181 protein-coding genes, 1 tRNA gene and 1 riboswitch (1 of these 183 only partly in view) are annotated in these 187055 nt (G+C 65.1%); of the genes, 132 read left to right on the forward strand and 50 right to left on the reverse strand.

Annotated features, from left to right (window positions below):
- The 45 genes from AC1C2M_RS00245 to AC1C2M_RS00465 form a co-directional block, all read left to right on the forward strand.
- Positions 1 to 547, forward strand: partial view of a hypothetical protein gene (locus AC1C2M_RS00245; protein WP_495434878.1) — the 3' portion only. The gene continues 344 nt to the left of window position 1, outside the view; only the last 547 of its 891 coding nucleotides appear in the window; its start codon lies beyond the left edge, outside the window; it ends in the stop codon at positions 545 to 547.
- A 93-nt stretch (positions 548 to 640) separates the two neighbouring features.
- Positions 641 to 1153 (forward strand): hypothetical protein, encoded by a 513-nt coding sequence (locus AC1C2M_RS00250; protein ID WP_483404902.1) that lies wholly within the window; start codon positions 641 to 643, stop codon positions 1151 to 1153.
- On the forward strand, positions 1150 to 2058 hold the full coding sequence (locus AC1C2M_RS00255; RefSeq protein ID WP_495434879.1) for a hypothetical protein: 909 nt from the start codon (positions 1150 to 1152) through the stop codon (positions 2056 to 2058). The genes AC1C2M_RS00250 and AC1C2M_RS00255 overlap by 4 nt, the downstream gene beginning before the upstream one ends.
- A 1-nt stretch (position 2059) precedes the next feature.
- Complete coding sequence (locus tag AC1C2M_RS00260; RefSeq protein WP_495434880.1) at positions 2060 to 3649, forward strand: hypothetical protein; 1590 nt, start codon at positions 2060 to 2062, stop codon at positions 3647 to 3649.
- Positions 3646 to 4188: a hypothetical protein gene (locus AC1C2M_RS00265; protein ID WP_495434881.1), complete on the forward strand. Its 543-nt coding sequence runs from the start codon at positions 3646 to 3648 to the stop codon at positions 4186 to 4188. Before AC1C2M_RS00260 ends, AC1C2M_RS00265 begins: the two co-directional genes overlap by 4 nt.
- Before the next feature lie 97 nt (positions 4189 to 4285).
- Positions 4286 to 5119, forward strand: a complete 834-nt coding sequence (locus AC1C2M_RS00270) for a PP2C family protein-serine/threonine phosphatase (RefSeq protein ID WP_483404898.1) — start codon at positions 4286 to 4288, stop codon at positions 5117 to 5119.
- Between the two features lie 7 nt (positions 5120 to 5126).
- Positions 5127 to 6458, forward strand: coding sequence for an FHA domain-containing protein (locus tag AC1C2M_RS00275; protein ID WP_495434882.1), 1332 nt, complete (start codon positions 5127 to 5129; stop codon positions 6456 to 6458).
- A gap of 1 nt (position 6459) precedes the next feature.
- Positions 6460 to 8109, forward strand: a complete 1650-nt coding sequence (locus AC1C2M_RS00280; RefSeq protein WP_495434266.1) for a protein kinase domain-containing protein — start codon at positions 6460 to 6462, stop codon at positions 8107 to 8109.
- Positions 8097 to 8909, forward strand: a complete 813-nt coding sequence (locus tag AC1C2M_RS00285) for a hypothetical protein (RefSeq protein WP_495434883.1) — start codon at positions 8097 to 8099, stop codon at positions 8907 to 8909. The genes AC1C2M_RS00280 and AC1C2M_RS00285 overlap by 13 nt, the downstream gene beginning before the upstream one ends.
- Before the next feature lie 139 nt (positions 8910 to 9048).
- On the forward strand, positions 9049 to 14283 hold the full coding sequence (locus AC1C2M_RS00290) for an Ig-like domain-containing protein (protein WP_495434884.1): 5235 nt from the start codon (positions 9049 to 9051) through the stop codon (positions 14281 to 14283).
- Positions 14284 to 14306: 23 nt separating this feature from the next.
- Entirely contained in the window at positions 14307 to 15275 is a 969-nt protein-coding gene (locus tag AC1C2M_RS00295; protein WP_483404893.1) for an AAA family ATPase, read from the forward strand.
- Positions 15276 to 15289: 14 nt separating this feature from the next.
- Entirely contained in the window at positions 15290 to 16657 is a 1368-nt protein-coding gene (locus tag AC1C2M_RS00300; protein ID WP_495434885.1) for a DUF58 domain-containing protein, read from the forward strand.
- Positions 16654 to 19257 (forward strand): transglutaminase TgpA family protein, encoded by a 2604-nt coding sequence (locus tag AC1C2M_RS00305; protein ID WP_495434886.1) that lies wholly within the window; start codon positions 16654 to 16656, stop codon positions 19255 to 19257. The genes AC1C2M_RS00300 and AC1C2M_RS00305 overlap by 4 nt, the downstream gene beginning before the upstream one ends.
- Positions 19254 to 19985 (forward strand): FHA domain-containing protein, encoded by a 732-nt coding sequence (locus AC1C2M_RS00310; RefSeq protein ID WP_495434887.1) that lies wholly within the window; start codon positions 19254 to 19256, stop codon positions 19983 to 19985. Before AC1C2M_RS00305 ends, AC1C2M_RS00310 begins: the two co-directional genes overlap by 4 nt.
- 6 nt (positions 19986 to 19991) lie before the next feature.
- Entirely contained in the window at positions 19992 to 20528 is a 537-nt protein-coding gene (locus AC1C2M_RS00315) for a DUF6121 family protein (protein WP_495434888.1), read from the forward strand.
- An 18-nt stretch (positions 20529 to 20546) separates the two neighbouring features.
- Entirely contained in the window at positions 20547 to 21185 is a 639-nt protein-coding gene (locus AC1C2M_RS00320) for a spermidine/putrescine ABC transporter substrate-binding protein (RefSeq protein WP_483404888.1), read from the forward strand.
- A gap of 163 nt (positions 21186 to 21348) precedes the next feature.
- Positions 21349 to 22848: a zinc ribbon domain-containing protein gene (locus AC1C2M_RS00325; RefSeq protein ID WP_495434889.1), complete on the forward strand. Its 1500-nt coding sequence runs from the start codon at positions 21349 to 21351 to the stop codon at positions 22846 to 22848.
- 400 nt (positions 22849 to 23248) lie between these two features.
- Positions 23249 to 23623, forward strand: coding sequence for a 30S ribosomal protein S12 (rpsL, locus tag AC1C2M_RS00330; protein WP_108391783.1), 375 nt, complete (start codon positions 23249 to 23251; stop codon positions 23621 to 23623).
- Positions 23623 to 24093, forward strand: coding sequence for a 30S ribosomal protein S7 (gene rpsG, locus AC1C2M_RS00335; protein WP_108391782.1), 471 nt, complete (start codon positions 23623 to 23625; stop codon positions 24091 to 24093). The genes rpsL and rpsG overlap by 1 nt, the downstream gene beginning before the upstream one ends.
- 84 nt (positions 24094 to 24177) lie before the next feature.
- A complete protein-coding gene (fusA, locus tag AC1C2M_RS00340; RefSeq protein ID WP_483404886.1) occupies positions 24178 to 26292 on the forward strand; it encodes an elongation factor G in 2115 nt (704 codons plus the stop codon).
- Between the two features lie 126 nt (positions 26293 to 26418).
- Positions 26419 to 27612 (forward strand): elongation factor Tu, encoded by a 1194-nt coding sequence (gene tuf / locus AC1C2M_RS00345; protein ID WP_483404885.1) that lies wholly within the window; start codon positions 26419 to 26421, stop codon positions 27610 to 27612.
- A gap of 674 nt (positions 27613 to 28286) precedes the next feature.
- On the forward strand, positions 28287 to 28595 hold the full coding sequence (rpsJ, locus tag AC1C2M_RS00350; protein WP_022895514.1) for a 30S ribosomal protein S10: 309 nt from the start codon (positions 28287 to 28289) through the stop codon (positions 28593 to 28595).
- An 8-nt stretch (positions 28596 to 28603) separates the two neighbouring features.
- Positions 28604 to 29260: a 50S ribosomal protein L3 gene (rplC, locus tag AC1C2M_RS00355; RefSeq protein ID WP_108391779.1), complete on the forward strand. Its 657-nt coding sequence runs from the start codon at positions 28604 to 28606 to the stop codon at positions 29258 to 29260.
- Between the two features lie 4 nt (positions 29261 to 29264).
- Positions 29265 to 29963, forward strand: coding sequence for a 50S ribosomal protein L4 (gene rplD, locus AC1C2M_RS00360; protein ID WP_483404884.1), 699 nt, complete (start codon positions 29265 to 29267; stop codon positions 29961 to 29963).
- 2 nt (positions 29964 to 29965) lie between these two features.
- Entirely contained in the window at positions 29966 to 30265 is a 300-nt protein-coding gene (rplW, locus tag AC1C2M_RS00365) for a 50S ribosomal protein L23 (protein ID WP_108391777.1), read from the forward strand.
- Between the two features lie 18 nt (positions 30266 to 30283).
- Complete coding sequence (rplB, locus tag AC1C2M_RS00370) at positions 30284 to 31123, forward strand: 50S ribosomal protein L2 (RefSeq protein WP_416279217.1); 840 nt, start codon at positions 30284 to 30286, stop codon at positions 31121 to 31123.
- A gap of 12 nt (positions 31124 to 31135) precedes the next feature.
- Complete coding sequence (gene rpsS / locus AC1C2M_RS00375) at positions 31136 to 31417, forward strand: 30S ribosomal protein S19 (RefSeq protein WP_108391775.1); 282 nt, start codon at positions 31136 to 31138, stop codon at positions 31415 to 31417.
- A 25-nt stretch (positions 31418 to 31442) separates the two neighbouring features.
- Positions 31443 to 31808: a 50S ribosomal protein L22 gene (rplV, locus tag AC1C2M_RS00380; protein ID WP_108391774.1), complete on the forward strand. Its 366-nt coding sequence runs from the start codon at positions 31443 to 31445 to the stop codon at positions 31806 to 31808.
- Entirely contained in the window at positions 31808 to 32563 is a 756-nt protein-coding gene (rpsC, locus tag AC1C2M_RS00385) for a 30S ribosomal protein S3 (RefSeq protein ID WP_108391773.1), read from the forward strand. Before rplV ends, rpsC begins: the two co-directional genes overlap by 1 nt.
- A gap of 2 nt (positions 32564 to 32565) precedes the next feature.
- Entirely contained in the window at positions 32566 to 32985 is a 420-nt protein-coding gene (gene rplP / locus AC1C2M_RS00390) for a 50S ribosomal protein L16 (RefSeq protein ID WP_108391772.1), read from the forward strand.
- A complete protein-coding gene (rpmC, locus tag AC1C2M_RS00395) occupies positions 32985 to 33311 on the forward strand; it encodes a 50S ribosomal protein L29 (RefSeq protein WP_483404883.1) in 327 nt (108 codons plus the stop codon). Before rplP ends, rpmC begins: the two co-directional genes overlap by 1 nt.
- Positions 33311 to 33616, forward strand: a complete 306-nt coding sequence (gene rpsQ / locus AC1C2M_RS00400) for a 30S ribosomal protein S17 (RefSeq protein ID WP_108391770.1) — start codon at positions 33311 to 33313, stop codon at positions 33614 to 33616. Before rpmC ends, rpsQ begins: the two co-directional genes overlap by 1 nt.
- Positions 33617 to 33650: 34 nt before the next feature.
- Positions 33651 to 34019 (forward strand): 50S ribosomal protein L14, encoded by a 369-nt coding sequence (rplN, locus tag AC1C2M_RS00405; RefSeq protein ID WP_108391769.1) that lies wholly within the window; start codon positions 33651 to 33653, stop codon positions 34017 to 34019.
- A gap of 2 nt (positions 34020 to 34021) precedes the next feature.
- Positions 34022 to 34381 (forward strand): 50S ribosomal protein L24, encoded by a 360-nt coding sequence (gene rplX / locus AC1C2M_RS00410; protein WP_108391768.1) that lies wholly within the window; start codon positions 34022 to 34024, stop codon positions 34379 to 34381.
- A complete protein-coding gene (gene rplE, locus AC1C2M_RS00415) occupies positions 34381 to 34968 on the forward strand; it encodes a 50S ribosomal protein L5 (RefSeq protein WP_108391767.1) in 588 nt (195 codons plus the stop codon). Before rplX ends, rplE begins: the two co-directional genes overlap by 1 nt.
- A 225-nt stretch (positions 34969 to 35193) precedes the next feature.
- Positions 35194 to 35592 carry a 30S ribosomal protein S8 gene (gene rpsH / locus AC1C2M_RS00420; RefSeq protein ID WP_483404882.1) on the forward strand — a complete coding sequence of 133 codons (399 nt, stop codon included), beginning with the start codon at positions 35194 to 35196 and terminating at the stop codon, positions 35590 to 35592.
- Between the two features lie 6 nt (positions 35593 to 35598).
- Positions 35599 to 36135 carry a 50S ribosomal protein L6 gene (gene rplF, locus AC1C2M_RS00425; protein ID WP_108391765.1) on the forward strand — a complete coding sequence of 179 codons (537 nt, stop codon included), beginning with the start codon at positions 35599 to 35601 and terminating at the stop codon, positions 36133 to 36135.
- Positions 36136 to 36137: 2 nt separating this feature from the next.
- Positions 36138 to 36497 (forward strand): 50S ribosomal protein L18, encoded by a 360-nt coding sequence (gene rplR / locus AC1C2M_RS00430; RefSeq protein WP_495434890.1) that lies wholly within the window; start codon positions 36138 to 36140, stop codon positions 36495 to 36497.
- Positions 36494 to 37210, forward strand: a complete 717-nt coding sequence (gene rpsE, locus AC1C2M_RS00435) for a 30S ribosomal protein S5 (protein ID WP_416046393.1) — start codon at positions 36494 to 36496, stop codon at positions 37208 to 37210. Before rplR ends, rpsE begins: the two co-directional genes overlap by 4 nt.
- Positions 37210 to 37392, forward strand: coding sequence for a 50S ribosomal protein L30 (gene rpmD / locus AC1C2M_RS00440; protein WP_108391763.1), 183 nt, complete (start codon positions 37210 to 37212; stop codon positions 37390 to 37392). Before rpsE ends, rpmD begins: the two co-directional genes overlap by 1 nt.
- Positions 37392 to 38060 (forward strand): 50S ribosomal protein L15, encoded by a 669-nt coding sequence (rplO, locus tag AC1C2M_RS00445; RefSeq protein WP_483404881.1) that lies wholly within the window; start codon positions 37392 to 37394, stop codon positions 38058 to 38060. The genes rpmD and rplO overlap by 1 nt, the downstream gene beginning before the upstream one ends.
- 160 nt (positions 38061 to 38220) lie before the next feature.
- Positions 38221 to 39543 (forward strand): preprotein translocase subunit SecY, encoded by a 1323-nt coding sequence (secY, locus tag AC1C2M_RS00450; protein WP_483404880.1) that lies wholly within the window; start codon positions 38221 to 38223, stop codon positions 39541 to 39543.
- Positions 39540 to 40127, forward strand: coding sequence for an adenylate kinase (locus AC1C2M_RS00455; protein WP_495434891.1), 588 nt, complete (start codon positions 39540 to 39542; stop codon positions 40125 to 40127). Before secY ends, AC1C2M_RS00455 begins: the two co-directional genes overlap by 4 nt.
- 40 nt (positions 40128 to 40167) lie before the next feature.
- Positions 40168 to 40995 (forward strand): type I methionyl aminopeptidase, encoded by an 828-nt coding sequence (map, locus tag AC1C2M_RS00460; protein WP_495434892.1) that lies wholly within the window; start codon positions 40168 to 40170, stop codon positions 40993 to 40995.
- Positions 40996 to 41023: 28 nt separating this feature from the next.
- Positions 41024 to 41902 (forward strand): aminodeoxychorismate lyase, encoded by an 879-nt coding sequence (locus tag AC1C2M_RS00465; protein WP_495434894.1) that lies wholly within the window; start codon positions 41024 to 41026, stop codon positions 41900 to 41902.
- A gap of 2 nt (positions 41903 to 41904) precedes the next feature.
- Here AC1C2M_RS00465 and AC1C2M_RS00470 read toward each other — a convergent pair whose 3' ends face one another.
- Positions 41905 to 43821, reverse strand: a complete 1917-nt coding sequence (locus AC1C2M_RS00470; RefSeq protein ID WP_495434895.1) for a BglG family transcription antiterminator — start codon at positions 43819 to 43821, stop codon at positions 41905 to 41907.
- A 225-nt stretch (positions 43822 to 44046) separates the two neighbouring features.
- On the opposite strand from AC1C2M_RS00470, the gene AC1C2M_RS00475 reads away from it, so the two are divergent.
- The 16 genes from AC1C2M_RS00475 to glmM all read left to right on the forward strand — a co-directional run bounded on the left by AC1C2M_RS00475 (position 44047) and on the right by glmM (position 56612).
- On the forward strand, positions 44047 to 44406 hold the full coding sequence (locus AC1C2M_RS00475; RefSeq protein ID WP_483404875.1) for a PTS sugar transporter subunit IIB: 360 nt from the start codon (positions 44047 to 44049) through the stop codon (positions 44404 to 44406).
- On the forward strand, positions 44399 to 44665 hold the full coding sequence (locus tag AC1C2M_RS00480; protein WP_108391756.1) for an HPr family phosphocarrier protein: 267 nt from the start codon (positions 44399 to 44401) through the stop codon (positions 44663 to 44665). Before AC1C2M_RS00475 ends, AC1C2M_RS00480 begins: the two co-directional genes overlap by 8 nt.
- 27 nt (positions 44666 to 44692) lie before the next feature.
- Complete coding sequence (gene ptsP / locus AC1C2M_RS00485; RefSeq protein WP_483404874.1) at positions 44693 to 46387, forward strand: phosphoenolpyruvate--protein phosphotransferase; 1695 nt, start codon at positions 44693 to 44695, stop codon at positions 46385 to 46387.
- Complete coding sequence (locus tag AC1C2M_RS00490) at positions 46384 to 47907, forward strand: PTS mannitol transporter subunit IIBC (RefSeq protein WP_495434896.1); 1524 nt, start codon at positions 46384 to 46386, stop codon at positions 47905 to 47907. Before ptsP ends, AC1C2M_RS00490 begins: the two co-directional genes overlap by 4 nt.
- Complete coding sequence (locus tag AC1C2M_RS00495) at positions 47904 to 48344, forward strand: PTS mannitol transporter subunit IIA (RefSeq protein WP_483404872.1); 441 nt, start codon at positions 47904 to 47906, stop codon at positions 48342 to 48344. The genes AC1C2M_RS00490 and AC1C2M_RS00495 overlap by 4 nt, the downstream gene beginning before the upstream one ends.
- Positions 48341 to 49486, forward strand: coding sequence for a mannitol-1-phosphate 5-dehydrogenase (locus AC1C2M_RS00500; RefSeq protein WP_483404871.1), 1146 nt, complete (start codon positions 48341 to 48343; stop codon positions 49484 to 49486). The genes AC1C2M_RS00495 and AC1C2M_RS00500 overlap by 4 nt, the downstream gene beginning before the upstream one ends.
- Positions 49487 to 49635: 149 nt before the next feature.
- Positions 49636 to 49857, forward strand: a complete 222-nt coding sequence (gene infA, locus AC1C2M_RS00505; protein ID WP_108391751.1) for a translation initiation factor IF-1 — start codon at positions 49636 to 49638, stop codon at positions 49855 to 49857.
- 93 nt (positions 49858 to 49950) lie between these two features.
- Positions 49951 to 50064 carry a 50S ribosomal protein L36 gene (gene rpmJ / locus AC1C2M_RS00510; RefSeq protein WP_108391750.1) on the forward strand — a complete coding sequence of 38 codons (114 nt, stop codon included), beginning with the start codon at positions 49951 to 49953 and terminating at the stop codon, positions 50062 to 50064.
- A gap of 152 nt (positions 50065 to 50216) precedes the next feature.
- On the forward strand, positions 50217 to 50591 hold the full coding sequence (gene rpsM / locus AC1C2M_RS00515) for a 30S ribosomal protein S13 (protein ID WP_108391749.1): 375 nt from the start codon (positions 50217 to 50219) through the stop codon (positions 50589 to 50591).
- A 44-nt stretch (positions 50592 to 50635) separates the two neighbouring features.
- The gene (gene rpsK / locus AC1C2M_RS00520) at positions 50636 to 51034 is read left to right on the forward strand and encodes a 30S ribosomal protein S11 (protein WP_108391748.1); all 399 of its coding nucleotides are present in this window, start codon (positions 50636 to 50638) and stop codon (positions 51032 to 51034) included.
- A 128-nt stretch (positions 51035 to 51162) separates the two neighbouring features.
- Positions 51163 to 52155 (forward strand): DNA-directed RNA polymerase subunit alpha, encoded by a 993-nt coding sequence (locus tag AC1C2M_RS00525; protein ID WP_108391747.1) that lies wholly within the window; start codon positions 51163 to 51165, stop codon positions 52153 to 52155.
- Positions 52156 to 52202: 47 nt separating this feature from the next.
- Entirely contained in the window at positions 52203 to 52742 is a 540-nt protein-coding gene (gene rplQ, locus AC1C2M_RS00530; protein ID WP_495434274.1) for a 50S ribosomal protein L17, read from the forward strand.
- Positions 52743 to 53198: 456 nt separating this feature from the next.
- Positions 53199 to 54125, forward strand: coding sequence for a tRNA pseudouridine(38-40) synthase TruA (gene truA, locus AC1C2M_RS00535; RefSeq protein ID WP_495434897.1), 927 nt, complete (start codon positions 53199 to 53201; stop codon positions 54123 to 54125).
- Positions 54126 to 54260: 135 nt separating this feature from the next.
- Entirely contained in the window at positions 54261 to 54707 is a 447-nt protein-coding gene (gene rplM / locus AC1C2M_RS00540; RefSeq protein ID WP_108962888.1) for a 50S ribosomal protein L13, read from the forward strand.
- Between the two features lie 30 nt (positions 54708 to 54737).
- Positions 54738 to 55223, forward strand: coding sequence for a 30S ribosomal protein S9 (gene rpsI / locus AC1C2M_RS00545; protein WP_483404868.1), 486 nt, complete (start codon positions 54738 to 54740; stop codon positions 55221 to 55223).
- A gap of 27 nt (positions 55224 to 55250) precedes the next feature.
- Positions 55251 to 56612: a phosphoglucosamine mutase gene (glmM, locus tag AC1C2M_RS00550; protein WP_495434898.1), complete on the forward strand. Its 1362-nt coding sequence runs from the start codon at positions 55251 to 55253 to the stop codon at positions 56610 to 56612.
- A gap of 103 nt (positions 56613 to 56715) precedes the next feature.
- Here glmM and coaA read toward each other — a convergent pair whose 3' ends face one another.
- Entirely contained in the window at positions 56716 to 57672 is a 957-nt protein-coding gene (coaA, locus tag AC1C2M_RS00555; RefSeq protein ID WP_495434899.1) for a type I pantothenate kinase, read from the reverse strand.
- 35 nt (positions 57673 to 57707) lie between these two features.
- Here coaA and glmS point away from each other — a divergent pair, with 35 nt between their 5' ends.
- From glmS to AC1C2M_RS00605, 10 genes are read left to right on the forward strand one after another with little or no spacing between them, the layout of a single operon-like run.
- A complete protein-coding gene (gene glmS, locus AC1C2M_RS00560) occupies positions 57708 to 59558 on the forward strand; it encodes a glutamine--fructose-6-phosphate transaminase (isomerizing) (RefSeq protein WP_495434900.1) in 1851 nt (616 codons plus the stop codon).
- A 54-nt stretch (positions 59559 to 59612) separates the two neighbouring features.
- Entirely contained in the window at positions 59613 to 60026 is a 414-nt protein-coding gene (locus AC1C2M_RS00565; RefSeq protein WP_495434901.1) for a holo-ACP synthase, read from the forward strand.
- Entirely contained in the window at positions 60023 to 61135 is a 1113-nt protein-coding gene (gene alr / locus AC1C2M_RS00570; RefSeq protein ID WP_495434902.1) for an alanine racemase, read from the forward strand. Before AC1C2M_RS00565 ends, alr begins: the two co-directional genes overlap by 4 nt.
- On the forward strand, positions 61132 to 61710 hold the full coding sequence (gene tsaE, locus AC1C2M_RS00575; RefSeq protein WP_495434903.1) for a tRNA (adenosine(37)-N6)-threonylcarbamoyltransferase complex ATPase subunit type 1 TsaE: 579 nt from the start codon (positions 61132 to 61134) through the stop codon (positions 61708 to 61710). The genes alr and tsaE overlap by 4 nt, the downstream gene beginning before the upstream one ends.
- Before the next feature lie 9 nt (positions 61711 to 61719).
- Positions 61720 to 62340: a tRNA (adenosine(37)-N6)-threonylcarbamoyltransferase complex dimerization subunit type 1 TsaB gene (gene tsaB, locus AC1C2M_RS00580; protein ID WP_495434904.1), complete on the forward strand. Its 621-nt coding sequence runs from the start codon at positions 61720 to 61722 to the stop codon at positions 62338 to 62340.
- Positions 62337 to 62831: a ribosomal protein S18-alanine N-acetyltransferase gene (gene rimI, locus AC1C2M_RS00585; protein WP_495434905.1), complete on the forward strand. Its 495-nt coding sequence runs from the start codon at positions 62337 to 62339 to the stop codon at positions 62829 to 62831. Before tsaB ends, rimI begins: the two co-directional genes overlap by 4 nt.
- An 11-nt stretch (positions 62832 to 62842) precedes the next feature.
- Entirely contained in the window at positions 62843 to 63901 is a 1059-nt protein-coding gene (gene tsaD / locus AC1C2M_RS00590) for a tRNA (adenosine(37)-N6)-threonylcarbamoyltransferase complex transferase subunit TsaD (protein ID WP_495434906.1), read from the forward strand.
- A gap of 24 nt (positions 63902 to 63925) precedes the next feature.
- Entirely contained in the window at positions 63926 to 65185 is a 1260-nt protein-coding gene (locus AC1C2M_RS00595) for a DUF4190 domain-containing protein (RefSeq protein WP_495434907.1), read from the forward strand.
- A gap of 4 nt (positions 65186 to 65189) precedes the next feature.
- Positions 65190 to 65522 (forward strand): hypothetical protein, encoded by a 333-nt coding sequence (locus tag AC1C2M_RS00600; RefSeq protein WP_495434908.1) that lies wholly within the window; start codon positions 65190 to 65192, stop codon positions 65520 to 65522.
- A 2-nt stretch (positions 65523 to 65524) separates the two neighbouring features.
- Entirely contained in the window at positions 65525 to 66331 is an 807-nt protein-coding gene (locus tag AC1C2M_RS00605; RefSeq protein ID WP_495434284.1) for a nitroreductase family protein, read from the forward strand.
- A gap of 57 nt (positions 66332 to 66388) precedes the next feature.
- Here the strand turns inward: AC1C2M_RS00605 and AC1C2M_RS00610 are convergent, their stop codons facing one another.
- Both AC1C2M_RS00610 and AC1C2M_RS00615 read right to left on the reverse strand, forming a co-directional pair.
- The gene (locus AC1C2M_RS00610; protein WP_483404856.1) at positions 66389 to 66862 is read right to left on the reverse strand and encodes an SRPBCC family protein; all 474 of its coding nucleotides are present in this window, start codon (positions 66860 to 66862) and stop codon (positions 66389 to 66391) included.
- A 122-nt stretch (positions 66863 to 66984) separates the two neighbouring features.
- Entirely contained in the window at positions 66985 to 68181 is a 1197-nt protein-coding gene (locus AC1C2M_RS00615) for a class I SAM-dependent methyltransferase (RefSeq protein ID WP_495434909.1), read from the reverse strand.
- Between the two features lie 144 nt (positions 68182 to 68325).
- Between AC1C2M_RS00615 and groES the strand changes: the two genes are divergently transcribed.
- From groES to AC1C2M_RS00650, 7 genes are all read left to right on the forward strand, one after another.
- Positions 68326 to 68622: a co-chaperone GroES gene (gene groES / locus AC1C2M_RS00620; RefSeq protein WP_108391728.1), complete on the forward strand. Its 297-nt coding sequence runs from the start codon at positions 68326 to 68328 to the stop codon at positions 68620 to 68622.
- A gap of 99 nt (positions 68623 to 68721) precedes the next feature.
- The gene (gene rarD / locus AC1C2M_RS00625; protein WP_495435676.1) at positions 68722 to 69780 is read left to right on the forward strand and encodes an EamA family transporter RarD; all 1059 of its coding nucleotides are present in this window, start codon (positions 68722 to 68724) and stop codon (positions 69778 to 69780) included.
- A 141-nt stretch (positions 69781 to 69921) separates the two neighbouring features.
- Positions 69922 to 71199, forward strand: a complete 1278-nt coding sequence (locus tag AC1C2M_RS00630; protein ID WP_495434910.1) for an ABC transporter substrate-binding protein — start codon at positions 69922 to 69924, stop codon at positions 71197 to 71199.
- Positions 71200 to 71420: 221 nt separating this feature from the next.
- The gene (locus AC1C2M_RS00635; protein ID WP_495434911.1) at positions 71421 to 72761 is read left to right on the forward strand and encodes an ABC transporter substrate-binding protein; all 1341 of its coding nucleotides are present in this window, start codon (positions 71421 to 71423) and stop codon (positions 72759 to 72761) included.
- Positions 72758 to 73699 carry a carbohydrate ABC transporter permease gene (locus tag AC1C2M_RS00640; RefSeq protein ID WP_483404852.1) on the forward strand — a complete coding sequence of 314 codons (942 nt, stop codon included), beginning with the start codon at positions 72758 to 72760 and terminating at the stop codon, positions 73697 to 73699. The genes AC1C2M_RS00635 and AC1C2M_RS00640 overlap by 4 nt, the downstream gene beginning before the upstream one ends.
- Positions 73696 to 74628: a carbohydrate ABC transporter permease gene (locus tag AC1C2M_RS00645; protein WP_495434912.1), complete on the forward strand. Its 933-nt coding sequence runs from the start codon at positions 73696 to 73698 to the stop codon at positions 74626 to 74628. Before AC1C2M_RS00640 ends, AC1C2M_RS00645 begins: the two co-directional genes overlap by 4 nt.
- A complete protein-coding gene (locus AC1C2M_RS00650; RefSeq protein WP_495434913.1) occupies positions 74625 to 77741 on the forward strand; it encodes a glycoside hydrolase family 2 TIM barrel-domain containing protein in 3117 nt (1038 codons plus the stop codon). The genes AC1C2M_RS00645 and AC1C2M_RS00650 overlap by 4 nt, the downstream gene beginning before the upstream one ends.
- A gap of 78 nt (positions 77742 to 77819) precedes the next feature.
- Here the strand turns inward: AC1C2M_RS00650 and AC1C2M_RS00655 are convergent, their stop codons facing one another.
- The 4 genes from AC1C2M_RS00655 to AC1C2M_RS00670 are packed head-to-tail and all read right to left on the reverse strand — an operon-like array spanning position 77820 to position 81848.
- Positions 77820 to 78563: an ABC transporter ATP-binding protein gene (locus AC1C2M_RS00655; RefSeq protein WP_495434914.1), complete on the reverse strand. Its 744-nt coding sequence runs from the start codon at positions 78561 to 78563 to the stop codon at positions 77820 to 77822.
- Entirely contained in the window at positions 78560 to 79558 is a 999-nt protein-coding gene (locus tag AC1C2M_RS00660; RefSeq protein ID WP_483404849.1) for an ABC transporter ATP-binding protein, read from the reverse strand. Before AC1C2M_RS00660 ends, AC1C2M_RS00655 begins: the two co-directional genes overlap by 4 nt.
- On the reverse strand, positions 79548 to 80528 hold the full coding sequence (locus AC1C2M_RS00665) for a branched-chain amino acid ABC transporter permease (RefSeq protein ID WP_495434915.1): 981 nt from the start codon (positions 80526 to 80528) through the stop codon (positions 79548 to 79550). Before AC1C2M_RS00665 ends, AC1C2M_RS00660 begins: the two co-directional genes overlap by 11 nt.
- Before the next feature lie 9 nt (positions 80529 to 80537).
- Entirely contained in the window at positions 80538 to 81848 is a 1311-nt protein-coding gene (locus AC1C2M_RS00670) for a branched-chain amino acid ABC transporter permease (RefSeq protein ID WP_416046392.1), read from the reverse strand.
- Between the two features lie 268 nt (positions 81849 to 82116).
- Here AC1C2M_RS00670 and guaB point away from each other — a divergent pair, with 268 nt between their 5' ends.
- Together guaB and AC1C2M_RS00680 are read left to right on the forward strand one after the other, a co-directional pair.
- Entirely contained in the window at positions 82117 to 83619 is a 1503-nt protein-coding gene (gene guaB / locus AC1C2M_RS00675; protein ID WP_483404847.1) for an IMP dehydrogenase, read from the forward strand.
- A 361-nt stretch (positions 83620 to 83980) separates the two neighbouring features.
- Positions 83981 to 85099: a GuaB3 family IMP dehydrogenase-related protein gene (locus tag AC1C2M_RS00680; RefSeq protein WP_483404986.1), complete on the forward strand. Its 1119-nt coding sequence runs from the start codon at positions 83981 to 83983 to the stop codon at positions 85097 to 85099.
- A 30-nt stretch (positions 85100 to 85129) separates the two neighbouring features.
- Here AC1C2M_RS00680 and poxB read toward each other — a convergent pair whose 3' ends face one another.
- Positions 85130 to 86860 (reverse strand): ubiquinone-dependent pyruvate dehydrogenase, encoded by a 1731-nt coding sequence (poxB, locus tag AC1C2M_RS00685; RefSeq protein WP_495434916.1) that lies wholly within the window; start codon positions 86858 to 86860, stop codon positions 85130 to 85132.
- A 274-nt stretch (positions 86861 to 87134) separates the two neighbouring features.
- Between poxB and AC1C2M_RS00690 the strand changes: the two genes are divergently transcribed.
- The 6 genes from AC1C2M_RS00690 (at position 87135) to guaA (ending at position 93778) form a co-directional block, all read left to right on the forward strand.
- The gene (locus AC1C2M_RS00690) at positions 87135 to 88862 is read left to right on the forward strand and encodes a glycerol-3-phosphate dehydrogenase/oxidase (protein WP_495434917.1); all 1728 of its coding nucleotides are present in this window, start codon (positions 87135 to 87137) and stop codon (positions 88860 to 88862) included.
- A gap of 121 nt (positions 88863 to 88983) precedes the next feature.
- On the forward strand, positions 88984 to 89514 hold the full coding sequence (locus tag AC1C2M_RS00695; RefSeq protein WP_108391719.1) for a cation:proton antiporter regulatory subunit: 531 nt from the start codon (positions 88984 to 88986) through the stop codon (positions 89512 to 89514).
- A gap of 5 nt (positions 89515 to 89519) precedes the next feature.
- A complete protein-coding gene (locus AC1C2M_RS00700) occupies positions 89520 to 90899 on the forward strand; it encodes a cation:proton antiporter (protein ID WP_495434918.1) in 1380 nt (459 codons plus the stop codon).
- 55 nt (positions 90900 to 90954) lie between these two features.
- Positions 90955 to 91722, forward strand: a complete 768-nt coding sequence (locus tag AC1C2M_RS00705; protein ID WP_495434919.1) for an SURF1 family protein — start codon at positions 90955 to 90957, stop codon at positions 91720 to 91722.
- A gap of 9 nt (positions 91723 to 91731) precedes the next feature.
- Positions 91732 to 92199 carry a DUF3817 domain-containing protein gene (locus AC1C2M_RS00710; protein ID WP_483404841.1) on the forward strand — a complete coding sequence of 156 codons (468 nt, stop codon included), beginning with the start codon at positions 91732 to 91734 and terminating at the stop codon, positions 92197 to 92199.
- The gene (gene guaA / locus AC1C2M_RS00715; RefSeq protein WP_483404985.1) at positions 92195 to 93778 is read left to right on the forward strand and encodes a glutamine-hydrolyzing GMP synthase; all 1584 of its coding nucleotides are present in this window, start codon (positions 92195 to 92197) and stop codon (positions 93776 to 93778) included. The genes AC1C2M_RS00710 and guaA overlap by 5 nt, the downstream gene beginning before the upstream one ends.
- A 471-nt stretch (positions 93779 to 94249) precedes the next feature.
- On the opposite strand, the gene AC1C2M_RS00720 is transcribed toward guaA, so the two are convergent.
- Positions 94250 to 95236: an EamA family transporter gene (locus AC1C2M_RS00720; RefSeq protein WP_495434920.1), complete on the reverse strand. Its 987-nt coding sequence runs from the start codon at positions 95234 to 95236 to the stop codon at positions 94250 to 94252.
- 94 nt (positions 95237 to 95330) lie between these two features.
- Here AC1C2M_RS00720 and AC1C2M_RS00725 point away from each other — a divergent pair, with 94 nt between their 5' ends.
- Positions 95331 to 95888 carry a CGNR zinc finger domain-containing protein gene (locus AC1C2M_RS00725; RefSeq protein WP_495434922.1) on the forward strand — a complete coding sequence of 186 codons (558 nt, stop codon included), beginning with the start codon at positions 95331 to 95333 and terminating at the stop codon, positions 95886 to 95888.
- A gap of 42 nt (positions 95889 to 95930) precedes the next feature.
- On the opposite strand, the gene AC1C2M_RS00730 is transcribed toward AC1C2M_RS00725, so the two are convergent.
- Together AC1C2M_RS00730 and AC1C2M_RS00735 are read right to left on the reverse strand one after the other, a co-directional pair.
- Positions 95931 to 96542 (reverse strand): pentapeptide repeat-containing protein, encoded by a 612-nt coding sequence (locus AC1C2M_RS00730; protein WP_483404838.1) that lies wholly within the window; start codon positions 96540 to 96542, stop codon positions 95931 to 95933.
- Between the two features lie 148 nt (positions 96543 to 96690).
- On the reverse strand, positions 96691 to 97485 hold the full coding sequence (locus tag AC1C2M_RS00735) for a Bax inhibitor-1/YccA family protein (RefSeq protein ID WP_495434924.1): 795 nt from the start codon (positions 97483 to 97485) through the stop codon (positions 96691 to 96693).
- A gap of 156 nt (positions 97486 to 97641) precedes the next feature.
- Here AC1C2M_RS00735 and AC1C2M_RS00740 point away from each other — a divergent pair, with 156 nt between their 5' ends.
- The 3 genes from AC1C2M_RS00740 to panD are packed head-to-tail and all read left to right on the forward strand — an operon-like array spanning position 97642 to position 101552.
- Positions 97642 to 98694 carry a glycerophosphodiester phosphodiesterase family protein gene (locus tag AC1C2M_RS00740; protein WP_495434925.1) on the forward strand — a complete coding sequence of 351 codons (1053 nt, stop codon included), beginning with the start codon at positions 97642 to 97644 and terminating at the stop codon, positions 98692 to 98694.
- Between the two features lie 48 nt (positions 98695 to 98742).
- The gene (locus AC1C2M_RS00745; RefSeq protein WP_495434297.1) at positions 98743 to 101130 is read left to right on the forward strand and encodes an ATP-dependent helicase; all 2388 of its coding nucleotides are present in this window, start codon (positions 98743 to 98745) and stop codon (positions 101128 to 101130) included.
- Positions 101131 to 101135: 5 nt separating this feature from the next.
- The gene (gene panD, locus AC1C2M_RS00750; protein ID WP_483404834.1) at positions 101136 to 101552 is read left to right on the forward strand and encodes an aspartate 1-decarboxylase; all 417 of its coding nucleotides are present in this window, start codon (positions 101136 to 101138) and stop codon (positions 101550 to 101552) included.
- A gap of 230 nt (positions 101553 to 101782) precedes the next feature.
- Here the strand turns inward: panD and AC1C2M_RS00755 are convergent, their stop codons facing one another.
- Together AC1C2M_RS00755 and AC1C2M_RS00760 are read right to left on the reverse strand one after the other, a co-directional pair.
- Positions 101783 to 103354, reverse strand: coding sequence for a hypothetical protein (locus AC1C2M_RS00755; RefSeq protein ID WP_495434926.1), 1572 nt, complete (start codon positions 103352 to 103354; stop codon positions 101783 to 101785).
- Between the two features lie 145 nt (positions 103355 to 103499).
- Entirely contained in the window at positions 103500 to 104276 is a 777-nt protein-coding gene (locus AC1C2M_RS00760; RefSeq protein WP_495434927.1) for an oxygenase MpaB family protein, read from the reverse strand.
- Positions 104277 to 104439: 163 nt separating this feature from the next.
- Between AC1C2M_RS00760 and sucC the strand changes: the two genes are divergently transcribed.
- The 8 genes from sucC (at position 104440) to AC1C2M_RS00800 (ending at position 115458) form a co-directional block, all read left to right on the forward strand.
- A complete protein-coding gene (gene sucC / locus AC1C2M_RS00765) occupies positions 104440 to 105603 on the forward strand; it encodes an ADP-forming succinate--CoA ligase subunit beta (RefSeq protein WP_495434300.1) in 1164 nt (387 codons plus the stop codon).
- A gap of 16 nt (positions 105604 to 105619) precedes the next feature.
- Entirely contained in the window at positions 105620 to 106507 is an 888-nt protein-coding gene (gene sucD, locus AC1C2M_RS00770) for a succinate--CoA ligase subunit alpha (RefSeq protein WP_483404830.1), read from the forward strand.
- A gap of 106 nt (positions 106508 to 106613) precedes the next feature.
- A complete protein-coding gene (locus AC1C2M_RS00775) occupies positions 106614 to 107876 on the forward strand; it encodes a cell division protein PerM (protein ID WP_495434928.1) in 1263 nt (420 codons plus the stop codon).
- Positions 107877 to 107916: 40 nt separating this feature from the next.
- The gene (purN, locus tag AC1C2M_RS00780; protein ID WP_483404828.1) at positions 107917 to 108498 is read left to right on the forward strand and encodes a phosphoribosylglycinamide formyltransferase; all 582 of its coding nucleotides are present in this window, start codon (positions 107917 to 107919) and stop codon (positions 108496 to 108498) included.
- Positions 108499 to 108548: 50 nt separating this feature from the next.
- Positions 108549 to 110141, forward strand: coding sequence for a bifunctional phosphoribosylaminoimidazolecarboxamide formyltransferase/IMP cyclohydrolase (gene purH / locus AC1C2M_RS00785; protein ID WP_495434302.1), 1593 nt, complete (start codon positions 108549 to 108551; stop codon positions 110139 to 110141).
- Positions 110142 to 110198: 57 nt separating this feature from the next.
- Complete coding sequence (gene ddaH / locus AC1C2M_RS00790; RefSeq protein ID WP_483404826.1) at positions 110199 to 111410, forward strand: dimethylargininase; 1212 nt, start codon at positions 110199 to 110201, stop codon at positions 111408 to 111410.
- Positions 111411 to 111754: 344 nt separating this feature from the next.
- Positions 111755 to 113644 carry an ABC transporter ATP-binding protein gene (locus AC1C2M_RS00795; protein ID WP_495434929.1) on the forward strand — a complete coding sequence of 630 codons (1890 nt, stop codon included), beginning with the start codon at positions 111755 to 111757 and terminating at the stop codon, positions 113642 to 113644.
- Positions 113641 to 115458 (forward strand): ABC transporter ATP-binding protein, encoded by a 1818-nt coding sequence (locus tag AC1C2M_RS00800; protein ID WP_495434305.1) that lies wholly within the window; start codon positions 113641 to 113643, stop codon positions 115456 to 115458. Before AC1C2M_RS00795 ends, AC1C2M_RS00800 begins: the two co-directional genes overlap by 4 nt.
- 92 nt (positions 115459 to 115550) lie before the next feature.
- Here AC1C2M_RS00800 and AC1C2M_RS00805 read toward each other — a convergent pair whose 3' ends face one another.
- Together AC1C2M_RS00805 and AC1C2M_RS00810 are read right to left on the reverse strand one after the other, a co-directional pair.
- Positions 115551 to 115862 (reverse strand): MGMT family protein, encoded by a 312-nt coding sequence (locus tag AC1C2M_RS00805; RefSeq protein ID WP_495434930.1) that lies wholly within the window; start codon positions 115860 to 115862, stop codon positions 115551 to 115553.
- A 4-nt stretch (positions 115863 to 115866) separates the two neighbouring features.
- Complete coding sequence (locus AC1C2M_RS00810) at positions 115867 to 116316, reverse strand: GNAT family N-acetyltransferase (protein WP_483404822.1); 450 nt, start codon at positions 116314 to 116316, stop codon at positions 115867 to 115869.
- Positions 116317 to 116488: 172 nt separating this feature from the next.
- On the opposite strand from AC1C2M_RS00810, the gene AC1C2M_RS00815 reads away from it, so the two are divergent.
- A complete protein-coding gene (locus tag AC1C2M_RS00815) occupies positions 116489 to 117673 on the forward strand; it encodes a PucR family transcriptional regulator (protein ID WP_495434307.1) in 1185 nt (394 codons plus the stop codon).
- 97 nt (positions 117674 to 117770) lie between these two features.
- On the forward strand, positions 117771 to 118985 hold the full coding sequence (locus AC1C2M_RS00820) for an NADP-dependent isocitrate dehydrogenase (protein WP_483404820.1): 1215 nt from the start codon (positions 117771 to 117773) through the stop codon (positions 118983 to 118985).
- A 66-nt stretch (positions 118986 to 119051) separates the two neighbouring features.
- On the opposite strand, the gene AC1C2M_RS00825 is transcribed toward AC1C2M_RS00820, so the two are convergent.
- Entirely contained in the window at positions 119052 to 119471 is a 420-nt protein-coding gene (locus tag AC1C2M_RS00825; RefSeq protein ID WP_483404819.1) for a hypothetical protein, read from the reverse strand.
- A 172-nt stretch (positions 119472 to 119643) separates the two neighbouring features.
- Here AC1C2M_RS00825 and nagB point away from each other — a divergent pair, with 172 nt between their 5' ends.
- The gene (gene nagB / locus AC1C2M_RS00830; RefSeq protein WP_483404818.1) at positions 119644 to 120423 is read left to right on the forward strand and encodes a glucosamine-6-phosphate deaminase; all 780 of its coding nucleotides are present in this window, start codon (positions 119644 to 119646) and stop codon (positions 120421 to 120423) included.
- Positions 120408 to 121214, forward strand: coding sequence for a hypothetical protein (locus AC1C2M_RS00835; RefSeq protein WP_495434931.1), 807 nt, complete (start codon positions 120408 to 120410; stop codon positions 121212 to 121214). The genes nagB and AC1C2M_RS00835 overlap by 16 nt, the downstream gene beginning before the upstream one ends.
- A gap of 173 nt (positions 121215 to 121387) precedes the next feature.
- Here AC1C2M_RS00835 and AC1C2M_RS00840 read toward each other — a convergent pair whose 3' ends face one another.
- The 3 genes from AC1C2M_RS00840 to purU are packed head-to-tail and all read right to left on the reverse strand — an operon-like array spanning position 121388 to position 124015.
- Positions 121388 to 122740 carry an FAD-binding oxidoreductase gene (locus AC1C2M_RS00840; protein ID WP_495434932.1) on the reverse strand — a complete coding sequence of 451 codons (1353 nt, stop codon included), beginning with the start codon at positions 122738 to 122740 and terminating at the stop codon, positions 121388 to 121390.
- Complete coding sequence (locus tag AC1C2M_RS00845; protein ID WP_108962855.1) at positions 122737 to 123090, reverse strand: YrdB family protein; 354 nt, start codon at positions 123088 to 123090, stop codon at positions 122737 to 122739. The genes AC1C2M_RS00840 and AC1C2M_RS00845 overlap by 4 nt, the downstream gene beginning before the upstream one ends.
- Positions 123091 to 123142: 52 nt before the next feature.
- Positions 123143 to 124015 (reverse strand): formyltetrahydrofolate deformylase, encoded by an 873-nt coding sequence (purU, locus tag AC1C2M_RS00850; protein WP_483404984.1) that lies wholly within the window; start codon positions 124013 to 124015, stop codon positions 123143 to 123145.
- Positions 124016 to 124205: 190 nt separating this feature from the next.
- Here purU and AC1C2M_RS00855 point away from each other — a divergent pair, with 190 nt between their 5' ends.
- The 7 genes from AC1C2M_RS00855 to mnhG are packed head-to-tail and all read left to right on the forward strand — an operon-like array spanning position 124206 to position 131778.
- Positions 124206 to 125462, forward strand: coding sequence for an MFS transporter (locus tag AC1C2M_RS00855; protein WP_495434312.1), 1257 nt, complete (start codon positions 124206 to 124208; stop codon positions 125460 to 125462).
- A gap of 36 nt (positions 125463 to 125498) precedes the next feature.
- Positions 125499 to 128417 carry a Na+/H+ antiporter subunit A gene (locus AC1C2M_RS00860; protein WP_495434933.1) on the forward strand — a complete coding sequence of 973 codons (2919 nt, stop codon included), beginning with the start codon at positions 125499 to 125501 and terminating at the stop codon, positions 128415 to 128417.
- A complete protein-coding gene (locus AC1C2M_RS00865; RefSeq protein WP_483404813.1) occupies positions 128414 to 128947 on the forward strand; it encodes a sodium:proton antiporter in 534 nt (177 codons plus the stop codon). The genes AC1C2M_RS00860 and AC1C2M_RS00865 overlap by 4 nt, the downstream gene beginning before the upstream one ends.
- Positions 128944 to 130506, forward strand: a complete 1563-nt coding sequence (locus AC1C2M_RS00870; RefSeq protein WP_495434314.1) for a Na+/H+ antiporter subunit D — start codon at positions 128944 to 128946, stop codon at positions 130504 to 130506. The genes AC1C2M_RS00865 and AC1C2M_RS00870 overlap by 4 nt, the downstream gene beginning before the upstream one ends.
- Positions 130503 to 131084, forward strand: coding sequence for a Na+/H+ antiporter subunit E (locus AC1C2M_RS00875; RefSeq protein WP_483404811.1), 582 nt, complete (start codon positions 130503 to 130505; stop codon positions 131082 to 131084). Before AC1C2M_RS00870 ends, AC1C2M_RS00875 begins: the two co-directional genes overlap by 4 nt.
- Positions 131084 to 131347: an MrpF/PhaF family protein gene (locus AC1C2M_RS00880; RefSeq protein WP_483404810.1), complete on the forward strand. Its 264-nt coding sequence runs from the start codon at positions 131084 to 131086 to the stop codon at positions 131345 to 131347. The genes AC1C2M_RS00875 and AC1C2M_RS00880 overlap by 1 nt, the downstream gene beginning before the upstream one ends.
- Complete coding sequence (mnhG, locus tag AC1C2M_RS00885; protein WP_483404809.1) at positions 131344 to 131778, forward strand: monovalent cation/H(+) antiporter subunit G; 435 nt, start codon at positions 131344 to 131346, stop codon at positions 131776 to 131778. Before AC1C2M_RS00880 ends, mnhG begins: the two co-directional genes overlap by 4 nt.
- A gap of 54 nt (positions 131779 to 131832) precedes the next feature.
- Here mnhG and AC1C2M_RS00890 read toward each other — a convergent pair whose 3' ends face one another.
- The 9 genes from AC1C2M_RS00890 to AC1C2M_RS00930 all read right to left on the reverse strand — a co-directional run bounded on the left by AC1C2M_RS00890 (position 131833) and on the right by AC1C2M_RS00930 (position 140649).
- Entirely contained in the window at positions 131833 to 132564 is a 732-nt protein-coding gene (locus tag AC1C2M_RS00890) for a hypothetical protein (RefSeq protein ID WP_495434934.1), read from the reverse strand.
- Between the two features lie 80 nt (positions 132565 to 132644).
- Positions 132645 to 133244 carry a DinB family protein gene (locus AC1C2M_RS00895; RefSeq protein WP_495434315.1) on the reverse strand — a complete coding sequence of 200 codons (600 nt, stop codon included), beginning with the start codon at positions 133242 to 133244 and terminating at the stop codon, positions 132645 to 132647.
- A gap of 126 nt (positions 133245 to 133370) precedes the next feature.
- Entirely contained in the window at positions 133371 to 134537 is a 1167-nt protein-coding gene (nagA, locus tag AC1C2M_RS00900; RefSeq protein ID WP_495434935.1) for an N-acetylglucosamine-6-phosphate deacetylase, read from the reverse strand.
- Positions 134534 to 135322 (reverse strand): DeoR/GlpR family DNA-binding transcription regulator, encoded by a 789-nt coding sequence (locus tag AC1C2M_RS00905; RefSeq protein ID WP_483404805.1) that lies wholly within the window; start codon positions 135320 to 135322, stop codon positions 134534 to 134536. Before AC1C2M_RS00905 ends, nagA begins: the two co-directional genes overlap by 4 nt.
- The gene (locus AC1C2M_RS00910; RefSeq protein WP_495434936.1) at positions 135309 to 136178 is read right to left on the reverse strand and encodes a class II fructose-bisphosphate aldolase; all 870 of its coding nucleotides are present in this window, start codon (positions 136176 to 136178) and stop codon (positions 135309 to 135311) included. The genes AC1C2M_RS00905 and AC1C2M_RS00910 overlap by 14 nt, the downstream gene beginning before the upstream one ends.
- The gene (locus tag AC1C2M_RS00915) at positions 136175 to 137137 is read right to left on the reverse strand and encodes a 1-phosphofructokinase family hexose kinase (protein WP_495434937.1); all 963 of its coding nucleotides are present in this window, start codon (positions 137135 to 137137) and stop codon (positions 136175 to 136177) included. Before AC1C2M_RS00915 ends, AC1C2M_RS00910 begins: the two co-directional genes overlap by 4 nt.
- Positions 137134 to 138111: an ROK family protein gene (locus tag AC1C2M_RS00920; protein ID WP_495434938.1), complete on the reverse strand. Its 978-nt coding sequence runs from the start codon at positions 138109 to 138111 to the stop codon at positions 137134 to 137136. Before AC1C2M_RS00920 ends, AC1C2M_RS00915 begins: the two co-directional genes overlap by 4 nt.
- A complete protein-coding gene (locus AC1C2M_RS00925; protein ID WP_495434939.1) occupies positions 138108 to 139004 on the reverse strand; it encodes an SIS domain-containing protein in 897 nt (298 codons plus the stop codon). The genes AC1C2M_RS00920 and AC1C2M_RS00925 overlap by 4 nt, the downstream gene beginning before the upstream one ends.
- 88 nt (positions 139005 to 139092) lie before the next feature.
- Positions 139093 to 140649, reverse strand: a complete 1557-nt coding sequence (locus AC1C2M_RS00930) for a beta-N-acetylhexosaminidase (protein ID WP_495434940.1) — start codon at positions 140647 to 140649, stop codon at positions 139093 to 139095.
- Positions 140650 to 140762: 113 nt separating this feature from the next.
- A riboswitch (ZMP/ZTP riboswitch) is annotated at positions 140763 to 140896 on the forward strand.
- Positions 140897 to 140936: 40 nt separating this feature from the next.
- Between AC1C2M_RS00930 and glyA the strand changes: the two genes are divergently transcribed.
- Positions 140937 to 142208, forward strand: a complete 1272-nt coding sequence (gene glyA, locus AC1C2M_RS00935; RefSeq protein WP_495434941.1) for a serine hydroxymethyltransferase — start codon at positions 140937 to 140939, stop codon at positions 142206 to 142208.
- A 3-nt stretch (positions 142209 to 142211) separates the two neighbouring features.
- A complete protein-coding gene (locus AC1C2M_RS00940) occupies positions 142212 to 143093 on the forward strand; it encodes a bifunctional methylenetetrahydrofolate dehydrogenase/methenyltetrahydrofolate cyclohydrolase (RefSeq protein ID WP_495434942.1) in 882 nt (293 codons plus the stop codon).
- Between the two features lie 143 nt (positions 143094 to 143236).
- Here AC1C2M_RS00940 and AC1C2M_RS00945 read toward each other — a convergent pair whose 3' ends face one another.
- The 3 genes from AC1C2M_RS00945 to galT form a co-directional block, all read right to left on the reverse strand.
- Positions 143237 to 143692, reverse strand: a complete 456-nt coding sequence (locus AC1C2M_RS00945; protein WP_495434323.1) for a hypothetical protein — start codon at positions 143690 to 143692, stop codon at positions 143237 to 143239.
- A 154-nt stretch (positions 143693 to 143846) separates the two neighbouring features.
- Complete coding sequence (gene galK / locus AC1C2M_RS00950; protein WP_495434943.1) at positions 143847 to 145019, reverse strand: galactokinase; 1173 nt, start codon at positions 145017 to 145019, stop codon at positions 143847 to 143849.
- Positions 145016 to 146137: a galactose-1-phosphate uridylyltransferase gene (gene galT / locus AC1C2M_RS00955; RefSeq protein WP_495434944.1), complete on the reverse strand. Its 1122-nt coding sequence runs from the start codon at positions 146135 to 146137 to the stop codon at positions 145016 to 145018. The genes galK and galT overlap by 4 nt, the downstream gene beginning before the upstream one ends.
- A 102-nt stretch (positions 146138 to 146239) precedes the next feature.
- On the opposite strand from galT, the gene AC1C2M_RS00960 reads away from it, so the two are divergent.
- Positions 146240 to 147049 carry a DeoR/GlpR family DNA-binding transcription regulator gene (locus AC1C2M_RS00960; protein ID WP_495434945.1) on the forward strand — a complete coding sequence of 270 codons (810 nt, stop codon included), beginning with the start codon at positions 146240 to 146242 and terminating at the stop codon, positions 147047 to 147049.
- A 57-nt stretch (positions 147050 to 147106) separates the two neighbouring features.
- Complete coding sequence (locus AC1C2M_RS00965) at positions 147107 to 148036, forward strand: aldose 1-epimerase family protein (protein ID WP_495434946.1); 930 nt, start codon at positions 147107 to 147109, stop codon at positions 148034 to 148036.
- Between the two features lie 25 nt (positions 148037 to 148061).
- Here AC1C2M_RS00965 and map (AC1C2M_RS00970) read toward each other — a convergent pair whose 3' ends face one another.
- From map (AC1C2M_RS00970) to AC1C2M_RS00980, 3 genes are all read right to left on the reverse strand, one after another.
- Positions 148062 to 148841 carry a type I methionyl aminopeptidase gene (gene map / locus AC1C2M_RS00970; RefSeq protein ID WP_495434947.1) on the reverse strand — a complete coding sequence of 260 codons (780 nt, stop codon included), beginning with the start codon at positions 148839 to 148841 and terminating at the stop codon, positions 148062 to 148064.
- A gap of 67 nt (positions 148842 to 148908) precedes the next feature.
- On the reverse strand, positions 148909 to 149400 hold the full coding sequence (locus tag AC1C2M_RS00975; RefSeq protein WP_495434948.1) for an FBP domain-containing protein: 492 nt from the start codon (positions 149398 to 149400) through the stop codon (positions 148909 to 148911).
- Between the two features lie 242 nt (positions 149401 to 149642).
- A complete protein-coding gene (locus tag AC1C2M_RS00980; protein ID WP_495434949.1) occupies positions 149643 to 150809 on the reverse strand; it encodes a methyltransferase in 1167 nt (388 codons plus the stop codon).
- Between the two features lie 240 nt (positions 150810 to 151049).
- Between AC1C2M_RS00980 and imuA' the strand changes: the two genes are divergently transcribed.
- From imuA' to AC1C2M_RS00995, 3 genes are read left to right on the forward strand one after another with little or no spacing between them, the layout of a single operon-like run.
- A complete protein-coding gene (gene imuA', locus AC1C2M_RS00985) occupies positions 151050 to 151787 on the forward strand; it encodes a DnaE2-dependent mutagenesis accessory factor ImuA' (RefSeq protein ID WP_495434330.1) in 738 nt (245 codons plus the stop codon).
- Positions 151784 to 153352 (forward strand): DNA polymerase Y family protein, encoded by a 1569-nt coding sequence (locus AC1C2M_RS00990; RefSeq protein ID WP_495434950.1) that lies wholly within the window; start codon positions 151784 to 151786, stop codon positions 153350 to 153352. The genes imuA' and AC1C2M_RS00990 overlap by 4 nt, the downstream gene beginning before the upstream one ends.
- A 23-nt stretch (positions 153353 to 153375) precedes the next feature.
- Entirely contained in the window at positions 153376 to 156801 is a 3426-nt protein-coding gene (locus AC1C2M_RS00995) for an error-prone DNA polymerase (RefSeq protein WP_495434951.1), read from the forward strand.
- Here the strand turns inward: AC1C2M_RS00995 and AC1C2M_RS01000 are convergent.
- Positions 156715 to 157665 carry an EamA family transporter gene (locus AC1C2M_RS01000; protein ID WP_495434952.1) on the reverse strand — a complete coding sequence of 317 codons (951 nt, stop codon included), beginning with the start codon at positions 157663 to 157665 and terminating at the stop codon, positions 156715 to 156717. The two genes, AC1C2M_RS00995 and AC1C2M_RS01000, sit on opposite strands and share 87 nt — an antisense overlap.
- Before the next feature lie 83 nt (positions 157666 to 157748).
- Between AC1C2M_RS01000 and AC1C2M_RS01005 the strand changes: the two genes are divergently transcribed.
- The gene (locus AC1C2M_RS01005) at positions 157749 to 157907 is read left to right on the forward strand and encodes a hypothetical protein (RefSeq protein ID WP_162924983.1); all 159 of its coding nucleotides are present in this window, start codon (positions 157749 to 157751) and stop codon (positions 157905 to 157907) included.
- Between the two features lie 308 nt (positions 157908 to 158215).
- Here AC1C2M_RS01005 and AC1C2M_RS01010 read toward each other — a convergent pair.
- Positions 158216 to 158288 (reverse strand) — tRNA-Lys (locus AC1C2M_RS01010).
- Between the two features lie 103 nt (positions 158289 to 158391).
- Here AC1C2M_RS01010 and AC1C2M_RS01015 point away from each other — a divergent pair.
- On the forward strand, positions 158392 to 159021 hold the full coding sequence (locus AC1C2M_RS01015; protein ID WP_108962910.1) for a DNA-directed RNA polymerase subunit beta: 630 nt from the start codon (positions 158392 to 158394) through the stop codon (positions 159019 to 159021).
- Positions 159022 to 159081: 60 nt separating this feature from the next.
- Complete coding sequence (locus AC1C2M_RS01020; protein ID WP_495434953.1) at positions 159082 to 160644, forward strand: bifunctional phosphatase PAP2/diacylglycerol kinase family protein; 1563 nt, start codon at positions 159082 to 159084, stop codon at positions 160642 to 160644.
- Between the two features lie 146 nt (positions 160645 to 160790).
- On the opposite strand, the gene AC1C2M_RS01025 is transcribed toward AC1C2M_RS01020, so the two are convergent.
- Positions 160791 to 161447, reverse strand: coding sequence for a fasciclin domain-containing protein (locus tag AC1C2M_RS01025; protein ID WP_483404785.1), 657 nt, complete (start codon positions 161445 to 161447; stop codon positions 160791 to 160793).
- A gap of 221 nt (positions 161448 to 161668) precedes the next feature.
- Here AC1C2M_RS01025 and AC1C2M_RS01030 point away from each other — a divergent pair, with 221 nt between their 5' ends.
- From AC1C2M_RS01030 to AC1C2M_RS01040, 3 genes are all read left to right on the forward strand, one after another.
- Complete coding sequence (locus tag AC1C2M_RS01030) at positions 161669 to 163393, forward strand: cytochrome c biogenesis protein DipZ (protein ID WP_495434334.1); 1725 nt, start codon at positions 161669 to 161671, stop codon at positions 163391 to 163393.
- A 127-nt stretch (positions 163394 to 163520) separates the two neighbouring features.
- A complete protein-coding gene (gene sigK / locus AC1C2M_RS01035) occupies positions 163521 to 164108 on the forward strand; it encodes an ECF RNA polymerase sigma factor SigK (protein WP_483404783.1) in 588 nt (195 codons plus the stop codon).
- A complete protein-coding gene (locus AC1C2M_RS01040) occupies positions 164105 to 165010 on the forward strand; it encodes an anti-sigma factor (RefSeq protein WP_495434954.1) in 906 nt (301 codons plus the stop codon). The genes sigK and AC1C2M_RS01040 overlap by 4 nt, the downstream gene beginning before the upstream one ends.
- 110 nt (positions 165011 to 165120) lie before the next feature.
- Here the strand turns inward: AC1C2M_RS01040 and pstB are convergent, their stop codons facing one another.
- From pstB to AC1C2M_RS01080, 8 genes are all read right to left on the reverse strand, one after another.
- Positions 165121 to 165900: a phosphate ABC transporter ATP-binding protein PstB gene (pstB, locus tag AC1C2M_RS01045; protein ID WP_108391659.1), complete on the reverse strand. Its 780-nt coding sequence runs from the start codon at positions 165898 to 165900 to the stop codon at positions 165121 to 165123.
- A gap of 20 nt (positions 165901 to 165920) precedes the next feature.
- A complete protein-coding gene (gene pstA, locus AC1C2M_RS01050) occupies positions 165921 to 166979 on the reverse strand; it encodes a phosphate ABC transporter permease PstA (protein WP_495434955.1) in 1059 nt (352 codons plus the stop codon).
- The gene (gene pstC, locus AC1C2M_RS01055) at positions 166979 to 167974 is read right to left on the reverse strand and encodes a phosphate ABC transporter permease subunit PstC (protein ID WP_483404780.1); all 996 of its coding nucleotides are present in this window, start codon (positions 167972 to 167974) and stop codon (positions 166979 to 166981) included. The genes pstA and pstC overlap by 1 nt, the downstream gene beginning before the upstream one ends.
- A gap of 73 nt (positions 167975 to 168047) precedes the next feature.
- Positions 168048 to 169136, reverse strand: coding sequence for a phosphate ABC transporter substrate-binding protein PstS (gene pstS, locus AC1C2M_RS01060; RefSeq protein ID WP_483404982.1), 1089 nt, complete (start codon positions 169134 to 169136; stop codon positions 168048 to 168050).
- Positions 169137 to 169266: 130 nt separating this feature from the next.
- On the reverse strand, positions 169267 to 170202 hold the full coding sequence (locus tag AC1C2M_RS01065; RefSeq protein WP_483404779.1) for an NUDIX hydrolase: 936 nt from the start codon (positions 170200 to 170202) through the stop codon (positions 169267 to 169269).
- Positions 170199 to 172373 (reverse strand): RNA degradosome polyphosphate kinase, encoded by a 2175-nt coding sequence (locus AC1C2M_RS01070; protein ID WP_483404778.1) that lies wholly within the window; start codon positions 172371 to 172373, stop codon positions 170199 to 170201. Before AC1C2M_RS01070 ends, AC1C2M_RS01065 begins: the two co-directional genes overlap by 4 nt.
- Positions 172374 to 172447: 74 nt before the next feature.
- Positions 172448 to 173305: a mycothiol synthase gene (gene mshD, locus AC1C2M_RS01075; RefSeq protein WP_483404777.1), complete on the reverse strand. Its 858-nt coding sequence runs from the start codon at positions 173303 to 173305 to the stop codon at positions 172448 to 172450.
- Between the two features lie 7 nt (positions 173306 to 173312).
- Positions 173313 to 174002, reverse strand: coding sequence for a response regulator transcription factor (locus AC1C2M_RS01080; protein WP_483404776.1), 690 nt, complete (start codon positions 174000 to 174002; stop codon positions 173313 to 173315).
- Positions 174003 to 174110: 108 nt separating this feature from the next.
- Between AC1C2M_RS01080 and AC1C2M_RS01085 the strand changes: the two genes are divergently transcribed.
- From AC1C2M_RS01085 to ygfZ, 3 genes are all read left to right on the forward strand, one after another.
- Positions 174111 to 174401: a hypothetical protein gene (locus tag AC1C2M_RS01085; protein ID WP_483404775.1), complete on the forward strand. Its 291-nt coding sequence runs from the start codon at positions 174111 to 174113 to the stop codon at positions 174399 to 174401.
- A gap of 138 nt (positions 174402 to 174539) precedes the next feature.
- The gene (locus AC1C2M_RS01090) at positions 174540 to 175139 is read left to right on the forward strand and encodes a nitrobindin family protein (protein WP_483404774.1); all 600 of its coding nucleotides are present in this window, start codon (positions 174540 to 174542) and stop codon (positions 175137 to 175139) included.
- A complete protein-coding gene (gene ygfZ / locus AC1C2M_RS01095) occupies positions 175136 to 176254 on the forward strand; it encodes a CAF17-like 4Fe-4S cluster assembly/insertion protein YgfZ (protein ID WP_483404773.1) in 1119 nt (372 codons plus the stop codon). The genes AC1C2M_RS01090 and ygfZ overlap by 4 nt, the downstream gene beginning before the upstream one ends.
- 17 nt (positions 176255 to 176271) lie before the next feature.
- Here ygfZ and AC1C2M_RS01100 read toward each other — a convergent pair whose 3' ends face one another.
- Positions 176272 to 177081 carry a class I SAM-dependent methyltransferase gene (locus AC1C2M_RS01100; protein ID WP_483404772.1) on the reverse strand — a complete coding sequence of 270 codons (810 nt, stop codon included), beginning with the start codon at positions 177079 to 177081 and terminating at the stop codon, positions 176272 to 176274.
- Between the two features lie 110 nt (positions 177082 to 177191).
- On the opposite strand from AC1C2M_RS01100, the gene AC1C2M_RS01105 reads away from it, so the two are divergent.
- A complete protein-coding gene (locus tag AC1C2M_RS01105) occupies positions 177192 to 177941 on the forward strand; it encodes a phosphoglyceromutase (protein ID WP_483404771.1) in 750 nt (249 codons plus the stop codon).
- Between the two features lie 84 nt (positions 177942 to 178025).
- Here AC1C2M_RS01105 and phoU read toward each other — a convergent pair whose 3' ends face one another.
- Positions 178026 to 178685: a phosphate signaling complex protein PhoU gene (phoU, locus tag AC1C2M_RS01110; RefSeq protein ID WP_483404770.1), complete on the reverse strand. Its 660-nt coding sequence runs from the start codon at positions 178683 to 178685 to the stop codon at positions 178026 to 178028.
- 198 nt (positions 178686 to 178883) lie between these two features.
- Here phoU and AC1C2M_RS01115 point away from each other — a divergent pair, with 198 nt between their 5' ends.
- Positions 178884 to 180101, forward strand: coding sequence for a sensor histidine kinase (locus AC1C2M_RS01115; RefSeq protein ID WP_483404769.1), 1218 nt, complete (start codon positions 178884 to 178886; stop codon positions 180099 to 180101).
- Positions 180079 to 180762 carry a response regulator gene (locus AC1C2M_RS01120; RefSeq protein WP_483404768.1) on the forward strand — a complete coding sequence of 228 codons (684 nt, stop codon included), beginning with the start codon at positions 180079 to 180081 and terminating at the stop codon, positions 180760 to 180762. Before AC1C2M_RS01115 ends, AC1C2M_RS01120 begins: the two co-directional genes overlap by 23 nt.
- A gap of 9 nt (positions 180763 to 180771) precedes the next feature.
- Here the strand turns inward: AC1C2M_RS01120 and AC1C2M_RS01125 are convergent, their stop codons facing one another.
- Positions 180772 to 181245, reverse strand: a complete 474-nt coding sequence (locus AC1C2M_RS01125; protein WP_483404767.1) for a hypothetical protein — start codon at positions 181243 to 181245, stop codon at positions 180772 to 180774.
- 163 nt (positions 181246 to 181408) lie between these two features.
- On the opposite strand from AC1C2M_RS01125, the gene AC1C2M_RS01130 reads away from it, so the two are divergent.
- From AC1C2M_RS01130 to rlmB, 4 genes are all read left to right on the forward strand, one after another.
- Positions 181409 to 181891: a CarD family transcriptional regulator gene (locus tag AC1C2M_RS01130; protein ID WP_483404766.1), complete on the forward strand. Its 483-nt coding sequence runs from the start codon at positions 181409 to 181411 to the stop codon at positions 181889 to 181891.
- A gap of 70 nt (positions 181892 to 181961) precedes the next feature.
- Positions 181962 to 183170: a 2-C-methyl-D-erythritol 4-phosphate cytidylyltransferase gene (gene ispD / locus AC1C2M_RS01135; RefSeq protein WP_495434342.1), complete on the forward strand. Its 1209-nt coding sequence runs from the start codon at positions 181962 to 181964 to the stop codon at positions 183168 to 183170.
- Between the two features lie 3 nt (positions 183171 to 183173).
- Positions 183174 to 184595, forward strand: a complete 1422-nt coding sequence (cysS, locus tag AC1C2M_RS01140) for a cysteine--tRNA ligase (protein WP_483404764.1) — start codon at positions 183174 to 183176, stop codon at positions 184593 to 184595.
- Positions 184582 to 185607: a 23S rRNA (guanosine(2251)-2'-O)-methyltransferase RlmB gene (gene rlmB / locus AC1C2M_RS01145; protein WP_483404763.1), complete on the forward strand. Its 1026-nt coding sequence runs from the start codon at positions 184582 to 184584 to the stop codon at positions 185605 to 185607. Before cysS ends, rlmB begins: the two co-directional genes overlap by 14 nt.
- Before the next feature lie 39 nt (positions 185608 to 185646).
- Here the strand turns inward: rlmB and AC1C2M_RS01150 are convergent, their stop codons facing one another.
- Positions 185647 to 186948, reverse strand: a complete 1302-nt coding sequence (locus tag AC1C2M_RS01150; RefSeq protein WP_483404762.1) for a DUF4032 domain-containing protein — start codon at positions 186946 to 186948, stop codon at positions 185647 to 185649.
- Positions 186949 to 187055: the final 107 nt, after the last annotated feature.

The following is a 187055-nucleotide window of genomic DNA, read 5'->3' on the forward strand; positions in this document are numbered from 1 at the left end:
CCATGCTTCCGTGTGGAGCAGCGGTACATTTCGTGTCGTTCTCAACCCCATCGGCATCACCCTGCATGCGTTCTTTCTCGTGGTTGCGCTCGTTGCGTGGGTGCTCGTGCTCGCCCTGCCTGTCTTTCTCGATTCCACCGGGAACCTCACTCTCGCTGAAGGGTCCTCGGAAGCGAAGCAGTTCTGGTTTACGGTTTCCGTCTACGGGGCAGTGACGGGTGGAATCGCAGCGATTGTTGCCCTCTCGCTCCTGAAGAGGCTCACGTACAACCGCAGCCTGGAGCGTGGTCGCTCATCGATCGTCGATGGATCGCCGTCGCAGGTCGCCTGGCGCCGGTTCTCCCACATCTGGCGCGGTGAGCTGATGGTCGCCGCTGCGGCCGGCGGTGCACTCGGCCTCGCGCCGCTCGGTATCCACCTCGACAGCGCGGTATACGGGCTCTCGTTCGCCGCCGTCGGCGTTGTATTGCTTATCGCTGCCGTCATACTCGCGCTCAACTCATGGCGATCGGGCTTGCCCGTGGAACGGGTCGAGTCCTACACCTAGGCGATATACCGCCCGGTCCCGCCCATGGGGAGCGCTGCCCATTGCCTGCCTTCACTGGCGCTCCTAGGGTGAGTCACGTGACCAACTCCCCGCGTGACCTCCGGCGCCACCGTGTACGGCAACACTGAGCAGATTCGACACCGCGCCAGTGACCTGCGCGGTGTCGCCACCAGCCTGAGGGACCAGGCGACGGTGATGCTCAGTGCCGCCGACGCCGACTGGGTGTCCACGGCCGCCGCGAAGTACGCCGAAGAGGCTCGACAGAAAGCCGTGAAGCTGGGCACCCTCGCCGATGACGCGGACGCTGCAGCCCAGGCGCTCGAGGACCATGCAGCATCCGTTGACGCGATCAAGAAGTCCATCAGCGAAGCCGCCGATTGGCTCACCGACCGCTGGAACGACGCGAGCAACCTCGTGAGCAACGCCGTGGAGACGCTCAAGGACGGAGCGGGCAAAGTGTTCGAATTCTTCGGCCGCGAGGTGCCGGACGCTCTGGTCGGCAAAGCCAGGGACCTCGTCAGCGGTGTTCCGCGGCTACCGGAACCCGGTTCGGTCGAGTGGCTCGACGCCGCCGCCCTCACCAGACGAAACGGATGGGCAGAATGAGCGCACCTGCAACCGAGGCGCGACGCACCCGCATCCTCCTCTCCGCCGATGAATGGCACCTGCTCACCTCCCGCCTCGATGCGGTTCAGGTACCGGTCGAGTTCCTGTCGGAAAGGGACGAGACTGTGTCGCAGGCTGAACAAGAGAGCCGTGAAGCGGCAGCGCTTCACGCACTACAGCAACGAAAGCTCGTCGCGCCTCAGGCGGACGTGAAGGACACCGACCTCACCGAATTCCTGCACCCCGCCCTCGGAGCAGTGCTCTCCCTCCCGCAGGTTGCGTCAACCGTGATCGACATCGCCGCGTGGGGCCCATCCCGAAGTGTTCTGCAGTCGCTGTCGGTCGCGGGTACCTTCTGCCTCGGCCTCGCGCGAACCCAGCGGGTTCAGGACCAGCACGAGACAACGGATGCCGCGACCCGGGTGCGTGACGAGAATTCCGTCGAGATCACCGCCTGCGGAACAGCCGACCTCATCGACGAGGCTCTTCGGTCGCTCGATCTCGCCGATGATCGATCCTCAACCGGGTCAGCGCCAGTGAGCTCGGTTTCGCTCTCGGACGCGTCCGCCCTTGTGCTCGCGATCCGGACCGGTGACACCGCCGTCATCGACGAAGCTTTTCGCCGGGTCGGACTGGATGAACACAACACGGGATTCGCGGCGATGGCTGCCACCATCACCGGTGGCTTCCTGCTGAGAATGCACGACACCCACACCGGGGATTCGTGGGCGCCCGCCTGGTTCCACTCCGACTCCGGCTGGATCCGGCTCGGTATCGATACCGGCAGCGAGGAAGCGACCGCCCAGGTGCTCACCGAGAACGGGCGGGTGAGCTGTCGACCGGTGTCGCGAACGGCGATCACCGCCGACGTGACCGCGGCACTCCTGACGCGGTTGGGGTACTGAGATGGGCGACATCACGGTCTCCGGCGGTGTCGGCGGTGTCGGCGCCAACCTCGAAGATATGCGGACGCAAGCCGCGAAGCTCCGGCAGCTTGGCGGCCTCCTGGTCGAACAGGGCATCGATTCAGGCCGGGTTCTGCTCGACGGTGACTACCTGGAGTCAGTGATCCTTTCACCGATCACAGCGGCGACGGTCGTCACGAAGGTGGGAGTCGTCACGGGAGGAATCGCTCTTCTCGCGACAGAGACCACCGTCATCGGTGTGTTCCTCGATGGTGCTGTGATCGCCTATGAACTCGTCGACTCCACACTGGCAGCGCTCGCCGAGGGTCTCGCGAACGCCGCGACCTTCACCGCCGGGGTGTTCGCCGTTCCGCTCGTGATCATCACCGCGGCCGGAGCCGTAATCTTCGCCGGGGCGGCAGGCGTTGACGCGTTCCTCGACGAATCAGCCAGTGCCCTCGTCGCGGGGCTTGCGGGTACGGCTGCACTTCTTCGGAAGAACCCCTGGCTTGCGGCTGACCCGTCAGCGCTTCTGCGCGCGCTGGCCCTGCAGAGTGCAGCGAATTTCTCCGGTGACGACGTCGCGGCCGATTTCGCCGACACCATGACCGACGCACTGCAGGACCTCAACGAGCTCGCGGGAGATCAGAGCTGGTTCGTCGATGTGATCGCAAACGGCGCGCCAGGACTACTGATCGGGCTCACGTTCCCTCTCGCGGCCACGATGGGTCCGGCAAGGGCGAATCGCCTGCTGTCGTCGCTCACCGGAGGTCCGTGGCCGCCTCAATCGTACGAGGAAGCCGTTCGCGCCATCCTCGGCGGCGGGCAGAAGTTCGGACAGTTCGACGACGGCACAGTGACCATGTTCGACCCGGGAACCCCGGGCTCGGCCACCGCTCCCACGAGCATCCAGGATCTCATGCACTCGTCCGACGACATCGATACACGGGATGGCGGCGACACCTACGCGCGAATCCGCATTGTGGACGCGGGCGGCGAACCTCCGCACTGGATCGTGCAAATTCCGAGCACCCAGGCCTGGTCGCCAGAAGCCGGGTCTACTCCCAATGATGTGACGAGCGATCTGCACGCGATGGCGGGCAACCCGACGGCGCTCGCCGAAGCCGTGAAGAACGCCATGGCCGAAGCGGGGATCGCCCCGAACGACCCGGTAATGCTCGAAGGATTCAGCCTCGGCGGCATCACGGCGGGAATGATGGCGGCAGACGACTCCCTCGGGTACAACGTGACCCACGTGGTGACCGCGGGGTCTCCGATCGCCCGGTTCCCGATTGATTCCGACATCCAGGTGCTGTCGCTCGAGCATTCCGAAGACCCCGTTGCGCGGCTCGACGGGCGCGGCAACCCCGTTGGCTCAAACTGGACAACCGTACAAACCGATGCGCCACGGCTGAACGGCGAGGACGCTGATCCCGGAATCGCTGCCGCACACAACGCCGCTCGCTACGCTGAGACAGCCGCCGCCGCCGGCGAACAGGGCGATCCCAGCTACGACCACTTCGTCGACTCCGCGTCGCAGTTCCTGAACCCTGACGGCACTGTCACCGATTACGGAGCGCAACGTCCATGACCCCTCGATCTCGTCCGGCCCGCAGCGTCCTCAAGGGCATCACAGCATTGAGCGTTGCTGGCCTGCTCAGCGCATGCTCGTTGGGGGACGGTGGGGCACAGGCATCCGATCCGTCGCGTCCCGGGCGATCCGCCAGTGATGCCACCCAGGCCGTGTCTGAGCTGCCGGGAATCACGTCGGCCGAGATCGCCACATCGACCGACGGTACCCCGAACCAGGTGCTGCTGCTAGCGAGGGTGTCGGCAGAAACCGGTTACCCCGCCAGCCCCTCAGAGCTTTTCGATCACGTGGTCAGGCAGGCCTGGTCTGCGACGGAAAGGAAACCCACAACCACGCTTCGGGTCGAGCTGAGCATCGAGGGGCAGGACCTGGACCTCGAAGCTCTCGCAAAGGACGTCGGGCTTACCGGGTTCATCGACCCGGACAACACGTACGACACGAGCGTGCACATCCAGATCGAGGACGTTGCGTCCGTATACGGTAAGTGGCCTGGGCCTGTTCCGTCGGCGCCGGCCTCCCTCACCGGGTCGGGTGGATGATGCCTCTCGGCTGCCGCAGCGGCGCCGGTCCGCCGGCGACCGACGGGGACAACTCCCCATCGATCAGGCCCTGTCCAGTCCATAGAATTGCATGAATATGTCTGCCCACGTTGAAACCATCACCACTCCGCGCTCGATTGTGACGGTGACCGTCACCGGCCGGAGTGAAACCGGACACGTCCGGGAGCACAACGAAGACAGCCTGATCGCGGAAGCGCCGATCTTCGCCGTCGCCGACGGGATGGGAGGACACACCCGCGGGGACCTTGCGAGCCAGGCGATGGTGCACCAGCTGTCCCACAGCATCCGCCGCGGGGAACCGACATCGCCCGAGGCGGTCTTCACGGCGATCACCGCCGCCAACTCCCTCATCTCATCGTGGGCCGAGAGCTCGGGAATCGCGGGAACCACCGTGGCGGGGCTCGCGCTCGTCTCGCTCTCGAGCCAGGCCGACTGCCACTGGATGGCGTTCAACATCGGCGACTCCCGGGTGTACCTCTGGGATGACCACCAGCTGCGCCAGGTCACCGTCGACCACTCAGCGATCCAGGAACTCATCGACGCGGGAGACATCACGCCGTTCGAGGCACTGACGCACCCGGAGCGTAACGTCGTCACCCGCGCTGTGGGCGTCGAGACGGATGCCGACCCTGATGTCTGGCTGCTCCCGGCATCCGACCACCAGACGTTCCTCATCTGCTCGGACGGACTCACACGTGAGGTGTCCACCGAGCAGATCGAAGCCGTGCTGCGTTCCGGTGTCGACGACCCCGCTGACCGCCTGCTGCAACTTGCCCTCGACGCCGGTGCACACGACAACGTGACAATCCTCATCGTCGACTCGCGGAGCGTCGACACGACGCCACCCCGCCCGGGCTATCATGAAAATCGGTCGCTCGGATTCCTCGAGCAGACCCTGCCGAGGATCTGAGGGTGACATGACAGGGTATCTCTACGCCGACGCGCCCGAGCACGACTGGCTCGCCGTCGCGACGACCGGGCGCGTTCTCGTGGCCCAGGTCGCGCAGGATGCAGAACGGATCGCCGAGGTCGCATCGGCGATCGACCCCGCTGCATCCGTTCAGAACGTCCTGGAAATGCTCACCGCCAAGGGGCTGTCCAACGTCGGACCGTTCGCCCTCGTGTTCTGGGTAGACGGCGCAATGCGCAGCAAGGGTCTCGGCGTTATCGTGCGCGGGGGAGCGACGGTCAGCGTCGTCACCGACGACGGCACGGTGGTTGTCTCCTCACGTGGCGTCACCACATGGACCGAGCAGGTCGTGGAGAACGCCGTCACCTTCACCGTCGAGACCGGTGCCAGCTCGTCCGACGCACCACTGCTCCCGCTGACGCAGGGCGCCGCGTGGGTGTCGTCCATTCGACTCGACAGCGACGCGAGCGAGCTCAGCCGTGAGCAGAAAACGGATGCTGCGACCGCAACGCCGTCACGGACCCCCCAGCACGCAGAGCCGGAACGCCAGCCAGAACGCACACCGGAACCAGGATCACCGTCGCTCGCTGAGAGTACCGAAGAGACGCGCGTTTTCCACACCACCACCGGGGTGAAGCCTGAAGCCGAGACCTCCGTCGCCTCGGCAAGCCAGGACGAACCCGATGGCTACGACTATCTTTTCGGGGCAACCGTCTTCCGCACCGTCGGTTCTGCAGCGGTCGAGCAGCCCGGCGACGAGGACGAGGATGCCGGCGCTCCCGCCGCACCGCCGACTCACCAGCAGCCCGCAGCGACATCGGCTTCCTCGACACCCGCCTCCCCGGCGCCAGCTTCCTCGACGGCTCCCTCAACGACGCTCGGCGACCACGACGGCAACACCATGCTGGCCGCTGACATCCTCGAGGCGCGGAGGCGAACGCAGGCTCAAGGGACACCGCAGGGCACACCAGTCTCACAGGCCTCTCCCCAGCCTTCGCGACCGACACACGCGTACGTCCTCGAACTGCCCGGCGGCGGAAAGCAGCCGCTGACGGCACCCGTGATCCTGGGCCGGGCACCGAGCGTCTCGAACGTGCCGGCATCCGTTCTCCCGCACCTCGTCACCCTCACCGGCGACGACATCTCGCGCAGCCATCTCCGCGTTGCCGTCGAGGGTGGAACCGTCGTGGTGACCGACCTGCACTCGAGCAACGGCACCCACGTCATCGCCCCTGGCAAGCCGCCGCAGTTGCTTCGCGGGGGAGAGCCGACCCCGGTCATCATGGGGACGGTCATCGACCTCGGCAGCGACATCGTGCTGCGCATCTCGGAGGCATAGGGTGGCCCCTCGCCAGGTCGCCACTCCTCCGGAACTGCCCGGCCTCCGATATGTCCGGCCGCTCGGCGCCGGCGGATTCAGCGACGTCTACCTCTACGAGCAGGAACTTCCCAAGCGCCAGGTGGCCGTCAAGGTACTCGCATCCGACGAACTCACCGACGCGCTTCGGGCTGCCTTCATCGCCGAAGCGAACCTCATGGCCCAGCTCTCAGCGCACCCGTACATCGTCACGATCTACCACGCCGCGCTTGCGCCGGACGGACGCCCGTACTTCGTCATGGAGTACTGCTCAGGACCGAGCCTCGCGGAGCAGTACAAGCGGGCACGGTTCAGTGTCGCCGATGCGTTGCGCACCGGAGTTCGACTGTCGAGTGCCGTCGCGACGGCGCACGCCGCCGGCATCCTTCACCGGGACATCAAGCCGGCGAACGTACTGACCAACAACTACGGCTGGCCGGCCCTCACCGACTTCGGCATTTCGAGCGCCGTCGACACCGAACTGCCCGTCAATTCGACGACACGGGCAGCGATGAACGCCGAGCCCGGAGCGACGGCCGCCGGTTCCATCGGCATGTCGATCCCGTGGTCACCGCCAGAGATGTTCGACGACAACCCGCAGCCGGACGTGCGCAGCGACGTGTTCTCGCTCGCCGCGACGCTGTACACCCTGCTCGCCGGCCACACGCCGTTCGAAGTCCCAGGGCGGCCGAACGGCACAGTCGATCTCATCGGCCGGATCGAACGCGGCACCGTCACACCGATGGACCGTGACGACATCCCGCGCTCCCTGACCTCCATCCTCGCGAAGGGGATGTCGGTCCAGGCCGACGACCGTTTCTCGACCGCCGTCGACTTCGCACGGGCGCTGCAGCGCGTCGAGATGGAACTCTCGTACGCGCCGACCGCCATCGATGTTCCCAACCTCACGATTCTCGACCGCCCCGGCGACCGGCCCGAGGACTCCGAAGACAAGACGAGGATCCGCGGCGTCGCCACAGTGCACGCGCAGCCGGTGGCACCTGCCCGCCCGTCGGTATCGCCGCCCGCCCGCCCGCCAGTGTCTTCGCCGGTTCCGACCGGTGCAGATCCCACGGTCATCAGGCGGATGCCGTCGGTCCAGCCCCACGCGCCGGGCGCAGCTGCTCCGGCTGCGGGCGACGCAGCACCCGAGCACACGGTCGTCCGTGAGCGCGTCACGCCAACAGTCGAAGAGGCGCCGGCGCCCGCACCGAAACCACGTCGCCTCCTTCCGATCCTCGCCGGCGCCGGCGCGCTCGTCGTCGTCGCCGGTGGCATTCTCGCGGCCGTGGTGTTCGGCCCCGGCGCTGAGAACCCCAATGCCGCCCCCACCCCGACGGCGACATCCGACATCGTCACGGCGGGGGTTCCCCAGCCGCAACCCGTCTCGGTGTCGCCGGTCGGTGACGGCAGTTCGGTGACCTTCGCCTGGTCGAACCCCGAACCGGAAGACGGTGACACCTTCATCTGGCGCCGGATCGGTGGCGCAGCGGACGAGCAACCCAAAACGGCGAAGGAGCCGACAGTGACCATCGACTCGATCACCCCGGGAAGCCAGGTCTGCATCGAGATCGTCACCAGGCGAAGCTCCGGAAAAGTGTCCGGCGACCCATTGGAGATGTGCACACAGTGAAAGCTCCACGTATCGAGTTCTGCGGCGAGTGGTACGACATCACCCCCGGACAACCGTTCTTCGTCGGGAGGGAGTCCGACCTGATCATCGACGAGAACCCGTTCCTGCACCGCAGGTTCCTGTCGATCAGCGATGAGAACGGACTGTGGTGGCTGGCCAATGTCGGCAACCTGCTCTCCGCGACGGTCACGGACACGACGGGTCAGGTGCAGGCCTGGCTCGCCCCCGGCGCGAGGCTGCCGATCGTCTTCCCCGAGCTGACAGTGATGTTCAGCGCCGGATCGACGACATACGAGTTCACCGTTTACTCCGAGGTCGAGTACTTCGGCACGTCAGCGATGACCGCCATGGCGGCGGGCACAACGACGGTCGGACCGGTGCACCTGACCAGCAGCCAGCGCCTCCTGATCGTCGCGCTGGCCGAAAACGTCTTGCGACAGGACTTCCCCGGCCGCGGTGAGATCCCGGCATCCGTCGACGCCGCCGCCCGACTCGGCTGGACCCAGACGGCATTCAACCGAAAACTCGACAACGTCTGCGACAAGCTCGACCGCATCGGCGTGAGGGGACTCCGCGGTGGTCGGGGCAAGCTCGCCACCGGGCGTCGTGCCCGCCTGGTCGAGTACGCCGTGTCGTCGCGGCTCGTCGACGCGAGTGACCTCGTGCTCCTCGACAGGGAAAAACTCGAACGCGCCGCAGTTCTTGCCGAAGCGAGCGGAACCAGTGCTACCCCAAAACTGGGGGGCGGTGAACCTCTCGAGCCCGACGGGGACAGTCCCCGCGCGCTCACTCGGGCGTAGCTGCCCCGCGTTCATGCGAAAGCATGATCGGAGCGCTCACGCTGCGTGTTAGCGTTGCGTGAGTTTTCTCAGCACGACGATTTCTTCGCGTCGGCGAGGAGCCGCTCGACTGTGTCAAATCTGGGGGGACGAGAGCTTGTTGAAGTGGCTCAAGGGGCGGAAGGTCACGGCCTCCGTCGTCGCACTCTCCGTCCTTGTTGCCGTCCCGGTCACCGTCGCCGTCCTGCACGAGGGATTCCCGGTCACCGACGTCGATCTGAGTGCACGGGATGTCTGGGTGACCAACGGCACCGAGCTCATGGCCGGTCGGCTCAACCGTCAGATTGAAGAGCTCAACGCCTCGGTCGCCACTGTTTCCAACGACATCGACGTGCTCCAGAACGGCGAGAACGTTCTGCTTCACGACCGCTCGGGCTCCACCGTCGAGCGCATTGACTCCGCCTTCACCACCCTCGTCCAGCGCGCGGATATGCCGCCGGGGGCCGAGCTGTCCCTCGGTGACACGAAACTCTCCATCGTCGACCCGAAGTCCGGTGAGCTGTGGGTCACGAACACGGCGGGCGAACTGCGGTTCTCGACCGTCGACACCAAGCCGATCGCCAAGCTCGGCAAGAACGCAAAGTCGGTCGTGTCGAGCGAAGGCACGGTTTTCGCCGTGTCGCCCGAGAAGAAGAAGCTCTACACGTACTCCAAGGGCGGGGGGGAGCCGACGGTCACCGCGCTGCCGAAGCTCGACGACTACCTCCTGACCGCTGCCGGCGAGCAGGCCGTCATCCTCGATCGTGACAAGAACCGAATACTGACGGATGCCGACAGCTCCATTTCGCTTCCCGACAAGGGCGTCAAGCTGCAGCAGGTGAGCGCGACCGGCGGTGAGGTCATCGTCGCGACCGGATCGTCCCTGCTCCGTGTGCGCCTCAACAACGACAAGCCGCAGACCATCAAGGCCGAGATCACCAACCCGGTGAAGAAGGCCAATGAGATCTCCTCGCCGGTCAACCTCAACGGCTGCGCGCACGGCGCGTGGTCTGGCGCGAGCAAGTACGTCGCGGTGTGTGGAGACGCCTCACCCTCCCGTCAGGCGATCGAGCCGCTCGCCGAGGGCGCGACCCTCGAGTTCCGGGTGAACAAGAACGTCGTCGCCCTGAACAATCTGCAGACCGGCGATGTCTGGCTCGTCGACGCCAACATGCGGCTCGTGAAGAACTGGGAAGAGGTCACCCCGCCACAGGAGGACGACGGCGAGGAGGGCGACGAGAAGGCATCCACCCAGTCGTTCGAAGACACTCTCGCCGACCGGACCGAGCAGAACCGCCCACCGATCGCGCGGGATGACGTCCTCGGTGCGCGTCCTGGCAAGAGCACGATCCTCCCCGTACTGGACAACGACACCGACCCCGACGGCGATGTCCTGACCATCGGCGCAAATCTCCAGGGGCTCGCACCGGAGTCAGGGCTCGTCGAGTTCATCGACGGCGGTCGCGCACTTCAGTTCACCCCCAACGCCGAGCAGTCCGCTGGCACGATCTCGTTCCGCTATTCGGTGTCTGACGGCCGCACCGGCGGCGTCGCCGAAGCAACGGTCAGTGTCACCATCATGCCGATGGAGACCAACTCGCCTCCCGTCGAACAGCGCAAGGGGGCGGTAAGCGTCGAGGTCGGGCAGTCCATCTCGTACAACCCGCTCATCGACTGGCGCGACCCGGACGGCGACGACATCTTCCTCCAGTCAGCGGTGTCCAACAACGGTGATCTCGTTCGGTTCTCGCACGAGGGCTTCGTCACCGTCACCCACACCTCAGCGCAGGAGGGCCCGCGAGACATCGTCTACGTCGTCTCTGACGGCTATGAGACGGCATCCGGAACCTTCACCGTCGACGTGAAACCGGCGGGCACCCTCGGGCCGATCGGCACGCCCGACCACGTGCAGACCTTCGTCGGCGAACCGGTCGAGGCGTACCCGCTCGACAACGACCTCTCGACGAACGGCTCCCAGCTCGCTCTCCTCGGTGCTGAGGCACAGAGCGGCGGGTTGACCGTCACCGTCAAGCCCGACTCCAACTCGATGCAACTCGCGGCGGGCAACGCCGGTGTCTACTACGTTCAGTACACGCTCGGTGCCGGCGCTGCGACGAGCATCGGTATGCTCCGCGTCGATGTCCGGGACGCACCCACCGAGGTGCAGAAGCCGATCGCGGTACACGACACGGGCTACCTTCGCCCCAACGAGCCCACGTCCCTCAACGTGCTGACCAACGACGTATCGCCGAGCGGCAATGTTCTCGCCATCCGTTCACTCGATATTCCCGACGAGTCGCGGGTGCTCTCCATCGAGGTGCTCAACTCCTCGGTGATCCGGGTGACCTCGTCGAGCGCCGTCACCGACCAGCTGCAGTTCAGCTACACGTTGTCCGACGGGACTCACGAGGCATCAACGACGGTGTCGGTCGTGCCCGTCCCGCCCCTGACGAAACACCAGGCGCCGATCGCCGCCGATGACACGGTCACGGTCCGCGCCGGTGACATCGCGAGCGTTCCCGTGCTCGACAACGACGTTCACCCCGACAACGCGGTGATGACGCTCGCTCCCGACCTCGTCGAGCCCGCAACGGCCGGCCTCGCCTTTGTCGCCGACGGCAACGTGCGCTACCAGGCCCCGCGCGAGCCCGGTGTGTACTCGGCGGTGTACACGGTGACGGATGCCTTCAAGCAGCACGCGGTCGCGAGGGTCACCTTCAATGTCGTCGCTGAGAACAAGGACGACAATGACTCACCAGCGCCCAAGACACTGACCGCCCGGGTCTTTGCCGACTCGTCCGTCGAGGTCAACGTCCCGCTGGATGGACTCGACCCGAATGGTGACTCGCTCGTCTTCGACGGGCTGGCCAGTTCGCCAGCGCTCGGAAGTGTGACCGACTCCACCAGCACGACGTTCGTCTACACCGCAGCGCCAGGCTCGAGCGGCACCGACGTCTTCTCCTATACGCTCAAGGACACCTACGGGGCGACCGCGATCGGGACGGTGCGCATCGGCGTCATCCAGCGGCCTGTGCAGGACTCTCCGCCCATCGCCGTCGACGACACCATCGAGGTGCAGCCGGGCCGGGTCGCGACCGTTCCGGTGCTCGCCAATGACTCGGACCCCAACGGGTACGAGATCGAAGTGGTCAAGAAGCTCAAAGAGGTCCCCGAGGGCGTGACCGCGACCGTGTCGAAGAAGCAGTTCGTCGAGATCGAGGCACCGGAGGAGGAGACGACGCTCTCCATCCGTTACGAGATCACCAACAACAACGGAGGGTTCGATACGGCGTTCGTTCAGGTGCGGGTGACGAAGGATGCCACGATCGAACCGCCGACGCTCATCGACCACATCGTTGAGGCGGCCGACGTCGTCGGTCAGAAGACCGTCGATATCGATGTGCTGAAGAACGCCAACAACTCCGGCGGTCGCACCGAAGACCTCGAGGTGTCACTCGAGGGACCGAACGCTGCAAACGCGGAGAACCTCGGCGACGGGATGGTTCGCGTCACCCTTGTCGACAACCGGATGGCGATCACCTACCGCCTGACGAACACCGTCGACGCCCTCAGCTCCGCCGCGTTCATCGTTGTGCCTCCGTTCTCCGACGGCCTGCCGCCACGGATGAAGGATCTCCCGACCCAGTACGTCGACAAGAACGCGACCCGCACCTGGAAGCTCAGCGACATCGCTGAGTCGCCCACCGGCAAGAAGATCCGCATCACGGGAGCGAAAGCGGTCTCGAGCGCGAAGAGCAACGGCGCCCCGAACTTCGTTGACGACCAGACCCTGACCTTCACCCCGGCGCTCGACTACCGCGGGCCCGCGAACATCACATTCGAGGCCACGGACGGCTCGTCGACCGGCGTCGCGACGCTGGTTCTCCCCATCGTCGTTGGCGACCCCGAGATGAAGGACGAGCCGCCCACATTCACCCCGCCAGACATGACGATCGAAGCCAACGGCGAACCGGAGACCTTCGATCTCCGCGCGGCGAGCTTCCACCAGAATCCTGAGGTTCTCGCTGCCCTGACGTACTCAGGCCTCGGGGGCGCTGCTGGCGGAATCCAGGCGTCACTGAGCGGTTCCACCGTCACCGTGTCCGCACCGTTCGGCACGCCCACTGGAACGGCCACCACCCTGACGTTCCAGGTGAAATACCGCGAGTTCGTCATCGATGGCTCGATGAACGTCCGGGTCGTGGCCTCGAGTCGACCAATGCCGTCCACGGTCGACGACTCCGAACCGAACGGACGCAGCAGCAAGGCTGTCACCCTCAACGTCCTGGCCAACGACTACAACCCGTTCCCGGACCAGGCGCTCACCATCACGTCGACGCAGCTCAACTCAGGCAACGCGACAGTGACCATCTCTGGCTCCAACCTGATCATCACGCCCGGTCCGGAGAAGAGCCAGCAGATCAGCGTGATCTACACGATCCAGGATGCGACGAAGGATGCCTCGAGACAGGCCCAGGGGCGCGCAGACGTCATAGTCACGAGCGCGCCGGACGCGCCAGCCGCGCCGACGCTCGCGGCGAGCCCCAGGAAAATCACCGTGACGATTGAGCCATCGCCCTCGAACAACGGTGCGGAGATCACGTCGTACACGGTCACGCGCACCGGCGGCGGCGGCTCCGTTGTCCAGAGGGGAAAGGCCGGCGCTCGGCTCAGCTTCGCGGGTGAGAACGGGACGCCATACGAATTCAGCGTGCGCGCGACCAATAAGGTCGGGGAGAGTGCGGCATCACCGACGCGATCGGCGACCTCGTACGGCACACCGACGGCTCCGACCAATGTGACGATCAGCAATCCGAGCGGCGAGCCAGCGACGACCTCCCTGAGGGCGAACTGGGGTGTGCCGGACGATGACGGCGGCAGTATCACGGGCTACAACTGGAGATTCTCAAACGGGGCGGCCGGTTCGACCACGTCGAGGTCCGCGTCAATCACTGGCGTCGGTGCGGGTGACTACTCGGTAGAAGTTCAGGCCTGCGGTCAGTTCGAGTGTGGCCCATGGGCGGAGTCGGGTGCTGTTCTCGTTTCCGATCCGCCACCACCGCCCCCGCCACCACCACCAGCGGAGCCGGAGGACAAGCGCACCCTCTCGCTCAAGAAGGGTCCGTCCGCGGGCGGTGGCAAGTTCTTCTATCACATCACCATGAGGAACTGGGCACCGAATACCACGTACAGCTGGAGCTGTTACGCGGGCGGCAGCTATTTCCGGACTTACGAGTTGACCACGAACGGTAACGGTGGCTTCGACGAGGCGCCGCAGTTGTGTTACTCGGGCTTCGAGGACACCAAGGTCAAGGTCGGGGACAAAGAATCGGGCTACGTGGACTTCCGTCCGTGAGCACAGACAGGAAAGCAGAAACAGTGAGTGTCACTTCAGAACAGGCCGTATGGTTCCAGGGCGCCTTTGACTCCCTCGTCGACAACGTGGGGCAGGCGATTCTCGGCAAGGAGGAGACGATCAAGCTGGTCATCGCCTCGATGCTGAGCGGTGGACACGTGCTGCTCGAGGACTTCCCCGGCACGGGAAAGACTGTGCTCGCGAAGGCGTTGGCGAACACCCTCGAGGGCACGAACTCTCGTATCCAGTTCACCCCTGACCTGCTCCCGTCGGACGTCACCGGCGTCACCATCTACAACCAGGCATCCAACAAGTTCGAGTTCCACAAGGGCCCGATCTTCGCCTCGGTCGTCCTCGCCGACGAGATCAACCGCGCGTCCCCGAAGACCCAGTCGGCACTGCTCGAGGTCATGGAGGAGGGCGTTGTCACCGTCGACGGTGAGAGCTACCCCGTCGGCAAGCCCTTCATGGTGATCGCTACCCAGAACCCGGTGGAGCAGGCAGGAACCTACAAGCTGCCCGAGGCACAGCTCGACCGGTTCCTCGTTAAAACCTCGCTCGGCTACCCGGACCGTGACACCGCGGTGAACCTCCTGCTCGACTCTGCCAACCGATCGCGCTCATCGTCGATAGCCCCGATCATCGGTGCGCCGTCACTGATCGCGATGGCGCAGCTGGCATCCGAAGTGCATGTCGACCGTTCGGTGATGGAATATGTCACAGACATCGTCCACGCGACGCGGTCGCACAAGGACGTGGCACTCGGCTCAAGCATGCGCGGAGGACTCGCGCTCGCCCGCATGATCAAGACCTGGGCGCTCGCGCACGGTCGCATGTACGCAACACCAGACGACGTTCACACGCTCGCGGTGCCTGTGCTCGCGCACCGCCTCATCGTCGATGCCGAGAGCGAGTTCGCCGGCGTGAAGGCCGAGGACATCGTCTCCGGCATCCTCGTCGACCTGCCTGTTCCCGCCTACCGCGCAGCGTAGGCGCACTTCTCCCCATGACGACGAGCCTCGACGCACCTCCGGTCGCACCGGCACACGCACCGGCACCTGACGTGGCCGGTGTCGAGGCGACCCCGGAATTCGTGCTGCCTCCGCAGAAGAAGAAACGGCTCAGCGCCCTCGCACCGGTCGCGGCATCCTTCCGAGCGGGCGCCGGCGCCGTTGGGCGTTCGATCGTGCGACTCGGGCGCGCGAGCTGGCGGCTGATCGCACCGTACCTCGCGGTGATCTCGGGCCTCGGCGCGCTCGTGCTCGTCTCTGGTGTCGCTGCACTCGTCGCGGGAATCCTGCTCGGCTGGCCGGAGCTGACGTTCATCGGACTCACCCTTCTGGTCGCCGTTGTCGTCGCCCTGTTCTTCCTCATTGGGCAATCCAGCTACTCCATTGACATCGAACTGAACCCGCGCCGCGTGACCGTTGGTGACCGTGCCATCGGCCGTGTGCTCGTGACCAACGTTGGCAAACGTCCGTCGACCGCGACGACGCTCGAAGTGCCGGTGGGGGAGGGACTCGCCGAATTCGCCATCGGCGGTCTCCAGCCCGGCGAGGACACCGAGGAACTCTTCGCGGTGCCGACGAACCGCCGCGCCGTGATTCTCGCCGGTCCCGCGATCTCGGTGCGCGGCGACCAACTCGGACTTTTCCGCCGGGCGGTTCGGTGGACCGAGCAGATCGAGCTGTTCGTGCACCCGGTCACGACCCGGCTGCACCCGACGGCCGCCGGACTGGTCCGTGACCTCGAAGGTCAGGTCACCAGGAAGATCACCAACAACGACATCTCGTTCCACGCCCTGCGCGCGTACGTCACCGGTGACGACGTCCGCTACGTGCACTGGCGCACGTCTGCGCGCACCGGGCAACTCATGGTGCGGCAATTCGAAGAATCGCGGCGCAGCCAGCTGACCATCATCACGTCGAGTGACACGCGCTATTACGCGAGCGACGACGAGTTCGAACTCGCGGTGTCGGTGACGGCATCCATTGGCTCACAGGTGATCCGCGACGGCACGCAGATCAGCGTTGTGACGGAAGACCGGATTCTGAAGACGCACTCCGTGACGTCGCTGCTCGACGACACGTGCCGGATCGAGTCGATCGCCGGTTCGACGGCATCCGCGAGGGACTTCGCCAGGGAAGCGACCAAGCGGCTCCCACCACCGAGCGTCGTCGTCATCGTCGCCGGGTCGCTCATGGACGCGACTGACTATCGTGCGATCCAGCGACTGTTCGGCGGCGAGACCAACGTTCTGGCGCTTCGGATTGAAACCGGCGCACGGGCAAGGATCCAGGATGTCGCGGGCCTCGCGATCGTTACCATCGGCGCGCTCTCCGACCTGCCCCGAGTGATGGCGAGGGCAGTATGAGCGAGCCCATCGACGACAGGACGTCCCGGCCGGTGACGCCGCCGCCTGCTCCTGCCGGAGACACGGGTGGCAGGCCCGCCAAGGCGCCCAAGGCGTCCAAGCCAGGCAAAACGCCCAAGCCAGGCAAAACGCCCAAGGCTGGCAAGGCCGCGACAGCTCCCCGCGAACCCAGGGCACCTCGTGCCCCCCGTCCACCGCTTCCCCGGGGAACCGTGACGAATGCGACGTGGCGCGACCTGGCCGTCGTCACCGTGCTGTCACTGATCGGCATCTGGGGATTCGCCCCGGCGTTCGGTGAACCCGGTTATCTCCTCGCCGGCTTCGGCGGTGTGCTGGTCGGAACGGGCGCCGGCTACCTCGCCCACCGATTCCGGCTCAACGCCTTCGTCACGGCACTCGCCGCCATCGTCGCCTACTTCGTCCTCGGCAGTGCCCTCGCGATGCCGGGATACGCGTTGTTCGGCGTGATCCCCACCCTCACAACGCTCCGCGGGCTCGCGCTCGGCGCCGTCTTCGGCTGGGCTGACATCGTCACCCTCGCCGCACCCGTCGGCGCACCCGACTACATCACAGTTCTGCCCTATGTCGCGGGCTGGCTCGTCGGACTGGTGTCCGCCGTGCTCGTGCTGCGGTGGATGCCGCGGCACGACCGCAGTCCCGGCAGGCTCGCCGTCCTCCTGATCGGCCCGATCGTGCTGTACGTCATGGGCACGCTCATCGGCACCCAGACGCCGTTCCTCGCGAACGTTCGCGGCATCGCGTTCGCCGTGATCGCCCTCGTCTGGCTCGGCTGGCGAAAGGGCGCAGCAAACAACGCAAGCCTCTCCGAACGCAAGGGACTGAACAAGAACAAGCTCATTGGCACGGCGATCATCGTCGTCGCAGCGACACTCGTCACCGGCCTCGCCGGATCGGCGCTCGTTCCCGCTCCCGAAGCGCGGTTCGTGCTGCGCGAGAAGGTCGTGCCGCCGTTCGACCCGCAGGATTACCCGAGCCCGCTGGCCGGATTCCGCAAGTACACGAAGGACCTCGGCGAGTCCGAGCTGCTCAAGGTCGCGGGGCTCACTGCCGCGGACAAGGTCCGTCTCGCCGTCATGGACACCTACGACGGCAGGCTCTGGGACGTGGCCGGTCCCGAAGCCCAGACCGGCGGCTCCGGCTCGTTCAGTCTGGTCGGCGAGAGCATGCCCGAGGCGCCCCTGCTCGTCTCGGAGTCCTCGCGAACGGTCACGGTGTCGGTCGAGGCCTACTCCGGAGTCTGGCTGCCGATGGTGGGATACCCCACCCGGCTGACGCTCCCGACCGAGCCTGAAGACAAGACACAGGATCTCCGCTACAACGCCTCCACCGCCACGACGGTGCTGACCTCGGGGGTCGACAAGGGCTACAGCTACAGCTTCGACGCCGACATTCAGGATGCCTACTCAGACGAGGCGCTGGAAAACGTGCCGACCGCGAACGTCACACTGCCGGCGGTCGACCGCGTCCCCGACGTCGTTGCAGCGAAGGCGGCGGAGTACGTCGGAACGGCGACGGGCCCGATCGGCCAGCTGCGCGAGGTTGAGCGCCAGCTCAAGGTCAACGGGTTCCTCAGCCACGGCCTGGCATCCGACGCCGTCCCCTCCCGCGCTGGGCACGGTGCTGACCGCATCGAGGAGCTGTTCACCCGCAACCAGATGATCGGCGACGAGGAACAGTTCGCGGCGGCATTCGCGCTCATGGCGCGGTCGCTCGGCTATCCCGCGCGCGTGGTGATGGGCTTCGCGCCCGAGAACGTCGAGGATGGTGCCGAGGTCACGATCACCGGTGAAGACATCACGGCGTGGGTTGAGGTGCCGTTCGAGGGCGTTGGCTGGATCTCATTCCAGCCGACACCGGACGAGAAGGAAATCCCACAGGACCAGAACCCCAAGCCCAAGACCGAACCGCAGCCGCAGGTGCGGCAACCGCCCCGGGCCGAGAAGCAGGCCGAGGACCTCCTCACCAACGTCGACATCAACGACAGCGACGACGAGAAGAAGGACGATGACGCGTTCGAGCTTCCCGGCTGGCTCGTCGCCATCCTGTGGATCGTCGGCATCCCGCTCGTGCTCTACCTGGTTCCCCTCCTTCTGATCGCCCTGATCAAATCGAAGCGCAGGAAGAGGCGGCGTGAGGCCGCGACAGCCGACGCGCGTGCTGCGGGCGCGTGGGACGAAGCACTCGACAGCTTCACTGAACTTGGCTTCAGCGTTCCGGCCGTGGGGACCCGCGGCATGCTTGCCAGGGACCTGACCGCACAGGTCGCTTCTGCGACCACGACCCAGGGCGACGCTACGGATGTCGCGGCGAGCCAGGGTGAGGATGCTGGCAGCGTTCTGACCCGTCTCGCGGACGGCGCCGACGAGGCCGTCTTCGCGGGAGTTGACGCGACCGACGAGCATGTGGACGAACTGTGGCAGGCGTCTGGCCAGTCGTCGCTCGCCGCCGCTGCCGCTGTAGGCTGGTGGCGCCGTCAACTCAGCAGGTTCCGCGTGAGTTCGAGGAAAACGGGCTCAGTGCGACCGGCGGCAGTTCAGGGCAGGCCGGGCAGACGCGCGAAGGGGGAGAACCAGAAATGACGAACGGTTCGGAACTCCCCGACCGGTGGAACGGCAATCCCATTCCGCCGAGGCCTCCTCTTCCGCCGATCGACGCCCCTCCCGTGTCCGAAGCCGGTATCCCTGTCGCGCCTCAGGCGCCTCCCGCGCCCGGGGTGCCCGCGCCCGGGGTGCCCGTGCCAGTGGTGCCGACAGTGCCAGCGCCCGACGCCAGGAACGTCGCCCCCGGTGCGAGCGCTGGGGCAGAACCTGAGCCGGCCAAGTTCAAGATCGGCATGCCCCCCGGCATGAACTTCGACCCTGACACAGTGCCGTCCTCCGACTTCCCGGCCGTCGTTCCCGTCGCCAAGCCGGAGTTCCCTCCAGCACCGACCCCGCAGGCTGCCGCTTCCGGACCCAACCACGACGAAGAACCTGGAACTTCCCCGAGTCTGGTGCTCCCCGACGGTACAGTCCTTCCGCTCGCCGGTGGCCTCGTCGTTGGCCGTGATCCGCTGCACCAGGCTGGGTACCCGGCAAGCGTCCTCGCCCGGCTCCACGACGTCGAGCGAAGCGTGTCGAAGACGCACGCGGCGCTCGGGCTCTCAGCGGACGGTGCCTGGGTCGTCGACCTGAACTCAACAAACGGGACATTCCTCGTCGCGGCGGACGGCAGCCTCACTCCGTGCATTCCGGAGGTTCCCACTCCACTGGCGCCCGGCGTCGACATCAGGTTCGGCGAGTACCGGGTCCGGGTGAGACTGGGCTGACCGGTGATGTCAGTTCCAGAGCCACCCGAAGACAGCAGACCGACGCCGTATTCGTACGTATTGTCCGTCTTCGCAACGTTCACGTACTTCGCGCTCGTCGTCTGCGCTTTCGGATTCATCAGCCTGCTGACTGACACCGAGGTCGTCGCCAGGCCCGACGCCGGACCCCTGGTCGGGCCTGCGGCGACCGCGGCGGCCGTCGCTGTTGTCCTCGTCGCCCTTCTCGGTGCTGCCCGGCAGTACGAGGCCGCTGTGCGGCGCTCGGCCGAAGCGTCACTCGGTGACCCTGTGCGGGTTCCGCTGGGGCGCGCCGTCTCGACCGGGATCTTTGCCTGGGCGGCATACGTGCTCGTTGGCTCGATACTCTACGCGGCAGCGGCCGATCAGCTGTTCGCCGGGATGCTGTTTGCTGCGGATGCGATCCTGCGGCTTTACGGAGTGGCGGTCGGCGTCCTCGCGGCTGTCGTCTACGTCGCCTTTGCCCTCATCCTGGCTGCCGGTGGTGCTCATCCGGCGCGCCCCCTGTGGCCGTGGGAGAAGTAGGGCGGTAACCTCTGAATCATGGATCGGTCGCTCGACACGAGGGTGAGTCAGGCGGTCGACGCGTGGCTCGAGTGGCTGCCACGATGGCGACCGTCGACCCACCGCGGGCGGACACGACTGTGCCGTCGCTGCTTCGGCTCTCCGGTCATGGCGGCCGTCGGGCTCGACCGTGACGTGCCGCACACCGTCCAGCACGGCCTGTCGACCAGGATCAAGGCCATCGTCGACGAGGTCGTCGATGAGTACACGGAGCGTAATCTCCCGCTCCTCCAGCGGGAACTGAAGGCCGCTGAAGAGAGCAAGGCGCGGTCGTACCGGCCGGACCGCGGACTCGAGCCGGAGTACGACGGCCTTCCCGTCGACCCCGACCCGGTACCGGGGGAGCCATACCTATTCACCCTCGCTGGTCTCGCCGGGCAGGAAGTGCCGGAACCTGAAGCGCTCCCCGCGCCCCTGTCTGAGGAAGAGAAGGCTGCGCTTCGCACAGAAATCCGGCTCGCAGACGAGTGTGCGATCCACGCCGGCAAGCTCGTCTGTCTGGCGATCGAGCCCCATCGCGAGCGGATTCTGGCGGCTGTCGCGCTCTATGTCGAGCCCCAGATCGAGGCTCTCCTCGCCGACCTGACGCTCGAGTTGGACTCGCCGCCCTCCTGGTGACACGGCCGGACGCGCGCCGTTGCGGTTCTCTCAACGCTCCCGTGGCATCCGCCCCGCGAACTCTGTGCGTGACCCCCCTGAAGATGGGGACTTGTGCCCAACGTACCGAGCACGCCCCGTCGATAGGCTTGCGCTGCAGTCGCACGCCATCAATCGGGGAGACATGACAAACGACAACACAGGACAGCAGAATCCGTGGGGCCAGCCCGCTGAGCCGAACCCGTGGGGACAGCCGCAGGCTCCGCAGCCCGGTCAGCAGCCAGCCCAGCCCCAGGGGGAGCAGCCGACCGAGCCGCACGCAGGACAGCAGTCGCCGTACCCGCCGCACGCAGGGCAGCAGCAGCCTTACCCGGCCCAGCAGCCCCCGCAGCAGTTCTCGCAGCAGTTCTCGACCCCGGCCGCTCCCGCACTGCCGGTGCAGCAGCCAGCTCCGCAGCCTGCCTCTCCGCAGCAGCCAGCTCCGCAGCCAGCCTCTCCGCAGTTTGGCCAGCAGGGCCAGCCCACGCCGCGCATCGATGACCGAGGCCCGGCGGCCTACCCTCAGCAGGCACCGATCACTGGTGGCCCGATCGGTCAGCCAGCCGGCGGAGCGGGGTACCCCCCACAGCCCCCGACCGCTGCATACCCCGCCGGCGCCCCGTCAAATCCAGCGGTTCCGAGGAAAAAGAAGAGCCTCGTGCCGTGGATCGCGGGAGGCACGGCTGTCGTCCTCCTCGGGGTCGGCGGCATCGTGGCATTCAATGTCGGGGCATCGGCCCACGCACCCGAACTCGAGGTAAAGGCCTACCTCGACGCGCTCAAGAAGGGGGACGTGGCTGGTGCGTTCGAGGTGTCAGACACCAAGGTCGAGAAGACCGATCTTCTGCTCACCAAGAAGGCGTACGCCGAAGCCGACGACCGCATCACCAGGTACACGCTTGGCGAGGTCGCTGTCGAGGGCGACACCGCCACTGTGACGGCGAGCATCACCCAGGCGGGTGAGAAATACGACCAGGAATTCACGCTGGTCAAGCAGGGCAAGGACGCCGTTTTCTTCGACAACTGGCAGCTCGAGTCCCCGCCGCTCTCGAGCATCGCGGTCGGTATCAACGCACCGGACGACGCGGTCGTCGAGGTCGCAGGGGTCGACGTCTCCGAACTGAAAAAGGACGACGGTGTCTACACCCTTCGCGCACTCCCCGGCACGTACCCGGTCGCTCTGGGCGGAGACAACGCCTGGTACAGCGCTGAGGACCTGCAGGCATCCGTCGTCGGGTTCGGCGTTGAAGCAGACGCCGCCGAGGCGCCGACGCTCGAGATCGCGCTGACCGAAGAGGGGACGACAGCAGCCACGGACGCTGTCAACGCGTGGCTTGACGCATGCGTCGCCTCGAAGGAGCTTGCCCCGGCCGGCTGCCCGTTCTGGGCGACGAATTCGGAGGGATACGAACTCTCGAACTTCACGTGGACGGTGACCAGGCCAGCGTTCTCCATTGGAGAATTCGCCGATGGCACCTGGCCTGTCTCCACCGACACCGACGGCAGTGCCCAGGCCGGCGCTGACGCGAGGGACCCGTTGTCCGGAGCAACCGGGCGGATCGCAACCGAGACCTTCCCCTTCGACGTCGACGGCTACGTCGAGGCGTTCGGCGAGGACGGACCCACATTCGTCTACGTGCCCTAGATCTGCCTGCCTGAGTGCATCCCGCGCAGCCCGCTGCGCCCCCGAACCGGCCACGACCACAGTTGCCGAACTGTGGCCGTGGCCGGTTCGTGCGTGGCGCGCCGCCGGCGCGCTCGAGGCCCCGGTGGGGGAGGCCGTTCGCTTGACCGGGGAGCTACCCCCGGGTAGTATTTAGGGGTGTGCGCTTTGTCGCGCTCTTAACTCGAGCCCGAAACGGTCCGCTTGAGGTCAGGCAACTCTCACACACTGGGTCGGATTGCCATAAGCGCCGGCTCCCACGGCATACCCACCACACCAAAAGCAGCGCTCCTCTGCGCTGCCGGTGGGTCCATTGAACTCGCCTCGCGCGAATGCTAGCAACATTGCCGCTGTCACCGTGCAGCACAAACAAGGAGAAGTAGTGCCAACTATTCAGCAGTTGGTCCGTAAGGGTCGCACGCCGAAGGTCACCAAGACCAAGGCTCCCGCTCTTAAGGCCAACCCCCAGCAGCGTGGCGTTTGCACCCGTGTGTACACCACAACCCCGAAGAAGCCGAACTCGGCGATGCGCAAGGTCGCTCGTGTGAAGCTCTCCAACGGCACCGAGGTCACCGCCTACATCCCAGGTGAAGGCCACAACCTCCAGGAGCACTCGATGGTCCTGGTTCGTGGTGGACGTGTGAAGGACCTTCCTGGTGTCCGTTACAAGATCATCCGTGGCGCACTTGACACGCAGGCCGTGAAGAACCGCAAGCAGGCTCGCAGCCGCTACGGCGCAAAGATGGAGAAGAAGTAATGCCTCGTAAGGGACCAGCACCAAAGCGCCCCGTCGTCGCAGACCCCGTCTACGGCGCACCGATCGTCAGCCAGCTCGTCAACAAGATTCTTGTTGACGGCAAGAAGGGCCTCGCAGAGCGCATTGTTTACACCGCGCTCGAAGGCGTTTCGGCAAAGAACGGCCAGGACGCCGTCGTCACACTGAAGAAGGCGCTCGACAACGTTCGTCCGACCCTCGAGGTCCGGTCACGCCGTGTCGGTGGATCGACCTACCAGGTGCCGATCGAAGTCAAGCCGCACCGCGCAAACACCCTCGCTCTCCGCTGGCTCACCAGCTACGCAAAGGGTCGTCGCGAAAAGACAATGACAGAGCGTCTCATGAACGAGATTCTCGACGCATCAAACGGCCTCGGTGCCGCGGTCAAGCGCCGCGAAGACACGCACAAGATGGCCGAGTCGAACAAGGCATTCGCTCACTACCGCTGGTAGTAGCGGCAGGATGCCCCGGCACCTGTGCTGGGGCATCCGCCCGCCTGTTCACCCTCATCTCACCAAACTTCCTGGAGGAACCCAGTGGCACTTGACGTGCTCACCGACCTGAACAAGGTCCGCAACATTGGCATCATGGCCCACATTGATGCTGGTAAAACCACAACTACTGAGCGCATCCTGTTCTACACGGGCGTCAACCACAAGATCGGTGAGACGCACGACGGTGCATCCACGATGGACTGGATGGAGCAGGAGCAGGAGCGTGGCATCACGATCACCTCTGCAGCTACCACCTGTTTCTGGGGTGACAACCAGATCAACATCATCGACACCCCCGGCCACGTCGACTTCACGGTCGAGGTGGAGCGTTCGCTCCGCGTCCTCGACGGTGCTGTCGCGGTGTTCGACGGCAAGGAGGGCGTTGAGCCCCAGTCCGAGACCGTCTGGCGCCAGGCCGACAAGTACGACGTTCCGCGCATTTGCTTCGTCAACAAGATGGACAAGCTCGGTGCAGACTTCTACTTCACGGTGGACACCATCATCAAGCGCCTCGGCGCAAAGCCCCTCGTGATCCAGCTGCCCATCGGCGCTGAGAGCGACTTCGAGGGCGTCGTCGACCTCGTTGAAATGCGCGCGCTCACGTGGCGTGGCGACAGCAAGGGTGACGTCGAGATGGGCGCCAAGTACGCCATCGAAGAGATCCCCGCTGACCTCGTTGAGAAGGCTGCTGAGTACCGCAAGCTCCTCCTCGAGACCGTTGCCGAGACCGATGACGCGCTGCTCGAGAAGTACTTCGGTGGCGAAGAGCTGACCGTTGCCGAGATCAAGGGCGCGATCCGCAAGCTCACCGTCAACAGCGAGATCTACCCGGTCCTCTGTGGCTCGGCGTTCAAGAACCGCGGCGTCCAGCCGATGCTCGACGCTGTCATCGACTACCTGCCGAACCCGCTCGACGTGCCGGCAACCGAGGCTCGCGACCCGCGCGACGAAGAGAAGATCATCCTTCGCCACCCGGACGCTGCTGAGCCGTTCGCTGCTCTCGCCTTCAAGGTTGCTGTTCACCCGTTCTTCGGTCGCCTCACGTACATTCGCGTGTACTCGGGTCGCCTGGACTCCGGTGCCCAGGTCATCAACTCGACCAAGGGCAAGAAGGAGCGCATCGGCAAGATCTTCCAGATGCACGCCAACAAGGAAAACCCCGTGGACTTCGTGACCGCAGGTCACATCTACGCGGTTATCGGCCTCAAGGACACCACAACCGGTGACACCCTGTGCGACCCGAACAACCAGGTCGTGCTCGAGTCGATGACCTTCCCTGAGCCCGTCATCTCGGTCGCAATCGAGCCGAAGACGAAGCAGGACCAGGAGAAGCTGGGAACAGCTATCCAGAAGCTTGCCGAGGAAGACCCGACGTTCCGCGTTGAGCAGAACCAGGAGACCGGCCAGACCGTTATTCACGGAATGGGCGAGCTTCACCTCGACATCCTTGTTGACCGCATGAAGCGTGAATTCAAGGTTGAGGCAAACGTGGGCAAGCCCCAGGTCGCCTACCGCGAGACGATCCGCCGCGCGGTTCCGAAGCACGACTACACGCACAAGAAGCAGACCGGTGGCTCCGGCCAGTTCGCGAAGATCCAGTTCGGCCTCGAGCCGCTCGAGATCACCGCTGACCAGACCTACGAGTTCGACAACAAGGTCACCGGTGGACGTATCCCTCGCGAATACATCCCTTCCATCGATGCTGGTTTCCAGGATGCGCTTCAGGTCGGTATCCTTGCCGGGTACCCGCTCGTCGGCGTCAAGGCAATCCTGCTTGACGGCGCGGCTCACGATGTTGACTCGTCAGAAATGGCGTTCAAGATCGCGGGTTCCATGGGCTTCAAGGAAGCCGCACGCAAGGCTGACCCGGTTCTTCTTGAGCCGCTCATGGCCGTCGAGGTGCGCACTCCCGAGGAGTACATGGGCGACGTCATCGGTGACATCAACTCACGCCGCGGCCAGATCCAGGCAATGGAAGACGCAGCAGGCGTAAAGGTCATCACCGCCAAAGTCCCGCTCTCTGAAATGTTCGGCTACATCGGTGACCTGAGGAGCAAAACCTCCGGTCGTGCCGTGTACTCGATGGCATTCGAGAGCTACGCGGAGGTCCCGAAGGCTGTCGCCGAGGAGATCATCCAGAAGAGCAAGGGCGAGTAATCGCCCTGCGGCTGGGGAGGCATATCCCCAGCCGCGACCTAGTAACATAAAAAACACAAACCCCCGTAGTAAACCGGTTGCAATCCAGTGCCCGGCGTCGCTACATCAGTCCTGAGGAGGACCATAGTGGCTAAGGCCAAGTTCGAGCGGACCAAGCCGCACGTAAACATCGGTACGATCGGTCACGTCGACCACGGCAAGACCACGCTTACCGCTGCCATCTCCAAGGTGCTTGCTGACAAGTTCCCTTCGGCAACGAACGTTCAGCGCGACTTCGCGTCGATCGACTCCGCTCCCGAAGAGCGCCAGCGCGGTATCACGATCAACATTTCGCACGTCGAGTACGAGACGCCCAACCGTCACTACGCTCACGTTGATGCACCCGGCCACGCCGACTACATCAAGAACATGATCACCGGTGCTGCCCAGATGGACGGCGCAATCCTCGTGGTTGCAGCAACCGACGGCCCGATGGCCCAGACGCGTGAGCACGTTCTGCTCGCGAAGCAGGTCGGCGTTCCGTACCTCATGGTCGCACTGAACAAGTCCGACATGGTTGACGACGAAGAAATCCTTGAGCTCGTCGAGCTCGAGGTCCGCGAGCTTCTCTCGAGCCAGGGCTTCCCCGGCGACGACGCTCCCGTTATCCGCGTTTCGGGCCTCAAGGCTCTCGAGGGTGACGAGAAGTGGGTCAACTCGGTTCTCGAGCTCATGGAAGCTGCTGACTCGCACATTCCTGACCCGGTGCGCGACAAGGACAAGCCGTTCCTGATGCCGATCGAGGACGTCTTCACGATCACCGGTCGTGGAACCGTTGTCACGGGCCGCGCCGAGCGTGGAACCCTTGCCCTGAACTCCGAGGTCGAAATCGTTGGCATCCGCCCGACGCAGAAGACCATCGTCACGGGTATCGAAATGTTCCACAAGCAGCTCGACGAGGCATGGGCCGGCGAGAACTGTGGTCTTCTTCTTCGTGGCACCAAGCGCGAAGACGTTGAGCGTGGACAGGTTGTTGTGAAGCCGGGTTCGGTTACCCCTCACACCAACTTCGAGGGCACCGCCTACATCCTTTCCAAGGAAGAGGGTGGACGTCACAACCCGTTCTACGCGAACTACCGCCCGCAGTTCTACTTCCGCACCACGGACGTCACCGGCGTCATCACGCTGCCAGAGGGCACCGAGATGGTCATGCCTGGCGACACCACCGAAATGACCGTTGAGCTGATCCAGCCCATCGCCATGGAAGAGGGCCTCGGCTACGCAATCCGTGAGGGTGGCCGCACCGTCGGTGCTGGTACCGTCACCAAGATCATCAAGTAGTTTTTCACTACTGACGATTCCCTGAAGGGGGTCGGGCCCCTCGGGTCCGGCCCCCTTTTGTGTTGCCGCGAATGGCCGGTCCGCGTGCACTGCCCGGTGGATCCGAATGGCCGTCTGGTCACCCGTACTGGGGTGAGCCATTGCCGCGTGGGGGATATGACGATTCATCATGTTTGGCTACAGTGGACCCAACCGTGACAGAATCCCCTCGGTCACGTCCACCGGCGGCCCCACCCCCCTCAAGGGGCCGTCGGCTGGGGGAGTGCGGCTGACGGTTGCGCATCGCAGGGAGGCGCGGGCGCTGGAATTCCGCCACGCCCAACGCGACACGCCCGGGTTGCATAACGGGATCGAATCTGTCAGACTCGTCTAGTTCAACATTTCCGTGCTTTGCGCCGGAATCACTGCCAGGTAGTGCATAGATCACCCTCACTTTGAGAGTAGAGCTAGGCCGCGGGCAGCAGAACATCGACTTGGTCGACAACCCCCAACATTGGCATCGGCCAGAACGTCAGTACACCTGTGCGTTCGGCTTGAGCCAGGGGCGGGGGCCGGCAAAGACTTGACAGAAAAATAGTGGTGCGACAGCAAGTGGTGCCCAGCGTTGCAAAACGCTAAGAAGCGCGTCCAATGCGAAGCAATTCGTAAGACGCAAGACAGAGAGTGAGTCAAACATGGCGGGACAGAAGATCCGCATTCGACTTAAGTCATACGACCACGAGGTCATTGACACCTCGGCGCGCAAGATCGTCGACACAGTAACCCGCGCGGGTGCGACGGTTGTCGGCCCAGTGCCGCTTCCGACCGAGAAGAACGTGGTGGCTGTCATCCGTTCTCCTCACAAGTACAAGGACAGCCGGGAGCACTTCGAAATGCGCACCCACAAGCGTCTGATCGACATCATTGACCCGACGCCGAAGGCCGTCGACTCGCTTATGCGACTCGACCTGCCTGCCGACGTCAACATCGAGATCAAGCTCTAAGGGAACGCATGTCTACGCAGAACAAGACCAGCAAGGGTCTGCTCGGCAAGAAGCTTGGCATGACTCAGGTCTGGGACGAGAACAACAAGCTCGTTCCCGTGACCGTTATCGAGATCACCCCAAACGTTGTGACGCAGATTCGCACGCCAGAGGTTGACGGCTACAACGCGGTTCAGATCGCCTACGGCCAGATCGACCCGCGCAAGGTGAACAAGCCGGACGCCGGACACTTCGACAAGGCAGGCGTCACGCCTCGCCGTCACGTCACCGAGGTCCGCACCGCTGACGCATCCGACTACGCGCTCGGCCAGGAACTCACCGTTGAAGGCACCTTCGAGGCCGGCCAGAAGGTCGACGTCGTCGGAACCAGCAAGGGTAAGGGCTTCGCCGGTGTCATGAAGCGCCACAACTTCAAGGGTGTTTCCGCATCTCACGGTGCACACCGCAACCACCGCAAGCCCGGTTCAATCGGTGCTTCGTCGACCCCGAGCCGTGTCTTCAAGGGCATGCGCATGGCGGGTCGCATGGGTGGAGAGCGCGTCACCGTGCTGAACCTCCACGTCCACTCGGTCGACACCGAGAAGGGCCTGCTGCTCGTCAAGGGTGCCGTTCCCGGCGCTCGTGGCCGCATCGTTTTCGTCCGCAACGCAGTGAAGGGAGCGTAGTCCTATGACTGACGCAACTCGGATCGCTACGGTCGACGTTCTCGACACCAAGGGCAAGAAGACCGGAACGGTCGATCTTCCCGCAGAGGTGTTCGACGTCCAGACCAACATCCCGCTCATCCACCAGGTCGTTGTGGCACAGCTTGCTGCAGCCCGCCAGGGAACCCACAAGACCAAGCGTCGTGGTGAAGTTTCCGGTGCAGGCCGTAAGCCGTTCAAGCAGAAGGGAACAGGTCGCGCTCGTCAGGGCTCGATCCGCGCCCCTCAGATGCGTGGTGGTGGAATCGTTCACGGACCAGTGCCCCGCGACTACTCGCAGCGCACCCCCAAGAAGATGATTGCTGCTGCCCTCCGTGGCGCACTGTCCGACCGCGCACGCGGTGAGCGTATCCACGTCGTGGAGAGCTTCATCGTCGCCGAGGAACGTGTCACCAAGGCAACCACCGAGTACCTGGCACAGGTTGCGAACTCGGAGAACGTCCTCATCGTTCTCGAGCGTGACGACGTGCTCAGCTACAAGGCTGTCCGCAACATCCCAACCGTTCACGTCATCAACTACGACCAGCTGAACGCGTACGACGTTCTCGTCTCGGACGACATCATCTTCACCAAGGCCGCGTTCGACGCTTTTGTCGCCGGTCCGGTCAAGGGCAAGTCGGTCAAGGCTGTTGCTTCGTCTGCTGACGTCACTGAGGAGGCCTAGTCATGTCCAACATTCACAAGGACCCGCGCGACATCATCATCTCGCCGGTGGTCTCCGAGAAGAGCTACGGCCTGATCGACGAGGGTAAGTACACCTTCGTTGTCGACCCGCGTTCGAACAAGACCGAGATCAAGCTCGCGATCGAGAAGATCTTCAAGGTCGAGGTCGCAAGTGTCAACACACTGAACCGCACCGGCAAGACTCGTCGTACCAAGTTCGGTATGGGCAAGCGCAAGGACACCAAGCGCGCGATCGTGACGCTCAAGTCCGGTTCCATCGACATCTTCACGGCTGTCGGCTAAGGGGCGTAAGGAAAAACTATGGCTATTCGCAAATACAAGCCCACGACACCTGGTCGTCGCGGATCGAGCGTTGCTGATTTCGCTGAAATCACCCGCTCGACCCCGGAGAAGTCGCTTCTGCGTCCCCTCTCCAAGACCGGTGGTCGCAACAACCAGGGCCGCATCACGACCCGTCACATCGGTGGTGGCCACAAGCGCCAGTACCGCGTTATCGACTTCCGTCGTAACGATAAAGACGGCGTCAACGCCCGCGTCGCTCACATCGAGTACGACCCCAACCGCACGGCGCGCATCGCGCTCCTGCACTACGTTGACGGCACCAAGCGCTACATTCTCGCTCCCAACAAGCTCGCACAGGGCGACGTTGTTGAGTCGGGCGCAAGCGCTGACATCAAGCCGGGCAACAACCTGCCGCTGAAGAACATCCCAACGGGTACCGTCATCCACGCAATCGAATTGCGTCCGGGTGGAGGCGCCAAGATGGCTCGCTCAGCAGGCGCATCGGTTCGACTCGTCGCCAAGGATGGCCCGTACGCGCAGCTCCGCCTGCCGTCCGGTGAAATCCGCAACGTCGACGCGCGCTGCCGCGCAACCATCGGCGAGGTCGGCAATGCCGAGCAGTCGAACATCAACTGGGGTAAGGCCGGCCGTAGCCGCTGGAAGGGCATCCGCCCGACAGTGCGTGGTGTCGCCATGAACCCGGTCGACCACCCGCACGGTGGTGGTGAGGGCAAGACCTCCGGTGGACGTCACCCGGTCAGCCCGTGGGGTCAGAAAGAAGGCCGCACCCGCCACCCGAACAAGGAAAGCGACAAGCTCATCGTTCGTCGCCGTACCGCCACCAAGAAGCGTAAGTAGGAGTTGTAGAAGATGCCACGCAGTCTTAAGAAGGGCCCCTTCGTTGATGACCACCTGCTCCGCAAGGTGGTTCGCGCGAACGAGGCCAACAGTAAAAACGTCATCAAGACCTGGTCGCGCCGTTCGATGATTGTCCCCAACATGCTTGGGCACACCATCGCGGTGCACGACGGTCGCAAGCACATCCCGGTGTTCATCACCGAGTCGATGGTCGGGCACAAGCTCGGCGAGTTTGCACCCACCCGCACCTTCCGTGGACACGTGAAGGATGACAAGAAGGGTCGTCGCCGCTAACGCGGTGACGAAAAGGAGGAGAGAAATGGTGGAGTCAGTCGCACGAGTGCGTCACATCCGCGTCACCCCCATGAAGGCCCGCCGCGTCGTCAACATGATCCGCGGAAAGCAGGCCACTGAGGCCTTGGCCATTCTGAAGTTCGCACCGCAGGGTGCATCAGAGCCCGTCTACAAGCTGGTTGCTTCTGCCATCGCGAACGCTCGCGTCAAGGCAGACAAGGACAACCAGTTCCTCGACGAGCAGGACCTGTACATTGCCAAGGCATTCGTTGATGAGGGCACGACCCTCAAGCGCTTCCAGCCGCGTGCACAGGGCCGGGCATTCCAGATTCTGAAGCGCACCAGCCACATCACTGTTGTGCTCGCCACTCCTGAGGAGGGTACGAAGTAATGGGTCAGAAAGTAAATCCATACGGCTTCCGCCTCGGCATCACCACCGACCACGTGTCGCGCTGGTTTTCCGACAGCACCAAGCCTGGCCAGCGTTACAGCGACTACGTTGCTGAAGACGTCAAGATCCGTCGACTGCTCGGCACCTCGCTTGACCGCGCCGGTGTTTCGCGCATCGAGATCGAGCGCACCCGTGACCGTGTCCGCGTCGACATCCACACCGCCCGTCCGGGCATTGTGATCGGTCGCCGTGGCGCCGAGGCTGAGCGGATTCGCACAGACCTCGAGAAGCTCACTGGCAAGCAGATCCAGCTGAACATCCTCGAGGTCAAGAACCCCGAGGCTGACGCTCAGCTGGTTGCACAGGGCATCGCCGAGCAGCTCTCCGCACGTGTGGCATTCCGCCGCGCAATGCGTAAGGGACTGCAGGGCGCCCAGCGCGTCTCGACTGTCAAGGGTGTTCGCATCCAGGTCTCCGGCCGCCTCGGCGGCGCCGAGATGAGCCGTTCGGAGTTCTACCGCGAAGGCCGTGTGCCACTGCACACGCTCCGCGCGAACATCGACTACGGCTTCTACGAGGCAAAGACCACCTTCGGCCGCATCGGCGTGAAGGTCTGGATCTACAAGGGCGACATCACCAACAAGGAACTCGCTCGCGAGCAGGCAAACGCTAAGTCGAGCCGCCCGGAGCGCAGTGACCGTCCGCGTCGTGCACCTCGTGCGGACGCTCCGGTTGCAGAAGGGGCTACGGCTTAATCATGCTTATTCCACGTCGTGTCAAGCACCGCAAGCAGCACCGTCCACACCGCACTGGCCAGGCCACCGGTGGAACCGTTGTCAGCTTCGGCGAGTACGGCATTCAGGCCCTCACCCCCGCTTATGTGACCAACCGTCAGATCGAGTCCGCTCGAATCGCGATGACGCGTCACATCAAGCGTGGTGGAAAGGTCTGGATCAACATCTACCCCGACCGTCCGCTCACCAAGAAGCCTGCTGAAACCCGCATGGGTTCCGGTAAGGGTTCGCCCGAGTGGTGGGTCGCGAACGTCAAGCCCGGCCGTGTGCTCTTCGAGGTTGCTGGTGTCCCCGAGACACTCGCCCGCGAGGCACTGACCCGTGCAATCCACAAGCTGCCTCTCAAGGCACGCATCATCAAGCGCGAGGAGGGCGACGCATAATGGCGATCGGTTCCAAGGAGCTCACCCCCGTTGAGCTCGACACATTTGAAGACGAACGTCTTGTCGACGAGCTGCGCAAGGCCAAGGAAGAGCTGTTCAACCTGCGCTTCCAGTCGGCCACCGGCCAGCTCGAAACCCACGGCCGCCTGCGCGCCGTGAAGCGCGACATCGCTCGCATCTACACGGTCATCCGTGAGCGCGAGCTCGGAATCCGGGCCACCCCGGTTCCGGTTGAGGTCGAGGCTCCGGTCAAGGCTGCGAAGAAGACCAAGAAGAAGGATGCCGTTGAAGCGGCACCCGAAACCGAGACTGAGGAGGCCAAGTAATGGCTAAGTCTGACGCTAAGGGCGCAGCACCCTCGACCGAGGCTGAGGCCGTTGTTCGTGGCTACCGCAAGACGGCACGTGGATACGTCATCAGCGACCGCATGGACAAGACCATCACGGTTGAGGTCGAAGACCGCGTAAAGCACCCGCTTTACGGCAAGGTCATCCGCCGCACCTCCAAGAGGAAGGTGCACGACGAGCTCAACGGCGCCGGCATCGGTGACCTCGTTCTGATCAGCGAGACCCGTCCGCTCAGCGCCACAAAGCGCTGGCGCCTGGTCGAGATCCTCGAGAAGGCCAAGTAAGCCCCCGGGCTTGCTTGTCAGAAGGAGTTAGAAAATGCTTCAGCAGGAATCCAGAGTCAAGGTTGCCGACAACACCGGCGCCAAGGAGCTTCTCACCATTCGTGTTCTCGGCGGATCCGGTCGGCGTTACGCCAGCCTCGGCGACACCATCGTTGCGACCGTCAAGGACGCAATCCCCGGCGGAAACGTCAAGAAGGGTGACGTCGTCAAGGCGGTCATCGTTCGCACCAAGAAGGAGGTCCGTCGTCAGGACGGCTCCTACATCAAGTTCGATGAGAACGCAGCAGTGATTTTGAAGAACGACGGCGACCCCCGCGGTACCCGTATCTTCGGACCGGTCGGTCGCGAGCTTCGCGACAAGAAGTTCATGAAGATCGTCTCGCTGGCACCGGAGGTTATTTAGTCATGGCGAAGATCAAAAAGGGCGACCTCGTCCAGGTCATCTCTGGCGCAACCCAGGCTCGCGGCGGTTCACGCGGCAAGCAGGGTCGTGTCATCCAGGTCCTGGTCGAGAAGAACCGCGTCATCGTTGAGGGCGTCAACTACGTCACCAAGCACGTCCGCCAGGGTCAGACCCAGCGCGGAACGAAGACCGGTGGCGTCGAGACCCACGAGGCTCCGATCCACATCTCGAATGTGGCTCTCGTTGACCCCGAGACCAAGAAGCCGACGCGAGTCGGACACCGCAACGAGCAAGTAACGAAGAACGGCGTCACCAAGACGGTCCGTGTTCGTTACGCCAAGAAGTCAGGTAAGGACCTCTAATGACTGACACGGCAGTGGCGGCTGGCAAAATCCAGCCCCGCCTCAAGGAAAAGTACAAGGCAGAGATCCAGGAGCAGCTGCTCAAGGAACTCGGCCTGACCAACGTGCACCAGATTCCGACGCTCACCAAGATCGTCGTGAACATGGGTGTCGGTGAGGCAGCCCGCGATGGAAAGATCATCGATGGCGCTGTTGCCGACCTGACCAAGATCACCGGTCAGAAGCCACAGGTCACCAAGGCCCGCAAGTCCATCGCACAGTTCAAGCTGCGCGAAGGTCAGCCCATCGGTGCCCACGTCACGCTTCGTGGGGACCGCATGTGGGAGTTCCTGGACCGCCTGCTGAGCCTCGCTCTCCCGCGTATCCGCGACTTCCGCGGCCTCAGCCCGAAGCAGTTCGATGGCACCGGCAACTACACGTTCGGTCTGACCGAGCAGTCGATGTTCCACGAAATCGACCAGGACAAGATCGACCGCGTACGCGGAATGGACATCACCGTTGTTACAACGGCGAAGTCCGACGAGCAGGGTCGCGCGCTCCTCAAGGCGCTCGGATTCCCCTTCACGTCAACAGACAGCGCAAAGTAACTGTAGAGTGGGTCGGTTGCTTGCAGCCGGCCCGCACTGCGGTTGCTCACAACTGAAGATTTCTCTCGCACGGTTGCGCCGGCACCAATTTGTTCGACAAATCGGTGTTCGGCGCACTCGAGCGTGGAGATCAGGGGGGCGGAGCATCCGTTTCTCCCCTAACCACCACAGGTCGTCATTCGTGTAACGGGTGAACGAAACCTGGTGAACCGAAGGAAATAACACATGACAATGACAGATCCGGTCGCAGACATGCTGACCAGACTGCGCAACGCGAACTCGGCGCACCACGACACCGTGTCCATGCCGCACTCGAAGCTCAAGAGCCACATCGCGGAGATCCTCACCTCTGAGGGCTACATCTCCGGATGGGAAGTTTCTGACGCACGCGTCGGACAGACCCTGACGCTGAACCTCAAGTTCGGCCCGAACCGCGAGCGCTCCATCGTGGGCATCAAGCGTGTCTCGAAGCCAGGCCTCCGCGTGTACGCAAAGTCGACGGAGATCCCCAAGGTTCTCGGCGGCCTCGGCGTCGCCATCCTGTCCACCTCCTCTGGTCTGCTTACAGACCGTCAGGCTGAGAAGAAGGGCGTAGGCGGAGAAATTCTCGCTTACGTGTGGTAGCCAGATATGTCGCGTATTGGAAGACTTCCCATTGAGATCCCCGCAGGGGTCACCGTATCGGTCGACGGCTCAGCCGTCACCGTCCAGGGCCCGAAGGGTGAGCTCGCGCTGAACGTCGCCAGCCCCATCGAGGTCAAGGTTGAGGATGGCCAGGTTCTGGTCACTCGCCCCGACGACGAGCGTGAATCACGTTCGCTCCACGGACTCACCCGCACACTCATCAGCAACCAGATCGTCGGCGTCACCCAGGGCTACACCAAGGGCCTTGAGGTTGTCGGAACCGGTTACCGCGTTGCACAGAAGGGCGGCTCTGTTGAGTTCGCTCTCGGCTTCTCGCACCCGGTCCTGATCGACCCGCCTGCCGGCATCACGCTCACCGTTGAGGGCAACAACAAGCTCACGGTGTCTGGTATCGACAAGCAGGCCGTCGGCGAGGCTGCTGCCAACATTCGTAAGATTCGCAAGCCTGAGCCGTACAAGGGCAAGGGTGTGCGTTACGCCGGCGAGATTGTTCGCCGCAAGGCCGGAAAGGCTGGTAAGTAACCATGGCCGTAAAGTCCAAGTCGGCTGCGCGTGACCGTCGTCACGCGCGCCTCCGTAAGAAGATCGCGGGAACAGCGGCTCGACCGCGTCTCGTTGTGACCCGTTCGGCTCGTCACGTATTCGTGCAGGTCGTCGACGACAGCAGGGGCTTCACCCTCGCGTCGGCATCGACCCTCGAAACTGACCTCCGTACCTTTGACGGTGACAAGACCGCAAAGGCCAAGAAGGTCGGCGAGCTCGTTGCAGAGCGTGCGAAGAGCGCCGGCATCGAAGAAGTCGTTTTTGACCGCGGTGGCAACCGTTACGCGGGTCGCGTCGCGGCTATCGCCGAGGGTGCTCGAGAGGGTGGGTTGAACCTGTGAGTGATGTACAGAAGACCGAGGTTGCAGCTGCTGCTGAGCTGCCAGCCGTCGAAAAGCCGGTCGAAACCGCAGCTGGTACCGAGAGCTCGGGTCGCACCGATGCTCGCGACAGCCGCCGTGGCGGTCGTGGCGAGCGTAACCAGGGCCGCGAGCGTAACAGCCGCGACGCTGACAAGAACCAGTTCCTCGAGCGCGTCGTCACCATCAACCGTGTCTCCAAGGTCGTCAAGGGTGGTCGTCGCTTCAGCTTCACCGCTCTCGTCGTCGTCGGAGACGGCAACGGAATGGTCGGCGTCGGCTACGGCAAGGCTCGCGAAGTGCCTCTCGCCATCTCCAAGGGCGTCGAGGAAGCGAAGAAGAACTTCTTCCGCGTTCCCCGCGTCGGCTCGACCATCCCGCACCCCGTCCAGGGTGAGGCAGCCGCAGGTGTTGTTCTCCTGCGTCCGGCTGCTGCGGGTACCGGTGTTATCGCCGGTGGTCCCGTCCGCGCCGTCCTCGAGTGCGCAGGCATCCACGACGTTCTCAGCAAGTCGCTCGGTTCGTCGAACACCATCAACATCGTTCACGCGACAGTTACCGCGTTGAAGATGCTCGAAGAGCCTCGCGCCGTTGCCGCACGCCGTGGCAAGGAGTACTCCGAGATTGCTCCTGCCAAGCTGCTGCAGGTCGAGGCCCAGGCCGCTGCCAAGGCAGCCGCAAAGGTAGGTGCGTAATGGCTTCATTGCGAATCACGCAGATCAAATCCAAAATTAGTGAGAAGCAGAACCAGCGCGACACACTGCGCAGCCTGGGACTGAAGCGTATCGGTGCTGTTGTTGTCCGTGAGGACAACTCGCAGAACCGTGGCTACGTCAACACTGTTGCTCACCTCGTCAAGGTTGAGGAGATCGACTAATGGCTGACAAGAAAGATGTCACCGAGGAGACCGCCAAGAAGGCTCCCGCGAAGAAGGCCGCTGTAAAGACGGCTGACGCAAAGGCGCCCGCTGCCAAGAAGGCTCCAGCGAAGAAGGCGCCTGCGAAGGCGGCTTCCGCCAAGGCCGAGACCGTAGCTGCTGACGCCCCCGTGGCGAAGGCTCCTGCTCGGAAGGCCCCCGCGAAGAAGGCGGAGGAGTCCGCTCCTCGCCCGCAGGTGCTCAAGGTCCACCACCTTCGTCCCGCTGAGGGATCGAAGAAGGACCGCCAGCGCGTTGGCCGTGGTGAAGGCTCCAAGGGTAAGACTGCTGGCCGTGGAACCAAGGGTACGAAGGCTCGTTACTCGGTTCGTCCCGGCTTTGCCGGTGGCCAGCTGCCACTGCACATGCGTGCTCCGAAGCTGCGCGGGTTCAAGAACCCGTTCCGCGTCGAGTACCAGGTTGTCAACCTTGAGCGTCTCGCTGAGCTCTACCCGAAGGGCGGCGACGTCACAGTTGCCGACCTCGTCGCCAAGGGCGCCGTTCGCAAGAACGAGAAGGTCAAGGTCCTCGGAAACGGCGACATCGACGTGAAGCTGAACATTTCGGTAGACAAGGTCTCCGGATCAGCTGAGCAGAAGATCGTTGCTGCTGGCGGCTCTGTAAAGTAAAACAAAAGACGCCGGTCGAGCGCTCACACTAATGAGCAGGTCACCGATTGTTCGACAGGCCCGGTAATCGAGTAGATTCGATTGCCGGGCCTGTTCGATACGGGGCCATCAACCGGCACTAAGAGCCGAATTCTTCGGCTCGAAAACCAGGAGGCCTTTTTTGTTTAGCGCCGTTGCGCGGATCTTCCGCACTCCAGACCTTCGACGGAAGATCGGGTTCACACTGGGCATCATCGCCCTGTATCGCCTTGGTTCATTCGTTCCAGCACCGTTCGTCGACTTCGGCAACGTCCAGGCCTGCCTGGCGCAGAACCAGGGGACCTCCGGCCTCTACGAACTCGTCAATCTCTTCTCCGGCGGAGCCCTGCTCCAGCTCTCGATCTTCGCGCTCGGGATCATGCCGTACATCACGGCGTCGATCATCGTGCAGTTGCTGCGCGTTGTGATCCCGCACTTCGAGACGCTCCACAAAGAGGGCCAGTCCGGCCAGGGCAAGCTGACCCAGTACACCAGGTACCTCACCATCTTCCTCGGCATCCTGCAGTCGACGACGCTCATCACTGTCGCGAGGTCAGGCGCGCTGTTCGGCACGAACGCGAGCGCCGAGTGCAGCCAGCTGCTGACCAACGACACCTGGTACGCCGTTCTTCTCATGGTCATCACCATGACGGCTGGTACGGGGCTCATCATGTGGTTCGGTGAAATGATCACCGAGCGCGGGATCGGCAACGGAATGTCGCTGTTGATCTTCACCTCCATCGCTGCAACCTTCCCCAGCTCGCTCGGGTCGATCTGGGCTGCGAAGGGCTTCGAGACGTTCCTGCTTGTCCTCGCCGTCGGAATCGTGATCATGATGCTCGTCGTGTTCGTTGAACAGTCGCAGAGACGCATCCCTGTTCAGTACGCGAAGCGGATGGTGGGACGCCGCACCTACGGTGGCAACAACACCTACATCCCGATCAAGGTCAACATGGCCGGTGTCGTGCCGGTGATCTTTGCATCGTCGCTCCTGTACCTGCCCGCACTGATCGCCCAGTTCAACACGCCAGCCGCTGGCGAAGAGCCGGCCGCGTGGGTCACCTGGGTGACGAACTACCTCGTGCAGGGCGACCACCCGCTGTACATGGCCCTGTACTTCCTGCTCATCGTCGGCTTCACCTATTTCTACGTCGCTATTACCTTCAACCCGGAGGAAGTGGCAGACAACATGAAGAAGTATGGCGGCTTCATCCCCGGTATCCGCGCGGGACGTCCCACCGCCGAGTACCTCGACTACGTGCTCACCCGCGTGACGCTGCCAGGGTCGGTGTACCTCGGCCTCGTGGCACTCATCCCGCTGGTCGCCCTCGCGCTGGTTGGCGCAAACGCCAACTTCCCGTTCGGTGGCGCGTCGATCCTCATCATCGTCGGTGTCGGGCTCGAAACCGTCAAACAAATCGATTCACAGCTGCAACAGCGTCACTACGAAGGACTTCTCCGATGACCCGCCTCTTGATCGTCGGTCCTCCCGGCGCAGGAAAAGGAACCCAGGCCGCCATCATCGCCGAGACGTTCGGGATCCCGGCGATCTCGACCGGCGATATCTTCCGGGCGAACATCAAGGACGGGACCGAGCTCGGGATGAAAATCCAGGAGATCGTGTCGAGCGGTTCGTACGTGCCGGACTCGCTCACCAACGAGATCGTCCGTGATCGGCTTCACCAGGACGACGCGAACGAGGGATTCCTGCTCGACGGCTACCCACGTACCGTCGACCAGGTTCACGAGCTCGACTCGATCCTCGCCGAAACCGGTTCAGAGCTCGACGCCGTCGTGCGCCTGGTCGCCGACCCGGACGAGGTCGTCGCCCGCCTGCTCAAGCGGGCGACAGAGCAGGGACGCGCCGATGACACCGAAGACGTCATCCGGCACCGCCAGGATGTCTACCACGACCAGACCGAGCCCGTGATCGCCGCATACGCGGACCGAGGCCTCGTGATCGATGTCGACGGCCTCGGACCAGTCGACGAGGTCGCCAGGCGCGTCCGGGATGCCCTCGCTGCGCGTGGCATCGCGGTTGCCGTCTGACCAGCTCGCCCGAGCACCAACCAGGAATCCCAGACACACCATGCTGCGCAAGTCCATCTACAAAACCCCTGCCCAGCTTCGCCTCATGGTGGAGCCGGGACTCGCGACCGCCGCATCGCTCGCCGCAGCGCGGCAGGCAATCGCTGTCGGTCGAACCACACTCGAGGTCGACGCGGCTGCTGAAGCCGCGATCATCGCCCTTGGCGGTCAGCCGAACTTCAAGCTCGAGCCGGGCTACAACCACACGATCTGTGCCTCGGTCAACGAGGAAGTAGTGCACGGGATCCCGGGCGGGCGTCGCCTCGAGCCGGGAGACATCCTCTCGGTGGACAGCGGTGCCATCCTGCACGGCTGGAATGGTGACGCGGCGATCAGCGTCGTCCTGCCGGACCCGTCGCGTCCTGAGCTCGTCGCAGAGCGTCAGAAGCTCTCCGACGTCACCGAGGGTTCCCTCTGGGCTGGCATCGCGCGGCTTGCCCGCGCGCGTCACCTCAACGAGGTGGGTGAAGCGGTCCAGGAGTACGTCGAGAAGCACGGAAGCTACGGCATCCTCACCGACTATGTCGGGCACGGAATCGGACGCTCGATGCACGAAGCGCCCCCCGTGTTCAACTACCGGGTTCGTCAGAAGGGCCCAGAGGTGAAACCGGGACTGGTGGTCGCCATCGAGCCGATGGTCGTACTCGGAAGCAGTGACACCCACACGCGCGATGACGACTGGACCGTCGCCACCGATGATGGCCTCGCCGCCGCCCACTGGGAGCACAGCGTCGCGGTCCACAAGGACGGAATCTGGGTGCTGACCGCGGAGGACGGGGGAGCAGCCGGCCTCGCTCCATTCGGCGTGACTCCAACTCCCATCGCCTGAGACCGATTCTGCGGCTAGTGTCGATGGCATGACTCGACTCGTGCTGCTGATCGATCCGCTCCCGGAGGACCGGGTTGCCACGGCCGCTGAACTCAGCGCCTCGCTGACGTTTGCGGCCGAAGACGAGCCGATTCTCACCGCATTCGACGCCGCCGCTGCGCGCGGCGACGGGGTGTTCGAGACGCTCGGAGCGCACGACGGTCGCGCGCGCGGTATCGACGCCCACCTCGCCAGGCTGACGGCATCCGCTCAGAAGCTCGACTTGCCCGAGCCGAACCACGACCAGTGGCGCCGGGCCATCGCCGAGCTGCTGGACGCACTCCCCGCCGGGGGACAGGCGTCCATCCGACTCACCATCACCCGCGGGACGGAGTCGGCCGGTCCGACGTGCTGGGCCACAGCGACCGCCATCACCCGTGACTTTCCCGAACGCGAGAACGGGGTCAGGATTGTCACCCTCAGCCGCGGCTACGCCAACGACGTTGGCGAGACCAGCCCGTGGCTGCTGGTGGGGGCCAAGACCCTGTCGTACGCCATCAACATGGCTGCCATTCGCGAAGCACAGCGTCGTGGTGCAGACGATGTCGTGTTCACGTCAACAGACGGCTTCGCGCTGGAAGGACCGACGTCGACGTTGCTCGTCCGGCAGGGAAACACCATAGTCACCCCGACGATCCAATTCGGCATCCTGGCGGGGACCACGCAGGCCGAGCTTTTCGATCACCTCGCGGGTCAAGGCTTCGAGTGCGTGTACCGAACAGTCGACGTAGCCGAATTGGTTCGGTCGGATGCTGTCTGGCTCGTGTCGAGCGTCCGCCTCGCTGTGCCGGTCACTGAGGTGGACGGCACGCCGATCCCCACCGATCGCGAGTTGACCAGACAGCTGAACTCGGCGTTGCTTGCCTGAGGCTAGGAATCCATGGTGCGGACGAGTTCGTCGATGAACGCGGCAAAGTCTGTGGATTTGCGGATGATGCGCTGGACGTCCTCCCGGTCGGAGAAGACCTCGACGAACTGATCGAACACCGTCTGGAAGCTCGCGCGTCCTGCCTCGCTGAACGCGATGAGCGCGACGACGTTCACCCGGCTGTCGCCCCACGGCATGCTGGACTCGTTCACGGCAATAGCTATCGACGTCGTGGTTGCCGTCATCGCCATGGCGTGCGGAACGGCCAGCGAATCGGTGAAGGCGGTCGATGACATCCGTTCTCGCTCGATGGCGCCTTCGATATAGCTGTCGTCGATGATGCCGCGGTCGCGCATGAGCCCGCCGAGGGTGCGGATCATGGACTCTTCGTCACTGGCCTGAACGTTGCGGAGAAAGAGTGCGCCGTCGAAGTACCGCAGCACGTCGTCCTTGATCAGTGCCCTGCGGCGGACCCGCTTGAGCCTCGCGATCGCCTGGCGCACCCGGTCGGCATCGGCATCGGTGAAGAACGGCTGAACGGTGAGGATCGAGTCGGACGGCACAGGGGGCTCGATGGTCGTGAGCACGATGTCTGCGTCGAGTTCGTTCCACGCGACGTCACTCCGGGTGATGACCTTGACCACCTCGAGCGTGTCGCCGAGGAGGATCATGACCCGATCGCGAAGCATGAGGTGCATGTCGTAGTAGTTCGGGCAGACGATGACGCAGCGCATCAACTCGTCCCGCCTGACCTGCTGCTGAAGGTGGGCGCCAACGTGCATGGCGATGTAGGCGATCTCGTCGTCGTTGATTTCGATGGATCCCTGGCGCTGCAGCCGGCTCGCGATGAACACGGCCAGTTCGTAGATCATCGGGTACGAGGTCTTGATGCTCCGGGCGAGCGGGTTGCGGGAGTAGGAGTGCTCCTGCGCACGGCGAAGCAGGTTCTGGACGTGCAGGGTAAGCCTGGTGATGAAATCCTCATCGCTGAGGTCGACGAGATACTCGTTTCCGGCGGAGAGCACGATCGAGCGCACGGTCTCGAGGTCGGACGAATCAAGGTATCCGGGGTGCGCGGCAGTGCCGTCGACCGCGTCTGTCGCCTGGACCCCCCTTGTCGCGAGGAGATACGCGAGGTACTCGACATCGGTAGCGCCGAGCCTGGTGCCGAGGGATGCCTCGATGAGAGCGCCAAGTCTCTCGGTCAGTTCGGTGGATGCCTCGGCGGGCTGAGGCGCCCCCTCCTGGACCCGCTGGTCCTTCGATACCCTGTCGACGGCGATCGCGATGTGCAGGAGAACATTGTCGATGCCGTAGTCGTTGAGGAGATAGCCGAGGTCGGTGAGCATGGCGAGCAGGTCGGTCTTGAACTCGCTGAGATTGTGTGCCGAGAATTCACGCTGGATCGCCTCGAGTTCAATCAGCCCGCGTTCGGTCTCGTCGCGGAACATGCGGCTGAGCAACCGGCGCCTCGCCAGTTCGCTGCCACGGAGCATCACCGTGCTCCCGGACCTGACGAGCGTCAGCTCCGCTTCGGAGAGCAGCAGACGGACGCGCGACAGGTCGGCTTCGATGGTGGACTCCGAGACGAACAGCGCTGACGCGAGTTCAAAGACATCGAGTCCGTCAGGGCTGTCGACGAGACGGCGCACGATGGAGTACAGCCGGGCACGGGGCGTCTCAGTCTGCGACTCGAGCGCACCCTGCCTGAACGCCGCCCAGGCGTCGAGGGAAATCCGGTAGCCCTGCGGCCCGCCCGTGATGAGGTCGAGCCCGGCAGCCCGGTCCTTGAGCGCGGTCACGTAATTCCGCACGCTGCGCGTGGTCACGCCGAGCGCGTCTGCCAGTTCGGCGGCGGTGACCCAGGTGTCGGCGCGCGCGAGATACCAGGCGATGCGGTCTTGTTTCTCGCGTGTCACGTGCAGCTCCTGTCGAACCCGAGTCCGCGATGGCCGGTCCCGACTCCAGTCAACGTTACCCTCGAGTGGGCCTCGTTCGTCGATTTCACGCCCGGAAGCCGCTCGGGGTTTCCTACCCTGCGGAAGAGAACATGGTGGCAATCACCTTCGGAACTCGTAATGCTTGACAAGCTGGCCATTTTTCGGCGCAGATTTCCATAGCAACAGGTCGACGGAGGCGGATCAATGAAGATCCTCGTAGTGTGCGGCGCGGGAGCGTCCAGTACCTTTGTCGCCCAGCGCGTGAGGAAAGCGGCCATGGCGAGAAAGATCGACGTGTCAGCGACAGCGTGCCCCCTCAACGCCCTCGACGCTCAGAGCGCTGGCGCTGATGTCGTCCTCCTCGGACCCCACCTGACCCCGTATGTCGACAGCATCCGCTCGACCGCTCACTCACGAGGTGTGGCCGTCGCGGTCATGCCCGCCTCAGTCTTCTCGTCGCCGGCTGGCGACGAAGCCCTCGACCTTGCTCTTTCAGCTGCCGGAGCACGGTCCACACGCGAGGGAACACACAGGCAAGCGACGGAGGAAACACTTCATGGCTGAACGCACCGTTCGAATCGGTTCATCTCACGGTCTCCACGCCCGTCCCGCGAAACTGTTCACACAGGCGGCGGCGGCGTCTGGGGCAAACGTCACCATCGCCAAGGGGAGCGGCAAACCGGTCAACGCTTCGAGCATCCTCGGTGTGATCTCGCTCGGTGTCGACTTCGGTGACTACGTCACGCTCACCGCAGACGGCACCAACGCCGATGCTGTGCTCGATCAACTCGTGGAGCTACTTGTGACCGACCATGACGAATAAACGATCAACGAGCCGAGGAGAGCAGTCATGACTGTGACAGGAACACACACAACACTGCAGGGCACCGGGATCGGACAGGGTGTGGTCGTCGGTGTCGTCGCCCGGATGTCTGAGCCATTGCCTGAGCCGCAGGACACACCGAGCACGAAGTCCGTTGAGGACGAAGCCGGACGCGCGAGGGCATCGCTCAGCGTTGTCGCGCGCGACCTGGAGGAACGGGGAAAGTCCGCCGGTGGCACCGCCCGCGACGTGCTCGAAGCACAGGCGATGATGGCAGAGGACCCGACACTCTCCGACATCATCGATGAGAGCCTGGCGCGGGGGATCACCGCCGAGCGCGCCGTGTTCGAGGCGTTCGCCAGCTTCCGCGACCAGCTCGCCGCCATGGGCGGTTACCTGGGGGAGCGCGCCGCGGACCTGGACGATGTCTCCCAGCGCGTGATCGCCGACCTCTCCGGCGTGCCCGCTCCTGGCGTACCGAACCCCGACCACCCGTTCGTGCTCGTCGCGCGCGACCTCGCGCCGGCAGACACCGCGCTTCTCGACCTCGACAAGGTCCTCGGCCTCATTACGAGCGATGGCGGACCGACATCACACACGGCAATTCTCGCCCGCGAGAAGTCAATCGTCGCGGTCGTCGGCACGGCGGATGTCTCGGCGCTGGCCGACGGGACGACGGTCATCGTCGACGCTGCGGCAGGCACTGTGACCGCCTCGCCGAGCGAAGACGAGGTTGCCTCGGCCGAACGACGTATCGCCGAGCGCCAGGCTGCAGCGGTCGCCCCGGTGACCCCCGGTGCGCTCAAGGACGGGACCCTGGTCCCTCTGCTCGCCAACCTCGGTTCGTCCGAGGGCGCGCAGGGCGCAGCGGACGCGGGAGCGGAGGGTGTCGGACTGTTCCGCACCGAATTCCTCTTCCTCGACGCCGGCGGTTCCGCGCCGACAGTCGCCCAGCAGCGTGAGCACTACACGCGACTGCTGCAGGCATTCCCCGGCAAGAAGGTCGTCGTCCGCGTGCTTGACGCCGGAGCTGACAAGCCGTTGCCCTTCCTCAACGATGTGCACGAGGAGAACCCGGCACTCGGCCTGCGCGGGCTGCGGGCCCTTCGGGCCAGTGAGGACATCCTTCGCGAGCAGCTCACCGCTCTCGCCGAAGCCGACAAGGCAACCGAAGCCGACCTGTGGGTCATGGCACCCATGGTGTCGACGGTCGAAGAGACGAAGTACTTCGTCGCCATCGCCCGTGAGTACGGCATCAAAACCGCCGGTGTGATGGTGGAAGTGCCGTCGCTCGCGCTCCTCGCACCCCAGGTCCTCGCAGCAAGTGACTTCGCGTCGATCGGCACCAACGACCTGACCCAGTACACGCTCGCCGCCGACCGCATGCTCGGCTCGGTCGCAGCGCTCCAGGACCCGTGGCACCCCGCTGTGCTCCGTCTCGTCGGGGAGGTCGGCGCTGCCGGCGCCTCGACCGGCAAGCCGGTCGGAATCTGCGGTGAGGCCGCGGCTGACCCGCTCCTCGCCGTCGTGCTCGTCGGACTCGGCGCGACCACCCTGTCCATGTCCACCCCGGCGCTCGTCGACGTACGAGCGTCCCTCCTGAAATACACCATCGACGAGGCCCGAAAACTCGCCGAGATCGCCCTGGCCGCCGAAGGCGCGGCCGAAGCCCGTGCAGCGGTTGCCGCCGCTGCACTCACCCTGAAAGAGGAACAATCATGACAACGACGACGTCGTCGACACAGACCAAGAAGGCAGGGGGTGCACGGGTTCGCGTTCAGCGATTCGGCACCTTCCTGTCCGGCATGGTCATGCCGAACATCCCCGCGTTCATCGCGTGGGGGCTGATCACCGCACTCTTCATTGACACCGGTTGGACGCCGAACGCGCAGCTCGCAACCCTCGTTGCTCCCATCCTCTACTTCCTGCTTCCACTTCTGATCGCCAACACCGGCGGCCGGATGATCTACGACCAGCGCGGTGGCGTCGTCGCGACGATCGCGACCATGGGAATCATCACGGCGACCATGGGAGACCCGGTCTTCAGCGGTTCGCCGATGTTCCTCGGCGCCATGATCGCCGGCCCGCTCGCCGCGTGGATCATGAAGAAGGTCGACAGCCTCTGGGAAGGCAAGATCAAGGCCGGCTTCGAGATGCTGGTGAACAACTTCTCTGCCGGTATCCTCGGCGCGATCCTCGCGATCATCGCCTACTTCGGGCTCGCCCCGATCATCCAGGCGATCACAACCGCGCTGGGTACAGCTGTCAACTGGCTGATCGAAGCCGGACTCCTGCCGCTCGCGAGCATCCTCATCGAACCGGCAAAGGTCCTGTTCCTCAACAACGCCATCAACCACGGCGTCCTCACCCCGCTGGCACTTCAGCAGTCTGAGGAAACCGGAAAGAGCATCCTCTTCCTGCTCGAGGCAAACCCTGGTCCAGGACTCGGACTGCTCCTGGCGTTCAGCATCTTCGGCCTCGGCGCTGCGAAGGCGACCGCACCCGGTGCGATCATCATCCAGTTCTTCGGTGGAATCCACGAGATCTACTTCCCGTACGTTCTCTCGAAGCCGATTCTTCTCCTCGCCGTCATGGCGGGTGGAGCCAGTGGTGTCGCGACCAACGCGATCTTCGGATCCGGTCTCGTCAGCGTCGCGTCTCCCGGCAGCATCTTCGCGATTCTCGCCGTGACCGAACGCAACAGCTTCATCGGTGTCATCCTCTCGGTCCTGATCGCGGCAGCTGTGTCGTTCGTCGTGGCAGCCGTTATCCTGCGGGCATCGCGCAAGCGCGACCTCGCGTCCGGCAACGCCGGTGACATGGGAGCGGCCGTTGCTGCAACCCAGGCCAACAAGGGCAAGCAGAGCTCGGTCCTCGGCGGCCTCGTCACCGAGGGAACCACGGACACCGGTTCGGCAACAGGAACCGGAACCACGACGCTCGTGAAGAACATCGTCTTCGCGTGCGACGCCGGTATGGGCTCGAGCGCCATGGGCGCATCCGTTCTCCGCAACAAGATCAAGAAGGCCGGCGTTACCGACGTCACTGTGACCAACCAGTCGATCGCGAACCTCAAGGGTGACGCCGATCTCGTCATCACCCACCAGGACCTCACGGACCGGGCACGGGAGAAGTCGCCGAACTCACAGCACATCTCGGTCGACAACTTCATGAACAGCCCGAAATACGATGAGGTCGTCGAACTCGTCAAGCGCAACAACAGCCAGGGAGCCGCCGAATGACCGAATCCATCCTGACACCGGGAAACATCGTCGCCGAGGGATCGGCTACGACGAAGGAAGAAGCGATCCGCGAGGCCGGCGCGCTCCTGGTCGCCGCCGGCGCGGTGAAGCCGGAGTACGTCGACGCGATGCTGGAGCGCGAGGCATCCGTCTCGACCTACATGGGTAACTTCCTCGCGATTCCCCACGGAACGAACGACGCCAAGGATGCCATCGTGCGTTCGGCGCTTTCGCTCGTCCGGTACACGAACCCGATCGACTGGGATGGGGATGAGGTGCGTTTCGCCGTCGGCATCGCCGGGCTCAACAATGAGCACCTCGAGATCCTCTCGAAGATCGCCATTGTGTTCTCGGACGAGGACGAGGTTTCGAAGCTCATCAACGCCGCAGACGCGAACGAACTGTTCGCGCTGCTCGAGGAGGTCAACGCAGAATGAAAGCTGTTCACTTCGGCGCGGGCAACATCGGACGAGGATTCGTCGGCCTGTTGCTCCACGACGCCGGCTATGAAGTTGTCTTCGCCGACGTGAACGCTGAGCTCATCGACGCGTTGAACGCGGCGCCGAGCTACGAGGTGCACGAGGTCGGTGACGGTGGCTCTGATCGCACCGTCACCGGCTACCGTGCCGTCAACAGTGCCACGAACGAAAACGAGCTCATCGCCGAGATTCAGACGGCCGATGTCGTCACGACGGCGGTCGGACCGAACATCCTGAAGTTCGTCGCTCCGGTGATCGCGCGTGCCCTTGCCCTTCGGGACTCGGGTCTTCCTCCGCTCGCCGTGATGGCCTGCGAGAACGCCATCAACGCGACAGATCTGCTCAGGACCGAGATCCAGTCGAGCGTCGCTCCCGAGCAGTGGGAGGCGCTCTCGCCGCGTGCGGTCTTTGCGAACACCGCTGTCGACCGGATCGTGCCAGGCCAGGACCCGGCAGCGGGCATCGACGTCACGGTCGAGGCCTTCTACGAGTGGGTCATCGAGTCTGGACCGTTCGGCGACGCGCTGCCCGAGATCCCCGGTGCGACGTTCGTCGACGCTCTCGGACCGTACATCGAGCGCAAGCTGTTCACCGTCAACACCGGCCACGCCACGGCGGCGTACTACGGTTTCGCCGCCGGCATCGACAAGATCTCCGACGTGCTGGCGAACAGTGACGTTGCGGATGCCGTCCGCCGCGTCCTCGAGGAAACCAGCGCGCTTCTCGTGGTCAAGCACGGGATCGACGCTGAGGTCCAGCGCGAGTACCGGGAGAAGATCCTCACCCGCTTCGCCAACCCGCACCTGCCGGACACCGTGCAGCGCGTCGGCAGGCAGCCGCTGCGCAAGCTCGGCCGCAACGAGCGATTCATCAGCCCGGCAGCGGAACTGGCCGAGCGTGGCTTGGGCCACACCGCGCTGCTCGACGCCATCGGGAAAGCACTCGAGTTCCGGGTGGAAGACGACGAGCAAAGCACCGAAATGCAGGGCCTGCTCTCGGAGCTCAGCGCCGAAGAATTCGTCGAGCGTGTCTCGGGACTTGCGCCGGAGCATCCGCTCTATGCCGGCCTCGTCACGGTCGTGCGGGAGCACCAGAAGTAGCAGCGTCGCCAGTTGGCGAAAAGGCAATAAATACCATAAGATTGTCTGTTGGTGCTTTGCGCACGTTTCTGGCGTGTCATCCACAAGGACTCAGCAGCATCAAAATCCACCGCACGACCAGTGCAACTATTTTTAGCGACAGTGAGGCTATGGCCAAAAAAGACGGTGTCATTGAGATCGAAGGCTCGATCGTTGAAGCTTTGCCCAACGCGATGTTTCGTGTTGAGCTGACCAACGGTCACCGCGTTCTTGCCACGATTAGCGGCAAGATGCGTCAGCACTACATCCGCATCCTCCCCGAGGACCGCGTGATCGTGGAGCTCAGCCCCTACGATCTGACCCGCGGCCGGATCGTTTACCGCTACAAGTAACACGCACTGTAAGTAACGGCCGCTCAGGCTGGTTCGGCACATCTGTGTTCGGACCTGAGGGAGCGGTACGACGACAGCGAGAGAGAGAAACTCATGAAGGTCAAGCCCAGCGTTAAGAAGATCTGCGAAAAGTGCAAGGTCATCCGTCGCAATGGACGCGTCATGGTCATCTGCGAGAACCCGCGCCACAAGCAGCGCCAGGGCTAAATTCTTCGTCGGACGAAGAACAGCAGTACACCAATCGCAGCGCAAGCTGCACAATATCGGCAGTTCCAGAACTCGTTCGAGGGACACCTCGGGTCGGAGGCCCGGGCACAGGAACTGCTCCACACCTCCACTAACTCCTAGGAGAAGCCACCATGGCACGTCTCGCCGGCGTAGACATTCCCCGCGATAAGCGCGTGGAAATCGCACTGACGTACATTTACGGTGTTGGACGCACGAGGGCTCTGAAGACCCTCGTCGACACCGGCATCAGCGGAGACATCCGTGTGAAGGATCTCAGCGACGACCAGTTGGTCCTGCTGCGTGACTACATCGAAGGCAACTACAAGGTAGAGGGTGACCTCCGCCGTGAAGTTCAGGCCGACATCCGCCGCAAGGTTGAGATTGGCAGCTACGAGGGAATTCGTCACCGTCGTGGCCTGCCCGTTCGTGGACAGCGCACCAAGACCAACGCTCGTACCCGCAAGGGCCCGAAGCGCACAGTTGCCGGCAAGAAGAAGGCTCGCTAGGCCCCGGCCTTCGAGCTCTTTGCCGAAAGATTTAGGAGATATTCATGGCTGCACCCAAAACCGCTGCCCGCAAGCCGCGTAAAAAAGAGAAGAAGAACATTGCTGTGGGCCAGGCCCACATCAAGTCGACCTTCAACAACACGATCGTCTCGATCACCGACCCGACTGGTGCTGTCATCAGCTGGGCGTCCTCTGGTGGAGTCGGCTTCAAGGGTTCACGTAAGTCGACCCCGTTCGCCGCTCAGCTCGCTGCAGAGTCTGCTGCCCGCCAGGCACAGGAACACGGCATGAAGAAGGTTGACGTCTTCGTCAAGGGACCCGGTTCAGGCCGCGAGACCGCGATCCGTTCGCTTCAGGCCGCTGGCCTCGAGGTCGGATCGATCAACGACGTTACCCCGCAGGCGCACAACGGTTGCCGCCCGCCGAAGCGCCGCCGCGTTTAAGCACACTTCGATTCTCGACGATTGAGCGGCGCCAGTTCTGGCGCTGCTCAATCGTCGGCTCGGATACAACTTCATACCTCGTCATTGCAAGTGTCATATAGCGGACACTTAGCCGAAAGGAACACATAGTGCTTATTGCACAGCGCCCAACGCTCACCGAAGAGAACATTTCAGAGTTCCGCAGCCGGTTCGTGATTGAGCCCCTGGAGCCTGGCTTCGGATACACCCTCGGCAATTCACTTCGCCGTACCCTTCTGTCTTCCATCCCCGGCGCTGCAGTAACCAGCATCCGCATCGACGGCGTGCTGCACGAGTTCAGCACCATCCCCGGTGTCAAGGAAGACGCGACCGAGATCATCCTGAACATCAAGGGTCTCGTCGTTTCGAGCGAGCACGACGAGCCGATCACCGCTTACCTTCGTAAGACCGGTGCTGGGCAGGTCACCGCCGCTGACATTTCGGCACCGGCCGGCGTCGAGGTCCACAACCCGGACCTCGTCATCGCGACCCTCAATGACAAGGCGAAGTTCGAACTCGAACTCACCATCGAGCGTGGCCGTGGCTACGTGTCAGCAACGCAGAACCGTAACGAGTTCTCCGAAGCCGGCCAGATCCCGATCGACTCGATCTACTCGCCAGTGCTCAAGGTCACCTACCGCGTCGAGGCAACTCGTGCCGGTGAGCGCACTGACTTCGACCGCCTGGTCGTCGATGTCGAGACGAAGCCGGCCATCACGCCGCGCGACGCCATCGCATCAGCGGGCAAGACCCTCGTCGAACTGTTCGGCCTCGCTCGCGAGCTCAACAACGCGGCAGAGGGCATCGAGATCGGCCCGGCACCGGTTGACGCCGTTCTGCCCGGCGAGCTCTCGATTCCGATCGAAGACCTCGACCTTTCGGTTCGTTCGTACAACTGCCTCAAGCGCGAGGGCATCAACACGGTCTCCGAGCTTGTCGCTCTGAGCGAGACCCAGCTGATGAACATCCGCAACTTCGGACAGAAGTCGGTCGATGAGGTTCGCGACAAGCTCGTGGAAATGGGCCTTTCGCTCAAGGACTCGGTTCCCGGGTTCGATGGCGCTCACTTCTACTCGGGCTACGACGACGAGACAAGCAACTAAGGCTCGTCCCCGGACGCCCTTTCATTTTTTGATACTGGAGATACAACATGCCTACGCCCACTAAAGGCCCCCGCCTCGGAGGCGGACCAGCGCACGAGCGTTTGATGCTCGCCAACCTGGCCGCTGCCCTGTTCACCCACAAGAGCATCAAGACCACCGAGACGAAGGCCAAGCGCCTCCGCCCGGTCGCCGAGCGCCTCATCACGTTCGCAAAGCGGGGCGACCTGCACTCCCGTCGTCGCGTCATGCGCACGATCGGTGACACCTCGGTCGTTCACGAGCTCTTCACCGAGATCGCGCCGCTCGTTGCAGAGCGCGAGGGTGGATACACCCGCATCACGAAGCTCGGCTTCCGTAAGGGCGACAACGCCTCGATGGTTCAGATCGAGCTCGTTCTCGAGCCCGTCACCCCCAAGGTGAAGAAGTCGAAGCCGGCTGCCGCACAGGCTGAGACGCCTGTTGTCGCCGAAGAGACTGCTCCCGAGGTTGAGGCTGAAGAGCCCGCAGCCGAGGCAGCTCCCGAGGCTGAGGTTACTGAAACCGAAGCTGAGGTCGTCGAGGCTGAGAAGGCCGACGACACCAAGTAGCACTCGTTTCACTCGAAGCCCCCGTCATCCGTTTGGATGGCGGGGGCTTTGTCGTTGCCGGCGTCGCGCTGGTGCGTATGGCACCCGGGACACGCAAACTGCGCGAGCCCATCAGTTGCGGTCGAGCGCATCAGGTGCGCGGGATGTTCTCGACCGGAAGTGGTGCTCTCGCTGGGCGGCGAGCTCACTCGGCGCGGGTGCCGTGTGCGGGGCGACCGGATGCCGCGTTGCCGCGTGCCCGCCGACATCCGTCGCCGTCCGCGTGGGGGCGTGCCGACACCGGGGGAGAGGCGCCTGCGGGCGGGTGCGGCGCCGGGCTGTGCAAACTGCGCGAGACCATCAGTTGCGGTCGAGCGCATCAGCTGCGCGGGATGTTCTCGACCGGAAGTGATGCACTCGCCCGGCGGCGAGGTCACCCGGGGCGGAGCTGTGTGCTGTTGCCGATAAACTTCCGAGGTGGACCCCGCCCCGACCAGCACCAGATTCCGGCTCGACATCGCCTATGACGGCACGCACTTCGCGGGCTGGGCGAAGCAGCCGGGGCTCCGCACCGTGCAGGGCGTGCTCGAGGAAGCCATCACCACCATCCTGGGCAAGCACGGTGACAGGATCCTGGTCGCGGTCGCCGGACGCACCGACACCGGCGTGCACGCGACGGGCCAGGTGGCACACCTCGATCTCGACGAGGAACGCGCTGCTCGCGTTCGCCGGGGGAGACCGGCCAAAGACGGCTTGCATCCGACGGGAAGCGCACTGCGACGGAAGGTCAACGGGGTTCTCGGCCAGTACCCTGACGTTGTTATCACCAACGCCCGCCCGGCCGCGCCGGGCTTCGATGCACGCTTCTCCGCGATCTGGCGCCGCTACGAGTACCGGATCGCCGACAGCATCTCGTTCCGCAATCCGCTGGAGCGCGCCCAGACGGTATGGCATCCGTCGCCGCTCGATGTCGACCGGATGAACGCGGCAGCCCAATCGCTCGTCGGCCTTCATGACTTTGCGACGTATTGCCGACCCCGCGAGGGCAGGACCACAATCCGCACGCTTCAGCGTTTCGGCTGGGTCAGGGATGCTGAGGGAGTGCTCGTGGCTGATGTGCGAGCGGATGCCTTCTGCCACAGCATGGTTCGCGCGCTCGTCGGTGTCTGCGTCGCTGTGGGTGAGGGGAAGCTGGAAGTGGCCGACGCTGAGCGGCTGCGGAGCGAGGTGACGAGGTCGAACGAGTTCGCTGTGATGCCCGCCCGCGGCCTCACCCTCGCCGAGGTGGGGTATCCCAGCGACGCCCTGCTGGGGCAGCGTGCCGCGCTGACGCGCCAGCGACGGAGCCTCGACGACGGCCGCGACCCCTTTGCCGAGTTTGACGACGATGATGAGGCCGGGTAAGGTTGCTCCTTGGTGTCCATACTCCCTGCAGTGCGGCACCCGAAGTTGAGCCCTCCACCTGCGGCGTTCTCGTCAGAACTCCCAACGGAGCGGGATTCACGACCAACCAACTTACGACAAGAAAGCAGCACTACTGTGACGCGCACTTATTCCCCCAAGGTCTCTGAGATCCAGCGTGACTGGTTCATCATTGACGCCACCGACATCGTGCTTGGCCGTCTGGCCAGCCAGGTCGCCATCCTCCTCCGTGGAAAGCACAAGGCTACCTTTGTGAACCACATGGACACCGGTGACTTCGTCATCATCATCAACGCCGAGAAGGTCGCTCTTACCGGCCAGAAGCTCCTGCAGAAGAAGGCTTACCGCCACTCGGGTTACCCGGGCGGCATCAAGGCTGTCACCTACGCCGAGCTGCTCGAGAAGAACCCGACCCGCGCGGTGGAGAAGGCTGTTCGCGGCATGCTCCCCAAGAACTCCCTCGGTGCTGCGCAGCTGCGCAAGCTGAAGGTATACACCGGTAACGAGCACCCCCACGCTGCGCAGCAGCCCAAGACGTTCACCCTCGACCAGGTCGCCCAGTAAGCGCCCGGAATAGAAATAAGGATTCCTACAGTGGCGAAGATCGCAGATTCCATCGCAGAGACCCCGGAGAGCTTCTCCACCGAAACGCCGGTCGAGGCAGCTCCCAAGGCAGCCCGTCCCGCACTGAGCGTGCCCGGAGCAGCAGTCGGCCGTCGTAAGCAGGCTATTGCCCGCGTTCGGCTCATCCCGGGAACCGGCACCATCACGGTCAACGGCCGTGAGCTTGCCGAGTACTTCCCGAACAAGCTGCACCAGCAGCTGATCAACGACCCGTTCACCATTCTCGACCTGGCTGGCGGCTACGACGTCATCGCTCGCATCTCCGGCGGTGGCCCTTCAGGCCAGGCCGGCGCGCTGCGCCTCGGCATCGCCCGTGCGCTCAACCAGATCGACGAAGAGAACAACCGCGCAACCCTGAAGAAGGCCGGATTCCTCTCGCGTGACGCTCGCGTCAAGGAGCGCAAGAAGGCCGGTCTCAAGAAGGCTCGTAAGGCTCCCCAGTTCTCGAAGCGCTAACCGCGCCTCGGATCAGGACTGCTTTATATGCCTCGCCTGTTTGGTACTGATGGTGTTCGCGGCCTCGCGAACAAGGACCTGACGGCAGACCTCGCTCTCGGCCTTGCCCAAGCCACCGCTGTGGTGCTTGGGCAGGGCCGAAGTGCTGAGGCCCGTCGTGCTGAAGGTAAAAGGCCCGTCGCCGTGCTCGCACGCGACCCCCGGATCTCCGGAGAATTCCTGTCGGCGGCCGTTGCCGCAGGATTGGCCTCGAGCGGCGTCGACGTCCTCGACGCCGGGGTTATTCCGACCCCAGCCGCCGCGTTCCTGATCGCAGACATCGACGCCGACTTCGGCGTCATGATCTCGGCGAGCCACAACCCGGCGCCAGACAACGGAATCAAAATCTTCGCTCGCGGAGGCACCAAGCTTCCCGACGCCGTCGAGACGCGCATTGAAGAGCACCTCGACGAACCCAACTGGGCTCCCACCGGCGCCGACGTCGGTCGCATCCGCCGCTTCGCCGACGCGGAAGACCGTTACGTCCTGCACCTGCTCGGCAGTTTGCCCCACAGGCTCGATGGGATCCACGTGGTCCTCGACTGTGCGCACGGCGCAGCTGCCGGAGTGTCACCCGAGGTGTTCCGCGATGCGGGCGCCCGGGTCACCGTCATCGGAAACGATCCCGACGGTATGAACATCAACGATGGCGTCGGCTCGACCCACCTCGACCTGCTGGCCGAAGCTGTGCTCGAGCACGGTGCCGACATTGGTATCGCCCACGACGGCGATGCTGACCGCTGCCTCGCCGTCGACGCGAACGGCAAGGTCATCGATGGTGACCAGATCATGGCGATCCTGGCCGTTTCCATGAAGGAACGCGGCCGGCTGACCGACAACACGCTCGTCGCCACGGTGATGAGCAACCTCGGGCTGCGCATGGCCATGGAGCAGCACGGTATCTCGATGGTGCACACCAAGGTCGGCGACCGTTACGTCCTCGAAGCGATGGACGGCGGCAAATTCGCGCTCGGTGGTGAACAGTCCGGGCACGTCATCATGAGTGAGTTCGCGACGACAGGCGACGGCATCCTCACCGGACTTCACCTGGTGGCTGAGATGGCCCGAACCGGCAAGACCGCGGCAGAACTCGCGAGCGTGATGACCGTCTACCCACAGATTCTCGTGAACGTGCGGGACGTGGATCGCGAGGGCATCCACAAGGATGAGGTGCTCGCTGACGTCGTCCGCGCTGCGGAGACCGAGCTGGGTGACACCGGTCGTGTGCTGTTGCGCCCGAGCGGAACCGAGCAGCTGGTTCGGGTAATGGTCGAGGCTGCTGACCAGCTGACCGCCGACCGCCTGGCTCACCAGATCGCCGACGTAGTCCGGGTGCGGCTCGCGGTCTAGGGTCGCCCCTTACCCACCGTTCACCAGGACGCGGGTGTGCGAGCCAGCAGTGCCCGCGGTCAGCGCGCCTGGTTATGCCGGCGTCCCGCCTGCCGCAGCGCTCTCACACCTTGCGGAGGAGAACCGAGCTGACCTTGTGGTCTGACGCCTTTCGCAGGACGAGTTTGGCTCGTGCTTTGGTCGGGCGGATGTTGTCAATGAGGTTCGGCTCGTTGACCTCACGCCAGAAGTAGCGAGCCCGTTCGCGTGCTTCATCCTCGGTGAGATCGGCGTACACGTTGAAGTACGAGTTGGGGTTCGTGAAGGCGCCGCGCTGCAGCGCCATGAAGCGTTCCTCGTACCAGGTGGCGATATCGCTCGTGCGGGCGTCGACGAAGATGCTGAAGTCGAAGAGGTCGGCAACCGTCAGCCGGTGCCCGCTCCCCGCGGGCTGAAGGACATTGAGGCCCTCGACGATGAGCACATCCGGGCGTCGAACCACAACTTGCGCGTCAGGAACTATGTCGTACTTGAGGTGGGAGTAGAACGGCGCACGTACCTCCGGCGCCCCGCTCTTGACCGCGCTCACGAAGCGGAGCAGCGCCCGGCGGTCGTACGCCTCGGGAAACCCTTTGCGGCCCATAATGCCGCGACGCTCGAGTTCGGCGTTCGGGTAAAGAAACCCGTCGGTCGTGATGAGTTCGACACGCGGGGTGTCCGGCCAGCGGGCCATGAGTTCCCGCAGGAGCCGGGCGACGGTGGACTTGCCGACCGCGACAGACCCGGCCACACCGATCACGAACGGGGTGCGGTCAGTGGTCTCGCCGAGGAACGACATGGTCGAATCGTGCAAGCGCTTCGCGGCGGCGACGTACAGGCTCAGCAGCCGGCTGATCGGCAGATATACCTCCGCCACCTCGGTCATGTCCAGTCGGTCGCCGAGGCCCCGGAGCTGCACAACCTCCGCGTCGGTCAGTGGCGACGGTGTGTTCGGGGCGAGTCGTGCCCAGTCCGACCTGTCGATTTCAACGAACGGCGTGCTCTGGGTGCCATTGTGATGGCCGTCTCCGTGGTCAGGCATAAGGCTCCCAGTCTATTGCGGCTATTCTTGACCCCATGTGTGGAATCGTGGGATACGTAGGCGGAAATGACAGCATCGATGTACTTGTCGGAGGTCTAAGTCGGCTCGAGTATCGCGGTTACGACTCCGCAGGCGTCGCCGTCATCGACGAGAACGGTGTTCTCCGCACCCGGAAGCGGGCGGGCAAGCTCGCTGTTCTCGCAGACGACCTCAAGTCGGGAGCCATCGAAGTCAGCCGTACAGGCATCGGCCACACCCGCTGGGCGACGCACGGAGCACCGACCGACCAGAACGCGCACCCGCACCTCGGTGACGACGGCAAGCTCGCGCTCATCCACAACGGCATCATCGAAAACTTTTCCCCGCTCAAGCAGGAACTGCTCGACGAAGGCTTCACTTTCGAGAGCGACACGGACTCCGAGGTCGCCGCTGTGCTGCTCGGCCGTGAGTACCGCAAGACGCAGGACCTCCGCGAGGCATTCCAGAACGTCGTGGCGCGGCTCGATGGCGCTTTCACGCTCCTCGCTGTGCACGAAAACGAGCCGGGCATCGTCGTCGGCGCACGCCGCAACTCGCCGCTCGTGATCGGGCTCGGCGATGGTGAGAACTTCCTCGCTTCGGACGTCGCCGCATTCGTTGAATACACCAGGAATGCCCTCGCCATCGGCCAGGACCAGATCGTCTCCATCACGCCGGACAAGGTCGAGGTCACCGACTTCTTCGGTGCTCCCGTCGAGGTCGAGCCCTTCGAGATCGAGTGGGACGCCAGCGCAGCTGACAAGGGCGGCTGGCCGAGCTTCATGGCCAAAGAGATTTCCGAAGAACCGGATGCTGTCGCCAACACCCTGCGCGGCCGCATCGATGCAGATGGCCAGGTCGTCATCCCCGAGCTCAACGGTCTCGATGAACTCTTCGTCGACATCAACCGCATCGTCGTCATCGCCTGCGGAACCGCCGCCTACGCGGGCCAGACCGCCAAATACGCGCTCGAGAAGTGGGCCGGAATCCCGGTCGACGTCGAGCTCAGCCACGAGTTCCGCTACCGCGAGCCGGTCATCACCCCGCAGACACTGGTCGTCTCGATCAGCCAGTCCGGTGAGACCATGGACACGCTCATGGCCGTGAAGTACGCCAGCGAGAAGGGCGCCAAGACGCTCTCGATCTGCAACACCCAGGGTGCGACGATTCCTCGCGAGTCCGACGCCGTCGTTTACACCCACGCCGGCCCCGAGGTTGCTGTCGCGTCGACCAAGGCGTTCGTCGCCCAGATCACCGCGCTTTACCTCTTTGCACTCCACCTCGCCCGCGTCCGTGGCGCTCAGCCCGCAGACGTTCTCGCCGAGCAGTCGGCAGAGCTCCTCGCCGTTCCGGCGAAGATCGCCACGATCCTCGACGAGAGCAGTGTCGTCGAGCAGCTGGCGCACTGGATGAGTGACTCCCGCGCAGTGCTGTTCCTGGGCCGCCACGTCGGGTACCCGATCGCTCTCGAGGGCGCCCTCAAGCTCAAGGAGCTCGCCTACATCCACGCCGAAGGGTTCGCCGCCGGTGAGCTCAAGCACGGTCCCATCGCCCTGATCGAACCGGGCCAGCCCGTGTTCGTCGTTGTGCCGAGCCCCCGTGGCTCCGCGATGCTGCACTCCAAAGTGGTTTCCAACATCCAGGAGATCCGGGCCCGCGGAGCGCGGATCATCGCGATCGCTGAAGAGGGCGACGCAGCGGTTCTTCCCTTTGCCGACACGGTCATCCGGATTCCGCTGGCCGCGCCACTCTTCGAGCCGTTGCTCGCCGTCATCCCGCTGCAGATCTTCGCGATGGAACTGGCGATCGCGAAGGGACTCGACGTCGACCAGCCGCGCAACCTCGCCAAGTCGGTGACCGTCGAGTAACAGCCGCCGCACCCCTCCGCGGGTGCACGACGGAAGGCAAGCGAAGGGAGCAGCGTGATCGTCGGTATCGGGGTCGACCTGGTCGACCTTGCCCGCTTCGAACGTGCTGTCGACCGCACGCCTCGCCTGCGTGAGCGCCTGTTCGCTGAGAGCGAACGGTCGCGACCGCTGCGCTCACTCGCCGGCCGGTTTGCCGCGAAGGAAGCACTGATCAAGGCGCTGGGCAGTTCCGACGGCGTGCGCTGGCTCGACATCGTTGTGTCGAACAGTGATGAGGGCGACCCCGGCTTCGAGATCACCGGCGACACAGCGAAGGTGATCGAAGCCCGCGGCATCGATCGGCTTCACCTCTCGATGAGCCACGATGCCGGAGCGGCGATTGCATTCGTCATTGCCGAGCGAAACGACCCAGACCGGTCGCAGTCGAGTACCGAGGCACAGGCCTCGCAGAAAGAAGAGAAGGCATGATCGGGTTCCGTGAAGCAGTGATCGACACGGATGCCATGACGCACAACATCCGTCACCTGGCTGGTGTCGTCGGGACGGACCACATCATCGCGGTCGTCAAGGCGGACGGCTACGGCCACGGCGCGGTGCAAGCGGCGCGCGCCGCCCTCGCCGGCGGCGCAGACTGGCTGGGAACGGCAGACCTCGTCGAGGCGATCGAACTCAGGGACGCCGGAATCACGGCGCCGGTCCTGTGCTGGCTGCACGGCCCCGACACTGACTTCACGGCTGCAGGGCACCGCGGCATCGACATCGGCGTCTCCTCGATCGACCAGTTGGAGAAGGTAGCGGATGCCGCTGGCGACGCGCCCATCGAAATCCACCTCAAGCTGGACACCGGTCTGTCCCGCAACGGACTCGACGCTTCCGACTGGCCCCGGGCATTCTCCCGCGCCGCCGAACTCGAGCGCAGCGGACGGATTCACGTGCGCGGGATCTTCTCGCACCTCTCCAACGCCTCCGACGATGACGATCGCCAGGCGGCCAGGGAATTCGACGCGGGTGTCCGGCTGGCAACACAACACGGACTCCGTCCGGAGCTCGTGCACCTCGCTGCCACCGCTGCGGCGATCCGGCTGCCGGAGACGCGCTTCAACACGGTGCGCATCGGTCTCGGGCTCTACGGACTCTCGCCATTCGACGATGCCGAATCCAGCGACCTTGGACTCATTCCCGCGATGACCCTTCGAGCGTCGGTTGCCGCCATCCGGCGGGTACCGGCGGGAAAGGGCGTCTCGTACAGCTATACCTACCGCGCTCCGGAGGAGACGACCCTCGCCCTTGTCCCGCTCGGCTACGGCGACGGCATCCCTCGCCAGGCATCCAACGCCGGTCGTGTTCTGATCGGCGGGGGAGTGCACCAGATCGCGGGCAGGATCGCTATGGATCAGTTCGTTGTCGCCGTTGGTGACGCCGCTGTGTCGACCGGAGACGATGTGGTGATCTTTGGTGACCCCGCCACCGGCGCGCCGAGCGCGACGGACTGGGCGACGGTAGCGGGGACGATCAACTACGAAATCGTCACGCGCATCGGAGCCAGGGTGCACCGCGTCTACGGTGCCGGATCATGATCGAGCTCCCGTTCGACTCCGTCGTCGCGACGGCCGACGACATGCACGAACTGGGGATCAGCCTCGGCCGCTCCCTCCGAGCGGGGGATCTCCTCGTGCTCACCGGCCCGCTCGGCGCTGGAAAGACGACGCTCACCCGCGGGATCGGTGAGGGACTCGGCGTTCGAGGACCGGTGACGAGTCCCACGTTCGTGCTGGCGCGCACCCACCCGAGCCTGTCGGATGGTCCACCACTCGTTCACGTGGATGCCTACCGGCTGTCAAGCGCCGTTGAACTCGACGACCTCGACATCGACTTCGCGGGCAGCGTCGTCATCGTCGAGTGGGGGCGCGGCATGCTCGACGGCATCGCCTCACGGTGGCTCGACGTGGAGATCGAGCGTCCGACGGGGGCGGGCCAGCAGGTGCATTCTTCGAATGGAATACAGGCGGATGCCGGTGACGGCGAAGACGTGTCAGCTCTCGAGCACGAGGCTGGCGTGAACGAGGCCGACGCGGACGGTGCCGACGTAGACGAGACCGACGAGCCTCGCCGGGTCCGCATCACGATCTCTGAGCCGCCGGTGACCGCGTAGGCTTGATCCGTGCTCCTCGCCATAGATTCATCCACGGGAACCAGCGTCGCTGTGGTCGATCGCGACGGCGGTGTTCTCGCCGAGCGGACCACAGGCGACACGATGAGCCACGCCGAAGTGGTGGGTTCGCTGCTCCGTGAGGTCATGCAGGAGGCCGGTGTCGACGCATCCGCTCTCTCCGGTGTCGTCTGCGGGATGGGCCCAGGCCCGTTCACCGGGCTTCGAATCGGCATCGCTGCGGCCCGCGTGTTCGCACTCGCGGCAGATAAGCCGCTCGTCCCTCTCGTCAGCCACGACGCCATAGCCTTCGACTGGTACCGCTCCGGCAACACCGGCGGGTTGCTCGTGGTCACCGATGCCAGGAGACGCGAGCTGTACTGGTCGGCATACTCCGGCGTCGACGAACACGGAGCGCCTGCCCGGGTGGATGGTCCAGGGCTGGCCAAACCCGACGAACTGGGCCACAGCGATCTTCAGCGGCTCGACGCAACGACGGTGTCTGCAGGCTCACTCGGCATGCTTGGGGAACTGCTCTACTCGACGGGTGGCTCGTTCGCCGCTGACGAGGCGCTCTACCTGCGCTCGCCGGACGCGAAACCGTCGCTCGGCGGAAAACGGGTGACGGCATGACCTGGCAGATTCGGCGCGCCACCGTCGCGGACCTCGCGCATATCCTGGCGATCGAGCAGTCGACCTTCGGGTCCGATGCCTGGTCGGCCGAACTTCTCCGCTCGGAACTCGCGAGCGCAAACACGTACTACATCGTCGCGACACCGGTCGGCGCCCCCGAGATCGTCGAGGGCTACGCGGGACTGATGGTCCCACCGGGCGCCGACGACGCCGATATCCAGACGATCGCCGTTGCCGCAGAGGTCCGCCGCATGGGACTCGGCCGCATCCTCGTTCGCGCCCTGCTCAGCGAGGCGCGAAAGCGCGGCGCGCGGCAGGTGTTCCTCGAGGTGCGGGAGGACAACCCGGCGGCCCAGGCGCTGTACCTCGACCTCGGGTTTGAGGCGATCGCCGTGCGGCCCGGCTACTACCAGCCGGACAATGTCGACGCCATTGTGATGAAGCTCATCCTTCAGCCCCGCGTTCCAGGGCTCGCGGTGGGCGCGCAGTGAACGAGGACCTGATGAACCGCACCAACCCGCTCGTTCTGGGGATCGAGACGTCCTGCGACGAAACCGGAATCGGTATCGTGCGGGGGACGAGGCTACTGAGCAACACCATAGCGTCCTCGATGGACGAGCACGCGAGGTACGGCGGCGTCGTTCCCGAGGTAGCGGCACGGGCGCACCTCGAGGAACTCGTTCCCGCCATCCGCCACGCTGTCGCCGAGGCCGCTATCTCCCTCGATGACCTCGACGCCATCGCCGTAACGAGCGGCCCAGGGCTGTCGGGTGCCCTCATGGTCGGCGTCGGCGCGGCCAAGGCGCTCGCGGTCGCGCTGAACAAACCTCTCTACGCGGTCAACCACCTCGTCGGGCACGTCGGTGCCGACATCCTGGACGATTCCGGAACTCCATTCGAGTATCCGACGATCGCCCTGCTGGTTTCCGGTGGGCACACCTCCCTCCTTCTCGTGCGCGATCTCGTGAGCGACGTCGAGCTGCTCGGTGAGACGATCGATGATGCCGCAGGCGAAGCTTTCGACAAGGTTGCTCGGATTCTTGGGCTCCCGTACCCCGGTGGCCCCCAGATCGACAGGGTCGCAGCGGCCGGAGACCCGAACGCCATCAGGTTCCCGCGCGGACTCAGCCGGCCAAAAGACATGGAGAAGCATCGGTACGACTTCTCGTTCTCCGGTCTCAAAACCGCGGTTGCGCGCTGGGTGGAGCAGAAGCAGGATGCCGGACTCGAGGTGCCAGTAGAGGATGTCGCCGCCGGCTTCCGGGAGGCGGTCGCGGATGTGCTCATCACCAAGGCGCTCGCTGCCTGCGCCGACTATGGTGTGCCGCGGTTGCTGCTCGGTGGCGGAGTCGTCGCGAACGCCCGGGTCCGGGCGCTCGCCGCGGAACGGTCTGCCGCGGCGGGAGTGGCTCTGCGCATCCCACCGCTGTCCCTGTGCACAGACAACGGCGCGATGATCGCCGAGCTGGGCGCGCAGCTCATCATGGCGGGCCACGCACCCTCTACACTCGACTTCTCGGCAGATTCAACACTTCCTGTGACGGATATCCAGGTGCACTAGCACCGCGCGACGAAGGAGACGCCCATGTCAGATCCTCACGGCCCCGACGGAGTTCCCCCGGCGCCACCGGTGCCGCCGGTGCCGCCGACAACTCCGGAGCCGAACGTGCCATCGATCCCGGCTCAACCGACTCCGCCGTCGCCGAGTGAACCGACGCCGTCGCCCACCGAACCGGCTGCACCGACTCCCGCCGAGCCGATCGCCCCCCGACCCGCCGAACCGGCTGTGCCGACACCCGTGGAGCCCACGGTGCCGGCACCCGTCGAGCCGGGGCCGCCACTGCCGGCCGAACCCGAAACACCGGGGCCGGGCGCACCATCCTCGCCCTTCCCGCTCGCTACCGCTGCTCCGCAGGAGCGATCGCGGACGTCGGAGCCGGGTGGGGTCCAGCCCCCGTCCCCGCCGGCCACGCCGTACCGTTCCGCGGGAGCGCCACCGGTCAACCCGTTCCCGCAGGTGCAGCCCGTTGCGGCACCGGCTGCCGGTGCCCCGGCACCGTATGCTGCTCCATATCCGGGTCAGCAGCCCCAGCACGCGCAGGGCCAGCAGGCTCAGGCCCAACAGCCACAGGCCCAACAGCCACAGGCCCAGCAACCGCAGGGTCCACAGCCACAGGCTCCGCACGGTCAGCAGTATCCTGGCCAGCAGCAGCAGCAGCAGCAGCAGTACCCGGCATCCGCCCAGTACCCCGCGTCGCCCCAGTACCCCGCGTCGCCCCAGTACCCCGCGTCGCCCCAGTACCCCGCGTCGCCCCAGTACCCCGCTCAGGCGCAGTATCCCGTTCAGCCTCAAAATCCCGGTCAGCCGCAGGCTCCCTGGCCGCCTCAGCCTGGCAACCCTCAGCCCGCCAACCCTCAGGCGTTCGCCCCCGCGGGCTATGCGCCGCCATTCGTCCCGTCCCCTCAGGGGCAGCCGCCGGTACAGCAGGCATACGGGTCGCCGACTGCGCCGTATCCCGGTCAGCAGGGGTACGCGGGTGCGCCCGGTTATTCCGGTCAGCCGCAGTACCCTACGTCCCCGAAGCCCGCAGCGCCGCCCAAGCCCAAGATGGGCCTGATCGGTCTCATCCTCGGAATCATCGGCGTTATCGGCGGCATCATTTTCGGCTGGACGCTTCCCCTGTCGATAGCCGCGATAGTCCTCGGGCTCGTCGCGCGCAAGAAGGAAGTCGACACCCCTGGCCGATCCCTCGCCGCCATAGTGACGGGCGTGGTCGGGCTTCTTCTTTCCCTGGGCTGGCTTGCGTACAGCGTGATCACCATTGCGGCCACGACAGCGGGATAGGTTCATGTCCCAACGGGTTGCACCGGTGCTTTTCACCGTCGCCGCGTCGAGCTACGCGGCCAACTGTGCGCTCGGTGCCGGCGTTGCGACAGGCCGTGTGCACACGGGCAACTTTCGATGGATTCATCACGCTCTCTACATCACGACAGTGACGACGAGCGTGATCGCGGCCAGTTCCCTGCTGTGGAGCCGCAACCGGGCAGGACTGTTTCTCCTGCCAGCGGCGATCCCCCTTGCGGTGATACCGCGGGCGAGCGCACGGTCGCCCAGGCACGTGCAGACAGCGCTTTCTGCAGCACCGTTTTTCGTACTCAGTGTGATCAAGGCCTGGAGGTAGGCGTGGAGTTTCTCGATGTGGTTCGCCGGCGGAAGACAACGAACGGCCCGTTCCTGCCGGACAGGGTCAGTGAGGAACACCAGCGTCTGCTGATGGAAGTGGCCGGTCGCGCCCCCTCGCAGTTGAACAGCCAGCCGTGGCGATTCGTGATTGTCGATGACCCGGACACGATCGACACCATTGCGAGAATCAGTGGCGACAGCATGACCGAGGCGATGTCGAACGGCACTTTCTTCGAGCGCTACAAGCCGTATTTCCGCTTCAGCGCGAGCGAAATGGCCGAAAGACGCGACGGGATGCTGTTCGACAAGCTTCCCGCTGCGTTGCGGCCGTTCACCACACAGGTGTTCACCAAGCGTGGCCAGAAGCTCATGAATGCGATGCGTGTTCCGCAAAAGCTCGGTGAAGAGAACCGCAAGCTCGTCGCCGGCTCACCGTTGCTCATCGGCGTGATGCTTGACCGCTCGGAGTATCGCCCTGGCGAGCTGAGCTCGTTCTATTCGGTGTTCAGCATGGGTGCTGCGATGGAAAACGTCTGGCTGACCACCGTCGAACTCGGCATGGGGATCCAGTTCGTCTCGTTCCCGATGGAAGTCCCGGGCATGTGGGCGAAGATCGAGAACCTGCTCGAGGTGCCCGATTCTCTCGAACTCATGGCTGTGTACCGCCTCGGCTATGTGCCGACGGAACAGCGCCGCCCCGCTATCGACTGGACGAGCCACGAACGCAAGCTGCCGTCGCAGTACGTGTTCCGCGGGACATGCAAAACGCCACAGACCGGCTGGGACACTCCCGTTTCACACGGGTAGCCCAGCCGGCCTGCGGCGTCGGCCCGTCGGCGGTCAACCGCCGACGGGTGCGTTACATCAGCGACCGGTTGCGTCGGGGGAGCGGTCGACCTCGCCGCGCCAGGCTCCGGTCTCGAAGCCGTTCGACTCGATGAGCTTCTTGAACTTCTTGAGGTCGTGACCGATCTGGATGTCGTCGACCTGGAGCAGCGCTCCGGCGTGCTCGAGGATGCCCTGCGGTGACCAGTCGAGCCGCAGCGAGATTCGCGTCTCATCCGCGCTCAAGCGGTGGAACGAAACGACACCGGCGTGATCTTCGCCGTCTGTGCTCGTCCACGCGATGCGGGTGTCGGGGATCTGCTCGGTGATCTCAGCGTCGAATTCGCGTTTGATGCCGGCAATCGACACTTTCCAGTGGGTCTGGGTGTCGCTCGTCTGAGTCACGTCGTCGACGCCGCTGAGGAACTGCGGGAAAGATTCAAACTGAGTCCACTGGTTGTATGCGGTTGACACGGGGACGTGAACGTCGATATCGGCGTTGACAGTTGTCATGAGCGCTCCTTCTGGGTGAGATCCATTGTGTGTTCCCAGAGAACCACGGGACGCCTCACAGTGTCGAGGGGTTGCGGGTCGGGCGGGTCTTCGTCAACTTTCTGGAGCGACTGTGCCGCAGGTCAGTTCCGGGGGATCCGCTCGCAGAGGAGCGCGGCGTGCTTGCCGTTCACGCGGGTGAGCACAATCGTCGCGCTCTTGCTGCCGCGGAGCGCCATCCGCTTGCGGAAGACCGCCGGATCGATGTCTGCGCCTCGCTTTTTCACCTCGAGCGTCCCGATATCGCGCTTCGCGAGCTCCCGCTTCAGTGTCCGCTCATCGAGCGGGAACCTCTCGATCACGCGGAACGCCGTGGCGAACGGGGTCCGGGCCTCGGTGTCGCCCGTGAGATAGGCAATGCCGGGGCTGAGCATCCCCGCACCGATCTCGCGCGCAACGTCGCCGATAAGCCTCGCCCGGATGACCGCGCCGTCCGGTTCGAAGAGAAATTCGCCGGGCTCACGCACGGCGACATCCTCACTGTCGGCGGGAGCGGTCAGTTCGTGGGTTCCCGCCGAGTCGAGGACGAGCGCTGACCGGCGCACCCCATCGCGGGCGAGGGCGCCGAACCACAGGCCGAGCTCGACGACCTGCCCATCGACGCTGACCCATTGGGCTTCAGCGTCGTCGGGAATGAGTGATCTGTCGAACCCTGGGCCGAGTTTGACACCGACGGGCTGTGTTGCGGCACGCCCGAAGACCAAATCGAGCGATGGGCTGTAATCCTCCGGCCGGGTCAGCCGAGTGGTGTTCGAGTGCCCGGCGGTGCGTCTGGCCGGATCGAAATAGAGCCCGTCGAATGCGCTCGTGTCGATGTCCTCCGCCTTCGCGTGCCTCACATCGGCGGTGGGGAAGGGGGCGAGGTTGTAGCTGGCGACTGTCGCGGTCACTTCGTCGGCGTCGACGGCGGTAACCTCGAGGTCCATCGCGGCCATCGCCATGGCGTCGCCCCCGATCCCGCAGCCGAGGTCAGCAATCCGGCTGAGTCCCGCCGAGCTGAATCGGCCGGCGTGGAGTGCGGCGACACGCAACCGGGTGGCCTGTTCGAGGCCGGCCTCGGTGAAGAGCATCCGCGACGCGAACTCACCGAACTTCCCAACAGCCTTCCGCCGGAGCCTGACCTGCGTCAGCACGGCCGCGACGAGCGCGGGCGAGTGGCCTTCCGCGCGCAGTCGTGACACGGTCCCAACCGGGTCGGTGTCGGCATCCGACCCCCCGACCTGGTCGATGAGGGTGAGCCCATCCGGCGTCAGTAGTTCAACGAGTTCGGCTCTCTCCATCGTGCAAACTTATCAACCCGGATGCTGTGCGCTCGCCCTACGTTGGCACTCACGTTGCGAGAGTGCCAACGGATCCCTACACTGGCATTAGCACTCTCGATGTGAGGGTGCTAACTCAAGTCTTAGTTTAGAAAGAGGTCAACCGTGTCGGTCAGCATCAAGCCGCTCGAGGATCGCATCGTCATCAAGCAGGTCGAGGCAGAGCAGACCACTGCTTCAGGTCTCGTCATTCCTGACACCGCCAAGGAGAAGCCGCAGGAAGGCGTCGTCGAGGCTGTCGGCCCCGGCCGCATCGACGACAACGGCAACCGGGTACCGCTCGACGTCGCCGTCGGCGACAAGGTGATCTACTCCAAGTACGGCGGAACCGAGGTCAAGTTCGACGGCCAGGACTACCTGGTCCTCTCGGCTCGCGACGTGCTCGCGGTTGTGGTTCGATAACTCAAACGAACTGAAGCCCGGACGGTGACTCACCGTCCGGGCTTCTTCGTTTTAACAGGCGGTTGCCCCGCAGGTGCGGAGTAGCATCGATGGGTGCAGATGACCCCAGAGCCGGTTCCGGCCAATAGTGCAGGCCCGACAGGCAATGCAGCTCCGACAGGCAATGCAGGTTCGACAGGCGGTGCGGGCCCCGAAGCGGCGGCCAACGGCGCAGTGGCTTCTCCCGATGCCCCGCTGAGCCGCCCCGGCCTCATTTTCGCCGTGACCGCATACACGCTGTGGGGCGTTCTTCCGCTGTACTTCCTCCTGCTCGCGCCGACGGACCCGTTCGAGCTTGTCGCGGCCCGCGTGATCTTCTCGCTGGTGTTCTGCATGTTCCTCCTGACGGTGACGCGCGGGTGGGCTCCCTTTCTCCAGCTCGCCAGGAATCCCCGGGTGTCATTCCCCCTCGGTCTCGCTGGCGTCCTCATCTTCGTCAACTGGCAGACGTACGTCTACGGAGTGCTCAACGGGCAGGTCGTCGAGACGGCGCTCGGTTACTTCATCAATCCCATCGTCACTGTTTTTCTCGGCGTGTTCTTTCTGCGCGAGAAGCTTCGCGTCGTGCAGTGGATCTCGGTCGGCATCAGCATTGCCGCGGTGCTCGTGCTCGCGATCGGCGCGCACGGCGTTCCGTGGATTGCCCTGATCCTCGCCTTTTCCTTCGGGCTCTACGGCTACATCAAGAAGCGGGTCGGGGGGACCGTCGACGCCGTCTCGGGGCTCACCCTCGAGACAGCGTGGCTCACGCCCCTCGCCGTCGTCCAACTCATCGTCGTCGGCTCCACCGCCGGACTGACCATCGGACAGGTCAGTGTCTTTCATACGGTGCTGCTCGTCGGTACCGGTGTGATCACGGCGGTTCCCCTGCTCTTCTTCGCCGCTGCGTCGCGTCGGCTTCCGCTCATCTACATGGGCTTCATCCAGTTCTTCGCCCCCGTGATCCAGTTCCTCGTCGGGGTGCTCGTACTCCACGAGGCCATGCCGCTGGAGCGGTGGATCGGGTTCATTCTGGTCTGGATTGCTCTCGTCGTCCTGACGGCGGACACGGTCATCAGTGCGCGCGGATCGCTCCGGCGGCGCAATAAAGCTGCGTCTGAAGCGCCAGAACAGCTCTGATGCCGCTGAACTGTAACGATTGCGTCGCCGTTACACGTATGTAACGCCCACGTATTGTTCGGTGACGATTGCTCGAATATGTTGGCACCACGACAGTATTTAGCGCTGTCGGTTGGATACACGACACAGCATAGGAGCAACATGGGCGTCTTCACCCGGGCTACGGCCTCCCGCTCACGCACCCGCACGATCACACTGGGTTCTCTCGCAATCCTCGGAGCCAGCGCGCTGGTCCTCACCGGTTGCAGCAGCCCAGGTGGCGGCGAAGGTGACTCAGACCAGCCAGCAGGCGACCTGACACTCAAGGTCGGAACGCAGCTGCCGCAGACAGGCAACCTCGCCTTCCTCGGCCCGCCCGAGGAAGCAGGAGTCGGCCTCGCGGCCAAGGAGATCAACGACGCCGACCTCGGGATCGAGATCGACGTTGTCTACGGTGACTCCGGAGACACCGACAACAAGGCATACGCAACCGAGGTGCCGCGACTTCTTCAGGAGGGCGTCTCGGCGATCATTGGCGCAGCCGCCAGTGGTGTGACCAAGCTCTTCATCGACCAGGTGACGGGCGAAGGCGTGATTCAGTTCTCGCCGGCCAACACCTCTGCGGACTTCACAACGTGGGACGACAACGGGCTGTTCTGGCGAACTGCCCCGAGTGACGTGCTGCAGGGTGAGGTCCTCGGAAACCTGATCGCTGAAGACGGCAACGAAACCCTCGGCATTCTCTACCTCAACGACTCGTACGGGACCGGCCTCGCCGAATTCACGACAGAGGCGTTCGAGAACGCGGGCGGCGAAGTCGTCGAACAGCAGTCGTACAACACGGGCGACACCTCGTTCGACGCTCAGGTCAGCGCACTGAAGGCCGCAAACCCCGACGCAATCGCCCTGATCGCGTTCGAGGAGACCAAGACGATCGTTCCCGCGCTCGCCGGGTTCCCGTCCGACAAGCTGTACTTCGTCGACGGCAACCTCGCCGACTACTCAGCCGATTTCCCTGCAGGTACCCTCACGGGCGCCAAGGGTACGCTGCCGGGTCTCGACACCGAGTCCCTCGGTGACTTCACCGACCGCCTGCAGGAGTTCTGGCAGGGCGAGGGCAACGAGGAGCTGAAGGACTACAGCTACGCGGCTGAATCCTACGACGCCGTCGTCCTTCTGGCGCTGGCCGCGATGGCGGCGGGCTCCACCGACGGCGAGGACATCGCAGGGAAACTCCAGGAGGTCTCTGGTGGTTCCGGCGACGGTACCACGTGCACGTCGTTCAGCGAGTGTGCTGAGCTGCTCAACGATGGCGAGACGATCGACTACGACGGAAACTCCGGCCCGGTCACGTTCGACGAGAACGGTGACCCGACCGAGGCAACGATCGGCGTCTTCCAGTACCTCGAAGACAACACCTACGAGCGCATCTCCGAGTAGTTCGTAACCGAAACACAACCGCAGGGCCACGGGAAACCGTGGCCCTGCCGTTCGTTAAGCCCGGCGCCACAGCCTGCCACCGCGCCGCGCTGGAGCGCGTCTCGTCCATTCACGTTCGGCAGACTCTCGTCATCCGGCCGGTGCTGTGTTAGCGTCATGTCACCCATTTGCGGGGAGGCGACCAGCCGCGTGTACCGGCCATCACAACGAAGTGAATGCACATGACACCACTCTCACGGCGCCAATTGCTCGGCGCTGGACTCAGCTCAGCAGCGCTCGCCATGCTCACCGGGTGCGCCACACCCGGGACCACGTCGGTCAACTCCCAACCGGTGATTGCCGCTGCCGGCGGCGGCGAAAAGATCACCCTGACCTACTGGGCCTGGCTCAAGGACCTCCAGAAGGTTGCCGACGTGTGGAACGCCTCGCACCCCGACGTGCAGGTCGAGGCCGTCTGGATCCCCGGCGGAAACGACGGCGGATACCAGCAGCTCTACGCGGCGCTCGCCGCGGGCGGCGGGCCGGACATCGGACAGGTGGAACTCCGATCCATTCCCGAGTTCATGCTCGTGAACGGGCTGGTGGACCTGTCACGGTACGGAGCCGACGACCACGCGGATCTCTATGACAAGACGCTCTGGAGCCAGGTGAGTTACGTGGACGGTGTCTACGGCATCCCGCAGGACTCAGGTCCCATGGCGATGTTCTACCAGCCCGAGGTGTTTGCCAGGGTAGGTGGATCTCCGCCGTCGACCTGGGACGACTGGCTCGGGCTCGCGCGAGAGCTTCGCGGCGCTGGCGCGTACATCGACTGCTTCCCACTCGCTGACGCATCCTTCTTTGCGGCGCTGGCCACCCAGGCCGGTGCGAGCTGGCTGAGGGCCGAGGACGACGGGTGGGTGATCAACATGACCGACGAATCCACCATGCAGGTCGCGCGGTTCTTCGACGGCGCGATCGACGAGGACCTCGTTGAGAGCGGCTATGCGGCGTACTCGCCAGCCTGGTTCGCCGCAGCGGCCAATGGCGAGATGGCATCCGTCGTCACCGGCAGCTGGGGCGACGCCATCATCGAGGGCGTGAGCAACGGCGCGGGGAAATGGATGGCGGCACCCATGCCGACCTGGGGCGACTCAGGCTTCGGGTCGAGCTACCTGGGCGGCTCCACCGCGGCCGTCTTTGCCAACAGCGCCCACCCGAAGGAAGCCCTCGAGTTTGCGGTGTGGATGACCACCTCGCAGGAGGGCATCGACGCCATGATCGACAACAGCGGCATCGGCTGGTCCCCGGCACCAGACGTGATCGGCGCGAAACGGGAACAGCCATCCGAATTCTTCAGCGGCCAGCGCTACAACGAGGAAGTCTTCGTCCCCGCGACCCTCCAGCAGAACGCCGAGTGGTCGTGGTGGCCCACAACGCAGCAGACCTTCAACATCCTGAGCGACGGCTTCCGGAAGAAAGCATCGGGAACCACGCTCGTCGACTCTCTCGCGACATCCGAGAGGCTCGTGATGAAGTCCTTCGAGAACAAGGGCCTTCGTATCCGCAAGGAGGAGTCGTGACGTCGACAACCGCTCGGCCGGCAACCCGCAGCGCACCGGCAAAGCAGAGGGCGAGGGTCGCGGCAACGACCCGGGCCCCGTGGCTGCTTCTCGCGCCGTTCCTGGCCCTTTTCCTGCTCACCTTCATTCTCCCGATCCTGGTGGCGATCGGGTCGAGCTTTACGAGGGTCACGCGCAGGGGGCTGTTCGGTGAAGAGGGGGTGACCACCGAGTTCGCCTGGTTCAGCAACTACGCGCAGGCGCTCGCCGACGGCAACTTCGTCGCATCGATCGGGCGGATGCTGCTCTTCGGCATCGTGCAGGTTCCCATCATGATCGCCCTGTGCACCATTCTTGCGCTCATGCTCGAGTCGGCCTCAGCGAAGTGGCCCGGGTTCTTCCGCGCCGCCTATTTCCTGCCGTACGGCGTTCCCGGTGTGATCGCGACCATCCTGTGGTCGTTCCTCTACGTCCCCGGGCTCTCTCCGCTGTTCGACATCGCCGGACTGTTCGGCCTGACGCCCAACTTCCTCGGTGCCAGCACCGTGCTCTGGTCGATCGCGAATATCGTGACCTGGAGCTACACCGGATACAACATGCTCATCATCGTGGCTCAGCTCAAAGCGATCCCGGTCGAACTGTATGAAGCGGCAAAAGTGGACGGCGCGTCGACGCTCCGGGTCGCAACGAGCATCCAGCTCCCGCTCATTCGGCCGGCGCTGCTGCTCACCGCCGTGTTCTCCATCATCGGCACCCTGCAGCTGTTCGCGGAAGCCCAGGTGCTGCAGTCGGTCTCGCCGGCCATCGACAGCCAGTACACGCCCAACCTCAGCGCATACACGACGGCGTTCGCCTACAACGACTACAACGTCGCCGCTGCCCAGGCTGTGCTCATCGCCGTCGTGGCATTCGCACTCTCCTTTGCTTTCCTGAAGCTGACGAATCGGAAATCATCATGACCACAACGACGACACGTCAGACCGGACCGGCATCCGTTTCATCGTCAGCAACCGACGCGAACACCGCGGCGAAAAAGCGACGAACGCGTTCAAGGCGATCATCGTCGATCATCGTCACGGGGATCCTCACCGTCGTCGCGCTGTACTTCCTCATTCCGGTGTACTGGGTCGTCGTCGCTGCCACGAAGTCGACGGAGGACCTGTTCTCCACCTACGGGTTCTGGTTCGCCCCGACGTTCGCCCTGTGGGAGAACCTCGGCCAGGTGCTGAGCTACGACGGCGGTATCTTCGTGCGCTGGTTCGGCAACTCGGTGCTCTACGCCGGGGTCGGCGCGCTCCTCGCGACCTACTTTGCGGCCGCGGGAGGGTACGCGCTCGCGAAATACGAGTTCAAGGGCCGTGACCTCATCTTCGGCACCATCCTCGGAGGCGTGCTCGTGCCCGGGACGGCGACGGCACTCCCGCTCTTTCTGCTGTTCAGCCAGATGGGCATCGCCAACACCTACTGGAGCGTGCTGCTTCCGTCACTCGTTTCACCGTTCGGGCTGTTCCTGTGCCGCATCTACGCCCAGGCCACCGTCGATTCATCACTCGTCGAGGCCGCCCGCATCGACGGGACCGGCGAGATCCGGATCTTCCACACCATCGGACTGAGAATCCTCACCCCGGCGCTCGTCACGGTATTTCTGTTCCAGCTGGTCGGCATCTGGAACAACTACTTCCTGCCCCTGGTGATGCTTTCTGACTCCGATCTCTACCCGATCACCCTCGGACTCAACAGTTGGTTGAGCCAGGTCGATAGGCTGCCAGAGTTCTATGAACTCACCACCGGCGGAGTTCTGTTGTCGATCATCCCGCTCGGCATCGCCATGATCGTGTTGCAGCGCTTCTGGCGCGGCGGCCTCACCGAAGGATCAGTCAAGTCGTGACATCCAGCTCCACAGCAGACAATTTCACACTCACCTCGAAAGGCCCGGGATCCGGACGGCGATTGCCAGCACGGTCCTGGTTGAATTCGGATGCCGCGTCGCAGTCGCTGAACGGACAGTGGCGGTTCCGCCTGCTGGCAGGCACTCCGGGAACACCGGGCACCGCTGGAGTGCTGCCCGATGGCGAAGCGGACACCGACGTTGCGACCGAGGAGTTCGACGACTCGGGCTGGGACACCCTCACGGTGCCGTCACACTGGGTCCTGCAGGGCGACGGTAAGTACGGGCTGCCGATCTACACGAACGTGCAGTACCCGTTCCCGGTGGAGCCTCCGCACGTGCCGGATGACAACCCGACCGGGGACTACCGCCGCACGTTCGAGCTCGCCGAGTCCTGGAGCGACGCCGCCCGGGTGGTGCTGCGCTTCGACGGCGTCGAGTCGCACTACCGCGTCTGGGTCAACGGGGCCGAGGTCGGGGTCGGCGTCGGTTCGAGGCTGGCCCAGGAGTTCGACGTCACCCCGGTCGTACGAACGGGCACCAACCTCATCGTGGTCAGGGTCTCCCAGTGGTCGGCCGCGAGCTACCTCGAAGACCAGGACCAGTGGTGGCTGCCCGGGATCTTCCGGGACGTGACTCTTCAGGCGCGTCCGGCCGGAGGCATCGACGACGTCTGGCTGCGCGCCGCGTACGACGGCGATGCCGCCGGCACTGGCGCCGGGACCGTTTCCGCGGAGATCACCGCGTCACCCGACGCGTATCCGGTGACGCTGAGAATCCCCGCCCTCGACATCGACGTGACCTGGCCGTCGGCCGACGCCGTGGCATCCGTTTTCATCGCCGCCGTCGAACCGTGGTCGGCGGAGAGCCCCAGACTCTACGACGCAACAGTGTCCAATTCGGCCGAGACGGTGTCGCTGCGCGTCGGCTTCCGCACCGTTGAGATCGTCGGCGACCGCTTCCTCGTGAACGGGCGCCGTGTCGTGTTCCACGGCATGAACCGGCACGAAACCAACCCCGACCGCGGGCGGGTGTTCGACGAGGACTCCGCGCGCGAAGATCTCTCGCTCATGAAGCGGTTCAACGTCAATGCCATCCGAACGAGCCACTATCCGCCCCACCCGCGCCTGCTCGACCTCGCCGACGAGCTCGGGTTCTGGGTCGTGCTCGAGTGCGACCTGGAGACCCACGGGTTCGAGGCACACGGCTGGGTCGACAACCCGAGCGACGACCCGACCTGGCGAGAGGCTTACCTCGACCGGATGGAACGCACCGTCGAGCGGGACAAGAACCACCCGTCGATCGTGATGTGGTCGCTCGGCAACGAGGCGGGCACCGGACAGAACCTCGCGGCGATGGCAGCCTGGACCCACGCGCGCGACACCAGCCGACCGGTCCACTACGAGGGCGACTACACCGGGTCATACACCGACGTGTACTCCCGGATGTATTCCTCCGTGCCCGAGACCGAAACGATCGGTCGGGACGATTCGTTCAACCTGTTGCTCGGTTGCTCGGCCGCCGAATCCGCGAGACAGCGTACGAAACCGTTCCTGCTCTGTGAGTACGTGCACGCCATGGGAAACGGACCAGGCGCGATCGACCAGTACGAGGATCTCGTCGATCGGTACCCGAGGCTCCACGGCGGCTTCGTCTGGGAGTGGCGAGACCACGGGATTCGCACGCACACCGCCGACGGCACTGAGTACTTCGGCTACGGCGGTGACTTCGGCGAGGTGGTCCACGACGGCAACTTCGTCATGGACGGCATGGTGCTCTCCGACTCGACGCCCACCCCGGGGCTCTACGAATACAAGCAGGTCGTCGCGCCGATCCGGCTCGGCTTCGACGTGGACGGGAACGGCGACAGCGTCGTCGTGGTGTCGAACCTGCGCCACACGACGGATGCCGCCGACGTTCTGTTCCGGTGGACCGCGGAGCACGACGGCACGACTGTCGCGACCGGGGAGCTCGAGGTCGCTGGTGCGACAGGGCCGGCGCTCGCCGCGGGGGAGTCGGCCACCGTCGCGTTGCCCTCGGTCGAGGTGGGGACCGGCGAAACCTGGTTCACGGTCGAGGCGGTGCTCCGTGACGCGACACCCTGGGCGGAGGCCGGTCACCGGATCTCGGCGGCACAGCTCGACCTCACCCCGCACAGTTCCGCCGGCACCAGCGTGCGACCGCTGGCCTCCGTCTCTGCCGCTGCCGGTGCCGACGGCATCCCGGCGTCCCTGATCCCTGCTTCCCTGGCCCTGGGGCCGGCGGTCTTCGAGAATGGACGACTCGCCTCGCTCGCCGGCGTGCCGGTGTCGGGCCCCCGCCTCGAACTGTGGCGGGCACCGACCGACAACGATCGTGGCGACGGACGGGGCTCGTACGATCTCGCCGACCCGACACTGGCGAACGGGAACGGGACACCCGCACCGTCGTCCGCCGACGTCTGGCGTGCGGCGGGCCTCGACCGGCTCACCGCACGGGTTGAACGGGTCGACGTGGGAGCCGACGGCATCCGGATTCGGACCCGGTATTCCGCGGCCGAGCAGCGGAACGCCGTGATCGTCGAGGAGGACTGGCGCGTCGTGGACGGCCAGCTCGCCCTGCGGGCCGACATCGTGCCGAGCGCCGGCTGGAACATGGTGCTGCCGCGCATCGGACTGAGGTTCGACCTGCCCGCGAGCGTTGACCGGGCGTCCTGGTTCGGCGCTGGACCGCGCGAGTCGTACCCGGACTCGACGCGAGCGGCCCTCGTTGGCCGATACTCGGCGACACTCGACGAGCTCACTGTTCCGTACGCGATGCCGCAGGAGAGTGGACACCGGAGTGATCTTCGTGCGCTGACGCTCGGACGCGATGGCGGGGACTGGCTGCGGATCGATACGGTGCCGGATGCCAGGGGCCGGCGGATCGGCTTCACTCTTGCCGCTCACACCGCGCAGCAGGTGGACGCCGCGAACCACCGGTACGAGCTGCCCGAGAGCGAGGCCAGCTACCTCTACCTCGACGCTGCGCAGCACGGGCTCGGATCGCGGGCGTGTGGGCCCGATGTCTGGCCGGACTTCATCCTGCGGCCAGAGGCGCGGACGATCACCCTGCGGTTCACAGCCATCGAGTAGCGCAGCGCCCCGTCACCCTCTGATCGACGAAACGCCCCGCAGGACTGCAGGGCGTTTCGGTCGTAGGGGTGACGCAGCTCAGTCGTCCTGGCCGAGCGTGCCCAGGTAGAGGCCGATCACCTTGTCATCGTTCAGCAGCTCGCGACCGGTCCCGGTGTATGCGTCGGTTCCCTGGTCGAGAACGTAACCGCGGTCACAGATCTGCAGGCAGCGGCGGGCGTTCTGCTCGACCATGATGGTGGTCACACCGGCCTTGTTGATGTCGGAAACGCGGATGAACGCATCGTCCTGCCGGACGGGGGAGAGGCCGGCGCTCGGCTCGTCGAGAAGAAGCACCGCGGGGTCCATCATCAACGCCCGCGACATGGCCACCATCTGGCGCTCACCACCGGACAGTGAGCCAGCCCGCTGCTTGAGCCGCTTGCCGAGCTCACCGAAAATCCCGGTGACGAACTCGAGTCGCTCTGCGTAGATTTTGGGCTTCTGGAACAGGCCCATCTGCAGGTTCTCTTCGATGGTGAGGCTCTGGAACACGTTGTTCGTCTGCGGCACGAAGCCGACGCCACGGGCGACGAGCTTGTCGGCCTTGAGCCCGGTGATGTCGTCGCCGTTGAGGCGGATCGATCCCTCACGCACCTTGACCTGGCCGAAGATGGCCTTGAGGAGGGTCGACTTTCCGGCACCGTTGGGTCCGATGATGCCGATGAGCTCACCCTTGGACGCCGTGAGGTTGGCGCTGTTGAGGATGTTGACGCCCGGCAGGTAGCCCGCCGTCACGTTTTCCACGCTGACGACGATCTCCGGAGCGATTGTTGCTGTCACTTGGTGTCCTCGTCCCTCGTCGGCCCAGCGGCGCGCGGATGTTCGATGTCGTGCTCGACGCCGGTTTCGGCGTCGATCTCCTCGAGCAGTTCTTCGACCTCCGGTGTGATCTCACCGGCGATCCTCCCCGTGACAACTCCGAGGTCGACGTCCTGGTGTGAGCCGAGGTAGGCGTCGATGACAGCGGGGTTTTGCATCACGAGGTCTGGTGGACCTTCAGCGACGACCCTGCCCTCCGCCATCACCACGACCCAGTCGGCGATGTGGCGAACCATCTGCATGTCGTGTTCGACGAACAGCACACTCATTCCCTGGACCTTGAGGTCGAGGATGTGTTCGAGCAGCGACTGGGTCAGCGCGGGGTTCACGCCGGCCATCGGCTCGTCGAGCATGACGAGCTTGGGCTCGCTCATGAGTGCGCGGGCCATCTCGAGAAGCTTTCGCTGCCCGCCGGAGAGGCTCGCGGCGAAATCGTCCTTCTTGGTGTCGAGCTTGAACCGGGCGAGGATGTCGAGCGCTCGCTCCTCGATCTCCTCTTCCTGCTTCTGCCACAGCGGTTTGATGAGGCTCGAGAAGATCCCCTCGCCCTTCTGCTTCTGCGAGCCGAGTTTCATGTTCTCGAGCACGGTCAGCAGGCCGAGGGCCTTGGTGAGCTGGAACGTACGGACCTGGCCCATTCGTGCGACCTTGAACGCTGGAACACCGTTGAGCTGTGTTCCGTCGAACACCCAGGTCCCGGTGTCCGGCTTGTCGAAGCCGGTGAGCAGGTTGAACAGTGTCGTCTTTCCCGCCCCGTTCGGTCCGATCAGCGCCGTGATGGCGTTTCGGGGGATTTCGAGGTGTTCGACGTCGACGGCCTTGAGCCCGCCGAACTGCCTGGTCACGTTGTCGGCGATGATGATCGGGTCGACCTTCGCGACGCCGGGGACGGCGTCGCCGATGTGAAGTCCCGTGGATTTCACCGGTTTGACGGATGCTGCGTCACTACTTGACAAAGGTCAGCTCCTTCTTATTTCCGAGGATGCCCTGTGGTCGATAAATAACGATCAGCATCAGGGCGAGTCCGACGAGGATGTAGCGGACTGTTGCCGCCTGAGTCGTCGACATGAACGGCAGGATGCCGCTCGACGCGAGCTCGGGGAGGACATTCGACAGGAAGCCCATGATGACCCAGAAGATCACGGCACCCAGCAACGGCCCGAAGACCGTCGCGGCACCGCCCAGCAGGAGGATGGTCCAGATGAAGAACGTCAGGCTCGTCACGTAGACACTCGGCACGACGGCGGAGGGAAGTGCGAACACCACCCCGCCGAGGGCGCCGAACACGCCACCGACGATGAGCGCCTGCATCTTGTAGGCGAAGACGTTCTTACCGAGCGCGCGCACGGCATCCTCGTCTTCGCGGATGCCCTTGAGCACCCGTCCCCACGGGCTGCGCATGAGCAGCCAGACGAGGAGCACGGCGACGGCCAGGAGGCAGATGCCGAAGACACGTACCCACCAGCCGTTCTCGTTGTAAGTCCACGGGCCGAAGCCGTAGGTGCCCTCGGGGAAGGGGTTCGCGGCACGGAAGCCCGCGTGGTAGTTGCCGAGCCCGTCTGCCGAGTTGGTGATGTCGTCGAAGACCTGGGTGGTGAAGAGTAGTCGAACGATCTCCGCCGCCGCGATCGTGGTGATCGCGAGGTAGTCGGCGCGCAGTCTCAGTGTCGGGATACCGAGAATGAGGGCGAAGACGACGGATGCCCCACAGCCGACGAGAATTCCGGCCCACCACGGCAGCCCGAAGGTCAGGATGGAAATGGCGTACCCGTATGCGCCGAGCGCCATGAAGGCGGCCATACCGAAGTTGAGCAGTCCGCCGTATCCAAAGTGGACGGCGAGGCCGAGGGCGGCAAGCGCGTACGCGATCGTCTCGGGGCTAATCAGCCAGGAGGCGGTGTTTGAAAGAATTGATCCCCAGTCCATGGCGTCCTCCTATCCAATTCTCTCTTTGCGGCCCAGAAGTCCCTGGGGTTTCACGAGCAGGACGGCGATGAGCACGACCAGTGCACCGACGTACTTGATGTCAGACGGGATCCACAGCGTCGAGACTTCGACGAGGAGGCCGACGATGATCGCACCGATGAGTGCGCCGAACGCTGTACCGAGCCCACCGAGGACTATCGCGCCGAAGACGAGCAGCAGGATCTGCGTACCCATGTCCCACTTGATGCCCGGGCGGAAATAGGCCCAGAGGATACCCGCGAGGCCGGCGAGGGCTGCCGCGAGGATCCAGACGATCCGGATCACCCTGTCGACATCGATGCCGCTCGCTGCGGCGAGGGAGGGGTTGTCCGAGATCGCCCGAGTTGCCTTACCGGTTCGGGTCCGCAGCAACCACCAGGCGACAGCGAGAAGAACGACCGCCGAAACGGCCATGCTCACCATGTCGGTGACGGAGAGTGCGACACTGCCGAACAGTGTGATCCGCTCCTCACCGGAACCGGGCAACTGGTAGGTGCTTCCGCCGATGAAGTAGAGGAAGACGTACCTGATGAGCAGCGAGAGGCCGATGGAGACGATCATCACCTGGACGATGCCGATGCCCTTTCGCCTCAGCGGTCTCCAGAGCCCGGCGTCGAGGGTGAACCCGAAGAGCGCGCTCATCAGGACCGCAGCTGCGAGAGCGCCCCAGAGCGGCCACTGGAGGACGTTGGCGAAGACATAGGCCATCACCGCCCCGAACGTCACCATTTCACCGTGCGCGAAGTTCGACAGTCCGGTCGTTCCGAAGACCAGGGATGCCCCAACGGCAGCGAGTGCGAGCAGGAGCCCGAAGTTGAGTCCGTTGACGATTCGTTCCGCCAACTGGTCCCAGAAGCTCACTGTGACGCGGACTCCCTCGCCGAGGAAGTAGTTCACGATCTTGGAGTTTGTGAGCGCGATCTCGGCTTCGACGGCTGCGGAGCCTTCGGCGACGATCACGCCCTCCGGGAGTGTCTCCTCGACCAGGGTTACCGTGTAGGTGCCTTTCTCCGGCACCCCGATCTTCCACTTGCCGTCCGCGGCGGTGTCAACCTCTGCGTCATAGCCATTGCCTTCGACAGTGATTGTCACGCCCTCGAGCGGTTCGCTGTCGTACTTGACGTTGCCCGCGAAGTAGAAGTCATACTCCGTTCCGACCTCATCGGCCTGCGCCGGCGCCGCAGAAAACGATTGAAACGCAAGCGTCGCAAAAAGAAATCCGAGGAACAGCAACAGGGTGCGCTTGTGGCGCGGGGCGTGGGCTGAATGAGTGAGACTCACTGCACCTCCAGAACGGGACCGCCAGGTCCCTCGAGTGAAGAGACCGCCAGATCTCTTGTGGTTCTTCGCCGAACGGCTCGGTTTGACGATACGACCCGATTATGACCTACATGTTTCGTACATGGGTATTCCTCACATCAATGTCGGAAGTGCCGGGCATAATCGTTACCTTCCAGCGGTTAGCATTAAGTACCGGTGAGATGTGCGCTTGTACGCGGCATCCGTTACCTCACGACACCGGAAAACAGCGCTTCTGTGAAGGGATGCAATGGAAAACTCAGACCCATTTGGCTTCGTCGGTCTCACCTATGATGATGTCCTTCTTCTCCCCGGACACACCGACGTCATTCCAAGTGAGGCCGAGACGTTTTCCCGACTGACCAAACGCATCACTGTGGCTACGCCGCTGCTCTCGAGCGCGATGGACACGGTCACCGAGTCCCGGATGGCCGTCGCGATGGCGAGGCAGGGCGGAATCGGGATCCTGCACCGCAACCTGTCGATCGGCGACCAGGCCGCGCAGGTTGACCTCGTCAAGCGCAGTGAGTCCGGCATGATCACCAACCCCGTCACGACGACGCCGACGGCCACCGTCGCTGAGGTCGACGCCCTGTGCCGTAACTTCCGGGTATCGGGCCTCCCGGTGATCGACACCGACGGAGTGCTCGTCGGAATCATCACCAACCGCGACATGCGATTCGTCGGTGCGCAGGAGAAGGCAACGACACCGGTCAGCGCCGTCATGTCGAAGATGCCGCTCATCACCGCGCCCGTCGGCATCAGCCCCGAAGACGCGATTTCGATCCTTGCCGAGCACCGCATCGAAAAGCTTCCACTCGTCGACGCCGCCGGCAAGCTCAAGGGCCTCATCACTGTCAAGGACTTCGACAAGCGGGAGAAGTACCCGCTCGCGACGAAGGACGACTCCGGGCGCCTCCGCGTCGGTGCAGCCATCGGCTTCTTCGGTGACGCCTGGCAGCGTGCCGGTGCACTGCTCGACGCCGGTGTCGATGTACTCGTCGTCGACACCGCCAACGGCGATTCGGCCGGCGTTCTCGACATCATCCGCAAACTGAAGTCAGACAAGGCGTTTGACGGTGTCGACGTGATCGGCGGAAACGTCGCGACGCGCGACGGAGCAAAGGCGATCGCCGAAGCAGGAGCTGACGCAGTGAAGGTCGGTGTCGGGCCCGGCTCGATCTGCACCACTCGCGTCGTCGCCGGTGTCGGCGTTCCGCAGATCACCGCGGTGTACCAGGCATCGCTCGCCGCCCGCGAATACGATGTGCCGGTCATCGCCGATGGAGGCCTGCAGTACTCCGGCGACATCGCCAAGGCGCTCGTCGCCGGCGCAGACACCGTCATGCTCGGCTCGCTTCTCGCCGGCTGCGACGAGAGCCCCGGCGAACTCGTGTTCGTCAACGGCAAGCAGTTCAAGATGTACCGCGGAATGGGATCGCTCGGCGCGCTCCAGACCCGCGGCGAGAAGACCTCGTACTCCAAGGACCGGTACTTCCAGTCCGACGTTCCGAGCGACGACAAGCTCATCCCAGAGGGCATCGAGGGTCAGGTTCCGTATCGCGGGCCGCTCTCGTCCGTCGCTTACCAGCTCATCGGCGGCCTGCGCCAGTCGATGTTCTACGTCGGTGCTCGCACCATCGAAGAGCTCAAGGCGAAGGGCAAATTCGTTCGCATCACCCCGGCCGGACTCAAGGAGTCGCACCCGCACGATGTGCAGATCGTGGTCGAGGCTCCGAACTACAGCCGCTAGACCAATCCTCCGAAAACCCGCACGAGCACACAGCTCGTGCGGGTTTTTGAGTTAAGTCAGCCGCTTCGTCCAGGCATGGGTGGAGGGGGCCGACCGAGTATTTTCTCCTCAGCTCAAACAATGAGGGCAAGCGGGAGGGCGCCGGGTTGTGCGGATCATCGGCTGTGTCTTCCTGCCCTCCCGCTTGCCCTCATAACTCGGCACCCCGAAAACACTCGGTCGGCCCCCGAGTTCGCTCTGCTTCTCGGTTCCGCGCGCCGAGGAGAAAATACTCTGTCGGCCCAAAGACTCCCACCGCAGTTGCCAGCCCGGCTGCCGCGAGCGACCTGGAAGCTCGAACGGTAGGCTTGGGGACGTGAGTATGGAAACTGAGATCGGCGCTTCCAAGCGCGCACGCCGTGCATATGCCTTCGACGACATCGCGGTGGTACCGTCGCGTCGAACGAGAGACCCCGAAGACGTCTCCGTCGGCTGGTCGATCGACGCATACTCCTTCGACATTCCGTTCCTCGCCGCGCCCATGGACTCGGTCGTCTCACCCGCGACCGCGATCATGATGGGCAAGCTCGGCGGAGTCGGCGTACTCGACCTCGAGGGCCTGTGGACCCGATACGAGGACCCCGAGCCGCTGCTCGCTGAAATCCGTGGGCTGAGCGACGAGCTTTCGACGGCGCGCATGCAGGAGATCTACTCCGAGCCGATCAAGCCCGAACTCGTCACGGCCCGGCTTGCCGAGATCCGTGCGGCAGGCGTCACCGTTGCCGGCGCGTTGTCGCCGCAGCGCACGCAGGAGCTCTACCAGACGGTGGTCGCCGCTGGCGTCGACCTCTTCGTCATCCGCGGCACAACCGTGTCTGCCGAGCACGTCTCCCGCAACCAGGAACCGCTCAACCTCAAGGAGTTCATCTACGAACTCGACGTCCCCGTGATCGTCGGTGGCGCTGCGACCTACACGGCTGCGCTTCACCTCATGCGCACCGGTGCGGCCGGCGTCCTCGTCGGATTCGGCGGGGGAGCCGCGTCAACCACCCGCGCGACCCTCGGCATCCACGCCCCAATGGCCACAGCCGTCGCGGACATCGCCGGCGCCCGGCGTGACTACATGGACGAGTCCGGTGGCCGCTACGTGCACGTCATCGCCGACGGCGGTCTTGGCACCGCCGGCGACATCGTCAAGGCTGTCGCGTGTGGTGCGGATGCCGTCATGCTCGGTACAACCCTCGCTCGGGCAACCGATGCACCCGGTGGCGGTTACCACTGGGGCACAGAGGCGTACCACTCCGAGCTCCCTCGCGGCCGACGCGTCGAAGTCGGCCAGATCGGTACCCTCGAGCAAGTCCTCTACGGACCGGCATCCGTCGCAGACGGCAAGGCCAACCTCGTCGGCGCGCTTCGCCGGTCGATGGCGACCACCGGGTACTCCGACCTCAAGGAGTTCCAGCGGGTCGAGGTCGTTCTCGCCCCGTACCGCACGAACTAAGGCCCCGCACCGCCCGCATAGAGTGGGGCGTCAGCCGCGGATCCTGCGGACCACGTTGGTGTTCGCGAGGTCGATGAGTTCCTCACCACGGCCGGACAGTACTGTGCGGATCGCGTAGAGCGTGAAGCCCTTCGCCTGCTCGGCGGTGATCGATGGCGGCAGGGAGAGTTCCTGCCGCGCGGTCACCACGTCGATCAGTGCCGGTCCGTCGTGCGCGAACGCTGCGCTGAGCGCGGCGGCCAGGTCATTCGGCCTCTCGACGCGCTGGCCGTGGATGCCCATCGCGTTCGCGACGTCGGCGAAGTTCGGGTTCACGAGTCCCGTGCCGTAATTCACGAGGCCCGCCGCTTTCATTTCGAGCTCGACGAAATTGAGCGACGAGTTGTTGAAGACGACGATCTTGACGGGCAATCGATTCTGGGCCAGGCTCACGAGTTCCCCGAGCAGCATCGTGAGGCCGCCGTCGCCCGCGAGCGCGACGACCTGGCGCCCGGGATGGGACGCCTGTGCGCCGATCGACTGTGAGAGAGCGTTGGCCATCGTGCCGTGGGTGAACGAACCGATCAGGCGGCGCCTGCCGTTCATGGTGAGGTAGCGGCAGGCCCAGACCACGGGTGAACCAACATCCGGGATGAACACAGCGTCGTCGTTCGCCGTCTCGTCGACCAGTCTGGCGAGGTACTGCGGATGAATCGGTGCCCGATTGCTGTCGTTGGTCGCGAGGTCATCCAGGCCCTTTCGCGCCTTCCGGTAGTGCTTGAGGGACGACTCGAGGTGGTCGCGGTTCGTCTTGTGCTGGACAAGACTCTCCAGGGCGCGAGCCGTCTCGCGAACCGTGCCGACGAGGCCGAGATCCAGCGGCGTTCGCCTGCCGAGCTGCTCTCCCCGCACGTCGACCTGAATTTTTACGGCCTTCTCGGGGTAGAACTGCTGGTACGGAAAGTCGGTGCCGAGCATGAGCAGGGCATCGCAGCTCTCCATCGCACGGTATCCCGAACTGAATCCGAGTAGTCCGGTCATGCCGACATCGAACGGGTTGTCGTACTCGATGTGTTCCTTGCCCCTCAGGGCATGCACGATCGGTGCTCCGAGCGCGCGGGCGAGCGCAACGACCTCGACGTGTGCTCCTGCGGCGCCCGCGCCGGCGAGAATGGTCACCCGTGGCGCGGCATCCAGCAGTCGAACAGCCTCAGCGAGTCCGTCCGCGTCCGGGAGAACCGTGCTGTGGGTCGGCCGGATCGATACGGTTCTCGGCGCTTCAGCCTTCTGCTGGAGGATGTCACCGGGAATGACGACAACGGCAACACCCCTCTTCTCGATCGCCGTCCGCATCGCGATCTCGAGGATGCGGGGCATCTGCGCCGCTGAACTCACGAGCTCGCAGTACACGCTGCACTCCCGGAAGAGTTCCTCGGGGTGGGTCTCCTGGAAGTACGAGCTGCCGATCTCGGTGCTCGGGAGGTGGGTGGCAAGAGCGAGCACGGGAACCCGCGACCGTTGGGCGTCGAACAGCCCGTTGATGAGATGCAGGTTTCCCGGGCCGGCACTGGCGGCACACACCGCCAGCTGCCCGGTGAGCCCCGCCTCGGCGGACGCGGCGAGAGCCGCGGCTTCTTCGTGCCGGACAAGCACCCAGTCGATCGAGCCGTCAGCGCGGAGAGCCTCCGTGAATCCGTTGACCGAGTCTCCTGGGATGCCGTACACCCGCTTTATCCCGCTCGCCACGAGCGTGTCGACGATGTTCGCTGCGATCGTTGCCATGATCCCTCGGTTCTTCAGACTCGTACGTTCTCAGGCCGGTGCGTTCTCGTGTGGTGCGTGCTCGTCGAGTCCAGCACACGCGGCCATGATTGTTAAGGGCCAGAGCGCACAGGGCTCGCGTACGCAGCCCACAGGCCATTCCCTGCTTGAGCCTGTTGTCAGGGTCAGAGGCGTGCATTAGCGTCGAGTGAAAGAGGGGTGGCGTAGCCTGTCGGTGCCATCACCAATGAGCGTCCGGCGACCGTGGCAGGCTCGGTTGCCAGGAGAGGCAGTCATGGCCAATTCCAACACAGTGAGTCACTCGACGAAGCTCGGCCCGGTCGAGCGTGCGGCGGCCATTGAAGCGCTGAAATCCAAGGAACTCGATGTGCTCGTCGTCGGCGGCGGCATCGTCGGGGCGGGAAGCGCACTGGATGCCGTCACGCGCGGCCTGTCCACCGGCATCCTGGAGGCACGCGACTGGTCGAGCGGGACATCCAGCCGGTCATCGAAGCTTGTCCACGGCGGCATCCGTTACCTCGAGCAACTCGACTTCCGGCTGGTCCGCGAGGCCCTCATCGAGCGAGGTTTGCTGCTGCAGCGGATCGCGCCTCACCTCGTGAAGCCCGTGCGGTTCCTGTACCCGCTCAACCGACCGCTGTTCGAGCGCCTGTATATCGGTGCCGGCATGCTCCTGTACGACGTGTTCAGCTACACGGGTGGCCGCCCACCCGGTGTGCCGCACCACCGCCACCTCCTCAAGCGTCAGGTACAGCGGGCGATTCCTTCGCTCCGCAACAACGCGTTCGTCGGCGGGATCACTTACTACGACGCCCAGGTCGACGACGCGCGCTACAACATGTCGGTCGTCCGCACCGCGTCCTCGTACGGGGCCCACGCGGCGAGTCGGGTTCGGGTCGAGGGTTTCCTCAAGGTGGGCCAGCGGGTCGTCGGGGTGAAGGCACACGATCTTCAGACCGGTGAGCGCTTCGACGTTCGTGCAAAGCAGGTGGTCAACGCAACCGGCGTGTGGACCGACGACACCCAGGCCATGGTTGGTGAGCGTGGCCAGTTCAAGGTCCGCGCGTCGAAGGGCATCCATCTCCTCGTTCCGCGTGACAGGTTCCAGTCGACCATGGGCCTTCTGCTCCGCACCGAGAAGAGCGTTCTGTTCGTCATTCCTTGGGGCAGGCACTGGATCATCGGCACGACGGACACGGATTGGAACCTCGACAAGGCGCACCCAGCGGCTACCGCTGCTGACATCGATTACCTCCTCGAGCACGTGAACAAGATTCTTGCCGTTCCCCTGACTCGTGACGATGTCGAGGGTGTGTACGCGGGGCTCAGGCCGTTGCTCGCCGGCGAGAGTGACCAGACATCAAAACTGTCCCGCGAGCACCTCGTTGCTCACTCGGTGCCCGGCCTCGTTGTGATCGCCGGTGGCAAGTGGACGACATACCGGGTCATGGCGAAGGACGCGATTGACGCGGCCGCTGACGCCCTCGACGGAAAGGTCCCGGCATCCACAACGGACAACATCGCGCTTCTCGGCGCGGAGGGCTACCAGGCGGCGTGGAACAAGCGCGCCAAGATCGCGAGGGCGTTCGGCGTGCACACCGCGCGGATCGAGCACCTGCTCAACCGGTACGGTGTGCTCACCGACGAGCTGCTCGATTTGATCAGGACGAGGCCGGAGCTGGCCGATCCACTGCCGGGAGCTGACGACTACATCGGCGCCGAGGTTGTCTACGCCGCATCGCACGAGGGCGCGCTCCACCTGGACGACGTCCTCGCTCGCCGCACCCGGATCTCGATTGAGTCCTGGGACCGCGGCGTGTCTGCGGCCCCCATTGCCGCTCGGCTGATGGCCGAGGTGCTCGACTGGGACCAGGAGCGCACGGACCACGAGGTTGCCGTCTACCTCGAGCGGGTGGCCGCGGAGCGGGCGTCGCAGGAACAACCTGATGACGAATCAGCCGACCGGATCCGGCTCGAAGCTCCCGAGATCGTCGCTCCGTAGCTCATCCCGCAGTTCGGTCGACCGCCGCCCGGGGACGGGCGGCGGTCGCGCGCTGCCTCCGGATTGCCGGTAGCGCTCGGATAGACTGGGAGGACTTCCCACATACCCTAGGAGTCCGGCCATGGTTGACGTTCGTCGGGTGAAGCTCCCCGGTGTGGGAGTGTTGCACACCTTCATCACCGCTGACGGGGGCAAGGTCGGCGTGATCGCACACCGTTCCGGGCACAGCGATCTCATCACCTTCGCCGACGACGAAGACGGATCCGACGCCAGCAAGGTGTCACTGAGGCTTCGGGAAGACGAGGCGCACACTCTCGCCGAGCTGCTCGGCGGAACCCAGATCACCGAATCGCTGAGTGCTCTCGATCGCATTCCCGGCCTCAGCATCGACTGGTTCACCGTCGACTACGACGACCACATCGCCGGGCAACCACTCGGCGACCCGGCAGACCGCGGTATCGTCGGCCTGACCGTCGTCGCCGTTGTTCGTGGAGAGTCGGCCAACCCGGCGCCGAGCGAGGACTTCCGGGTGTTCCCCGGTGACACGCTCGTTGTCGCCGGAAGCCCTGAGAAGGTGGCGAAGGCGTTCGCGTTCTTCCGCACCGGGGCATCACGCCTCTCCGGTTCTCAAGACGGTCCGCCGGGAGTGTGACGCGGATGATCGCAACCGCAGCAGGAGAAGCCTCCCACCTGGGAACCGATCTCGTCGTTCTCGGGACTCTGCTCGTTGCCGCGTACATTCTGGGACGGCTCGGCAAAACCATCGGGCTTCCCGCCATCCCGATCTACATGATCGTCGGCTTTCTCGCGAGTCCGAGCAACGGATGGTTCCCGCTCAACTTTGAGAGCGGGTACATCGAACTCATCGCCGTGTTCGGCCTGATTCTGCTTCTGTTCAACCTCGGGCTCGAGTTCGATCAGGATGAGTTCTTCGGCAACGCCGGGAAGCTGCTGATCTCAGGTGGCTCCTACCTGCTTCTGCTGATGGGAGCCGGCCTTGCCTTCGGCTTCGCGCTCGGCTGGGGTACCAAGGAAGCCCTCATCATCGCCGGGATCATCGGGACGTCGTCGAGCGCGATCGTCACCAAACTGCTCATCGAGCTCAATCGCCTCGCGAACCGCGAGACGCCGATGATCCTCGGGGTCACCGTGGTGCAGGACATCTTCCTCGCGATTTACCTTGCGATTGTCTCTGTCGTGCTGAGCGGTGAAAACGAGCCATGGCTCGTCGTCGGAAAACTCGCCATTGCGTTCACCTTCCTCGTCGTGATGTTCAGCATCGCGCGGTGGGGAGGAGCGTTCGTCGGGCGGTTGTTCCGCACGAAGGACGATGAGCTGTTCACCATTCTGTTCTTCGGGCTCGCCGTAATGTTCGGCGGGCTCGGAGAGGTGCTCGGTGTCAGCGACGCGATCGGCGCCTTCCTCATCGGTCTTGTGCTCGGCGCGACGCGGTACAGCGCCAAGATCGAGCATGTGTCGGTGCCGCTGCGTGACGTCTTCGGGGCGTTCTTCTTCCTCAACTTCGGCCTCGGCCTCGACCCGACCGAGTTCCCGCTCGTCATCGGGCCGGTAATCATTGCCGTCGTCCTCACGCTCGTGCTCAACGTCGTCGCCGGTCAGTTCATGGCGAGGCTCTACGGCTTCAGCGCGCAGGCCGGAATCAACGCGGCAGCCATCCTGATGAACCGTGGTGAGTTCGCCCTCATCCTGGCCATTCTCGCGCTCACGGCCGGGCTCGACCCCAGGCTGCAACCGTTCGCCGGGCTCTACGTGCTCGTCGTCAGCGTGATGGGTCCGCTCCTCGCATCCAACTCCGAGCGCATCGGCGCTGCTGTGCTCCGTACCAAGCGCAAAACCCCGGTTCGGCCCCGCGACCCGATGCTCGCCGAAGAGATCGCGCTCGTTGACGCCGCGACGGCGGGCGACGGCGCGCCTGAATCGACCGCGACGGCGCGGGCCATCGACCGAATCGTCGAGCAGGCGATGAACCAGCGCGACATCCCACCCGAAAAGACGAAGCGAGACGACGATTACTAGCAACACCCCGGCACCGGCTGGCCCGGCCGAACCCCGCAAGACCCTGTTCCGCACAATGCTCGAGCCACGCTGGATCGCGATGCTCCTGCTCGCACTGCTCGTGTCAGGTGCGTTCGCGTGGCTCGGCCAGTGGCAACTCGAACGCGCGGTTACCTCCACCGAAACCGTGGACCAGCCCACCGAACGGGTCCGACCCCTCGCGGACGTCGCCGAGACCGGCGGTCCTCTCCGCGACAGTGTCATCGGCCAGCTGGTCGAGGTCGACGGGGTCCTGGTGCCCGGTGATTACCTCGTCGTGAGCGAGCGCCTGAACCTCGGTGAGACGGGATACTGGGTCACCGGGCACCTCCGGGCGGACGCCGAGCCACAGGCCTCCATCGCCGTCGCGCTCGGCTGGACACCCGACCGGGACGTTGCGGACGAAACCGTGGCTGCCCTGAACGCTCGCGCCGAGGCATCCGTCGTCACCGTCACCGGCAGACTCAACGCGTCACAGGCGCCTGAACTGCCGGAGGATGACGCCGACCCGTTCGAAATCACGACGATGTCGATGGCCGCGTTCGTCAACATCTGGAGCGACCTGGGGGACAGGCCCGTCTACAACGGATACGTCGTTGCGGACGAGGCGCCGGAGGGGCTCACCGTCATCGATGCGCCGCCCGTGGAAGAGGGCGTCACGCTCAACTGGCTGAACATCTTCTACGCCGCAGAATGGATCGTCTTCGCCGGTTTCGCGGTCTTCGTCTGGTACCACCTGGTGAAGGATGCCTGGACGCGTCGTGAGGAAGAGGCTGAGCTCGAACGCTCAGAATCGGACACGTAGACTAGAGATATGCCACTTGAACCTCGCGAGAGCGCTTTGCCGCGGATCGCCGGCGCACTGAAGTTCTACCAGATCGCATCGATCATCACGGGAATCATGCTGCTCGCGCTCTGCGCCGAGATGCTGATGAAGTACGCATTCGGGCTCGAACTCGAACTCGGCGGCGCATACGGATTCCTGGCCTTCGTGCCGAGCGGATCCGCACAGGCCATCAACCTCTCGACCGGGATCCTGATCGCGCACGGCTGGTTCTACGTCCTGTACCTGTTCAGCAACTTCCGGCTGTGGAGCCTGATGCGCTGGGAATTCCCCCGGCTGATCATCCTCGCCCTCGGCGGAGTGATCCCGTTCCTGTCGTTCTTCCTCGAATCACGGATTGCGCGCGAGGTGCGCACGTACCTCGCCTCACGTGCCGAGCGCACGGCATCCGTTTCATCTGCTGCACCAAATTCCAACCCTGTGGAGGCATCTCATTAGCGAGCAGGCAACCAACGCCCGCCCCGTTCTCGTCGTCGACTTCGGCGCCCAGTACGCCCAACTCATCGCACGCCGCGTGCGTGAAGCGGGGGTCTATTCCGAAATCGTGCCTCACTCGATCACCGCAGCTGAGGTGGCCGAGAAAAACCCCGTCGGCATCGTCCTGTCCGGTGGACCGTCGAGCGTGTACGAAGACGGCGCCCCCGCTCTCGACTCGCAAATCTTCGACCTCGACGTGCCGACGCTCGGTATTTGCTACGGCTTCCAGGTCATGGCCCGTGCACTCGGCGGCGAGGTGGCGAACACCGGCCTGCGCGAGTATGGATCGACCGACGCGTCGCTCTCGACCGACGGTGGCGTCCTGCTCGACGGGCAGCCCGCCGACCAGACCGTGTGGATGAGCCACGGCGACTCGGTCGCGAAGGCGCCGGAGGGCTTCACCGTCCTCGCGTCAACGGCGTCGACCCCTGTCGCCGCGTTCGGCAACGACGAGCGCAAGCTCTACGGTGTGCAGTGGCACCCCGAGGTGAAGCACTCGGCGTATGGCCAGAACGTGCTCGAGAACTTCCTGCACCGTGCCGCCGGCATCCCCTCCGACTGGAACCCCGGCAACGTCATCGCCGAGCAGGTCGAGCGCATTCGCGCCCAGATCGGTACCGGCAAGGTCATCTGCGGCCTCTCCGGGGGAGTCGACTCCGCTGTTGCCGCTGCCCTCGTGCACAAGGCCGTCGGCGACCAGCTCGTCTGCGTCTTCGTCGACCACGGTCTTCTCCGCCAGGACGAGCGCAAACAGGTCGAAGAGGACTACGTCGCGGCGACCGGCGTTCGTCTCATCACCATCGACGCTCGTGAACAGTTCCTCAACGCCCTCGCCGGTGTCAGCGACCCGGAGACGAAGCGCAAGATCATCGGCCGTGAGTTCATCCGCACCTTCGAGAAGGCACAGGCAGACCTCATTGCTGAGTCGCTCGAGGACGACGGCGACCCCATTGCATTCCTCGTGCAGGGCACCCTGTACCCGGATGTCGTCGAGTCCGGCGGCGGAACCGGAACGGCGAACATCAAGAGCCACCACAATGTCGGCGGACTGCCGGACGACCTGACCTTCGAACTGGTCGAACCGCTTCGCACCCTGTTCAAGGACGAGGTCCGCGCGATCGGTCGCGAGCTCGGGCTTCCCGAGGTCATCGTCGGCCGCCAGCCGTTCCCCGGCCCAGGCCTCGGCATCCGCATCGTCGGTGAGGTCACCGCCGAGCGACTTGAGCTGCTGCGCAAGGCGGATGCCATCGCCCGGTTCGAACTGTCGGCCGCCGGTCTCGACAGCGAAATCTGGCAGTGCCCTGTTGTGCTTCTCGCCGATGTTCGCTCGGTCGGCGTGCAGGGAGACGGACGCACGTACGGGCATCCGATCGTCCTTCGCCCGGTCAGCTCAGAGGACGCCATGACGGCGGACTGGACGCGACTGCCGTACGACGTGCTCGCGAAGATCTCGAACCGGATCACGAACGAGGTGGACGGCGTGAACCGCGTCGTTCTCGACGTCACGTCGAAGCCACCGGGAACTATTGAGTGGGAGTAGGGGTTTGGGCGAGGAGTAGACACTTTGCTCCTCAGCTCAGACAATGACGTGAAAGGCCGGCCCATTTTGGGCCGGCTTTTTGCGTTTGCATCGAGTGTTGTCCCCTGGGGGTGGGCCGGCCCTTCACGTCATAACTCGGCACCCCGCAAAGTGCCCACTCCTCGCCCCGGTGTGGGCTTAAGAGCCGTGGAGCGGGCTTGGGGTACTGCGGAAAGCCGATCATTTTCTCCTCAGCTCAAGGCACCCCGAAAACGATCGGCCTTCCGCCTGAGTGCGGCTTCAGGGGTCGGTCGCGGCGCTTGGGTCGCGGGATTTGCAGGAGATCGCACGGTGGTCAGGACCGAAGCGGCGAGTTTGTCCTTATTGGCGTGCGATCTCCTGTTTCGCGGTCGCGGGCGCGGGCGAGGGAAGGACAAAGGGGCGAGGCAAGGACGGTTGCGGGGCTCGCGTCCTTGTGTGGCCGCTATTTCCTTATGTCGGAGTGACCCGGCCTCTGCGGGGCGGCGGGGTGTAGGTGTCCATGCGCACCAGGACGACACCGGCAAGGATCCCGAGCCCGCCGAGGAGCTGCAGGAGGCTGGGCAGTTCGGCGAGCAGGAGCCACGACACGAGCACTGCGAGCACGACCTCGCTCAGGCCGACGAAGGAGGCGATCCGCGTGCCGAGGCGAGCGGTCGCAATGATGCCGGTGAGGTAGGCGGCCGCTGTCGAAATCAGCGCGAGCGAGAGGAGGGGCACGTACCAGGGCAGTTCGTGATCGAGCAGCGTCACGTTCGCCGTCGAGAACGCGAGCGGCAGCAGCCCGATCACGCCACAGATCGCGACGGCCACAGTTCCGACAACGAGTCCACCACCGGCGAGCACGAGCGGGGACAGGTCATCGCTGATCTTCGTGCCGAGCACGAAGTAGGTGGCGAGCGACACCGCCGCGAGCAGCGCCCACGCGACACCGATTGGATGGACGGTCTCTGCACCGGTGAGGTCGAGAACGAGCACCATGCCGAGGATGGCGATCACGGTGCCGGCAATGGTGCGGACACCGGGACGGCGACGGGTCTGCGCCCAGACGAGCAGGACAAGGAGAACGGGAGCGAGATACTCGATGAGGAGCGCAACGCCAACCGACAGGTACGAGACAGCGTTGAAGAACCCGACTTGGGCCCCCGCGATCGCCACGATGCCGTAGATGGCGATGGTTCTCCCGCTGCGGCGGAGGGTCTTCCATCGGCCCCGCATGAGGACGAGGGTCGGGACAAGCAGCACGAGCGCGGCCCCGCCGATCCTCGCGAGAACCGCAGCACCGGGCGACCATCCCGAGTCCATGAGGGACTTGGCCACCGGGCCGCTGAGCGCGAACATCAGTGCGCTCGCAAGGGCGATGACGATCCCCGACGCTTGACCGCGTGGCGCGGTGCGAACGGCATCCGTCCTCGGGGGCTCGGTTCGGGTAGTTGTCATCTGGTTCGCGCGGCCCGCAAGCCGCTCTGCTTTCTGTCAGGAGTAATCTGGGCTATGGTCATGACACTAGACCCGCACCTCGTCAGGAGTCAACATGCTTTTTGCACATGACACCGAAGTCTCTCTGGTGACCACCGCCGCGCTGATCAATACCCTTCCCGGTGCTTCACACAGTGGAGATGACGAGCTGGCGACCACCGAGCAACTCGCCGGGTTCCTCGATCGGTTCGAATTCACCGGTTACCGCGCAGGGGATGCCCCGGAACTCGAGGAGATGCGCGCTCTCCGCGGGCGGTTGCGGGAGCTCTGGACGCGTGATGAGGACGGTGTCGTCGCGCTCGTCAACGAGCTGCTCCGTGAGGCGAACGCGCTGCCGCAGCTTGTCCGGCACGACACCTGGGACTGGCACATTCACGCGACTGAGTCATCGGCCGCGGTGGCCAGACGCGCGCAGGTCGAGGCTGCGATGGCGGTTGTCGACCTCGTTCGTGCCCAGGAGCTCTCCCGGCTCCACGAGTGCGCCTCCGACGACTGCAGCGCCGTCGTCGTCGACCTGTCACGCAACCGCTCGCGTCGCTACTGCGACGTCGGCAACTGCGGTAACCGGGCCCACGTTGCCGCCTATCGCGCGAGGCAGCGAAGCGCGTCCTGACTGACGGCATCCGTATCGATCAGGCGGATGCTGTCGGCCGGCCTATCCCTCGACCAGGATTCCCAGCTGGGTGGCGAAGAGCGGCGCGAGCTCGCTGAGCTGGTACTCGCTGACCGTCGCACCCTTCAACCCTTCGAGACCGTGGATGGCCTGGAACTCGAGTCCGCGCAGGTCGACGTGGGTGAGCGTCGATCGCGTCAGGTCGAGGGTTTGCACCCGGGTGCCGGTGAACGCGACCCGGGTGGCGGTGGCGCCGCCGAGGTCGAGCTCGTCGATGGTGCAATCCTCGAACAGGACGTCGGTGAGCGACGAGCCCCGCAGGTTGACGTAGCCCAGCTTGCTGCCCGAGATGCGGACGGACTGCCAGGTCGCGTCGAACAGCTCGCCGGAGCCGATCCGTGACCGGCTGAGGGTGACGTCGCGCCAGGTCGACCGGCTGGAACGCAGAATTGGGGCGTTGACGCCGGTGAGCACCGACTCGATCAGTCGGGACCCGCGGAGGTTTGCATCGGTGAGGGTGACGTCGTCGAGCGAACATTCCCGGAGCGTGATGCCGGAGAGGTCGCGGTCGGAGAGGTCAACGCCGCTGAACTCCTCGAGCTCGCGGTCGTCGTCGGTGTCGAGCGAGTCGGCATCACCTGGCGTCCGCTCCACGACGCGCAGTGTGTCGAGACGTGGGGGATGAGTGGATGGGCGACGTGCCATTGATGCCTCGCAGAGTGAAGGTGAAACTGTGGAACCGGGCATGAGAAAGCCCCTGGGTCGCACATCCGGCGGGGACCCAGGGGCATTCTTGATGCTGTTATTCGCGGGTGATGGCGAGCATGCGGAGGATTTCCATGTACAGCCAGATGACCGTGACCATGATTCCGAATGCGCCGGACCAGCCGTACTTGCGCGGTGCGCGGTTCTGCACGCCCCTCTGGATGAAGTCGAAGTCGAGAACGAGGGAGTATGCACCCAGGATCACGCACAGCACACCGAGGATGAGGCCGAGGGGGATGCCAGCGATCTCAGCTCCGCGAAGGCCGAATGCGTTGTCGGTCAGGCCGAACATCTGCATTCCGACGTTGACGAGCGAGAAGACGAGGTAACCGACCATGGCGATGAGGAAGATCTTCGTCGCCTTCTTCGACGCGCGGATCTTGCCGCTCGCGAAGAGGGCGAGGGTCACACCGACGACGACGAGCGTCGCGATGACGGCCTGGGCGACGATTCCCGAGTAGCGTGCGTCGAACATGCCGGAGATGCCACCAACGAAGATGCCCTGAACGCCGGCGTAGGCGAGGATCAGCGGAGCGGACGGCTCCTTCTTGAAGGTGTTGACCAGGGCGAGAACGAAGCCGACGATGGCTGCGCCGATGGTCAGGAGGGGCATGCCAGCGGCCCAGCCGAGGACAGCGCCGACGAGGAGAACGCCGAACGCGATAGCGCTCTTGGTGATCGTGTCTTCGACCGTCATCCGGTCAGCGGATGCTGCGCCAGCGGTTGGACGGTTGTACATGTCCTGCAGTTCGGACGCGCTTGCCGTCTGCACGGCCATTGCGTTTGACCGCGTGAATGCCGGGTTCTTGAACGCCGGATTGTTCGTTGCCATGTCTAAAGTATTTCCTTCTCAGTCGAAACGGCTGGAATGTGGTCGCTCCGCGAAGCGGAACGTCTGTCCAATCTAGTGGTCTTTGCTGTGAAACACAGAGGTTTCCGGGGGTATTCCGATGCTGCCCCTGTGATACGGGCCGCCTAGGCTCGAAGCATGACAGCGTCAGATTCGGCAGGTCCGCTCATCATCGGCCACCGCGGTGCTCCCGGTTACCGCCCCGAGCACACCCGTTCTTCCTATGAGCTGGCCTTCGCGCTCGGCGCAGACGCGGTCGAGCCCGACATCGTCGCTACGAAAGACGGCATTCTCGTTCTGCGGCACGAAAACGAAATCTCCGGGACAACGGATGTCGCGACCCGGCCTGAGTTCGCCGACCGCCGTGTCACGAAGCACATCGACGGGGTCGAGCTCACCGGCTGGTTCACCGAGGATTTCACCTGGGCGGAGCTGTCGACGCTTCGAAGCCGGGAGCGCATTCCGGGGCTTCGGCCGGCGAGCGCGAGTTTTGACGGATCCTCCGGCATCCTCCGGTTCTCGGATCTGCTCGAGATCATCGACGAGGCCTCCGAGGCCCAGGGTCGTGCGCTCGGGCTCGTTGCCGAGATCAAGCACGCGACCTACTTCGACAGCGTCGGCCTTCCACTCGACGAGCTGGTGGCATCCGCTCTCTCCGACACCTCGTTTGCGGAGGGGACCGGTCTCGTCGTCGAGGCCTTCGAGAAGTCGGTGCTCGCCAGGATGCACGGTCGCGGACTCAGGGCCCGTTACATCTACCTGCTCGAAAAACAGGGCAGCCCGTTCGACGACATCACCCTGCTCGGGACGAAAGCTCCAACATATGCGGATGTCATCACCGACGTCGGTCTTGATGCACTCGCGGAGGGCTCCGGCGGGTTTAACGTCGACGGCATCAGCGTCGACAAGGCGATGCTCTTCGCCGGGGCACCCGCGGGACATACCAACGACCTCGTCGAACGCGCCCACCGGCGAGGGCTCGACGTGTTCACCTGGACACTTCGACCGGAGAACAAGTTCCTGTCGCGGGCATTCCGGTCGCACGGTGGGCCGTCGGCTTTCGGAAACTGGGAGGGCGAGTTCGACGCGATCCTTGCCACAGGCATCGACGGCGTGTTCTGCGACCACCCCGACCTCGGTGTCGCCGCGCGAGATGCGCGGCGGAGGACCGTCACTCGCGCCGACGGCTGAGAGAACTGGAGCCGGTTGTCAGACGCCCGGCCTAAGCTTGACAGTGATATGGCGAGCACCCCAGAACCCAACCAGCAGTCTGCGACTCCCGTGATAGTCGACGGCTGGCACACCGCCAGCATCCCGTCGAGCGATCCGAGTGGGCAGAGCGGTGAAAGCCGGCTGCTCGAGGGTCTCAACCCGCAGCAGCGTGAGGCGGTCCTGTACCGCGGGCAGGCGCTGCTCATCGTTGCCGGTGCCGGATCCGGCAAGACCAGCGTTCTCACCCGGCGCATCGCGAGCCTGCTCGAGAACCGTGAGGCCTGGCCGAGCCAGATCCTCGCGATCACCTTTACGAACAAGGCCGCCGCCGAAATGCGCGAGAGGGTCGGCGCCCTGGTCGGCCAGGTCGCCGAGGGCATGTGGATCTCGACCTTCCACTCCGCGTGCGTGCGTATCCTCCGCCGCGAGGCCGAGAACTTCGGCTTCACCAGAAACTTCACCATCTACGACTCGTCCGACTCCCGGGTGCTCATCAAGCGCATCATCAAGGAGCAGGGTGCAGACGTTCTCGGCTTCACGCCCGCCAACGTCTCCGCGAAGATCTCGAAGCTCAAGAATGAACTCGCCGACGTCGACAGCTACGCGCGAAACGCCAACATGGACGACCCCAACGAGGCAGCGTTCGTCCAGATCTTCCGTGCATACACCCGGGCGCTCACCGCGGCGAATGCATTCGACTTCGATGACCTCATCGGCCAGACCGTGTACCTGTTCCGGGCATTCCCCCATGTCGCCGCGACCTACCAGAACCGGTTCAAGCATGTGCTCGTCGACGAGTACCAGGACACCAACCACGCGCAGTACTCGCTCATCCGCGAGCTGACGCGCCCGCCGGCACTCGACGACAACGCGCTCATCACCACGTCGCCAGGGGCATCGCTCACCGTCGTCGGTGACTCTGACCAGTCGATCTATGCGTTCCGCGGCGCAGACATCCGGAACATCGTCGAATTCGAGCGTGACTTCCCGGGTGCGAAGGTCATCCTGCTCGAGCAGAACTACCGGTCGACACAGAACATTCTCACCGCGGCCAACTCGGTCATCGCCAACAACTTCGACCGCAAAGACAAGAAGCTGTGGACCGCGGTCGGTGACGGCGAGAAGATCGTGGGTTACACGGGCTACTCGGGTCACGATGAGGCACAGTTCGTCGCCGACGAGATCGAGAAGCTGCACCGCGAGGGGATGCCGTACAGCTCGATCGCCGTGTTCTACCGCACCAACGCGCAGACCCGTGCTCTCGAAGAAATCTTCATCCGGTCGGCGCTGCCGTACCGCATCATGGGTGGCACCAAGTTCTACGAGCGGGCGGAAATCAAGGATGCCATGGGCTACCTCGTTTCCGTCGCGAACCCTCAGGACACCCTCGCGCTCCGCCGCATCCTCAACACCCCGAAGCGGGGAATCGGCCCCGCTACCGAGACTCAGCTGTTCCGGTTCGCCGAAGACAACGGGCTGACGTTCCGTGAGGCGATGCGTGAGGCAGCCGCTCTCGGGCTCGGACCGAAGGTGACGAACGCGATCCTGTCGCTCTCGGCACTGCTCGACGAGGGGGCCGCGCTCGTTGCCGAGGGCAAGGTCGCCGATGTGCTCTCGACGCTCGTGACCAAGAGCGGGCTGATCGAGTCTCTGCGCAGAAGCCACGACCCGCAAGACGAAGCGCGCGCAGAGAACATCGAAGAACTCATCGCCGTCGCCAGGGAGTTCGAGCGCAACAACCCCGATGGAGAACTCGTCGACTTCCTCACCGAGGTTTCGCTCGTCGCAGCTGCCGATGACCTCGACGACTCGAGCGGTACCGTCTCGCTCATGACTCTCCACACGGCGAAGGGGCTCGAGTACGACGCCGTCTTCCTCACCGGCATCGAGGAAGACCTGCTGCCGCACCGGATGAGCGCGTCGGAGCCCGGCGGTCCCGCCGAGGAACGCCGCTTGTTCTATGTGGGAATCACCCGGGCGAAGAAGCGGTTGTTCCTCTCGCTGGCCATGACCCGTGCCCAGTACGGTGAGACCGCCGTTGCCATGCCAAGCCGTTACCTTCAGGAGATCCCCGGTGAGCTCATCGAGTGGCGCCAGTCGCCCGGAATGGCGAACTCGCGGGGTGGAACGCAGCCCCGTGCGCTCAACGCCAACCGGACCAAGTGGAACGGCACAGACCTCGCGACCAAGCCGCTCACCGAGAAGCGTGACTGGCCGAACCGCATCACCAACCAGGTTCGTGACAACGGCTCGCTGGAACTCGCCGCCGGTGACCGCATCCGTCACAGTGACTTCGGCGAGGGTCGGGTCCAGACCGTCACCGGCGAAGGCGCCAAACGAATCGCACACGTCCAGTTCGAATCTGCGGGCTTCAAGAAGCTCCTGATCAAAATCGCACCGATTGAGAAGTTGTAATACCCATGCTGCGCACCATGTTCACCGCGAAGATTCACCGCGCGACAGTCACCCAGGCCGACCTGCACTACGTCGGCTCGGTGACCGTCGACCTCGACCTGCTCGACGCCGCAGACATCCTGCCGGGTGAGCTCGTCTCGATCGTCGACGTGACGAACGGCGCCCGGTTGGAGACATACACGATTGCCGGTGAGCGCGGCAGCGGCGTGATCGGTATCAACGGCGCGGCCGCACGCCTCGTCTTCCCGGGAGACACGGTCATCCTCATCGCCTATGGGCAGATGACGACCGAAGAGGCGCGACAGTTTGTGCCGAACGTTGTGCACGTCGACTCCGCGAATCGTATCGTCGCGATCGGCAGCGACCCGGCGGAGGCGATCGTCGGCGACGTCGAGACCCCGCCGCACGCGCTGCTTCGCTGAGCCGCGCGCCCTCGCGGCGTGACCCGCGTTGGTTTGCCACAGAACGCGGTTCCGGCCCACCGGGAAACGCATTCTGCGACGGATGAGTGACTGCAACTGCCCCCCGGCGGGGCAGCGATTCGGGTCGTCCGTCGCGTGTGTCGGGTGTGGCGTGCTTGTGTCGACATCTGTGACGGATGAGCGTGCGCGGCGGGGCAGCGATACGGGTCTTCCGTCGCGCGTGGCGCGGGTTAGCCGCGCTCTGCGAGAGACGAGTACCGCGGCCTCAGGCACGCAGCTCCCGTTGCAACGAGCGCGAGGGCGATGACGGCGGCGTGCAGGCGCGAGAGGTCGCCACTTCCTGTCTCGGGCAGCGTCGGTGCTTCCGGCGCCGGTGCTACGGGGGCAACGTGGGGCTGGTCGGCGGGCGGAGGGGGAGCCGGAGGCGCATTCACCGTGGTGATTTCTGTTGCGACGCCGAAGGGTGACGTCCACGGCAGGATTCGTTCGCCACCCTCGGTCGGTGTGGTATCCGATGGAGAAATGCTCTCAACCCAGACGTAGTGCCCTGGCCCGGCCAGCGTGCACGAGGGGGTGACGTACTCGCCCGGCCCCGTCGTAACGACGAGGGTCACCTCGCACGCAACCGGGGCATCGGCCGGGGGATGCTCAGCCGGCACGACCTGGTCGGCGAACGGCCCCAGCAGCCTGCTCCGAACGGTCACCGGCACCGGCACGAATGGCCCGCCAGACGGCCCCGCCACCGGCCACTCGGCGAGTGTCGACGCCGTCCGCTCGACCGCGATGAGCACGGTGTCGGAAATCTCGGCGCCCTCATCCGCGACGGCCGCGCTCGTCCGGGTGGATACCACCGGCTGGAACGGCAGGTCGGACGGCAGGGGAGTGGTCGCGGTGGCCGTGGCGCTCGCCGAGGCGGAGCCAGCCGTAAGCAGATTCTGCGCCGCACCGGAGGACACCGCCATCGTGAGCGCGTTCCCGTAGGGGAGCCCGTCGAAGTGGACCGAGGCTGCCACATCGGCAACCGCGGCGGAGGCAGGCACCCGCACCCGAACCGGAACACCGTTGCGCACAGGGGCACTCGTTGATCCGTCGTCGAAGGTCGCCCCGCTGAGCGTGAGAGTTCCCTCGTGGGCGCCAGCGGGCACGGCAACGGGACCGGCTGCGATGCTGTCGGCGGTGAGCGCCGCCGACACCTGTGAACCATCTCCGTCACGGCTGAACTCAAGGACCGCACCGACCGAGCGGGAGGCCGAGCGCTGTGTCTCGTCGAGCATGCGGCGGGCGAGCTCGAGGACGGCTGCCGCGTTCGCACCGGCGTTCGCGGCAAGTTCCTCCTGGCTATGGCGACCCAGCCCGGTGATCGTCCAGGTCGCGATCTGCCCGGCAGCAGCGGTTGTCGGGTCCTGTGTCCCCGCCCAGGTCCGGGAGATGTAGGCCAGCCGTGCGGCGTCGTCGGGGCTGTACCAGCCGAGCGCAGCTCCGTCGGCGTAGGAGAACTCAGCCCCGTTCGGAGTCGCGCGTTCGGTGTTGACGCAAAAGGCGAGGGTTCCGTCGGCGAGGCGCCACGACCCGAGCCAGAATCCACCGTTCTGGGGCGAGTAGTAGCCGAAAGCCCGACCGGTGACCGGTATGGCGGATGCCGGGGGTGCGGAGAAGAACAGCGGAGCAAGCACGACGGCGACGACGGTAAGGACCAGCACCATGATGCTGGCGCGACGGCGACGGCGACGGCGGCCCGGTGCCGGGGCTGCCTGGGCGGGAAGCGCCGCGGCCCGTGTACGAAAGAGGGATGTCGGGGTCATACCCAGAAGTGTGTTGACGCCGGGCGTCCCCGTGAACCGGACCATGACAACTGTGGGCAGCGCCGCCCATCCGATTCACTGGGGAGGACCGGTTGTGCCCACTGCAGGCCCCGAACCGTCGGTCTGGCCATCGAGCGAGGCGCGCCTACCGCGTCGACGCGCGCAGTCTCCGCAGGTAGAAGGAGCACACGGAGAAACGGATGCCGCGCGGCAGCCTCGGCCAGACCATACGCGTCACGCGAATGACGCGGTCGAACCGCCGCTGCTGCTTCGGCGACCACCGGAATCCGTAGTCCGCGCGAATTCTCTCGTCGAGCAACCCGGCCGTCATCAACCGCGCGAGTGGCATCGCGGCGCGGAGGGGGAGTGGCAGGGACCTCGCCGAGAGCAGCTCCCTGCTGACGGCCCGAGCTTCGGGGGTGACCTCGAGTTTCGCGGTCTCCTCGGCGAAGTAGCGGTCAAAGTCGGCCCGGGTCGGCGGCCACAGCTCCGGTGACATCTGAAGCGCGGTGCCGAGCACCGCGTACTCGCGGTAGATCCGCTCGGCGGACTCGGCGTCGAGCGGCCCGTAAACCAGTTCTCGAACGGTGATCGCAGTGTCATAGAGCGTCGCGGCGACCCAGAGCTGAAGGGCAGGGTCGAACGCCGAGTAGCCGGGTGATTCCGGTGTTGGCCCGGCCGAGACCGGCCCGTGCGCCGCATTGACTCGCCTGGTCACTGCGCGCTTGTCGGCATCGGTTCCGTACACCTGGGCATAGGCGAAGGTCAACGTTGCGTGCAGCCGGTCGAGCGGGCGCGACGCGAAGTCGCTGTGGGACGCAACTCCGAGGCCGACACCGGGGTTGGCGATCTGGAGCAGGATCGCGCGACCGCCGCCCGCCACGAGCACCGCGTCCCCGCCGATGTCGTCAAGAGTCGTCACGCGCCAACCGTAGCCCACGCTCGCCGCCGATAACGGTGAGCCGGTACGCTCCAATGAGACGAAGTAGAGTGGTAACGGCATTTCTCTCGGCGTCGAGATACCTGACGCGGGACGGCCAACAACTGCGCACATCAGCAACGCATTAAGCAGAACGGAAATCCACGTGGATCTTTACGAATACCAGGCACGAGACCTGTTCGAAAAATACGACGTCCCGGTCCTGCCGGGGATCGTCGCTGAGACGCCAGAGGAGGTACGCGCTGCGGCCGAGAAGCTGGGCGGTGTCGTCGTGGTCAAGGCTCAGGTCAAGGTGGGCGGGCGAGGAAAGGCCGGCGGCGTCAAGGTCGCCAAGACCCCTGACGAGGCATTCGAAGCGGCTCAGTCCATCCTCGGTCTCGACATCAAGGGCCACGTCGTCAAGCGCGTCATGGTCGCCGCAGGTGCCCGTATCGCCCAGGAGTTCTACTTCTCGGTGCTGCTCGACCGCGCCAACCGTTCCTACCTGTCGCTCACGAGCGTCGAGGGTGGAATGGAGATTGAGATTCTCGCCGTCGAGAAGCCCGAAGCCCTCGCGCGCATCGAGGTCGACCCGCTCGACGGAATCGACGCCGCCAAGGCCCGCGAGATCGCGGTAGCCGCGAACTTCCCCGCGGAACTCGTCGACAAGGTGGCCGACGTCTTCGTCAAGCTGTACGACGTCTACAAGGGTGAGGATGCCACGCTCGTCGAGGTCAACCCGCTCGTGCTCACCGAAGAAGGCGACATCGTCGCCCTCGACGGCAAGGTCACGCTCGACGAGAACGCCGGTTTCCGTCACCCGTCGCACGAGGCGCTCGAAGACAAGGATGCCGCTGACCCGCTCGAAGCGAAGGCCAAGGCCAGCGACCTCAACTACGTCAAGCTCGACGGTGAAGTCGGGGTCATCGGAAACGGTGCCGGGCTCGTCATGTCGACACTTGACGTCGTCGCGTACGCCGGTGAGAACCACGGCGGCGTAAAGCCGGCCAACTTCCTCGACATCGGAGGCGGAGCATCTGCCGAGGTCATGGCAGCAGGCCTCGACGTCATCCTCGGTGACCCGCAGGTCAAGAGCGTTTTCGTCAACGTCTTTGGTGGCATCACCGCGTGTGACGCTGTCGCGAAGGGTATCGTCGGCGCTCTCGCCGAACTGGGCTCCGCCGCGAACAAGCCCCTCGTCGTTCGCCTCGACGGCAACAACGTCGAGGAAGGCCGCCGCATCCTCAACGAGGCCAACCACCCGCTGGTCACCCTCGCCGCAACCATGGACGAAGGCGCCGACAAGGCCGCCGAGCTGGCTTCGAAGTAAAAGGACGAACGAAACAATGTCAATTTTCCTCAATAAGGATTCCAAGGTCATCGTCCAGGGCATCACCGGCGGCGAAGGCACCAAGCACACCGCACTGATGCTCAAGGCAGGCACCAACGTCGTCGGCGGCGTCAACGCCCGCAAGGCCGGCACCACCGTCGTTCACGGCGACGTCGAGCTTCCCGTCTTCGCGACCGTCGCAGAGGCAATGGAGAAGACCGGCGCTGACGTGTCGATCGCCTTCGTGCCGCCGGCGTTCACCAAGGACGCCGTCATCGAAGCCATCGATGCTGAGATCCCGCTGCTCGTCATCATCACCGAGGGTGTCCCCGTCGGTGACTCCGCCGAGTTCTGGGCGTACGCGCAGAAGAAGGGCAACACGACCAGGATCATCGGCCCGAACTGCCCGGGCATCATCACGCCGGGAGAAGCTCTCGTCGGAATCACGCCGGCGAACATCACCGGCAAGGGACCGATCGGCCTCGTCTCGAAGTCGGGCACGCTGACCTACCAGATGATGTACGAGCTGCGCGAGATCGGCTTCTCGACCGCCATCGGCATCGGTGGAGACCCGATCATCGGCACCACCCACATCGACGCACTCGCGGCGTTTGAGGCCGACCCGGAGACCAAGGCCATCGTCATGATCGGTGAGATCGGTGGCGACGCCGAAGAGCGCGCCGCTGACTACATCAAGGCGAACGTCACGAAGCCGGTCGTCGGATACGTTGCCGGGTTCACCGCTCCCGAGGGCAAGACCATGGGCCACGCTGGCGCCATCGTCTCCGGTTCGGCCGGAACCGCTGCCGCGAAGCAGGAGGCTCTCGAAGCCGCCGGCGTCAAGGTGGGCAAGACCCCGTCAGAGGCAGCACGCCTCATGCGCGAGATTATCGCCGGACTGTAAACCGAACAGACGCACGAACCGAAGGGCGGCAGGAAACTGCCGCCCTTCGTCGTATCTGGCGTGGGAGGACGGCCCGCCGCCCGACGACGGCTAAACTCCAAGTCGAATGAACCGCACAACACTTGCCATGCTCGCCGCGCTCGAGGCGCTCATCACCGTCGCTATCGGAATTGGGGTCACCCTCGTCCCGCTGAGCGTGCTCTGGGCCACCGACTACGGATTCTCGGTCGACTGGCTGGTCTTCTGGCGAGCGTCGGTCGACATCTGGTTGCTCGGAAACGGCGTGGATCTCACCGTCACCCTCCCGAGCGCGCTCGTCGCAGCCATCGGCATCCCCGAGGCATCCGCACCGTTCGTGGTCAGTTTCGTTCCCCTCGCGGTCGCCCTGTTCACCGTGATCATGGGTGCCCGTACGGGTTCACGCGCCGCGGCAAGCAGGCTCTGGCCGATCGCACTGGTCTCGGCCATCGTCACCTTCGTTGTGATCACGGGGCTGCTCGCCCTCACCGCCGTGGATTCCACGGTGAACCCGTCGCTTCTGCAGAGCTTCCTCGTACCCGGTGCCATCTACGCCCTCGGCCTGATCGTCGGCGCACGACGCGTGCTGTTCCGGGCGGATGCCATGGGCAACGGACGGGTGAAAACCTGGGTCACCGGCATTGTGGACAGGTTCGACGACACGGCGCCCGCGGTGCTCTCCGCAGCCCTCCGTGGTGGATTCGCCGCGGTACTCGGTTTCCTCGCCGTGTCTGGGCTCCTGCTCGCTGTCGCCATCCTCGGTAATTTCGGACTCATCACCAGCCTGTACCAGAGCGCCCAGCTCGGCGTCTCCGGCGGGATCATGGCGACGATCGCGCAGTTGGGCTTCCTGGGAAATATCGTCATCTGGGTCGCGTCCTGGCTGATCGGCCCAGGGTTTGCTCTCGGCGCCGGAAGCTCGATCTCACCGGTGAACACGCTGGTCGGCCCGATCCCGGCCTTCCCCATCTTCGGTGCCGTTCCGAACGGCGATCTCCCGCTCGGCTTCCTCGGGCTCCTCGTTCCCTTCATCATTGGCTTCGTCGCGGCGGCTCTCGTTCGCCCGCAACTCGTCCGTGAACTCCGCGGCGGCCCGCTGGCCGCGAGGCTCGCCATTGCCGCCGTCGGGATCGGAGCGGTCGCCGGCCTGGGTCTCGGCCTGCTCGCCTGGTTCTCCGGGGGAGCGATCGGCCCAGGCAGGTTCGAGACCGTCGGCCCGAACCCGTGGCTGGTCGGCGTCTTCACCTTCGCGGAGGTCACGCTCGCTGCCCTCATCGGTATGGCGTCTGGCAAGACCGACTCAGGTCAGCTCGACGTTCCCTCCGGGCGAACAGGTGCCGCCTCGCGCTGATCGACTCCGCCGGGAAGCGACGCGACTGTAGGATTGCCCCGTGCTGAATATCGTCGTGCTGATCTCGGGTACGGGATCCAACCTCCGTGCGCTGCTCGAGGCGTCAGCCGACGCTGAGTTCCCCGCTCGAGTGGTCGCCGTCGGAGCAGACCGCGAGGCCGACGGGCTCGCCCACGCCGAGGAATTCGGGATCCCGACGTTCACCGTTCCGTTCAGTTCCTTCGCCAGCCGCGAGGAATGGGGCGTCGCCCTCCTCGAGCAGATCCGGGTATGGAACCCTGACCTCGTCGTGCTGAGCGGGTTCATGCGACTTCTGCCGCGGACCGTGGTCGACGCGCTCGCACCCCACCTCATCAACACACATCCCGCCTATCTCCCCGAGTTTCCGGGGGCACACGGGGTGCGCGACGCCCTCGCCGCCGGAGTCGACGAGACAGGGGCATCCATCATCGTTGTCGACAACGGCGTCGACCAGGGCCCGGTCATCGTTCAGGAACGCGTTCCCGTCCTGCCGGGCGACACCGAGCAGGAACTCCACGAAAGAATCAAACCGGTCGAACGCCGCCTGCTCGTGCAGACGGTTCTCGACATCGCCAACGGTCTCGATCTCGCTTCCCTTTAGCGCGACCGGCCTCTCAACCCCGTTCACTCGGCATTCCCAAGGAGCACACAATGGCCGGCCCAACACACGACAAGAGCCTGTACCGCGACCGTGACGTCGTGCCCATCACACGCGCCCTGATCTCGGTGAGCGACAAGACCGGCCTCATCGACCTGGCCCGCGCGCTCGCGGAGGCCGGCGTCGAGATGGTGTCGACAGGATCGACAGCCCAGGCCATCAGGGACGCCGGCTACGAGGTGACCGACGTCGCGAGTGTCACCGGGTTCCCCGAGTCGCTCGACGGACGGGTGAAGACGCTTCACCCATCGGTGCACGCCGGTCTCCTCGCCGACCTCCGCCTCGAGTCGCACGAGCAGCAGCTCGGCGACCTCGGTGTCGAACCGTTCGAACTCGTCGTCGTGAATCTCTACCCGTTCGTTGAGACCGTTGCGAGCGGCGCCGTCGGCGACGATGTCGTCGAGCAGATCGACATCGGCGGCCCCGCGATGGTGCGAGCCGCGGCAAAGAACCACCCGAACGTCGCGATCGTTGTGTCGCCCGCCAGCTACGGCGAGATCATTGAGGCCGTCGCGCAGGGCGGTACGACCCTCGCCCAGCGTCGCGAACTCGCCGCGCGCGCCTTCTCGCACACCGCGGCGTATGACACCGCGGTCGCAGGCTGGTTCACAGACACGGCCGAGGGCTTCGGTGCATCACTGACGATCCAGGCCGAGCTGGCCCACGTCCTCCGCTACGGCGAGAATTCGCACCAGGAAGCGGCGCTGTACCTGCGCGCCGGCGGTCACGGCATCGCCCAGGCGACGCAGCTCGGCGGCAAGGAGATGAGCTACAACAACTTCGTTGACGCGGATGCCGCGGTGCGCGCCGCGTACGATTTCACTGCTCCCGCCGTGGCCATCATCAAGCACGCCAACCCGTGCGGAATCGCCGTGGCGTCTCCGAAAGCACCGGATGCCATCGCGTCTGCACACGCTCGTGCTCACGCGTGCGACCCGGTCTCAGCGTTCGGCGGTGTCATTGCGGCCAACCGGATGGTGACCCTCAAGATGGCGGAGACCATCAAGGAGATCTTCACCGAGGTCATCGTCGCGCCCGGGTTCGACGACGACGCACTCGACGTGCTTCGCACCAAGAAGAACCTCCGCATTCTCGAGTTGCCAGCGGACTTCGCGCCGGAACCTCTCGAGGCGAAGCAGGTCTCTGGCGGCATCCTCGTGCAGCAGGCAGACCGGTTCCCGACCGAGGGAAGCGTGACGGACACCTGGAGCCTCGCCGCCGGCGATCCCGCCGACGATGAGACCCTCGCTGATCTCGCGTTCGCGTGGACAGCGTGCCGTTCGGTGAAGTCGAACGCGATTCTCCTCGCGAAGAATGGTGCGTCTGTCGGTGTGGGGATGGGCCAGGTCAACCGTGTCGACTCGTGCCACCTCGCGGTCACGCGCGCCGGCGACAGGGCCGCTGGTTCGGTTGCGGCATCCGACGCCTTCTTCCCGTTCGCCGACGGACTCCAGGTGCTTCTCGACGCGGGCGTTCGTGCCGTCGTGCAGCCGGGCGGTTCGGTTCGGGACGAAGAGGTCATCCAGGCCGCGAGGGCCGCTGGGATCACGATGTACTTCACGGGGGAGCGCCACTTCTTCCACTAGAAGACCGGCCCTCCAGCTGGAACGTTGGCGCTCCGAGTCAGCCACTAGGCTCAAGCCATGACTGTTTCGTGGGGCCGCAGGCTCGTTTCGTCCTTCCTCGCCGCACTGACGACGGTTCTCGTGACCCACGCTGCCAGCGTGTTCGTGTTCTTCGTTTCGCAGCAGTACCAGTCGGCTGTGCTCACGCAGGTCAGCGACTATTACTTCCTCGGCAGTCTCTTCGCCTTCCTGCTCGTCTTTGTCTTCGCCATCGTCGGCGCCCTGAGGCAGTGGTGGACGGCACTTCTGGTCGGCCTGTTCGCCGGGCTCGTCGGTGCGCTGATCGGTACAGGCATCACGACACTCGCCGGTGGGTTCGGCCTCAACGGCGAGGTGATCGAGTACCTCTTCGGCACGCTGGTCAGCATCAACGGCGTCTACGTTGTGGTTGCCACGATCATCGCCCCCACCATCGGCCGGGCCGTCTACACGAGGGCCATCGAGTGGAAGGCGGCAGCGGCCAAGGCTGGCGCGCGGGTCGCACTGGTGAGGATGCCGGCGTCGAACCTCGCCAAGGGGACCGTCACCCACATCGATCGCACGCCCGTCGACACCGAACTCGCCGACACGCAGTGGGACGCATACACGAAGGCCCTGGAGAGCAATGGCTGGACTACCCGCGAGGTCACCTTCGCCGACAAGCTCGCCGACTCAGTCTTCGTAGAGGACACCCTGGTTGTTGTCGGCCCGGTGGCGATCGTGACACGATCCGGGGTCAGCAGCCGCCGTGACGAGGCGGAGGCCGCCGAGGAGACTGCTGAGTCGCTCGGTCTTCGGATCGAACGGATCATGAGCCCAGGCACCCTCGACGGCGGTGACGTGCTGATCGTCGGCAACAGGATCTACGTCGGTCGCGGTGGACGGACCAACGCGGAAGGGGTCCGCCAGTTGCGCGAGATCGCGACGCGCGAAGGCTACAACGTCACAGCGGTCCGCGTCACGAAGGCGCTCCACCTCAAGACCGCGATGACGGCACTCCCGGACGGGACCATCATCGGTCACCCCGACCTCGTCGATAACGCTGCGTTCTTCCCCCACTTCCTTGCGGCGCCGGAGAGAGCGGGCGCCAACGTGATCGCGCTGTCCGAGGACACAGTGATGATGTCAGCGTCAGCGCCGAAAACGGCGAAGCTCGTTGAGGACCTGGGTTACACGGTTGTCAGCGTCGACATCAGCGAGTTCGAGAAGCTCGAGGGTTCGGTGACCTGCCTCTCGGTGCGGGTCGGCTAAACCCGGCAAAAAACTTCTTGCGACGCTGAGCACCACGTTCTAGGCTGAAGGGCTGTACTGCGGCAAGGAGGACGTGATGATGTACCCGATGAAGACACTGGCTCAGAGCCCAGCGGCCTCGGGGGTGCGCCTTTCGCGAGTCCGCCCCTCCCGATCGCACCTCCTGGCCAGGATTTCGTATCCCGCGTCCTGACACCGCCGACGAGCCTTCCGTCGCGGTCGACGGTTCCGTCGCAGCTGTCCCGCCAGGGAATCTGCCGTCTCACACCTTCGTTTCTCCGGGAACATAACGCTTTCCCTCTGCCCGCCCGTCGGGCTCTTTCATGGAAGAGAAGTCTCTCGCTATGGCTCGTCACACCGACGCCAGTACAACCCAGCCAGTATCGAACCACACCTCGACACTGAGCACATTCCGCTCACTCCTGCGGATCTACCCGTACGCGAAGTCCGCGCTGCCGCGGATCTACCTCGGCATGGGCGCTGCGCTCGGCGCCGGTCTCGTTGCCCTTGGCATCCCCCTGGTGCTCGAGGCTCTCGTCGACGGCCCGCTCGCGACGAAGGACACGTCGCAGATCTGGTGGGCGGCTGCGGGTGTGCTCGGACTGGGCATCCTCGAGGCTGTCTTCATCGCCCTGCGGCGCTGGTTCGTGCTGACCCCCGGCACCCATGTCGAGGCCGCAATGCGCAATTCGCTGTATGCCCGGCTTCAGGACCTGCCGGTCGCCTTCCACGACCGCTGGCAGTCCGGACAGTTGCTCTCCCGCGCGATCAGCGACCTCAACCTCATCCGCCGCTGGCTGTCGTTCGGGCTCGTGCTGCTCGTGGTCAACATGGTCACGATCGTGATCGGGGCCGCCGTTCTCTTCTACTGGCACTGGCTTCTCGGCACGATCTTCCTCACCCTCGCGATCCCGGTATGGATTTACGGCTTCGTATTCGAGAAGAAGTACTCGATCATCGCGAGGAGGAGCCAGGACCAGGCCGGTGACCTCGCAACGGCCGTCGAGGAGTCCGTGCACGGCATCCGAGTGCTCAAGGCGTTTGGCAGGGGAAAGTACGCGCTGCGCAACTTCGAGTCGCAGGCGGAGAGCCTGCGGGGGACGGAGATCGAGAAAGCCAAGGCCATCGCTGGCATCTGGCTGTGGCTGCTTCTCTTGCCAGACATCGCATTTGCGCTGTGCCTGTTCACCGGGATCTGGCTGGCGTCGACCGGAGAAATCACCGTCGGCCAGTTGTTCGCGTTCTTCGCGACCGCGACGGTGCTGCGGTTCCCGATCGAATCGATCGGGTTCCTGCTGTCGATGACGTTCGACACCAGGACGGCAACCGACAGGTTCTTCGAGGTGCTCGATACCGCGAATACGATCACCGACCCGGAGAACCCGAAGACGATCCTCGCGCCGGAGGGACGCCTCGTGTTTGAGGATGTCCACTTCCGGTACCCGGATTCGCCTGCCGACGTGCCCGACCTGATCGACGGCGTCGACCTTAGCCTCGAGCCGGGGGAGACCATGGCCCTCGTCGGCCTGACCGGCTCGGGAAAGTCGACACTGACGGCGTTGCCGGCACGCCTGTACGACGTGACCGGTGGGCGGGTGACGCTGGATGGAATCGACGTGAGGGACCTCAGGCGCGAGGAACTCCGCACCCACATCGCGATGGCCTTCGAAGATGCGACGCTGTTCTCGGCATCCGTTCGCGATAACGTTCTGCTCGGACGAGCTGACCTCGATCCGACAAGCCGTGAAGCGGATGCCGTCATGAACGAGGCTCTCGACATCGCGCAGGCCGGCTTTGTGCGCGACCTGCCCGACGGTGTTGACACGAAGGTCGGCGAAGAGGGACTCAGCCTCTCCGGCGGACAGCGACAGCGGCTGGCTCTCGCCAGGGCGGTCGCGGCGAACCCCGCGGTCCTCGTCCTCGATGACCCGCTCTCTGCGCTCGACGTGGACACTGAGGCTCTCGTGGAGGCGGCCCTCCGGCGCGTGCTCGCCTCGACGACGGCGCTCGTCGTCGCACACCGGCCGTCCACGGTCATGCTGGCCGACCGGGTGGCCCTGCTCGAGAATGGCAGGATCACCGCCGTTGGACGACACAGCGAGCTGATCAGGACCAACGAGCACTACAAGTTCGTGATCTCGAGCCTCGAGGACGAAGAGAAACGCGAGGCCGCCGAACAGATCGACCGTGCCCTCGCAGAGGAAATTCGGGAACAGGAAGAGGTGAGCAAGTGAGCACCGCAACGGTGGACGGCGTCGAGGGTGAAGAACGCGACGACTTCACGAAGAAGGAGAGCGCGCAGATCCGGCGCAGGTCGCTGAGACTGCTCGGCTCGCTGCTCGCGCCGCTCAAGCTGCGCCTTGTCCTGACGATGCTCGTTGTAACCGTCTCGGTCGCGGCCCAGGTGGCCGGCCCCGCGCTCATCGCATTCGGCATCGACAGGGGCCTGCCGGCCGTTCTCGAGTCGAACGACTGGATGCCGGCGTTCGTCATTGTCGGGCTGTACCTGTTCACCGGTGTGATCGGCGCGATCCTGATGGCCTGGTACACCGTGCTGAGTGCGCGGGTCGGGCAGGCGATCCTCATCGACCTGCGCAAACGGGTGTTCCTCCAGACCCAGAAGCTCAGCCTCGAGTTCCACGAGAGCTACACGTCCGGGCGCATCATCTCGAGGCAGACCAGTGACCTCGACGCGATTCGCGAACTCCTCGATTCGGGCATCAACCAGCTTGTCTCCGGCATCCTGTATATGCTCTTCACCGGAGTGGCACTGTTCCTGCTCGACGGCATCAGCGGACTGGTTCTGCTTGGCTCGCTCGTGCCGCTCTACTTCCTCACCCGCTGGTTCCAGAAGCGGTCGCAGGCGCTGTTCCGCCAGTCGCGCGTGGCATCCGCGAAGGTCATCGTGCAGTTCGTCGAGACCATGACCGGCATCCGTGCTGTGAAGGCGTTTCGCAAGGAGAAGCGCAACGCCGAGCACTTCGGTGAACTCGTCGAGGACTACCGGAGCGTCAACGCGAGGGTCATCCAGCTGTTCGGCGTCTTCGACCCCGGTCTCGTCTTCATCGGAAACGTCACCGTCGCGATCGTGCTGCTCGTTGGCGGGTTCCGTGTCATCGACGGCTCGCTGGCGATCGGTGCCCTGCTCGCCGTTGTGCTGTACACGCGTCGTTTCTACGACCCGATGGAGGAGATGGCGATGTTCTACAACTCCTACCAGTCAGCCGCGGCCGCGCTCGAGAAAATCTCGGGTGTGCTCGAGGAGAAGCCGACGGTTCCTGATCCGGTGCATCCCGTCGATCTGTGGACGGCGCGCGGACACGTGCACTTCGACGGTGTGCGATTCGCGTACAAGGACGACAACGTCGTGCTGCCCGACTTCACCCTCGATCTGCCCGCTGGCCAGACGATCGCGCTCGTCGGGTCAACCGGGGCGGGAAAGTCGACTCTCGCCAAGCTGATCTCGCGGTTCTACGATCCGACAGAGGGAACCGTGACCCTGGACGGCATCGATTTGCGGATGTTGCACCCCAAGGACCTGCGCCGGGCGATCGTCATGGTCACCCAGGAGGCGTACCTGTTCTCGGGTTCCGTCGCCGACAACATCGCGATCGGGAAGCCAGAGGCCAGCCGTGACGAGATCATGGCTGCCGCCCGCGCTGTCGGGGCTGACACCTTCATCGAGTCGCTGCCGAACGGGTACGACACCGACGTCAACAAGCGCGGCGGCCGGGTGTCGGCGGGCCAGCGCCAGTTGATTTCGTTCGCCAGGGCGTTCCTCGCCGACCCTGCGGTGCTCATTCTCGACGAGGCGACGGCATCCCTCGACATCCCGAGCGAGCGGCTCGTGCAGGAGGCGCTGCAGACCCTGCTCGCCGATCGCACAGCGGTGATCATCGCGCACCGGTTGTCGACGGTGGCGATCGCCGACCGGGTGCTCGTGATGGAGCACGGCAAAATCGTGGAGGACGGCAGCCCCTCTGAGCTGATCTCGGGCACCGGCAGGTTTGCCCAGTTGCACGCGGCGTGGCGGGACTCGCTGGTTTAACAGGACATCGCACGGTTGACAGGACGAAAGCCCGCTTTCTCGCCTGTTAACCGTGCGATGTCCTGTGAACCGGGTGACAGCATCCGCTGTTCTCAGACGAAGGCGGATGCCGCGACGCGGTAGCCGCCGTCTGCGCGCGTCTGCAGCGGGGTCCCCTCGGCCTCGTAGTGAACGAGTGCCTCTTCCTCGTGGGACTGAGGCGGCAGGCCGCCGGCCCGCACGACGCGCCACCACGGGACATCGCTGCCGTAGAAGGCCATGATGCGACCGACGCCGCGAGCGGAGCGCGAACCGAATGTCGCGGCGACCTGTCCGTAACTCATGACGCGACCGGGCGGGATCGACTCGACGATGTCGAGGACTATCGCGACCTCGTCCCGTGCTTCCGGCTGGGCACCTGCCACGGTTCTAGAGCTTGCGGACGCCGACTGTCTCGCCGTACTGCGTCTCGCTGACCGGCTCGAATCCGACGTGGCGGAAGAACGCCTCCGGGCCGAGCTCTCCGGGTTCGTAGATGACGTTGACGTGATCGAATCCGCGCTTCGCGGCCTCGGAGCTGAGCGCCTCAACAGCGAAAGTACCGACGCCGCGACCCTGGTCGTCAGCATCGACGTTGATTCGCCACAGGATGGAGCGGAATTCGTCTTCGCCGTCGGGGTCGAAATTGGCCTGGACGAAACCCACGACCTCGTCACCGTCGAGGATCACCCGCTGCCAGGTTGTGGCCGGGTCGAGCACGGCGGCAGCGACGGAATAGGAGACCGGAGCAACAAACTGTTCCTGTCCCGGCTTGAGAGTCAGCGTGTTGACAGCGACGATCGTAGAGGCGGACAGTTCGACGAGTCTCAGTTCAGGCATGCTGCAAGGCTAGCCGGAACCGTCCGGTCTCCGGTAGCCGGGAGCGTCACTGACGGTTAAGTTCAGGAACCGTTAACCCGGGGATTCCGCAACGCCCCGAGCGGCAGCCGAGCGCCGATCGGAGTGCCTCCGAGGCCTGTCCGACGCGTACCATCGAGTGCGGAGGTGGGAAATGTCGTCAGTGTCACCGCACTCGAGCCGATCGGAGGCCGAGGGGCAAACGCTCACCGGTCGTGAACTGCTTGTTCGGGTTTTGGCGCGGATGGACGGCGAACTGCCCTGGTTTCAGGTGCTCCCCGCCGCGAGGCGGGCGGCCATCGAAGAGATCACGAGGTCGCTCATCGAGGCGTTCGTCTCATACTGCTCGCACCCGGACCCGTCGGCTGTCCCGCGCGTGTTTGGCGAAGCGCCCGCCGAGCTTGTTCGTTCGATCAGCCTCGAGCAGACGCTGCAGCTGATCCGGGTGTCCGTCGCCGCCGTCGAAGACAGCCTCATCGGTCCCGAGGCCGCTGCGTACCGCGAAGCCAGCCTCGACTTCTCCCGTCAGCTGGCGTTCGAAGCGGCCGAGATCTACGCGGTCTCCCGCGCGTCGCCAGGGCTGTGGGACCCGCGACTCGAGCAGCTGGCCATCGATTCGGTTCTCGCCGGCCGAGGGGTCGCCGATCTGGCCGATCGCCTCGGTGCTGTCGGCTGGCGCGGGGGAGGAGCGAGCGTTGTCGTCGTCGGTGCCGTCGGCGATACCGTCGACGAAGACCGGCTGCGCCGCGCGGTCTGGGCCGCGGGCGCCGATGCGCTCGCCGGTGTGCGCAACGGGCGCTTCATCCTCGTTCTGTCGTTACCGGTGGCGGATGCGGGCGAGCACGCGGCCCAGGCCGCGTCGAACGACGTGGCCGTCGCGCTGGCTCGGGTCGAGCAGATAGCACGGGACATCGTCGCGGCGACGCTGTCGGAAACCACCGTTCTCGGGGATGTGGTCGTTTCGATGGCCGATGCGGCCACGAGTGCCCGGGCCGCGGTATTCGGTGCGCGGGTCGCTCACACCTGGCTGCAGGTGCCGACGATTGTCAGCGCCGATCAGCTCTTGCCTGAGCGCGTACTCAACGGTGATGCCGACGCCCGAACGGCGCTCCTGCAACGCGTCCTGGTTCCGCTGCAGGACGGCGCGAGCGACTGGCTCGAAACCATCGCCATCTACCTCGACAGTGGCCGCTCGATCGAGGGCTGTGCGCGAGCGCTCGACGTGCACGCCAACACGATCAGGTACCGGCTGGCCCGGGTGTCCGAGGTGCTGGGCTTCGACGTCACCGCCCCACGGAACGCGTTCACCGTGCAGTGCGCGCTGCGACTCGCGAGCTGATCGCCAACAACCTGAAATCTCTCGATATCAAGATAGTTGCGGCTCTCAGGTAAGCTTGACGACGGTCGGTAAGGCCCCACAAGCTAGGAGCTTTCTATTGTCAAAAATTAAGGTTGAAGGCACAGTCGTCGAGCTCGATGGCGACGAGATGACCCGCATCATCTGGCAGTCCATCAAGGACACCCTGATTCACCCGTACCTCGACGTGAACCTCGAGTACTACGACCTCGGCATCCAGAAGCGTGACGAGACGGATGACCAGATCACCATCGATGCTGCTCACGCCATCCAGAAGCACGGCGTCGGCGTCAAGTGCGCGACGATCACACCCGATGAGGCTCGCGTTGAGGAATTCGGCCTCAAGAAGATGTGGAAGAGCCCCAACGGAACAATCCGTAACATCCTCGGCGGCGTGATCTTCCGCGAGCCGATCATCATCTCCAACATCCCGCGTCTCGTACCGGGCTGGAACAAGCCGATCATCATCGGTCGTCACGCTTTCGGTGACCAGTACCGCGCCACCGACTTCCTCTTCAAGGGCAAGGGAACACTCACGGTCGAGTTCACGCCCGAGGACGGTTCCGAGCCGCAGAAGTTCGAGGTCTACCAGGCCCCGAGCGACGGCATCGCCCAGGTTCAGTACAACCTTGACGCGTCAATCCGCGACTTCGCGCGTGCGAGCCTCAACTACGGCCTCACCCGTAACTACCCGGTGTACCTCTCCACGAAGAACACCATCCTCAAGGCATACGACGGCCGGTTCAAGGACATCTTCCAGGAGATCTTCGACGCTGAGTTCAAAGAGCAGTTCGATGCCGCTGGACTGACCTACGAGCACCGCCTCATCGACGACATGGTGGCATCCGCCATGAAGTGGGAGGGCGGATACGTCTGGGCCTGCAAGAACTACGACGGAGACGTGCAGTCTGACACCGTCGCGCAGGGCTTCGGTTCGCTCGGTCTCATGACCAGTGTTCTCGCAACACCGGACGGCAAGGTTGTCGAGGCTGAGGCCGCACACGGAACTGTGACGCGCCACTACCGCATGCACCAGCAGGGCAAGCCGACGTCGACCAACCCGATCGCGTCGATCTTCGCCTGGACCCGCGGGCTCTCGCACCGCGGCAAGCTGGACGGCAACGACGCTCTCATCGAGTTCGCGTCAACCCTCGAGGACGTCGTCATCAAGACCGTCGAGTCGGGCAAGATGACGAAGGACCTCGCGCTCCTCGTCGGACCCGAGCAGCCGTACCAGACCACCGAAGAGTTCCTCGCCGAGATCACGGCGAACCTCAAGGCTCGCCTGGGCTAAAGTCAGCAACAACAAAACGCTCCCCGATCCTGTGGATCGGGGAGCGTTTTCGTTGTGCTGCGGGGGTTAGCCCTGGCAGACCGCCTGCAGGTCGCCGAAGGTGGTCTGGACCTCGGTAATGGCATCGGTGAGCGCCGTCTGGTCCGCGTTATCGGGGTCAGCGGCCGCGATTTCCATTTGTTCCGCGAAACCGCTGAGCGCCTCTGTGGCCTTCGTGCTTTCCGGCTTGACGTCGTCGTTGGTGATCTTGTCGTTCGCCTCCGAGAAGGTCTCCGAGAGCTCGGTCACGGCTTCAGCGCCGGCGACCGGGTCGTTCCCGAACGATGAAACGCTGTCGCTGAGTTCGGCCTGTGCATCCTCGAGTGTTGACTGCACGATGGAGCAGGCCTCCGCCTGCGACTGCCCACTGGCGCACCCGGTGAGGAAAAGGCCAAGAACGGCAATGATGCCGATCGTTGCCGCGCTGGTTGTTCGGTTCCTGGACACAAGTTCCCCCTGAAAGAAAGTGCTGGGTGAGAGCGATGAGTAATCGAATTGACTGTATCAGCGTGAAGATGGGGAACCCCTGCCGCTGCTGGCATCGCCGAAGAAGCGAGGCCGCGCCGCATGGCAGACTGTGAGCAGTTATTACCCCCGCACCAAAGAAGAATGTGAGTCCATGGCTGAAGTTGTGATCGTCGAAAACTCCCGTGCCGCCGGTGACCTGGTGGCTGACGCCATCCTGTCGCTGATCGCGTCGAAGCCCGATGCGGTTCTTGGCCTCGCCACAGGGTCGACGCCATTGCCGGTGTACAAGGCACTTGCGGCGCGAGTGGGAGATATCGACCTCGGCAAGGTGTCAGCCTTCGCCCTTGACGAGTACGTCGGGCTGCCGGCGTCCCACCCCGAAAGCTACACATCAGTCATCAACCGCGAGGTCGTCGAACCGCTCGGACTGGTGCCGGAGCGGATTCACGTTCCCAACGGAGCGACTGAAACCATCCGGTCGGCCGGTGCGGACTACGAGCGAGCGATCCACGAGGCTGGCGGGGTCGACCTGCAGATCCTCGGCATCGGTTCCGACGGTCACATCGGTTTCAACGAGCCAGGATCGTCGTTCGCCTCCCTCACCCGTGTGAAGACACTCACCGAGCGCACCCGTTCAGACAACGCCAGGTTCTTCGACTCACCCGACCAGGTCCCCATGCACTGCATCACGCAGGGCCTCGGCACCATCCTGCGGGCACGCCACCTCGTGCTGCTCGCGTTCGGTGAAGGCAAAGCGGATGCTGTCGCCGCGGCTGTGGAGGGACCGCTGAGTTCGATGCTTCCCGGTTCGGCGATCCAGCTGCACCCGCACACGACGGTCGTCGTCGACGAAGCGGCCGCGTCGAAACTCAGGCTCGCCGACTACTACCGGTACACGTACGACAACAAGCCCGAGTGGCAGGGGATTTGAGCGACAGGGTGGTCGACCTGCTCTCGCCTGGGCAACTGGCTGCTCGCGCCCGGATGCGCCGTGAACGAGCGATCGGCGACGCCCAGTCGGACTGGTCGATGGTCATCGAGGGCTGGAGCGGTGGCCGCCAGGTCTTCGCTTTCGCGCTGCCCACCCTCGACGCTCTCGCCGGGCCGCTCCTGGTGGCGCGCTCTGCCCTCAACGTCGACACGGTTGTCCTGTTCACCGACTCCCGCGTCTTCGCGCTTGAGCCCGGCGATATCGATGGCCAGCGCACCGCTGAGCGTTACCAGCGCGGTGAGGTCTCCCTTCTCGAGCTCGCGATGGCAGGAGACCCTCGCGTCATCGACCAGCTGGTGATCCTGCCGTTCAGCGTCGAGCGCGGCGTTCTCGACCCCCAGATGATCCGCTACCTCACGCGGTACGAATCCGGCCGGGAGTCGGGTGTTATCTGGGATATCGACGGCGACGAGCCGGTGACCGCGACCATCAGCGGTCCGATTCATGGCGTGCTCACCTGGGCGATGCAGGACAACGCGGTCGGGCCAGACGGACAACTGGCTCAGCCGGGTGAAGCGCTGATGTGGGAAGAACTCGACGCCCACCTGTTTGGGATCGTCGCTGCCGCGCTCAACACGGCGTCAGAGGGGCGCTTTGTGATCCTCGACGCCCACCCGAAAATCGCCACAGCAGCGGGGTTCGCACCGTTGTCGGCGCCCGGAGGAATCCTCATCGGTGACACAACCGCCGAGAGCGTCGCGCAGCTCGTGGCCTGGGACGTGGCGCGGTAGCCGACTCGCGCGGAGCCGGAGCCGGCGCCGGAGCCGGTGCCCGTCGGGGCGGTCGAGGTCGAAACCATCAGTTCCGGTCGAAAACACCCGGCGCAACTGATGCGCTCGACCGGAACTGATGTTTTCGAGTGCGGGCCAAGTGTGGCGCAGCTCGTGGCCGGGGAAGCGGCGCGCTAGAAGACCTTGCCCGGGTTGAGGATGCCGTTCGGGTCGAAAACCGTCTTGATGCGGCGCTGGAGCTCGAGCTGGGTCTCGCCGAGTTCATCGCCCAGCCAGCGTTTCTTGAGGATCCCGATGCCGTGTTCACCGGTCAGGGTGCCGCCGAGCTTCAACGCCGCTCCGAACAGCTCGTCGGCCGCGCGCCAGATCAGGTCGGGAACCTCAGGGCCATCGAAGATGAAGTTGGGGTGGAGGTTGCCGTCGCCGGCGTGGGCGACGGTGGGAATCCGGATGCCGTATGCCTGCTCGATCCGGACGATCTCCGCGAACATCGCCGGCAGTGCGCTCCGGGGAACAGAGACGTCTTCGATCAGGGTGGTTCCCAGGCGGGCCATTGCGGGGTGCATGGCCCGACGAACGGCCAGGAGCTGCTCGCCGGCGACCGGGTCCGTCGACAGTTCCGCCCGCCCGCCCATCGCGAGAATGATGCCGAGCGCCGCGTCCGCTTCTGCCGCTGCGGCCGGTCCGTCGGTCTGCACGACGAGGTGCGCCTCGCCGGTGGAGACGGAGGGGAGGGCAAGCAGGGTCGCGGTGGCCTCGAGCGACGCCGCGTCCATGATCTCCATCACCGCTGGCTGGATTCCGGCGGCGGTAATCCCCGCGGACGCGGCAGCGGCATCCGTCACCGTCGGGAAATAGGCGGCGATCGTCGCTACGGCACCGGTGACCAGCGGGCGGATGCGCACTGTCGCGCCGGCAATGACACCGAGCAGCCCCTCTGACCCCACGAAAAGGGCGGTGAGGTCGAGCCCGGTGACACCTTTGACACTGCGGTGACCGAGCTCGAGTACCTCGCCGCTCGCGAGCACGACGGTAAGGCCGAGCACCGCATCGCGCGTGACGCCGTACTTGGCGCAGAGCAGCCCGCCAGCGTTGGTCGCGATGTTCCCGCCGACGGTGGAGATCGCCTTTGAGGCGGGGTCCGGTGCGAACCAGAATCCATGCTCGGCGAGGATCTCGTTGAAACGACCATTGAGGATGCCCGGTTCGATCACCGCAAGCTGGTCGGCCGGATTGATCTCGAGCACGCGGTCCATGGCGAGCGTTGACAACACGATCTCACCGCCAGACGCGATGGCGCCACCGGCAAGACCGGTGCCCGCGCCGCGAGTCACGACGGGCGTTCCCGTCGCGTTGGCGATGCGCAGCGTTGTCGCGATGTCGGCCACCGACGTCGCGGTGACCACGGCGAGAGGGGCGGATGCCGACACGTGGCCGGACTTGTCGGCCTGCATGAGCGCCAGCGAAGCGGCATCCGTCACAACGGCGGTGCCAAGCTCGGCGACCAGCTGGCCGACGACGTTCATCGGCTGAACTCGCGTCGGCCGTTCACCACGCCGCTGATGACGGCGACGACGCCGAAGACGAGGGCAACGAACGGGACGCCGAGGTCCCACCACGCGAGTGCGGCAGCGCCCATGACGGCGAGTTCGATGAGTGCCTTGCCGTACGGGTCGATGTGGAAGACCGCCTTGGGCGAGCGGAAGAGCCCCCACAGCAGGATGGCGATCACCGGAGCGCCGATGCCGATGACGAAGTTCCATGGCAGCGACCAGGCCAGGAAGCCCCAGATGCCGAGAGACACTATCGCGAAGAGCTCGAGGAAGAGCCTGAGGATGTCGTTGGGTGTTACTGAGGGCTGCGAGGTATCTGACACCCCTCCAGTTTAGGTGGGGCCAGCGCGCCGGGCCGCAGGGCGGTCGTGTGGATTACTTGAAGATGATGGTGCGCGCACCGTCGAGCAGGACCCGGTCTTCAGCGAACCACTTGACCGCCTGGGTGAGCGTGCGGCTCTCTTCGTCCTGGCCGATCGCGACGAGCTCAGACGCGCTGCGCGAGTGATCGACCCGAACCACGTTCTGCTCGATGATCGGTCCCTCGTCGAGGTCGCTCGTCACGAAGTGCGCCGTTGCGCCGATGAGCTTCACACCACGGGCGTGTGCCTGGCGGTACGGGTTCGCTCCCTTGAATCCGGGGAGGAAGGAGTGGTGGATGTTGATGGCCCGGCCGGCGAGGCGCTCGCAGAGTTCGGGGGAGATGATCTGCATGTACCTGGCCAGCACAACGAGCTCGATGTCGAACTCGTCGACCGCGTCGAGGATGCGCCGTTCGAACGCCGCCTTTGACGCGGCATCCGTCACCGGGATCGATTCAAACGGAACGCCGTAGAACGACGCGAGGTCGCGCAGGGTGCCGTGATTTGAGAGCACGAGCGGAATCTCGACGGGGAGCTGTCCAGCCCGCTGCCGGAACAGCAGGTCGTTGACACAGTGCGCCGCTGTCGACGCGAGTACGAGCGTGCGCAGGGGGCGTCCGACCACGTCGAGGCGCCAGGTCATGTCGTAGTTCTCGGTGACGGGGGCTATCGCTGCCTCGAAGTCCTCGCGGCTGCCCGGTGACTCGACCTGCAGGCGCATGAAGAACCGTCCGGTATCCGCGCTCGAGAACTGCTGGCTCTCGGTGATGTTGCCGCGCGCGGCGACGACGGCCCCGCTGATCGCGTGGACGATGCCGGGCTGGTCGCTGCAGACGAAGGTGAGGACCCAGTGGTTCTGAGGTTCGTGGTGTGCGGAAGCTGTGATCACTGTTCAAGGTTAACCGGTGACGGATGCTCTTCCGAGCGTTGGGCGTCCGGGTCGCCTCAGGGAGCGTCGGGTAGACTTGATTCTGGTCGGCGCGTTCCGTCGGCCCTGGGCGCGCACACCAGCGCGTAGACGAACTCGGATCCTGCCGTACGGCCGATCGAGTGAACGCCATCGTTGGATATCCCCGATGACCACATCTTCCGTTTCACACCCGCGCGCCGCCGCGCCTGCCGCCGGTCCGTTCCCCTGGGTCGGCCTGATCGCGCTCGCCGCGACAGTCTTCCTCTCCGTCTCGAGCGAGATGATCCCGACCGGGCTCCTGCCCGAGATGAGCCGCTCCCTCGGCGTCACGCCGTCGCAGGTCGGCCTGCTCGTGACCTTCTTCGCATTCACCGTCGTCGTCTCGAGCGCGCCGCTCACCGCGGCGACCGTTCGCCTGCCGCGACACGCACTCATGGTCGGCATCCTCATCGTGCTCGGTCTCAGTAACCTGCTCACGGCGATTTCGCCCACCTACGAACTCGTCGTCGCGTCGCGGGTGCTCGGTGGCCTTGCGCACGGCCTGTTCTGGGCGCTCGTCCCCGCGTACGCCGCACACCTGGTGCCCAAGGACCAGATCGCGCGTGCCGTATCGATCACGCTCGGCGGCGGAACCCTCGCGTTCGTGCTCGGGGTTCCGCTCGGGACGGTTCTCGGTCAGTCGATCGGGTGGCGCTGGGCGTTTGCGGCGATTGCCATCGCCCTCGGCCTCGGTGCCCTCGCGGTGCTGCGCTGGCTGCCGAAGGTGGAACGGGAACCCATCCCTTCCCGGCTCGAGTCGGAACCGCGGCGAGACCCGACGGTTCTTCCCGTCGCGGCGATCTGTGTCACCGTCGCCATTGTCATGATCGGCCACTACGCGCTCTACACCTTCATCGCGCCGTTCGTCACCGACAGCATGGGCCTCGCGCCGGAGCACCTCAGTGCAGCTCTCTTCATCTACGGGGGAGCGGGCGCGGTCGGCCTCGTGCTCACGAGCACGGTGTTCGCACGGAGAACGTCGATGGGTCTCATTGCTGCGCTCGCAACGACAGCTGTCGCCGTCACTGTGATGGCCATGTCGACGTCGACGCTGTGGCTTTCCGGCCTCGCCCTCATCGTCTGGGGGCTCGCGTTCGGCCTGATCGCCCCGCTCCTGCAAACGAGGATGCTGCACACCGCAAGCCCGAGGATCCGGGACACCGCGAGCGCCTTCTACACCACCGCGTTCAACGCCGGGATCGGCGGGGGAGCGCTGGTCGGCGCGGTCCTCCTGGACTGGCAGGGTGTCGGATTCCTTCCGGTCGCGAACGTCACGCTGACTCTGCTCGGACTCGTGATTATTGTCCTGACCATCCACGTCACCGAGCGCCGGTCACGGTCGCGGGACGAACGACCGGTCAGGGACTCCTCCTCCGTCGGTTAAACTGAAGACCAATCGATCCAAACCCGAGAGACCTCCATGGCGCTTCTCCTGCTGGCCTTCCTCGTGGTTTCGTGCGCCACGAACATCCTCACCAGCTGGTTGTCGACGCGGGTCTTCTACGTCATCTCGGTGCTTCCGTTCGGCGCGTTCGTCTACACCCTGACGCAGACAGGAACCGTTCTCGCGGGCGGTTCCATCGTCGAGACCATCCCGTGGATCCCTCAGCTCGGTATTGCGCTGTCGTTCCGGGTCGATACTCTCGCCTGGCTGCTCGCTCTCATCGTGACCGGTGTCGGCGGGCTCGTCCTCGTCTATTGCGCCAGGTATTTCTCCAGCGATGAACCGGGCCTCGGCCGGTTCGCGGCCCTCCTGCTCGCCTTCGCCGGCACGATGTACGGACTCGTGACCGCCGACGACATCATCGTGATGTTCATGTTCTGGGAGATCACGAGCGTGCTGAGCTACCTGCTCATCGGGCACTACGTCGATCGCAAGGAGAGCAGGGGTGCCGCGCTCCAGGCGCTCCTCGTGACAACGTTCGGCGGCCTCGTGATGCTCATCGGCGTTGTGATGATCAGCGTTCAGGCCGGAACGACATCCATCGCCTCGATCGTCGACCAGGGCCTCAGCTCACCGGCAACGACCGTCGCGATCCTCCTGATCCTCGTCGGCGCGCTGTCCAAGTCTGCGATCGTCCCGTTTCACTTCTGGCTCCCAGCCGCGATGGCTGCGCCAACGCCGGTGAGCGCGTATCTCCACGCCGCCGCGATGGTGAAGGCGGGTATCTACCTGGTGGCGCGCCTGGCCCCCGGGTACTCGGATACGCCTGGCTGGGTTGAGGTACTCGTGTCGCTCGGAGTGCTGGCGATGCTCGTCGGCGCCTGGCGGTCGCTGCGCCAGTACGACCTCAAGCTCGTCCTCGCCTATGGCACAGTGAGCCAGCTGGGCTTCCTCATGGTGATCGTCGGCTTCGGTGGATACGACGCGGCAATCGCCGGCGCCGCGCTGCTCGTCGCCCACGCCATCTACAAGGCAGCGCTTTTCCTCGTCGTCGGCATCATCGATCACAGGGCAGGCACCCGCGACTGGCGCAAACTCTCGGGCATCGGCAGGCAGTCGAAGATGCTCGCGGCGATCAGCCTCATCGCTGTTGCATCGATGGCCGGAATCCCGCCCCTCTTCGGTTTCGTGGCGAAGGAAGCCGTCTTCACCGCGTTCCTCGAAGCAGGGCGGGCCGGCGACGTCTGGGGCTGGGTGGCGCTTGTCGGCACAGCCGTCGGCTCCGTGCTGACCGTGGCCTACAGCATCCGCTTCTTCTGGGGCGCGTTCGCGACTCGGCCTGATCGCGCGCCGACGGCCCTGCACTCCGACGGCTGGGGCATTCTCACCGCTCCCGCGATCCTCGCGGCTGCCACGATCGCACTCGGCGTTGGTGCGTCCGCCGTCGACCCCTTCTTCCAGCCGTACGCGGACACCATGCCAGGTCACGGGGAGTACCACCTGGCGCTGTGGCACGGCTTCGAACCCGCACTCGCGGTGTCGGCGGTCGTGGTGCTGCTCGGTGTCGTCCTGTTCATCCGGCGCAAATGGGTGGCCAGGGTCCAGGATGCCGTGTCGCCCATGTTCGATAGCTCACGCGGCTACTGGCTCATCATCCAGTTCATCGACCGGCTGTCCGCTCGCACGACGATCTTCGCCCAGCGCGGCGGACTGCCCCAGTACCTCGGCACGATCCTCGTCGTCTACGTGCTGACCCTCGGGGTTGCGTCCGCCATGAACCGAAGCTGGCCAGACAGCATCCGCTTGTGGGATTACCCGGAGCAGGTCCTCATCGCCGTTGCCGTTGCGACGGCTGCGGTCATGGCGGGCAAGGCGAAGCAGCGGATGAGCGCGGTGCTGCTCGTCGGAACCACAGGTTTCGGAATGGTCGCCCTCTTTGCCCTGCACGGCGCACCCGACCTCGCGCTCACACAGGCCCTCGTCGAAATGGTGACGCTCGTCGTCTTCGTTCTTGTGCTGCGGAGGCTGCCGACCAGAATCGCGCAGCGGAACAAGCCGGTGCGGAGGATTCTCCGAGCCGCGATCGGCGTCGCCGTCGGGGTGACGATGGCTATCGTTGCGATCATCGCGCTCGGTGCGCGGCAGGCCGAGAGCATCGGCGCCGAATGGCCGAGGCTCGCTGTTGAAGGTGCGCACGGCCTCAACATCATCAACGTCGTCCTCGTCGACATTCGCGCGTGGGACACCATGGGGGAGATCTCCGTCCTCGTCGTTGTCGCAACGGGAATCGCGAGCCTCCTGTTCGTCACTGGGAGGACGGGGCCGATTCCGCGGCTCTCCGGATCCAAGCAGCAGCGCCGCGGCCGCAATCGCCGCCGCGTTGTCGTCGACCCGCTCGCACCGGGCCCCGAGGCCAGCTCGAACCGGATGAGCTGGCTGCTCGCCGGCCGGACGCTCGCCCGCGACCACAGGTCAGTCCTGCTCGAGGTCCTGGTGCGTTTGCTCTTCCACCCGGCAATCGTGGTGTCGGTGTACCTGCTCTTTGCCGGGCACAACGCACCGGGAGGAGGGTTCGCCGGCGGACTGCTCGCGGGGCTCGCGCTCGTCGCCCGTTACCTTGCCGGCGGCCGCTACGAGCTCGCCGAAGCGATTCCCGTCGACGCCGGCAAGATCCTCGGACTCGGCCTCGCCCTCGCCGTTGGCACCGCCATCGCCTCGATGTTCTTCGGCGGCGCTGCACTGCAGTCGGTCTACCTTGAGGCGGACGTGCCGATCCTCGGACACCTGTCGTTCGGCTCGTCGACCATCTTCGACTTCGGGGTGTACCTCGTCGTGGTCGGCCTCACGCTCGATATCCTTCGCAGCCTCGGGGCTGAGATCGACCGCCAGCAGGAGGACGCAGACCTGTCGGGCGAAGCGCAGGACGACTTCTCCGAGAGCGAGGCAGTGCGATGACCGCGTCACTGACACTCATCATCCTCATGGCCATTCTCTACGCGGTCGGGATCACCGTCATGCTGGAGCGCTCGCTGACCCGCGTGCTCATCGGCTTCATGCTCGTCGGTAACGCCACCAACCTCCTCATCCTGCTCGTCAGCGGACCGAGCGGCAGCGCGCCGATCGTCACGGGCACGGCATCCGATGAGTCGATGGTCGACCCGGTGCCGCAGGTTCTCATGCTCACGGCCATCGTGATCAACTTCGGGATCACGGCCTTCGTCCTCGCGCTCATCTACCGGTCGTGGTGGCTCGCGCAGCTCGGCGACCAGGGCGACGTGGTGCCGGACCAGCACACCGAAGACACCCAGGCGCTGACCGAGGCAACGTTCGATGCCGTCGACCTCGACGACGCGGCAATCCAGCAATTGCTTGCGGCGAGCGACGAGCATCCGGACGACCCGGGCGACGCAGAGGGCCGGGACGATTCTTCCGGCCCGGACCGTTCGGACGACACAGGCAGGAACGAGAAGGGGAGACGCACATGACCGCGATTCTGCCCCTGATCGTCCTGATCCCGCTCTTCGCCGCCGCCCTCGCGCTGGTTCTCAGCGCTTACCGCCGTGCGCAGGTCGCGGTCAGTATTCTCGCGCTCAGCGCGGTCTCCGTGCTGGCGACCATCCTGCTCGTCCACGTCGACAGGCACGGAGCTGTCGTCGTCGATGTCGGTGCGTGGGATGCCCCGTTCGGTATCGTCCTCGTTGCCGACCGGCTCGCGGTCATCATGGTGCTGATCTCCGCGCTGATGCTCCTCGGTGTGCTCATCTTCGCCGCCGGCCAGGGTATCGCGGACGGCGACCGGGATACACCGGTCACGATCTTCCACCCCACCTACCTCGTGCTGTCGGCCGGGTTGTTCGATGCCTTCGTCGCCGGCGACCTGTTCAACATGTATGTCGGGTTCGAGATGCTGCTCTCGGCGAGCTATGTGCTCCTGACGCTCGGTGGAACAGGTGCGCGCATCCGCGCCGGCGTGACCTACATCATCATCAGTCTCACGTCGTCGATCATCTTCCTGGCCTCGATCGCTTTCATCTACGCGGCCACCGGCACGGTCACCATCGCACTCATCGCCGAGCGGGTCAGGGACCTTCCCATGGATGTGCAGCTCATCCTGTGCATCTCGCTCCTCGTCGCGTTCTGCGTCAAGGCTGCTGTGTTCCCGATGTCGTTCTGGCTCCCCGACTCGTACCCAACGGCACCGGCACCCGTGACGGCGGTGTTCGCCGGTTTGCTGACCAAGGTCGGCGTCTATGCCATCATCCGGACAGACACCGTGATGTTCACCGACGTCGATATCGACGTTCCGCTCATGATCATCGCCCTGCTCACGCTGCTCATCGGGATCCTCGGCGCCCTGGCGCAGGCCGACATCAAACGGCTGTTGTCGTTCACCCTCGTCAGCCACATCGGCTACATGATCTTCGGTATCGCCATCGGGAGTCAGGCCGCACTGGCGGCGACGATCTTCTACATCATCCACCACATCATCGTGCAGACGACCCTGTTCCTCGCGACGGGACTCGTGGAACGGATCGGCGGCACGACCTCGATCAACCGGCTCGGCGGCATCCTCAAGGCGTCCCCGTTCGTGTCAGTGCTGTTCTTTATCGGCGCGATGAACCTCGGGGGCATCCCGCCGTTCTCCGGATTCCTCGGCAAGATCGGCCTGTTCGAGGCCGGCGTCGAGCTGGGAACGCCGTTGTCCTACCTGCTGATCGCCGCGGGAGCACTCACCTCCCTGCTCACGCTGTACGCGCTCGCGCGAGTATGGAACATGGCTTTCTGGCGGTCGGAGAGCGAGGTCGAGGGTTATTCATCCCCGTTGCTCAAGTCGCTTGCGGAGGGCCCGGAGGACCGGGGCGTCACCGTGATGTCCAAGCGCGTCCCCGCCCTGATGCTCAGTGCAACCACAGGAATGGTTGCGCTGACCGTCTGCCTCACTCTCTTCGCCGGGCCGCTCTTCGCCTTCGCCGAGCGCACGGCATCCGATTTCGAAGTCTCTTCCACCTACGTCGAGGCCGTGTTCCCGGGGGGTGTGCGATGAGTTCAGACTCGGGACACCACATCAGGGCGGTCAGCCAGTTCGCGCTGCTCGGCGGCCTCGTTGTGCTCTGGTGCCTGGTGTGGGGCCAGGTGACGGTGCTTACGGTCCTGACCGGAGTGATTCTCGCCGTTGTGATCTCGCTGATGTTCTACCTGCCGGCGATCGATCTGAGCGGCCGCGTCAACGTCTGGTACCTCCTGGTGTTCTTCGTCCGGCTCATCGTCGACATCGCGCGGGCGTCAATCGACGTGGCCTGGCTGGTCATCAACCCGAGGTACAAGCCGTCGAGCGCTGTTATCGCGATTCCGCTCGACACCCGGTCCGACCTCATCATGACCTTCACCGCCGAAGCCATCTCGCTCGTTCCCGGCTCGATCGTGGTCGATGTCGACCGTCAGGAGTCCGTGCTCTACGTCCACGTCATCAACGTCCGCACCGAGCAGGACCTTGAGGAGTTCCGCGACGAGGTTTTCGCCACGGAGAAACGACTGGTCATGGCCATCGGTTCGAACGACGACGTCTGGCGGGTGCGCCAGCCCAACCACCTGACCAGATCCGACACGGGAGGAGGCTCCTGATGCAGGTTGCGATCATTATCGCCGGTGTGCTCTTCAGTATCGGGGCTGTCGCCGCGCTCTACCGGGTGATCAAGGGGCCGAGCCTGCTCGACCGCGTCATCGCCTCCGACGTCTTCGTTGCCACGGTGATGTGTGTGCTCGGAAGTGAAATGGCTTTCAACCAGCACACCGAGACGCTGCCCGTCATCCTCGTTCTCGCGGCATTCGCATTCCTCGGCTCGGTGAGCTTTGCCCGCTTCATGGCGAAACAGGATGAGACATGATTTGGGACAGCGTTCGCGAAATCATCACCATCACCCTCGTCATGGTTGCCGCGCTGATGTGCGCTGCAGCGGGTATCGGTCTCTTCCGGTTCCCCGACGTGCTGTCCCGGCTCCACGCCGCAACGAAGCCGCAGATCCTCGGCCTCATGTGCGCCTCTGCCGGTGTCGCCGTGAACGACCCGCGGATAGCGACCTTCGCGCTCCTCACGGCCATCATCATCTTCCAGGGGCTGACAGCTCCGATCACCGCGCACATGGTCGCGCGAGCCGCCTACCGGTCGAATCACCTGCGTCGTGACCTGCTGATCCGGGATGAGCTCGCCGACCGGGTCGAGCGGATCGAGCGGGAGAGGGCGGCAGCAGCAACGGGTCCCGACGCCGATACCGGGGCCGCCTACGAACAACGAACCGCGGGCGAACCCGACAAATAACCGGGACGGACAGCTCAACGCGACGTGCTGACGGCATCCGTCTGTCGGGTGGTCTCAGGGTTGTGGCGCTGCACGACTGACGAGCTCGAGGATCGCGTTGGCGACGCCGGCAGGGTCGACGAGCATGTGGAGGTGGCGGCCGTCCAGTTCGATGACCGGCCACCCGCGTGATCGGGCCCGGGAGACCTCATCGGCGTAGGTCGAGCCGAAGGCGAGGTAACCGGCTGGCGTCGTGTCCCAGCCCGCGTCGATCCTGAGCGTGCCGCGGAGGAAATCGAGGGGAAGCTGGGGTTGCTGCGCTTCGATGTGGAACCTCGTCGCCGGGTCAGGGAAGAGCCTGGCGATGTCTTCCTCGTCGAACCAGTCAGTCCAGACGGGGAGCAGGCCATCCTCGTCGGCGAGGGGTTCGACCCGGTCGAGCACAGCGGCTACCGCGAGCTTCTGGATACCCGACGAGACAGGAACGACCGCGTCGACGAACACCACGCAGGCCACCGTGCGGATGTCGATCAGCGTCGGGACAAAGTTGCCCGCATTGGAATGCGGCACGAGGATGACCGTGCGGTCGGCGGGAACCGCGGTCGCGTAGCCCAGGGCCGCATCGATCGGGGTTACGGGGTCCGGCTCGTCGTCGGGCGGAGCGATGACCACCTCGTGTCCCCGACGGCGTAATTCGCGCTGGACCGGTTCCCAGGCGGCAGGGCCGAGGAGGGCGCTCGCCAGCAGCACGATGACGGGCGCGTCCGGAATGTCCTCTGTCGGGAGAACCGGTTCAGGAGCCTGCATATTCACCTCCGTTCCCGGTACGCTACCGGGTGCCAGCTGCGGACGAGTGCGCACTGCCGAGCCGGGGCCGGGTTGGCGCCTCAGGTCGCCGCGCGATCGGCTGCGGCCACCGCGGTTTGCTCGAGCCGGTTGACGTAGCTCGCCCACCAGCTCTCGTCTTCCGCTGGCAGGTTCGACGTGCCGGCCCTGAGCCCGACGGAACCGTCGATGAGTTCACGGACGATATCCGCGTGGCCCGCGTGCCGGTTGGTTTCCTCGACGAGGTGCACGAGGATCCGGTGCAGGGTGGTCTCGCTCTTCTCCCGCGGCCACCAGGGCACCCGCCCGACGGCGCTCAGATCGAGGGCGGCGACAGTGGCATCCGAGTGTTTCCACACGCGCCGGTACAACGCGATGATCGACTCTCGCGATTCGTCTTCCGTTGCCCACATGTCGGCGTTCGGCTCGGCATCGTCGTCCATCCACGGCAGCGGTTCGGGGAACGGGCGGCCAAAGGTCTCGCCGAGGTATCCAGCCTCGACGCCGGCAATGTGCTTGATCAGGCCGAGCAGGTTCGTGCCCGTCGGAACGAGCGGGCGGCGAACGTCGTACTCCGACACCCCGTCGAGCTTCCACAGGAGCGCCTCCCTGGCGCGCTGCAGGTAGATGGCGAGGTCGTCCCTGGGGTCGGTGAGCGGCATGACGACAGCCTTGCACAGAGGGCATCGTTACCGCACGGGTGAATGGTCCGGCAGGCGAGCGCATCACGTGCGGTCGAGCGCATCAGTTGCGCGTGATGTGTTCGACCGGAACTGATGGTCTCGGCGCTAAGTGACCCGGTCGCCCGCTGCCCACACGCCGACGACGGTGAGGTCGTCGTCGAGAAGCACGGCATCGGCAGCGAAACCGGGCGCGAGTTGCCCGAGGTCGCCAGCGCGCCCGATCGCGCGGGCAGGCGTCGTCGTGAGCGCTGTGACGGCATCCGTGAGTTCGATGCCGACGTCGAACACCGCGCGCCGAAGCGCCTCGTCGAGCAGGAGTGTCGATCCGGCGATCGAGTCGCCGTCGGTGAGCCGCGCGACACCGTCCGTCACCGTGACCGACAGCGAACCAAGCTGGTAGACGCCGTCGTCCGAACCGGCTGCAGCCATGGCATCCGTGATCAGGGCGATTCGGCCCGGTGCGGAAGCGAATGCCATCCGAACGACCTCGGGGTGAACGTGGACACCGTCGTTGATGATCTCGAGGGTCACCGATGGTGAGGAGGTCGCGGCTGCGACCGGTCCCGGTTCGCGGTGGTGGATGCCGTTCATCGCGTTGAACGCGTGGGTGAGGATGCTCGCCCCCGCCTCGAACGCCTCGAGGGCGCCGTCGAAGTCGACGCTGGTGTGCCCGACCGCCACTGTGACGCCCGCGTCGGCAAACTGACGGATGGCGTCGAGGCCTCCCGGCAGCTCGGGGGCGAGAGTGACCTGCCTGAGCGTGCCGCGAGCCGCTGTGACGAGGCGGTCGATGCTCTCGGGGTCAGGAGCGCGCAGCAATTCAGGGTTGTGGGCACCCTGCCTGCCAATGTCGAGGAAGGGTCCCTCGAGGTGAGAACCGAGGATCGTCGGGTCCGCCTCGGCGAGGTCGGCGATGGTGCCGACGCGGTCGACGAGGTCGTCGACGGTTGCGGTGACGAGCGAGAGCACGGACCGGGTCGTGCCGTGGCTGCGGTGGACCTCGAGGGCCGAGCGGATGCTGTCGGCACCGTCATCGAACGATCGCGCGTTTCCCCCGTGCCCGTGGATGTCGATGAAGCCGGGAGTGAGGGTGAGGCCTTCCCCGTTCACGGTCTCTGCCGCGCCAAGCTGTGTCCACTCCGGCCCGGCGCCGACGGCAGCGATGACGTCGCCGGACACGGCCACGAATGCATCGGGCGTGACGTGCCCGCCGGTGACGAGGGTGACCGAGTGAATGACGAGGTCGATGGGCGCTGGAGCGAGTTCAGTCACGATGCAACGATAACGTCGATGCCGTCGGCGGCGAACGCGCTTTTCTGCTCGGCGGTGATCCCGTCGTCGGTGATGAAACTGCCGAAGAGTTCGGCCCCGCCGACTGTCGCGAACGACCGAACGCCGATCTTGGTGGAGTCCGCCACCATGAACGCTCGGGCGGCCCTCGATGCCATCAGCCGGTTGACGTGCGCTTCCGACTCGTCGTTGACCGAAGCGCCGTGCTCAGGCACGACGCCGTTGACCCCGATGAAGGCCAGGTCAAGCGCCACCCCCTCGAGGACCATGTCGCTGTACGGTCCGACGAGTTCGTACGATCGCGGGTGCACCACTCCACCGGTGACGACCACCTTGAACTGCGGGCGCATGGCGAGTTGGGCCGCGATGTTCACGGCGTTGGTCACGATCGTGAGGCTCGGCTCCGGGGACGGTTCCGAGAGGTCGGATCGCGTCGACAGAACCGTCGCGATCGCGGTCGCCGTTGTGCCCCCACACAAGCCGACGACACTGCCGCGGTGAACCAGGGCGCTCGCCGCCTGTGCGATCAGTTGCTTCGCTTCGGCGTTCGACTCGTGCCGGTACCTGATCGGCAGGTCGTATGCGACTGAATTACCGACGGCGCCACCCCTGGTGCGGGTCAGCAACTGCTGCCTCGCGAGGGTGTCGAGGTCACGGCGAGCGGTCGCTGGGGAGACTCCGAGTGACGCGGTCAGGTCGTCGACCTCGACCTGGCCGTTTTCAGCGAGCAGGTCGAGTACGGCGCGCAGTCGCTCATCGCGATTCATCGAGTGCTTCCGTCGTGGCCATCCCGCGCGCGAAGAGTGTCAGGAGTCGTTGTGCCTCCCGGCTCAGGCTCTCCCGCGCCGGAGTGAGGTACTTGCGCGGATCGACGATCGCGTCGTCATTGTCGAGCACCGCGCGCGCGGCGCGGGTGTAAAAGCCGTTGAGGTGGGTCGACACGTTGATCTTGGTCATCCCGGAGCCGATGGCCGCAACGATATTGGCGTCGGCGACACCCGAGGAGCCGTGCAGCACGAGGGGCACGGTCAGCGCCGACCGCAGCGCTGCGATCAGGTCGAGATCGACGGATGCCACGCGGTTTGTCATCGCGTGTGAGGAGCCGACGGCGACGGCGAGTGCGTCGACCCCGGTGTCGGAGACGAAGGCGACGGCTTCGACGGGATCGGTGCGGACGCCGGGAGCGTGGGCGCCGTCCTTGCCGCCGACCTTGCCCAGCTCGGCCTCGACATACACGCCGGCGTCGTGAGCGGCCTCGACCACCCTCCGGGTCGCCGCGACATTGTCGGCGTACTCGAGCTTCGCCCCGTCGTACATCACCGAACTGAAACCGAGGTCGATGGCCTCCCGTGCGAGCGACTCATCCTCCGCGTGGTCGAGGTGGACGGAGACCGGCGTTGACGCGGCCTCGGCGAGGGCGAGCGTCGCGCGCGCGATCGGACCGAGCGAGCCGTGGTAGCGGGCACAGTTCTCAGAGATCTGCAGGATGACGCCGAGACCCGCGCGCTCGCTCGCCGAAACGAGACCCTCGGCCGTCTCGAGCGACACCACGTTGAAAGCGCCGATTCCCGTCCCGTTCCTGTACGCGTGGTCGATCAGGGTTCTCGTCGTCTCGAGCGTCATGACTTTCTCTCGTCCGTGGTTGTCGTGGGGTGGCCCTGGTAACGGGAGATGGTGATCTCCCGTTCGAGGTCGGTGATTCGTCCCGGGTCGACGTCGCCGGCGATGGGTTCGAGTACGGCCGCGGCCGACCAGGCTGTCGCCCTGGTGAGGATCGCCCGTGTGTCGAGGTGTGCGCGGGTGTCCCGCGCGAGGAGTGCTGCCACTCCGGCGACGCCGGCGTCGCCGGCACCTGTCGGGTTGCCGGCGAGGACGCGGCCGAGCCGAGCCGCGAGCACGGGTTCCGCCGGGTCGGCGGGAACAGCGATCATGCCCGCTTCGCCGAGCGACACGAGCACGAGGCGGGCGCCCATCGACTGGAGCGCGCGAGCGCCGGCGACCGGATCTGATTCGCCCGTGGTGTCGAGGAGTTCACTCGCGTTGGGTTTGAGAACCGTCGCACCGGCAACGGCAGCGTTTCGCAGTTGCGTGCCCGTGGCATCCGCTATGACGGGAATGCCCGCAGCGCGACCGGCGGCGACGAGATCACCGTAGAGGGTGTCAGGGCATCCGGGCGGGACGCTTCCGGAGATGACGAGGCAGGTCGCGTCGGCCAGTCGACCGGTGACGGCAGCGAGAAGCTCGGCCCAGGCCCCTGCGTCGATGGCCACGCCCGTCTCGTTGATGATCGTCGTCCTGTCCGGTTCGACGATGGCGGTCGACTGCCTGACGTTTCCGGGAACCTCGACGAGGCTCGATGGAATGCGTCCGAGATCCGAGCCGAACCAGTCCAGGTCGTTTCGCCCGACCGGCGCAACGACGAGCGCGTCTGCACCCATCTTCTCAAGGACCCTCGCGACGTTGAGCCCCTTGCCTCCCGCCCGGCGGATGCCCGGTGCGACCCGGTGGGTGTGCCCGGGGTCCAGGCGGTCGAGGGTGAGGGTGATGTCCACGGCCGGGTTCGGCGTGACCGTGACGATCACGGGGCACCGGCCGATGGGTCGAGGATGCCGCGGGCGCCGAGGGCGGCACCGACAAGTCCCGCATTTTCGCCGACCGTCGCCGGGAGGAGGACCGGCCGCCTGTGGAAGGTGAGGAAGGAGTTCATTCGCTCGGCGACCGGTTCGAACAGGGCGTCGCCCGCCTGGGCGAGTCCGCCGCCGAGCACGATGGCCTCCGGGGCGAGCAATGCGACGCTCTGGGCGAGCGCCAGGCCGATGGCATCCGTCGCATCCGACCAGACCCGCTGCGCGAGCAGGTCGCCGGACCGGGCCCGCTCGAGAACCTCACGGGCGCCGAGAGGGCCGTCGACGTGGTCGCCGGCCGGCAGGCCAGCGCGGTACAGCCGGCTGATCGCGCCCGCCGACCCGATCGCCTCGAGGCAGCCGCGACCGCCGCAGGCGCACGCGGTCCCGCCGGGGCTGACCACCGAGTGCCCGATTTCGCCGGCGTAGCCGTGAGCTGAGTACGGTTTCCCGTTGATGAAGACCGCGCCGGCGATGCCGGTCCCGATCACGACGACGAGCACGTTCGAGTACTGGCCAGCGCTCCCGAGCTGGTACTCAGCGGCCCCCGCTGCCCTGACGTCGTGGGTGAAGTACACGGGAACGCCGAGTCGTTCGGCGGCGAGCGCGCGGAACGGCACATCCCGCCAGCCGATGTTCTCGGAGAACACGCCGATGCCGAGTTCGTCGTCGACGAGGCCGGGCACGATGAGTCCAGCCGCGCGGATGTCGGCGTCGGGGTGCGCGGCACGGAACCGGAGGGCCAGGGTTTCGACCTGCGCCAGCACGGCATCCCCTGTGCCGTCGACGGAGTGCGGTGTCGGTACCCGGACCGTGTCGATCAGGCGGCCATCAGTGCCAACCAGTGTTGCCTTGGTATCGGTCCCGCCCACATCGAACGCGAGGACAGCGGGGCCGGTGCCCAGCTGGCCGGGTGGGGCGGTTTCGATCATGCGCCGAGAATGACGGATCGGGTGAGGTTGCGCGGGAGGTCAGGGTTGAGTCCCGCGCGGAGTGAGCGCTCGAGGGCGACACGGTGGGCGCGGACCAGGTCGGCGACGGGATCGAGCGCCGAGTGCTCGAAGTGCGCGCCGGTCACAGCGACGTCGGCGTCGAGGCCAGCTGGCATCTCGCCGAACAGCCAGACAGCGCGTCCGGGGGCGGCGATGGCGAGCGGTCCGTGGCGGTACTCCATCGCCGGGTATGACTCGGTCCAGGCCTGCGATGACTCGCGCATCTTGAGTGCGGCCTCGTGGGCGAGGCCAACCGTCCAGCCGCGACCGAGGTACGTGACCTGCTCTGCTCCGATGAGCTGTTCCGGCAGTTCTTCGGTGAGGGCGGTTTCTGCGTCGGCAATGGACTGTGAGACATCTGCCCCGGTCGATGCGCGGAGGAAGGTCAGCGCCGTTGTCGCGAAGCGGGTCTGGACGACGCTCTTCTCGTCGGCGAACGGCAGGGCGATGATGTCATCGGCCGCGTCGACGAGGGGGCTCGAGGTGTCACCGACGATGCCGATGGTGCGGACCTTGCCGCGGATGCCGCCGAGCAGTTCGAGGACTTCGGAGGTCGTGCCCGAGCGAGTGATTGCGACGACGGCGTCATAGTCACGGTCGACGAACGCTTCGGACGCGGCGAAGGCGTCGGTCACTCCGAGGCCGGCGTTCTCGCGCAGGGCGGCGTAGGACTGAGCCATAAACCAGGAGGTGCCGCAACCGACGACCGCGACCTTCGCACCCGCCTGGGGAAGAAGCTTCGGCTCAGCGATCAGGTCGACGGCCTGTGCCCATACCGCTGGCTGGCTTTGGAGTTCTTCGGCCATGTGCGCGCCGGCGGTCTGAGTGTTCACGATTCGTCCGTTTCCGTGTATCGATGATTGGTAGTGATTGATTTATCGCTTTACAATCATTATCAATCGCCGCGACCGCGGATGCAACCTAAGTGGACAGCCCCGGCTCGGTGTCCGTGGCGCTCACGCGAGCCCCAGCTCTGATGCCCAGTGCCTCAAACCGTGGCTGAAGCGCCTCGAGCCGAGCGGCGAAGTCAGCCCAGACCCGCCGGTCTGACTCATCCGGTCGCACCGACCAGGCGATCTCGGCGAGCGCGACGAGCCGGGGGAACGCGAGGTAGTCGATGTCGGCCCTCGATCGAACGGTCTCGGTCCAGAGTGGCGCTTCGATGCCGAGGATGTTCCCGGCGACGTCGGGAAGGATCGCGGTCGGCTCCCACTCGTACGATTCACGCACTGTCGTGAACCCGTCCGCCCAGGACAGCCCGATCGGGCTCGACTCGTCGTAGGAGATATCGAGGTAGGCGACATCCGCGGGGGAGAGGATCAGTGAACCGCCCTGGCGCACGAACGAGAGTGCCCGATCGGCCGCGTCGTTCTGCGGCGTGAGGAAGCTCCAGTACTGCCCGACGGTCCCTGGGGCGAGGTCGGTGCTGATTCCGGCCTCGTGCCATGCGATCGGGACCTTGCCGTGCGATGCGACCAGCCGGCTCGCGCGGGCGACGAACTCCCGGTACTCGTCGGTCGGTGTGGCGTGGGACTCATCGCCGCCGAAGTGTAACCACGGGCCAGGGGACTGCTCGGCGACCTCACGGAAGACGTCGTCGAGGAACGACCAGGTGGCGTCGCTCGTCGTGTCGAGGGTCGAGAAGCCCACCTCTGTGCCGAGGTATGCCGCCGCCGCTGTGCCGCTCGGGTTGAGTTCGGGCAGTGCTGACAGTGCCGCGTTGGTGTGGCCGGGGACGTCGATCTCGGGCACGATCGTCACGAAACGGGCGCTCGCGTACTCGACGATGCGAGCGAAGTCGGCCTTGGTGTAGAAACCGCCTTGGTCGCCGTCCACAGCGGTGGAACCGCCGATCTCGGTGAGTTCCGGCCGCGAGTCGATGCTGATGCGCCAGCCCTGGTCATCGGTGAGGTGGAGGTGCAACACATTGATCTTGAACAGGGTGATCATGTCGATGAACCGGCACACCTCGTCTACGCCGAAGAAGTGCCTGGCCACATCGAGCATGGCGCCCCGGTAGGAATAGCGCGGCCGGTCCGTGATGGTGGTCGCGGGGGCCTCCCACGCAACGGACTGCACCGTGCGGTCTTCGACGTCGCTCGGGAAGAGCTGACGCAGCGACTGGACGCCATAGAACAGCCCGGCAACGGTGGCGGCGGTCAGTTGCACACCGAGTGCAGACGTCTCGAGTGCGTAGCCCTCCTCGCCGAGATTTCTGGTGTCGGCGACGTCGAGGTGCAGTGCAATGTCGTGCGCTGGCGCCGGCTCACCGCCGTCAGGGCCTGCCTCGAACGGTTCGATGATCGGAACGAGAAACCCCGTCGATCGTCGCAGCAGCCCGGCGAGGTACGAGGCGACGGATGCCGCGGCGGTCGTCGCGAGGATCCGGGATGCGGTCGTCAGAACGAAGGGCGCAGCCCCGGGTGGTGTGACCTGCGTAACAGGCTGGGGAACGATGCTGCCGGGGAGGTGTCTCATCTGTGATCCGTTTCTTGAACTGCGATGTCCGAGCTGCCGAAGGGCCGTGCGTCTGTCCACTGTAGCTAGCGCTGTGGGGGTTCACCGAGTCTGGTGACGGCATCCTGATACCATTGCCGTGTCGCAACTGGCGTAAAGGTGCTGACCTGACCGACTGACTCTTAATCAGCGGGAATGGCTCAGCATCCGGATGGTTACCATCGGGGAGCGACTGACACGGATTCGGCCGAACGCCTGGGTCGATACGGATTACCTCTCTTGTCCGCCGCTGTCTTAAGGAGCCAGTTTTGTCTTCAACGTTCAACGCACCTCTCTCCGAGGTCGATCCCGAAATCGCCGCCGTTCTCGACAACGAGCTTGGCCGCCAGCGCAACTACCTCGAGATGATCGCGAGCGAGAACTTCGTTCCCGTCTCGATCCTGCAGTCGCAGGGCAGCGTCCTCACCAACAAGTACGCCGAGGGATATCCGGGCCGCCGCTACTACGGCGGCTGCGAATACGTCGACGTCGCCGAGTCGCTCGCCATCGAGCGCGCGAAGAGCCTCTTCGGTGCCGAGTTCGCCAACGTTCAGCCGCACTCGGGCGCAAGCGCCAACGCGGCAGTGCTCTCGGCGATCGCGACCCCCGGCGACACCATTCTTGGCCTTGAGCTCGCTCACGGTGGACACCTCACCCACGGCATGAAGCTCAACTTCTCCGGCAAGCTCTACAACGCGGTGTCGTACGGTGTCGACCCGGAGACCTTCCTCGTCGACATGAACGTCGTTCGCGAGAAGGCACTCGAGCACAAGCCCCAGGTCATCATCGCCGGCTGGTCGGCGTACCCGCGTCAGCTGGACTTCGCCGCCTTCCGCGCCATCGCTGACGAGGTCGGCGCGAAGCTGTGGGTCGACATGGCCCACTTCGCGGGACTCGTCGCCGCAGGTCTCCACCCGTCGCCGGTTCCGTTCGCAGATGTCGTGTCGTCGACCGTGCACAAGACACTCGCTGGTCCCCGCTCGGGCTTCATCCTCAGCCGTGACATGGAGCTCGCCAAGAAGCTCAACTCGAACGTCTTCCCTGGCCAGCAGGGTGGACCGCTCATGCACGTCATCGCCGCCAAGGCGACGGCGTTCCTCCTCGCATCGCAGCCCGAGTTCAAGGACCGCCAGCAGCGCACCCTCAGTGGTGCACGGATTCTCGCCGAGCGCCTCACCGCTGGTGACTCGCGGGCCTCGGGCCTCGACGTCCTCACCGGCGGCACCGATGTGCACCTCGTGCTCGCCGACCTGCGCAACTCGGAGATCAACGGCCAGCAGGCGGAAGACGCCCTCCACGAGGTCGGCATCACCGTCAACCGCAACTCTGTTCCGTTCGACCCGCGCCCGCCGATGGTCACATCGGGACTCCGCATCGGAACGCCCGCGCTGGCCACGCGTGGCTTCGGTGATGCCGAGTTCACCGAGGTTGCCGACGTCATCGCGACGGCGCTTCAGCCCGGCGCCGACATCGAGTCGCTCCGCGCTCGCGTTGCGACTCTGACCGAGGCTTTCCCGCTCTACCCCGGCCTGGTTCAGTAGTCGATGACGGCGCAGATCCTCGACGGTAAGGCCGTCGCATCAGTCATCAAGTCCGAGCTGAAGGAGCGCGTCACAGCGCTTCGGGAGCGCGGCATTGTGCCCGGCCTCGGCACCGTCCTCGTCGGTTCTGACCCGGGGTCGCAGTGGTACGTCGCAGGCAAGCACCGCGACTGCGCCGAGGTCGGCATCGAGTCGATCCGACGCGACCTGCCCGAGTCGATCAGCCAGGAAGAGCTCGAGGCTGTGCTCGACGAGCTCAATGCCGACCCGAGCTGCACCGGCTACATCGTGCAGTTGCCGTTGCCCGCCCACCTCGACACCGACGCGATCCTCGAACGGGTCGACCCGGAGAAGGATGCAGACGGGCTGCACCCGACCAACCTCGGGCGACTGGTCCTCAACGTCAACCGGCCGATCCTGACACCGCTGCCCTGCACGCCGCGTGGGGCGATTGAGCTCATGCAGCGGCACGGCATCGAGCTGGCAGGCAAGCACGTCGTGGTCGTCGGCCGCGGTGTCACCGTTGGCCGTGCCATCGGGCCGCTGCTCACCCGTCGTGAGTACAACGCGACGGTCACCCTCACCCACACCGGCACCGTCGGTCTCGACGACCTGCTGCGCACGGCGGACGTCATCGTCGCCGCCGCTGGGGTGCCCGGCATCGTGAAGGCCTCGGCCGTGAAGCCGGGCGCCATCGTGCTCGACGTCGGCGTGAGTCGGGAGACCGACCCGGAGACCGGCAAGAGCCGTGTCGTCGGCGACGTCGACCCGGCAGCAGCAGAGGTCGCGTCGTGGATCTCACCGAACCCCGGTGGCATCGGCCCGATGACGCGCGTGCAGTTGCTCACCAACGTTGTCGACACCGCTGAGCGCCTCAACCCGTAGCGACCAAAGCGCGCCTCGATGTTCGCGGCAGACCAGCGAGCGCTACAGTTCCATGCCCGCGCTGCAGATGTTTCTGCAGCGCGGGCATGCAACTACCGCGCTCGGCGCGCTAACGACGGTGAAGAGTTCCGGTGCAGGACGCGTCACGGGCGCGCGCTGATCGGGCGCGCGATGATGAGGGAGGCGGGAATATGCCCGACGCCGAGAAGTACGGCGGAGCCGGCCAGCCAGATGTTATTCAGCCAGCCCGCGGCTGACAGGAACACGATAACCGGCAGGATCGCCATCGGCACCGGTACCCCTAGCCATGGCCGATACAGCGTCGTCCCGTCACGCCCCGTCAACAGATATCGGGCCCACAGTGCGTAGTACCCGACGAGCGCGGCCAGGGTTGGCAGCGACCACCAGCCGGCGATGAGTCCGGGTGCCGTGATTGCAGGAACGACCAGACACAGCGCTTGACCCGCGCGTTCGACCCAGTGCAGCAGCAGGGGCACTCGGATATTTGGCAGGGGAACTCGTGGCGGGAACCACAGCACGATGAGGTTGGGTGAGAGCACCATCAGGCCGATAATCAGACCGAGCGGCGAGAAGACCATGACTCACGCTACCGTCCCGCCGGACCGGCAGAGAGTGAACGTCAAGCTCACACGGGTCCTCGCGACCGCCGTCGACGCGACCGGGGCTTAACCGCCGACCCTGGACAGCACGACGGGCCAGGCGCGTGCTGCGCCTGGCCCGTCCGTTCGGTTCCTACTCGACCCGGCTCGCGCCATCCGCCGCGGTGACGGTGAAGAGTTCCGGTTCTGTGAAGGCGGCGTCCGCGAACGCGCGCGTCACGGCATCCGACACCGACGCAAGGTCAGCGCTCTGAACGAGCGCGATGGCCGCGCCGCCGAAGCCGCCGCCGGTCATGCGAGCGCCGATCGCGCCCGCCGCGAGGGCTGTCTCGACGGCGAGGTCGAGTTCGGGCACCGAGATCTCGAAGTCGTCGCGCATCGAGGCGTGGGATGCCACGAGCAGGTCACCGATCGCGGTCGGCCCCTCGAGGCGCAGCGTGCGCACCGTATCGAGCACGCGACGGTTCTCGGTGAGGATGTGGCGCACCCGGCGCAGCGTCTCGTCATCGAGCACCTCGGTCGCCCGTGGCAGGTCGTCGACGTCGAGGTCGCGCAGCGAGGAGACGCCCATCTCGGCGGCCCCGCGTTCGCACGAAGCGCGGCGAGCGGCGTACCCACCGGTCGCGTGCGCGTGCGACACCCGGGTGTTCATGACGAGCAGCACGAGGTCAGCGGCCTCAAAGCCGAGGTCGATCACTTCGGCATCGAGGCTGCGGCAGTCGAGGAACACCGCGGCGTCCTCCTTGCCGAGCAGTGAGGCTGACTGGTCCATGATGCCGGTCGGTGCCCCGACGGCCTTGTTCTCGGCGAGCTGGCCGACCTTGGCGAGGGTCTCGCGGGGAAGCTCAAGCTGCCAGGTGTCGTTGAGGGCAACGGCGATGGCGCACTCGATCGCCGCAGACGACGAGAGGCCTGCGCCGATCGGCACGTCCGAGTCGATGAACGCGTCGAAGCCCGTTGCGGCGGCGAGGTCGGCACCGAATTCGCCGAGCGCCCAGACGACGCCGAGCGGGTACGCCGACCAGTCGGAGAGGGCATCGGGGGTGATCGCGTCGAGCTCGACGGTCACGACCTCGTCGCTGAACGCCGACGTAACCCGCACGGTGCGGTCAGCGCGCGGGGCGAGAGCGACGACCGTCGACCGGTCGATCGCGAACGGGAAGACGAAACCGTCGTTGTAATCGGTGTGCTCACCGATGAGGTTCACCCGGCCGGGAGCCTGCCAGATGCCGGCGGGAGCCGCACCATCGAAGCGCGAGGCGAATCCCGCCCTCGCGCGTTCGGCCAGTTCGGTGATGTTCGTCATACGGGGGTCTCCTTGTCGGCGAGAGCAATCGCCTCACGCACTCGTTGTGCTGTCTGCTCGGGCGGGATATCGCCGATCCAGGCTCCCATGGCAGCTTCTGACCCGGCGAGGTACTTGAGTTTGTCGGCGGCACGACGCGGCGACGTCAGCTGCAGCATGAGCCGGATGTCGTCGCGGCCGACGTTCACCGGCGCCTGGTGCCACGCGGCGATGTACGGCGTCTGGGTCTCGTAGAGAGCGTCGATTCCGCGCAGGAGCCGCAGGTAGAGGACAGCGAGTTCGTCGCGCTCCTCATCGGTGGTGCCCGCGAAGTCGGCGACGTGGCGGTGCGGCAGCATGTGTACCTCGATCGGCCACCGTGCGGCGAACGGAACGAACGCCGTCCAGTGCTCGCCCTGGAGCACCACACGGTCGCCAGCCTGCTCGCTCGCGAGGATGTCGGCGAACAGCGTCGGGCCGTATTTCTCGACGGATGCCATCAGCCGCTGGGTGCGAGGGGTCACGTAGGGGTACGAATAGATCTGGCCGTGCGGGTGACGCAGCGTCACACCGATCTCAATTCCCCGGTTCTCAAACGGGAACACCTGCTCGATGCCGGGCATCGCGCTGAGCGCCGCGGTACGCGATGCCCACGCCTCGATCACGGTGCGGGCGCGTGACCGGCTGAGCGAGCCGAACGATCCCTCGTGCTCGGGGCTGAAACACACCACTTCGCAGCGACCGACGGAGGTGCGGATGCGGCCGATGCCGATCTCGGTGAGGTCGTCGAGCCCACGCGGGGCGTTCTCGTCCTCGAGAAGCGGGCCGAACGACGGCGAGCGGTTCTCGAAGACGGCGACGTCGTAGTTGCTCGGCACCTCGGACGGGTTCGTCTCGGTCTGCGGTGCAAGCGGGTCGAGGTGCGCGGGCGGCAGAAAGACCCTGCTCTGGCGGGCTGACGCGATCGACACCCATTCGCCGGTGAGCGGGTCCTGCCGCATGCTCGCCGTGGCCGGGCGCTCGGGCAGGTCGCGCGCGTCAGGCGCGCGGTCAGGACCGAGGGTGGTGTCGGCGTCATCGAAGTAGATGATTTCGCGACCGTCAGCGAGGACGTCGGAGGAGGAGGTAATCGAGGTCATGGTTCTGGCTGCCTTCCGCACGCCGGGCTTTCACAAGTGGAAGCAATTCTACGTTCCACTCCTCCCATTGACAACTAAACGAAACTAACTGAAGATGAGCGCATGACCGATTCGACCCCTCGCGCTCCGGGCGACACCGTCCCAGCAGTCGTTCGGCGTGAGCGCATGGCCGACCTGATCGCCGCAAGCGGCTTCCTCCGGGTCTCCGACCTCAGTGAAGCCTTCGGGGTGAGCGAGGTCACCGTGCGCAGCGACCTCGCCGCCCTCGATGATGGCAACGCGGTCCGACGGGTGCACGGTGGTGCTGTTCCACGCGGCCAGCGGGCACGCGAAGCGAGTTTCGAAAAGTCGCTCGAGGCATCCGCCCTCGCCAAACAGAAGATCGGCCGCCGCGCCGCCGCGCTCGTCTCGAGTGGGCAGAGCGTCCTTCTCGATGTCGGCACGACGGCGCTCGCCGTGGCCCAGGCGCTCGTGGAACGCGACGACCTCGACGATCTCGTCGTCATCACCAACGGACTCAACATTGCGCTCGAACTCGAATCCGCGATTCCCCGGTTCACCGTCATCGTCACCGGGGGAGCGCTTCGCCCGCTGCAGCATTCCCTCGTGCACCCGCTCGCGCGCACCGTGCTCGAGCAGGTGCACGCCGACATCGCCTTCATTGGCTGCAACGGGGTCGATCCGATCGCCGGCGTGACGAACGTCAACCTCCCCGAGGCCGAGGTGAAGCAGTTGATGGTGTCGTCCGCTGATCGTGTCGTCGTGCTGGCCGACGCGTCCAAGCTCGGGCAGGTCAGCCTCGGCGCGGTTGCCGGTATCGACGCCGTCGACGTGCTCGTGACCAACAACGGTGCGGATGCCGCTGTGCTGGCGGATCTCACCGCTGCCGGAGTCGAGGTCCTCACCGCGTGACCCTTCGGCGGTCTGGCGCTACGCTTTTTTGCACACAACAACGAGGAGCGTGGGTCCATGACCGCAGTCACCGGTGAGCAGTTCGACCTGAGTCTTGACACTGGGTCGGGGGGAAACGTCACAGCGACGATCACCCAGGTGGCTGCAGGCATCCGTCGACTGAATGTGTACGGAATCGACATCGTGCCGCCGTACGACGCGGGCGTGCAGCGTCCGCTTGCCAGTGGCATCGTCCTCGTGCCCTGGCCCAACCGCATTCGTGACGGTCGCTGGCTCCTCGACGGCGTCGAGCAGCAGCTCGCCCTGACCGAGCCGAAGAAGCACAACGCGAGTCATGGTCTGCTGCGATTCAGCCCGTATTCGGTTGCGGCGCGCACCGAATCGACGCTGAGGCTCGAGGCGAGGGTCTTTCCGCAGAGCGGCTATCCGTTCCTGCTCGACACCGCCGTGACCTACCGGCTGGTCGACGCCGGCATCGACGTCATCCACACGATCACCAACCTGTCGGATGCCGCGGCTCCCGTTGCGGTTGGCGCCCACCCGTTCGTCACGATCGGCGACGTCGAACCGGAGGACCTCACGGTCACCGTTCACGCGGCCACCCACATCGACGTCGATGACCGGTCCCTGCCGACGGGAGAGACGCCCGTTGAAGGAACGCCGTTCGACCTCCGCGGTGGCGTTCGGCTTGGCGACCTGGACCTCGACGCGGGGTTTGCGGACCCGGTGATCACCGACGGCGTATCCGAGCACTCGATCACGGCACCCGATGGTCGCTCGGTCACGGTGTGGGGCGACGAGAACTTCCGGTTCTGGCAGGCGTTCAGCACAGAGCTCTACCCCGGTCAGTCGAAGGCCGTTGCAATCGAACCGATGACGGCGCCGGCCGATGCCTTCAACTCGGGTCGTGGCATCCGCTGGCTGGAGCCGGGTGAAACCTGGGAAGCCAGCTGGGGAATCCGCGCCGACGGGTTCGCGCCGGTCTAGCGAGACCTCCGGTGCCCGCTTTTCGCTACCGTCGCACCGTTGGCAGTGTGAGGATCTCGGCACCGTCATCGGTGATGGCGATCGTGTGCTCGCTGTGTGCCGTCCGGCATCCGGTCGCACTCTTGAGGGTCCACCCGTCGGCGTCCGTGACGAGTTTGTCGGTGTCTGCCATCACCCAGGGCTCGAGAGCGAGCAGCAGCCCCGGCCGCAACGTGTAGCCGCGTCCGGCTCGGCCCATGTTGGGCACGTGCGGGTCCTGGTGCATGGTCGAGCCGATGCCGTGGCCGCCGAACTCGGTGTTGACCGGGTAGCCGGCTTCGGTGAGCACCGCGCCGATCGCGGCGGAGATGTCTCCGATCCGTACTCCGGGGCCTGCAGCCGCGATTCCCGCGACCAGTGCCCGTTCGGTCGCGGTGATCAACGCGACGCTGTCCGCTGGCTTCGAGTCGCCCACGATAAAGCTGATGGCGGAGTCCGCAGCGACGCCATCCTTCAGCACGGCGAGGTCGAGCGTCAGCAGGTCGCCGTCGGCGAGCCGGTAATCGTGGGGGAGCCCGTGCAGCACTGCGTCGTTGACGGCGGTGCAGATGTAGTGGCCGAACGGGCCGCGTCCAAAGGATGGCGCGTAGTCGACGTAGCAGGATTCTGCTCCCGCCTCGACGATCATCTTCTGGGCCCAGCGGTCGATGTCCAGAAGATTCGTCCCGACCGTTACCCGGTCTTTCAGCCCATACAGGATGTCAGCGACCAGGGTGCCCGTGACCTTCGCCCTGGTCAGTTCGGTGGGATTCAGAATCTCGATCATGCGGCGCCCTCTCAATGACTGTCCTCGCCATAATATGCTCACCACCTGCGCGGGCAGCGTGAGACGATTACTCGTCGGCGCCGACCTCGGCGACGAAACCCTGCACCCGCTCGCGCAGCGTGTTGATCTGTTTCTCGCGCGCCGCCTCCACGTCGAAACCGAGGTAGGCGACGGCCGGCAGCTTGCGCGCGTTGCGGGAGCACCCGAAGTCGGCACACACGAGTGTGCCTATCGTGTTCCCGTTGCGCCCGGCCTTGCCCGAGCGACGTGCTGCATAGAACACGACGTCGTCCTCGAGGGTGATGTCCTGGCACCACGAGCACTGCGCCCGCGCCCGTGGTTTGGCTTCCGCCCGCTGCAGCAGGATGCCGACCGGTCCGTTGTCGCGCTGCACGATCACATAGCCGCGGCGCGGCAGTTTGCGGTCGCGCCAGCCGAGAAAGTCGAGGTTGTCCCAGTCGAGCGACTCGAAATCTTCGGGAAGGGTGAGGTCACTGACCTGGCTGCGTGACGCGTTGATGAATGAGGTGGTGATGTCTTTGTGGGTGAGGGGAAGCATATTTCTGTCCTGGGGTGAGAGAGCCGGAGGCTCGAGAGTGTGCCGGGGTTATGGGCCGGCGCAGGAAGATTGGCGTGTCCCGGCGTGCATTGATGCACAAGCTCAGGGAGAACGCATACTCGCGGAAGAACGAGGAGGGTCAGCGAAGAAGCGTTACCTCGAGCCGGCGCAGTATGCGCCGGTAACCTCCAGTCGCCCCAGGGGCGTTGCGAGAGAAAAATGCATTCGGTAAGTGTAGCGCGCTACGCCGGGTTCGCCCTGAGCCGCCAGAGCGACGTGACCTCGGCGGCACGCGCGGCGTTCAGCGGGTCGGTCCTGTCAGTTGCACGTGAGTGTGTCGGGCGGGTGTCCATCCGGGCAATCACGGCGAGGCCGGCGTCCTCGATGGCATCGAGCAGGTCTCCGCGCGACCGCAGGCCGAGGCGTTCGGCGATGTCCGAGATCACGAGCCAGCCCTCGCCATCCGGGGTCAGGTGCTCGGCAAGACCGGAAAGGAAGCCGGCCAGCATCCGCCCGCCCTCGTCGTAGACGGCGTAGTCCGTTGCAACCTTCGGGGTGGCCGGGATCCACGGTGGGTTACAGACGACGATGTCGGCGCGGCCGTCGGGAAAGAGATCGGTCTTCTCAACGGTGACGGCGGGACCGAAGCCAAGCTGGTCGAGGTTCTCTGTCGCGCAGGCAAGAGCCCGCGGGTCCTGGTCGGTGGCGACGATGTGACGGATGCCGCGGTGCGCGAGCAGCGCCGCGAGTACGCCGGTGCCTGTTCCGATATCGAAAGCTGTCGTCGCGTTCGGCGGGAGGGGTGCGTTCGCGACCAGGTCGAGGTACTCGCCACGCACGGGGGAGAAGACCCCGTAGTGCGGGTGGATCTTCGCGCCGAGCGCTGGAACGTCGACGCCACGGGTGCGCCATTCCTCGGCGCCGATGACGCCGAGCAGTTCGCGGAGGGAGACGACGGATGCCTCGATGGCGGGACCCCAGGCGTGAGCGATGGCCTGGCGGATGTCGGGGGAGCGGCGCAGCGGAATCGTGCCGTCCGCTGACACCGGAACCAGCAGCATCCCGAGCAGTGTCGAACGTCGCAGTGCGTCGACGCGCGAGCGCTGGAACGCGGCGGTGATGTCGTCGTTCCTGGGTGGGGCGGGTGTGCCCAGGCGCTTGCCCATTGCGGCGAGCAACTGTTTGGCGTTGTGGAAGTCGCCGGTCCAGAGGACGGCCGTGCCGGTGGATGCGAGCCGCAGGGCGGTCTCGGCCGTCATCGAGTCGTCTCCGGTCACGACGGATGCCGGTGCAGGCCAGCCACTCTCGGAGCGCCAGAGAGCTGAGTGTTCGATGCCGTCATCGAGCCACGCGAGATGTGGGGGTTCGACGCCGTCACCGGTCATTGGGTCGTTCGTCCGTTCGGGCATCTGTCTCAATTCGCGGCGTCGTGCCTGTCGGAGCTTGAATTTCAGTATGACAGGGGGAGCTGTGGGGAAGCGGACGGGACGAGGAGCCGGGCCTCTCGACGCGGCTGGAAGCGCTCGTCGAAGGCTTCTACTTCGCCGTTTTTGTGCGTCGCCCGGCGGGCGTGTGTGCCCTGGAATTCCGACTCTCCCGGGCTGGATTCCCCGATTGACTTTATCGAATATCTGTTCGACTATTAACCCATGTCCCTCGCTGTTGCTCCTGCTCGACCCCCGGCATTCGCCGCGGGATCGAACGCTGTGGCGAGCCAGGTTGCTGAACTGCAGGCGCGCATCCGGGGGATGCAAACTACCCGGATAGATTCGCACGGACTCCCGACATCGCCCGGTGTCGCCGAACTTCTGCCCGGCGGAGTGCTTCGCGCCGGCACGGCATACTCGGTGCTCGAATCGACGACGCTCGCGCTTGCTCTGCTCGCCGGTCCCAGTGCCGCCGGCGCGTGGTGTGGTGTCGTCGGTGTGCCGTCGCTCGGTGTCGAAGCAGCGGCGGCAGCTGGCATCGATCTTGACCGGCTCGTTCTCGTGCCTGAGCCGGGAGACCAGTGGCTGCAGGTCACGGCGGCCCTCGCAGACGTTGTCACTGTCGTCCTCGCGCGCCCACCGGCATCCGTCTCTGCCGCAGAAGTGTCACGCCTGGGTTCGCGGCTGCGTCAGCGGGGATCGACGCTCGTCGCGCTCGGTGACTGGCCACAGAGCGAGGCGACGCTGCGGGTGACCGACGATCGCTGGACGGGGCTCGGCGACGGCCACGGCTATCTCGCCGCTCGCAGGGTGACCGTCGCTGTGACCGGGCGCACGCTCGCCGGCAAACCGCGTCGCAAGCAGATGTGGCTGCCAGACACCCAGCAGTCGATCCGGTCGGCGGGTCTTGCCGGGGTTCCCTCGGTCCGTCAGCCGCACCACGAAGCGGCGGCATCATGACCGAAGCTCCCATCCGCACCATCCTGCTGTGGTGCCCGGACTGGCCGACAAACGCTGCAGCTGTCGAACATGGGTTCGGCCCGGACGTACCAATCGCCCTCATCGATCGTGGCGTAGTTTTTGCCTGTTCAGCGGCGGCTCGCAGCGAAGGGGTCCGTCGCGGCCTGCGGGTGCGCGAAGCCCAGTCGCGGAGCACGGGGCTGATCGCGCTGCCGTACGATCCCGTGCTCGATCACCGGGCGTTCGAGCCGGTCATCGCCGCCGTCGAACAGATCGTGCCAGGCGTCCAGCTCTCCCGCCCCGGTACCTGCGTCATGCGTGCGCGCGGGCCGAGCCGCTACTACGGCGGCGAACGACAGGCGGCACAGGCACTGCTTGACACCCTCGGCGCCGTCGGAGTGCGTGACGCGCGGGTCGGCATCGCCGACGGGCCCTTCGCCGCGGCGCAGGCAGCGAAGCTCCCGCCATCGAGAGAAACGGATGCCATCCGCATCGTTCCCGCAGGACGCTCGCCCGAGTTCCTTGCCGCGTTCGGTGTCGACATTCTCGAACGGCCCGAGCTTGCCGTCCTGCTGCAGCGGCTGGGCATTCGCACCCTCGGCGACTTCGCCGCACTCGACGCCATGCAGGTGCGTGACCGCTTCGGACCGGACGGCGTTCTTGCCCACCGGCTCGCGTCAGGCTTCGACCCGAGCGACGTCGACGCCAGGGTGCCACCGGCCGATCACTCGAGCGTCGTCGAATTCGAGCCGCCGCTTGACCGGGTCGACCAGGTCGCCTTCGCATTTCGTGCAGCAGCTGAGGAGTTCGTTGCACGACTGCAGGTGTCCTCGCTCGTGGCGACGGCCATCCGTATCGAGGTGCGCACCGAGGGAGGTGACGTGCGTTCGCGTACCTGGTTGCACCCTCGGTGGTTCACCGCCGGTGATGTGCTCGACCGCGTCCGCTGGCAGCTGCAGGGTGCGGGGATGGCCGACAGCGGGCTGAGCAGCGCGATCTCGTCGCTCCGGGTCGAACCGGAGAGTGTCGATCCGGCTGGCAACCACGAAGCCGGCCTGTATGGCGGCGCAACAGATGAACGCATCCACTCGGGGCTGTCCCGTGTGCAGGGCATGGTCGGGCACGCTGGTGTGCTCACCGCTCGGATCATTGGTGGTCGCCAGCCGTCCGATCGCCGGGTCCTCGTTCCGTGGGGTGATCTTCCACCAGGGGGCGAAGCATCGGTTCGGGCGTCACAGGAGCTGCCGTGGCCTGGCAAGCTGCCAGGCCCGCCGCCCGCCACAGTATTTCCGGAACGGCAGCGGGTTGTCGTGCACGCCGCAGATGGGCACGACATCGGTGTCGATGAACGTGGCGAGCTGTCTGCCGTCCCCGCTGGCTTTGCTCCGCACGGACAGGCCGCGGTCGCTGTCAGTGCGTGGGCTGGGCCGTGGCCGGTGGCTGAACGCTGGTGGGATGGTGGCGGTACCCGGCTCAACCGCTTCCAGCTCGTCGACGATACGGGGGCGGCGTGGCTGCTCGTTCTCGACGACTCCGGCTGGTGGGCGGAGGCCCGCTATGACTGAACAGTTCAGGGAGGGCGGTTGTCATGGGCTGGCATAACCCCCCGATCTCCTGGTCGGAGTTCGAACGCTCGCTGAGTGACCTGTCAGGGCCTGACACACCGCCGAATACACCGCCGGTTGGTGCCGACGGCGGTGACAGTCCTGCCTGGTCACGGAAACGGTTGCCATACGTCCCTGTTCCCGTTGAGGCACCGCCCGCTGAGACGATCGTCGGCTACGCCGAGTTGCACACCCACTCCAACTTCAGTTTCCTCGACGGGGCTTCCTCGCCTGAGCACCTGGTCGAGGAAGCCGTTCGACTGGGTCTGCACGGACTCGCCCTCACCGACCATGACGGCCTCTACGGCATCGTGCACCTCGCCGAAGCGGCCGAGGCACACCCCGAGCTCAAGACGATCTTCGGTGCCGAACTCTCGCTCGGCCTGAGCAAGCCGCAGAACGGCGAAGCAGACCCGGAGGGTACCCACCTCGTCGTCCTCGCACGGAAGGAAGAGGGCTACCACCGGCTCGCCGGCGCGATCACCTCGGCGCAGCTCGCCGCGGGCGCCGAGAAGGGCAAGCCGAGCTACGACATCGAGGACCTCGCCTCAGCGGCAGACGGCACGTGGCTTGTGCTGAGCGGATGCCGCAAGGGCGCCGTTCGGCAGGCTCTCGTTGCCGAGGGCGAAGCCGGCGCGCGACGCGAACTCGACGAACTGGTCAGGCTGTTCGGTGCGGGGAACGTCGTCGTTGAGCTCTTCGACCATGGCAACCCGCTCGATACCGCGCACAACGACACCCTCGCCGCGCTCGCTGAGCAACTCGAGCTGCCCGTGGTCGCGACGATGGCCGCGCACTACGCCACCCCCGGTCAGCATCACCTCGCCTCAGCGCTCGCCGCCGTTCGCGCCCGCAGAAGCCTTGACGACCTCGACGGCTGGCTGCCGGCATCCGGTTCACATCATCTGCGGAGCGGTGCCGAGATGGCCCGGCGGTTCGCGAGGTACCCCGGCGCGGTTGCGCGCACCGTTGAGATCGCCGACCAGCTCGCGTTCCGGCTGCGGAGCGTCAAGCCGGGGCTTCCGCTCCAGGAGGTTCCCGACGGTCACACGCCGATGAGTTGGCTACGCGAGCTGACCTGGCAGGGGGCAGCCAGGCGGTACCCGAACGCCGACGCCGCGGTCACCGAACGGATCGCACGTGAGCTCGACGTGATCGAGCAGAAGGACTTTCCCGGTTACTTTCTCATCGTCTACGAGATCGTTCAGTTCGCCCGCGGTCGCGGCATCCTGTGCCAGGGGCGCGGATCTGCCGCGAACTCCGCTGTCTGCTACCTGCTCGACATCACCGCCGTCGACTCGATCAAGTACAGCCTGCCGTTCGAGCGGTTCCTCTCCAGCATGCGCGAGGAAGAACCCGACATCGACGTCGACTTCGATTCCGACCGCCGTGAGGAGGTGATCCAGCACGTCTACGAGAAATACGGCAGGTTCAACGCCGCCCAGGTGGCGAACGTGATCACCTACCGGCCGAAGTTCGCCGTGCGCGACATGGCCAAGGCGCTCGGCCACAGCCCTGGGCAGCAGGATGCCTGGTCGAAACAGGTGGAACGGTGGGGCGCGCTCACGTCGAGCGACGACCACGACATTCCGGCGCCCGTCATCGACCTGGCCTCACAGGTGCTGACCTTCCCCCGCCATCTCGGCATCCACTCGGGGGGAATGGTGCTCACCGACCGGCCCGTCGGAGAGGTCTGCCCGATCGAGCACGCGCGGATGGACGGCAGGACCGTTCTGCAGTGGGACAAAGACGACTGCGCCTGGATGGGGCTGGTCAAGTTCGACCTGCTCGGTCTCGGCATGCTCGCCGCGTTGCAGTACTCCTTCGACCTCGTCGATGAACACTGCGGTGAACGGTGGGACCTCCAGTCGATGCCGAAGGAAGAGCAGGGTGTCTATGACCAGCTCTGCCGTGCAGACAGTGTCGGGGTGTTCCAGGTGGAGAGCCGCGCGCAGATGGGCATGCTGCCGCGGTTGAAGCCGAGGAGCTTCTACGACCTCGTGATCCAGATCGCGATGGTCAGGCCCGGCCCGATTCAGGGTGGGGCTGTGCACCCGTACATCCGGAGGCGAACGGGGGTGGAAGAGGTCACTTACCTTCACCCCGACCTTGAGCCTGTGCTCGAGCGCACCCTCGGAGTTCCGCTCTTCCAGGAGCAGCTGATGCAGATGGCCATGGTCGTCGGCGGGTGCACTGGCGAAGACGCCGACCTGCTTCGGCGGGCCATGGGGTCGAAGCGTGGGCAGGAAAAGATCGGTTCACTCAAGGAGAAGTTGTACGCGGGAATGGCAGAGAACAACATCACGGGCGCTGACGCAGACACGATCTATTCAAAGATCCAGGCTTTCGCGAGCTTCGGTTTCGCCGAGAGCCACTCGATCAGTTTTGCGCTGCTCGTCTACGCGAGCGCGTGGATGCGCCTGCACTACCCGGCGGCGTTTCTCGCCGCGCTGCTCCGCGCGCAGCCGATGGGGTTCTATTCACCCCAGTCCCTCGTTGCGGATGCTCGCCGTCACGGTGTCGAGACCCGACGGCCCGATATCCAGCTTTCCGGTGTCGAGGCGGAGCTCGAACCCCTCGACGGTGTTCGCGGCGTCGTTCGGACCACCGGTCTCGATCCGTGCATCGAGACCGAACAGCCCACTGTGCAGCCGTTCGACAGGGATGCGCCGTTCGACCCGGGGGATCACCGCCGCGACGGCGCATACGCCGTGCGCCTTGGACTCGCCGAGGTCACCTCGATCGGAAAGCGCAAGGCGAAGCAGATCGTCACCGATCGCGAACGAGGCGGGCCATACCGGGACATGCGTGACCTTGCACGGCGGGTGGGGCTCAACTCTGCCCAGCTCGAGGCGCTCTCAGCAGCCGGAGCGTTCGACAGCATGGGGCTCTCCCGACGCGGAGCGCTGTGGGACTCCGCGCAGGCCTCCCAGGAGCGACCCGACCAGCTGAACGGCAGCCACATTGCCGTCCAGCCTCCGCTGTTCGCCATGCTCACCGATGAGGAGCAGGTGGTCAATGACCTCTGGTCGACCGGGGTCACTCCCGATGATCACCCGATCCGGCACGTTCGATCAGCGCTCGTCGAGCGTGGTGTGTTGAGTGCCGCCCAGTTGCAGACGGCGGAATCCGGACGCAGGATCGAGGTCGGCGGTGTCGTCACCCATCGGCAGCGACCGGCGACGGCGAGCGGCATCACCTTCATGAACCTCGAAGACGAGACGGGCCTCGTCAACGTGATCTGCAGTGTCGGCGTCTGGGGGCGTTACCGGCGAACGGCGCGCGAGGCGCCGGCGATGATTGTGCGCGGAATCCTCGAACGCTCACCCGAGGGCATCGTCAACCTGCTTGCCGACCGGATTGAACCGCTTCCGCTCAGCGCGAGCACCCGGTCGCGGGACTTTCAGTGACCCGGAGCCCGTGCCTGTGGTGATCACCGCGGTGGCGAGCCCGGCGAGCATGACAGCACCGCCGAGGATCTCGGTCACCGTGGGCACTTCACCCTGCACCAGCCACGCCGCGACGATACCGATGACGGGCACGAGAAGAGTGAACGGAACAACGGCACTGGTCGGATACGCTGCCATCAGCGAGTTCCAGATGCCGTACCCGACCAGCGATGCGGCGACCGCCGTGTACAGCGTGCTGAGTATGGAGACCAGCGACAGGTGAGTGAGTGCGTACCCGACGGCATCCGGACCATCGAGCAGAACCGCGAGCGCGGCGCTCGGCAGCGGGACGACCAGCGCTGACCAAACGACGAGCGAGAGCCCGGATGCCACCTTCGCGCGACGGCTGAGCACGTTACCGATCGCCCACGACAGAGCGGCGCCCATCGTGATGACGAGTGGCACCCAGGGAGCGACGATGCTGTGCCCGACGACAACGATCCCGAGTCCGAGAGTTCCGACGACCACGCCGATCAGCTGGCGTGGGGTCGGCCGTTCGCCGAGGACACCGGCCGCGATCAGGACGGTGAGGATGACCTGGGTCTGGAGGAGCAGTGAGGCGAGGCCCGCCGGCATGCCGAGGTGAAGGGCCAGGTAGAGCAGCGCGAACTGCCCGAAGCTCAGGAAGGAACCGATGGCGAGGATGTTCCGCCAGCCGATCTGAGGCGGCCGGACGAAGAACACGGCGGGAATGGCGACGAGCACGAAGCGCAGCGCGACGAACAGCAGCGGAGGCATCCCGTCGAGTCCTTCATCGATGACGACGAAGTTGAGTCCCCAGATCAGGGCGACGAGCAGGGCGAGCAGGCTGTGCTTGAGGGTCACGGTCTCCATGGTCCTCGGACTCGTACCCGAGAACAAGCGCGAGCGCGACCAGCGACCGGCAGGAACTTGGCTACACTGGGCACATGGCTTTCGCGTTCTCTATCGTGCTGTTCCTCGTCGGCATCTACCTCTTCGCTCTGGCGTTCACGGTGACGAGCTTCCAGGCCATCATCTTCTTCGCCGGCATCATCGTTGTCTCAATCGCGTTCGCGATCCCGGCCCACGTACTCGCCAAGCGATAAGACTTCCCCCGACCGTCGCCACGGTGTGGCGGGGAGTGGCGCGGGCGACAGCCCAGCGGCTTTGTTGCGTTATCGACAACGTGCGCCGTGGCATCCGCTCGCCTGCAACGCAGGAGATCTCGCCCGCAACCCAGGAAATAGGGCGATTATCAGGATGACATCGCCGATGTCGTCCCGAAAGGCGTGCGATCTCCTGTTAACCGGGCGTCGTCTTTACCGGGAACCGTCGTGCTGCGATGCGTTCGGCCGAGGGCACCTGAGCGACGCCAGCGACGGGTCGCGGCAATGCCACGAGCATTTCGCGAGGGTGGGCCCCGCCGGGCTCGAACCGGCGACCCGCGGATTAAAAGTCCGATGCTCTACCAACTGAGCTAGAGGCCCCAACAACCCCTCTAATCTACCGGTTCCCGCTGAGTGATTTGACCACTTGGGCATACTTTCCGCGGAGTAACGTTGAACTTTGCGATGAGAGAGGCGGATGCAGATGGCTGAAGATTTCCACAAGCCAACCAAGTTTCCCGGGCGGGTTTTCGAATCGTTCGTGGGTGGCATCGATCCTGCCGAGTCGAGCCGGATCGCGCACGAAACCGCGGTGGCGCTGTTGTCCCGGGTGCGGGACGATCCCGATCCGGGCGTCATCGACCGGCTCGTCGCGTACACGGAGGAAAACGGAATCGACGCCATAGCCGAGCTGTGGTCGCACGCAACGCCCCGCAGCCTGCCTGGCGCGCTCTGGCGCATCTACCTGCTGCAGCTCATGATCCGCGAGGACCCGCACTCGGCCAGTTTCCTCTTCACGCGGGGGACCGAAGTGATGCAGACCATCGACCCGGTCGTCGCCGGGGCATCCATCCCAACGGGTCCTACCGAGATCGTCACCCTCGCCGATCAGATTCTTCGCGGCTTATTCGAGGGCGACTTCGCCGTTGCGCTCGAGCGCGCTGCGGCATTCTGCCGGGTGTCGGCTGCCGGATGTGCGAGCGTCGCCGATGATGCCGACGCAGCCGAACCGATCAGGTCGCTTGACCTCACGACGCGCGCTCTCCGGCTCTCGACACTCGCCCAGGACCTGACAAGCTGCGCCCGCCTGTGGCGCCAGGAATCTCTCGACTGACCGGGTGAAAAGAACTCCCGATCGCGGTTGAAAACGCGCTCGACTCATTACTCTGGACGAATGACGTCAACTCCAGCCGCGCGGTGGCGGCGAATGATGCTCTTTCCGGCATGGGTTCGCCGGGGAGATGCCAGGGCGGGGCGACACATCAACTCCCGCAGTGCGCCGCGGGCTGTCGACTCGGCCCTCCGTCATCTGTCCCGATCCGCCGATCGGAGCGTCCTCTGGTTCGCCATCGGGGGAGGGCTCCTGGTTATGGGTCAACGTCGGGCGGCGCTCAGGGGGCTTGCGTCGCTGGCCGTCGCGAGTGCGGTGGCCAACCTCATCGGCAAGAAGCTGTTCGGCGGAGACCGCCCGCTGACAAAGGACATCCCGATCGGCCGTCGCCTTCACCGTTCGCCCGAATCTCCGTCGTTCCCCTCGGGTCACGCAGCCAGCGCGGGCGCGTTCGCCACGGGAATCGCCCTCGAACAGCCGGCGTTCGGCCTCGCCGTCGCACCGGTCGCCGGTGCCGTCGCGTATTCGCGGGTGCACACCGGTGCGCACTGGCTCTCCGACGTGCTCGGCGGTCTGGCGATCGGTGTGGCCGTCGCAGCGGCGGGCAAAGTGCTCGTCCCCGCGCGGGTTCCCACGGCAGTGCGCGAAGGCGGCATCGACATTGCGCTTCCCGCCGCACCGTCGGGTGACGGCGTTTTCATCGTGGCGAATCCGTCGTCGGGCAAAGACGTCGTGGGCAGGACCGATCCCCTCACGCGCATCGGCGAACGGATGCCGCACGCGCGCGTACACATCCTGGCCGACGACGAAACGCCGGATGCGGTGATCACCAAGGCGCTGGCATCCGCGGATCCGCCACGCATCCTCGGGGTCTGCGGAGGCGACGGGACTGTCTCGGCGACCGCTGACAGTGCCAGGAAGGCCGGACTTCCGCTCGTGGTGATCCCCGGCGGTACGTTCAACCACTTTGCCCGCGCGGTGGGAAACGACTCGGTCGACGACGCTCTCGACGCGCTCGCATCCGGGGCGGGCGCCCGCGTCGACGTGGCCGACCTACGGCTCGACGATGACGCACCGATCACCGTGCTCAACGTGGCATCGATCGGGATTTATCCCGAGTTCGTGCTGGAGCGGGAAGGACTCGAGCACCGACTCGGCAAGTGGCTCTCGGCCGTTGTCGCCGCTGTCAAGGTCATTCGCCGGGAGGAACCCGTCACTCTGGAGATCAACGGCGAGCGACGCGACGTCTGGTCGGTGTTCGCCGGCGTCAATCGCAACGAGCCCGCTGTCCCCGCTCCGCTGTCCCGTAAACGCCTGGACGATGGGGTGCTCGACGTTCGAATCCTGCCCGCCGGGTCTCGCGTGCAGGCCGTGGCATCGCTGGCATTCGGTCGCAGGTCGAGCGCGGTTCTTCGGGCGGTCGGCGTGATTCGGTCTGGCGGGGTGGAGTCGTTCACCACGGAATCGCTCTCGGTGACCGTGTGGCCCAAACGCGGCCAGGCCGCGGGCTTTGCACACGACGGCGAAGCGGAGGAAGTGGATCCGGATGCCGCGACTCGTGAGTTCCGGTCGACGGTCAGGCTGGTTGAGGGGGCACTCGACGTGTACTGCCCGCCGGCAGCCTGACCAACCGAGCCATCCCGACCGACCGGGCCAACCGGCATCCGGCACAGGCAGGCGCCGGTGTGCTGCCGGGCACAGGAAAGACCCGCTGCCTCGGGTGAGCAGCGGGTCTTTCGTCTGTGGGTGCGGTCAGAAGACCGCGGATTCGCCTACTCGGCCGGCGGCATCAGGACCGTGTCGATGAGGTACACGGTCGCGTTGGCGGTCTGAACTCCACCGCAAATCACCGATGCGTCATTGACCATGAGCTCGTCGCCCTCGCCGGTGACCTCAACCATTCCGCCCTGCACGGTCTCCCACTCGCCCGCGATCTCGTCGGGAGCGACCTGGCCGGGAACGACGTGGTAGGTCAGGATGGAGGTGAGCATCGCCGAGTCGGTCTTGAGTGTCTCGATGGTTGCCGGGTCGATCATCGCAAAGGCGTCATCGACCGGAGCGAACACCGTGAACTCGTCGCCGTTGAGCGTGTCGACGAGGTTCACATCGGGGTTGAGCTGGCCGGAAACAGCCGCGGTCAGCGTGGTGAGGAGCGGGTTGTTGCCGGCTGCGACGGCGACGGGGTCCTGGCTCATGCCGACGACCGAACCTGCGCCCTCGGGAACCATTTCCGCGTAGTCGGCACAGCCGGCGCCGACGAGGTTCGCCGCTGGATCCATTTCCTCCATCGGCTCGGCCGACTCGCTCGACTCTGATCCGCCAGAGTCGGTGGCCGGCTCCTGCTCCATGCTCGAGGAACAGGCGGTCAGTCCGAAGGCCGTGATGGCCAACAGTGACAGTGCTGCGAGTGTGTTGCGCTTGGTTTTCATGAGTTGGTTCTCCTTCAGTTGTGGCCGAGTGTCCCGACCCCCATGCCACGTGCTGTGCGGCTGTGAAGGTTCATTCGGAGCCGGATGCCCAAAGGGTTTGGAAGATTCCCAAAAAAGTTCCGGGCCGCACTGATTCGGCCCGATCAGCGCCGGTGTCACCGGCCACTCCAATCGGATTCGACCCCCGCTCCGAAGAGCCTTCAACCACTTACGGAGGCACCATGTTCACGCTCGCCCTCATCGGCCTGCTCGGCGGATTGATCACGGGTATTTCGCCCTGCATCCTTCCCGTCCTGCCGGTCATCTTCCTGTCTGGCGGCGTCCAGGGCGCCAGACCGACCGACGAGAAAGGAAAGGTGCTCGCGCGGGCACAGTCCCTCCGTCCCTACCTGGTCATCGCGGGACTCGTTGTCAGTTTCAGCCTCTTCACACTGCTCGGATCGCTCCTGCTCGCGCTCCTCAACCTCCCGCAGGACTTCCTTCGCTGGGCGGGCATCGTCGTCCTCGTGCTCATCGGCGTCGGCCTCATCGTGCCGAAGTTCCAGCACATTCTCGAGAAGCCGTTCTCGAAGATCCCGCAGAAGAACGTGGGAACGGACCGGTCGGGGTTCGGCCTCGGCATCGCCCTTGGTGCCGTTTACGTGCCGTGCGCCGGCCCCGTGCTCGCCGCCATCACCGTCGCAGGGTCAACCGGACAAATCGGTGCGGACACCGTCGTCCTGACCCTCTCGTTCGCGATCGGTGCAGCGATCCCGCTCCTCGTCTTCGCGCTCGCTGGCCGTCGGGTCGGCGAGCGGGTCAAAACCTTCCGCAAGCACCAGTCGGCCATCCGTCTCACCGGCGGCATCGTCATGATCGCCCTGGCGATCGGGCTCGTGTTCAACGTTCCGCAGCTGCTGCAACGTCTCGTTCCCGACTACACGAGCGCCATCCAGAATCAGATCAACGAGTCGGATGAGGTCCAGGAGGCCCTCAACCTCGGCGGCATTGTGACCGACGAGAACCGCGACCTGGATAAGTGCTCGAACGGCGGCGCTGAACTCGAGAGCTGCGGCACAGCCCCCGAGCTCACCGGAATCTCCGAGTGGTTCAACACCAAAGACAACGCGGCCGTTTCACTCGAGCAGTTGAGGGGCAAGGTGGTCCTCGTCGACTTCTGGGCATACTCCTGCATCAACTGCCAGCGTTCCCTGCCCCACGTCACGTCCTGGTACGACGCGTACCGCGAGGCCGGGCTCGAGGTCATCGGCGTCCACGCGCCCGAGTACGCCTTCGAAAAAGAGGTCAACAACGTTCAGGCTGGGGCGAAGAACTTCGGCATCGACTACCCGGTCGCCATCGACAACAACCTGTCGACGTGGACGAACTACCGCAACCGCTATTGGCCAGCCTCCTATCTCATCGATGCGGACGGCACAGTGCGCCACATCAAACTGGGCGAGGGCGGCTATGAAACGACGGAAAAGCACATCAGGGAGCTCCTGACGAGTGCCAACGCGGATGTCACACTGCCGGCGGCAACGGACGTCGCCGATGACACCCCGGACAGCGGTGCGACGACGCCGGAGACGTACCTGGGGTCGACCAAGAAAGTGAACTTCGCCGGTGAGGAGAAGTACACGAAGGGGCAGCGGGAGTATCGGTTCCCGGACGAGCTCCCGAAGGACGCCTTCGCGTTATCCGGTGCGTGGGATGTCGGAACACAGAGTGTCACCCCCATCGGCGCTGACGCCTCGGTGCGGCTGAACTACACGGCGAGTGAGGTGCGGATGGTTCTCGCGGGTGAAGGCAGTGTGACGCTCGACGTGAACGGGAAGACGAAAGTCATCGAGGTCACCGGAACGCCGACCTCATATCTCCTGGTCGAGACCAGCGACGTAGAGACCGGCACCCTCGATGTCAAGGTGGGCGCCGGGATCGAAGCCTTTTCGTTTACCTTTGGGTAGACTGGTGCATGGCCGGGCCGCAGTAACCCCGGGCTCCAATATTCGCCGCTCTGAGCGGCCTCACGCCGAGAGGCGTTCTGCGGCCCGGTCGCTGTCATGTGACAGCCCGTGTGAGAAGCTTGGAAACGTGCCAGAAGAAGCGGAAGTGGTATCGACGGAGATCTCCGGCGATGATCGGTCGACGCTTCTGCTCACCCGCGTCGCCGGCGGGAGCCAGGACGCGTTCTCCCAGCTTTACGATCTGTACGCGCCTCGCGTATTCGGCCTCGTCCAGCGGATCCTGGTTGATCGCGCCCAGGCCGAGGAAGTCACCCAGGAGATCTTTCTCGAGATCTGGCAAACCGCTACCCGTTTCGCTCCGAATAAGGGTGGAGCACGCGGTTGGATCCTGACCATGGCGCACCGCAGGGCTGTCGACCGTGTGCGTGCGTCGCAGGCTGGTCGGGACCGGGATGTCCGAATCGGCATCCGGGATCAGAAGGTTGACTACGACAGCGTCTCAGAGGATGTTGAACTGAAACTCGAATCCGAGCGGGTCGATCGTGCATTGCAGACGCTGAGCGACATTCAGCGCCAGGCGATCAGCCTGGCGTACCACGGAGGCCTGTCGCAGGCCGAAGTGGCTGAGCGGCTCGGCGTTCCGCTGGGAACGGTCAAAACGCGGATACGGGATGGGATGATCAGACTGCGAGAGGAATTGGGGGTGGCACTGTGAACGACGACACGAGTAACAACGACGACCTCACCGTCGACGAGCCGTCCGACGACTCCTCGCTCGCAGCGCTCTACGCCCTTGGTGCGCTCGACGTCGACGACACCGCACGGTTCGAGGAGCACCTTGCCTCTTCGGCCGAGACGCAGGCCGATGTCGTCGGTTTCGAAGCGACAGTTGACCTCCTCGCGACGGGAGTCGAACCCCCCGCCTCGCTCAAGGCAAGCATCATGGCGAGTATCGCGACTTTGCCGCAGCTGCCGGCGGATGACCGGGCCCCAGCGGTGACGACAGCGCCTGGGCGCGCGGTCGATGCTGACCAGCCGGTTCAGCGACCGGCGTCGACTCCTGTGACTCCGGCGACGAGCACCACCCCGTCGGCGGGTCAGTCCGCGCGACCCTCGAAGGCCGAGCAGAAAGCACGGTCCCGATGGTACTCACGACCCGCTGCCGCTCTCGCAGCTGCCGTTGCCCTCGTCGCGGTCTTCCTCGGCGCCAACGCACTCACGAGCGCCCTCAATAACGGCAACGGGCTGCCCGAAGCGCTCAGGCTCGCGCACATCGAAGCGCAACCCGACGTGGCGCGCGAAACGATCAGGCTCACGAATATCACCGACGAGAAACAGGTCACGGCGACGCTCGTGTGGTCTGGCGCCCTCGCCCAGTCGGTGTTCATCGTCGACGGACTCGCGAGCCTGCCAGAGGACAAAACCTACGAGCTCTGGTACATCGGCGAAGACGGCCCGGTCTCAGCAGGTGTCTTCAACACCCATCGTGCCGGTGAGAGCTGGCGTGTGCTTGAGGGGTCCATGGCCGCGGGGGATGCCGTCGGCGTGACGGTAGAACCGGCGGGCGGCTCAGAGCAGCCGACCACCGACCCGCTCATCGTCATCCACACGACCTGATCCGGGCGCGGTCCGCACCCGCGCGCTACACATCCATGCCCGCGCTGCAGATACTTCTGCAGCGCGGGCATGGAAGTGCAGCTGTCGCGGCCTGGGCGGCCGAAAACCGCTTAGCCGAACCGGCCGGAGACGTAGTCCTCGGTGGCCTGGACGCTCGGCTGGGTGAAGATCGTGTTGGTGTCGTCGTACTCGATGAGCTTGCCCGGCTTGCCGGTACCCGCGATGTTGAAGAACGCCGTGCGGTCGGACACCCGCGATGCCTGCTGCATGTTGTGGGTGACGATGACGATCGTGTACTCGTTCTTGAGCTCCTCGATCAGGTCCTCGATGGCGAGGGTCGAGATCGGGTCGAGCGCCGAGCATGGCTCGTCCATCAGCAGCACGTCCGGTGACACAGCGATGGCGCGGGCGATGCACAACCGCTGCTGCTGGCCGCCAGAGATGCTCGACCCTGGCTTCTCCAGCCGGTCCTTGACCTCGTTCCAGAGGTTCGCACCCCGCAGCGACTTCTCAACGAGGTCGTCGGCATCCGACTTCGAGATCTTGCGGTTGTTGAGCTTCACACCGGCGAGGACGTTGTCGCGAATCGACATCGTCGGGAACGGGTTTGGGCGCTGGAAGACCATGCCCACCTGGCGGCGGACCAGCACGGGATCGACGCCCGGTGCATAGAGGTTGTCGCCGTCGATGAGGACCTCGCCCTCGACGCGGGCGCCGGGGATCACCTCGTGCATCCGGTTGAGGGTGCGCAGGAAGGTCGACTTCCCGCAACCGCTCGGCCCGATGAACGCGGTCACTGTGCGCGGTTCGATCGTCAGTGAGATGTCTTCGACCGCCAGGAAGCTGGAGTAGTAGACCTTGAGGTCCTTGACCTCGATGCGCTTTGACACGGTATTCCTTCGGGTTGAGGCTAGCGGCCCAGTTTGGGCGAGAAGATGTTCGCGACGAGCCTGGCGATGAGGTTGAGCGCCATCACGATCAGGATGAGAGTGAGCGCCCCGGTCCAGGCCCTGTCGATGTACGCCTGCGCGTCGGTACCCTGCTGGGCGTACGAGTTGTAGACGAATGTCGGGAGCGCCATCATCCGGCCGTCGAAGAGGTTGTAGTTCATGCTCTGCGTGTACCCGGCGATGATGAGCAGTGGCGCGGTCTCACCGATCACGCGGGCGACCGAGAGCATGACGCCGGTGACGATGCCGGCGAGCGACGTGGGGAGGACCACCTTGAGGATCGTCAGGTACTTGGGCACCCCGAGTGCGTACGACGCCTCACGGAGTTCGTTGGGAACGAGCTTCAGCATTTCTTCGGTCGATCGCACGATGACGGGGATCATCAGCACGCTCAGTGCGATGGCGCCGCCGATGCCGAGGCGCACGCCCTCACCGAAGAAGATGACCAGAAGTGCGTAGGCGAAGAGGCCGGCAACGATCGACGGGATGCCGGTCATCACGTCGACGAGGAAAGTGATCCATTTGGCGAGTTTTCCGCGGCCGTACTCGACGAGGTAGATGGCGGTGAGGATGCCGATCGGCACCGAGATGATGCTCGTCGCGAGCGTGATGAGAAGGGTGCCGACGATCGCGTGGAGCGCGCCGCCGCCTTCGCCGACGACGTTCCGCATCGACATCGTGAAGAAATCGAGGTCGAACCGTGCCGAACCGTTGGTCACCGTTGTGACGGCGACGGAAATCAGGGGGATGAGCGCGATCAGGAAGGCGATGACGACGAGGCTCGTCATCAGCCGGTCCGTTGCCTTCCTGGCGCCTTCGACGAACAGCGAGAGCAGCCAGTAGGTCACGACGAAGATCACCGCGGTGACAATGAGGATGCCGGCGATGTTCGGCGCGCCGAGGATCGCGAAGACAGCGACGGAGATCCCGAGCGCGCCCAGGATGACGTACAGCGGCGTGAACCGGTTGAGCTTGCCCGCCTTGAGAGCGCTCGACATCGGCGCCTGTGTGATGGCCATCAGTTCGCTCCGGAGAATGCCTTGCGACGATCAACGATCGCACGCGAGATGAAGTTGACGACGAAGGTGATCGCGAAGAGGATCAGGCCGCTCGCAATGAGGATATTCACGCCGACGCCGTGGGCTTCGGGGAAGTTGAGGGCGATGTTCGCGGCGATCGTCGTCGGGTTCTGCGACTGCAGAAGGACGAGACTGATGATGAGGCTGGGGGAGAGGACCATCGCAACGGCCATGGTCTCGCCGAGCGCTCGGCCGAGACCGAGCATGGACGCCGAGACGATGCCGGGCCGCCCGAAGGGGAGGACGGCGATGGTGATCATCTCCCAGCGCGTCGCACCCAGCGCGAGTGCGGCTTCCTCGTGGAGTTTCGGCGTCTGAAGGAAGATTTCCCGGGACAGCGACGTGATGATCGGGAGGATCATGACGGCGAGGACGATCCCGACGGTGAGGATCGTGCGACCTGTGCCGGAAACGGGCCCGGCGAAGAGCGGGAACCAGCCCATGTTGGTCACGAGCCAGCTGTACACCGGTTGCACCGCCGGGGCGAGGACCCCGATGCCCCACAGGCCGTAGACGACGCTCGGCACTGCGGCGAGCAGGTCGATGACGTAACCGAGGCTCTGCGCGAGCCGGCGAGGAGCGTAATGGGTAATGAACAACGCGACCATGATCGACAGCGGCACCGCGATGACGAGCGCGAGGAACGCAGCCCAGACGGTGCCGAAGACGAGCGGCCAGACGTAGGACAGGAAGTTGGTGGCGTCGCCCTTGATGTCGTCTTCGCCTGCGGTGAACGCGGGGAGGCTCTGCGCGACGAGGAAGATCGCGACGGCCGCGAGCGTGACAAGAATGACAATTCCTGCCGTGAGTGTTGAACCGCTGAAGATTCGGTCGCCCCGCCGCTGGACGGGCTTCGGCGGACGGGCCGGGGCTTCGGGCTCACCGGGACTGGCTGGCTTCACCGGTGTTGTCGGTGGCTGCGCTGTAGTGGTCATGTGCCTTCGTCTTTACCTTGCCCGGCCTGTCCGCCATGCCCGGGCGGGCATGGCGGACAGATCAGAGAGCTGTTTACTTGATGGATTCGATGGCCGTCTTGACCTTGTCGCTCAGTTCGCTCGAGAGCGGCGCAGCACCGGCGGCCTCGACGGCGACCTGCTGGCCGTCTTCTCCGGCGATGTACGTGAGGTACTCCTTGACGAGTTCAGCGTCGTCGGGGTCAGCGTACTCCTGGCAGGCGATCGCGTAGCTGACGAGGACGAGCGGGTAGTGGCTCGGGTCCGTCGTCTCGCGGTCGAGCTCGATCGCGATGTCGTTTGCCTCACGGCCCTCGACCATCGGTGATCCCTCGACGACCGCTGCAGCGGCATCCGCTGTGTACTCAACGAATTCGTCGCCGACCTTGATCTTCGCGGTGTCCAGGTCGCCCGCCTTCGACGCGTCCGCGTACCCAATGGTGTTCGATCCGTTTGAGACGGCGTCGACTACACCCGATGTGCCCTGGGCACCCTCACCGGTCTTGAACGGGAAGGTGTCGCTCGGCTCGGCGGTCCATGCCTCTGGCGCCGTCTTGTTGAGGTAGTCGGCGAAGTTCTTTGTCGTGCCAGAGTCATCCGAACGGTGCACCGCTGTGATCGGCGCGGACGGAAGCGTTGCGTCGGGGTTCAGCGCGGCGATTGCCGGGTCATCCCAGCTGGTGATCTCTCCGGAGAAGATTTTCGCGAGTGTGTCTGAATCGAGGTTGAGCTCATCCACTCCGTCGACGTTGAAGATCACGGCGATGGGTGAGATGTACACGGGAAGGTCGATTGCCTTGGTTCCCGGTTCGCAACTCTCGAAGTCTCCCTCAAGCTCCTCATCGCTCAGGAGCGAGTCAGACCCGGCGAAGGCGGCTGCGCCAGAGATGAAGTTCTCCCGGCCGGCGCCGGAGCCCTGCGGGTCGTAGTTGACCGTGACCTCGGGGTGAGCCGTCTGGAAACCCGCGATCCACGCTTCCTGTGCGCTTCCCTGGCTGGAGGCGCCGATACCGACGAGTTCGCCGGAAAGTGTGCTGTCTGAACTGCCTGCGCTGTCAGCCCTTTCATTGGCCGCACAGGATGAAAGGGTGAGAGTTGCCACTGCTGCGATGACCGCGATGCGGCCGACCTTCGAGAACTTCACGGAGATGTGTCCATTCATAGTGATTACGGGACGGGCCCGTCGGGCCCACAGGTGACGTTAGGTGTGTGGCCTTACGAGCGTCCCTCATCGCGGTGAACGGAAGGTTAACGACCGCTTTCCAACCCGGCGCTCATGCGCGGGGTTCGTGTGTTTCGATCGAGATGATTCCCGAGCTCGGGTTACTCGCCGAGAGATGCACGACGCTGAAAGCCCCGGTGGACAGGCCGGCAGCGCTCGAGAGGTATGAACCGGTGACGCTTCCGGTCGCCAGCGCGATTTCGCGGAGGATGTCCGGGAGCACGGGGCCGTGACTGCAGAGCACAGCGGTCTTGCCCGAACGGACCCGCTTGCCGACGACCTTGCGGACGTCAGACTCTCCCGATTCATAGGCATCCTGGCTGATCAGGTCGGTGCGCCGCACCTCGATCCCGGTTGCCGCCGCGAGGGGAGCGACCGTTGTTGCGCAGCGCACCGCAGTGCTCGACACGATGCGCCGTACCCCGAAAGCACGAAGCGTGCCGACGATCTCGTTCGCCTGCTCGACGCCACGTGGGGTGAGCGGGCGGCTGGCATCCGGTCCGTCCCAGGACGATGGCGACACAGCTTTGCCGTGCCTCAGTGCGATCAGCGCGAAGGTTGAGGTCACGCCCTCGTCGACGAGTGTCGCGAAGGTGTCGATGATCTCCACATCGCGGTCGTAACTCAGGTAGTTCCTGGCCCGCCTGATCGTGACCCACTCGAGTGCAGCGACCTCCCCGTTCGGGACGAAGGTCGACGCGAGCACCGCGGCATCCGTCACCTCGCTCGCCCAGTAGTGGACGACTTTCTCCTTGCCGCTCGCGAGCGTGTAAGCGGAGACTCCGAGCGGGACGCCGAGAGTGACGGCGAGGCCGGTCTCCTCGCGGATTTCCCGCACCGCCGTCTGGGGCAGTGACTCGCCAGGGTCGACCTTGCCCTTGGGCAGGGTCACGTCGGCGTACTTCGTGCGGTGAATGACGAGAATGTGGATCCTGCCGTCGATGAGCCGCCAGCACACGGCGCCGGCGGCGTAGACGGCGCTCGTCACCTGCGGCTCCTCTGCCGACGGCGCAGGCTGGTCTTCAGCATCAGTCTGTCCTGCAGGTCGACGAGTGCCTCGCCATTTTCGCCGACACTGTGACGCTCCCACTGACCGTCGGAGTCGAGGTGCCACGATGAGGTCTTGTCGTCCATGGCGACGTCGAACAGTCCCTCGATCTCCGCGAGGTGTGCCGGAGACGTGAGGCGCACCAGTGCCTCGACGCGACGGTCGAGGTTGCGGTGCATCATGTCGGCGCTGCCGATGAAGACGTGGGGATCGCCGTCGTTGACGAACGAGAAGATGCGGGAGTGCTCGAGGAACCGGCCCAGGATGGAGCGAACACGCATGTTCTCGCTCATGCCCGGGTACCCCGGCCGGAGGCTGCAAATGCCGCGCACCCAGATGTCGACGGGAACACCCGCCTGGCTAGCCCGGTAAAGACCATCGATGATGGCCTCGTCCACTATCGAGTTGACCTTGATCCTGATGCCGCTCGGTTTGCCGGCCTCGGCGTTCCTTCGCTCGGCTTCGATGTGCTTGAGCAGTCCCTTGCGCAGGTGAAGGGGAGCGACGAGCAGCCTCTTGAACTTCTTCTCGATCGCGTAGCCCGACAACTCGTTGAACAGGCGGGTGAGGTCCTTGCCGACCTGCGCGTCGGCGGTGAACAGACCGAGGTCCTCATAGATCCGGCTCGTCTTCGGGTTGTAGTTTCCCGTGCCGATGTGGCTGTAGTGCTTGAGCGTTCCCTTTTCTTCACGGATGACGAGGGCGAGTTTGCAGTGCGTCTTGAGTCCGACGAGGCCATAGACCACGTGCACGCCAGCCTTCTCGAGCTTCCGGGCCCAGGAGATGTTGGCCTGTTCATCGAAGCGCGCCTTGATTTCGACGAGCGCGAGAACCTGCTTTCCGGCCTCGGCAGCGTCGATGAGCGCCTCGACGATGGGGGAGTCCCCCGAGGTGCGGTACAGGGTCTGCTTGATGGCGAGAACGTGCGGGTCAGCTGCGGCCTGCTCGAGGAAGGCCTGGACACTCGTGGCGAACGACTCGTACGGGTGGTGCACGAGCACGTCCCCGCGGGAGATCGCGCCGAAGATGTCTGCTTTTCCGTTCGGTTCAGCCGGCTGGAATTCGAGCGCAGTGGTCGGTACTCGCGGCGGGTACCTCAGGTCGGGACGGTCGATGCCCGAGAGGCTGAACAGGCCGCCGAGGTCGAGGGGCGCCGGGAGCCGGTACACCTCCTGCTCGGTCACGTCGAGTTCGCGCACAAGCAGGTCGAGTGTGACGTCGTCCATGTCCTCGGTGATCTCGAGGCGGATGGGCGGCCCGAACCGACGGCGGAGCAGCTCCTTCTCGAGGGCCTGGATGAGGTTCTCGGTTTCATCCTCCTCGATCTCCACGTCCTCGTTGCGTGTCACGCGGAACACGTGGTGCTCGACGATCTCCATTCCGGGGAACAGGTCTCCGAGGTGGTTCGCGATGAGGTCTTCGAGCGAAACGAACTGAATGTCGTCGAGTGTGGCTGAGGGGTCGACCCGCACGAAGCGAGGCAGCATCTGAGGCACTTTCAGCCGCGCGAATTCCTGCCGTCCGGTCTTGGTGTTCCGTACCCGGACGGCGAGGTTGAGCGAGAGTCCCGAAATGTAAGGGAACGGGTGCACAGGGTCCACAGCGAGGGGCATGAGCACCGGGAAGATCTGCTGGGAGAAGTAGTCGCTGAGCCCCGCCTTGTCCTTTGCGTTGAGGGCGTCCCAGCTCACGACACTGACGCCCGCAGCCGTGAGATCCGGCTTGACTTGATCGCTCCATACGCGAGCGTGACGTAACTGCAACTCGTGGGCCTTCTCCGAGATGTCTTCGAGGACGTCTGCGGGGGCGCGGCCGATGTTGGTGGGGACAGCGAGACCGGTGAGAACGCGACGCTTGAGTCCCGCAACCCTCACCATGAAGAACTCATCCAGGTTCGACGCGAAGATGGCGAGGAAGTTGGCCCGTTCGAGAGCCGGCACCGAGCGGTCCTCAGCGAGTTCGAGCACCCGCTGGTTGAAGGCGAGCCAGCTGATCTCCCTGTCGAGGTACCGGCCCTCGGGGAGGGCAGGGTCGTCGCGCTCGAAGGCGGGGTCGAAGTCGTCGTCGTCCCAGCCGAGGCCGGAGTCCTGGGCCATGCTGTCTGATGCCATTGCAATATCTTGTCACCTTGAGCAACCACCGTGCACATTGCGGCGAAGAGGCGGCACCGGGTGCGCCCCGTGAGTCAGGATTCCGCGTGGCGAGCCGCGCGCGGCTCGCTCAGCAGGTATTGCACGTCGACCGTATGGTCGGAGAAGCCGAGTGAGCGATACAGGGCGACCGCCGGTGTGTTGTCTGCCTCAACGTAGAGAGCGGCCGTCGTGCACCCACGCGCGCGCATCCGCTCGAGTCCCGCCAGCATGAGCGCCCTGCCGAGGCCGCGACCGGGTGCGTCGACTCCGATGACGTATACCTCGCCGAGGTCCTGCTCGATTTTGAGCCAGTTGTAACCGATCATCGCCCCGGCCTCGTCGCGAGCGATGAGGAAGTCGCCAGGGTCAAACCACTCTTCAGCTTCCCTGGCGCGGAGGTCGTCCACCGAGATGCTGCCCTGTTCGGGATGGTGGGCGAAGATCCTGGCGTTGAGAGCTACCCACTCGTCTTCGTCGGTTCCTGGGCGGAAGGTCTCGAATACTGTGCCGGTCGTCGCTGACTCCTCGAGCGGCATCCGTAACTGCAGCAGGGTCCTGACCGGGGTGAACCCGAACCGCCTGGCCAGCGCCCGAGCGGCAGGATGGTCGCCGTGGGACCAGGCTTTCAGGCCGGCGGGTGCATCGGACAGCAGTTCGGCGACGGCGGCGGTGCCGTACCCCGACCCGCGCCACTCCGGGTCGATCACGAGCTCCAGCTCGGTCTCATCGACGATGGCAGCCCCGACCAGGTGCTCGGCGGCGCTCGGCGATTCCTGCGGCTCCACGATAAAGACCAGTCTCCTGGTGCCCTTCTCGGCATCCACGAGCGCCTGGTCATTGAACGGCGCCTGGCCGTCGACGGCGGCGGCCACCCGAACGAGGCGGTCGAACGCGGCACGGGCCCCTGGCACGGAGAGGCTACGCGTGCGAAGTGCCGGTGGGCGCACTGTCCTCCTCATAGACGTTGAAGCGGTAGCCCACGTTACGGACGGTGCCGATGAGCTGCTCGAGGTCGCCCAGCTTGGCGCGCAAGCGCCGGACGTGGACGTCAACGGTCCTCGTGCCACCGAAGTAGTCGTAGCCCCACACCTCGCTGAGCAACTGCTCGCGGGTGAAGACCCGTGACGGATGCGTGGCCAGGAATCTGAGGAGCTCGAACTCCTTGTAGGTCAGGTCCAGCGGTTTGCCCTGGACCTTGGCGGAGTAACTCGCCTCGTCGATGACGACGCCGGAGGTCTGGATCTTTGTCGAGGTCTGCTCGAGCGCCTGTTTTCCGATGGCCAGCCTGATGCGGGCGTCCACCTCCGCAGGTCCCGCGTTCTCGACGAGGACATCGTCGACGCCCCAGTCGGCGCTTACCGCGCTGAGTCCACCCTCGGTGAGGACGATGAGGAGGGGGACGGTGAGGCCTGTCGTCCGCAGGATCTTGCACAGCGACTTGGCGCCGGCGAGGTCTGTTCGCGCGTCGATCATGATCAGATCGCTCGCGGGCGCGTTGACGAGTTGAGCCGGCTGGGCCGGTATCTGACGTACCCGGTGGGAGAGCAGACCGAGGGAGGGAAGCACGTCATTGTCGACCCGTGAGGTCAGAATCAACAGTTGCGCCACGCAGGACCTCCAGTGATTAGCTGGGTCAATACTAGCGACAGCGCCATGCATGGCGTGATCACCCCCTCCACGGGGGCACGCGGCCGCAGAATCGGGCACAATGGAAGCGTGACCGATACTCCGATGACACCAGCGCGCACCTGGGGCGGCATCGCCGCTGTGTGGCTCGTCGCCCTGGCCGGAGCGGTGGCCGTTGCCCTTCTGCCGTCGGAGAGCTACAGGCTTTCCTGGCTCTGGCTGGCGCTCGCCGCGTGCATGCTCATTGCTTTCGCCATCCAGCTCTCGACCCATCGCAAGGTCGGGTTTATCGACCGCCTCGGGGCGAGCATCGTCGGGGCCCTCGTCATCATCGGCGGCACTGCTGTTGCTCTCAGCGTCGTCGCCGTCTCCGGGGGATAGACTGTCGGCATGGATCTCGTCGCGCTCGAACTCTTCTTTGTCGGTCTTCTCGCCGCAGCAAGCCTGGGCATCGCGTTCACGTCTGTCGTTGTGCTGTGGAACCTGTTTCGGGGCCAGCGGTAACGTTCCCGCTCGATCATGATCGAACTGAATCTCGACCTCCCCGCTGAACTCGTACCCCTTTCCTGGCTGATCGGCGTGTGGGAGGGCACAGGCGTCATCGACTACACGGTCGGCGATGAGTCGGTCAGTCACGAGTTCGGGCAGCGCGTGAGCTTCAGCCACGACGGTCTGCCGTACCTCAATTACAACTCGTACACCTGGTTGCTCGACGATGAGCAGACGCCGCTGGTCGCCGAGTCGGGGTACTGGCGCCTGCACCGACTGCAACAGCCGGGTGACCCTGGGCCGGCGATGCTGCCCGGAATCGGTGAGCGCCCGTATCCCAACGCCGAATCCGTCGAAACACTGCGCAACTCAGACGGCGGCTTCGACATCGAAGCTGCGGTGGTTCACCCGGGTGGCGTGAGCGAGCTCTACCTCGGCCAGGTCAGGGGCCCGCGGATCGACCTCGCCACTGACGCCGTGATGCGCACCGCTGGTGCAAAGGAATATGCGGCGGCAACGAGGATGTACGGCCTCGTCGACAACCACCTGCTCTGGGCGTGGGACATCGCCGCTCTTGGCCAGGACCTGAGAACACACGCCTCCGCCCGCCTGGGCAAGGCTGACTCATGACGGCGTCGCCGTTCTTCGGCATCGACGGTGCCGTCGAGCTTCCCGGAGCCATCGACACCGGTGTCCCCTCTCACTACGGGAACCCGAACATCGAGCAGCGCCGGCTTGCGTCAGGGGCGGCGGTCGTCGACCTCTCGAATCGCGGCGTGATTTCCGTGACGGGTCCTGACCGGCTGACCTGGCTCAACTCCATCACCTCAGCGGAGCTCAGGTTCCTGCAGCCGGGTGAATCGAGCGAGACCCTGTTCCTCGATCCACACGGGCACATCGAATACGCTGCAGGCGTCCTCGACGATGGTGAGACCGCGTGGCTGCTCGTTGACCCGGAATCGGTCGAGCCGCTCGTCGCCTGGCTCAACCGCATGAAGTTCATGCTCAGGGTGGAGATCACCGACCGCACAGCCGAACTCGCACGGATCGGTTTCCTCGCTGACGAGGTCCCCTCCACACTGCCAGTGGCCTCCCGATCAGGGGTTCCGCTGGTGTGGCGTGATCCGTGGTCCGCCGTCGTCGCCGGCGGGCACCAGTACGCGAACGGCGAGCATCCCGGCGCCGAGTGGAACTGGAAGGAAGCCCTCGTGGCCAGGGAGGCGCTCGGCGATGTCGCGAGCTCACACCAGGTCGCAGGTACCCTCGCCGCCGAGGCGCTTCGTGTTGCCGCATGGCGCCCGCGCTTCGCCACTGAGGTCGACGAGAAAACGATCCCGCACGAGCTCGACTGGCTCCGGAGCGCCGTCCATCTCGCCAAGGGCTGCTACCGCGGACAGGAGACCGTCGCGAAGGTGCATAACCTCGGCCACCCGCCACGCCGGCTCGTCATGCTGCACCTCGACGGGTCCGATTCGGTGCTCCCCGCGCACGGAGCGCCGGTCAGGGCGGACCGGGCGGGCGAGCAGGTCGACGTCGGGCGCGTCACAACGGCTGCCATTCATCACGAGCTTGGGCCGATTGCGCTCGCGGTGATCAAACGCTCGGTGAAACCGGATGCCGTCCTCAGCGTCGACGAGGATGGCCAGCTGATCGCGGCAGCGCAGCAGGTCATCGTGCCCGCCGACGCCGGCGCTGTTGCCGATGTGCCGCGGCTGCCGAGACTCGGCGCGGTCCGTCGTCCCTGACCGAACCCTGACCCCGCTCAGTTGGGTGCGACTGCCTCCCACGGAACAGTCAGCTCGCCGAGCCGCCACCTCGAGCGCGTGCCGAGCACTGGCCAGCCGGCGGCCGCCAGGCCGGTAACCGTGGCGATCCAGCGCTGGACCGGCCCGTATGGCGACAGTGGCGCACTGTACTGCCACTGACGATCGAGCTCCGTCATCAGGAGAGCGATCCGCTCTCCGGGAACGTTGCGGTGGATGAGGGCCTTCGGCAGTCGTTCGGCGACGATGGATGGGCGGTCGAGTTCGTCGAGTCGCAGTGAGATCGTGAGGGAGCGGGGGCCGTCCGCGGCCACAGTCACCCAGCTCGAGATCCGCCCGATCTCATCGCAGGTTCCCTCGACCAGGACACCGCCCGACTGGAGGCGAGAGACCATCATGCCCCAGGCATCCGCCACCTGGTCCTCGTCGTATTGCCGCAGTACGTTGAAGGCGCGGATGACGGCGGGGCGTCGCCCGTCGTGCACGGGGACTTCGAACCCGCCCCTGGCGAAGCTCACGCGAGCGTCGGTGGCGAAGCCAGTTTCTCCGCGTCGCACTGACTCGAGCTGGCTGGTCGCCCTGTGTACCCGTTCCTTGTCGATCTCGAGGCCGAGCACCTCGACATCCGGCCGGACCTTGCGAAGGCGCGCGTGCAGTTCGAGGCTCGTGACAGCGCTCGCGCCGTAGCCGAGATCGACGATAAGGGGGTCTGGTGAAGTGCGCACCACGGGGAGAGTCTGCAGGAATCGGTCGACCCGTCGAAGGCGATTCGTGTTCGTCGTCCCTCGGGTGATGGTTCCAATGGGCATTAGATCATTCTCTCAGGAGCACCCCTGACCGTTCGCCGATGGCACCCGGCGGCCGCCTCTGTCTGCCCGTACCGATGGAGCCCATCGCCCCCTGTCGATAGAGTGGGAGCATGTCTCTGCCATACACTCTCATCCTGCTTCGCCACGGAAACAGCGACTGGAACCAGAAGAACCTGTTCACCGGCTGGGTCGACGTTCGCCTGAGCGACCAGGGCGTCGCCGAAGCCACCCGGGCCGGCGAGCTGCTCACCGAGTCCCAGCTCACCCCTGACGTCCTGTACACGTCAGTGCTCACGCGCGCCATCCAGACGGCGAACATCGCTCTCGACGTTGCCGACCGCGCGTGGATCCCGGTCAAGCGCAGCTGGCGCCTGAACGAGCGTCACTACGGCGCTCTCCAGGGCAAGGACAAGGCCCAGACACTCGCCGAGTACGGCGCAGAGCAGTTCCAGGTCTGGCGCCGCTCATTCGACGTTCCGCCGCCCCCGATCGACGACGACAACGAGTACTCGCAGGCGAACGACCCGCGTTACGTCGGCATCGATGGAGAGGTCCCGAAGACGGAATGCCTCAAGGACGTCATCGACCGGATGCTTCCGTACTGGGAATCGGACATCACCGGTGACCTGGCGGCGGGCAAGACCGTGCTCGTCACGGCGCACGGCAACTCGCTTCGCGCCCTGGTCAAGCACCTCGACAACATCTCAGACGACGACATCGCGTCGCTGAACATCCCGACGGGGATCCCTCTCGTCTACAAGCTCGACGAGAACTTCAGGCCCACCCAGCCCGCGGAGTACCTCGACCCCGAGGCCGCCGCTGCCGGCGCAGCGGCCGTTGCCGCCCAGGGCAAAAAGTAGGGCCATCGCCCCAACGACACAGGCTGCGCGTCATTCTCCCCCGAGAGTGACGCGCAGCCTTTGTCGTGGTGCGACCGTTGGCGCTCAGCGCAGGTCGGGATCCGGGATCCACTCACCGGTTGCGAGGTACTGAACCTTCTTGGCGATGGATACCGCGTGGTCGGCGAACCGCTCGTGGTACCGCGACGCGAGCGTCGCATCGACGGTGGCGAGCGGTTTGCCTTTCCAGGTCTCACCGAGAACCTTGTCGAAAACGCTCACGTGCAGCTCATCGATCTTGTCGTCCTCGTTACGGATCTCTTCGGCGAGTCGAACGTCCTGCGTCCGGAGCAGTTCGGTCAGCTTCCTGGCGATCTCAACGTCGAGTCTGCCCATCTCCGCGAAGGTCGAGCGGAGTCCCTTGGGTACCGCGCGTTCGGGGAACCGGTAGCGCGCTAGCTGGGCGATGTGTTCGGCCATGTCGCCCATCCGTTCGAGCGATGAGCTGATCCGAAGGGCGCTGACCACGATGCGGAGGTCTCTCGCGACGGGCTGCTGCCTCGCGAGGATGTTGATGGCGAGTTCATCGAGGGTGACAGTGAGCTCGTCGATGCGAACATCGTTCTCGATCACCTCTTCGGCGACGCTCACGTCCGATTCGTTGAAGGCGCGCACCGCATTCTCGATGGAAATGGCTACGAGTTCCGAAATGGCGATCAGCCGTTCCTGGACCTCGGCCAGTTCCTGTTGGAATACATCGCGCATGTGCTCTCCGTTCAGTTCAGGTGCGTCGTTCGGTTCATGGTGCGTCAGTGATCGACGCACGGATGCCACGGCGCCCGGATGCAACCATGCCTCGCGCAGGTTAACAATTGGGGGCACTCAGCTGAACGCTCGTCAAAATCCCCTGATCGAGCGTCGCCAGCGGCAAGTGGGCTGGTGTGGTGCATCTAATCTAGTCCTATGTACTCCGCCTGGTTAGTGCTCGCGGCACTGGCACTCGGTCTGATCGTCGGCGCCGGATTCACCCTCGTGCTCTCCGTCGCCGCCAGGCGCGGCCAGCGCGTTGCGAGCGTTGTAACGCCCCGCGTTCCCGACGGTGTCTCGCAGGTGCTCGAGGCTCTGGAGAGCGCGGGAGTGGTTGTCGATCCGTCCGGCAACGTGGTCAAGGCATCGCCAGGTGCCCTCGCACTCGGACTGGTCCGCGACGGACTGCTCGTTAACGAGGAGCTCAGGCAGCTCGCGAACGAGGTCCGCGACAACGGTGACCCCGTTACCCGGGACTTTGACATCAGCAGGGGACCGTTCGGCGGTGCGAGCACGCACCTCAACGTTCGCTGTGCCCGGCTGGGCACGCGCTTTGTGCTCCTGCTCGCGCAGGACCACACCGAGGCGCAGAGGCTTGACGAGGTGCGCCGTGACTTCATCGCCAATATCTCGCACGAACTCAAGACTCCTATTGGGGCGGTCAGCCTGCTCGCCGAAGCGCTCGAACCAGCCGCGGATGATCCGGAGCAGGTCAGGAAGTTCGCCGCCAGGTTGAGTACCGAAGCGGAGAGGCTCGCTCGCATCACCCGCGAGATCATCGACCTGTCGCGGTTGCAGGCGGCTGACGCCCTCGCTTCGCCGGAACTGCTCGACATCGACAGCGTCGTTGCACAGGCCGTCGACCAGAGCCGCGTTGCCGCTGAGGCGACGGGCGTGACACTCACCGCCGGCGGAGACAAGCGCGTCCAGGTGTACGGCGACGAAGCCCTGCTCGTGGTTGCCGTGCAGAACCTGATCTCGAACGCGATCAATTACTCGCCGCCGGGTGGGCGGGTGGGTGTCGGCGTGAACCGCACGGCTGGCGTTGTTTCGATTGCCGTGACGGACCAGGGGGTCGGCATCCCCGAGGAGGACCGTGACCGTGTTTTCGAGCGATTCTTCCGTGTCGACCAGGCCAGGTCGCGCAACACGGGCGGCACAGGACTCGGCCTCTCCATCGTGAAGCACACGGTGCAGAACCACGGAGGCGAAGTCCGGGTGTGGTCGAAGCTCGGCCGCGGTTCCACTTTCACCATCCGCCTGCCGGAGGCGGCCAGGACACCGACCACCGAATCGATTCCGATAGCGGGCACATCAGGACCCGCCGGTTCCCACAGTAAGGACACGCCGCATGACACGCATCCTGCTCGTTGAAGACGAAGAAGCGCTCAGCGAACCGCTGACCTACCTGCTGGAACGAGAGGGACACGACGTGGCTGTCGCTGCTGACGGCCACTCCGCCGTCAGGGCTTTTCACGAAACCGCCCCGGATCTCGTACTCCTCGACCTCATGCTCCCGGGGATCCCGGGGACCGAGGTATGCCGGCAAATCCGGGCGGTCTCACAGACTCCCATCATCATGCTCACCGCGAAGGACTCGGAGGTCGACATCGTCGTCGGGCTCGAACTCGGAGCAGACGACTACGTCACGAAGCCGTACTCGAGTCGCGAGTTGCTCGCCCGGATTCGTGCGGTCACCCGTCGCAGGGCGACAGAGGACGCCGGGCCCGACGAGGCGGTTCTCGAAGCGGGCTCGGTGAGGATGGACGTCGAGCGTCACACCGTCGAGGTCAGGGGAACCGAGACCGCCATGCCGCTCAAGGAATTCGAACTCCTCGAGCTGCTGCTCAGGAACGCGGGCAGGGTGCTCACCCGCGGTCAACTCATCGACCGCGTCTGGGGCAGCGACTACGTCGGAGACACGAAGACGCTCGACGTGCACATCAAGCGGATCAGGTCGCGCATCGAAGAGAGCCCGTCAGAGCCGAGAATGCTGCTGACCGTGCGTGGCCTCGGGTACCGATTCGAGGCTTAGGCGCCGGGGTTACTTGGAGGTCGTCGCCTCGGTGATGAACTCGTCGTAGGGGGCGATCGTGCCGTCGAGCACCGGGACGAAGACTTCCTTGCCCGTCTCGTCGCCGTACTGCACGAACATCGGCATGAACGAACCGGGCTCTGCATCGATGTCCGGGAGGACGAGCGGCTCGCTCTCCCCACCGAACACTGTGCTCACGTTGCCGTCGACGATGGTGCTCACTGTCGTGTCGTCTTCGCCGTACTGGAACGACACCGAGTGAGGTCCACCGGTGTTCACCACGGTGACGATGAGGTTACCGTCGATGCCGTCGTCCGTCAGGACGATGAGGTTACGCAGCCGGAGATCGCCGACATTGACGCTGACGCCGTCGCTCGGGTCGTATTCCTTGGTTGTCGACTGGGGGGAGACCAGGTTGCACCCGCTCGTTCCGAACACGACTGTTGCCGCCAACACTACGGATGCGATCAATCGCGCCTTCACAGGTCCTCCAGGAAAAACTTCGGGCAGGCGGGCGAAAGCGCTCGCGTGCGGGGGTACTTCTTGAGTTTAGCGTAGCCGCCAACCCGGCCGAGGCACGGTCGGGAGCGAAGCATAGTGCATAGCCCCTGTGATAAACTGATGGGCGCTGAAGGGACGGGCATTCATGCTTTTTGAGGTCGGCGAAACAGTCGTATACCCCCACCACGGAGCGGCGACGATCGCCGAAGTGAAGACCCGCATCGTCAAAGGCGAAGAGAAGCTCTACCTCAAGCTCCGTGTCACTCAGGGCGACCTCGTGATCGAGGTGCCCGCGGAGAACGTCGACCTCGTCGGTGTCCGCGACGTCATCGGCGAGGAGGGCCTCGAGCGCGTCTTCGACGTGCTGCGTGCCCCGTTCACCGAGGAACCGACCAACTGGTCCCGCCGGTACAAGGCGAACCTCGAAAAACTGGCATCGGGCGACGTGATCAAGGTCAGCGAGGTGGTTCGCGACCTGTGGCGCCGCGATCAGGACCGCGGACTGAGCGCGGGGGAGAAGCGCATGCTCGCGAAGGCGCGGCAGATCCTCGTCTCCGAACTTGCCCTCGCCGAAAAGACCGACGAAGACAGTGCGTCGACGGTCCTTGACGAGGTCCTCGCCTCCTGAGCCGGATGCCTGCCACGAGACCAGGCTCTCCTCGAGCGGACGGTCGGCGCGTGCTCTACGCTCGAACACTATGAGTTCGAACGCGTCGAGTCCGAAGGCCGGCCCAGATCGGTCGCCCATCGTTGGTGTCATCGTGGTCGCTGCGGGCAGCGGCACGAGACTCGGTGCCGCTCGGCCGAAGGCTTTCGCGCCGCTCGGGAACCGGACCATCCTGGCGCGCTCACTCGATCCCATCTTCAGGATGCAGCGCGAGGCGCAGGTCGTTGTCGTTGCCCCCGCCGACCTGGTCGACGAAGCGCGGTCGATAGTGACGGATGCCGCTGGTCCTGCCGCTCTGTACGCGAGCGTTGTGGCCGGAGGAGCCACGCGGCAGCAGTCAGTTGCCCGCGGCCTCGATGCGCTCGGCGACTCGGTACGGATCGTGCTGGTTCACGACGCGGCCCGGGCTCTCACGCCCGCGAGCGTTTTTGACGCTGTCGTCACCGGGGTCGCGCAGACCGCGGCTGGAATCGTGCCGGGAGTTCCGGTCACGGACACCATCAAGCGGGTCGACGATGACGAGGTCGTTGTCGAGACGGTCGACCGGGCAGAACTGCGCGCCGTCCAGACCCCGCAGGCGTTTCCCCGAGCCGCTCTCGCGGCGGCGTACGCTGACGCCGAGCGGGAGCACACCGACGACGCCGCTCTGTTCGCCGCCGCCGGGAATACCGTGTCGATCGTCGAGGGCGACCAGTTGTCGTTCAAGATCACCACTCCCTGGGATCTCCGCAGGGCGGAAGCACTCGAATCGTCAGCGGGCAGCACGGGGCTTCGCACCGGCATCGGCACAGACGTGCACGCGTTCGATGACGACGCCGAGCTGTGGCTCGCCGGACTCCACTGGCCGGGGGAACGGGGCCTGTCGGGGCACAGTGACGGTGACCCGGTGTGCCACGCCATCACCGACGCGCTCCTCTCCGCGGCTGGGCTCGGCGACATCGGCTCGGTGTTCGGCACCTCGGATCCGGAATTCGCCGGCGCGCACGGCGACGTCTTCCTCAGGGCGACCGCCAGGAAACTGGCGGAAGCGGGATTCGTCATCTCCAACGTCTCTGTGCAGATCATCGGGAACAGTCCCCGTTTTTCGCCGCGCCGCAGCGAGGCAGAGCGGCTGCTCACCGGCATCCTCTCCGCTCCGGTCAGCCTTTCGGCGACCACGACAGACGGTCTCGGATTCACCGGACGCGGCGAGGGCATCTGCTCTATTGCAACGGCGATCGTTTCCCGCAAGTACTCTTAAGCCGTGGCATTTCAACTCTACGATTCCCGGGCACAGGCCCTCCGCGACTTCGTCCCGATCGTCCCAGGCGCCGTGGGAATGTACGTGTGCGGGCCAACCGTGCAATCGTCGCCGCACATCGGACACCTGCGGTCTGCGCTCGTCTACGACCAGCTCCGACGCTGGCTCAACTATTCGGGATTCGACGTCACTCTCGTCCGTAACGTCACGGACATCGACGACAAGGTGCTCGCCAACGCGACCTCGACGGAGGAATGGTGGGCGCTCGCCTACCGGATGGAACTGGAATTCACCGCGGGGTACCGGGCTCTCGGCATCCAGGCGCCGACCTACGAACCGCGCGCAACGGCGAGCGTCCAGGAGATGCACCGGCTCATCGCGACGCTCATCGAATCCGGACACGCGTATCCCGCTGACGACGGCTCAGGCGACGTCTACTTCGACGTTCGAAGCTGGCCGGCGTACGGTGCGCTGACCCGCCAGTCCATCGACAGTATGGAAGCCGCGGCGGATGCCGACCCACGGGGCAAGAAGGATCCGCGCGACTTCGCGCTCTGGAAGGGGCACAAGGCCGACGAACCGGAATCCGCGTCGTGGCCGAGCCCGTGGGGCGACGGGCGGCCGGGCTGGCACATCGAGTGCTCAGCCATGGCCTCGCGCTACCTCGGTACGAACTTCGACATTCACGGCGGTGGACTCGACCTGCGCTTCCCGCACCACGAGAACGAACTGGCGCAGTCGACGGCCGCCGGTCACGAGTTCGCCAACTACTGGGTCCACAACGGACTGGTCCACATCAACGGGCAGAAGATGTCCAAGTCTCTCGGCAACTCCGTCTACGCGGCAGATCTTCTCGGCGCCGCACGGCCCATCGTTGTCCGGTATTACCTGGGGCAGGCCCACTACCGGTCGACGATCGATTTCCACGACGGCGCACTGACGGAGGCGGAAGCTGCGCTCGACAGGATCGAGAGCTTCCTCGAACGGGTGGGCCGCAGGCTCGTCGGAACCCGGTTCGCCGGCACCGGTGTTGTCGAAATTCCGGAAGCGTTCACCGATGCGATGAACGACGATTTGTCGGTCCCGCAGGCACTCGCCGTATTACATGACACAATAAGGCAGGGGAACTCCTGGCTGGACGGGGAAGACCTCGCGCTCGCTGCGAGTGCTCAAGGCCAGGTTCTGGCCATGACAGAGGTCCTCGGAATCAATCCGCTCTCGCCGGAATGGTCCAAAACACAGGATGTGTCGGTGCACGCCGCACTGACAGCGCTCGTCGATCAGTTGCTCGAACGCCGCCAGCAGAAGAGGGCTTCGCGGGACTTCGCGGCAGCCGACCAGATCCGTGACGATCTCGCTCACGCGGGCATCACAATTGAAGACACCCAACAGGGTGCACATTGGAGTATTGATGGCAGCCAGTAAGCAGAACCGCCCCGGGGCGCTCCGCAAGGCCAAGAAGGGCCCAGCCAAGGGCACCGGTGGACTCGGGCGACGCTCGCTCGAGGGCAAGGGTCCGACGCCGAAGGCCGAGGACCGCACGTACCACGCAGCCGGCAAGCGCAAGCTCGCGAAGGATCGTCTCGCAGCGACCCAGGCGAAGACCGGCGGAGGACGCCCCGCATCGACCGGGCCGGCGATCCGCAAGCCCAAGCCCAAGCAGTCAGACGACTTCGAGGTCGTCACCGGCCGGAACTCGGTGCTCGAAGCGCTCAGGGCGAAGATCCCCGCGACAGCGCTCTACATGGCGACTCGAATTGAATTCGACGACCGGGTGAAGGAAGTCCTCGCGCTCGCAACGGCTCGCGGCATCCCGATCCTCGAGGTCATGAGGCCGGAACTCGACCGCCTCGCCGGTTTCGACTCGGTGCACCAGGGCCTCGCGCTCAAGGTCCCGCCGTACGAGTACGCGCACCCCAACGACCTGCTCGAGACGGTCATCTCGCGCGGCCAGACCCCGCTCTTCGTCGCGCTCGACGGCATCACGGACCCCAGGAACCTCGGAGCGATCATCAGGTCGACCGCGGCATTCGGTGGCCACGGCGTCATCGTTCCGCAGCGTCGGTCCGTCGGTCTCACGGCATCCGCCTGGAAGACCAGCGCTGGCGCTGCTGCGCGCACTCCCGTGGCGATGGCACCGAACCTGACCCAGACGCTCAAGGCGTTCAAAGCCGCCGGCGTCTTCGTCATCGGCCTCGACGGCGGGGGAGACACGGAGCTTCCCGGTCTTGAACTCGCTGACCGCCCCGTCGTTATCGTCGTCGGCAGCGAGGGCAAGGGCCTGTCCCGCCTCGTTACCGACACCTGCGACGCCATAGTCTCGATTCCGATCAGCTCGGCGACCGAGTCGCTCAACGCCGGTATCGCAGCCTCGGTGACGCTCTACGAAATCTCGAAGCTTCGTCAGGCAGCAAAGGCGTCGAAGAAGAAGAAGTAGTCGCGTACGACACTACGCACCACGCTGGCGCGATCGGGTTTAGACCCGGTCGCGCCAGTTTGTGTTTGCGCTGTCGCTGTCGTCGTCGTCGACGGCACGCATCGGCAACGTGATCGACTCGGTGACCGGGGCGATCACCGTCGCTTCGTCGCGCCGGTGGCGGAGCACCGTGTTGATGTAGGACGTGAGTGCTTCGGCGAGCGGGATGCTTCGCGCTTCGTTCTGTGACATGAACCAACGGTGTTCGAGGAGCTGGTGGAAGATCTCGGCGGGCTCGAGCTTGCCCCTGAGCTCACGGGGGATCGACTTGATGACGGGCTCGAATACGCGGCTGACCCACTCGTGGGCGACCATTTCTTCGTCGAGGTCGTTCTTCCCGTGCGTAGCCGCGTACGAGTCGAGGTCGTTGAGCAGGCGGCGGGCCTGGTTCTCGCCCGCGTCGAGGCCGGTGAGTCTGAGGAGCCGGCGCTGGTGGTGCCCGGCATCGACAACTTTCGGCTGGATACGGACGGTGGTGCCGTTCTCGTCCGTTCGGATCGCCAGTTCTTCGATGTCGAAGCCGAGCGAGTTCAGTCGCTGGACCCGTTCGCTGATGCGCCAGCGCTCGTCAGAGGAGAAGGATTCGGACCCGGTGAGCTCGCGCCAGAGAGAGCGGTACGCGGCGACGATGCCGTCTGACACGCTGATCGGGTCGAGCTCGTCGTCTACCCGGCCGCCCGCTTCGAGGTCCATCAGCTCACCGGCGATGTTGACCCGCGCGATCTCCAGGTCGTTCTCCCGCTGGCCGTTCGACAGGCCGCCGTCGTAGAGCTGCCCGGTTTCGGCGTCGACCAGGTACGCAGCAAAGGCGCCGGCGTCGCGGCGGAACAGGGTGTTCGAGAGCGAAACGTCGCCCCAGAAGAAGCCGGCGATGTGGAGGCGGACGAGCAGGACGGCTAGGGCGTCGACGAGGCGGTTCGCCGTATCCGGACGGAGCGTCTGCGAGAACAGTGCGCGGTACGGGAGCGAAAATTTGAGGTGCCGGGTGACGAGCACGCTCGGAAGGGAGGCCCCCGAACTCTCGGAGCGGCCGGTGATGACGGCGACGGGGTCAACGCAGGGAATGTCGAGCCGCTGCAGGTTGCGCAGCATGTCGTACTCACCCCTGGCCATCTCGGTGGTCGTCTCCTTCACGGCGACGACATAGCCGGACAGGTAGGCGAAACGAACGAGGTGGCGGGAGATTCCCTTGGGCAGCGACGCGATGGTGTCGCTCGGCCAGTTCTCCAGTGGAAGGTCCCACGGAAGGTCGAGCAGTGCAGGATCGACGGTGGCTGCTGTGATGTTCAGTGACGCGCTCATTGTGTTTAAACAGTAGCGGGGGGGGGGGGGGGGGGGGGGCCCGCCACCGAAGACGGGCCTGTAGTTTGTTCCGACCCCCCTTTTTTCCAAGCAGGGGGAAAAATCAA

The organism is Mycetocola sp. Y444, from assembly GCF_059445295.1.

Coding starts and splice junctions, on each gene's coding strand:
- AC1C2M_RS00315 (WP_495434888.1), top strand. CDS start 19,992: ATGTCAGTTCCAGAGCCACCCGAAGACAGCAGACCGACGCCGTATTCG.
- rplX (WP_108391768.1), top strand. CDS start 34,022: ATGGCGAAGATCAAAAAGGGCGACCTCGTCCAGGTCATCTCTGGCGCA.
- rpsJ (WP_022895514.1), top strand. CDS start 28,287: ATGGCGGGACAGAAGATCCGCATTCGACTTAAGTCATACGACCACGAG.
- AC1C2M_RS00775 (WP_495434928.1), top strand. CDS start 106,614: ATGAACCGCACAACACTTGCCATGCTCGCCGCGCTCGAGGCGCTCATC.
- AC1C2M_RS00870 (WP_495434314.1), top strand. CDS start 128,944: ATGACCGCGATTCTGCCCCTGATCGTCCTGATCCCGCTCTTCGCCGCC.
- AC1C2M_RS00645 (WP_495434912.1), top strand. CDS start 73,696: ATGACCACAACGACGACACGTCAGACCGGACCGGCATCCGTTTCATCG.
- AC1C2M_RS01130 (WP_483404766.1), top strand. CDS start 181,409: ATGCTTTTTGAGGTCGGCGAAACAGTCGTATACCCCCACCACGGAGCG.
- AC1C2M_RS01030 (WP_495434334.1), top strand. CDS start 161,669: ATGTTCACGCTCGCCCTCATCGGCCTGCTCGGCGGATTGATCACGGGT.
- rplC (WP_108391779.1), top strand. CDS start 28,604: ATGTCTACGCAGAACAAGACCAGCAAGGGTCTGCTCGGCAAGAAGCTT.
- AC1C2M_RS00615 (WP_495434909.1), bottom strand. CDS start 68,181: ATGGAGAGAGCCGAACTCGTTGAACTACTGACGCCGGATGGGCTCACC.
- AC1C2M_RS00945 (WP_495434323.1), bottom strand. CDS start 143,692: ATGGTCTTCTCGCCGCTCGGTCTGATTATCGGCCTGATGGTGCTCTCA.
- rarD (WP_495435676.1), top strand. CDS start 68,722: ATGACCCCAGAGCCGGTTCCGGCCAATAGTGCAGGCCCGACAGGCAAT.
- rplQ (WP_495434274.1), top strand. CDS start 52,203: ATGCCTACGCCCACTAAAGGCCCCCGCCTCGGAGGCGGACCAGCGCAC.
- tsaE (WP_495434903.1), top strand. CDS start 61,132: ATGATCGAGCTCCCGTTCGACTCCGTCGTCGCGACGGCCGACGACATG.
- AC1C2M_RS00965 (WP_495434946.1), top strand. CDS start 147,107: ATGACCGCAGTCACCGGTGAGCAGTTCGACCTGAGTCTTGACACTGGG.
- rplR (WP_495434890.1), top strand. CDS start 36,138: ATGGCCGTAAAGTCCAAGTCGGCTGCGCGTGACCGTCGTCACGCGCGC.
- rpmJ (WP_108391750.1), top strand. CDS start 49,951: ATGAAGGTCAAGCCCAGCGTTAAGAAGATCTGCGAAAAGTGCAAGGTC.
- AC1C2M_RS01020 (WP_495434953.1), top strand. CDS start 159,082: ATGACGTCAACTCCAGCCGCGCGGTGGCGGCGAATGATGCTCTTTCCG.
- AC1C2M_RS00270 (WP_483404898.1), top strand. CDS start 4,286: ATGTCTGCCCACGTTGAAACCATCACCACTCCGCGCTCGATTGTGACG.
- AC1C2M_RS00795 (WP_495434929.1), top strand. CDS start 111,755: ATGGCTCGTCACACCGACGCCAGTACAACCCAGCCAGTATCGAACCAC.
- AC1C2M_RS00690 (WP_495434917.1), top strand. CDS start 87,135: ATGGCCAATTCCAACACAGTGAGTCACTCGACGAAGCTCGGCCCGGTC.
- AC1C2M_RS00710 (WP_483404841.1), top strand. CDS start 91,732: ATGCCACTTGAACCTCGCGAGAGCGCTTTGCCGCGGATCGCCGGCGCA.
- guaB (WP_483404847.1), top strand. CDS start 82,117: ATGGAAAACTCAGACCCATTTGGCTTCGTCGGTCTCACCTATGATGAT.
- AC1C2M_RS00735 (WP_495434924.1), bottom strand. CDS start 97,485: ATGGCAACGAACAATCCGGCGTTCAAGAACCCGGCATTCACGCGGTCA.
- AC1C2M_RS00745 (WP_495434297.1), top strand. CDS start 98,743: ATGGCGAGCACCCCAGAACCCAACCAGCAGTCTGCGACTCCCGTGATA.
- ptsP (WP_483404874.1), top strand. CDS start 44,693: ATGACTGTGACAGGAACACACACAACACTGCAGGGCACCGGGATCGGA.
- poxB (WP_495434916.1), bottom strand. CDS start 86,860: ATGGCAACGATCGCAGCGAACATCGTCGACACGCTCGTGGCGAGCGGG.
- AC1C2M_RS00980 (WP_495434949.1), bottom strand. CDS start 150,809: ATGCCCGAACGGACGAACGACCCAATGACCGGTGACGGCGTCGAACCC.
- alr (WP_495434902.1), top strand. CDS start 60,023: ATGATCGGGTTCCGTGAAGCAGTGATCGACACGGATGCCATGACGCAC.
- rpsS (WP_108391775.1), top strand. CDS start 31,136: ATGCCACGCAGTCTTAAGAAGGGCCCCTTCGTTGATGACCACCTGCTC.
- AC1C2M_RS00890 (WP_495434934.1), bottom strand. CDS start 132,564: ATGCAGGCTCCTGAACCGGTTCTCCCGACAGAGGACATTCCGGACGCG.
- AC1C2M_RS00465 (WP_495434894.1), top strand. CDS start 41,024: ATGACTCGACTCGTGCTGCTGATCGATCCGCTCCCGGAGGACCGGGTT.
- AC1C2M_RS00600 (WP_495434908.1), top strand. CDS start 65,190: ATGTCCCAACGGGTTGCACCGGTGCTTTTCACCGTCGCCGCGTCGAGC.
- AC1C2M_RS00275 (WP_495434882.1), top strand. CDS start 5,127: ATGACAGGGTATCTCTACGCCGACGCGCCCGAGCACGACTGGCTCGCC.
- rpsC (WP_108391773.1), top strand. CDS start 31,808: ATGGGTCAGAAAGTAAATCCATACGGCTTCCGCCTCGGCATCACCACC.
- galT (WP_495434944.1), bottom strand. CDS start 146,137: ATGACCTCGATTACCTCCTCCTCCGACGTCCTCGCTGACGGTCGCGAA.
- rpmC (WP_483404883.1), top strand. CDS start 32,985: ATGGCGATCGGTTCCAAGGAGCTCACCCCCGTTGAGCTCGACACATTT.
- rpsG (WP_108391782.1), top strand. CDS start 23,623: ATGCCTCGTAAGGGACCAGCACCAAAGCGCCCCGTCGTCGCAGACCCC.
- purH (WP_495434302.1), top strand. CDS start 108,549: ATGGCCGGCCCAACACACGACAAGAGCCTGTACCGCGACCGTGACGTC.
- AC1C2M_RS00840 (WP_495434932.1), bottom strand. CDS start 122,740: ATGAACGTCGTCGGCCAGCTGGTCGCCGAGCTTGGCACCGCCGTTGTG.
- rpsM (WP_108391749.1), top strand. CDS start 50,217: ATGGCACGTCTCGCCGGCGTAGACATTCCCCGCGATAAGCGCGTGGAA.
- AC1C2M_RS00695 (WP_108391719.1), top strand. CDS start 88,984: ATGGTTGACGTTCGTCGGGTGAAGCTCCCCGGTGTGGGAGTGTTGCAC.
- galK (WP_495434943.1), bottom strand. CDS start 145,019: ATGACGAACATCACCGAACTGGCCGAACGCGCGAGGGCGGGATTCGCC.
- AC1C2M_RS00880 (WP_483404810.1), top strand. CDS start 131,084: ATGCAGGTTGCGATCATTATCGCCGGTGTGCTCTTCAGTATCGGGGCT.
- AC1C2M_RS00975 (WP_495434948.1), bottom strand. CDS start 149,400: ATGCTTCCCCTCACCCACAAAGACATCACCACCTCATTCATCAACGCG.
- AC1C2M_RS00480 (WP_108391756.1), top strand. CDS start 44,399: ATGGCTGAACGCACCGTTCGAATCGGTTCATCTCACGGTCTCCACGCC.
- AC1C2M_RS00300 (WP_495434885.1), top strand. CDS start 15,290: ATGACGACGAGCCTCGACGCACCTCCGGTCGCACCGGCACACGCACCG.
- AC1C2M_RS00755 (WP_495434926.1), bottom strand. CDS start 103,354: ATGACCCCGACATCCCTCTTTCGTACACGGGCCGCGGCGCTTCCCGCC.
- AC1C2M_RS00610 (WP_483404856.1), bottom strand. CDS start 66,862: ATGACAACTGTCAACGCCGATATCGACGTTCACGTCCCCGTGTCAACC.
- AC1C2M_RS01025 (WP_483404785.1), bottom strand. CDS start 161,447: ATGAAAACCAAGCGCAACACACTCGCAGCACTGTCACTGTTGGCCATC.
- AC1C2M_RS00860 (WP_495434933.1), top strand. CDS start 125,499: ATGGCGCTTCTCCTGCTGGCCTTCCTCGTGGTTTCGTGCGCCACGAAC.
- map (WP_495434947.1), bottom strand. CDS start 148,841: ATGATCGAGATTCTGAATCCCACCGAACTGACCAGGGCGAAGGTCACG.
- pstC (WP_483404780.1), bottom strand. CDS start 167,974: ATGACCACTACAGCGCAGCCACCGACAACACCGGTGAAGCCAGCCAGT.
- AC1C2M_RS00325 (WP_495434889.1), top strand. CDS start 21,349: ATGACAAACGACAACACAGGACAGCAGAATCCGTGGGGCCAGCCCGCT.
- AC1C2M_RS01120 (WP_483404768.1), top strand. CDS start 180,079: ATGACACGCATCCTGCTCGTTGAAGACGAAGAAGCGCTCAGCGAACCG.
- AC1C2M_RS00305 (WP_495434886.1), top strand. CDS start 16,654: ATGAGCGAGCCCATCGACGACAGGACGTCCCGGCCGGTGACGCCGCCG.
- AC1C2M_RS00720 (WP_495434920.1), bottom strand. CDS start 95,236: ATGACAACTACCCGAACCGAGCCCCCGAGGACGGATGCCGTTCGCACC.
- AC1C2M_RS00810 (WP_483404822.1), bottom strand. CDS start 116,316: ATGCCTGAACTGAGACTCGTCGAACTGTCCGCCTCTACGATCGTCGCT.
- AC1C2M_RS01090 (WP_483404774.1), top strand. CDS start 174,540: ATGATCGAACTGAATCTCGACCTCCCCGCTGAACTCGTACCCCTTTCC.
- AC1C2M_RS00930 (WP_495434940.1), bottom strand. CDS start 140,649: ATGAGACACCTCCCCGGCAGCATCGTTCCCCAGCCTGTTACGCAGGTC.
- AC1C2M_RS00855 (WP_495434312.1), top strand. CDS start 124,206: ATGACCACATCTTCCGTTTCACACCCGCGCGCCGCCGCGCCTGCCGCC.
- AC1C2M_RS00740 (WP_495434925.1), top strand. CDS start 97,642: ATGACAGCGTCAGATTCGGCAGGTCCGCTCATCATCGGCCACCGCGGT.
- rimI (WP_495434905.1), top strand. CDS start 62,337: ATGACCTGGCAGATTCGGCGCGCCACCGTCGCGGACCTCGCGCATATC.
- AC1C2M_RS01100 (WP_483404772.1), bottom strand. CDS start 177,081: ATGCCCATTGGAACCATCACCCGAGGGACGACGAACACGAATCGCCTT.
- AC1C2M_RS00500 (WP_483404871.1), top strand. CDS start 48,341: ATGAAAGCTGTTCACTTCGGCGCGGGCAACATCGGACGAGGATTCGTC.
- AC1C2M_RS00990 (WP_495434950.1), top strand. CDS start 151,784: ATGACCGAAGCTCCCATCCGCACCATCCTGCTGTGGTGCCCGGACTGG.
- rpmD (WP_108391763.1), top strand. CDS start 37,210: ATGGCTTCATTGCGAATCACGCAGATCAAATCCAAAATTAGTGAGAAG.
- rplB (WP_416279217.1), top strand. CDS start 30,284: ATGGCTATTCGCAAATACAAGCCCACGACACCTGGTCGTCGCGGATCG.
- AC1C2M_RS00705 (WP_495434919.1), top strand. CDS start 90,955: ATGCTCGAGCCACGCTGGATCGCGATGCTCCTGCTCGCACTGCTCGTG.
- nagB (WP_483404818.1), top strand. CDS start 119,644: ATGGCTGAAGTTGTGATCGTCGAAAACTCCCGTGCCGCCGGTGACCTG.
- sucD (WP_483404830.1), top strand. CDS start 105,620: ATGTCAATTTTCCTCAATAAGGATTCCAAGGTCATCGTCCAGGGCATC.
- pstA (WP_495434955.1), bottom strand. CDS start 166,979: ATGGCCATCACACAGGCGCCGATGTCGAGCGCTCTCAAGGCGGGCAAG.
- AC1C2M_RS00255 (WP_495434879.1), top strand. CDS start 1,150: ATGAGCGCACCTGCAACCGAGGCGCGACGCACCCGCATCCTCCTCTCC.
- AC1C2M_RS00680 (WP_483404986.1), top strand. CDS start 83,981: ATGGAAACTGAGATCGGCGCTTCCAAGCGCGCACGCCGTGCATATGCC.
- rplN (WP_108391769.1), top strand. CDS start 33,651: ATGCTTCAGCAGGAATCCAGAGTCAAGGTTGCCGACAACACCGGCGCC.
- coaA (WP_495434899.1), bottom strand. CDS start 57,672: ATGCCTGACCACGGAGACGGCCATCACAATGGCACCCAGAGCACGCCG.
- AC1C2M_RS00260 (WP_495434880.1), top strand. CDS start 2,060: ATGGGCGACATCACGGTCTCCGGCGGTGTCGGCGGTGTCGGCGCCAAC.
- AC1C2M_RS00725 (WP_495434922.1), top strand. CDS start 95,331: ATGCTTTTTGCACATGACACCGAAGTCTCTCTGGTGACCACCGCCGCG.
- AC1C2M_RS00995 (WP_495434951.1), top strand. CDS start 153,376: ATGGGCTGGCATAACCCCCCGATCTCCTGGTCGGAGTTCGAACGCTCG.
- glmM (WP_495434898.1), top strand. CDS start 55,251: ATGCCTCGCCTGTTTGGTACTGATGGTGTTCGCGGCCTCGCGAACAAG.
- imuA' (WP_495434330.1), top strand. CDS start 151,050: ATGTCCCTCGCTGTTGCTCCTGCTCGACCCCCGGCATTCGCCGCGGGA.
- AC1C2M_RS00665 (WP_495434915.1), bottom strand. CDS start 80,528: ATGGACTGGGGATCAATTCTTTCAAACACCGCCTCCTGGCTGATTAGC.
- infA (WP_108391751.1), top strand. CDS start 49,636: ATGGCCAAAAAAGACGGTGTCATTGAGATCGAAGGCTCGATCGTTGAA.
- AC1C2M_RS00865 (WP_483404813.1), top strand. CDS start 128,414: ATGACCGCGTCACTGACACTCATCATCCTCATGGCCATTCTCTACGCG.
- AC1C2M_RS00940 (WP_495434942.1), top strand. CDS start 142,212: ATGACGGCGCAGATCCTCGACGGTAAGGCCGTCGCATCAGTCATCAAG.
- AC1C2M_RS00875 (WP_483404811.1), top strand. CDS start 130,503: ATGAGTTCAGACTCGGGACACCACATCAGGGCGGTCAGCCAGTTCGCG.
- ispD (WP_495434342.1), top strand. CDS start 181,962: ATGAGTTCGAACGCGTCGAGTCCGAAGGCCGGCCCAGATCGGTCGCCC.
- AC1C2M_RS00630 (WP_495434910.1), top strand. CDS start 69,922: ATGGGCGTCTTCACCCGGGCTACGGCCTCCCGCTCACGCACCCGCACG.
- rlmB (WP_483404763.1), top strand. CDS start 184,582: ATGGCAGCCAGTAAGCAGAACCGCCCCGGGGCGCTCCGCAAGGCCAAG.
- rplW (WP_108391777.1), top strand. CDS start 29,966: ATGTCCAACATTCACAAGGACCCGCGCGACATCATCATCTCGCCGGTG.
- tsaD (WP_495434906.1), top strand. CDS start 62,843: ATGAACCGCACCAACCCGCTCGTTCTGGGGATCGAGACGTCCTGCGAC.
- AC1C2M_RS00700 (WP_495434918.1), top strand. CDS start 89,520: ATGATCGCAACCGCAGCAGGAGAAGCCTCCCACCTGGGAACCGATCTC.
- AC1C2M_RS00490 (WP_495434896.1), top strand. CDS start 46,384: ATGACAACGACGACGTCGTCGACACAGACCAAGAAGGCAGGGGGTGCA.
- AC1C2M_RS00960 (WP_495434945.1), top strand. CDS start 146,240: ATGACCGATTCGACCCCTCGCGCTCCGGGCGACACCGTCCCAGCAGTC.
- AC1C2M_RS00310 (WP_495434887.1), top strand. CDS start 19,254: ATGACGAACGGTTCGGAACTCCCCGACCGGTGGAACGGCAATCCCATT.
- panD (WP_483404834.1), top strand. CDS start 101,136: ATGCTGCGCACCATGTTCACCGCGAAGATTCACCGCGCGACAGTCACC.
- mnhG (WP_483404809.1), top strand. CDS start 131,344: ATGATTTGGGACAGCGTTCGCGAAATCATCACCATCACCCTCGTCATG.
- AC1C2M_RS00815 (WP_495434307.1), top strand. CDS start 116,489: ATGTCGTCAGTGTCACCGCACTCGAGCCGATCGGAGGCCGAGGGGCAA.
- rplO (WP_483404881.1), top strand. CDS start 37,392: ATGGCTGACAAGAAAGATGTCACCGAGGAGACCGCCAAGAAGGCTCCC.
- rplP (WP_108391772.1), top strand. CDS start 32,566: ATGCTTATTCCACGTCGTGTCAAGCACCGCAAGCAGCACCGTCCACAC.
- AC1C2M_RS00595 (WP_495434907.1), top strand. CDS start 63,926: ATGTCAGATCCTCACGGCCCCGACGGAGTTCCCCCGGCGCCACCGGTG.
- rplV (WP_108391774.1), top strand. CDS start 31,443: ATGGTGGAGTCAGTCGCACGAGTGCGTCACATCCGCGTCACCCCCATG.
- AC1C2M_RS00475 (WP_483404875.1), top strand. CDS start 44,047: ATGAAGATCCTCGTAGTGTGCGGCGCGGGAGCGTCCAGTACCTTTGTC.
- AC1C2M_RS01150 (WP_483404762.1), bottom strand. CDS start 186,948: ATGAGCGCGTCACTGAACATCACAGCAGCCACCGTCGATCCTGCACTG.
- AC1C2M_RS00895 (WP_495434315.1), bottom strand. CDS start 133,244: ATGCCGCTCACCGACCCCAGGGACGACCTCGCCATCTACCTGCAGCGC.
- AC1C2M_RS00910 (WP_495434936.1), bottom strand. CDS start 136,178: ATGACGCTCGAGACGACGAGAACCCTGATCGACCACGCGTACAGGAAC.
- AC1C2M_RS00635 (WP_495434911.1), top strand. CDS start 71,421: ATGACACCACTCTCACGGCGCCAATTGCTCGGCGCTGGACTCAGCTCA.
- AC1C2M_RS01115 (WP_483404769.1), top strand. CDS start 178,884: ATGTACTCCGCCTGGTTAGTGCTCGCGGCACTGGCACTCGGTCTGATC.
- glmS (WP_495434900.1), top strand. CDS start 57,708: ATGTGTGGAATCGTGGGATACGTAGGCGGAAATGACAGCATCGATGTA.
- AC1C2M_RS01015 (WP_108962910.1), top strand. CDS start 158,392: ATGGCTGAAGATTTCCACAAGCCAACCAAGTTTCCCGGGCGGGTTTTC.
- map (WP_495434892.1), top strand. CDS start 40,168: ATGCTGCGCAAGTCCATCTACAAAACCCCTGCCCAGCTTCGCCTCATG.
- rplD (WP_483404884.1), top strand. CDS start 29,265: ATGACTGACGCAACTCGGATCGCTACGGTCGACGTTCTCGACACCAAG.
- AC1C2M_RS00320 (WP_483404888.1), top strand. CDS start 20,547: ATGGATCGGTCGCTCGACACGAGGGTGAGTCAGGCGGTCGACGCGTGG.
- AC1C2M_RS00905 (WP_483404805.1), bottom strand. CDS start 135,322: ATGAATCGCGATGAGCGACTGCGCGCCGTACTCGACCTGCTCGCTGAA.
- AC1C2M_RS01105 (WP_483404771.1), top strand. CDS start 177,192: ATGTCTCTGCCATACACTCTCATCCTGCTTCGCCACGGAAACAGCGAC.
- rplF (WP_108391765.1), top strand. CDS start 35,599: ATGTCGCGTATTGGAAGACTTCCCATTGAGATCCCCGCAGGGGTCACC.
- rpsK (WP_108391748.1), top strand. CDS start 50,636: ATGGCTGCACCCAAAACCGCTGCCCGCAAGCCGCGTAAAAAAGAGAAG.
- rpsH (WP_483404882.1), top strand. CDS start 35,194: ATGACAATGACAGATCCGGTCGCAGACATGCTGACCAGACTGCGCAAC.
- rplE (WP_108391767.1), top strand. CDS start 34,381: ATGACTGACACGGCAGTGGCGGCTGGCAAAATCCAGCCCCGCCTCAAG.
- AC1C2M_RS00265 (WP_495434881.1), top strand. CDS start 3,646: ATGACCCCTCGATCTCGTCCGGCCCGCAGCGTCCTCAAGGGCATCACA.
- AC1C2M_RS00455 (WP_495434891.1), top strand. CDS start 39,540: ATGACCCGCCTCTTGATCGTCGGTCCTCCCGGCGCAGGAAAAGGAACC.
- AC1C2M_RS00495 (WP_483404872.1), top strand. CDS start 47,904: ATGACCGAATCCATCCTGACACCGGGAAACATCGTCGCCGAGGGATCG.
- rpsQ (WP_108391770.1), top strand. CDS start 33,311: ATGGCTAAGTCTGACGCTAAGGGCGCAGCACCCTCGACCGAGGCTGAG.
- AC1C2M_RS00920 (WP_495434938.1), bottom strand. CDS start 138,111: ATGATCGAAACCGCCCCACCCGGCCAGCTGGGCACCGGCCCCGCTGTC.
- phoU (WP_483404770.1), bottom strand. CDS start 178,685: ATGCGCGATGTATTCCAACAGGAACTGGCCGAGGTCCAGGAACGGCTG.
- ddaH (WP_483404826.1), top strand. CDS start 110,199: ATGACTGTTTCGTGGGGCCGCAGGCTCGTTTCGTCCTTCCTCGCCGCA.
- ygfZ (WP_483404773.1), top strand. CDS start 175,136: ATGACGGCGTCGCCGTTCTTCGGCATCGACGGTGCCGTCGAGCTTCCC.
- AC1C2M_RS01005 (WP_162924983.1), top strand. CDS start 157,749: ATGGCTTTCGCGTTCTCTATCGTGCTGTTCCTCGTCGGCATCTACCTC.
- AC1C2M_RS01070 (WP_483404778.1), bottom strand. CDS start 172,373: ATGGCATCAGACAGCATGGCCCAGGACTCCGGCCTCGGCTGGGACGAC.